This is a genomic window from Streptomyces sp. NBC_01549 (genome assembly GCF_026339955.1).
In the GTDB taxonomy this organism is placed as follows: domain Bacteria; phylum Actinomycetota; class Actinomycetes; order Streptomycetales; family Streptomycetaceae; genus Streptomyces.
Genome location: NZ_JAPEPW010000001.1, coordinates 2,068,166 through 2,294,071, shown reverse-complemented (window position 1 = coordinate 2,294,071; position 225,906 = coordinate 2,068,166). Strand labels below are relative to the sequence as shown.

Sequence of the window (225,906 nt, the reverse complement as noted above, 5' to 3'; positions counted from 1 at the left end):
GATGAGCGTGAAGCACGCGTGGACGGGCGCGCTGGTCGCGCTCGTCTTCTTCCTGGGCGCCGCGGCTCTCCTGAACCCCCTGTGCCTGGCCCTGGCCCCCATCGCCGTGATCCCGATGGTGGTGTACCCCTACGGCAAACGGTTCACGAACTTCCCGCAGGCCATCCTGGGTCTGGCCCAGGCGATGGGCCCGATCGGCGGCTGGCTGGCGATCTCCGGCGAGTGGTCGTGGGACGCCGTCATCCTGGGGCTCGCGGTCGGGGTCTGGATCGGCGGCTTCGACCTGATCTACGCCTGCCAGGACGTGGAGACGGACCGTGAGATCGGGGTCATGTCGGTGCCGGCGCGCTTCGGCATCCCGGCGGCGATCTGGGGTGCGCGCGGCTGCCACGCCGTCACCACCGCGCTGTTCGCCTGGTACGCCGTGGCCACCGACGCGGGCGCGTTCTTCTGGCTCGGCCTGCTGATCGTCGCGGGCGCGTTCCTCTACGAGCACTCCATCGTGAAGCCCCACGACCTGTCCCGTCTGAACCGCGCGTTCTTCCAAGTCAACGGATTCATCGGCATCGCCCTGTTCGTGTGTGCCCTGCTCGATCTGCTGGTCCGCGGGCTCACGGTCTGAATCCCGACAGCCGCCGGATACCCTCGACATCATGAAGCCAGGACAGACGCAGCGCCGGCCTTGGATCGTGGGGGTGTCGGGCGCCTCCGGTACGCCGTACGCCGCCTCCGTGCTGCGGGCGCTCCTGGCGGCGGGGGAGAGCGTCGACCTGGTGGTCTCGCGCGCCTCCCGGCTCACGCTGCTCGACGAGACCGGCCTGTCCTTCCGGGACGCCCACTGGCAGGACGACCTGCGGGAATGGCTGGCGCGTGGCGCGGACGGCAAGCCCGGCACCTTTGACGTACGCATCGACGACGTACGGCACTGGAGCGCCGGTGACCTGGCGGCGGGCCCCTCCTCGGGCTCGTACCCCGCGAAGGGCATGCTGATCGTGCCCGCCTCGACGGCTTGCGTGGCCGGGGTCGCCCTGGGGCTGTCGAAGGACCTGCTGCAGCGGGCCGCGAGCGTGACCCTCAAGGAGGGGCGCAGGCTCGTCGTCGCCGTTCGCGAGACTCCGCTGAACGGGCAGACGCTGCGCCACCTGGTCTCTCTGGACGACGCGGGCGCCACCGTGCTGCCCGCCTCGCCGGCGTTCTACGCGGGGGCCACCCACATCCAGGACCTGGTGGACTTCGTCGCGGGGCGGGTGCTGGACGCGGCGGGCGTCAAACACGGGCTGTACCGCCGGTGGGAGGGCGAACTCGGCGGCGGTTCCCGAGCGACCTGAGCACTCACGACCCGAGCACTCACGACCCGAGCACTCACGACCCGAGTACCACTGAGCAACATCGCACCACTCATGACTCACACACTTCAGCGGAAGGCTAGCGATCGCATGGACGCGGTGGACAGGCAGCTCATCCAGGCCCTGAGAGAGAACGGTCGGGCCTCCTACGCGGAACTGGGGCGCCTCGTCGGTCTGTCGGGACCCAGCGTCACCGACCGCATCAACCGGCTGGAGGCGGCCGGGGTCATCACCGGCTACCGCGCCACCGTCGACTCCGCCTCGCTCGGTCTCGGCGTCATCGCCCTGATCGGCATCTCGCTCTCCGACGCGGCCGACCACGAGGACGTGGCCCACCGGCTGAGGGACCTCAGCGAGATCGAGGACTGCTGGTTCATCGCGGGCGACGACTCGTTCATGCTCAAGGTGCGGGCGAGTGATGTCGACGGGTTGGAGAAGACCATCCGACGGCTCTCGGGGACGAAGGGCGTCTCCCGCACCCGTACGACGATCGTGCTCTCCACGAAGTGGGAGAACCGGGTCGGGGAGCTTCCCGAAGAAGGCTAGGGCACGAAGTGCCTGATGGGGCCCCTCCCGCCCGGAGGGTGGGGGAGTACGGTTTACGAAGTCTGTCTTAGGAAGAGGTAGTGGCATGGACGTCGGGCTCAAGCGCGAGCTGGAGCAGAAGGTTCGAGCCGGTGAGCGGCTGACCCGCGAGGACGGCATCGCGCTGTACGAGTCGGACGACCTGGCCTGGCTGGGCGGGCTCGCCCACGAGGTGCGGACGCGGAAGAACGGCGATGTCGTCCACTTCAACGTCAACCGCCACCTCAACATGACGAACGTGTGCACCGCGTCCTGCGCGTACTGCTCCTTCCAGCGCAAGCCGGGCGAGAAGGACGCGTACACGATGCGCATCGAGGAGGCCGTCCGCCTCGCCAAGGCGATGGAGAACGAGAACCTCACCGAGCTGCACATCGTCAACGGCCTGCACCCGAACCTCCCGTGGCGCTACTACCCCCGGTCGCTGAGCGAGCTGAAGAAGGCCCTCCCGAACGTCTCCCTGAAGGCCTTCACGGCGACGGAGATCCACCACTTCGAGACCATCTCCGGGCTGTCGGCGTCCGAGATCCTCGACGAACTGATCGAGGCGGGCCTCGAATCCCTGACCGGTGGCGGCGCCGAGATCTTCGACTGGGAGGTCCGGCAGCACATCGTCGACCACCGCACCCACTGGGAGGACTGGTCGCGCATCCACCGGCTCGCGCACGAGAAGGGCCTCAAGACGCCGTGCACGATGCTGTACGGGCACATCGAGGAGCCCCGTCACCGGGTCGACCACGTTCTCAGGCTCCGTGAGCTCCAGGACGAGACCGGCGGTTTCCAGGTCTTCATCCCGCTGCGCTACCAGCACGACTTCGTGGACATGAAGGACGGCAAGGTACGTAACCGCCTTCAGGCGCGCACCCAGATGGCCACCGGCGCCGAGGCCCTGAAGACCTTCGCGGTCTCCCGGCTCCTCTTCGACAACGTCCCGCACGTCAAGGTCTTCTGGGTCATGCACGGCGTCCAGACCGCGCAGCTCGCGCTCCAGCACGGCGCCGACGACATGGACGGCTCGGTCGTCGAGTACAAGATCACGCACGACGCCGACAACTACGGCACCCCGAACAAGCTCACCCGCGACGATCTCCTCGACCTGATCCGCGACGCCGGCTTCCAGCCGGTCGAGCGGAACACGCGCTACGAGATCATCCGCGAGTACGACGGCCCGGACCCGGCGCGCCGCGAGTCGCCGCAGCCGATGCGCGTCTGACGCTCCGCGGACCGGCCGTGCGTCTTCGGCCGCCCAGCCTCCGGCCGGTCCGCTCCGACCTCGGTGTTCTACGCTCGGTGGCTGTGCCACTGACCTTCACCCTGTTCACCCGGGACACGAAGCCGCCCCAGACCCTGTCCGGTCAACTGCTCACCCTCTGGACGGATGTCACCAACGCGGGCGGTGCGGTCGGCTTCGTGCCGCCGGTGACCGCCGACGACATACGCCCCCGCGCCGAGGCCCACCTCACCGCGATAGCCGAGGGCCGCACCCGGCTCCTCGCCGGTTTCACCCCCGACGGCCGGCTCGCCGCCACCGCGTTCCTCGCTCTCAACGACCACGCCCTCATGCGTCACTGGGCCTGGCTGTACACCGTCATGGTCGACCCGGCTCTCCAGGGGCGCGGCTACGGCGCCGACCTGCTCCGCGAGGCCGAGGACCGGGCCCGCGCGCTCGGCCTGGAAGGGCTCCGCCTCACCTGCCGGGGCGGGGAGGGACTGGAGCGCTTCTACGCCTCCTGCGGCTACAAGGAGATCGGCCGGGCGCCCGACGCGCTGCGTGTCGCGCCCGGCGACGACCGTGACGAGATCACGATGTTGCTGCCCCTCCCGCGCTGCGACTGAGGCCCCCCTGTACGACAGGCACCCCGGTCGTGCTTCACTGGACGGTGCCCTTTGGGAACGTTCGAAACGGTTCGGAACGGAAGAGTGGATTGACATGGGCCGCTACACACTGATGCGCCTCGGCGTCTTCGCCGGCTGCCTCGTGGTCGTCTGGGGCCTCGTCCAGCTCGGCATCGCCCCGCGCGGCCTGGGTGACTCCAACAACATGTGGGTCGTCCTGCTCGCCCTGGTGATCTCCGCGCCCATCAGTTTCGTCGTGCTGCGCAAGGAGCGCGACCGGGCCTCCGCCCAGGTCGTCGCGCGCGTGGACCGCATGAAGACCAACCTGGACCAGAACCGCAGCCAGGAGGACGGCGTGGACGACGCCGCCCGCGGCGGCGTGCAGGGCCAGACCTCGTAACGCTCCTTGGCTTCTTGGTGCCTGACCGGTGGCGGCCGATCGTACGCTTACCTGTATGGGTGCTGTGAAGAACAAGCGGATGCCGCGCGCGGTACGCGAACAGCAGATGCTGGACGCCGCTGTGCGGACCTTCGGGCAGCGGGGGTACCGGTCCGCTTCGATGGACGAGATCGCCGATCTGGCGGGCGTGTCCAAGCCGTTGGTGTACCTGTACCTGAACTCCAAGGAAGACCTCTTCACCGCCTGCATCCGCCGTGAGGCGGCCGCGCTGACCGCGGCGGTGCACGCGGGCGTCCGGCCCGGGCTGCCCGCCGACCGTCAACTCTGGGAAGGCCTGCGGGCGTTCTTCACGCACACGGCCGAGAATCCGGACGGCTGGGCGGTCCTGCACCGTCAGGCGCGTACGCACGGCGAGCCGTTCGCGGCCGAGGTCGCGGTGATGCGCGAGGAACTCGTCGTGTTCGTCACCGAGCTGATCGTGGTCGCCGCGCGCGAGGCGCACCGTGACCCGTCCCTGCCCGAGGGGGAGGTCGCCGGACTCGCCGAGGCCCTCGTCGGCGCCGCCGAGTCCCTGGCCGCGTGGGCCAACGCCGCACCGGGCGTCTCGGCGAAGCAGGCGGCGGCGACGCTGATGAACTTCGCCTGGGCGGGCCTGGGCGACCTGATGGAGAACCGCCCCTGGACGCCTCCGCAGGACTGACCGTTCCTTTGGACTGACCCCTTCACCGCATGGGCTGTAGGTCGCCCGTCAGATGCAGGCGCTCGGTGTCCGTGCCGCGGAGCTCGAAGGCGGGGCCGTCGGCCGCGTAGGTGACCGTGCCCGGGAGGAGGACGGGGGCCTTGAAGTCGGCGCGCAGACGTACCGCGTCCTGGGGGCCCTGTTCCGCGAGGCAGCGGGCCACCGTCCACATGCCGTGGGCGATGGCGCGGGGGAAGCCGAAGAGGCGGGCGGCGAGGGCGTGCAGGTGGATGGGGTTGCGGTCCCCGGAAGCGGCGCCGTACCGCCGCCCGACATCACCGCCGAGCCGCCACTCGGCGCGGACGGGAAGGGACGCGCCGCCGTCGGACTCCCGCGGAACCGGGGACGCCGTCTCCTCGCTCTTCCCGCTCTCCTCGCTCTCCCCGTTCGTCCGGTGCCGCGCGAGATAGACACTCCGCGACTCCCACACCAGCTCGCCGTCGACCCTCGCCTCGGTCACGACGCAGGCCTGCGTCCCCCGGCGATGGGGTTCCAACCCCGCGACGCGCACGCCGAGTTCGTACGCTTCCCCAGCGGCCAGTGCCCGCCGCTGGGTGATCTCGATCGAGGTGTGGACGAGCCCGAGCAGCGGCAGCGGGAACGAGCGGCTCGCCATGATCCGCATGGCGAGCGGAAACCCGAGGACGTGCGGATACGTCACCGGCAGCGCGTCCGCCCCCGTGGCGAACCCGCAGATCCGCTCGTACCTCGCGAGCCGGTCGAGATCGATACGGACGTCCGGGAGAACGAGCCGGGTCGGCGGGACGTGGGCGTCCGGATGGGGTCGCTTGAAGGGCGAGAACAGGGCGCCTCGGGCGAGGAGAGGGGTCATCAGATAGCGGTCGGCCATGGTCCAGCTCCCGGCTCGGATTTATTTACTCCGGAGTCAGGTTACCCAGGGTAAGTCCGCGTCAATACCTGCCGTGGCAGAGCACGGCGCGCGTTCGTCGCGTGGTCCGCGTCAGGGGCCCGCGATCCCGGGCCCGGCGGTGACGAAGGCGGACCAGGTGGTGGGGGAGTGGGGCGGGGGCCGGTGGGGTCCTTGGAGTCGCGGATGTGGATGGGGTGGGGGGTGACAGCGACTTCGAGGCACTGACCTCCCTCGCCGTCGCTGTAGCTCGACTTGCGCCAGATGTAGGCGACTTCTAGGCAGTCGCCGCCCTCGCCGCTGCTGTAGCTGGACTTGAACCAGTTCAACTGCCGTACGCCCCGCTCCATCGCCGAGATCGCGTCGGGCCCGTATCCCGCCGTCTGCCCGAACTCCTTCTGTGTCATCCCCGCCGCTCACGCAAGAGCTTCAGCATCTTGCCGAGCGCGGTGCACAAGCCCGTCGTTCCCTCGGCCTCCGCCGGAGTCTCCGGCCTCCGGTCGGTCTCTTCCATCACGTACGCCACCGCCTTCACACGCTCACCGCCACGCCCGACAACCCGCGCACCGCACCCGTACGGCTACGCAGCGTCGCCAGGTCGCTCCTGGTCAGCGTAGGACGAGCCGACCACGCTCGGCGATGTCACCTTCTCGGCCGTGAACGGCCGAGCTTGTGCAACTCGGTCGTTCACACCTTGTCGCGCTCCCGACTGTCCCCTACGACAGGATGGTCACGGGGCGCATCTCCCGCGTTCCGGCTATGCCGATGACGGGACGGGCATGGTGACAAATACCCACGCCGAGCGTGCGCGGTCGCGCACGTTGACCCCGGCGACGTGGTCGGCGGGCCCAGCGAGGCCGCACCGACGACAGGAGAAACGGTCCCGGGTGGGCCGGTTGGCCCGCCCGGTGTGCCCGCAGCGCGGGCAGCGCTGCGAGGTGTAGGCCGCATCCACTGCCAGGAACGGCACCCCGGCCCGGCGCGCCTTGTAGGCGAGATGCTGTCCGAGCTGGTGGAACGGCCACGAGGAGAGCGTGCCCCGCTGGTCGCGACGAAGCCGTACCCGCTCGCGGATCCCGTCGAGCTGCTCGACGGCAATCCCACGACCGGTGCGTTGCGCGACAGACACAATCTCCTTCGAAATCCGGTGATTCACGTGCGCTGCATGGCGCTGCTCCTTCTTCGCATGGCGGGCTAAGCGGCGGGTGGCCGAGCGAGTGCACCTGGCCTGGAGTTCGGCGCGTTTGCGGGCCTGCCACCTGCGGTAACGGTTCAGGCGACGGCCCTGGTAGTTGGTCCCGTCGCTGGTGGTGGCCAAGTTGGCGATGCCACGGTCCACCCCGATCCAGTCCACCGGCTCGAACACCTCCGGCTCGGGGATTTCGCAGGTCGCGATCAGGAACCACTTCCCGCCCCGCCGCACCAGGTCGGACTCGCCCTTGCGGTACTCGGCCAGCGTCTTGAGCTGGTCCGCACAGCCGGTGTAGCGGATGCCGCGCATCCGCCCGTCCACCGTCCAGATCGACACCGTGCGCGCATCCGTCTGCCAGGACAGGCACCGGTCGTCGAACGGCTGCGCCGCCTCCGGCCGGAAGCCGACAGCAGAGCCGACGGCCTTGCGGTACCGCTTCGACGACGGGCGGCCCAGCCGCCCGGCCCGCAGACTCGCCGCGAGCGTGCGGTAGGCGTCCACGACCTTCTTCACCACTCGCACCGCCGGCTGCGCTGACAGCCCAAAACTGGCCTTGATGTCCGTATACACCAGTTTCTGCAGGCCGTTACGGTCCATCACTCCGGACGCGAAGGCCGTCTGGGAGACGTGCTCGGCGGCCCGGTTACAGGCGCGCAGAGTCGCCTCCAGCGCCGCCGCCTGCTCGGGCGACGGCAGCAGCTTCACCTGCACCACCAGCTTCACAACACGCCAACCTAGACAACGCTTCGCACACCCGGGCGGGCTTCGCATGCACTCACCCATACCCGCGACCGCATCGCACGCGCGTGCGCATTTCCCGGTTCCGCTGGGAATCGATGAGGGTGCCCCGCACCCGGCCGTAGGGCGCAGTGACGCTCCGCGTCACGGTCCGGGACGCGATTCCTCCCTGACGTGAGTGACACCGTGCAGCACGTCGTGGCCGAACTCGCCGCCAACGCGGTCACCCACGGCCGCGTACCCGGACGCGACTTCGAACTCCGCCTGCTGCGCCTCCCGGAGGGCGTCCTGCGCGTCGGGGTGACCGGCAACTGCGGTTCGGCGCGGGGGAGGTGGACGGTGAGGGAGGGCGGGGCCTGGTCATCGTGGCCCTGCTCGCCCCTGTCTGGGGCATTATCGACCGCCTTGTCGGCAAAACGGTGTGGGCGGAACTCCCGCTGGAGATTTAAGGTTTACCCGGGGTAACGCCCAGTCAACTCGCACCCCGCCCGCCCCAAACACCCACAAACTCCACACCTCGACCCCGTACGATCCCGGTCACCCCCTGCCTTGTTGAAACTCGCATGAACCCCCCACGTCCCAGGAACGTATGAGGCCTTGCACTCCCAACCCGCCTCATACCGAACGGGTCCCGGCAGCCAAGGAGCCGCCCCATGTCCAGCCAGTCCAGCCTCTACGACTCCACACCCTCCCTCGTGGAGCCCGAGATCAGGCGGCTGGACGGAGTGGTGCGCGAGGTGTCCGTGCCGCCGTTCGTCGGTCAGGTGACCCACGGCTCGCTCGCGGACATCCCGTTCGACAACGCGACCGTGGCCCCGAACGAGGCGGTCCTCAGCAGGAAGAACGCCGACGGCGACTGGGAGGACGTGACCGCCGCCGAGTTCGCCGGGCAGGTACTGGCGGTGGCGAAGGGCCTGATCGCCGAGGGCCTGGTCCCGGGCGACCGCATCGCGATCATGGCGCGGACGACGTACGAGTGGACGCTCCTGGACTTCGCGGCCTGGGCGGCGGGTCTGGTCACCGTCCCCGTCTACCCCACCTCCTCCCTCTTTCAGGTCCGCTGGATCCTCCAGGACTCGGGAGCCGTCGCCCTCGCCGCGGAGACGGTGGCGCAGGCGTCCGCGCTCGGCCCGGAACGCGACCGGATCCCCGACCTGCGGCACATGTGGGTCTTCGAGAAGGGACACCTGGACCGGCTGGCCGAGCTGGGCCAGGGCATCCCGGACCAGGAGGTCGCCGTACGCCGCGGGGTGCTCGGCCCCGACACGCTCTGCACCCTCATCTACACCTCGGGCACCACCGGCCGGCCCAAGGGCTGCGTACTCACCCACGGCAACTTCTTCGCCGAGATCGACAACGCGATCGACCTGCTCTTCCCGATCTTCAAGGCGAAGACCTCGGACGCCGCGTCGCTGCTCCTCTTCCTTCCCCTCTCCCATGTCTTCGGGCGGATGGTCGCCGTCGCCTGTCTGCGCGCGCGGGTGCGCCTGGGTCACGCGCCGAGCCTGAGCACCGACGACCTGCTCGCGGATCTGGCGAGCTTCAGACCCACCGTCCTGCTGGGCATCCCGTATGTCCTGGAGAAGGTGTTCAACACCGGCCGGGCCACGGCCGAGAAGATGGGCCGCGGGTCCTCCTTCGACCGCGCCGCGCGTATCGCGCGCAACTACGGCGAGGCGCTGGAGGCCAAGCAGCACGGCACCGGGCCGGGTCCCTCGCGCTCCCTGCGCGCCGCCCGCGCCCTCTACGACCCCCTGGTGTACCGCCGTATCCGCAACGCGCTGGGCGGAAAGGTCCGTTACGCGATCTGCGGCGGTTCCCCGCTGGGCCGCCGTCTCGCCGCGTTCTACGCGGGCGCCGGCATCGAGATCTACGAGGGCTACGGCCTGACGGAGTCCACCGCCGCCGCGACCGTCACGCCCCCGCTCAAACCCCGGCTGGGCACGGTGGGCTGGCCGCTGCCCGGCACCCGGGTCCGCATCGCCGGGGACGGCGAGATCCTGCTGAGCGGCGAACAGATCTTCCGCGGCTACTGGGACCCGAACGCGGGCGGCGTCGTCGACGCGGCACCGGACGGCTGGTTCGCGACCGGTGACATCGGCGAACTCGACGACGAGGGCTACCTCACCATCACGGGCCGCAAGAAGGAGATCCTGATCACCGCGGGCGGCAAGAGCGTGGCCCCCGCACCCCTGGAGGACTGGCTGCGGTCGCATCCGCTGATCGCCCAGTGCATCGTCCTCGGCGACCGCCGCCCCTACGTCACCGCCCTCATCACCCTCGACGAGGACGGCATCACCCACTGGCGCCAGATGATCGGCAAGCACCCCGTCCCATCGGAGCTCCTCACGGACGACCCGGAGCTGAACGGCATCCTCCAGCGCGCGATCGACGAGGCCAACAAGCTCGTCTCCCGCCCCGAGTCCATCCGTCGCTTCGCCGTCCTCCCGGGGGGCTTCACGGAAATGGCGGGCCACCTGACCCCCACCATGAAGCTCAAGCGTGCGGCGATCGAACGTGACTTCAACAAGGAGATCGAGGAGCTGTACGTGCGGTAGGGCCGCTCCGGACAAAGGCAGGAGCCCCACGACCGGCTGGCGCGGGGCTCCTTGGGTACTGCTATCCGTTCCGGATCAAAGCATTGGGCTCATGGAGCCGAAGGCTTAGAGCGGGGTGACGTTCTCCGCCTGCGGGCCCTTCGGACCCTGCGTGACGTCGAAGGAAACCGACTGGTTCTCTTCGAGAGAGCGGAATCCGCTCGCGTTGATCGCGGAGTAGTGGACGAAGACGTCCGGGCCGCCGCCTTCCTGGGCGATGAAACCAAAGCCCTTTTCGGCGTTGAACCACTTCACGGTTCCGGTAGCCATAAGCCCTCCTTGGGCCCAAAGGGTTGCCCTGCTCCAGAACCTGCGATTGTGTAAACAACTGCATACGTCTGAAAACGACGAGAGCCCGCGGTCACATGCTCCGCAGGCTCTGTACTGCAAGGGAAACCAAACTGCAACTTGCGGCGAGCCTAGCACGCAGGCAGCCGAAAGCAATAGGGGGCAAGATCACGTCACCCGGATGTTTGACCCGCATGGCGGATCGGTTGACGTCGTGGTGCCGACTTGCTGTCGCAAGGGTTGACGCAAGAGGACTGAAGGGTTTCGGAAACCACACGGGGACCCTGGGGACTGCACGCTACCGCATGGGGTCTAGCCTCGCGATGTGGACAATTACCGCACCCGGCCGCGCGTCGGCCACATCCAGTTCCTGAACTGCCTGCCCCTCTACTGGGGGCTCGCGAGAACGGGCACGCTCCTCGACTTCGAGCTCACCAAGGACACCCCGGAGAAGCTCAGCGAGCAGCTGGTGCAGGGCGACCTCGACATCGGGCCCATCACGCTCGTCGAGTTCCTCAAGCACGCCGACGAGCTGGTCGCCTTCCCGGACATCGCGGTCGGCTGCGACGGTCCGGTGATGTCCTGTGTGATCGTCTCGCAGGTCCCGCTGGACCAGCTGGACGGCGCCCGGGTCGCCCTCGGCTCCACCTCGCGTACCTCTGTCCGGCTCGCGCAGCTGCTGCTGGCCGAGAGTGTGGGCGTCCAGCCGTCCTATTACACGTGCCCGCCCGACCTCAGCCTGATGATGCAGGAGGCCGACGCCGCTGTGCTCATCGGCGACGCGGCCCTGCGGGCCAACCTCCTCGACGCCCCGAAGTTCGGCCTGGAAGTGCACGACCTCGGCTCGCTGTGGAAGGAGTGGACGGGCCTGCCGTTCGTCTTCGCCGTGTGGGCGGCCCGCCGCGACTACCTGGAGCGCGAGCCCGTCGTCACCCGCAAGGTGCACGAGGCCTTCCTCTCCTCCCGGGACCTCTCACTGGACGAGGTCTCCAAGGTCGCCGAGCAGGCGGCCCGCTGGGAGGCCTTCGACGAGCGGGTCCTGGAGCAGTACTTCACCACGCTCGACTTCCGCTTCGGCGCCCCGCAGCTCGCGGCCGTACGGGAGTTCGCCCGGCGGGTCGGCTCGACCACCGGCTTCCCGACGGACGTGAAGGTCGAACTGCTCACTCCCTGAGATCGCGAAGGTGTTCTGAACCCGCGGGGGGCGTTCGGAACCCCGCGGGGGCGTACGGAACTACCCTGCTGGGCAGTGCGTCCGTGCGTACGGGGGAGGTGGGAGCACCATGCAGCCGCTCGGAGTGGACGAACCCACGGTGGTGGGGCCCTACCGGCTGCTCGGCCGGCTGGGTTCCGGCGGCATGGGGCGGGTGTACCTGGGCCGCAGCGCGGGCGGGCGGACGGTCGCGGTCAAGATCGTGCACCCGCACTTCGCGCTCGACGAGGAGTTCCGCGCCCGCTTCCGCCGCGAGGTCGAGGCCGCGCGGCGGGTCGGCGGCGCGTGGACGGCCCCGGTCCTCGACGCGGACCCGGAGGCGTCCGTGCCCTGGGTCGCGACGGGTTACGCGGCCGGTCCCTCGCTCGCGGCGGCCGTCGCGGACGCGGGCGGTCCGCTTCCGGCGCATTCGGTACGGGTACTGGGCGCCGGCCTTGCCGAGGCGCTCACGGCGGTCCACGCGCTGGGCCTCGTCCACCGGGACGTCAAGCCCTCCAACGTCCTGCTCACCCTCGACGGCCCCCTCCTCATCGACTTCGGCATCGCCCGGGCCACCGACGGCACCGCCTCGCTCACCTCGACGGGCGTCTCCGTCGGCTCCCCCGGCTACATGTCCCCCGAGCAGATCCTCGGCAAGGCAGTCACGGGCGCGGCGGACGTCTTCTCCCTGGGCGCGGTGCTGGTCTACGCGGCGACGGGCGAGTCCCCGTTCCCCGGTGACTCCTCGGCCGCCCTCCTCTACAAGGTGGTGCACGAGGAACCCCGGCTCGGCTCGCTGGAGGGCGAGCTGCGGGAACTCGTGGCCGCCTGCCTCGCCAAGGACCCGGCCGGCCGGCCGACCCCGGGAGAGGTGGCGGCCCGGCTGGCCCCCGAGGGCGCGGCCCGGCTGGTGACCGCCGGCTGGCTGCCGGGGCCGCTGGTGGAGCAGGTCAGCCGTAGCGCGGTGCAGCTGCTCAACCTGGAGGCGGCGGAGGTGACGCCGTCCGGGCCGGTGGGGTTCAGCAGTCCTTCGGTGGGCACGGACTCCGGGGCCGCGGCGCCGCCGGCCGACGGGGTGTTCGGTCCGCCGCCGACCATGCCGCCGTACGCCATGCCGACGTACGTGCCGGGGCAGCGCGACGTCCAGGACGCGGTCGCGGCGCCGACGGTCCACCCGAGCACGTCCGATGCCCGCCCCGGTCACCGGGACGACGACCGGCGAGATCACCCGGGCAAGCTCTCCGTCAGCATGGCCGCGACCTCCGCGCCCGGTGCGAACGGCCGCGGCCGCAAGGTGAGTTGCACGCTCGCGCTGGCCGTCGCGGGAGCGCTGGCCGCGGTGACGGTGGGCTCGGTGTTCATGTTCCACCTGCTCCCGGGCGGCGGTGACGACGACACCGCCGCCGGCGGCTCCGACGCCGCGGCCAGCCCTCCGGCGGCGACACCGAGCGCCCCCGGCCCGGCCGGCGCGACGCTCGCCTCCGTGCCCGCGCACTACCTCGGCACCTGGTCGGGCGATGCCTACGCACTGAGCGGGAAGCTGCCCGCGGGCACGTTCCGGGTCACCCTCCACCAGGCCGCCGTGGGTAAGGAGCTGGGCACGTTCCGGTCGACCGACCTGATCGGCGGCATCTGTGACGACGTACTCGTCCTGAAGAAGGTCACGGACGAACAGCTCACCGCGACGAGCACCGCCAAGACGTCCAACCCCAGCACCTGCACGACGGGCAGCCACGAGGTGCGGCTGATCCCCGCCGGGGGCGACCTCAAATACGAGACGGACAACGCGGACGCGGGTGATCCGGTGGCGCGCATGTCGAAGGCCGGGTAGCCGTGGACCTCGAACTCTGGTCCGTGCGGCCGCTGTGGCTGACCGTCGTCGCCGCCCTCTGGGGTGCGGCGGCGGGGCTGCTGGTGCCGCGGGCCGCGTACCGGTTCGCGGTGGAGCCGGACGAGGCGTGGCGGACCCGGTGCCCCGACGGACACGCCCTCACGGGCGCCGCGGGCGGCTGGCTCGGCCTCGCCCGCTGCGCCGACTGCGCCCAGCACCTTCGCAACCTTCGCGCGCCGTGGTCGACGCCCGGCGACGCGGAGCCCGGTGGTGCGGGGCGCCTGCCGGGCGACGCCCCGACGGCGTACCGCTACGGCCCCGGCACCCCACTCGTCGCCCTCGCGACCGCACTTGCCTGTGCCGGTCTCGCCGTCGCCACCGGCGCCCGCCCCGAACTGGCCGTCTGGCTGCTGCTCGCCCCGCTCGGCGTGCTGCTCGCGGTCGTGGACTTCCGGGTGCAGCGCCTGCCGGACGTCCTGACCCTCCCGCTCGCGGGCCTCGCGCTGGCGCTGCTGGGCGTGATGGCCCTCGTACCGGAGCACGCGGGGCAGTGGCCGACGGCGCTGCTCGGCTCGCTCGCGCTGGGCGGCGCGTACTTCCTCCTCTTCCTCGTCAACCCGAACGGCATGGGCTTCGGGGATGTGAAGCTCGCGCTGGGAATCGGGGCCGTGCTCGGCTGGTACGGATGGGGGACCGTGGTGCTCGGGACCTTCGCCGGCTTCCTGTTCGGCGGCCTGTACGGGCTGGGGCTGGTGCTGTTGCGACGCGCGGGGCGCAAGACGTCCATCCCCTTCGGACCGTTCCTGATCGCGGGGGCGTACGTCGGGCTGCTGATCGGTGCGTACGCGGCCTGACGTCGGGTCGCGAACAGGGCTGGCGTAGGCTGGCCGAGTCCGTCCAGAACCCTTACGAAAGGGACGCTCCCGGTGACCGAGAAGGCCGACCTCACGTCTTTTGATGTCACAGCCGTCCTCGACCGTGCTGCCGCGGGTGGGCGGATCACCCCCGAAGAGGCGCTCGTCCTCTACCGCGACGCGCCGCTGCACGCCCTGGGCGCCGCCGCCGACGCGGTGCGCCGCCGCCGGTACGCGGGGACCGAGCACATCGCCACGTACATCATCGAGCGCAACATCAACTACACGAACGTGTGCGTCACGGCGTGCAAGTTCTGCGCCTTCTACGCGGCTCCCAAGGACACGGCCAAGGGCTGGACCCGCGACCTCGACGACATCCTGCGCCGCTGCGCCGAGACCGTCGAACTCGGCGGTACGCAGATCATGTTCCAGGGCGGACACCACCCGGACTACGGCGTCGAGTACTACGAGAAGCACTTCGCCGCCATCAAGGCCGCCTACCCGCAGCTGGTCATCCACTCCCTCGGCGCGTCCGAGGTCGAGCACATGGCCCGCATCTCCAAGGTGAGTGTGGAGGAGGCCATCCAGCGGATCCACACCGCCGGCCTCGACTCCTTCGCCGGCGCCGGAGCCGAACTCCTCCCGGCCCGCCCCCGCAAGGCGATCGCCCCCCTCAAGGAGTCCGGCGAGCGCTGGCTGGAGATCATGGAGACCGCGCACGGGCTGGGCGTCGAGTCGACGTCCACCATGCTCATGGGCACCGGCGAGACCAACGCCGAGCGCATCGAGCACCTGCGGATGATCCGTGACGTACAGGACCGCACGGGTGGCTTCCGCGCCTTCATCCCGTACACCTACCAGCCCGAGAACAACCACCTGAAGGGCCGCACCCAGGCCACGCTCTTCGAGTACCTGCGGATGATCGCGATCGCCCGGCTGTTCATGGACAACATCGCCCACATCCAGGGCTCCTGGCTGACCACCGGCAAGGAGGTCGGCCAGCTCTCCCTGCACTACGGCGCGGACGACCTCGGCTCGATCATGCTGGAGGAGAACGTCGTCTCCTCGGCGGGCGCCAAGCACCGATCCAACCGCATGGAGATCATCGACCTGATCCGCAAGGCCGGCCGCGTGCCCGCCCAGCGGACCACGACGTACGAGCACATCGTCGTCCACGACGACCCGGCGAACGACCCCGTCGACGAGCGGGTCATGTCCCACATCTCGTCCACCGCGATCGAGGGCGGCACGGCGCATCCCGAGCTGAAGCTGCTCGCCTCCAACTAGCGCCGCCGTGCTGACGATCCACACCGCCGACGAGCTGCGTGTCAGCCGGGACGCGGACCCGCTGAAGGGTGGCGCGGTCGCCGTGGAGGGTGACCGGGTCGCGGGCGTCGGGCCACTGGACGTGCTGCTGAAGCGTTTTCCGGGGGCGCGGGTCCGCAGCTGGCCCGGGGTCCTCGGGCCGGCGCTCGTCCATGAGGGCCCACTGCCCGAGGCACCGTCCCCACGGGAACGCGTCCACGCCGTGCTGAAGTCGGGTGCGGTGGCGGTTCTGGCGGAGTACGCCGACACGCCCGACCTCCGCGCGGCGGCCTCCCGTAACGAGGTCGCCGTACTCCCGCGTACGCGAGAGACCGCGATCGTCGACACGGGACGTGCCGACCTCGCGGTCTTCGATGCGGACGGGGTATGCGTCGCGACGGTGTGCGCGGGCCGCTTGGTACACAGACGCCGCTGAACCGTTCCTATGGACTGAGCAGGAGTGAGTCTGCTCAGCCGCACGCCCCGAACGGTCTTGGGCGTACTGGTCCCCGGCGTACTCAACCCCGGGGCGGCGACACGCATCCTGTGCGTGGTCCGGGCCCGGGAGGTCGGTTCCCTTCGCGACCTGGCCACATGGGTACGGCCAGAGGCGACGGGGAGGCCCTGAACCATCACTCCGGTGATGCAGGGGCCCCGCACGCCGACGCCGTACCCGGCGTCCCAGATCGCACGATCACGCTAACCCGGACGGCCCAGTACGCCGTAAGCCCGGAAGCCGACCATCACACGATCGAGCTAAACCGCGCTCATGCACGCTCCCCGGCGAGCAGTTGCCAACCCCCACCAACCCGCACCCGACGAACTCAGCCGGCGAACGCCTCCGCAAACGCCCCCGAACTCTGCGAAACCCCACTGCAATTGGTGGCCGCATTGTCCGAAGAAGCGTCATCACTCGAACACTGCTGATCCCGGAACGTCGACCACATCGACACCCAAGCGATCTTCTTCGACTCGGCGAACGCCCGAACCTGCGCCGCGTCCGAGAGGCTGAACGTCTCGTTGGACACGTCGTTGTCCCCGATCATCGAGGTCAACGCGAGCCCCTGCCAGGCCCCCGCACTGGACAGCCCGAAGACCTTCTCCAACTGATCATGGGTCGCCTCGGCGGACTTCTCGGCATAGTCGGCCATGTCCGCCGTGTACGAACTCCCGTAGTTCATCGTCATGATGTTGACGGTGGAGACCTGCACGGAGTTGTCGTTGGCGGACTCCAGCAGCGCCAGACCGTCCGAATCCAGCCCGGACGGCATGACGGGCAACGTGAAGGACACCGTCAGGTCGCTGCGCTCCTTCTGGAGCAGAGCGATCGCCTTGGCCCGCAGCGCGACCGACGCGGAGTCGGTCAGCGTGTCCCCCTCGATGTCGAAGTCGGCCTGGGTGGACCCGGCGGCGTCGAGCGCCGCCCCGTACGCCGCCGCGAGCGCGCTCGCGCTGTCGCAGACCTCCGCCAGCTCCTTGCCGGACGCCCCGCCGAACGAGACGCGCACGCTCGCGCCGGACTCCTTCAGCGCCGAGATCCGGGACTTCACGGCGGCCTTGTCGATGGCGTCCGTCCCGTTCCACTTGGCCGTGCAGTGGGTGCCGTCGGAGATCACGAAGGCCAGGTTGTACGTGGTCGGAGACCCTGTCGAGTCCGTCGCGGAGGCCTCCGTGGCGCTCACGTAGGGGGCGTACGAGGTGCTGGAGGAGGTGTCGGAGGCGGACGCGCTCTCGGAGGGTGCCGCACTCGCCCGTGGGGCCTGGGAGATCTGCGCGGGCGCCGAGTCCGAGGCGCCCGTATCGCCGGAAGAGCACCCCGCCGCTCCCAGAGCAAACAGGCAGGTGAGCCCGGCAGCCGGCCTCATAAAACCCCTCATTGCGTATGCACCCGCTCTCGTGATTTCTGTCTCAGGACCGAAACAAAGTGCGATTCAGGAGTTCCAAGGTGGCACATCCGAGGGGGATTCCCGAATACAGGAAGCTCATGGGTGACCCATGAGTAGCGGTGCATGAATCGGATAGATCGGGCCGCAAAATGGTGCACAAGGTAAAAATATATCGCCCGTGGGCTGCGTGGATGTTCAAGGATTCTCTCAGGGAATGGACAGCTTGGGCCAAGTTTCATGGGCGCCTCACATGAGAAACAGAGAATTGGCCACATAGAGGAGCCCTAATATCCGGGGAATGCAATCCGAGTCAGCCATCGAAAACCACAGTCAAGGGCGCGGCCGCCGCCGCAAACGCGGCAACGCGTCCGAAGACGGTCCCGTGTTCGTTGACAACTCCGGGCGCAGAGCACGTCTGCTGCGCAGGTTCGGCATGCTCGTCGGCGCCGTCTGCTTCGGTTACGCGGTCGTCCTCGGGATGGCCTTCATGGGCTGGGGCACCTCGCTGACCCCGTCCTCGCTGATCCCGTTCGGCGGCGGCCAGGCGGGCTCCGCACCCGGACGCGACCTTCAGCCGCAGGGCCGCGAGGTCCCCGCCGGCAGGCGGACCGGCACCGCGCCGTCGCGCCTGCCCCAGAGCGCGGCCCCCTCCTCGGCCGTCTCCTCGACCCCCTCCGCGTCCGCTTCCACCGGCGCCAACTGACCGGAAACGGACCCACCTCCATGACTTCGACGACGCCTCCGCGCGGACGCCGGCGCGCCCCCACCAAGATGGAACGGGCGGCCGGCAAGGCCGCGGCGCTGCAGAAACCGCGTGTGATCCTCGCCCTGCTGCTCCTGCTGGGGCTCACCAGCGTGATGCTGCTCGACGGCTATCTGCGTTCCGAGATCGGCAACGACGCGCGGGTGCGCGACGGCGCGGCCTACGACAAGGTGCCGCAGAAGATCCTCGACGGCGGTCCGCTCCTGACGTTCACGGGCGGCACGGCCAAGACCCAGTCCGTCCCGAAGAAGACCATCGTGCTCACCTTCGACGACGGTCCGACCCCGACCTGGACTCCCCAGATCCTCAAGGTGCTCGACGACAATGGCGTCGAGGGCACCTTCTTCATGGTCGGCTCGATGGTCTCCCGCTACCCGAGTGTCGTGAAGGACCTCGTGGACCAGGGCAACGAGGTCGGCATCCACACCTTCACCCACGTCGACCTCTCCTACCAGGGCACGGGCCGGCTCCAGCGCGAACTGAAGCAGACCCAGCTCGCGCTCGCGGGTGCGGCCGGGATCACGACGACGCTGTTCCGGGCCCCGTACTCCTCGGAGATCAACGCCGTCGACAACTACAGCTGGCCCGTCTACAAGGAGATCGGCAACCTCGGCTACACCAGCGTCTTCGTCGACACCGACAGCGACGACTGGAAGAAGCCGGGCGTCTCGAAGATCGTCCAGTGGGCCACGCCGAAGAACAACAAGGGTGCCGTCGTCCTCATGCACGACGCGGGCGGCGACCGCTCGGAGACGGTCAAGGCGCTCGACACGTACATCAAGAAGATGAAGGCGAAGGGGTACTCCTTCGCCACCGTCAGCGGCGCGATGGCGAAGCTGAACGGAGTGCCGAACGGTGCCGGCCGCACGGTCACCACCGGTTCCGGACAGGCCGTCGAGGCCGGGGTCGGACAGACCGGTGCCGGTGCGGGGGCCGGTGCGGGTGCAGGTACGGCCGCGGGTGGCGGCACCGGCGCGCAGGGCGAGCAGCCGGGCGGCACGCAGTCCGCGCCCGGTTCGGGCTCCGCCAGGAAGGTGAACATCGAGCAGTCCGGTCAGCAGCAAGCCACCGGCGCCACCCTCTACGAGGGCAAGGCCCTCATCTACGCGGTCGCGGTCGCCGAATGGGTCCTGCCGCTGCTCTCCTGGCTGCTGCTGGTCGTCGGCATCTCCGTCATGGGCCGCTTCGGGATGATGCTGATCCTCGCCCGCCGCCACTACGGACAGCGCAACAAGAAGCGCGGCAACGGTGGCAAGTTCAGCTGGGGGCCGACGGTCACCAGGCCGGTGACGGTGATCGTGCCCGCGTACAACGAGAAGGAGTGCATCGCCAACACGCTCCACTCGCTGGCCCAGAGCACCCATCCGATCGAGATCATCGTCGTCGACGACGGCTCCACGGACGGCACCAAGGAGATCGCCGAGTCGCTGGGCCTGCCCAACGTCCGGGTCATCCGACAGGAGAACGCGGGCAAACCGGCCGCCCTCAACAACGGGGTCCGCAACGCCAGTTACGACATCGTCGTGATGATGGACGGCGACACCGTCTTCGAGCCGGACGCCGTGCACCAGCTCGTCCAGCCCTTCGCGGACCCGGGCATCGGCGCGGTCGCGGGCAACGCCAAGGTCGGCAACCGCAACACCGTCATCGGCGCCTGGCAGCACATCGAGTACGTGATGGGCTTCAACCTCGACCGCCGCATGTACGACCTGCTGCGCTGCATGCCCACCATCCCGGGCGCGATCGGCGCGTTCCGCCGCGACGCGGTCCTCGAGGTCGGCGGCATGAGCGAGGACACGCTCGCCGAGGACACCGACATCACCATCGCGATGCACCGAGCGGGCTGGCGGGTCGTCTACCAGGAGCACGCCAAGGCCTGGACGGAGGCACCGAGTTCGCTCAAGCAGCTGTGGTCGCAGCGCTACCGCTGGTCGTACGGCACCATGCAGGCGCTGTGGAAGCACCGCAAGTCCCTGACGGACAAGGGCCCGTCGGGTCGCTTCGGCCGCATCGGCATGCCGCTCGTCGTGATCTTCCAGATCATCACCCCGGTCCTCGCGCCGCTCATCGACGTGTTCACCGTCTACTCGATGATCTTCGTGGACTTCTGGGCCTCACTACTGGCCTGGCTGGCGGTGCTGGTGGTCCAACTCGTCTGCGCCGCCTATGCGTTCCGCCTCGACCGCGAGAAGTACCGCTACCTCGCGATGCTGCCGCTGCAGCAGCTCGCCTACCGCCAGATGATGTATCTCGTCCTGATCCACTCCTCCGTGACGGCCCTGACCGGCGGTCGGCTCCGCTGGCAGAAGCTCAAGCGCACGGGTGAGGTCGGGACACCGGCAGGAGTGAGCTGACATGAGCTGGGGCTCGGAACAACAGCGGTACCAGGGATATGAGGGGTACCAAGGCCAGCAGGGGCAGCAGGGTCAGCAGGAGTACCAAGGCCAGCAGGGGCAGCAGGGGCAGCAGGGTCAGCAGGAGTACCAAGGCCAGCAGGGGCAGCAGGGGCAGCAGGGCCAGCAGGAGTACCAAGGCCAGCAGGGCCAGCCGGGATACGACTATGGGTACGGGCAGCAGCCCGATCCCTACGGCCAGGGTCCTCAGCCTCGGGTTCCCCAGCAGTACGGCTACGGCCAGGGGTACGCCGACCAGGGCCAGGTGTACGTCACCGAGACGGCACCCCTGCCGGTGATCGAGCCGGAGCCCGCGGTGGACGCCGCTGTCCGGACCGAGCCCAGCCCTGACGCCGGGGAGCCCGAGAGCCCGGCCGCCGGCCCCGCCCCGAAGGCCAAGGGCACCGGACGCGACCGGTACTTCGACGCGCTGCGCGCCGTCGCGCTGGTCCGTGTCGTGGCGTACCACACCTTCGGCTGGGCCTGGGCCGGCCTGGTCTTCCCGTCGATGGGCGTGATGTTCGCGCTCGCCGGCTCGCTGATGGCCAAGTCCCTGGAGCGCCCCGCGCTCAAGGTGGTCAAGAGCCGGATGCGACGGCTGCTGCCGCCCTTCTGGTTCTGGGGCTTCTTCGTCGTGGTGGCGATGCTGATCCACGACTGGATGCCGGGTTGGCAGATCGTCTTCTGGATCGTGCCGGTCGGCGACCCGCCGGGCAACGAGTGGGGCATCCAGGCCTGGGAGATCCTCTGGTACCTGCGGACGTACCTCTGGTTCGTCCTGATGTCCCCGCTGCTCCTGAAGGTCTTCCGCAAGGCCCCCCTCCCGGTCCTGCTCCTGTCCCTGGCCCCGATCCTGGTCTTCCAGTACGCCTGGCAGCCGTCGGACAACCGCTTCGGCAGCGGCCTGACGGACTTCGCGACCTTCCTGTTCTGCTGGCTGGTCGGCTTCGCGCACCGAGAGGGCGTGCTCCGGCGGCTGAAGCCGGCCCAGGTGATCCTGGCGTCGCTCGCCCTCCTGGCGTACGGCGGCTGGTACGCCTTCGCCCACCAGGCGGAGTTCGGCACCTACGACCTGGACGAGATCCCCGTCGCGCAGACCTTCTGGTCGGCCGGCTTCGTCACCCTGCTGATGTACTTCAAGGCGTACTACAACGTCGACTTCGCCTGGCTCGCCCGTTTCAAGCGGCTCGACCGGATTGTGACGATATTCAACGGGCGGGCGGTGACGATCTACCTCTGGCACGAGATCGCCCTCGTGCTAGCGGTCCCGCTGATCGACCAGTTCTGGAAGGTGCCCGCCTTCGAGAAGTGGCTGCCGCTGGAGAGCCAGTGGTTCATGTTCGGCATCGGCTGGGTGCTGATCTGGATCGCCATCCCGCTGGTCGGCTGGGTCGAGGACGTGGCCGCCAAGAAGAAGCCGAAGCTGCTTCCCTGAAGGGGGCGTGCGAGACCGGCGTACGGGCCGGGCGCCGCAGAGTCGCCCGGTCCGTGCTGCCACAATGGGGGAGTGACCCGCGCATCCCTGGACAAGCAGCCGCACGAAGTCGCCTCGATGTTCGACGACGTGGCGGAACGGTACGACCTGACGAACGACGTACTGTCGCTCGGCCAGGACCGGGTGTGGCGCAGGGAGGTCGCCAAGGCGGTCGACGCGCGCCCCGCGCAGAAGATCCTGGACCTGGCGGCCGGTACGGCGACCTCGTCCCTCCCCTTCGCCCGCACCGGCGCGTACGTCGTGCCCTGCGACTTCTCCCTCGGCATGCTCCGGGTCGGCAAGAAGAACCACCCCTGGCTGCCGCTGACCGCGGGTGACGCGACGAAGCTGCCCTTCAAGGACGACACCTTCGACGCGGTGACGATCTCCTTCGGCCTGCGCAACGTCCAGGACACCGACACCGCGCTGAGCGAGCTCTACCGGGTGACCAAGCCCGGCGGCCGCGTCGTGATCTGCGAGTTCTCGCACCCCACCTGGGCGCCGTTCCGCACGGTCTACACCGAGTACCTGATGCGTGCGCTGCCGCCGGTCGCCCGTGCCGTGTCCTCCAGCCCCGACGCGTACGTCTACCTCGCCGAGTCCATCCGCGCCTGGCCGAACCAGCCCGAACTCGCGGAGAAGCTGCGCAAGGCCGGCTGGTCGAAGGTGGCCTGGCGGAACCTGACGGGCGGCGTGGTGGCCCTGCACCGGGGCTACAAGGCCGTCTGACGGCTCCTCCGGGCCCACCTGGCGCTCTGGGCTCCGGAGAGTGCCTGTCTCACCTGAGCACCTCGAACGGGTCCCCGGGCTCGTCGAGCTCACGGCGCATGCCCCCCGACGGCGGTCGCGGCAGCCGCGGCTCCCGCACGCCCGCGCCGCCCTCCGCGTCACCGAGGTCGAACCACACGGTGACCACGGCCCCACGCGGCACCTCGGAGCCGGGCGGCGGGTATTGGCGTACGACGTAGTCGACGACGGTGAGATGGAAGTCGGGCCGGTCGGGCGCGGCGAGCAGCACACCTCGCGCGTCGGCCGTCTCGCGCGCGTCCACGGCCATCAGGCCGATGAGCCGCGGCACGCGCACTTCGGGTGTCTTGGGTGTCAGGCGCACGGACGTCACCCCCAGCGGTACCGGAAGGGTAAGCCCGGGGTCGGCCCTTCCGGAAGCCGTCAGAGGGCGAGGCGGTAGCAGTGCGCGGGCTCGGCCGACGTGGGATGGGCGAAGACCTCGGCCGACTCCATGCCGAGGCGCCGGGTCACGGCGATGGAGCGCTCATTGCCGGGTCTGACCATGGCGACGACGCCCGAGACGCCCGCCGCGCGCACCCGCTCCAGAGTGGTGAGCGCGGCGGCGGTGACGTACCCCTTGCCCCAATGCGCCCTGCCGAGCCGCCACCCGATCTCGATCTCGCCTCTCGGCCCCCACGCGCGCGGCCACGGCTGCGCGCCGGTGAAGCCCAGCACCTCACCCTCCGGGCCGACCATGGTCCACAGACAGAAACCCAGTTCGGCGTCATGCCGGCGCTGCCGCGCGGTGAGCTCCTCGTACACCGACAACTCGGCCGCCTTCCCGCCGTGGAACTCCATGACCTCCGGGTCGGCGAAGATCCGGTGCCAGGCGAACGCGTCCTCGTCGGTGGGGACACGCAGCCGTACGTCGGGCAGAGCTTGGTTCACGGGGCAACCCTTCAACCAGGTGATCAGTACCGCTGCATAGACTGCCCATGTCCAGTGCCCGTCAGCACGCAGATTTCGAGTCTTGGGGAGACCCCGCCGTGACCGAGCCCCAACCCCTCTCCGAAAACACCGCAGATGTGATCGTCGTCGGGGCTGGACCAGCCGGTTCCACGACCGCGTACTACCTGGCGAAGGCCGGACTCGACGTCCTGCTCCTGGAGAAGACCGCGTTCCCGAGGGAGAAGGTCTGCGGTGACGGCCTGACCCCGCGCGCCACCAAGCAGCTCGTCTCCATGGGGATCGACATCTCCGAAGAGGCCGGCTGGTTGCGCAACAAGGGCCTGCGCATCATCGGCGGCGGCGTCCGCCTCCAGCTGGACTGGCCGGATCTCGCCTCGTACCCGGACTACGGACTCGTCCGCAAGCGCGACGACTTCGACGAGCAGCTGGCCCGGCAGGCGCAGAAAGCGGGCGCGCGGCTGTACGAGCGCTGCAACGTCGGCGCCCCGATCATCGACGACCGCACCGGCCGCATCACGGGCGTGCACGCGAAGCTGGGCGACGCGGGGGAGAAGCGCGAGGTCACCTTCCACGCGCCGCTGGTCGTCGCCGCCGACGGCAACTCGACCCGTCTGTCCCTGGCGATGGGCCTGCACCGCCGCGAGGACCGCCCGATGGGCGTCGCGGTCCGTACGTACTTCACGTCCCCGCGCCACGAGGACGACTACCTGGAGTCCTGGCTGGAGCTGTGGGACCGCCGGGGTGCCGAGGACCGTCTGCTGCCCGGCTACGGCTGGATCTTCGGCATGGGCGACGGCACGTCGAACGTCGGCCTCGGTGTGCTCAACACCTCCGACTCCTTCAAGGAGCTGGACTGGCGCGAGGTCCTGAAGGCCTGGTGCGCGTCGATGCCGGAGGACTGGGGCTACACCCCGGAGAACATGACCGGCCCGATCCGCGGCGCCGCCCTCCCCATGGCCTTCAACCGCCAGCCGCACTACACCAAGGGTCTGCTGCTGGTCGGCGACGCCGGCGGCCTGGTCAACCCGTTCAACGGCGAGGGCATCGCCTACGCCATGGAGTCCGGCCAGATCGCCGCGGACGTCATCGTCCAGGCTCACGCCCGCTCGACGCCCACCCAGCGCGAACTGGCCCTCCAGCGCTACCCCCGCGTCCTCAAGGACACCTACGGCGGTTACTACACCCTGGGCCGTGCCTTCGTGAAGCTCATCGGCAACCCGAAGGTCATGAAGATCGCGACGCAGCGCGGCCTGACCCACCCGCTCCTGATGAAGTTCACCCTCAAGATGCTCGCGAACCTCACGGACCCGACCGGCGGCGACGCGATGGACCGCATCATCAACGGCCTGTCGAAGGTGGCACCGAAGGCCTGACGCCGACACGGGGCCCCCGGGGGCGGGTCCCGCCCCCGGGGCAGCACGACGAGGCCGCCACCCGCTCGGGTGGCGGCCTTCATGCCGTATGACTCACTCGGTCCCGCGACTCACTCGGTCCCGTGGCTCAGAGAACGCGCACCGCGCCCGTGGCCGGATAGCCCGAAAGGTCCTGAATCACCACACCCTTGGAAGGGTTGGCCGCGTCCAGGTACTGGCCGTTACCGATGTACACACCCACGTGGTACGCCGAACCGGCCGAACCCCAGTACAGGATGTCGCCGACCTGGACATTGGACAGCGAGACCGGCGTGCCGGACGTCGACTGGTCCTGAGAGACGCGCGGCAGGTCGACACCGACCTGCCGGAACGCGGCCTGCACGAGGCCGGAGCAGTCCCACGCGTTGGGGCCCGTACCGCCCATCACGTACGCGTCGCCGACCTGAGCCTTGAGGAAGGCGATGACGGTGGCGACACTGCCGCTGGCCGGGGCGGAGACGGTCGAACTCCCGCCGGAGCCCGTGGAGGCGGACAGGACGCTCCGCGTGGAGGACCGCGAGACGGCCTCGGCGGCCGCGGCCTTGCGCGCGTCCTCGGCCTTCTTCTTGGCTTCGGCCTTCTTCTTGGCGTCGGCGAGGTCCGCCTTGGCCTGCTTCGCGGCCTTTGCGGCGGCCGCGTCGCGCTCGGCCTGCAGTTCGTAGTTCGCCGCCGCCTGCTGCGTGGCGTCTGCGGACTGCGCGAGCTGGGTGGCCAGGTCGGCCGTAAGGGTGGGCAGTTCGAGGGTCTGGGTCGCGGACTCGGCTGCGTTTGCCGAACCAGCCGCACCGGCCACGGCCAAGGTGCTGAGAACGCCACCGGCAACTCCGGCGCGCATCGCGAGCGTCGTCGCGTTGCGGCGGGGCTTCCGGTGGTTGCGTATGTGAGCGGTGTGGGACATGGGTACAACCGGTATCAGGGACTCCCTCATACCTTCAAGAAACGTGTGGTGCGCCACAGTTGTTCAATCCGCCGCCGAATCCGGTTCGCGCCACTCCTTATTGACGCCGTAACGGGCATTCTGGACAGAGCTGATCAAGGCTTTGATCACGCCCTTTCCCCATTACGTCCGAATTGCCCTCCGCCTACCATTGGTTGCAGCCTGTGGCCAAGGCCCGTTTATCTGACTCATAGGCTGATGTGACGCAGGTCACGGAACGGTTGCCGGGTCGGCGGCGTCCGGCGCACATCTCTCGACCGTCCTCGCTCGTGAACGCGTGCACGCGTTGATGCCCGTCCACATTCGTCCACACCCCTCCCTCTGATGTGTGAACGGGCTCCACTATCAAGCCCCCGCGTCCAGCACCAATTTGCATGCACCGGAAGTCTCTTGATATTGAGATGCCGCCCCGGACCTGTGATGACGAGCGGAAATGTCACATCTGGTGATCGTGCGGACGCTTCGCGTATGAAGATCACCGCTCATCCGGCTTCATGATCCTTCGTCAGGTGGTGGAGATCACAAAGCTTGTGCAATACCCCGTGTCGCAGATCACAGACCGGCGGGCATAAGATGCGAGGCAGTTGGGCTTGTGACCTGCTTCACATGTCCGCGATCTTCGTCGGGACGCACGGGGTTCGTGGGACGGGTGGGGCGTGCTTGCCCGACGCAACCGCCAGCAGTCAGTGCCGACTGAGAGGAGCGAGGAGCGTGAACGCGTATGCGCCGATCCTCGTACTGGGAGCCCTCGGGGCAGGCTTTGCGATCTTCTCCGTGGTCATGGCCACGCTTATCGGTCCAAAGCGATACAACCGGGCCAAGCTCGAGGCCTACGAGTGCGGTATCGAGCCGACCCCCACGCCGGCCGGCGGCGGGCGCTTCCCCATCAAGTACTACCTGACGGCGATGCTCTTCATCGTCTTCGACATCGAGATCGTCTTCCTCTACCCCTGGGCCGTCACCTTCGACGCCCTGGGTGTTTTCGGGCTCGTGGAGATGCTGCTCTTCGTGCTCACCGTCTTCGTCGCGTACGCGTACGTATGGCGGCGCGGCGGCCTGGAATGGGACTGAGGGGCCTTTAAGACATGGGACTCGAAGAAAAGCTGCCGAGCGGATTCCTGCTGACCACCGTCGAGCAGGCCGCGGGCTGGGTGCGCAAGGCGTCCGTCTTCCCCGCCACGTTCGGACTCGCGTGCTGCGCCATCGAGATGATGACGACCGGCGCGGGCCGCTACGACCTCGCGCGCTTCGGCATGGAGGTCTTCCGCGGCTCGCCGCGCCAGGCCGACCTCATGATCGTCGCCGGTCGCGTCAGTCAGAAGATGGCGCCGGTGCTGCGGCAGGTCTATGACCAGATGCCCAACCCCAAGTGGGTGATCTCCATGGGGGTATGTGCGTCATCGGGTGGAATGTTCAACAACTACGCCATTGTGCAGGGCGTCGACCACATCGTCCCGGTAGACATCTATTTGCCCGGCTGTCCGCCGCGGCCCGAGATGCTGATGGACGCGATCCTCAAGCTCCACCAGAAGATCCAGACCTCGAAGCTCGGCGTGAACGCCGAGGAGGCGGCCCGCGAGGCGGAGGAAGCGGCGCTCAAGGCTCTCCCCACCATCGAGATGAAGGGCCTGCTGCGGTGAGCGACGTGAACGGCAACGGGGTGAACCCCGAGAAGGACCTCGGCGCCTCGAACCTCCCCGGCCAGCGCGGCGAGGGCGGCGAGGAGATCCGCGTCCAGCGCGGCATGTTCGGCGCCAACAACGGCGGCGACACCACCGGCTACGGAGGCCTGGTCCGCTCCGTCCGGCTCCCCGGCCCGGCCACCCGCCCCTACGGCGGCTGGTTCGACGAGGTCGCCGACGAGCTGGAAGGCGCCCTGGAGGAACAGGGACTCGTCCCCGACAACGCCATCGAGAAGACGATCGTCGACCGCGACGAGCTCACCTTCCACATCGAACGCGAGTACCTGGTCCGGGTCGCCCAGACCCTCCGCGACGACCCGGCCCTGCGCTTCGAACTGTGCACGGGCGTGAGCGGAGTGCACTACCCCAGCGACAAGGGCCGGGAGCTGCACGCCGTCTACCACCTGCGCTCGATCACCCACAACCGGCTGATCCGCCTCGAAGTCAGCGCCCCCGACGCCGACCCGCACGTCCCCTCGCTCGTCTCCGTCTACCCGACGAACGACTGGCACGAGCGCGAGACGTACGACTTCTTCGGCCTGATCTTCGACGGCCACCCGGCACTGACGCGGATCATGATGCCGGACGACTGGCAGGGCCACCCGCAGCGCAAGGACTACCCCCTCGGTGGCATCCCCATCGAGTACAAGGGCGCCCAGATCCCGGCTCCGGACCAGCGGAGGTCGTACTCATGAGCACGCAGACCCCTTCTTCCGGCGCGTCAGCCGCGGCGGCGCGGGAGACGACCGAGGGCACCGTATATACGGTCACCGGTGGCGACTGGGACGAGATCGCCCAGTCCGCGGCGAAGTCCGACGACGAGCGCATCATCGTCAACATGGGCCCGCAGCACCCGTCCACCCACGGCGTGCTCCGGCTCATCCTGGAGATCGACGGTGAGACGGTCACCGAGGCCCGCTGCGGCATCGGCTACCTCCACACCGGCATCGAGAAGAACCTCGAGTTCCGCACGTGGACGCAGGGCACCACGTTCGTGACGCGCATGGACTATCTGACGCCGTTCTTCAACGAGACGGCCTACTGTCTCGCCGTCGAGAAGCTCCTCGGCATCGAGGACCAGATCCCCGACCGCGCCTCGATCATCCGTGTCCTCCTGATGGAGCTGAACCGACTCTCCTCCCACCTGGTGTGCATCGCCACCGGAGGCATGGAACTCGGCGCCACCACGATCATGATCTACGGCTTCCGTGATCGTGAACTCATTCTCGACATCTACGAGCTGATCACCGGCCTGCGGATGAACCACGCGTACATCCGCCCTGGCGGACTCGCCCAGGACCTGCCGCCCGGCGCGGTGGACCAGATCCGCGAGTTCGTGAAGAAGATGCAGAAGAACCTTCCCGAGTACGACAAGCTCGCCACCGGGAACCCCATCTTCAAGGCCCGCATGCAGGACGTCGGCTACCTCGACCTAGCCGGCTGCATGGCCCTCGGCGCCACCGGCCCGATCCTGCGCTCGGCGGGCCTGCCGCACGACCTGCGCAAGGCCCAGCCGTACTGCGGCTACGAGACGTACGACTTCGACATCCCGACCGCCGACACCTGCGACTCCTACGGGCGCTTCCTGATCCGCCTGGAAGAGATGCGCCAGTCGCTGCACATCGTCGAGCAGTGCCTGGACCGGCTGCAGCCCGGCCCGGTCATGGTCGCCGACAAGAAGATCGCCTGGCCCGCCCAGCTCGCGCTCGGCCCCGACGGTCTCGGCAACTCCCTCGACCACATCAAGAAGATCATGGGCACCTCCATGGAGGCCCTGATCCACCACTTCAAGCTGGTGACCGAGGGCTTCCGCGTCCCGCCGGGCCAGACGTACGCGGCGGTCGAGTCGCCCAAGGGCGAGCTCGGGGTGCACGCCGTGTCCGACGGAGGCACCCGCCCCTACCGGGTCCACTTCCGGGACCCGTCCTTCACCAACCTTCAGGCCATGGCGGCGATGTGCGAGGGCGGCCAGGTGGCCGACGTCATCGTCGCCGTCGCGTCCATCGACCCCGTGATGGGAGGCGTCGACCGGTGACCACCACCCCCGAGGGCGTCAGCCTGGGCATGCCCCAACTGCCCGCGCCCGACTATCCGGACGACGTTCGAGCCCGGCTCGAAGCGGACGCGCGCGAGATCGTCGCCCGCTACCCGGACTCCCGTTCGGCGCTCCTTCCGTTGCTGCATCTCGTGCAGTCGCAGGAGGGCCACGTCACGCGCACGGGCATGCGGTTCTGCGCGGACGTACTGAACCTGACCACGGCCGAGGTCACCGCCGTCGCGACCTTCTACTCGATGTACCGGCGCAAGCCGAGCGGTGACTACCAGGTGGGTGTCTGCACCAACACCCTGTGCGCGGTCATGGGCGGCGACGCGATCTTCGAGGCCCTGCAGGACCACCTGGGCGTCGGCAACGGCGAGACCACCGACGACGGCAAGGTCACGCTGGAGCACATCGAGTGCAACGCGGCCTGCGACTTCGCACCGGTCGTGATGGTCAACTGGGAGTTCTTCGACAACCAGACCGTGGCCTCCGCGAAGCGCCTCGTCGACGACCTGCGTGCGGGAGCACAGGTCGCACCCACCCGCGGCGCCCCCTTGTGCACCTTCAAGGACACCGCGCGGATCCTGGCGGGCTTCCCCGACGAGCGCGAGGGAGCCGTGGAGGCGGGCGGCAGCGCGGGCCCCGCCTCACTGATCGGTCTCCGCCTGGCCAAGGGGGAGAACGTCGCCGCGCGCGTGGTCCACCCACGTGGTGGTGGGGCACCGCAGGACCAGCCGCCGGCCGAGCACCTGAGCTCGCACGACGCGCCGCAGGACACATCGGCCTCCGATCCGTCGCACCCGTCGGGTCCCGCAGCCGAGGAGGGGGAGTGATGACGTTGGCACCCGAGATCGACGAGACCAGCCCCGAGAAGCTGCTCGCACCCGTGCTGTCGGCCTTCTGGGACGAGGAGAAGTCCTGGACGCTGGACGTCTACCGGAGGCACGAGGGGTACGAGGGGCTGCGCAAGGCGCTGGCCATGTCGCCGGACGACCTGATCGCGTACGTCAAGGACTCCGGTCTGCGCGGACGGGGCGGCGCGGGATTCCCCACCGGAATGAAGTGGCAGTTCATTCCTCAGGGCGATGGCAAACCTCACTATCTAGTTGTCAACGCCGACGAGTCGGAGCCGGGAACCTGCAAGGACATCCCGCTCCTCTTCGCGAACCCGCATAGCCTCATCGAGGGCATTGTGATCGCGTGTTATGCCATCCGGTCTTCGCATGCGTTCATCTATCTCCGCGGTGAAGTCGTCCCCGTATTGCGGCGGTTGCACGAGGCCGTTCGAGAGGCCTACGCGGCGGGCTACCTGGGCGAGAACATCCTGGGCAGCGGACTCGACCTCAAGCTCACCGTGCACGCGGGCGCGGGCGCGTACATCTGCGGTGAGGAGACCGCACTGCTCGACTCGCTCGAAGGCCGCCGTGGTCAACCGCGGCTCCGTCCCCCCTTCCCAGCCGTCGCGGGCCTCTATGCGTGCCCGACTGTGGTGAATAACGTCGAGTCGATCGCGTCAGTTCCCGCAATTCTCCAAAAAGGCAAGGAATGGTTCAGGTCGATGGGCAGCGAGAAGTCCCCGGGCTTCACGCTCTACTCGCTCAGCGGCCATGTCGCCAGCCCCGGCCAGTACGAGGCACCGCTCGGTGTCACACTCCGTCAACTCCTCGAGATGAGCGGCGGGATGCGCCCCGGCCACCGGCTGAAGTTCTGGACGCCGGGCGGCTCCTCGACCCCGATGTTCACCGACGAGCACCTCGACGTCCCTCTTGATTACGAAGGAGTGGGTGCCGCGGGTTCCATGCTCGGCACCAAAGCACTCCAGTGCTTCGACGAGACGACCTGCGTGGTGCGGGCGGTCACCCGGTGGACCGAGTTCTACGCCCACGAGTCCTGCGGCAAGTGCACGCCCTGCCGCGAAGGGACTTACTGGCTCGTGCAGTTGCTGCGCGACATCGAGGCCGGCAAGGGCGTCATGTCGGACCTCGACAAGCTGAACGACATCGCCGACAACATCAACGGCAAGTCGTTCTGCGCCCTCGGCGACGGCGCGGCCTCGCCGATCTTCTCCTCGCTCAAGTACTTCCGCGAGGAGTACGAGAAGCACATCACGGGCCGCGGCTGCCCCTTTGACCCGGCCAAGTCCACGGCTTGGGCCGACCGCACGGAGGTGAACGCATGACGGTGACCACCAGCGCTCCCTCGGGAGGGGGAGAGGCGGCGGTTCCGCCGGAGGATCTCGTCTCGCTGACGATCGACGGAGCCGAGATCAGCGTGCCCAAGGGCACCCTGGTCATCCGGGCCGCCGAACAGCTCGGCATCGAGATCCCCCGCTTCTGCGACCATCCGCTGCTCGACCCGGTCGGCGCCTGCCGCCAGTGCATCGTCGAGGTCGAAGGCCAGCGCAAGCCCATGGCGTCCTGCACGATCACGTGTACGGACGGAATGGTGGTGAAGACTCACCTCACCTCGCCCGTCGCCGAAAAGGCCCAGCACGGTGTGATGGAGCTGCTGCTCATCAACCACCCGCTGGACTGCCCGGTCTGCGACAAGGGCGGCGAGTGCCCGCTGCAGAACCAGGCGATGTCGCACGGCAACGCCGAATCCCGCTTCGAGGGCAAGAAGCGGACCTACGAGAAGCCGGTCCCGATCTCCACGCAGGTGCTGCTCGACCGGGAGCGGTGCGTGCTGTGCGCCCGCTGCACCCGCTTCTCCAACCAGATCGCGGGCGACCCGATGATCGAGCTGATCGAGCGGGGCGCGCTCCAGCAGGTCGGCACCGGCGAGGGCGACCCGTTCGAGTCGTACTTCTCCGGGAACACCATCCAGATCTGCCCGGTCGGCGCGCTGACCTCGGCGGCGTATCGCTTCCGCTCGCGACCTTTCGACCTCGTCTCCTCGCACTCGGTGTGCGAGCACTGCGCGGGCGGCTGCGCGACCCGCACCGACCACCGCCGCGGCAAGGTGATGCGGCGGATGGCTTCCCCCGACCCCGAGGTCAACGAGGAGTGGCTCTGCGACAAGGGGCGGTTCGGGTTCCGGTACGCGCAGCAGCGGGACCGGCTCGACACACCCCTCGTACGGGGTGAGTCGGGTGAACTGGAGCCGGCTTCCTGGCCCGAGGCCCTGGAGGCGGCGGCCCGGGGCCTTTCGGTGGCCCGCGGCCGGACCGGCGTTTTGACCGGCGGCCGCCTCACCGTCGAGGACGCCTACGCCTACAGCAAGTTCGCGCGCGTGGCCCTCGACACGAACGACATCGACTTCCGCGCGCGCGTGCACAGCGCCGAGGAGGCCGACTTCCTGGCGTCCCGGATCGCCGGTCGCGGACGGGACCTCGACGGTACGGGCGTCACGTACACCTCTTTGGAGAAGGCGCCCGCCGTCCTCCTCGTCGGCTTCGAGTCCGAGGAGGAGGCGCCCGGCGTCTTCCTGCGGCTGCGCAAAGCGTGGCGCGGGCACGGGCAGAAGACCTTCTCGCTCGCCACGTACGCGACACGCGGCCTGGAGAAGGCGGGCGGCACGCTGCTGCCCGCCGCGCCCGGTACCGAGACCGAGTGGCTGGACGCCCTCGCGAGCGGCGTCGGCGTGGAGGGCGACGGTGCCAAGGCCGCCGAGGCGCTGCGCACCGAGGGCGCGGTGATCGTCGTCGGCGAGCGGCTCGCGGGCGTGGCGGGCGGGCTCACCGCCGCCGTACGGGCCGCGGCCGCGACGGGCGCCACGCTGGTGTGGATCCCGCGCCGGGCCGGGGAGCGCGGCGCGATCGAGGCGGGCGCGCTGCCGTCGCTGCTGCCGGGCGGGCGTCCGGCCACCGACCCGCGCGCGCGGGAGGAGGTCGCCGCCGTCTGGGGCGTCTCCCAGCTCCCGCACCGCTACGGGCGCGACACCGGCCAGATCGTCGAGGCCGCCGTTGGTGGGGAGTTGCTGGCCCTGGTGGTGGCGGGGGTGGAGGTCGCCGACCTTCCCGACCCGGCACGCGCGCGTGCGGCCCTTTCCGAGGTCGACTTCCTGGTGTCGCTCGAACAGCGGCCCGGTGAGGTCACCGAGTACGCGGATGTCGTCCTCCCGGTGGCCGCGGTCGCCGAGAAGGCGGGCACCTTCCTGAACTGGGAAGGCAGGGTCCGCTTCTTCGAGGCCGCGCTCAAGCCCGACCAGATGACTCGCCGCCTGGCACCCACCGACGCGCGCGTCCTGCAGATGCTGGCCGACGCCATGGATGTACACCTGGGTCTGCCGGATCTGCGCACCACGCGCGGGGAGCTGGACCAGCTCGGGCCCTGGAGCGGCCTGCGGGCCACCGGACCCGTGGAGATCGCGGCATCGCTGCCGCGTCCCGCCGCGGGAGAGGCCGTGCTCGCGGGCCACCGGCTGCTGCTCGACCGGGGCCGCCTCCAGGAGGGGGACGACGCGCTCGCCGGGACCCGGCACGCGGCACGCGCGCGTGTGTCGGCGGCCACGGCCGCCGAGGCGGGCGTCAAGGAAGGTGACCTCCTCGCGGTCACCGGCAGCGCCGGAACCATCGAACTCCCGCTGCAGATCACCGAGATGCCCGACCGCGTGGTCTGGCTCCCGCTGAACTCCACCGGAGGAGGCGTCGCCTCCGACACGGGGGCGCTGCCCGGCGCACTCGTCCGCATCGGCCCGGCGACGCTCGTCGACGAGGCCCCCAAGGAGGTGGAGGCATGAGCAGTCTGTACCTCGCCACTGAAGACCTCTCCATGTTCGGCCGCGACCCCTGGTGGCTGGTCGTCGTCAAGGCGGTCTTCTGCTTCGCCTTCCTGATGATCACCGTGCTGTTCTCGATCGTGTGGGAGCGCAAGGTCGTCGCCTGGATGCAGCTGCGCATCGGACCCAACCGGCACGGCCCCTGGGGCATGCTCCAGTCGCTCGCCGACGGCGTGAAGCTGATGCTCAAGGAAGACGTCATCGTCAAACGCGCGGACAAGGTGGTCTACGTCCTCGCGCCGATCGTCGCGGCCATCCCGGCCTTCATGGCGATCGCGGTGATCCCCTTCGGCCCGGCCGACAACGAGATCTCGATCTTCGGCCACCGCACCACGATGCAGCTCACGGACCTGCCGATCGCGATGCTCTACATCCTCGCGGTCGCCTCGGTGGGCATCTACGGGATCGTGCTCGCGGGTTGGAGTTCTGGATCCACCTACCCGCTGCTGGGCGGTCTGCGGTCCTGCGCGCAGATGATCTCGTACGAGATCGCCATGGGCGCCGCTTTCGCCTCGGTGTTCCTCTACTCCGGGTCGATGTCGACCTCGACGATCGTCGAGCAGCAGCACGACCGCTGGTACATCATCCTGCTGCCGGTCTCGTTCGTGATCTACATCATCACGATGGTCGGCGAGACCAACCGCGCCCCCTTCGACATGCCGGAGTCCGAGGGCGACCTCGTCGGCGGCTTCAACACCGAGTACTCGTCGATCAAGTTCGCGCTGTTCATGCTCGCCGAGTACGTGAACATGGTGACGGTCTCGGCCGTGTCGACCACGCTCTTCCTGGGCGGCTGGCGGGCCCCGTGGCCCATCAGCACCTTCTGGGAGGGGGCCAACCACGGCTGGTGGCCGATGCTCTGGTTCGTGGTGAAGGTGCAGCTGCTGCTGTTCTTCTTCATCTGGCTGCGCGGCACGCTGCCGCGCGTCCGCTACGACCAGCTGATGAAGCTCGGCTGGAAGGTCCTCATCCCGGTCTCCGTGGTCTGGCTGATGCTCGTCGCGACCGTACGGACCCTCAAGAACGAGAACTACGACTTCGCCGACATCGCCCTGTACGTCGGTGGCGGTGTCCTCGTCCTGCTGCTGCTCTCGTTCGCCGCGGACATCTTCCGTGACAAGCAGGGGGCCCAGGAAGGGCCCGCCGAGCCCGCCGCCTTCGACCCGATGGCCGGTGGATTCCCGGTGCCGCCGCTGCCGGGACAGGAGCTGCCACCCGTGCCGCGGCGCCGCCCGCGCCGCGAGCCCGAGTTGATTGTCAGTGGCGGGTCGGATACTGCGAGTGACGGATCGAATGGCGGATCTCGTGACGGAAAGGAGGGGTCCGATGGCTGAGGAGCCGAAGGAGACCAAGCCCGGTTTCCAGAACCCCGTCGCCGGCTTCGGCGTGACCTTCAAGGCCATGTTCAAGAAGCGCCTGACGGAGCAGTACCCGGAGCAGCAGAAGACCACCGCCCCGCGGTTCCACGGCCGGCACCAGCTCAACCGTCACCCGGACGGTCTGGAGAAGTGCATCGGCTGCGAGCTGTGCGCCTGGGCCTGCCCCGCGGACGCCATCTATGTGGAGGGCGCGGACAACACCGACGAGGAGCGCTACTCGCCGGGCGAGCGGTACGGCCGCGTCTACCAGATCAACTACGCCCGCTGCATCCTGTGCGGCCTGTGCATCGAGGCGTGCCCCACCCGCGCGCTCACGATGACGAACGAGTTCGAGCTCGCCGACTCCAGCCGCGCCAACCTCATCTACACCAAGGAGCAGCTGCTCGCCGGGCTCGAGGAGGGCATGGTCGACACACCGCACTCGATCTTCCCCGGCACGGACGAGCAGGACTACTACCGGGGTCTGGTGACCGAGGCGGCGCCCGGCACCGAGCGCCAGGTCGCCGTCTCCAAGGGCGAGAAGCCCACGGAAGAGGGGGTGGGGGCATGAGCGCGCAGCTCGCCGCCTACTCCACCTCCACCGGAGAGGCCTTCCAGTTCTGGGTCCTCGGCACGGTCGCCGTGATCGGCGCCCTGTGCACCGTCTTCATGAAGAAGGCCGTGCACAGCGCGCTCTGTCTCGCCGGGACCATGATCATTCTGGCGGTGTTCTACCTTGCCAACGGCGCCTACTTCCTGGGCGTCGTGCAGATCGTCGTCTACACCGGCGCGATCATGATGCTGTTCCTCTTCGTGGTCATGCTCGTCGGTGTCACCGCGGCGGACTCCCTGAAGGAGACCATCAAGGGGCAGCGCTGGCTGGCCCTGCTGTGCGGACTCGGCTTCGGCGTCCTGCTCATGGCGGGCATCGGCAACGCGTCCCTGAAGGACTTCAACGGCCTGAGCAAGGCCAACGCCAACGGGAACGTGGAGGGCCTCGCCGCCCTCATCTTCACGAAGTACGTGTTCGCCTTCGAAATCACCGGCGCCCTGCTCATCACGGCCGCCGTCGGCGCCATGGTGCTCACGCACCGCGAGCGCACCGAGCGCGCCAAGACCCAGCGCGAGCTGTCCGAGCAGCGCGTACGGGAAGGCAAGCACGTACCACCGCTGCCGGCCCCCGGTGTCTACGCCCGGCACAACGCGGTGGACATCGCGGGCCTCCTCCCGGACGGCACCCCGTCCGAGCTGACGGTCAGCAAGACGCTGCGGGACCGCGGCCAGATCCGTGACGTGTCCACGGAGGCGCTGAGCGATCTGAAGGCGCTGGAGCAGCGGGCCGAAGAACGCCTGGAGCGCACGAAGACGGAGGAGGCGTCCAAGTGAACCCGGTCAACTACCTCTATCTCGCCGCCCTGTTGTTCACGATCGGCGCCACCGGCGTGCTGATCAGGCGCAACGCGATCGTGGTGTTCATGTGCGTCGAGCTCATGCTCAACGCCTGCAACCTCGCGTTCGTCGTCTTCTCCCGCATGCACGGCAACCTCGACGGCCAGATCATCGCCTTCTTCACGATGGTCGTCGCCGCCGCGGAGGTCGTGGTCGGGCTCGCGATCATCGTGTCGCTCTTCCGTTCTCGCCACTCGGCCTCGGTCGACGACGCCAGCCTGATGAAGCTGTAAGGGGTCGCTGAATCGTGGAGAACCTGATTGCGCTGCTGGTAGCGGCGCCTCTGCTCGGAGCGGCCGTACTGCTGTGCGGCGGCCGGCGGCTCGATGCCGTCGGCCACTGGATCGGCACGGCGCTCGCGGCCACGTCCTTCGTGATCGGCGCGATCCTCTTCGCCGACATGCTGGGCAAGAGCGCGGACCACCGGGCCATGAGCCAGTACCTGTTCAGCTGGATCCCCGTCGAGGGCTTCCAGGCGGACGTCTCCTTCCAGCTCGACCAGCTGTCGATGACGTTCGTCCTGCTGATCACCGGCGTCGGCTCGCTGATCCACCTGTACTCGATCGGGTACATGGAGCACGACGAGCGGCGCCGCCGCTTCTTCGGCTATCTGAACCTGTTCCTCGCGGCGATGCTGCTGCTCGTCCTCGCCGACAACTACCTGCTGCTGTACGTCGGCTGGGAGGGCGTCGGCCTCGCCTCGTACCTGCTGATCGGCTTCTGGCAGCACAAGCCCAGTGCCGCCACCGCCGCGAAGAAGGCCTTCCTGGTCAACCGCGTCGGCGACATGGGCCTGTCGATCGCCATCATGCTGATGTTCACCACCTTCGGGTCCTTCGCCTTCGGGCCGGTGCTCGGCACCGAGGGGCACCCGGGGCTCGTCGGCGGCGCGACCGAGGGCAAGGTCACCGCCGTCGCCCTGATGCTGCTGCTCGCCGCCTGCGGCAAGTCCGCCCAGGTGCCGCTGCAGTCCTGGCTCGGGGACGCGATGGAGGGCCCGACCCCGGTCTCGGCCCTCATCCACGCCGCGACCATGGTGACCGCGGGTGTCTACCTCATCGTCCGCTCCGCCGCGATCTTCAACGCCGCGCCCGACGCCCAGCTCGTCGTCACCGTGGTCGGTGCCGTCACGCTCCTGTTCGGTGCGATCGTCGGTTGCGCGAAGGACGACATCAAGAAGGCGCTCGCCGGATCGACGATGTCGCAGATCGGCTACATGGTGCTGGCCGCGGGTCTCGGCCCCATCGGCTACGTCTTCGCGATCATGCACCTGGTGACGCACGGCTTCTTCAAGGCCGGACTGTTCCTCGGCGCCGGCTCGGTCATGCACGGCATGAACGACGAGGTCGACATGCGCAAGTACGGCGGCCTCCGCACGTACATGCCGATCACCTTCGTCACCTTCGGCCTCGGCTACCTCGCCATCATCGGCTTCCCGGGCCTGTCCGGCTTCTTCTCCAAGGACAAGATCATCGAGGCGGCCTTCGCCAAGGGCGGCACCGAGGGCTGGATCCTCGGCGGTGCGGCCCTGCTGGGCGCGGCCATCACGGCGTACTACATGACCCGCGTGATGATCATGACCTTCTTCGGGGAGAAGCGCTGGCAGCCGGATGCCGAAGGCCATGAGCCGCACCCGCACGAGTCCCCTAGGTCCATGACGATCCCCATGATCGTGCTGGCCTTCGGATCGGTCTTCGCGGGCGGTTTCTTCAGCATCGGCGACCGCTTCCTCAACTGGCTGGAGCCGGTCACCGGGCACTCGGAGGGCAACTCGCCCGTCAGCGCCCTCACGGTCACGCTGGCCACCATGGCGCTGCTCGTCGTCGGCGCCGGCATCGCGTACGCCCAGTACGGGCGCAGCCCCGTCCCGGTCGTCGCCCCGCGCGGCTCCCTGCTGACCCGGGCCGCCCGGCGCGACCTGCTCCAGGACGACTTCAACCACGTCGTGCTGGTGCGCGGCGGGGAGCACCTCACCCGCTCCCTGGTGTACGTCGACCACACCCTGGTCGACGGGGTCGTCAACGGCACCGCGGCCTCCATGGGCGGCCTCTCCGGGCGCCTGCGCAAGCTGCAGAACGGCTATGCGCGCAGTTACGCGGTCTCGATGTTCGGCGGTGCGGCCATCCTCGTCGCCGCGACCCTGCTGATGAGGGCGGTCTGATACCGATGTCCTTTCCTCTGCTGACAGCGACGGCGGCGCTCCCGGCGGTCGGGGCGATCGCCACGGCCGCCGTGCCGGCCGCGCAACGCGTCGCCGCCAAGTGGCTGGCGCTGCTCGTCTCGCTCGCCACGCTGGTCCTGGCCGCGATCGTGCTCGTGCGGTTCGACCCCGGCGGCGACCGCTACCAGCTCACCGAATCCCACGCCTGGATCAAGGAGTTCGGGGTGCGGTACGAGCTGGGCGTGGACGGCATCGGGGTGGCGCTCGTCGCGCTGACCGCGCTGCTGATGCCGTTCGTGATCCTGGCGGGCTGGCACGACGCCGACCCGCACGAGACAGGAAGCAGGCGCTGGCGGCCGACTCAGGGCTTCTTCGGCCTGATCCTGGCCGTCGAGGCGATGGTGATCATCTCCTTCGAGGCCACCGACGTCTTCCTCTTCTACATCTTCTTCGAAGCCATGCTGATCCCGATGTACTTCCTCATCGGCGGCTTCGGGGACCGCGCCCACGAACACGGCGACAAGGCGGCGGCGACCCAACGCTCCTACGCCGCGGTGAAGTTCCTCCTCTACAACCTGGTCGGCGGCCTGATCATGCTGGCCGCCGTCATCGGTCTCTACGTAGTGGCCGGGAACTTCTCGCTCCAGGAGATCGTGCAGGCCCGCGCCAACGGCTCGCTGCACATGGCGACCAACACGGAGCGGTGGCTGTTCCTCGGCTTCTTCTTCGCGTTCGCGGTGAAGGCGCCCCTGTGGCCGCTGCACACCTGGCTGCCCAACGCCATGGGCGAGGCCACAGCCCCGGTCGCGGTCCTGATCACGGCGGTCGTCGACAAGGTCGGCACCTTCGCGATGCTCCGCTTCTGCCTCCAGCTCTTCCCGGAGGCGAGCAAGTGGGCGACGCCGGTCATCCTCGTCCTCGCCCTCATCAGCATCATCTACGGGGCGCTGCTCGCGGTCGGCCAGCGGGACATCAAACGGCTGGTGGCGTACGCGTCGATCTCGCACTTCGGGTTCATCATCCTGGGCATCTTCGCGATGACCAGCCAGGGCCAGTCGGGCGCGACGCTCTACATGGTCAACCACGGGATCTCGACCGCCGCCCTGATGCTGGTGGCGGGCTTCCTGATCTCGCGGCGCGGCTCGCGTCTGATCGCCGACTACGGAGGGGTGCAGAAGGTCGCTCCGGTGCTCGCAGGCACCTTCCTGATCGGCGGCCTGGCGACCCTCTCGCTCCCCGGGCTCGCGCCCTTCGTGAGTGAATTCCTGGTCCTGGTGGGCGCGTTCGAGCGCTACCCGGCCGTCGGCATCGTCGCCACCTTCGGCATCGTCCTCGCCGCGCTCTACACGCTCGTCCTCTACCAGCGGACGATGACGGGCCCGGTGAAGGCGGAGGTCGCCGAGATGCCCGACCTCAGGGTGCGTGAGCTCCTGGTGGTCGCCCCGCTGATCGCCCTGCTGATCTTCCTGGGCGTCTATCCGAAGCCGGTCACCGACATCGTCAACCCGGCGGTCCAGCAGACCATGTCCGACGTCCATAAGACGGACCCCAAGCCCGAGGTGGAGGCGGCCAAGTGAGTACAGCAGCCGTCCACAGCCTGTGGACAACCGCGGCCGAACCGATCTCCAAGATCAACGCGCCGAAGATCGAATACGGGCAATTGTCGCCCACCCTGATCGTCATCGGGGCGGCGCTCGTAGGAGTGCTCGTCGAGGCCTTCGTGCCGCGCAGGTCCCGCTACTACACGCAGGTGTTCCTGTCCGTCGTCGCGCTCGCCGCCGCCTTCGCCGCGGTGGTCGCACTGGCGGCGGGCGGATACGGCACCACGAAGGCGCACATCGCGGCCATGGGCGCGATCGCCGTCGACGGACCGTCCCTGTTCCTGCAGGGCACGATCCTGCTGGTGGGCATCCTCGGCGTCTTCACCTTTGCCGAGCGGCGGCTCGACCCGGAGGCACACGGCAACCGCGTCGACTCGTTCGCCGCGCAGGCCGCCTCCGTGCCCGGCAGCGAGAGCGAGAAGGCCGCGGTGAAGGCCGGGTTCACCACCACCGAGGTGTTCCCGCTGCTGCTCTTCGCGATCGGCGGCATGCTGGTCTTCCCGTCGGCCAACGACCTGTTGACCCTGTTCATCGCGCTGGAAGTCTTCTCGCTGCCCCTGTACCTGCTGTGCGCCGTGGCCCGCCGCAAGCGGCTCATGTCGCAGGAGGCCGCGGTCAAGTACTTCCTGCTCGGAGCCTTCGCCTCCGCGTTCACCCTCTTCGGCATCGCTCTGCTCTACGGCTACGCGGGCTCCGTGTCGTACGCGACGATCGCGCAGGTCGTGGACGGCACGATCCCGAACGTCGACCTGGCGCTCGCCGGTACCATGGGCAACGACGTGCTGCTGCTCATCGGCGCCGCGATGGTCGTCATGGGCCTGCTCTTCAAGGTCGGCGCGGTGCCCTTCCACATGTGGACCCCGGACGTCTACCAGGGCGCGCCGACACCGGTCACCGGCTTCATGGCCGCGGCGACGAAGGTGGCGGCCTTCGGGGCGCTGCTGCGGCTGCTGTACGTTGTCCTGCCGGGCCTGCGCTGGGACTGGCGACCGGTCATGTGGGCCGTCGCGATCGTCACCATGCTGGGCGGTGCGATCGTCGCGATCACCCAGACCGACATCAAGCGGCTCCTGGCGTACTCGTCCATCGCGCACGCCGGATTCATCCTCGCGGGCGTCATCGCGACCTCGCCGGACGGCGTCTCGTCGGTCCTCTTCTACCTGGCCGCGTACTCGTTCGTGACGATCGGGGCCTTCGCGGTCGTGACCCTGGTCCGGGACGCGGGCGGCGAGGCGACGCACCTGTCCAAGTGGGCGGGCCTCGGACGCCGCTCACCGCTGGTGGCGGCCGTCTTCGCGGTCTTCCTGCTGGCCTTCGCGGGCATCCCGCTGACCTCCGGCTTCGCCGGGAAGTTCGCCGTCTTCAAGGCGGCGGCGGAGGGCGGCGCGGGCCCGCTGGTCGTGGTCGGTGTGATCTCGTCGGCGATCGCGGCGTTCTTCTACATCCGGGTGATCGTGCTCATGTTCTTCAGTGAGCCGAGGCCGGAGGGACCGACGGTCGCCGTGCCCTCGCCGCTGACCATGACGGCGATCGGGTTCGGCGTGGCGGTCACGCTGGTGCTGGGCGTGGCCCCGCAGTACTTCCTGGACCTGGCGAGCCAGGCGGGAGTCTTCGTTCGCTGAACCACGCATGGGCCGCTGAACCACGCATGGGCCGGGCCCCGCTCCCTTCTCGCGAGGGGGCGGGGCCCGAGCTGTGATCGGCGCATCGCGCGTCTCATGTGAATCGAACGCGCGGGCTGCGCCGTGCAGGGGAGTGAGAGCGGCCGGACGCGAGTGCGTAGGGAAGCCGAACGGTCGCAGCCTGTGGATAACTCTCGGGCTGTCGGCGCGGACCCCTATCGTGGACGCAGTGGTCGAGGCGCGACGTACGGGGGACAGGACGATGGGCGGGACGGGTGTGATGACCGAAGCGGACGCGACGGAGACGCTGGGAGAGAGCGAGGCACTGGCCACGCTCCACCGGGTCTTCGGGTACGACGCCTTCCGCGGTGAGCAGGAAGCGATCATCGAGCATGTGGTGGCGGGCGGTGACGCTGTCGTCCTGATGCCGACGGGTGGCGGCAAGTCGCTCTGCTACCAGATTCCGGCCCTGGTCAGACCCGGTACGGGAGTCGTGGTCTCCCCCCTCATCGCGCTGATGCAGGATCAGGTGGACGCGCTGCGCGCGCTGGGCGTACGCGCCGGGTTCATGAACTCCACGCAGGACTTCGACGAGCGGCGCGTGGTTGAGGCCGAGTTCCTGGCAGGAGAGCTCGACGTGATCTACCTGGCGCCGGAGCGGCTGCGCCTGGAGACCACGCTGGACCTGCTGTCACGCGGGAAGATCTCCGTGTTCGCGATCGACGAGGCGCACTGCGTGGCCCAGTGGGGGCATGACTTCCGCCCCGACTATCTGGCGCTCTCACTGCTCGGTGAGCGCTGGCCCGATGTCCCGCGCATCGCGCTGACGGCCACGGCCACCCGCGCGACGCACAAGGAGATCACCCAGCGCCTGGCCATGCCGACCGCCCGCCACTTCGAGGCGAGCTTCGACCGGCCCAACATCCAGTACCGGATCGTGCCGAAGGCCGACCCCAAGAAGCAGCTGCTGTCCTTCCTGCGCGAGGAGCACGCGGGCGATGCGGGCATTGTGTACTGCCTCTCCCGCAACTCGGTCGAGAAGACGGCCGAGTTCCTCTCGCGCAACGGCGTAGAGGCGGTGCCGTACCACGCGGGTCTGGACTCGGGCACCCGCGCCGCCCACCAGTCGCGCTTCCTGCGCGAAGAGGGCCTCGTCGTGGTCGCCACCATCGCCTTCGGGATGGGCATCGACAAGCCGGATGTGCGGTTCGTCGCCCACCTCGACCTGCCCAAGTCGGTCGAGGGCTACTACCAGGAGACGGGACGCGCGGGCCGCGACGGGCTCCCGTCCACGGCATGGATGGCGTACGGGCTTCAGGACGTCGTCCAACAGCGCAAGATGATCCAGGGCTCGGAGGGCGACGAGGCGTTCCGCCGTCGGGCCGCCGCCCACCTGGACTCGATGCTGGCCCTGTGCGAGACGGTCCAGTGCCGGCGCTCCCAGCTCCTGGCCTACTTCGGGCAGGACCCGCACACCCCGGCATGTGGCAACTGCGACACATGCCTCGCACCGCCCGAGACCGCGGACGGCACGGTCGTGGCACAGAAGCTGCTGTCCACGGTGGTACGGCTGCAGCGCGAGCGCGGACAGAAGTTCGGCGCCGGCCAGATCATCGACATTCTGCTGGGGCGGCGCACCGCCAAGGTGATCCAGTTCGATCACGACCAGCTGTCGGTGTTCGGCATCGGAGAGGAGCTTGCCGAGTCCGAATGGCGCGGCGTGGTGAGGCAGTTGCTGGCACAAGGACTGCTCGCGGTCGAGGGCGAGTACGGGACGCTCGTGCTGACCGAGGAGAGCGGGACGGTGCTGCGGCGCGAGCGCGAGGTGCCGCTCCGCAAGGAGCCGCCGAAGCCCACCGTCTCCCGCTCGTCGTCCTCCTCGTCCTCGCGGGGCGATCGCAAGGCCAAGGCCGCCGCGGCCGACCTGCCCCAAGAGCTCGTCCCCGCCTTCGAGGCCCTGCGCTCCTGGCGCGCCGAACAGGCCAAGGAACAGGGTGTTCCCGCGTACGTCATCTTCCATGACGCCACGCTCCGGGAGATCGCCACGGTGTGGCCCACCTCGGTCGAAGGCCTCGGCGGCATCAGCGGGGTGGGTGAGAAGAAGCTCGCGACGTACGGGGAGGGCGTCATCGGAGTGCTCGCCTCCCTGGATGGCGGCGCCCCCGGAGGAGCACCGGCTCCTGCGGCCGGTGAGGCACCGGACCCGGACTGGCCCGAGATGGACGCGGAGCCGGAGCCGGAGGACTGGATATAGGGCGCCCCGGCCCTCCGCCCGGTCCTGTGGTCACAGGACCCGTGACGCGTAGGCCCTGACGTCCGCGTCGGAGTCCGCCGTGGCCGTGGCCAGGGCCGCGCGGGCGCCCTCGTCGACCGCGGAGTGCCGCACGAGGGCCAGGACCGCCGCCTTGCGGACGTCGGGGTTCGGGTCTTCCAGGGCCTGGGCGAGTGCAGGGACGGCGACCACGGCCACGGCGGCGGACAGTGCGGTCGCGGCGCCGGAGCGGACCTGCCAGGCGACGTCGGCCTGGGCGGCGACGGCCCGCGCGGCCAGGGGTGCCGGGCAGCCGGTGACGGCCAGCGTCGCGAAGGCCGCTGCCCGGACCAGGGCGTCCGGGTCGGTCGTGAGCTGGTCGAGGGTGTCCTCGACGAGCTTTCCCGGGCTCACGTTGGCGAGGGCCTTGGCCACCGTGACGCGGACCGCGCGGGACGGGTCGGCCGCCGCCCGGCTCAGGGGCTCCGCGGCATCGACGGAGACCAAGGCGCGCACTCGTCCTTCTCGAACTTCACGCCGTACGACTCCAGGCGCCGCACCATCGCGAAGCCGCGGGTCGCGGTCTGGCGGACGGTGGACTGGTCGACGATGCCGTCGTTGGCGCGGGTGATCTCGGCGACATAGTCGTCGGGTTCGGCGCGGCCGGGAATGACCGCGTTGTTGACGCCGTCCATGCCCATGGCGAGAGCGCCGGAGTGACGGACGTGCGCCTTCTCCAGGAGGAGGACGTCGGCCCCGTGCTCGGCGGCGGTGAGTGCCGCCATGGTGCCGGCCGTGCCACCGCCGATGACGAGGACGTCGCAGGACAGCTCTTCGGCGTCCGCGAGCGCGGGGATCTCCACGAGGGTGCCTTTCAGGTGCTGAGGGACGTGAGGACCTCGCGGCGCAGGGTGAGCCGCGCCGGGTCGTCGAGCGCGGATCGCTCACGCGGGCGCGGAACTTCACGTACGCAGAGAAGCCGGCCCGAGCTGCCGGGACCGCCGTCGTCGGCCGGGCGTCCGGAGCCGAGAAGTGCGACCCGGTCGCCCAGGAACAGCGCCTCGTCCACGTCGTGGGTGACGAAGACGACGGTCGCTCCGGTGCCGTGCAGCACCTCGACGAGGAGGTCCTGCATACCGGCGCGGGTCTGGGCGTCGAGTGCGCCGAAGGGTTCGTCCATCAGGACTGCGCGGGGTGCTCCGGCGAGGGCGCGGGCGAGCTGGGCGCGCTGGAGCTGGCCGCCGGAGACACGGTGCGGCAACTGCCGCTCGCGGTTGGCGAGTCCGACGCGGGCGAGCCAGGCCGAGGCCTGCGCACGCCGCTCGGTTCGGGACGAGCCCTTGATGGCCAGCGGGAGTTCGACGTTGGTGCGCAGGGTACGCCAGGGAAGGAGGGCGTCCTCCTGGAAGACGAGCGCCCGGTCGGCACAGGGGCCCACCAGGGGGCGATCGTCCTGGGCGACGGTTCCGGCGAGTGCGGGCAGCAGCCCGGCGAGGGTGCGCAGGAGGGTCGACTTGCCGCAGCCGGAGGGGCCGACGACGGTGAGGATCTCACCGGGGGTGATGTCCAGGTCGACGCCTTCGAGGACGGGGGCGCCGGGGCGGCCGAGCGAGGCGCGTGCGAGGGACAGCCGGGTGCCGCGCGCGGCGACGGGCGTTCCGGTTTCAGACGAGGTGCTCATCGCGCACCACCTCACCGCGGGCGGGCTCCTGGTCCGGCGAGACCGGGGCGGGGGCCCTGCGCACGCGCGCCCCGGCGACGTACTCGGTGTGTGGCAGCCACCGGGTGAGCCACCGCCCCACGCGCTCGACGGCCGTGGAGGTGACCCAGCCCAGCACACCGATCGTGACCATGCCGACGAAGACACCGGGATAGTCGACGACGGTGTAGTCCTGCCAGGTGCGGTAGCCGACGCCGTACTGTCCGGAGATCATCTCGGCGGAGATCACGCAGATCCACGAGACGCCGATGCCGACCGAGAGACCGCCGAAGATCCCGGGGAGGGCGCCGGGCAGTACGACCGAGCCGAGGACGCGCCATCGGCCGCCGCCCATGGTGCGCACCGCCTCCTCCCACACGGGGACCAAGGCCCGAACCGCGTGCCGGGTGGAGACCAGGACCGGGAAGAAGGCCGCGGTGCAGGTGATGAAGACGATGCCCTGTTCGTTGCTGGGGAAGAGGAGGATCGCCACCGGGACGAGCGCGATCGCGGGGATCGGCCTGACCACTTCCACCAGTGGGCCGAGCAGGTCCTCGGCGGGCGCGAGCGGGCGACGAGCACGCCCGTGGCCACCCCCAGGACGGCCGCCAGCAGGAAGCCGGTGAGGATCCGGGTGAGGCTGTCGGTGAGGTCCGTCCAGTAGTCGTGGCCGCCGAGGCGGTCACCGAAGGCACGGGCCACGTCGGCGACGGTGGGGAACTGCGAGAAGCGCAGCCAGAGGTCGACGTTCAGGCTGGTCAGCACTTGCCAGGCGGTCAGGGCCGCGGCGAGCGACGCGGCCCTGACGAGATACCGGGTCATGACGCCCGCTCCAGCGCGGAGGCGTACGAGATCGTGTGCGCGCCCTGGTGACCGGCGAGGTATGCCCGGGCGGTCTCCGCCGTGACGAACGGGCGCAGGTCGCTGCCGTCGGCCACCCACGCCGCCCGGTCGGCGAACCACAGGGTGCCGGTCGTGGCGTCGGGGACGTACGCGGCGCGGACGGCGTCGCGGTGGGAGGACACGTAGTGGAGGAGAGCGGAGGGGGAGGCGAAGGTACGGGTCGAGGAGGCGCCCTTGGGCCACACCTCGCTCGCGGCCGGTGGAGGTGACGCGGCGAGCTGGTCGGCGTACGCGGTCGGGCCGAGGGCGCGCTTGACGTACTGGTCGTCGACGAAGGCGTCCACGTCGACGTCGCCCACGAGCTTCGCCGACTTCAGGACGGAGACGTCCTTCTTCAGCGCGGAGATCAGCTGGGGCTTGAGGGCCGGGTCGAAGGTGGCGATGCCGTGAGCGCCGTTGTAGAGGTAGACGACCTCGGCGGGCAGGTCGGTCGCCTTCGCTACCTTCTGGGCGGCGGCCAGCGGGTGGTCGTGCAGGTAGGTCGTCGCCTCCGCCTGGGCCCTGAGGAAGGCCTCCAGTACGGCCGGGCGCTTCTTCGCGAAGTCCTCGCGGGCGGTGACGCCGTGGAAGGTCGGCAGATCGAGCGCGGCGCCGTCGTACAGGGCCTTCGCCTTGCCCTGGAAGGCGAGCAGCCCGGGCCAGGCGACGAACTGCGAGAGCGCGTCCGTGCTGCCCGCGGAGAGGGCCGAGGCGCCCACCGCGGGCTGCTGGTTGAGCTTCTGGATGCCCTTGTCCGGGTCGATTCCGGCGCGCTGCAGCGCTCGTACGAGGGTGCCGTCGGCCGCCGAACCGATGCTGGTCGACACCTTCATGCCGCGCAGGTCGTCGAGGGTGGCGAGCTTCGAGTCCGGCACCGTGACGATGGTGTTGAGTCCGCCTCGGAGGTTGTAGCCGGTGACGGAGACGAGGCGGGTGGGGCGGCCGAGCTGTTTGCCGCGGACCGCGTTGATCAGCAGCGGGAAGTCGCCCATCGAACCGATGCCGATCTTCCCGGCGGTCATCTGGGCGGCGATCGGAGCGCCGGTCGCGTAGTCCTGCCAGTTCACCTTGTACGTGGTGCCGTCCCCGAGGGACTTGAGCTCCTTCTCGAAGGAGCCGAGGGAACGGAGGAGGGTGCCGGCCGTGACGGTGTTGATGGTCTTGGACTGGTAGCCGACCGTGATGGTGACCGTGGAGCCGGCGCCGGTCGTGGCGCTGCCGCCGCAGGCGGTGAGAGGAAGTACGAGGGCGGCCGTGGCGAGGGCGGCGAATGCCTTGAGTTTCATGGGAGTCGGTCCTCTCACCGGAGCAGGTAGGGCATTGACCGTGACGGCCCCGGTGGGGCAGCGGGCCGCGCAGGGGCCGTAGTACCAGCACTCGTCGACGTGCATGTACGCCTTGCCGTTGCTCTCGTCGATGGCGAGGGAGTCCAGGGGGCACATGTCCACGCAGAGCGTGCAGCCGTCGATGCACTTCGACTCGTCGATGGTCACGGGCACGTCGGCCCGCTGGGGCGCCAAGGGCATGGCTGTCTCCAGAAAAGTCGTGCGTGGGATGAACCGGAAGGGCCCTTCGAAACGATGAAGGGGTGAAGGCGCGGTGGTGGAGGGGCGCGGTGTGGTGAGGGAGGGGGGTGACGGTGACGTGGTGAAGAGAGGCGTCAGAGCGCGCGGCGGAGCTGGCCGCTCATCGTGATGCGGTCGCCACGGAAGCGGATGAACTCCAGGTCCACGGGGCGGCCGTCGGCGAGGTGAGTGAGCCGCTCCAGCATGAGGACGGCCGCACCACGGGGCGCTTGCAGGACGGCCGCCGAGTGTGCGTCGGAGTTGACAGCCTCCACGGTGATCTCGGCGTGCCCCAGCGGCTGGCCGGCGATGGCTTCCAGGAGATGGAAGACATCGGTGTTCTCGAGGTCGGCGCCGAGCAGGGCGGTGCCGAGATCGAGGGGGATGTAGGTGAGGTCGAGGGAGAGGGGAAGGCCGTCCAGGCGGCGGAGGCGTTCGATGTAGAGGACGTCGGCGCCGGGTGCGATACGGAGGCGGTCGGCTACGGGGGTGGGCGCGGCCACGGGGCCGACCGTGCGGACCTCGTTGGTGACCTGGCCGTGTTCACGCAGGGTCTCCGCGAGTCCCATCAACCGGTCTAGTCCGTGCGGGTACTTCTGGGCGACGACGACGGTGCTGACGCCGGGAAAGCGTTCGACCAGGCCCTCCGCGCGGAGCAGGTCGAGGGCCTGGCGGACGGTGTTGCGCGAGGCGCCGTAGTCGGTGCCGAGGGCGGCTTCGTGCGGCAGGGTGCCGTCCGGGAAACCGCCGGTCAGTACCTGGTGGCGGAGTAGGTCGGCAAGTTGCCGCGCCTGGTCCGCGCGCAGCCGACGCCGGTGGGCGGCGACGGTGGTCGCGCCGAGGCCGGCGTGCTCTCGGATGCGTTCGGTGGGCATGCGACGGACCATACCGACGGGGTGCGGGTGGTGGTGTTGCTGGAGTGTTGCGCCACTTGTCGATCGTGAGGGACGGGGGCTGGCCTGCGGTTTTGGTCGGGAGGAGAGGAGATCTGCCACCCGTGGGGGGCCACCGCAGGGCCTCGCCCCTGCACTCCGCCGGGGCCGCGCCCCCGGACCCCACTGGGCCGACTGACCCCACTCCTCGGCGAGCTGCCGTTCCGGGCCCCGGCCTTGGCCTTTGGGTGCCGGATTCAGGACGCGGTGGGCGCCGGGGTGATGCGGCCTCTCACCTCGCCCAAGCCCACCCGCGTGCCGTCGGGGCCTGGGGCCCAGGCGGTCAGGGTGACCTCGTCGCCGTCCTCCAGGAAGGCGCGCTTGCCGTCGGGGAGGTCGAGGGTGTCGCGGCCGTTCCAGGTGAGTTCCAGGAGAGAGCCGCGCTCGTGCTCCGAGGGGCCGCTGACCGTTCCCGAGCCGTACAGGTCGCCGGTGCGCAGGGAGGCTCCGTTGACCGTCATGTGGGCCAGTTGCTGGGCGGCCGTCCAGTACATGGTGGAGAAGGGGGGTTCGGAGACGACGTGGCCGTTGATGGCGACGGAGATGCGGAGGTCGTAGCCGCCGGGCTCGTCCTCGGAGTCGTCCAGGTAGGGGAGGAGGGGGTGCGTGCGGGCCGGGGGCGCGATCCGTGCGTCGTCCAGGGCGTCGAGCGGGGTGATCCAGGCCGACACCGAGGTGGCGAAGGACTTGCCGAGGAAGGGGCCGAGAGGGACGTACTCCCAGGCCTGGATGTCGCGCGCCGACCAGTCGTTGAGGAGGCAGAGGCCGAAGACGTGGTCGCGGAAGGAGGAGAGCGGGACGGGCGTGCCCCTGGTCGAGGGTGCGCCGACCACGAAGCCGACCTCCGCCTCGATGTCGAGCCGGACGGAGGGGCCGAAGACCGGGGCGGTGTCGGAGGGGGCCTTGCGCTGGCCCGAGGGGCGGACCACTTCCGTGCCCGAGACCACGACCGTGCCGGAGCGGCCGTGGTAACCGATCGGCAGGTGCTTCCAGTTGGGGGTGAGGGAGTCGGTGGCGTCGGGGCGGAAGATCTGTCCGACGTTCCGGGCGTGGTTCTCGGAGGCGTAGAAGTCGACGTAGTCCGCGACCTCGAAGGGGAGGTGCAGGGTCACCTCGGAGAGGGGGTGCAGGAGGGGTGCGATGGTCTCCCGGTGGGCGGGGACCGTCACCCAGGCGGTGAGTGCGCGGCGTACGTCGGACCAGGCCGTGCGGCCGGCGGCGAGCAGCGGGTTCAGGGTGGGCTGCGCGAGCAGTTCGGCGTACGGGGAGCCGAGCGTCCGGGCGGTCGCGCCCGCGTCGAGGACGTGGTCGCCGAGCCGGACGCCGACGCTCCGCTCGGACGCTCCGGCCCGGGAGAAGACGCCGTAGGGGAGGTTGTGCGGGCCGAAGGGGTCGCCCTCGGGGACGTCGAAGGGGGGCATCGGGTGGTGCCTCGCTTTCGTGGTCGTACGCGCCGTGTGATCCGCGCGGTCCATGTGCGGGTGTTTCACGTGTTCCAGGTGGTCGCGGCACAGGTTACGGGGGAGTGACGTGGTGTGGCAGTGGGCAGAGAGTTGCCGTGGGGTGTCGTGAGTCGCCGTGGCAGTATCCGAAGAGTTGCCCCGCCCGCGCCTAAAGAGTTCGCAATGTCCCAATAGGCCTTGTCGGACGCGGTAGTTCCGGCTTAGCGTCCTTTGGGGACACGGACGGGGTGGGTCCGGTCCGTAGGGGGGACACGTGGGGGAACCCGTGGCCAGGAGCGTCAGCGGAGTGCCGGTCGACGCCGATCGCGACGTTCCGGGCCTGATCGTGAAGTTTGGCGACTATCCGCTGCACCATGGTGGCGTGGGCGCCATCCGAAGTCTGGGCCGTCTCGGCATACCGATGTATGCGATCACCGAGGACCGTTACACGCCTGCCGCGGCCTCGCGTTATCTGCGCCGCGCCTTCGTCTGGCCGACGACGGGCACGGAGGAGCCGGAGCGTCTCGTCGAGGGGCTGCTGCGGGTCGGGGCCCGCATCGGGCGGCCGACGGTGCTCGTCCCGACGGACGAGGAGGCGGCCGTCCTGATCGCCGAGCACCAGGAGGAGCTGGGGGAGCGGTTCCTCTTCCCCCGGGTGGACGCCAAGCTGCCCCGGCGCCTCGCCAGCAAGCAGGGCCTGCACGAACTCTGTGTGGAACACGGCATCCCCAGTCCGGCGGCGGCCTTTCCGCAGTCGTACGAGGAGATCGTGGTGTTCGCCGAGAGCGCCCGGTTTCCGATCGTCGCCAAAAACCGCGAGGCGTTCGTCCGCCGCAGCCAACCGGCGGTGAACGGGACGACGAGGATCGCGACCCGGGAGGGGCTGCTGACGCTCGCCCGGGACTGGGGTGATCAGCCGGGCGTCATCCTCCAGGAGTACCTGCCCAGGGAGGAGGCGGAGGACTGGATCGTGCACGCGTACTTCGACGCGGACTCGACGCCGCTCGCGATGTTCACGGGCGTGAAGGTCCGCTCCTGGCCGCCGCACGCGGGCATGACGGCGAACGCGTACGTCGTCGACAATCCGGAACTCGCGGATCTCGCCGCGCGTTTCATCAAGCAGATCGGCTTCAGCGGCGTCATCGACCTTGACCTGCGCTTCGACCGGCGCGACGGACAGTACAAACTCCTCGACTTCAACCCCCGGATGGGCGCGCAGTTCCGGCTCTTCGAGAGCGAGTCGGGGATCGACGTCGTCCGCGCCATGCATCTCGACCTGACCGGGCGCACCGTTCCCGAAGGGGAACAGCGGGCCGGCCACCGGTACATCGTGGAGAACATCGACCTACCGGCCCTGCTCGCCTACCGACGCAGCGGCTATACGACCCCGCACGCGCCGGCACGCGCAAGCGGTACGGAGCTGGCCTGGCTGGCGGGTGACGACCTGCGGCCGTTCTTCACGATGCTCGCGCGCTTTGTACGGCCGGGTGCGAGACATCTGTATCAGCTGTGGCGGACCAACCGCCGTGGCAGCAGTACGAGTACGACCACGAAGTGACGAAAGTACGTCCTGGGGAGGGGACTTCGTGATTCATCCGGTAGCAGTCATCGGTGCCGGCCCGTTCGGCCTGTCCACCGCCGCCCATCTGCGGGCGCGCGGCATTCCGGTGCGTGTGTTCGGCCAGCCCATGGTGAGCTGGCGTGATCACATGCCCCAGGGAATGCTTCTCAAGTCGACCCCGGTCGCTTCCAGCCTCGACGCCCCGCAGCCCGGCCACACGATCGCCGACTACTGCGACGCGGCGGGGATACGCCGGCTCGTCACGGACGAGGACATCATCCCGGTCGAGACGTTCATCGCGTACGGCGAGTGGTTCCAGCAGAAGCTGGTGCCCGAGCTGGAGCGGGTGCGGGTCGTGTCCGTCGACCGCCGAGGCCGCGAGGGCTTCGAACTCAAGCTGGACTCCGGGGAGTCGTTCACGGCGCGGGCGGTCGTCGTGGCCACCGGTCTGTACGGACTCGCCCACTTGCCGCCCGAGCTCGGCGGCGCGGCGGCGGACGGACCCACACCCACCGGCCCCGTCTCGCACAGCTCCCAGCACCACGAGCTCAGCCGGTTCTCCGGCAAGGAGCTGATCGTCGTCGGCGCGGGCCAGTCCGCCCTGGAGACAGCGGCGCTCGCGGCGGAGGCGGGTGCGCGGGTGCGGGTGGTGTCCCGAGGCAAGGGCAGGGTGGCCTTCGGCGCGCCGCCCTGGAAGCAGCCGAAGCTGCGTCCCGAGTCGCCGTTCGGACGCGCATGGTCCCTGTGGGCGCTCAGCTACTACCCGCACCCCTACCGCTATCTGCCCGCCGAGGCCCGGCACTACCTGGTCCGCAGGGTGCTCGGACCGCTCGGCGCGTGGTGGCTGCGCGACCGCTTCGAGGGCAAGGTCGAGGTCAGCGAGGTCTCCGGGATCGTCCGCGCCGATGTCTCCGACGGGCGTCCGGTGCTCTCCGTCCAGACCCTGGGCGGCCGGAGCGAGGAGCTCTCCGCCGACCATGTCATCGCGGCGACCGGTTATCGCGTCGACATCGCCGCGATGGACTTCCTGGGGCACGAGTTGCGTACGGCGCTCGCGGTGAGCCGCGGCACCCCCAAGCTCGGTGCCGGGTACCGGTCCTCGGTGCCCGGGCTGTACTTCACGGGGCTGCCGGCGGCGGCTTCGTACGGGCCGGTGATGCGGTTCGTGTGCGGTACGGAGTTCGCTTCACCGCGGTTGGCCAAGCACTTGGCGGGCGCGCACGGGTGAGGCGGCAGGGGTCCGTACGGTCGAGGGGGCGGTGGCTTGTGGGCCACGCCCCCAGGCCGAGCCCAACCCACCGCGCCGGAGCTTGTGTTGGGGTCGGACAGCCGAAGTCACCGGAGCCGCGTCATCCTCTGGAGTGACATTCCGGTCGGAGTCTTTTCGTACCGCCCGCCTCGGTGGACGGGGGCCGAAGTGGACTTTGTACGCCCGGTACGCCCCGTACGGTGAACGGCGTTGCTGTCGGGATACCGGACGTCGTCTGGTTCACGCCGGGCCGACGAGTCGTTCGATCCGTATTCTTCGGATCATGGCCGCTCCGACTGCATATTCACTTATCGCCACTGACCTGGACGGAACGCTGCTCCGCGGCGACGACACCCTCTCCGACCGGTCCCGGGCCGTGTTGGCGAGGGTGGCCGAGGCGGGCGCCCGGCACCTGGTCGTGACGGGGCGCCCGGCGCCGAGAGTACGACCGCTGCTCGACGAACTCGGCGGCGCGGGGCTGGCGGTGTGCGGGCAGGGGGCGCAGCTGTACGACGCGGCGGCGGACCGTCTGCTGTGGTCGGTGACCCTGGAGAGGGAACTCGCGGAGACCGCGATCGGCAAGATCGAAGCGGAGGTCGGACTGCTCTACGCCGCAGTGGACCAGGACGGTGTGGACGGGCTGACGCTCATCGAGCCGGGGTATGTGATGCCGCATCCGACGCTTCCCGCGGTACGGGTACACCACCGCGACGACCTGTGGACCAAGCCGATCAGCAAGGTGTTGCTCCGTCACCCCTCGCTGTCCGATGACGAGTTGGCGTCGGCGGCCCGGAGTGTGGTGGGCTCCCTGGCCACCGTCACCATGTCGGGGCCCGGGACCGTCGAACTCCAGCCATGCGGCGTGACCAAGGCGACGGGTCTGGCGCTCGCCGCCGCCCATCTGGGCCTCACTCCCGCCGCCACCATCGCCTTCGGTGACATGCCCAACGACATCCCTATGTTCGACTGGGCCGCCCGTGGGGTCGCCATGGCCAACGCCCATCCGGAGTTGAAGGCGGTGGCCGACGAGGTGACGCTGTCGAACGAGGACGACGGGATCGCGGTGGTGCTGGAGAGGTTGTTCCCGTGCCCGCCGGTTCATCCCCGAGAGTTCTCGGAGTCCTCGGAGTCCTCGGAGTCCTCGGAGTCCCGAGAGCCATCAGAATCCCAAAGGTCAGGAAAGTCTGATGGGTCCCATTCATCCCGTCAGGCTTCTGAGCCTCTTTGGCCCCGTCAGTCCCGGCAGGCGCGCCAGCCCTACCAGTCGTATCAGTAGGCCCCGTGGACGTTGTCGATCGAGCCGTACCTCGCCGCCGCGTAGTTGCAGGCCGCCGTGATGTTCGCCACCGGGTCGTAGGGATCCATCGACGTGCCCGGCACGTGGTAGGCCTTGAACGTCGGGTCGATGACCTGGAGGAGGCCCTTGGAGGGGATGCCGGCCGCGGCGTTGGAGTCCCACTTGTTGATGGCCAGGGGGTTTCCGGAGGACTCGCGCATCACGTTGCGGTAGATGCCGTTGTAGGTCCCGGGTATCCGGTGCTGGGCCATGATGGCCAGCGAGTGCCTGATCCAGCCGTCGAGGTTGTTCGTGTACGTCTTCGCGGAGGCCTGGGTGGCGGTCGCCGGCTTCGCTTTGGTGCCGCCTTGGACGGTTTTGGTGCCGACGGTCAGGGTGAGGCCCGTGCGGAGCGCCGACGGGTCGGGGCCGATGACCGCGCGGTTGGCCTTGTACAGCTTCGCCACGCCGCCGCTCGTGGGGTTCTTCTGCGCGATCTTGGACAGCGTGTCGCCCGCGACCACCTTGTACGTGATGAGCTGGACGTCCGGGGTGGTGGCGGCCTGTGCGCCGGTCGCGCCCACGATCGGAAGGGCGAGCGCGGCTCCACCCGTTCCCACGGCGAGGATGCCCCGGACGAGGGTGTTGCGGGTCTTGGATCTGCGGTGCTTGCCAGGTGCGGCCATGCGAGTTCCTCTCCGGTGCCTGCGAGGTGAGCTGTCGGGTTCGGGCGGAGCTGCCCGGCCGCACGGTGTGTGCGGTTTCACCCCTAGCCGTTCCGGTGTGCGGATCGGCGACTTACCTGGGTCCCCCGCTCCTGCCGTGCGTGCGTCTGTGTGGGTGGGTGGAATATTCCGGTCGGCGGCAGGATTAGGCGGTCCGTCCGGATCGACGTGAACGTATGCGAGAGCACATGTCCGGAACAAGCCCTCATTTCCCGGTGTAGATCGCTTTCACCTGGGCAAATCGAGGGATGAATTGCCCGATTTTTCCGGAACGTGCCACTCAACTTGCCTTATGCGAAGGGGGAGTCGTCAAGGGAGGGTAAATATTCCGCCCCACGTGGACGTGACCCAATTCACGAGACCAAGCGTGAGCAATGCGGCACTAGCGGCAAATCAGGCATCAGGACTCGAGTGTCCGGGCCGATGGACCCGCGGGCGGAGCCGGGTGTACCTCCCACACGGACAGGTCCGTGTGGGGGTGGTCGTCGGGGAGCCGGCCGGTGTGGGGCTTGAAGTAGAGGCCGCAGGCCCAGTATTCGGGGAGTTCGTGGCACATCACGTCCGGGTGTGGCTCGAACTCCTGCCCCACATAAGCCCCGTTGATCCTTGTCAATGCCTCGCCGCCGCTGTCGGCACTTCAGTCCGCCGTGCGGGCGATCCTCCTCTCCCATGTCCGATGGAGGGCGACCTCGTTGCCGTCCTTGCGGAGCGGTTCGTTGGAGGTGGCGAACTCCCGGGCGTCGCAGCCGATTTCACGGCGCGTCTCGATCCGCGCGTCCCCGCGCGGAGAGCGGGTCTGACTCCCTTGCTCGCAACGGGAGTTCGAGGAAGCTGTCCGCCGGGCCCAAGGTGAACCCCGCCTCCGAGCCCGCATTCCAGGAGACCGCCTGATCGGGGTCGTAACGCGCCGGCAGGTCCAGAGCGTCCCGGGTCACCAGCGTCGAGGAACCGTCGGCAGCGACGTCGCACACCCGGGCGGTCACCTGGCCTCAGGGGGAGTGGGGGGAGTGGGACTGGGGGGAGGGTCAGACGGTGTCACCCACCCAGCGGCCGGAGAGGAACGGGTACGTCGTCACCGGGGGGCGCGTCCATGACGTAGGAGTGCGGGAGCGGCTGCTCCATCACGCCCGGGCCCGGATCGGCGAGCGAGCCGGGGCCAGGATTGTTGATCACGCCGAGGCCGGGGCGGTGGCTCATGCCGGGGGTCGCGCCCGGGGACGCTCGTACCGGTCGGCTCGCGCCGGCGGTCCCTCCACCTCGGCGTCTCCTGGAGGAAGCCGGTCGCCGGGCCCGGCGGCAGATCCCGGTCCGGGTGCTGGTGGCGCCAGGGGCCGATCGGGCCGCGCACACGGTCGGCGGGGAGGTTCTCGACCAGCCGCGGCACCGTGTCGCGGTAGGGGTCGTGCCGACCGCCCGGCGCCAGGACGGCGGCCGGGATCCCTTCGTGTCCTCCGTCCGCGTGCACACCGGCGTGGCGCCAGTACGCGTCCCGGGCCGGGTGGGAAAGCCACGTATGGATGAACGGCTCCACCGTCTCCAGGCGCTTCACCCGCATGTCGCACCACATCACCTGGCCCACGTGCGTCGGGTTCGGCGGACGGGTGACGTCGGCGAGCGCCGTGGCCGCCCGGGCGTGCGTCTCGATGGCGAGGACGGAACCTCCCATGTAGTGCCGGTCGTTGTCATAGGGCTCGTCGGTCGAGCAGACCGTGACGGGCGCCTCGGGCGCCTCGGGCGGCTCGGGCGCGAGGGCCGCGATCCGGCGGGAGGCTCCGTACGGGTCCGTCGGCACGCCCTCTCCGAGTCCGGTCGGTGACGGCCCGGGAGATATTCGAGGAGTGTGGGGACGAGGGCGTCGGTCGGCGGGCGCCACACGCGGGCGTACAGGCGGGCGCCGCCCGGTAGAGGGATTCACAGATCAGTCATATCGACTGATCTGTGACATACCGCCCGCGATCCCGCACCGCCCGGGCGCGGGACTGTCTGCCGCTCGGGGGACATCGGATGGCGAGGGAGGGGGAAGTCGGGAGGAAGTCGGCAGTGGGGACGGTGGGCGCTCGTGGTGATCGAAACGTGACCGGATACGCTGACTTGAGTGATGGCAGCGACACATCGACAAACCGTGTCATCGACCGAATGATCGACCGAGTTCGCCATGTGATCGTCAGCAGACAGGAGAACCTCTCGTGACCGTCGTCGGGCCGTTCGGGCTGAGCGTGCGGGACCAGGCTCTCGAAGCCGATATCCAGGCCGGATTGACGGCTGTGGAGGAGGGCTTGCTCGAAGTCACCAAGAGTGAGGTCCCCTTCATCACGGAGGCCGCGCAGCATCTGCTGCGCGCCGGCGGAAAGCGGTTCCGTCCGCTGCTCGTGATGCTCGCCGCGCAGTTCGGTGACCCCTACGCGCCGGGTGTCGTGCCCTCGGCCGTGGTCGTCGAGCTGACTCATCTCGCCACCCTGTACCACGACGACGTGATGGACGAGGCCGACGCGCGGCGCGGCGTGCCCAGTGCGAACACCCGTTGGGGCAACTCGGTCGCGGTCCTCACCGGTGATTTCCTCTTCGCGCGCGCGTCGCACACTCTGGCCGACCTCGGGCCCGAGGCCGTCCGTATCCAGGCCGAGGCGTTCGAGCGGCTCGTCACCGGGCAGATCCTGGAGACGGCGGGGCCGCGCGACGGGCGCGACCCGGTCGAGCACTACCTCGACGTGCTCAGCGGCAAGACCGGCTCGCTGGTCGCCGTGGCGTGCCGGTTCGGCGCGATGATGTCGGGTGCCGACGAGACGGTCGTGGACGTGCTGACGCAGTACGGGGAGCGGCTGGGTGTCGCCTTCCAGCTCGCGGACGACGTACTGGACATCGCCTCCGACTCGCACGAGTCGGGGAAGACGCCGGGGACGGACCTGCGCGAGGGCATCGCCACGCTGCCGGTGCTGCGGCTGCGTGAGCGGGCGGAGCGGCTCGGTCTCGCCGAGGACGTCGCGCTGTGCGAGCTGCTCGACTCCGACCTCACGGACGACGACCGGCATGCGGAGGCGCTGGCCCTGCTGCGGGCGCACCCCGCCTTGGAGCAGGCCCGCAGGGACACCGTGCGGTACGCGGAGGAGGCCCGGGCCGCGCTCGTTCCGCTCCCCGAGTGTGATGCGAAGGCGGCGCTCACGGAGCTGGTGGACGCGGTGGTGCACCGGGCCGGGTAGGTGCCCGGTGGGCGCGACTGGCGGACGCGACTGGCGGATGGTCCTCACAATGTGACGCAGGTCACATTGTTGGATTGAGTCCAGGGTAGGAATCGGTCCGTATTCCCGTACAGAAGCTGACGCAGGGGGCGTCAGCTGCGCTACGGGGAGAAAAAAGAATCATGGAATCGAACGCCACGTTCAATGCCATGTCCGACATCGCGTCCGACGTCACGACCAAAGCGTCCGAGACGCCCCGCACCTTCAGGGTCATGTCGGGCACGCGTCGCAAGAGTCTGATCATGGCCGGTGTCGCGGTGGCCGCCGCGGCCGGTGTCGCCGCCGCCGTCATCCCGGCGGTCGCCGCCAGTGGCGGCCACCACGCCGACGGCAGCGGCATGAGCCACTCGGCGCACGGCGACCAGGCCGTCGTCACGCAGAGCGGAGTCCTCGGCGGCAGCGGCGGCACCATCCTCGCCACCAGCCTCCGCGGAGCCAACGAGGTACCCGTCAAGGGCGGCCCCGCCGTCGGCGACAAGGACGGCGCGGCACTGGAGTTCGTCAAGGTCAAGGGGGACAAGGTGTCCGTCGCCGTGACCTGGCGCGGCACCGGCAGGCCGACCATGCTCCACATCCACCAGGGCGCCAAGGGCACCAATGGCGGCGTAAAGATCGACTTCACCAAGCTGCTCGGCGCGATCAAGGGCCACCACGTGGTCGGGACCGTGAAGGTGAAGGACGCCGCCCTGCTGGAGCGGCTGAAGAACGACCCGGGTGCGTTCTACGCCAATCTGCACACCGCCGAGTTCCCGGGCGGAGCCGTCCGCGGCCAGCTCCACCAGGTCACCGGCTCCTTCGACTTCCGCGACGCCCTGGACAACTTCCAGGCGTCCGTGGTCAAGGGCAAGCAGATCTACGAGTGCAAGCCCGCCGAGGGCGGTGGCTACGCCTTCGCGCAGCGTGACGTCGCCGCGCTGCTCGGTGGCGACATCGTGCACACGTTCGTGAAGCCCAACTCCAGTACGCCGCAGTGGGTCGCGCCCGACCGCAGCGCGGTCACCGGAGCGGTGATCTCCAAGACTCCGAACGGCGACAAGAACATCGCCGAGCTGGACCTCAAGGCCACTCAGTCCGGCAAGCACCGCGGTCTGCTGGCCGACACGCAGGAGATCCTGCGGCTCAACACCGTGGGCGGCGTCGCCCCGGCCGGGTCCTGCTCGCCGGGCACGATCGTGGGCGTGCCGTACCGGGCGGACTACGTGTTCGTGCAGCGGTGACGGACACGGACTTCGTGCGGCGCTGACGGACAGGGAGCTCAACGAGCGTCAGAGCCTCAGGCGGGCTCAGCCGGGCTCAGGCGGTGGCTCCCCCAACCCCTACGGGTCGGGGGAGCCACCGCCTCCTCACGTCATACCGCAGGAGTACGTGGAGTTGAGTCCGGGGTCTGACGCTTCTCGTCGGCCGATTTGGTCAGATTGAGAACACCACTCCTCACCGGTTCGGGTGAGAATGGCGGCTATAGGGGTGGAGAAGTGAGGACGGTAGGCCGCCGCCGACGACGGAGGTAAGGCACACATGGCACCGTACGAATCCGACAGGACCGCCGGGGCGGAAGGATCGCCCGACGAGGCGGACGACGTCCGCGCCGGCCGGCGCAAGGCGGCTCGTTACGTCGTTCCGGTCGCAGTGGTGGGGGTGGCGGCCGCGACCATCGGGCTCGTCCCGGCGCTCGCCGACTCCGGCGACCCCAGCCTGCCGAAGATCACCGCACAGCAGCTCATCGAGAAGATCGCCAAGTCGGACGTCCAGCAGCTGTCCGGCACGGTCAAGGTCAGCACCGATCTCGGACTGCCCAGCCTGGGCGGCCTGGAGAGCGGCCTGCTGTCCGGCGCCACCAAGGGGTCCGGCGGTTCCTCCGCCGACCCGCAGTCCAAGCTCATGGAGCTGGCCTCCGGCACGCACACGGTGCGCGTCGCGGCCGACGGCCCGGACAAGGCCAAGGTCTCCGTCCTGGAAAGCGCCGCCGAGTACAGCGTCATCCACAACGGCGACGACGTATGGGCGTACGACAGCAAGTCGAACGAGGTGTACCACTCGACGGCCCCCGCAGCCGAGAAGGGGCAGGAGAAGGCGCCGAAGGACGTCCCGACGACGCCCAAGGAGCTCGCCGACGAGGCCCTGAAGTCCGTCGACGACACGACCTCCGTGACCGTCGACGGCACGGCGCAGGTCGCGGGCCGTGACGCCTACAGGCTGCTCATCAAGCCGAAGCAGTCCGGCTCCACGGTCGGCGCGATCACCGTCGCGGTGGACGCGAAGACCGGGGTGCCGCTGAAGTTCACGCTGGTCCCGACGAGCGGCGGCGCGGCCGTCGTGGACGCCGGCTTCACCCAGGTCGACTTCGCCAAGCCGGCCGCCTCGACCTTCGACTTCACCCCGCCGAAGGGCGCGAAGGTCACCGAGGGCAAGGACTCCAAGGACTTCAAGGGCCCCAAGGGTTTCGAGCACTTCAAGGACTCCAAGGGCTCCAAGGCACCGGAGTCCGCTCCGACCCGCGGTGACCTCGGCAAGGGGCTCGACGGTCTGAAGACCATCGGCAAGGGCTGGAGCACCATCGCCGAGTTCGACACGGGCGGCCAGGGCATGCCCTCCGGCTCGTCGTCCGAGGGTGGCGACGTCTCCGGGTTCCTGAACTCCCTCGGCGACCACGTCAAGGGCAAGTTCGGCTCGGGCACGGTGTTCTCGACCCGCCTGGTCAACGCGCTGATCACGGATGACGGCAAGGTGTACGCCGGTGCGGTCACCAAGGACGCGCTCGTGAAGGCGGCCAACGCCGCCCACTGAGCACCGTACGGACGGAACCGATCGCCGTAACGGACGGAACCGACCACCGTACGGACGAAGCCGAAACGAGGGAGCCCATGGAGGAGCGGTCCGCCGCCACCGCGCCCGCCGACGGCACGGTGATCGCCACCCGCGCGCTCACCAAGCGCTACCGCGGTGGACAGCTCGCCGTGGACGGCCTCGACCTGACCGTTCCGGCGGGCAGCGTCTTCGGCTTCCTCGGACCGAACGGCTCGGGCAAGACCACCACCATCCGCATGCTGATGGGCCTGATCGAGCCGACCTCGGGCACGGCGCGCGTGCTCGGGCAGCCGATGCCCCGAGCCACCCGCGCCGTGCTCCCGCACGTGGGTGCCCTCATCGAGGGCCCCGCGCTGTACGGCTTCCTCTCCGGCCGCGACAACCTCCTGCGGTACGACGCCGCCGACCCGACCGCCGACCCGCGCACCCGGCGTACCCGCGTCGCGGGCGCCCTCGACCGGGTCGGACTCACCACGGCCGCGGGCAAGAAGGCGAAGGCCTACTCGCTCGGCATGAAGCAGCGGCTCGGGCTCGCGGCCGCGCTGCTCCAGCCCCGCCGCCTGCTCGTCCTGGACGAGCCGACCAACGGCCTCGACCCGCAGGGCATGCGTGAAATCCGTTCCCTCGTGCGGGAGCTGGCCTCGGACGGCACGACTGTCTTCCTCTCCTCGCACCTGCTCGACGAGATCGAGCAGGTGTGCACGCACGCCGCCGTGATGGCGCAGGGGCGGCTGATCACCCAGGGCCCGGTGGCGGAGCTCGCGGCGGGTGCTCGGGGGCGGCTGGTCGTGACCACCCCGGACCCCGGCGACGCGGCGCGCGTGCTGAAGGAGCAAGGGGTCGCGGATCTCGTCGTGACGGAGACGGGGGTGACCGCCGAACCTCCGGACCGTGAACTCGCCGAGCTGAACGCCGCGTTGGTCACGGCGGGCGTCCGGGTCCGCGGCTTCGGCGTCGAACGGGCCTCACTGGAGGACGCGTTCGTGGCGCTGACGGGGGAGGGGTTCGATGTCGCGGGCTGAGCTTGAGGCCGAGGCCGAGACCGGGGCGGTACGCGTCCAGGACACGGCCGTACGGAAACCGAACCCTCTGTGGACCTTCGGACTCTTCCGCAGCGAACTCGTCACCACCTTCCGGCGCTGGCGGACCATCGCGCTGCTCGGCGTGCTCGCGGCCGTGCCGATCCTCATCGGCATCGCCATCAAGATCGAGACGCGCGACGGGTCGTCGGCGGGCGGTGGCGGCGGCGAAGGGCCGGCGTTCATCTCGCAGATCACCAACAACGGGCTGTTCCTGGTGTTCACGGCACTCGCCGCGACCCTCCCCTTCTTCCTGCCGATGGCCATCGGCGTCATCGCGGGCGACGCGATCGCGGGCGAAGCGAACGCGGGGACTCTGCGCTACCTGCTGGTCGCGCCCGCGGGCCGTACCCGCCTGCTCCTCACCAAGTACGCGACCACGATGACGTTCTGCCTGGTCGCGACCCTGGTGGTGGCCGCCTCGGCGCTCGCGGTCGGAGCCCTGCTCTTCCCCCTGGGCGAGCTGACGACCATCTCCGGGACCCGGATCAGCTTCGCCGAGGGGCTCGGGCGGGCGTTTCTCATCGCGCTGGTCGTCGCCGCGTCACTGACCGGCATCGCGGCCCTCGGCCTGTTCGTCTCGACGCTGACCAACAGCGGCATCGCGGCGATGGCGACGACGGTCGGCCTCCTCATCACCGTCCAGATCCTCGACCAGATCCCCCAGCTCCACGCCCTCCAGCCGTACTTCTTCTCCCACCACTGGCTGTCCTTCGCCGATCTCATGCGCGACCCGGTGTACTGGGACGACCTGGTCCGCGACCTCGGCCTCCAGGGCCTGTACGTGGCGGTGTTCGGCTCGGCGGCGTGGGCGCGGTTCGCGGCGAAGGACATCACCGCGTAGCCGCTGGCGCGCGCCGGCCATGCCCTGCGTGCCGTGCGTGCGCTGGGTGCCGGGTCTCGTCGGGGCCAGGGAAGGTCTCAGGGAAGGTGCGCGGCGCCCGTCAGACGGGCCAGCGCGGCGGTTTCCCGGGGCGGCGCCGCGGCGAGGTCACCGATGCGCCACGCCGGAATCCATGGCACCTGGTACACGTCGATCAGCGAATCGATCACCTTGACGCGCTGGGCGAGCGGACGGGGCAGTCGCCCGGGTGCGTCCGCGACCAGCACCACGGCGTCGAGGTCGAGCCCCGGGGGTGCCTCGCCCCTGCGGAAGGTGTCCAGGGTGTGCGAGACGGCGTCCAGTCCCGTCGCGTGCGTACGCCCGACGAGAAGCACCGACCCCGGCTCTCCTTGGTCGGGCCGGGGCCAGTTCCGCCCCGCGTCATGGCCGCCGAAGACCGCGGCGAGCGTGGAGGTACCGGCCCCGCCGTGCGTCGCGACCCAGGCGAATCGCCGTGGGCCGACGGCGAGGTGGCCCGGTTCTCCCCCGCCGGGTTCGTGCCACCGCGTGGGTTCCGGCGTGTCGGCGGCCGGCCCGCGGATCCAGATCTCGGGCCCGTCCGCCCCCTGCCATGTGCTCCCCTGTATCACCGGACCACTCTCCTCGGTCGTCGGCCGTCAGTCATCGGTCGTCCTCAGTCGTCCTCAGTCGTCCTCGGTCGTCATCGATCGTCGTCGTTCTCGTCGTCGGCCACTCTTACGAGCCTGTGACGCGGTAGTGACGCATGCAGCGGTGGTGAGCCGAGAGACTTGACTGTATGTACCTGACCGAATCTTGAGGCAAGGCCGACGCATGGAAGTACGACCCGAGTGAGGGAACCGATGTCTCGACTCAGCCGCGAACAGAAGCGGGAATCGAAGCGGCAGCGCTCGGCGGTCGGCCCCGGTGCCGGCCCGCTGGAGGTGTGGGTCCCCGCACCCGCCGGGGGAAGCGGGAGCGGCGCGACGGTCGGCGACGTGCCGGTCGTCGTCGTGCCCGGCGAGACCGTCCAGGCCGCCGTCCTGAACCACCTCCACCGACTCGCCCTCGCCGCCGGCCACCCCGTACTCGCCACCATCCACGACGAACGGATCGGTTTCGTCGTACCGCTGGAGGTCTACGGGGACGGGTCGAGCCGGTACACGGGCGAGCCGGTGCGGGTGGGACCGCCGGCCGAGGTTCCTGGGGCGTCCGGAGTGCGGGCGATCCTTCCTGCGATGCCCGCGATCCCTCCCGCGATGCCGGCGACCCCTCCCGCGGCGCCGTCGGTGCCGGAGCCTCAGCCCCTGCCCGGGGCCGCGGCGACGCATGTCCTGCGGGCGCTGCCGGAGTCGACGCGGGACGCCATGCCCGGCGTCGTGGCGGCTCCGACGGGCGAGTTCGGCCCGCCGCCCGTGGGGCTGACACCTGAGCGGCCGGTGCCCGCGATGGCGGCCATGTCCGGCATGGACTCCGAGCCGGAGCCGAAGCCCACTCCCGCGCGGGGTTTCGACGCCGTCGCCGAGTCGGTACTGGCACCGGTCGAGGAGATGGAGGGCGCGGCGTTCCTCGTGGAGCCCGTGGTGCGGATCAACGAGGCCGTGAAGATGGGCCGGATCGAAGAGGCCGCCGGGATGGCGGAGCGGGTCGTCGCGGACGCCTCGCGGTCGCTGGGCCCCGAGCACCCGGAGGTGCTGCGGCTGCGCGAGCTGACCTCGTACATCGCCTACCTGGCCGGCGACCCGCTCCGGTCGTTCCACCTGTCCCTCGACCTCGCCCGGATCCGCGGGCGGCACCAGGACCCCGAAGCCGCGTACGGCAACGTGCAGAGTGCCGCGGCGGCCTGGCGAGCGGTCCGCGACCCCGTGCAGGGGCTGAACCTGGGGCAGGACCTGATCACGCTGTGGAGCGAACTCGTGGCCGACGGCGGCCCCGCCGCCGACGACCTCGAACAGCTGGAGTCGGCCCGCAACCGCATGACCCGCCTCGCGGACCGGGCCCGGTCCCGCTCCCTGGCCGACAACCCGTACACACCCTAGGAGCGACTCCTGGGGCGTGTACGGGGGCGGGAGCCATAGGAGGACTGGGGGAGAGGGCCAGGAGAGGACCAGGAGAGGACCAGGAGAGGACTAGGAGGACAGCGTCCACACGGCGTACGCCAGCGCGTCCGCGTTCCGGTCCAGCGCCGTGTCGTTGATGTTGGACGCGGTGTCGCAGGAGGCGTGGTAGCAGCGGTCGAAGGCCTGGCCGGACGTGCCGCCCCACTTGGCGGCCTGTGCGGCCGTCTTGATGTAGTCGGCGCCGCTGAAGAGACCGCCGACCTGGATGCCCACGTTCTTGAAGGGGGAGTGGTCCGAGCGGCCGTCGCCCTCGGTCTCCGGCTCCGTGGCGATGCCGACGCCCGCGAAGTAGTCCTTGAAGGTCTTCTCGATGGTGGGGTCGTCGTCGTAGACGAAGTAGCCGGGGTTCGGCGAGCCGATCATGTCGAAGTTCAGATAGTCGCTGATCTTCGCCCGGTTCGCGGAGGACAGGCTGTTCACGTAGTACTTCGAGCCGACCATCCCCAGCTCCTCCGCGCCCCACCAGGCGAACCGCAGGTGCTTGGTGGGCTGGTACTGAGCCCGGGAGACGGCGAGCGCGGTCTCCAGGATCGCGGCGGACCCGGATCCGTTGTCGTTGATGCCGGGTCCCGCGGTCACGCTGTCGAGGTGGGAGCCGGCCATGACGACCTGGTTGGAGTCGCCGCCGGGCCAGTCGGCGATCAGGTTGTACCCGGTGCGTCCGGAGGACGTGAACTGCTGGAGGGCCGTGGTGAATCCGGCCGCGTCCAGCTTCGCCTTCACGTAGTCGATGGAGGCCTTGTACCCGGTGCGGCCGTGGGCGCGGTTGCCGCCGTTGGCGGTGGCGATGGACTGCAGCTGTGCGAGATGGGTCTTGACGTTGGCCACGGGGATGTCGGGTGCGGCGGCCGCGGCGGTGGGGGCGGGCGCCGCGCCGGATATCGCGCCGGTGGTGAGGAGCGTGACGGCCGCGACGATGGTGGCGCCGGTGGCACGCCCGGGAACGGAGAGCTTCATGTGGGGGGCTCCGAATTCCTGGTGGGAAAGGGGTGCCTGATGGTGTTTCTGAGGCTGATGTGCCGTCAAGAGCGCAATCCGGTCAGCGGAGTTCGGACAGCGAACCCGGCCACCGGGGGCCGGGGCGCAGCCCCGCCCCAGGGGCGCGGGGAACTGCGCGACCAGCCACCACTCACCCGCAGCAGAAGAACTCACCCGCAGCCGAAGAACTCACCCGGGGCCGAGGGGGACCTGGGGGAGGCGGAGCCCCCAGTCGGGATGGGACGGGTAGGGGCGGCGGGGGAAAAAACCCTCTACGGCTTGGCGTCCACGGCGGCGGCACCCCGCACCCGGGCACCGGGGACCGCGACCCCGCTCCCACCCCTGAGCGCTCGCGCCGTCCGCCGCGCAGTCCGCAGCGCGTCGAAGGTGAGCAGCGACAGCGCGAGCCAGACCAGTGCGAACCCGGCCCACCGCTCGGGCGGCATGGCCTCGTGGAAGTAGAGGATGCCGAGAAGGAACTGGAAGACGGGTGCGAGGTACTGCAGCAGCCCCAGCGTGGACAACGGCACCCGTATCGCTGCCGCGCCGAAACAGACCAGCGGAAGCGCGGTCACCACGCCCGTCGCCGCGAGCAGCGTCGCATGCCCCGCACCCTCCGTGCCGAAGGTCGCGCCTCCGCTCGAACCCAGCCACAGCAGATAGGCGAGCGCGGGCAGGAACTGGATCGCCGTCTCGGCGGCGAGCGACTCGATCCCGCCGAGGTTGACCTTCTTCTTCACCAGCCCGTACGTGGCGAAGGAGAAGGCGAGGGTGAGGGAGATCCACGGCGGCCGGCCGTATCCGATGGTCAGGACGAGCACGGCGGAGAAGCCGACACCGACCGCCGCCCACTGCACCGGGCGCAGCCGTTCCTTCAACAGGAGTACGCCCATGGCGATGGTGACGAGCGGGTTGATGAAGTAGCCGAGGGAGGCCTCGACCACGTGCTCGCTGTTCACGGCCCAGATGTAGACGCCCCAGTTGACCGTGATCACGGCCGCCGCGACGGTGATCAGCCCCAGCTTGCGCGGCTGTCGCAGCAGCTCGCCGAGCCAGGCCCAGCGCCGCATCACCAACAGGGCGACACCGACCACCGCGAGGGACCACACCATCCGGTGGGCGAGGATCTCGAGGGCCCCGGCCGGCTTCAACAGCGGCCAGAAGAGCGGAACGAGCCCCCACATCCCGTACGCGGCGAAGCCGTTCAACAGGCCGATGCGCTGCTCGGCCCTGGATGTCGGGGGTCCCGTCGAGCCGACAGGGTCACTGGAGCCTATGGAGCCGGTCGCGCCCATCGAGTTCTTCGCCTGCCGCACGGCCACCGGCCCTCCCTCTCGCACAGCTGCTCCCGTGCAGCCTCCAAGAAGGTAGCGCCGGGCACCCCCGCCTGTCATGCCCGTATCGCCATACGGTCATGACAGGCGGGGGCTGGGAGGGCGACGGTGCCAGGGCCCCGAGGGGAGTCAGCCCTTCAGCGCCGCCGCGATCGACTCGGCGACCGGCGTGGTCGGGCGGCCGGTCAGCCGGGACAGGTCACCGCTGGTGCCGGCGAGCTCGCCCTTCTCGATGGACGCGTCGACGCCCGCCAGGATCGCGGCGAGGGGGCCGGGCAGTCCGGCGCCGGTCAGGATGCCGGTGAGCGCCTCGACGGAGACGGCGTTGTAGACGATCTCCTTGCCGGACCGCTCGGCCACCAGGGCGGCGTACTCGGCGAAGCTCCACGCGGTGTCGCCGCTCAGCTCGTACGTCTTGTTCTCGTGGCCCTCGCCGGTCAGTACGGCCACGGCGGCGGCCGCGTAGTCGGCGCGGGTGGCGGAGGCGACCTTGCCGTCACCGGCGGCCTGGGTGACGGCGCCGTGCTCGAGGACCGGGGCGAGGTTCTCGGTGTAGTTCTCGTTGTACCAGCCGTTGCGCAGCAGGGCGTAGGGCACGCCCGACTCCAGGATCGCCTTCTCGGTGCCCTTGTGGTCGTCGGCGAGGGCGGCGGTCAGGCTGCCCGGGGCGCTGGTGTACGCGAAGAGCGCGACCCCGGCGGCCTTGGCGGCGTCCAGGACGACCTGGTGCTGGGCCACGCGGCCCTTGTCGAACTCGTTGCCGGAGATGAGCAGCACCTTGTCGCCGGCGGCGAAGAGGGTCCCGAAGGTCTCGGGCTCGTTGTAGTTGGCGACCGCGATCTTCACACCGCGGGCCGCGTAGTCGGCGGCCTTCTCCGCGTCGCGGACGACGGCGGTGATCCGGTCGGCCGGAACCTTCTCCAGCAGCCCTTCGATGACGTGGCGGCCGAGGTGTCCGGTGGCTCCGGTGACGACGATGCTCATGACTTGGCTCCTTGTGGGGTGGGTCTGCCACTAACCCTAGGAGGTACACTAACTCTGCGAAAGTACCCACTTTGAAGTAAGGTACTGGCATGGGAGTAAGTGCAAAGGTACTGGCATGGGAGTAAGTGCAAAGGCATCTGTAGAAGCCGCGGCCGCCGCCAAGACTCCGGCCGTCTCCAAGCCCCCGGCCGTCTCCAAGTACGACATCGGCGAGGCGATGTGCCCGTACCGCCTGGTCCTGGAGCACGTCACCAGCCGCTGGGGCGTGCTCGTACTGATCGAGCTGCTCGACCGCCCCTACCGCTTCAGCGAACTGCGCCGGGCGATCGGCAGGGTCAGCGAGAAGATGCTCACCCAGACCCTCCAGACCCTGGAGCGCGACGGCCTCGTTCACCGTGACGCGAAGCCCGTGATCCCGCCCCGCGTCGACTACTCGCTCACCGGACTCGGCCGCGAGGCCGCCGAGCAGGTGCGCGCGCTGGCCGTCTGGACCAAGGACCGGATGGACGACGTCGAGAAGTCCCGTCACGCGTACGACGAGGCCCGGGCGTCAGCCGTCCGGGCCCCTGGAACTTCTTGAGCGCCTAGTAGGGCTTTGTTAGGTCCTGTGGTGGGGTTCGGGTGTGGGGGCGGGGTGGCCGCATATCGAGCAGGCGCCGGTCCAGGTGGCCAGGATCTTCTGTAACGCGCGCAGAACCGCGTAGAGGGTCAGGCCGGCGCAGGGACTTTTGGGTCGAGGCGGAGCATGGTGCAGAAGGCCTGGGCGAGGGCGGCCAGGGTCACGTGCCGGTGCCAGCCGAGGTAGCTGCGGCCTTCGAAGTGGTCCAGGCCGAGGCCGTCCTTGAGCTCACGGTAGTCGTGCTCGACCCGCCAGCGGATCTTGGCGATACGGACGAGTTCGCGTAGCGGGGTGCCGGCGGGCAGGGTGGAGAGCCAGTAGTCGGTGGGCTCGGCGGCGCCGGGTGGCCATTCGGCCAGCAGCCAGCACTCGGGCAGACTGCCGTCCAGGTCACGGGGGATGTCGCGGTTGGCCGGGCGCACGCGCATGGCCACGAAGCGCGAGCGCATGTCGGCCCGTGGGTTGCGCGGACCGCTCTTGGTGCCCTGGCGCCAGGTGACGGTGCGGGCGGCGCCCCGCCCGGCGGCCAGGACGAGGTCACGCAGGGTGCTGTGCGGCATCGGGTAGGCGGGCCGGGGCGGGCGGCCGCGGCCGCTGTAGGGCGGACGCTCGGGCAACGCCTCACCGGGGTAGGCGGTGGTGGTTCCTTTGACGGCGACCGCGTAGGCGAGACCGCATTCGGTCAGGCCCAGGCGGAAGCCGGTGGCATCGCCGTAACCGGCATCGGCGACCACCGGCAGACCGGGCAGTTCCCACTGGCCGCGGACCTCGTCGAGCATCTCCAGCGCCTGGCGCCACTTCTCCTTGTGGCGGACCTGGTCGGGGATGCCCGCCCGCTGGCGGCGTCGGCGGATCGCCTCGGCCAGCAGCGGGTCGTCCCCGGATGCGGCGTCGTCCCAGCTGTCGGGGATGAACAGCCGCCAGTTGACGGCCGCTGAGGCGTGGTCGCTGACCAAGTTGACACTGACCGCTATCTGGCAGTTTCCGCGCTTGCCCAAGGCGCCGCAGTACATCCGGGCCACCCCAGGGGAGTCGTACCCGTCCTTTGGGAAGCCCGTGTCGTCGATCGCATACGCCTCCGGGGTGATGTGCGCCGCTGCCCACCGCGAGACCCGGCGCCGCACCTCGACGTAGTCCCAGGTGGAGGAGGAGATGAACTGCTGCAGCTGCTGGTGGTCCACGCCCAGACGCTCGGCCATCGGCTGCATCGACTTGCGCTTGCCGTCCAGCATCAGCCCACGCACGTACAGCTCGCCCTTGGCCCGCTGGTCCCGGCGTTTCACCGTGCCGAGCATCTCGGCTGCGAACGCCTCCAAGCGGGGGCGGATCTCGTCCATCTCCTCAGGTGTCACACCTGACAGGACATCACGAGACTACCTCGGAACGATCAACCAGGGTACGTAACAAAGCCCTACTAGAAGAGCGCCTAGAATTAGCGCCTAGAAGAGCGCCTCGAACGATCGGCTCGCTCAGCCGACGACCGTCCAGGTGTCCCCGCCCGCGAGGAGCGTCGCGAGGTCGCCCTTGCCGTTCTGTTCGATGGCCGTGTCGAGCTGGTCGGCCATCTGGGTGTCGTAGACCGGCCGCTCGACGGAGCGCAGGACGCCGATCGGGGTGTGGTGCAGGGTGTCCGGGTCGGCCAGCCGGGAGAGCGCGAAGGCCGTGGTCGGGGACGCGGAGTGGGCGTCGTGGACCAGGATCTGTGCCTCGTTCTCCGGGGTGACGGTGACGACCTTCAGGTCACCGGTCAGCTGATCCCGTACGACACCCTTGGCGCGGTCCGCGCCGAAGCGGATCTGCTGCCCGTGTTCGAGACGGATCACCGCCTCCTCGGCCTGCTGCTTGTCCTTGAGGACCTCGAAGGCGCCGTCGTTGAAGATGTTGCAGTTCTGGTAGATCTCCACCAGCGCCGTGCCCGGGTGGGCGGCGGCCTGCCGCAGTACGTCGGTGAGGTGCTTGCGGTCGGAGTCCACGGTCCGGGCCACGAAGGACGCCTCCGCGCCGATGGCCAGGGACACCGGGTTGAAGGGCGCGTCCAGCGAACCCATCGGCGTCGACTTGGTGATCTTGCCGACCTCGGAGGTCGGCGAGTACTGGCCCTTGGTGAGGCCGTAGATCCGGTTGTTGAACAGCAGGATCTTCAGGTTCACGTTGCGGCGCAGCGCGTGGATCAGATGGTTGCCGCCGATGGAGAGGGCGTCCCCGTCACCGGTCACCACCCACACGCTCAGGTCCCGCCTGCTGGAGGCGAGGCCCGTCGCGATGGCGGGTGCGCGGCCGTGGATGGAGTGCATGCCGTACGTGTTCATGTAGTACGGGAAGCGGGACGAGCAGCCGATGCCCGACACGAAGACGATGTTCTCCTTGGCGAGGCCGAGCTCGGGCATGAAGCCCTGCACGGCGGCCAGGATCGCGTAGTCACCGCAACCGGGGCACCAGCGCACTTCCTGATCGGACTTGAAGTCCTTCATGGACTGCCTGGCCTCGGCCTTGGGCACCAGAGTGAGTGACTCGATCGTGTCCGCGCTTCCTGTGGTCGTCTCAGCCATCGATGGCCTCCTTGAGCGCCGTGGCGAGCTGTTCGGCCTTGAACGGCATACCGTTGACCTGGTTGTAGGAGTGCGCGTCGACCAGGTACTTCGCCCGGACGAGAGTGGCGAGCTGGCCGAGGTTCATCTCGGGGATCACCACCTTCTCGTAACGCCCCAGCACCGCTCCGAGATTCCGGGGGAAGGGGTTGAGGTGGCGCAGATGGGCCTGCGCGATGTTCTCCCCGGCCGCCCGCAGCCGCCGTACCGCCGCGGTGATGGGTCCGTACGTCGAACCCCAGCCCAGCACGAGGGTGTTGGCCTCGCCGGAGGGGTCGTCGACCTCGATGTCCGGGACATCGATGCCGTCGATCTTCGCCTGGCGGGTGCGGACCATGAAGTCGTGGTTGGCGGGGTCGTAGGAGATGTTGCCCGTGCCGTCCTGCTTCTCGATGCCGCCGATGCGGTGTTCGAGCCCCGGTGTGCCCGGGATCGCCCAGGGGCGGGCCAGGGTCTGCGGGTCGCGCTTGTACGGCCAGAACACTTCCGTGCCGTCGTCCAGCGTGTGGTTCGGGCCCTGCGCGAACTGCACCCGCAGATCCGGGAGTTCGTCGACCTCCGGGATCCGCCACGGCTCGGAGCCGTTGGCCAGGTAGCCGTCGGACAGGAGGAGGACGGGGGTGCGGTAGGTGAGGGCGATCCGGGCCGCCTCCAGGGCGGCGCCGAAGCAGTCGGCCGGTGTGCACGGGGCGACCACCGGGACCGGGGCCTCTCCGTTGCGCCCGTACATCGCCTGGAGCAGGTCCGCCTGTTCCGTCTTCGTCGGCAGACCCGTGGACGGCCCGCCGCGCTGGATGTCGATGACCAGCAGTGGCAGTTCCAGGGAGACCGCGAGCCCGATGGTCTCCGACTTCAGTGCCACGCCCGGCCCGGAGGTGGTGGTGACGGCGAGGGAGCCGCCGAAGGCCGCGCCCAGGGCGGCGCCGATGCCCGCGATCTCGTCCTCGGCCTGGAAGGTGCGCACGCCGAAGTTCTTGTGCTTGCTGAGCTCGTGCAGGATGTCGGAGGCGGGGGTGATCGGGTAAGAGCCCAGGTAGAGGGGCAGGTCCGCCTGCTTGGAGGCGGCGATCAGGCCGTACGACAGGGCCAGGTTCCCGGAGATGTTGCGGTAGGTGCCGGTCGGGAAGGTCTTGGTGGCCGGAGCGACCTCGTACGAGACCGCGAAGTCCTCCGTCGTCTCGCCGAAGTTCCAGCCCGCCCGGAACGCGGCGATGTTGGCGGCGGCGATCTCGGGCTTCTTCGCGAACTTGGTCTGCAGGAACTTCTCCGTGCCCTCGGTGGGCCGGTGATACATCCACGACAGAAGCCCCAGCGCGAACATGTTCTTGCTGCGCTCGGCCTCCTTGCGGGACAGCTCGAACTCCTTGAGCGCCTCGACCGTCATCGTCGTCAGCGGGACCGGATGGACGGCGTACCCGTCCAGCGAACCGTCCTCCAGCGGGCTGGCGGCGTAGCCGACCTTCGCCATCGCCCGCTTGGTGAACTCGTCCGTGTTGACGATGATCTCCGCGCCACGCGGCACATCACCGATGTTCGCCTTCAGGGCGGCCGGGTTCATGGCTACCAGGACATTCGGCGCGTCACCGGGCGTGAGGATGTCATGGTCCGCGAAATGCAGCTGAAATGAAGAAACGCCCGGCAGTGTGCCTGCGGGCGCTCGGATTTCGGCGGGGAAGTTCGGCAGCGTGGAAAGATCGTTGCCGAAGGACGCCGTTTCGGAGGTGAAGCGGTCGCCGGTGAGTTGCATTCCATCACCGGAGTCACCCGCGAACCGGATGATCACCCGGTCGAGCCGGCGAGTTTCCTTTGCCCTCGCCGGTTTGCGCTGTTCTCCTACGACGGCTCCGTCGGCATGCTCCGCTGGGCTACTGACCTGGCTGGTCACTTAACTGGACCTCCTTCGAGGCGGCTGTCTGGGAGCGGCCTTCCCGCAGACCTTCCCAGGACCAACCCTACGTCTGTAAGGGTCGCCTTCCCTCGGCCGTTCGCATGATGGACACCATTTTGAGACGGTTCGACGCCCTGAATTGTCATGACTTACTCGCCCCCGACGCTCCTCTGGAAGACGCTTCCACCTCATCCTTTGGTTCTCGTGCCGGTCTCGTGCCGGTCTCGCGCCGCGCTGGTGCCGCTCCGGTGCCGTGTCGGGCGCCCCTGTGCCTCGCGGGGGATTCCGGTCGGCTGACCCAGTGTCAGTCCCTCAGGAGTTCAGATACGTGAGGACGGCGAGAACACGCCGGTGATCCCCGTCGCTCGGGGACAGCCCGAGTTTCAGAAAGATATTGCTGACGTGTTTCTCGACCGCTCCGTCACTCACCACGAGCTGCCGGGCGATCGCCGAATTGGTGCGCCCCTCGGCCATAAGTCCTAGGACCTCCCGCTCCCGCGGGGTGAGCCCGGCCAGCACATCCTGTTTGCGACTGCGCCCGAGCAGCTGCGCGACCACTTCCGGGTCCAGCGCGGTACCCCCCTGGGCCACCCGCACCACCGCGTCCACGAACTCGCGAACCTCCGCGACGCGGTCCTTGAGCAGATAGCCGACGCCACGGCTGGAACCGGCCAGCAGTTCGGTGGCGTAGCGCTCCTCCACGTACTGCGAGAGCACCAGCACCCCCACCCCGGGATGGTGCTTGCGCAGCTGCACGGCCGCCTTCACGCCCTCGTCGGTGTGCGTCGGCGGCATCCGCACGTCGGCGACCACGACGTCCGGCAGCGCGTTCTGGGCCGCCAGGTCGGTGATGGTCTTGATCAGCGCGTCGCCGTCCCCGACACCGGCCACGACGTCGTGCCCGCGGTCGGTCAACAACCGGGTCAGGCCCTCCCTGAGCAGCACTGAATCCTCGGCGATGACCACCCGCACCCTGTCCTCCACGATTCTCGGCCCCCCACACCCGTCCCCGGCCCACGCCGGACACCACGTCCCCGCTCACACATCAGCCCTCAGCATCCCAGCATTCGGACCGACCCGCGCCCGAGCAAGGGGAATCAAGGGCAATCAACGGGAATCAACGGGAATCAACGGGACGGAGGGAAGGGGAATACGGGGGATGCACTTTTGTCTCCGGGTGGGTTTTTTCTGGGGGCGGTGATTTCGAACTGGTGGGGTGCAGGGGCAGCGCCCCTGGCGGGGTCTGGGGCGGAGCCCCAGGGGATGGGACGGGTAGGGGCGGCGGGGGCGAGAACACCCCACCCGGCACCCCCCGGTTCACCCCCGCCAGGGCAACTCCGCCGTAATCCGAGTAGGCCCACCCACAGGCGAGTCCACCACCAGAATCCCGTCCACCGCACCGAGCCGCTCCGCCAGCCCCGCAAGCCCGGACCCACCGGAAACGTCCGCCCCACCCACACCATCGTCGACAACCTGAAGCATCAACCGGTTCTCGACCCGCCACACATCGACCGTGGCCCGCGTCGCCCGCGCGTGCTTACTGATGTTCTGCAGAAGCTCGGAAACGGTGAAGTACGCGATCCCCTCGATCGCCGGCGCGGGCCGAGCGGGAAGATCCACATCCACCTGCACCGGCACGGTGCACCGCGAGGCCACCGAGGACAGCGCCGCATCCAGCCCACGATCGGTCAGCACGGCCGGATGAATCCCGCGCGCCAGATCCCGCAGCTCCTGCAACGCCGTCTTCACCTCACCGTGCGCCTCGTCCACCATCCGCGCCGCGGCCTGCGGATCCTCGGTGAGCTTCTCCTTGGCCAGCCCGAGCCCCATCGCGAGGTTGACGAGCCGTGCCTGCGCCCCGTCGTGCAGGTCTCGTTCGATGCGCCGCAGGTCCGCCGCGGCGGCGTCGACCACGACCCCCCGGTCCGACTCCAGCTCGACGACCCGGCTCGCCAGCCGCGACGGCCCGAGCAGCCCCGCCACCATCACCCGGTCCACCGTGGTCAGCGCCCGCACGATCCACGGCGTGGCCATCGTGATCAGCAGCCCCAGCAGCGCGGTGACGGTGATCTCGAAGGGGTTGTCGAGGTAGATGCCGTGCGTTTCGTCGCCGTAGAGCTGCAGGCCGCCCTGCCCGCCGTACACCGGAAAGAGCCAGAACCACAGCGGATACGTCAGCATCGCCCAGCCGTACGCCCAGAAGCTCAGCGACACCATGAACGAGAACACCGACCACGGGAACTGCACCACCGCGTACAGCAGATGCCGCCACGCCGGACCGTTCTTGAGGACCGCCCCCATCCACGCCATCGCCCCGTGCTTCCGCACCCGCAGGGGCTCCGGCGCCGCCACCTCGATCCCGAGCAACCCGCGCGCCCGCGCACGCTCCAACGCGCCGAATCCGCGGCAGCCGGCGAGGGCCGCGGCGAGCACCGGGATGCCCAGGAACGTGATCAGCAGCCCCATGCCGAGCGAGAACATCGTGACGGCGAACGTGAACATGATGAGGCCGAGAGGCAGGCTCAGCATCACATAGCCGAACTCACGCCAGCTGCGGGCCTCGATCGGCGCCCGCAGCGGTGCCGGGAGACGGTGCCGCCGCTCCTCGGCACCCGCCCCGCGGAATCCGGGCCCGCTCGGGTACCCGTACCCCTGTCCGTACTCCGTCGCCATCGGTGTCGTCCGTTCTACTTGTCCTGCTCGCCGCCTCGTACTCCCACCCTGCTGCGCCCGGCCCTTCCCGACCATGGAGCGGGTCGGCGTCTTGGAACGGGGGTTTTCCCTACCTCGGAGACCGGCGTCCGCCCGGAAAGCGCGGGAAACGCGGGAAGCACGGGAGACGCGGGAACCACGGCCGTACGAACCAGTCGCGCCCCGCCCGTCCTGCCCGCCCCGCCTGTCCTGCCCGCCCCGCCTGTCCTGCCCACCCCGCCAGTCCCGCCCGTACCTCCCGCCCCCTCAGCCCCGCCCGTCCTGCCCATCCCCCCGGTTCCGCCAGGGCAGCTCCGCCGTGATGGTGGTCGGCCCGCCGGGCGGTGAGTCGATGAGGAACAGCCCGTCCACCGCACCGAGCCGGTCCGCGAGCCCCGCCATCCCCGTACCGCCGTCGAGGGCCGCCCCACCGCGCCCGTCGTCCCGGACCTGTATGAGCAGCCGCTCGTCCGCCCGCCACACGTCGACGGACGCGGACCGCGCCCCACTGTGCTTGCTGACGTTCTGCAGCAGCTCGGACACGGTGAAGTAGGCGATGCCCTCGATCGCGGCGGCCGGTCTCGTCGCGAGGTCGGCCGTCACCTTCACCGGCACGGTGCAGCGCGAGGCGATCGACGACAGCGCCGCGTCGAGGCCCCGGTCGGTGAGGACCGCGGGATGGATACCGCGCGCCAGATCGCGCAGCTCCTGCAGGGCCAGCTTCACCTCGCCGTGCGCCTCGTCGACCATGGCCGCGACGGTCTCGTCGGCCTGGCCCTCAAGGAGCTTCTCCTTGGCCAGGCCGAGCCCCATCGCGAGGTTGACGAGCCGTGCCTGCGCCCCGTCGTGCAGGTCTCGTTCGATGCGCCGCAGGTCCGCCGCGGCGGTGTCGACCACGACCCCCCGGTCCGACTCCAGCTCGGCGATGCGCCGCTCCAACTCGTCCGAGGGCGACAGCAGCCCGCGCACCATGGCCCGGTCCACGTTCGTCAGCCCCCGGGCGAGGAACGGCAGTACCGGCCACAGCAGGAACAACGACGTGAGCGTGACGGTGAAGGTGACGATGCCCCACGGCAGCCGGATGAAGTCGTACAGCACCGTCCGCCAGGCCACCGAGTCCCTCAGGCTCGACCACAACCAGGAGAAGAAGCCCGTCCGGCGCACCAGTACCGGGCTCGGCTCGTCGATCCGCACGCCGAGCAGCTTGCGCGCCCGCGCCCGCTCCATCCGGCCCAGCAGCCGCGCGCCCAGCAGCCCGCCCGCGAGCAGCGGCAGCCCGACCACCGTCACCGCCAGCCCCGCGCCCATGGAGATGAGCGTCACGACGTACACGAAGCCGACGATCGAGACCGGCAGATTGGCGAGGAGATGCGCGATCTCCTTCCACGTCTGCCGGCCGAGGGCGAAGCGTGCCGGAGGCAGCCGGTCGTTGTCGGCCGACTCGTCCGGCGCGTCGGGCGCATCCGGCACATCCGGGGCATGCGGGGCTTGCGGCGGGTTCGATGGCCCGACGGAGCCGACAGGGGTGATGCGTTCGGTCATATTCGCTAGCCTGCCCGTCGGCGAGCCCCCGCGCCATGAGGTCGACCGCCACGATCCACTGGGGAAAACCCCACCCCTTGAGGTGAAAGCGAACACCGCCGCGAGGTGTACCTGGCTGTGCTCGCGAGGTGAAATGGGAAGTGACCGCGAGGTGCGGACGGGGACCCGGTGGCGCGTGAGCCGGGCGAGTCCGGGAACCCGGCGCCGGGCGAGGCGGACGAGTCGGTGACATGTCCCCGATAGCCAATGCGTGACGGGCTGCTTACCGTCTCTTTAGCAGGCCCTAGACTCCCGTCCGTACAGATCGTCGAACAGGGCGCATCACAGCGTGCGCGACGGGGCGTGCGCGCCGGGCGCAACGAGGTCAGGGAGTGAGGGGCTGACGTGCCGGAACCGACCGTTGTCACGGCCACCGGGGCCGTCGTCGCGGCGGGCTACTTCCAGTCGTACTCGGTCGTCGGACTGCTCGTAGTCGTCGGCGTGCTCTTCGTCGCCGTCGCCTTCGGGGCGGGCCGTCTGCTGCGGCCGGTGGTCCCGACCCCCGAGAAGCTCCTGACGTACGAGTGCGGCGTCGACCCCGTCGGCGAGGGCTGGGCCCACACCCAGGTCCGTTACTACGTCTACGCCTTCCTCTACGTCATCTTCGCCGTCGACTCGATCTTCCTCTTCCCCTGGGCGACCGTCTTCGCCGCGCCCGGCTACGGCGCGGCCACCCTCGTGGAGATGTTCATCTTCCTCGGCTTCCTGGCCGTGGGCCTGCTGTACGCATACAAGAAGGGCGTCCTGACATGGACGTGACCCCCTCGAAGACCTCCGAGCCGGTGCCGCCGCCCGAGCCGGTGGTACTGCCCGAACCGGTGCCGCTGCCCGAGCCGAAGCGGCTCGGCGCGCTCTCCCGGCTGGCCCCGGAACCGATGAAGGTGGTCCTGAACTGGGGCCGTCGCTACTCGCTCTGGGTCTTCAACTTCGGGCTCGCCTGCTGCGCGATCGAGTTCATCGCCGCCTCGATGGCCCGGCACGACTTCATCCGACTCGGCGTGATCCCGTTCGCACCGGGTCCGCGCCAGGCCGACCTGATGGTCGTCTCCGGCACGGTCACGGACAAGATGGCTCCGGCCGTCAAGCGCCTGTACGAGCAGATGCCGGAGCCGAAGTACGTCATCTCCTTCGGCGCGTGCTCCAACTGCGGCGGCCCGTACTGGGACTCCTACTCCGTCACCAAGGGCGTCGACCAGATCATCCCGGTGGACGTCTACGTCCCCGGGTGCCCGCCCCGCCCCGAGGCGTTGCTGCAGGGCATCCTCAAGCTCCAGGAGAAGATCGCCCGAGAGTCGCTGGGAGAGCGCTACGGCTCCTCGCCGCGTCCGTCGGCCGCCGCCCTCCAGAGCGACCTGGTGCGCCCGCCCGCCGTGGGTGAGGACCGATGACCGTCGGCTGGCTCCCCGCCCCTGTCGAGGAACTCTTCGGCCCGGAGGCCACGGCCGAGGAGTCGTACGAGGTCCTGACGGTCGACGTGCGGCCGGCTGCCTGGGTCCGCGCCCTGGAGACCGCGCGCGACTCGCTGAACTGCACCTACTTCGACTGGCTGAGCGCTGTCGACGAACCCGGCACCGGCTTCCGCGTCGCCGCGCACGTGGTGGCCCTGTCTCCCGTACGCCGCCTCCTCGTCCGTACGACCGTCCCGCACTCGGCACCCGTCCTGGCGACGGCGGTCTCCGTGTACGCCGGCGCCGGCTGGCACGAGCGCGAGACCCACGAGATGTTCGGCGTCACCTTCGAGGGGCACCCCGGCCTGGACCCCCTTCTTCTCCCCGAGGGCTTCGAGGGCCACCCCCTCCGCAAGGACTTCGTTCTCGCCGCCCGTGTCGCCAAGGCCTGGCCCGGTGCGAAGGAGCCGGGGGAGTCCGATCACGGTGGACCCAAGCGTCGCCAGATGCTTCCGCCCGGCGTCCCCGACCCCAACGAATGGGGTCCCCTGAAGGGCCAGCTCCCCCCGGCCCCCGCCCGCCCCGCGCGCGGAGCGGCCCGCGCCGCCGGCGACCGCCCGGTGCGCCGGGCCCGCACGGCGGGCGAGGGCTCGGCAAGCCAGGCTCCCGCTGGTGGTGGCACGGAGGCCGGTCCCGCCACAGCAGGTACCGACGCCGCTGCCGGTGCGCAGGCCCCGACGCCACCGCGTCGGGCGCGCAGCGCCGGCCAGGGCTCGGCCAGCCAGCGGACCGAGGCCCCGGCCGCCGAGCAGCAGGCGACCCCGACAACCCCCGACGCCCCGGGACCCACCGAGCCCACGCCTCCCGTCGGCCCTCGCCGCACGCGCAGCGCGAGCCAGGGCTCGGCGACGCAAAGGACACAGTCCACCGCCCCACCCGCCCCCACCGAACCGACAGCCTCGACCGAACCGACGCCCGCGACGGAACCGACACCCTCCGCCGAGCCGTCCACTCCCGTCGAGCCGTCAGCTCTCACCGGACAGGCAAGGCCCGCAGCGTCGCGCAGCTCCGACGCCCCTTGGCACCACGCCCGCCCCGCTTTCGACGAACCGAAGCCGGAGCCCAAGCCGGAGCCCGGGTCGGAGTCGGAGCCGGGGGCGGGGTCCAAGCCGGACCGAGGCCTTGAGGGCACCGAGGAGCCCGAGGCCACCGCGAAACCCCCGGCATCCCCTGACTCGGACTCCGGCGCGGACCCCGACTCCACCCCCACGCCCGAAGACTCCACCCCTGAAGACCCCACCCCCAGAAACCCAGCCGGAGGCACGCAGTGAACGACGCTCTCGACGTCGCCCTACGCCTCCTCGTCGTCTTCGTCGTGTTCCTGACGTTCCCCCTGATCGTCGGTCAGACCGAGCACAAGGTGATGGCCCACATGCAGGGGCGCCTCGGCCCCATGTACGCCGGCGGCTTCCACGGCTGGGCCCAGCTCGTCGCGGACGGCGTGAAGTTCGCGCAGAAGGAAGACGTCATCCCCGCGGGCGCGGACCGCCGTATCTTCCAGCTCGCCCCCGCCGTGGCGCTCCTCCCGTATCTCCTCGTCCTCCTCGCCATCCCGATCGGCCCGGGTGAGGGCGCGGTAGGCCAGGTCGTCGACGCGGGCATCTTCTTCGTCCTCGCGGTGATGGGCGTGGGCGTCCTCGGCTCGATCATGGCGGGCTGGGCCTCGGCCAACAAGTTCTCCCTCCTCGGCGGCCTGCGTACCGCCGCGCAGCTCCTCGCGTACGAACTCCCGATGCTGCTGACCGCCGCCTCCGTCGCGATGGCGGCCGGCACGGTCTCCCTGCCCGGCATCGTCGCCGCCTTCGAGTGGTGGTGGCTGCCCTGGCAGATCGTCGGCGCGATCGTCTTCTTCGTGGCGGGCCTCGCCGAACTCCAGCGCCCGCCCTTCGACATGCCCGTCGCCGACTCGGAGATCATCTTCGGCGCGTACACCGAGTACACAGGCCTCCGCTTCGCGCTCTTCCTCCTCGCCGAGTACGCCGGAATCGTCGTCCTGTGCGCTTTGACCACCGTCCTCTTCCTGGGCGGCTGGCACGGCCCGTGGGGTGCCGACGGCCTCGGCTGGGTCTGGACCCTCCTGAAGGCGGCCCTACTCGCCTTCGTCGTGATCTGGCTGCGCGTCACCTACCCCCGCCTGCGCGAGGACCAGCTCCAGAAACTCTCCTGGACCCTCCTCGTCCCCCTCTCCCTCGCCCAGATCGCCCTCACCGGCATCGTCAAGGTGGTGATCTCGTAACCATGGCTGAGTCTCTCCGGCCCACCCGTTCCCGCATTCCTGGCTCCGGACTCGCCAAGGGCCTGGCCGTCACCCTCCGCACGATGACGAAGAAGACCGTCACCGCGCAGTACCCGGATGCCCAGCCCGAACTCCCGCCCCGCTCCCGCGGCGTCATCGGCCTGTTCGAGGAGAACTGCACGGTCTGCATGCTGTGCGCCCGCGAGTGCCCGGACTGGTGCATCTACATCGACTCGCACAAGGAGACGGTCCCGCCGGCCGCCCCCGGTGGCCGCGAGCGCAGCCGCAACGTCCTCGACCGTTTCGCCATCGACTTCTCCCTGTGCATGTACTGCGGTATCTGCATCGAGGTCTGTCCCTTCGACGCCCTGTTCTGGTCCCCGGAGTTCGAGTACGCGGAGACCGACATCCACGAACTCACCCACGAACGCGACAAGCTCCGCGAGTGGATGTGGACGGTCCCGGCCCCGCCCGCCCTCGACCCCGGCGCCGAGGAACCGAAGGAACTGGCCGCCGCCCGCAAAACCGCCGACAAGCTCGCCGCCGAGGCAGCCACAGCCGCCGAGGCAGCCGAACTCGAGGCGCAGGCAGCCGAACAGGTAGCCCGGCCCGAACCCCCGGCCACGGGCACGACCACAGGCACGACCACGACCACGGGCATGCCTGATCCCTCCAAGCCCTCCAAGCCCTCCGACCCGCAGGACGGTGCGTCGTGAGCCTCGCAGCAGCCACGGCCGCCGCGGCGCGGGCCACCACCACCGCCGCCGAAAGCCACGGCTTCCTCTCCCCGACGGGTGTCGAGATCGCCTTCCTCCTGGTCGGTCTGGTCTCCTTCGGCGCCGCGATCGTCACCGTCACCACCAAGCAGTTGGTGCACGCCGCCCTGTGGCTGGTGATGACGCTCGGCGGCCTCGCCGTCGAGTACCTCCTGCTCACGGCCGAGTTCATCGCCTGGGTGCAGGTGCTCATCTACGTCGGTTCCGTCGTCGTCCTCCTTCTGTTCGGTCTGATGCTCACCAAGGCGCCGATTGGCCGCTCCCCGGACGCCGACTCCGGCAACCGCTGGGCCGCCCTCACCGTGGCCGTCGCCGCGGCCGCCGCCCTCGTCTGGGTGGTCGTGGACGCCTTCCGCACCACCTGGGTCGACCTGAAAGGCCCCGCCGCCGGCTCCACCGAGGTCACCGGAGCGAGCCTCTTCCAGAACTGGGTCCTCCCCTTCGAAGCCCTCTCCGTCCTCCTCCTCGCCGCCCTGGTCGGCGCGATCGTCCTCTCCCGCAAGGCGAAGGCGGACGCGACCACCACAGCGGACGCTGTCACCCCCGCGGGTGCCCAGAGCCGCCGGAGCGAGAAGGAAGGGACCCGCTGATGCACCTCGCCTATCCCGCCGTGCTCTCCGCCCTCCTCTTCTGCACAGGCCTGTACGGAGTCCTCGCGCGCCGCAACGCGATCCTGGTCCTGATGTCCGTCGAGCTCATGCTCAACGCCGTCAACCTGAACCTCGTCGCCTTCGACGTCTGGCTCTCCAGGACCGCCCGCGACACGCTCCACTCCGGCCAGGCCCTGACCCTGTTCACCATCGCCATCGCGGCCGCCGAGATCGGCATCGGCCTGGCGATCGTCCTCGCCGTCTACCGGGGCCGCGGCACCGCGGACATCGACAAGCTCCGCGACACCGCCGAGGGCCCCGCCCCGGACGGCTCCCACGGCGACGGCACCGAAGAAGCCCCTGTCGCGGGAGACGAGAAGGCTGAGGCCACCGCGTGACCACGACCACCCTCGCCGTCCTCGTCCCCCTCCTTCCGTTCCTGGGCGCCGCGGCCGGATTCCTCCTCGGCCGCACGGGCCCCGGCTACGTCCGCCCCCTCGCGGTCCTGCCGTCCCTCACCTCGCTCGTCCTCGCCGTACTGGTCGCCGTGCGCCAGGGCGGTGGCCAGGCCATCAACGCGGCCACCGAACTGACGCCCACCGGCTCGGTCCCGATCGAACTCTCCCTGCACATCGACGGCTTCGCCGCCCTCGTCGCCGTACTCGTCGGCGTCGTCGCCTCCTGCGTGCAGATCTACTCGACGGGCTACCTGCGCGATGACCCGCGCTACCCCTCGTACGCCGCTCTCGTCTCCCTCTTCACCTCCGCGATGCTGCTCGTCGTCTACTCCGGCGACCTGATCGTGCTCTTGGTCGGCTGGGAGGTCATGGGCATCTGCTCGTACTTCCTGGTCGGCCACTACTGGGAGATCCCCGAAGCCCGCGCCGCCTCGATCAAGGCCTTCCTGGTCACCAAACTCGGCGACGTCCCCTTCCTCATCGGTCTGTTCGCCCTCGGCACCGACGCCGGGTCGTTCCGCATCACCACGGTCCTCGGCACCGTGGCGAGCGGCGGACTGCACCATCCGACGCTGGTCGCCCTGCTGCTCCTGGCCGGCGTGGCGGGCAAGTCGGCGTTGTTCCCGCTGCACACCTGGCTGCCCGACGCGATGGCGGGTCCGACCCCCGTCTCCGCCCTGATCCACGCCGCGACGATGGTCGCCGCCGGTATCTACTTCGTCGCCCGGCTCCTCCCCGTCTTCCAGGCCTCCTCGGCCGCGATGGTGGTCCTCGCCGTCATGGCCGCCGTCACGATGGCGGGCTCGGCACTCGCCGCACTCGCGCAGGACGACATCAAGCGTGTCCTCGCGTACTCGACGATCGGCCAGCTCGGCTACATGGCCGGTGCCCTCGCCGTCGGCGACCGCGGTGCCGCCGTCTTCCACCTCCTCTCGCACGGCGCCTTCAAGGCGCTGCTGTTCCTTGCCGCCGGCGTGATCATCCACGCCTCCGGCACCAACTCCCTGGCCGTCATGTCCCGCATGACGGGCCTGCGATCCCGCGTCCCCGACGCCTACTGGACGATGACCGTGGCGCTGCTCGCGCTCGCCGCGATCCCGCCGTTCAGCGGCTTCTTCTCCAAGGAAGCGATCCTCGGCGCAGCCGAGCACGTCGCCACCGGCCATACCGAGCACGCCCCCGGCGCGGCGGGCTGGATCGTCCTCGTCGCCGGTCTGGTCACCGCCGTACTCACCGCCGCGTACGCGACCCGGCTGTGGCTGCTGACCTTCCACGGGCGAGGAGTCGAGGCCCCCGACCAAGGCAAGGAACCGCGCAGCATGACCGTTGTGCTGTGGGTCCTCGCGGTCCCGTCCCTCGCCTTCGGTCTGGCGTACGGTCCGCTGCCCGACTGGTTCGACGGCCGCGACCTGACACCGGTGCTCACCACCTCCGTCCTTGGAACGGGGCTCGCCCTGGTCGGCGGGATCGTCACCTACGGCGCCTGGCGGCACACCACCGCGCTGGCTCCCCGCGTGCCGATGGGTGCGGTCGCGGCCCACCCCGACGCCGAGCCCGCGCTGGTCGAGGCGGAGGCGATCGCCAGGCACGCGCCCGTGTTCGGAGACGTGGCCTACGCCCCCGACCCGGCGGACCCCGGACGGCTGCTGCTCGGCCCGCTGCACCGGCACGCGGCTGTCGGATTCCACCTCGACGCCGTGTACAACGTGCTGTTCGTCCGCCCGGTCCAGGCCGGAGCCGCACTCGTCCGGTTCCTCGACCGTGAGGTCGTCGACACCTACGTACGCGGTGCCGCCGCCCTACCCCGTCTGCTCGGCGCCGCCGTACGGCGCGCGCAGACCGGCAATGTGCAGACCTATGTGAGCGCGCTGCTCGCCGGCACCGTCGTCCTGGTGGTCGCCGCCCTCCTCGTCGCCACGGGAGCGTGAGCAGGCGTGATCGATATCAGTGAATCCGTGATGCAGATTCTTCTCGCGTTGATCGTCGTCGGGCCGCTCATCGGTGCCGCCGCCGCTCTCCTGCCCGCGCCGCCCGGACTGAAGGGGAAGTCGCCCGAGCAGGCCGTGCTGCGGCACGGCGTGATCGTCACCGGCGTGGTGCTCATCGCCGCGATCGTCCTCGCGCTCGGCTTCGACCACGACACCCCGGCCAAGGCACAGCGGATGCAGGCCACGACGGACATCAGCTGGATCCCCGCACTCGACGTGCGGATCCACCTCGGCATCGACGGCATTTCCCTCCCCCTTCTGGTCCTGACCGCGCTGCTGACCTTCCTCTGCGCGCTCTACAGCTACTTCAAGATGCCCGCGGGGCCGACCCCGAAGGCCTTCGTCGCACTGCTGCTCGTCCTCGAGTCCGGCACCCTCGCGACCTTCGCCGTCCTCGATCTGCTGCTGTTCTTCCTCGCGTTCGAGATGGTGCTCATCCCGATGTACTTCCTCATCGCCCAGTGGGGCGGTGCCCAGCGCCAGGCCGCGGCGTGGAAGTTCATCCTCTTCACACTGCTCGGTTCGGTCGTCATGCTGCTGGGCCTGCTCCTGATCGGAATCAAGGCGGGCACATTCGACATGGTGGCACTCGCCACTGACAACGGCCGGTCGCTGAGCGCATCCGTGCAGGTCATCGCCGTTTTGGCGATCGGGATCGGGCTCGCGGTCAAGACGCCGATGTGGCCGCTGCACAGCTGGCTGCCGGATGCCCACACCGCCGCGCCCACCGTTGGCTCGGTCCTGCTGGCCGGCGTACTGCTGAAGATGGGTACGTACGGTTTCGTCCGGATTCTGCTGCCGATCGCGCCGGACGGGATGCACACCTTCGCCCCCTACCTCGCAGCCTTCGCCGTGGTCGGGATCATCTACGGATCCCTGGCCTGCCTGGCCCTCGCGAAACGGGGCGCGAAGGGCGATCTCAAGCGGCTCATCGCGTACTCGTCCGTCGGTCACATGGGGTTCGTCCTGCTCGGCATCGCGACGATGACCCCGACCGGCGTGAACGGCGCGCTGTTCGCCAACATCGCCCACGGCCTCATCACCGGACTCCTCTTCTTCCTCGTCGGGGCGCTGAAGGACCGCACGGGCACCACCGACCTCGACACCCTCGCCGAGGAGACCGGCGCCGCGCTCTACGGCAAGGCTCCGCGCCTCGGCGGCCTGCTCGCCTTCGCCGCCGTCGCCTCGCTCGGGCTGCCGGGACTCGCCGGATTCTGGGGCGAGATGCTGGCACTGTTCGGCGCGTTCAAACCCGCCGCCGACCTCAGCCGCCCCGCGTATCTGACGTTCATGGCGATCGCCGCCTTCGGCACGCTGCTCACGGCCGCGTACATGCTCGCCGTCGTACGCCGTGTGTGCATGGGCGAGACCCCGCGGCAGGGGGCGCCGAAGCTCGCCGACGTCCAGAGCTACGAGTTCGCGGCCTGGACGCCGCTCGTCGCCCTCACCGTCGTCGCCGGTCTGTGGCCCAAGGCCCTCCTCGGCCTGACCGACCCGGCCGTACAGCAGCTCCTCGCAGGAGGCACCCGATGAGCTCCCTGGTCCAGTCCGTCGACTGGCTCGCGATCGCGCCGCCCACCCTCGCCGCGGTCGTCGGACTCGTCGTGCTCGTCGCCGACCTCTTCATCGGAGAGGAGAAGAAGGCGGTACTCGGCTGGGTGTCGGTGGCGGGGCTCGCCGCGTCCGCGCTCATGCTGCTGCCCCTCCTGGACGGCGACCGCGCCACCTTCTGTCTGACGGGCGACGCGCACACCTGCAGCTATACGGCGGACCGCTTCACCCTCGTCATCCAGTTCCTGGTCCTCGGCGGAGCGCTCCTGGCGGCACTGCTGTCGGTCACGGCCCTGAAGGACGCCAACAAGGAACTCCCCGAAGGGGAGTTCTGGTTCCTGCTGCTCTCCTCGGCCGCGGGCGCCGCCCTGCTGCCCGCCTCCCGCGACCTCGCGACCCTCATCGTCGCCCTCGAAGTCGCCTCACTGCCCGCCTTCGCGCTCGTCGGCATCAAACGCGGCGACAAGAAGTCCTCCGAGGCGGCCCTGAAGTTCTTCCTGTCCTCCGTCACCGCGACCGCCGTGAGCCTCATGGGCGTCAGCTTCGTCTACGCGACGACCGGCACTCTCTACCTCACCCAGATCGCGGACAAGATCCAGCACGTCGACGGACAGTTCCACACCCTCGCGCAGGCGGGCGTCGTCCTCACCCTCGTCGGCTTCGCCTTCAAGACGGCCGCCGTGCCCTTCCACTTCTGGGTGCCCGACACCTACGTAGGGGCGCCTTTGCCGGTCGCCGCCTACTTGTCGGTCGTCGGCAAGGCGGTCGGCTTTTCCGGCCTGATCCTCGTCACCGTCGTCGCCCTCCCGTCGTACGCGGACGTCTGGGGCCCCGTGCTCGCCGCGCTGGCCGCCCTCACCATGACCGTCGGCAACGTCGGCGCCCTGCGCCAGCAGGCCACACGCGCGTACAGCGCGGTCCGCCTGCTCGCCTGGTCCTCCGTCGGCCAGGCCGGCTACCTCCTGGTCCCGATCGCGTCCGCCGCCTACTCCAAGGACGCCGGGAAGGCCGTCGGCTCCACCGTGGCGTACGCCCTGATGTACGCCGTGGTGAACCTGGGCGCCTTCGCCGTGGCCGCGCTCGTCGCCCGTACGAGCCCCCTGAACCGCATCAGCGACTACCGAGGCCTGTACGCGAGGAGCCCCCTGTCCGCGCTGATGCTCGGCTTCTTCCTGCTCTGCCTCGCGGGACTGCCGCCGGGCATCATCGGCCTCTTCGCGAAGGTCACCGTCTTCTCGGCGGCCGTCGACGCCGGGCTCGGCTGGCTGGCCGTGGTCATGGCCGTCAACGTCGTGATCGCGCTCTTCTACTACCTCCAGTGGACGACACTGCTCTTCCGCGCCCCCGAGGGCGAGCCCGAGAAACACCGCGTCCCGGCCCCACTGACCGCCGCGATCGCCCTGACGGCCGTCCTCGGCATCGCCCTCTCCGGAGCACCCCAGCTGGTCCTGCGCTTCTCGGCGACCGGCCTGTTCTGACACCGCCACCCGGACGGCCTACGCGCGCCACCGCCCGCACAAGGGAACTAGTGCTCCCCGCCTGGCGTTGACCAGTACGGGAGGGTCCACTGAAGAGTGGACGCAAGGCATCAGTAAGCAAAGGGTTCCCCTGCCGCACCACTTGGAGGGCGTACCGTGCACCGTCGGCACAACGGGCTCAGGACCGCCGTACTCCTCGGGGGACTGTCCGCACTCATCATCGTCATCGGCAGTTTCTTCGGGCGTACCGGCCTCGTCGTCGCGCTGTTCATCGCGATCGGGACGAACGCGTACGCGTACTGGAACAGCGACAAACTGGCTCTACGCGCGATGCGCGCCCGCCCGGTGAGCGAATTCGAGGCCCCGGCCTTGTACCGCATCGTCCGGGAGCTCTCGACCCAGGCCCGCCAGCCCATGCCGCGCCTGTACATCTCACCGACGGAAGCGCCGAACGCGTTCGCGACGGGGCGCAATCCGCGCAACGCGGCCGTGTGCTGCACCGAAGGAATCCTGCACATCCTGGACGAACGCGAGCTGCGCGGCGTCATCGGCCACGAGCTCAGTCATGTCTACAACCGCGACATCCTGATCTCGTCGGTCGCCGGCGCCCTCGCCTCCGTGATCATGTTCCTGGTGAATTTCGCCTGGCTGATCCCGGTCGGCCGTTCGAACGACGACGAGGGCCCCGGCATCCTGGGCATGCTGCTCATCATGATCCTGGGTCCGCTCGCCGCGTCCCTCATCCAGCTCGCCATCAGCCGCTCCAGAGAGTACGAGGCGGACGCGTCCGGGGCCCAGCTCACCGGGGACCCCCTGGCCCTCGCCAGTGCCCTGCGCAAGCTCGACGCCGGTACCAAGCAACTGCCGTTGCCCCCCGAGCCGCGCATCGAGACCGCCAGCCACATGATGATCGCCAACCCCTTCCGCCCGGGCCAGGGAATGTCGAAGATGTTCTCCACGCACCCGCCGATGGCGGAGCGCATCGCCCGGCTCGAGCAGATGGCAGGCCGCCAGCAATGAAGACAATCCTGAACGTCATTTGGCTCGTCCTGAGCGGCTTCTGGCTGTTCCTCGGCTACCTGTTCGCCGGCTTGCTGCTGTGCATCACGATCATCGGCATCCCCTTCGGGATCGTTCTTCTGCGTTCAGCATCACGCTCGGGTCGACCCGTCCTTCGATGACCATCGAGGGCAGTAGCTGAAGCTCCGGGAGGCCCGACGCCGGCCGAATCGCCCTTCTCATAGCCGAGATGCTCACTCATCTCAGCCTCCAGAGCCCCCTCCAGGACCAGCTTCACCAGCCCCTTCAGCAGCCCGTTCTCCCCGACCAGATTCACGCCTTCGGCGCGGGCCCGGGCCACCAACTGCCCGGCCAACTCCCGGTCCAGCTCCGCCAGTCTCGCCAACTCAGCCCCCGTACGTACGATGTTCGAGTCCTCGCGGGGGTGCTCGCTCTTGGTCCCCATGGTGATCCTTCCCGGCAGAGGTCCCACCTCATGCCATCTAGGTCACACCGGGGCATACACAATCTTTAGGACAGTCCCTCATTGGGCCGGGCCAAGTACCTCGTCGGCACTGCGCGGCTCTACGCGCGGCTGCTGGTTGAGCTTGTGGCGCTCGATGGAGGAGTACCGGTAGACCTCTTTACGGGTCCGCATGATGTTGCCGAGGGGCGCGTGCTCGGCTGTAACCCGCCAGGGTGTGAAGGACAACACGTCCATCTTCTCCAAGTTTTCCGGGCCGGAGATGTCCTGCTGAGGCAGCCGCAGCTTGGCCACGGTGACGGGCGGCGAGAGCTGTTCGGGCCACTCCACGGTGGTGTCCTCCACCGGCATGCGCTCCAGGTCGGTGCAGAGCTGTACCTGGATGTCGAAGGCGTACGGCCGTTCTTGCAGCTCGGCCTGCAGGGCTGGTCGGAAGACCTCTACCCCCGAGGTCGGGTCGATGTCGCGCCGGACCACCGCGGCGGCGAAGAGCGGGTCGGGGGTGATACGCACCTTGGCGATGTAGTCCCCGTGCCGGACCGCGCCCATCGTCCAGTAGCTCGAAAGCAGCAGGTTTGCCGGAGGGGTCTTTGACAGACGCAGGAAGGCCAGGAACTCATCCCACGCCCAGTTGTCCTGGTCCAGCGTTCCCTTTCCGGTCACGAAATCGGTGAAGAAACGACGCGCACCGGGTCGGCCCTGGGAGAAGTACGCCGGCGCGTTCAGGAACAATTCCTGGATGAACAGGTAGTGCTCGACCGTGTTGCAGAAGAAGATCGGTCCGTTGATGTTGGCGTAGTCGAAGGTGCCCGTGTCCGGTTCGTCTTCCAGCAGGGTCGGGCCGGGGATGTCGAAGATCTTCAGCGCCAGTCCGGTGGCGGCGCCCAGTCGCGCGTCGGCTCCGGCGTGAGGCGATCCGTTGGAGAAGCGGATGAGCGCATCGTGGGTTCCCGGAGTCGCGTAGATGCCTTGGGCGTACTCGGGGGGAAGCCCGTCCAGGATCTCCACTTCCCCCCGGACCAGCCCGTAGCCCTTGGCGTGGGCGTCACGGAGGGCGCTTCCCGTGCCACCGGCTCTGACCGACTCGGCGATGTAGCTCTCGGTCTTTGCGATCACCGTCTGCAGATACTGGTCGAAGTGCGGGTCGTCGTCTTCGACGTCCGGCGTGTAGGGGACGAACTGTGCTGCCATGACGTCGACCTCTTCTCGAAGACCGTGGTGGGGCCTCAGGGGGGAGGAACTGCCCTCAGTCCTCCAGTTCGGCGAGCCAGCGCAGGGCGCGCAGACCCGGCACGAAGCAGTACTCACCGCCCCGGGTGACCACGAAGCTGGGCAGGTTTTGCAGGCGGCGCCGGACCGGCTTCTCCGGGATGGTGACGCTGCCGGTTCCGCCGTGATGCCCGGCCACCGGGTCCTTCTCACCGGGGTAGCCGATGAAGTTGCCGTCGTTGACCCACTCGGCCTTGATGAACTCAAACTGCCGTTGCAGGTGGGCGCCGATGAAGACTCCGACGAGGCCGCGGTCGGCACCGTCGTCTTCCAGTACGCCCTCGGGCAGCGGCGGGCCGTAGGTGGTGCCGCGGCGGATGAGGCGGTGCATCCGTGCGTCGCCGATGATGGTGGAATCACGGGGGTTGGTGCGCCGGATGTGCGCACCGGCGGGGCAACGGAAGCCGCGATCGTCGTTCTCCCGGTACAGGAAGTTGTTGTTGCGGTGCGGATCGGCCGCCAGCTCTGGATCATCGTGCTCCGGCGTCAGCGTCAGCGGCGCCCCGCTGGGCCAGCGTCCGACCATCTTCGCCGCCAGGAGTGCCTCCTCCTGGGCGCTGGAGGTGTTCGCGCGCAGGTACTGCCGCCAGGCCGCCACGTTGGTGTGGATCTTGCGAACGGCCGCGTAGGTTCCGTTGCGCCCCAGCACATCGGGGCTGGGCATGGGCGGCAGATTGCCGGTTTCGTCGGGGTAGCCGAGGATGAACTCGCCCGCCTTGATGGGGGCTTCCTGCGGGTTGGAGCCGGGCAGTCCGACGCCCTCAATGTTCGGATGGCTGATGCCGTCACGGAAGCCGAAGGTGGTGCGTCCGGTCGGGAGCTGGCGGACCTCCTGCTGCCAGATCACCTGGACACCGGGCGTGTCCTCGTAGGCGACGCGGGCCCGCTCCAGCTCCTTGTCCAGCTGCGCGGCATTGGAAGAGAGGGCGCTCAACGCGATATGGACATCGCCCGTTCCGAACGGTGCCTCCCAGTGGGCCGGGGCGCTCTCGCCCACGTCGCCGATCAGTTCCGCCCGAGCGGCCATGCCCTCGCGTAACGCCCGCGGAAAGCTGTCCAGCGACTCCTGGGGCACCCCCAGGGCCCTCAGTCCCTGGTAGGTGAACGCCACAGCCACCCAGGCATCCTGGCTCCGGTCCACGCCTGGCAGACCGCCCGAGGTCACCGGGAGCAGCCGCCGCAGCAGGGCGCGCCCGGCGTGGCGGTCGTCGACGCGCAGGAAGATGAACTTTCCCTCGTACGGCACGGGCCGTGGACGCAGTGCCCCGCTTTGGACGTCGTCGATCTCGACGCGCACGCTGGCCGCGCTGCTGCTTGCCGTCGTGTTCATGATCGCCTGTGTCTCCATGTCGGCCTTTGCCTGGGCAGACCTGCAAGCGGCCGACCCGCGCCCGACGCGGTCCACCGATGTCGGGTCGGCTCTGAGGGGTGGGTGTGTTCGGGTTCTAGGCCGCGGCTTCCTCCATCAGCTTCTGGAAGGCCGGCGTGGCCAGCAAGTCGGCGTTCGCCGGGTTGTCCAGCGCCGCGCGGAACTCAGCGGTGTCCAGCACCGCCTCGAACGCCTCCTCCACGCGGTGGTCCTTGTAGATCTGCTGAACGGTCAGATCGGGATAGGCGCTGACGAAGACCCCCGCGGGCTCCTGCTGGGCGACGAACCAGTCCTTCACCCCTGGATCGGTGACGCCGGGGAACCCTTCGCTGTGCGAGAAGACCTTGTCGAAGCGGGACCCGACCACCGTCTGGGCGAAGTCGTCGATGTAGTTGTCCCAGGAGCCGTCGAAGACACTGGCGAACATGAACCGGGTGTCGTTGTCGAAGATCACGTGCCGTGCGTCGTGCAGGGTGCCGATCTGGCGCACCGCCGCATGGACGTTCTCGTCAGCCGCCGCGTCGGCCATCGCGGCGAGATCCTCACGCAAGGCGTCAGCGTGGCCCGGCTTGATCTTGGTGAAGACGGTGAACTCGTTACAGACCCCGTCCGACCTACCCGGGCGCTGGGGCTGAGCTGATGGGGCTGCACCTGTCGTCGCAGTCATCGTGAATTCTCCTGCCACGAATCGGTCCGAGGGTCGCCAAGCGCTCGGGCATGAGGCGCCATCGCCCTCGCCTTTAATCCTTACGCCACACACACCACCTCGCACTCCCAGCCATGGCGCATGTGATCACCCGGCGGCGGATCTTGGAGGAGCTCCGCCACAGCGGGGGTCCGGCCTGACCACTTCACGACTCCCCGCAATAACCGGCTACGGTCCGTGCCCGATAGACCGTAGGGACGTGCCTCGTCCGTCAGGGTGCCGAGAAAGAAAGCTGCCTCGGGTGACGACTTGTCGTCCAGTTCCGGGAAGGCGGCCACGCGGGTGGCCAGCAGGCCAAGGCCAGGGTCCCCGCGTCCTGAGGAACTCCCGAGGACAGATCCGGAAAGGCGCAGGAAGATGGCATTGAGACGTGGCGTCGTCGTCGCGTTCTCCGGCAGCAGCCGCTTCCGCGTGGCTGTGAAGATGGCGGCGCAGCTGCGTAACCACCCGTAGCTACACCCAGGCGCCGTCCCCGCTGCACCGTATGGGGGTTTGAGCGACGAGGCGCTCAGCAGTCTGAAACGTCTGGGAAAGGTGCCGGACGGGTGCTGACCGCCGAGGAGGTCGCCGTTCAGAAGGACCACTTCCGGAGAGGCAGCAACACACGGCCCAGGGTCTTCCCGCAAGACCCGGGCATGTCCACGGCAGTCCTGCGGCTGCCTACGCACGTCCGCCAAGCCTGGCTCAACCGGATCGCCGCCCTGATCCCCCTCTGGAGGTAACCATGGGCAAAGTTCTCGGTGACGTGCTGGGCCTTGCGGCCGGCGTCGCGATCAGCCCGCTCCCGATCATCGCCATCATCCTCATACTCGCCACGCCTCGGGGACGTCTCAACGGACCCCTCTTCACCGTCGGCTGGATCCTGGGGCTCTCGGTACTGGGCGCGGTGATGCTGGCGATCGCTTCCCCGGCAGGTGCCTCCTCCCACAATCACCCGGCCACCTGGGTGGGAGCCCTCAAGCTCGCCCTGGGCCTGTTCCTCGTCCTCTTCGGCGCCCGGCAATGGCATCGGCGCCCGAAGGATCCCTCACAAGCCAAGCTGCCGAAGTGGATGGGCGCGATCGACCGCCTCACGCCGGTCAAGGTCTTCGGACTCGGATTGGCCCTGGCCGCGCTCAACGCCAAGAACGCCCCGCTGACCATCGCCGCGGCCGCCTCCATTGGCTCAGCCGGACTGCCGGTCGGGCAGCAGATCGCATCGCTGGCAATCTTCGTCCTGATCGCCACCCTCGGCCTTCTGGCCCCACTGGGAGTCTTCCTCCTCGGGGGAGAGCGAGCCAAAACCACGCTCGGCAATTGGAAAGACTGGGCAGCCCAGCACAATGTTGCCGTGATGGCGGTCCTGTTCTTCGTTCTCGGGTTGAAACTGCTCGGAGACGGCATCTCCGTCCTCACCTCCTGACAGGCCTACCCACGCGTGGCGGTGTGGCCCGATCACAGACGTGCAACAGAGAGATCTTCGGGGCTCGCGCCAAAGTGGCTGCGCAAAGCCGTGGAGCCGACCGCCCCAGCCATGACGTGCCCCATCTCTGACGTCAAGCGGCTGATTGCTGTGCGCACGGCATCTGCGGGCACACGCCGCAGTCGAAGCAGGGGAGAGAAACGTCAACCCCCGAGCGGCGACCTCGGTCAGCGCCCGCCGAACCGCTGATCCGTCGCAACCACCTCACGCCCAAGCGGCATGAGCGAGATCGGGATGAGCTTCAGGTTGGCCCACCCAAACGGGATACCGATGATCGACAGGAACAGCGGGATACTCGTGATCAAGTGCGCCAGAGCAAGCCACCAGCCCGCGAAGACCAACCACAGGACGTTGCCGATACAAGAGGGCGCCCCGGCATCCGGTCGCTCTACAGTAGTTCGGCCGAACGGCCACAGCACGAATCCCGCGATACGCAGCGACGCGATGCCGAACGGGATGGTGACGATCAAGATGAAGCACACCAGCGCCGCGATCAGGTACCCGATCGCCATCCAGATGCCGCAGAAGACGAGCCACAGAATGTTCAACAGCAGGTTGAACAGCTTCATGATCGGTACCTCTCCAGGTCGCTCCGCCGACACTACCTGCCAAGACAAGTATCAGCTCGTCAGGCGTTCAGGCGGAACCGCAGCGGCCTTGTGGCGTGATCGGGAACGTTCCGAGACGATCCCCTTTGGCATCGCTGCCTTCCGTATCGGCGTCTACGCCCTGTGGCCCTTCGGCTATACGACGGTGGAGCGCCGCGACGCGGGCGCGCCCTCCTGCATCGGCAACGTCCTGTGGCTGGTCCTCGCGGGCTGGTGGCTCGCTCTCGCCCACATCGTTACCGGCATCCTCCTGTGCATCACGATCATCGGCATCCCGTTCGGCATCGCCAACTTCAAGCTCATCCCCGTCTCGTTGCTCCCGCTGGGCCGCGAAATCGTCAGCACGGACGAGCCGTTCGCCACGCGCTGACAGGGCGGTGCGGGGGTGCAGCATCCGAAGTACGCCGTGGCGGCGTACAGCACCAGAGGCGTCGTTGAGTCGATATGGGCCCTGCGCAAGGACAAAGACGACACACTCTGCGCCGACCCGCTCCCTGCGCCACGCGTCCGCTACGACCTGCTCGGCTGCGCGCCCCAGGGTGAGCCGGCCGCGGCTGCGGAGCGGGCCCGCACCACGGGCTCCGCTCCGTTGGGTTATCCACAGGCCGCCCGATTGTCAGTGGCGCGCTGCATCATGAATCCATGACCGAAATCGAGCAGTTGCTGGCACGGGTCGGTACGGAGGCCCGCAACACCCGCCCGTGGGGCTGGCCTTCGCTCCCCGAGCCCGTGGACGCGGCGGCGGTCGCCCGCGCCGAAGCCGTCCTGGGCTTCCCTCTGCCGCCGCTGCTCGCCGCGCTCTATCTGCGGATAGGGGACGGCGGTTTTGGTCCGGAGTACGGCCTGCTGCCGCTGCTCGACGGCGCCCCGTCCGGCGAGCCGGCCGCCGTCCCGCAGTACCTCGCCCACCGTGAGAGCGGCCGCCAGGACCCCGACTGGCCCTGGCCCGAAGGCGTCCTGCCGATATCCCACTGGGGCTGCGGGATGTACGCGTGCGTGGACTGCCGCAGCCCCCGGAGCACAGTCCTGCTCTTCGAGCCGAACCCGGGCGAGGCCGACCACGCCTGGTACGTGGACGCACCCGATCTGCAGACGTGGCTGGACACCTGGCTGGAGGGCTCCGGCTGGTACGAGGAGTCCAACGACGACACGGACTTGGCCCCGTGGCCCGACTTCCGCATACGCACGGCGGCGGCACAGGCCTCGTAGCACCCGGCCCTGGGCCCGGCCGACGGCTACCGCGAGGCAGCCGCCCACGCCCTCACGCCGTACGCCGCCGCTCCCACCCCCAGCACAGCCGCGCCCACGACCACCGAAACCGCCGGCAGCGCGAACGCCAGGGTCACGCAGCCGACGATTCCCACCACCGGCACCACCCGCGCCGCCGGAGCCGGACTCAGCGTCCAGGCGGACGCGTTGGCCACGGCGTAGTACGCCAGCACACCGAAGGAGGAGAAGCCGATCGCGCCCCGCACATCCACCGTCGCGGCCAGCGCGGCGACCACCGCGCCCACGGCGAGCTCCGCTCGGTGCGGCACCTGGAAGCGTGGATGTACGGCGGCCAGGGCGCCCGGCAGACGACCGTCGCGGGCCATGGCCAGCGTCGTCCGTGAGACGCCCAGGATCAGGGCGAGGAGGGAGCCGAGCGCGGCCACGGCCGCACCCACCCGCACCACCGGCACGAGCCCCGGCACACCGGCCGCCCGCACCGCGTCGGCCAGCGGCGCCGAGGCGCGCCCGAGCCCGTCCGGCCCCAGCACCGAGAGGACCGCGACCGCGACCGCCGCGTACACCACGAGCGCGATACCCAGAGCCGTCGGGATCGCGCGCGGAATGGTGCGTGCCGGATCCCGTACCTCCTCGCCGAGCGTCGCGATCCGCGCGTACCCGGCGAACGCGAAGAACAGCAGCCCCGCCGCCTGAAGAATCCCGCCCGCGCCACCCGAGGCCCCGACGTCCAGCCGCCCGGCGTCGGAGGCGTCCGAGCCGAGACACACGACCACCACGGAAGCGAGGACCGCGAGGACCGCCGCCACGATCGCCCGGGTCAGCCAGGCGGACTTCTGCATGCCGCCGTAGTTCACCGCGGTGAGGGCCACCACCGCGCCGACCGCCACCGCGTGCGCCTGCCCCGGCCAGACGTAGGCGCCCACAGTGAGCGCCATCGCCGCACAGGAGGCCGTCTTCCCGACGACGAACGACCAGCCCGCCAGATACCCCCAGAAGGCGCCGAGCCGCTCGCGCCCGTACACGTACGTGCCACCGGAGGCGGGATACACAGCGGCCAGTCGCGCCGAGGACATCGCGTTGCAGTACGCGACCACGGCGGCGACCGCGAGCCCGAGCAGCAGGCCTGACCCGGCCGCCCGTGCCGCGGGGCCCAACGCGGCGAAGATCCCCGCACCCACCATCGACCCGAGCCCGATGACCACGGCGTCACCAACGCCCAGGGTGCGCCGCAATTCGGATCCGGACTGTGTCATGGGCGGCACTCTACTGATCGCTGCAACCGACCACCGCCGACGATGCGTCCTCCCCGACAACGCGCGACGAACACCGTCACGACCACCGGCTCCTCGGACTCGAAGGCATGACACAACGGGTCCGGAGCAGGAGCACAGCACAGGCACAGCGCGGAGAGGCAGGTTCAGGGCATGGGCATCATCAGCTGGATCATTCTGGGACTGTTGGCCGGAGCCATCGCCAAATTCCTGCTGCCGGGCCGCGACCCGGGCGGCTTCATCGGCACGACCGTCATCGGCATCGCGGGCGCGTTCATAGGCGGCTGGATCTCCGCGCGCTGGCTGGAACACCCGATCGCCAAGCACTTCTACGACGGCGCCACGTGGGCCGCCGCGATCGGCGGCTCGCTCGTCCTGCTCGTCCTCTACCGCATCCTGTTCGGCGACTCGCGCCGTTGAGCGCACGCCTCGAGGCCGCAGCCAGCAGGCGAGAGGGGTGGGCACCCCCGGGTGCCCATCCCTCCTCGTACACGCGACTTTCGTCGTACGCGCAACGAACCACCGGCCGAAGCCGGCTGGCGGCCAACAGCTACCGGTAGTTCACGAACTGCAGCGCGAAGTCGAAGTCCTTGCCCTTGAGCAGCGCCTGCACGGCCTGCAGGTCGTCACGACTCTTCGAACTGACGCGCAGCTCGTCGCCCTGCACCTGCGCCTTGACACCCTTCGGGCCCTCGTCGCGGATGATCTTCGCCACCTTCTTCGCGTTGTCCTGGGAGATGCCCTCCTCGATGGACGCGAAGATCTTGTACTCCTTGCCGGAGAGCTGGGGCTCGCCCGCGTCCAGCGCCTTCAGCGAGATACCGCGCTTGACCAGCTTGGTCTCGAACACGTCGAGAACGGCCTTGACGCGCTCCTCGGAGTTCGCCTCCATCAGGATCTTCTCGCCGGACCAGGAGATGGAGGCGCCCACGTTCTTGAAGTCGTAGCGCTGCGAGATTTCCTTGGCGGCCTGGTTGAGGGCGTTGTCGACCTCCTGCCGCTCGACCTTCGAGACGATGTCGAAACTGGAGTCGGCCATGTCCTGTGGCTCCTTGTATCGGGGTGCGTAGGGGCGGCCGTCGAGCCCGGCGTAGGTCCCCGGCCGCATCCGCATAAGCCTAGCCATCCCCTCCCCCCCCAAGCGCAGATCAATCCGGTGGCGAAGCACCCCCGAGCATCAGGTATCGTTTACGTCGTTGCCAGGGAGCACCGCCGAAAAGCGGGTCTCAGGGCAGCAACCCCGGCGGTGTGCCCGAGCGGCCAAAGGGAGCAGACTGTAAATCTGCCGGCTTCGCCTTCCCAGGTTCGAATCCTGGCGCCGCCACACGGGAATAAAGGCCCCGTGACCTGCCCTCTACGCAGGTCACGGGGCCTTTGTCATGCACTGCCGCGCGGGACGGGCTGTCTCGCTCTGTCTCGCATTCGAACGCCCCGTCTCGAAGTGCGTGGACGGGGCGTGGACGGGATTTTCGACCCCTCAGCCGTGCCGCCCCAGACGGGCGGAGATCTTGGCGTTGGCGGCGTCGTCTCCGTCGCTGAGGAACTTGGCGTACACCCGGAAGAGGACGGCGACACTGTGGCCGGCGCGCTTGGCCACGAGCTGAGGTTCCACGCCAGAGCTGAGCCACGTGGAGACCGCCGTATGACGAAGGTCATACGGTCGTTTGGCCAGCGGGGATTCCTGTTGCGCGGGTGTCAGGGCGCGCGATCGGGCTTCGGCCCAGACTTCGCCATAACCGGTGTCCTGGATCAGCCCGCCGCGCCGGGTCTGGAACAGTCGGTCGTCGGGCGCGGTGCCATACGCGGTGACGTGCCACCGCAGCAGGGCGACCAGCTCAGGCGGGATCGGGACGGGGCGGACCGCCTTCCGCGAGCGGTGCTTCAGTCCCCGCTTGTCGTGAGCCTCCCCGCTGTCTGTCCACGCTGAGCCCGACCGGGGCCGCGTCTCCCTGAGTCGCAGCATGCCCCACCCCCGGCGCGGTAGGTCGCAGTCCTGGAGCCGTAGCCCGATGACTTCCGCCGGCCGCGCCGCGGCGTAGTACATGCAGCCGAAGAACGCGACTAGACGCCGCCCACGGGGGCTCTGGTCCCGCACGGCATCCAAGAGCTTGGCGGCCTGCTCGGGGTCCGGCACACAGGCAGGGTCCAACTCCTCTTCTACCTGCTCCGGCGCTTTCCACTTGATGCGGGTGAGCGGATTCTCGGTGAGGAGATCGGCCTCCACCGCGTACTCCAGGGAGTTGTGGAAGATCGCTCGCTTCCGCCGGATCGTTCCTGCCGCCGCGGTCTTGCCGTCCAGCTTCTTGGAGAGGGCGGTGAGGGTGCTCCGTACGAGCAAGCGGTCGGAGAGGGCGGAGGTGGGCAGCGACTTCCGCTTGAACCAGTCCAGCGCCTTGGCGACGTCGTCCGGGGTGTCTTCCTCCCAACGGTTCTTGTTGAACGCCCAGCTATAGAGGGCGGTGCGCACAACCCTGGCGTCCGGCATGCCCTTGGTGTCCTTCACCAGCGTGGGGGTCACCGTGGCCATGGCTTCGGCGAGAGTCCGCCGCGTGGAGGCGGGGGAGTCGTCCCACTTCATCTCGATGTAATTGCGGGCGTGCTCGTACCACGAGATGTCCCGCTCCTTGGCGACCAGCGACTTCGGCAGTCCGCTGTCCACGTCGAACGCCTCACCCTCGCGGGCCGCGGTGATGAGCTGGGCTCGTCGGCTCTCGGCCAGGCCCGAAGTGAGGAACGACTCTGAGTGCGGGCGCGTGCCCACCTTCCAGCGGAGTTGGTAGGGCTTCCGGTAGTCGCGCTTGCGGATGGCCCAGATCTTGACGGTGTAGCTCCACTCAGTCACGCAGCATCCAGTTCTTCGAGGAAGGCGTCCAGGGCGCTGCGGCGCACGCGCACGCGACCGGTCGGCGTGAGCTTCGCCTCGGGACCGAGCCCGCGGTTGCGCCAGCGGTACCAGGTGGCGCGGGTGATGTTCAGTTCGGTGAGCACGTCGGTGAGCGGCAGCCACTCGTCTATGGGGGAGCGGCGCCGACGGGCAGCGGTGGCCATGCGGGGGACTCCTAAGAGCAGAAGGGTGGAGGGAGCTCTCGGCCCCCTTCTCTGAGGGGCGCTACTTCCGCTACCGCCGCTACTGCGCAGGTCAGGGGCCTGATTGAGGTAGCGGAAAGGGGTAGCGGTAGCGGATGGGTAGCGGCGGGGTAGCGGGTGGCGATGCCGGTTGCCGCTACCCCGTCGCTGCTGGTCAGGCGGTGTTTTCCATGCCAGGTAGCGGAGGTAGCGGACTTTCCGGGGGAGGGGGGCAGTAGCGGGCCCACGCGTCCCAGAGATCTGCGGCGTAGTAGCCCTTGAGGACGCTTCCGGCGGTCTTGATGTTGCGGGAGGCGATGGGCTCGGTGTCGCCGGTCATGTACTCCGAGAGCATCTTCGACAGGCGCCGGCTGTCGAGTGGCTTGCCCTGGAGATCGGCCCAGGGTGCGTCGTCGAGGGCGTTGAGGCGGTCGAGGATGGCGATGGTGGGCAGGCGGTCGATGCCGACCATGACGTGGTCACGCAGGTCGGTCAGCAGCCGGATGCCGAGACTGCCTTTGTCGTTGGCCCTGGATGCGGTCACCAGCGCGACGCATGCCTTGCGTGCCCGTTCGGGCCAGTCGCCGCCGGCCGCGTCGGCGATGGCGAGCAGGGATTCCCAGACGTCGGCGGGCCGGTCGGTGACGCCGTCGGGCATGTCCGGCCATGCGCCCATGACGAACCCGCGGGCGTGTTCGGCCCATTGGGCGAGGCGGTCACGGAGCTTGTGTCCCTCGGCCTCGTGGATGCGGGCGCGGAAGGCCTCGACACGTTCGTTGCGGGCCCGCCGGCGCATGCGGATGACGATGGAGCGGGTCATGATCGTGTCGGGCAGGTTGCCGAGTCCGGCGACCGCGACCCCGCAGTACGAGGGGAACGCCTGAACGGTCTGGTTGCCGCCGTCACCGATGCACCGGTAGGTGACCCCGGTGCGGCGGTGTCCGGCGTTGAGGAACCCGCGCAGTTCCTCGTTGTCGCCGGCCTTGGGGCCGAAGACGGTGTCGATTTCGTCGAACAGGATCGTGGGCCGTCCGTTCGGATTGGACACGGACCGGAACAGGGCGGCGGCGGACGCGTTGACGGCCGTCATGGGCTCGGGCACGAGGGTTTCCACGACTTCCAGCGCCCGCGACTTCCCCGAGCCCGGCTCCGGGGAGAGGAACGCGAGGCGGGGGGTGGAGTCGAAGCAGTCGAGCAGGTGGGCGTGCGCGTCCCACAGCGCGACGGCGACGTAGGCGGCCTCGTGCGGGAAGACGTTGAAGCGGCGGTGGAAGGCTTCCACCTCGTTGAGCAGCGCGGCCCCGTCGATGGTGTCGGTCATGCGGCGGTCCTCCCTTTCTGGGGAGTGCGGAGCGGGCAGGTGTCGCGGTGGGCTTCGTGGTCGGCAATCAGGGCGAGCACGCGGGCTTTGCCGACGGCGCTGCGGTCCCTGCCGCACAGGCACCTCGAGGTGGCCGTCGGTACGGCGCCGCGCGGGGCGCAGATGTGCAGCCACGCGACGGGGTAGCGGCCGTCTCCGGTCTGCGGGTCAGGGCGAACGGCAATGGGGACGCCTTCGGCGACGCCCTTCGGCTCGCCCACGGCCGGTGTGTCCACAGGCTGTGGAGCGGCGTGCGGCGTGGCCGTGGTGGGGGTGACGCTCTTCAGAGGGGGACGGGAGGGGGCGGTCATGCCGCGTCCCGCCGGCGCTGGTTGTGGGCGATGGACCAGTTGAGGGCGCTGCGCAGGGTGGCGAGGCACTGGGACGGCGGCAGTCCCACCGCCTCGCCTGCCTCCTGAAGAGCCTGCTCCACCTCGTGCCGGGGGAGGTCGCCCCACGCGATGAAGCGCCCCACGGCTCGCGCCGCCCGGAACAACCTCGCCTCGCGCTCGCCGAGTTGGGCCCCGGACACGTTGCGGACCTCATTGCCGAGCGCGGTGTCCGCATATCGGCGGGATTGCGCCGTTACGGGCACTGAGGGCGCCTGTACGGGCTTGGGGGCCGGTTTCAGGATGCTCAGCAGCCACGAGGGCAGAGAGGCCACCACGGGGCCGCGTACGGCTTCGTAGGGTCCGGCGGGGGTGATGCTGCCCGCGGCGACGACGTAGCCGCCCCATGCCCGGGTGTCGACCAACGGGGCGATCGTTCCTGCCGTGTTGGCCAGCCGCACCCCGGACGGCGCCGCGAAGTACAGGTGGCTGCCGCCGCTCGCGGTCCGCGTGCGGTAGGTGTCGGGGACGGCGTGACCGGTGCGCTCGCAGAGCGCCCCGAAGGTCGCCGCGCCGTCAGGCGCGTCCCCATTGCTGTCGTCCTTGGGCATGTCGAGGTCGACGACCAGCAGCCCGGAAGGACCGGTGGCAATCCCGACGTTGAACGCGCCCTGCGACCAGGTGGCGCGGATGCGCTCGAGGTCGGTCGTCGCGCGCTGCTCCCACTTGCGGTGGCCTGCCTCGCACGCTCCGGTGCGCGGGCAGGTGGCCTCTCCGTGGAGGGCGGGGCGCTTGGTGCCGGGACGGAGGGGGAAGACGTGCCAGCCGCGGCCGGCGGCGTGCAGGGCGGCGGCGAGTAAGGCCTCTCGCCGACTGTCGGTCGGTTGGGTCATGCTGGAGACCTCCAACAGGTCTGTAGTGGGCTGGTTGGCAAGGGCGACCCCGAGTTCTTTGGCGAGAGGTGGGGGTCGCCCTTGGCGTAGCTACTGGTTCTGGGCCCAGCGGGCGTATTCCTGGCGGACGTAGCCGCGGGGGTGGGCGAGCGTGGCCGGGTGATCCGGCCCGTACGGGTCGCCGCTGTAGTCGGCCTCGATGAGCTGGCGAGCGGCGTTGGCCGCGACCTCGTCCGTTCCGTTGCGGACGCCTTCGGCCTCGTACTCCAGCGCGATGCGGTCCAGCAGAGCGGCTTTGCGCAGCCAGTACTCACGGTCCACGTCGCGCCCGTGCTGGTTCTTGGCGAGCGTCCTTGCGGTGGAAGCGGTCCACGCGATCTCGTAGGTGATGCCGGGGGCGGTGGCGTAGGCGTCTTCCGGCGTCGGCCATGCTGTCGGCCCCACCTCGGTCGCCTCGGGAGCGTCGTTGAGCAGCGCGGCGGGGTCGGGGTGGAACGCCTTGGTGTAGAGGCGGACGCGGTGGCCGTTGTCGGCGGGGCGGCGCTGGATGGGGTCGCAGTCGAACGCGGCGGTCAACGCGCGGGTGATGTCCGGCTCGTCGGCGGGGTCGCAGATGATGCGGATGTCGAACACGGTTCTCCTCTGTGGGTGTTCAGCCGTGGAAGTGGCTGCGCTTGATGACGGCTTTGCGGATGTTGACCGTGGTGGCGCCGCCGCGGTGGCCGCGCGCGCCGAAGACCTGCACGGCGACCCAGCCGCCGAAGATGACGGCGGCGAGGATGATGAGCTGATGGATCAGCGCGGCGAGCGCGGCGATGAACGTGGTGAGCAGCACGAGCCCGCCGCACACCGCGCCGAACCCGATGCCCCCGAGCGCGATGTTCACCGCGGCGCGGGAGACGGCGGGTTTGGCGGCGAGGGGTTCGGGCTGTATCGGGGTGATGGCGTAGCCGGTGACGACCCGTCCGTCGGGCAGGACAACGGACGCGACCGCCGGCACGGTGTGCGGCTGGACGGTGGCCAGGTGCGCCGGGTACGGCGCCATGGCGGGGGTGAGCGGGGTGGGCTGGTGGACTTGCGGGGCCCGTACGGCGGGCGCGCGGTCGGTGTGCTCGGGGTACATGCGGAATCCCTTCTGGTGCTGGGGTGGGGAGGCAGGGACACCCCCTCGCCGGGGGCACGTGGAGGGGGTTTTCGGGGTCTGACCTGGGGCGCCTCCCCGCCTCCCCGAAACGGTGTTTTCGCTGATCAACGTGGGGGAGGCGGGGCGGGGAGGGGGTTGGGGAGTTCTCCCCGCCTCCCCGGGCCGGACGGCCTTGCCTCCCCGCTACTCGGCGGCGGAAGCGGAACCCTCGGCGTCGCGGTGGGCGAGCGCTCGCAGGACGTGATCGCGGTGGACGACCATGACCCCGTGCGACTTCTTCGGCTCCTCGCCGTGCTCCTCCAACAGGCTCTTGAGCCGGTCGTTGGTCCACTGGTCGCCGTAGGTGCTCGGGTCCAGGGCGTGCAGCCGCTTGAGGACTTCGTTGGTCCGCAGCCGGGGCGCGTCGCCGAGGACGGCGGCGACGTCGGCGAGCGCGTCGCGCTCCTCGCCCCGGTCGACCGCGCGCAGGGTGGCGACGCCGTCGCGCAGGGCCTTGGCCCGTGCGGCGATCTCGGCGGCCGGCTCGTCGTCGATGAAGTGGGTCCGCACCGTGATGGACGACTGGCCGGCCGGGATGTCGATGCCGTCGGAGGCGACCACGAGGGTTCCCTTGTCCAGACCCTGACGCAGCAGGTGCGGAGCGGCGCCGGCGTTGACGGCTTTGGCACCGAGGGCCATCTCAGCCTGTGACTCGGTTCCCACCACGAGGGAGGCGCGGGTGTGGGCGCCCTCGCGGACCAGCTTGGGAAGGTTCTGGTCGGTGGGGTCCTGGGTGCCCTGCCACATCAGCACGTCGACCGCACGGCCCTGGTTGTGGATCTCACGGACGGCCATGAAGTAGCGGGACGTGGCCTTGGAGCCGCCGTAGGGCCGCTTGTCCTCGCCCTTGGCCGGGCACATGAACGCCTTCTGTGCTTCGTCCACCAGCACGATCAGCGGCGGGAAGACGATGCTCGGGTCCCGGCGTTGCGCCTCGATCCGGCGGTTCATCTCCTCCACGGCGTCCTCGACCATCTCGGTCGCCTGGATGCAGTGGTCGTCGGAGGGGCCCTCGATCAGCATCTTCGCGATGCCCTCGAACACGGCCCAGTCGCCGATGCCTTTGAGGTCGGCGATCCAGAACTGCACGTTGCGGTCCAGGGCCAGCCACAGGGCGAGGGCGCGCAGGGCTGCGGTCTTGCCCTGGTTGGACAGGCCCGTGACCAACAGGTGCCGCTGATACAGGCTGATCGCGGCGGCGTCGCCGCGCAGGTCCTGGCCCCACGGGGCCTTACCGGTCTTGTAGTTCGCAGTCATCGTCTCGTCGGTGACCAGCGGAGAGGGGCCGATCGGCTCGTCCAGCGCCCCGGAATCGGCGATCCACAGCCGGACCGTGCGGGCCGCTTCCGGGATGGTGATGAACACCTCGTGCTCGTGCCGGGTGAGGTTCTCGGCGAGCTTGCGGCGCTTGGCCTGCACCTCGTTCGTTGCCACCCCGGACGGGAGCGTGACGTCGACCTCCACGCCGCATCCGGCGATCCGGATCGGTCCCAGCATGGACGCGCCGGCGTCGCCCATCTCCTTGATGGCGTTGCGCAGCGCGGGCACCCCCAGGTCCCGCAGCGCCTTGACCACGATGGACGGGGTGATCGGCTCACCCTCGCTGTTGCGGACGTTGTCGGGCAGTGCCCACTGCGGGGCGGCCTGCTGCTTGCTGCCGACGGTCCACAGGGCGAGCAGGGCGAGGAACGGGCCGATCGTGAGGGCCGGACCCCATACGACCTGCACGATCCGGATGAGCAGGGCGATGAACTCGATGGTGGCTCGGAGTGGGGTGATGACGTCGCGGGCGTCGTGGTTGTTGATGGCCATCACGACCCCGAGCGCGACCAGCACGCCGATGCCCACCCCGGTGCCGACCGCAATGCCCTTGGCGGCCTCTACGGGCGAGTGCAGGAGGTCCATGCGGCGGTGGTGGCGGGCGGCGCGGAAGCGCTGCAACCGCTCCTCCCACTCCTCGGCCGCTTCCAGGTTCCCCGCGGCTTCGGCCGTACGGATCATGCGCTCGTAGCGGGCTCCGGTCTTGCCGTCCCAGGCGCGGCGGGCCACGATCCGGCCCCCGTTGAACGTGTAGAGGCCGTGCCGGGCGACGGCGCGGGCGGTCGTCTTCGTGGTCTCGTGCGTGACCACGGTCTTGACCGCGCGGCCGGAGCGCACCCACAGCGGCACCGGGGCCGCCGGCGGGGCGTCGGGCACGACGGTCAGCACCGTGGGCGCCGCGTCGTCGGTCGGGGGGTCGGTGGGCTTGTGGAGGTGAACGACGTTCTCAGACATGCTGAGGGTTCTCCTGACTGCCCCTTTGGGGCGGGAGTTGTGGAGGGCGCCGGGGTGGCCGTGTCCGTGGCAGGGGGCGGTCACCCCGGCGGGTGGTGCGGGCTGGTCAGAACCAGCCGGAAGACTTCTTGGCGGCCTTGGCGCGGGCGGCCTCGGTGATGAGCCGCTGACGCTCGCCGTGCAGGGCGGTCAGCTCCGCGTTCAGCCGCATCTCAGCCGCCGAACCCGTGCTGTCCATCTGCTCCTCGGCACGGTTGGTGCTACGTCCGCGGGCGGCCCGGTAGGCGCCGCCGGCCAGCGAGCGCGCCATGGCGCGCCGCTCCGAGCCGTTCAGCGGCCACCACTCGCCCCGGCGGACGGCTTCCAGCTTCTTCATCGTCTGCCGGATCTCGCGGTCCAGACGGCGGATGTCGGAGTTGCCCATCACGCACTCCTAGAAGAGGTAGAAAGGTTGGCGGGCAGCAGGGTGATGTCGGCGAGGCGGCCGGTGCAGCCGCGGGCGCCCAGCCAGGCGCCGATGTCGCGCAGGGCCCGGGCGCGGCAGTAGCCGTGCGGGCCGGTGACGGTGCCGGAGGCGAACGCGCGGCCCTGGCCGCGTACGGTCACCCAGCCGTGCCAGGAGTAGGCGACGGCGGGCGCAGTGGTATTGGTGCTGTTCACAGCGGAACTCCTCGGTGTGGTCGGGGTGTTCAGCGGTCAGGTCATGCACCAGCCGGAGTCGCAGCCGGAGTCCCATTCGTCGAACGGCAGGGTGTCCACGCCGTCTGGGATGGCTTTGCGCAACGGCCGGTTGAAGCGGGTCAGCCAGACGTGGTCTTTGCCGAGTTCGTCGCGGCGCCGGTTGAGGAGCTCTTCGAGCTGGCAGGCCCGCTCGAAGAGCTCCGGTTCGTTGCGGCGCATGTCGTGCCACGTCTCGGGCCGGTGGAAGGGGCAGAACCAGCACGATGACTTCGGGGGCACGGGCAGGCCCGCGCTGCGGATGATGCGGGCGCAGTCGATGCGCCGGATCCCGCGTTCCAACAGCGGGTATTCGATGAGCTCGTGCGGTTCGCAGCGGCGTTTGTTGGCGCGGGCGATCTCGTCGAGGCTGATCCCGATGCCGACCGTGGCGGGTGTGTCCTTCGTTGCCCCGCGGCGTTTGAGCTCGTCGCCGATGACGGCGATTTTGAAGCTGGCCGTGCAGGAGCGGGTGCCCGGGGCCCCGTTCGACATCCGCACCGGGATCTTCAGCGACCGCGAGCCCTCGCGGGTGAGGTCCTGATACAGGGTGCGGATCTCGCCGGAGCGCTTCATGACGCGGTCGAGGACGACCAGCTCAAGGCCGTGTGCTTCGGCGTAGGGGATGGCGTACTGGTGCAGGTAGCGCAGGGTTCCGGGGTGCTCGGAATCGTCGCCCACGTTGGCCATCAGGAACGTGCGGTAGTCCAGCTCGCCCGTGGCCGCGAGGACCAGAGCGGCTGTCGACTGCACCCCACCGCCGAAGCTGAACGCCTTGATCCCATCCGTGCGGGTGTCGGTCATCGGGATACCCCCGCCCTGGGGGCCCGCTCGGTGCGCAGAGTCTCGCGCAGCGCCCGGGCGTTCTTCGGCGAGGTGTGCACCGCGAGGCGGATCCCCTCGGCCGTGAGCTTCGCGTCCGGCCAGTCGGCGGTCACCGCGCGGGCTTCGGCGAGCAGTTGATCCGGCGTGCGCCTCGGCCGGCTCGATCGGGCCACCTCGGGAACCCGACCCGTCGCCCGGCGCGGGCGGGTCGACTCGGCCGCAGCCACCGCGTGCCGCTCGATCGCAGGGGCGGGAGTCGGGGCGAGGGTGGTCGGGACGGGCTTGAGGGGGAGAGTCGACTTCACGAACTCCACTGCCACCGGATCGGGCATCCGCACCGGGGCCACGGGCAGGGGCGCGGGAGTCGATTCCGCGAGGTCAGCCGTAGACCGATTACTCACACTCTCGGTAGATTCCTCCGCATTCGCGTCTAAGGCGGGGATCGGGGCGGGGCGGTGGTGCAGGACCTTCGCGACCAGATCGGATCCGAAGTAGATCGACCCGACCGGAAGCGAGGTGGCCAGCAGCACGAGCGCCCAGTTCGCCGGATCCCAGTCCGCGAGCCGACCCCAATCGACCGTCCGGCCGTGCAGCTCGGGAACGAGCCCGTGGACGTAGTTGAGGACCAGCGAGGCGAGCGTGTAGGCGCCCAGCACCCGCAGCGCGAACGTCCGGTCCCGTCCGACCAGAACGAGCGTCGCGACCAGCGCGAGGGCCATCAGGCCATCGACCACGAACGGGTAGAGCGTCGCGGCCGTATGGTCCGCGCCGATGGCATTGGCGATGTCCCGCAACGCGTTCCACGAGACTCGGAACGCCATCGCGACGACCGCGACCAGCGCCGTCACCAGCAGGATCCTGCCCGTGCGGTTCATGCCGCACCCCCGAGCGTGAGCAGGGCCGCGAGGATGAGCAGGGCGCCGCCCGCACGGGTCAGATGGACCGCGCGCCGCAGGTTGGTGAACTTGGCGACGGCGATCCGGGACAGTCCCGCGATGTCCGCGGCCTGGTCGCCGGAGAGGGTGGCGCTGATCTCCTCGGCCGTGAGCGTCGCCCACAGCGGGAACCCGCGGCCACCGCCCAGGTTCGGCCGGACCGCCCGCAGCAGCAGATCGGCCGCGGCGATCAGCAGGCCCATCCCGAGCCCGCCGGCGATGTACGCGGGGACGGTGAGGGGGACGTCCTTGGCGACGGTCCACGTGCCGGCGAGGACGGCGCCGACGAACGCCAGCAGTAGACCGGTCTTGGTGTCGGTCCGCGCGATTTCGGCCTTCACCTCAGCGTGCGCGTTGGCGAGCGTCTGAGGGGTGCTCACGCGCCCACCCCCGGAACCAGCGGCGTGACCTGGTTGGCGAGCACCAGCCGCAGGGCCAGCGCCACGCTGCGGGCCCGGCGGATGCGGCGGGTGTCCAGCTCGGTGGGGGTGCGGTCTAGGGCGATGATCTGCGCGTCCAACAGGTCGATGTCCGCCTCGATGGCGGGCATCTCACGGTCGATCGCGTCCAGTTCCGCGGCCGTCGGCTCCATGAAGTCGGCGAACGCGGTAACAGCGTCCTGAACAGTGACGATGGAGTTCATGGGTCGTGTTCTCCCTGCAAGGTGGCAACGGCCCGAACCGCGCCCCCGGTGTTAGAGCACCGGGGGCGCTTGCCGTTGGGGTCGGAACATCCGGCTCCCCGCGCCCCGCCCGTACGGACTCCGCAGGTGCGGGACCGGACGGCCGGGGGAGGCAACCGACGCAGCAGGAGCCGCCGCGAAGGCTGGAAGAGAAGTGGACCGAGCTACCGCACAGGCGACGCCAGCCGGTCCATCACGGCGACGCCCAACGCTGTCGTTGACGCATCGGAACTCCCGAAGATCGAAGGAACAAGGAAGTGCACTGCAAGGGGGACCACGTCCCCACACGCCGGCCGTTGCTCGCGGTCACCGGGCCACCTCGCCAGTCGGGCCTAAGCCCTGTCCCCTGGCCTTTAGCGGGATTGCAGCGTCCCCGCCCTCTGCTTTGCACACCGCGAATTGGAGGCGACTCCGTCATCTGGTGCGCACCAGTAGGTAAGCATCTGGTGCGCACCAGAGTCAAGGGCTCTCGCCCGTTCGAGCGGCGGTTCCCCGCTTCGGTGCATCTCCAGAAGACCCGTTCAGGAGGTGGAGTCGGTAGCCAACAGGCCTTAACACCCGTCCTGTTAACCCCTGTTGACCTGCGGCGATGTGAGGCATGCTGGGAAGGTCAGTGAGTGGACCTATCGCCGGACGGTGGCCGTGAGCACAGGACTGCGGAGCGCGCGAACGGCGCGAGGCTGGTCTCAGGAGCGACTGGTTCGCGAGATCGAGCAGTACGCCCGACGGCACGTCACAGACGTTGCGTCGACCGCGAGTTTGCGGGTGTACGTGTCTGAGTGGGAGAACGGCAAGCGCAACATCTCGGATCGCTACGCGGCGATCCTGCGGCAGCTCCTCGGCGTCACGGACGCAGAGTTAAGGGGCGGACCGCTCACGCTTCCTCCGTCGGTGGCCGACGGGTACGACGAACTGCTGAGCAGGATCGATTCGGCCAGCAGCGTCAGTCAGTCCATGGTGAAGATGTTCAACGATCAGACCGAGCTATTGCGCACCATGGACCGAGAGAGGGGCGCGTCCGGTCTTGTGGACCAGATGGCGGGGCACCTCAGCGCCCTCGAAGACGCGCTGAACTTTGCGGTGCTTCCGAATGCCCGGCGGCCCGTGGCGCTCGCACTCGCGGGGGCGTCCACCCTCGCGGCGTGGCAGGCGATTGACTCGGGAGCGGTCGAAAGGGCTTGGCGTCACTACGAACTTGCGAAGCGAGCCGCGCGCGACGCTGAGGCCCCGATGTACCTCGCTCACGCGATGGCTGAGCAGGCGTACGTACTGTGCGAGGCTGGTCGGCCGGCGCTCGGTGTCGACCTGGTCCGCGATGCCCAACGCACCCTTGGCCAGGCCGGATCACCCCGCCTTCAGGCATGGCTGTACGCCGCCGAAGCGGAGTTGTGCGCCCACGCGGGAATGCCCGACGACTGCCGACGGGCACTCGATGCGGCCATGGCGAGCATCCCGCCCGGCTCCGATGACCGAGACCCGGACATGCTGAGCATCTTTCTGAACGGCGCCCATCTGGCCCGGTGGCGCGGCAACGTCCTTGCCCTGCTCGGCGATGGCGACGCGGTGACCAGCCTCTATGACGCGCTGGAAGTGGTGGATCCGACCTTTGTCCGAGCGCAAGCGGGCCTGCACGCCGACCTCGTACAGGCGCACTTGGCGCGAGCCGAGTACGACGACGCGCACACCCACCTCAGGCAGGCGCGATTGTTGGCGAGCCGCACCGGTTCGGTGCGGCAGCGCCGTCGTGTCGACCTGCTCAGTGCGCGGCTGTAAGCCCCTGCTTGCCGCGGCTCGCCAGGATGTGAAGCAGGGCGACCAGGGTCCCAGAGCCCATGAGCTCGCCGCGGGCCATGAGCCCTGGAATGTCAGCCAACGGGACCCACTCGATGTGGCTGGCTTCTTCGAGATCCGTCGGAGAACCGACCTGCTCGGCGCCATGACTAACGAAGATCTCATGCGGCGAGTCGACCATGCCGACCATGGGCTGATAGGTGACGACGTGCTCCAGCGACTTCGGGCGCCATCCCGTCTCCTCGACGACTTCCCGCAGAGCCGTGTCCGCCGGTTCCTCCCCTTCGTCCACGATTCCGCCGGGCAGTTCCCACCCGAATTGCTGCGGGACGAAGCGATATCGCCACATCATGAGCACGCGGTCTTGGTCGTCCAGTACCGCTGTGATGGCGACGTGGTGCAGCTTCACCACGTGATGCTCGAACCGTTCGACCCCCGGCGGCTCCACGTCCCAGAGTTGGAGTTTGACCCAACGGTTGTCGTAGAGGTCGCGCTCACCGTGGACGCGCCACGGCTCCAGCCCCTTCGGGGTCTGCACGCTCACCGGGCCAGGCACGCGGTACGAACTCCGTCCCCGGACCTCAAGCGCCCCCTCGGACACGAGACGGGCGAGCACCTGCCGGAGCGCCGTCCGGCCGATGCCGAGTTCTTCGGTCAAGGTGCGTTCCGAAGGGAACTTGTCACCAGGGGCGTACTCGCCTGTGGCGAGCCGTTCTCGAAGCGTCTCGTAGACCTTGGTCGTTTTCGGTCCCATCCGCGGAGCACTCTCCGTTCTGCTGTGGTGCGTACCAGCCTAGCGGTCTGGCCCCTGGAAGATACGGGGGAGGAAGGCCTCAGCCGATTCAGGGATCTCTGGCTAGTGAAGGCTCGCAAGTGGTTCTTGTTGGGTGTGCTCGCCTCTAAAAGGGGGGTTCGTCTGCCGCTGCCAGGATTCGTTGGGCCAGCTCCGCATTGCCGCGCTGTCTTATTCCCTCAGCGTATTCGGAATGCTTGCCGTAAGGGATTCCTCGGAGAACCTCCCGCACGAAATCGTCGGCTGATTCATGATCCCCGATTTCGTGAACCATGCTCTCGATGCGGTACCAATTCTCGGTAGCCGTTCCTTGCAGAACCTTTTTCGCGTCGTCGGTTTGCCCAGACGTGTGGAAAAAGAGGGCGACCTCGAAGATGCGACCAGCCTGCCGCTTTGATCCTACGAATCTGAGAACCTTGTCTGCGTCAGCTGACAGTGTGGCTGTTCGAAGCTGTCGGGTTATGTACTGAATATTACTTGTCGGGTGCAGGCGAGCGATATTCGCGAGATAGGCGTCGACGTGCTCGCCGATTTCCGCTCGGCGCATAGCTACGACAATCGCGGGAGTCGCTGTTCCTCCATGCCTTCGCGCTGCCTCGCTGAGCAGTACTCCAACTGTCCGGTCGTTCTCGCTTACTAGCCACGGATCCCGCGCCTCCCAGGGGACAGCTTCCGGGATGGGGAATGCGCGATCAAGCGCCACTAGAGTCTGGACAATCGCCTGAGGGCTGTCTCTGGAGGCTCTTTGCATAAATTCAACAACGGACATCTCGGCCAGCAGCAGCGGCGCTACTACCTTTGGGAGCCAGGATGCGGTGGGGGCGTCGCTAGAATTCTCCACTATTTCTATGAGGTCGTGCATTTGAGCCAGTCTTAGCGCTTGCACGTCCCATGGAATCTTCGGGTCGGCGGAAATAGTTGGCGCGTAAGGCGTTGTGGAGGCTGTTGGGGTATTCCCAGTAAGGGCTGTTACTCGCTCACGCCAGGTTCCTTGGTCTATTTCCTGTGAGGGTAGTGGCGCTCCGTTTAGCCTTGCATGCTCCGCTAGCGCCTCCACGATTGACAGTACTTCAGGCAAGTTGGCCGAGCTTTTTCCCGAGAGCTTGTCCTGAATGGTCGAGCGCGCCATTGGGCGCTCCCGCCCCTGTCTGGCAATCAGACGCTCGATCTGACGGATGGGGGGATTGCCAGCCCGCACCCGCAGCACTTGAAGCTGTGCCGCCAAGCTCACCCCGTGGCCTCCCCGACCCGATGCGTCCGCGGACGTCCGGCACAGACCGAGACTGTCCGGGTCCGTCCGGTTGACGTCTCAGAACCCTAGGTGACCTGCCTCTCAACTGTCCGGGCTTCGCTGGATTTGGCCGAGGGCGTCGCCTTTGCTGCCCCGGACGGCTTGCCTGTCCCCAGACAAACAGGGTCGCCCCCGTCGTGGCCGACGAGGGCGACACCGATTCGCGTGGCCATGGCTACTGGGACTGCCCATGGCTCTTCATCCGCTGGAGGAGCAACTTGATGAAGCCCGACACCCCTCCTACTGGGGAGGGTAGGGATGACAACCCCCGCTGGGTCAACCGTGCGGTGCCCGTGGTGACTGCGCTGGCAGGGTTGATCGGGGCACTTGCCGCCCTGGTTAGCGCCGTTCGTGGCTGAATGAAGCCCTGTCCTACGGAGCGATCTGCGCCATGGGCGTCACGCGAGGGTTGCCCGGATGGGGTCGCTGTGGACGACCTGTGGACGGCGCATGCATCGGCACATGGGAAGGTGAACAAAAGCGCAGGTCAAACGCCGGATCTCGGGTAGCGCACACAGGGGACTGTAAATCTGCCGGCTCAGCCTTCCCAGGTTCGAATCCTGGCGCCGCCACACGACCGAAAGGGTCTGTGAACAGCAGCAATGCTGATCACAGACTCTTTCGTCGTTCCGGAGACGTGCGGTATCGATTTGGCCGCCTGACGTCCTTCCGCGACAGCAATCGTGTGTCCGCGACCGCTGGTCGAGTTCATCGACGTGGATGAGATCGACATCCCACGTATGTGTAGCTCCACCGGCAGCCTTGACGTGACCGCGCCACAGTCCTACTGTCGCGACACCGAGTGTTCATGTTGGCATATGAAGTTCATGTACATGAACGCTCCAGGCTGAGAAATACGCGCGCCCGCCAACCGAGTCCACCGAGCCGACAGGAAGGCACCCCCCATGCGCATGCGTACGCTGCTCACCTCCCTGGCCACCGCCACCGCCGTCACCGGCGGCCTGGTCCTTGCGGCTCCCGCCCCGGCGGCCAGTTCACTTTCCGCCGCCGCGGGCGTAGCCGGTGCACCCAGCGGCCAGCGCAGTACCAGCGTCGTCTCCTCACCCCTGGCGGACCCGTCCGTCGCGCCCGGTGGGAATTTCGACCTGTCGGTATGGCAGCTTCAGGAGCCGGTGGGCTCCCCCGGCTCGCCGACGACGATCCCGTCCTCCCGGCTGCAGGGGGCCAACGGGTTCCAGGACTCGTACTTCTACACGGACACCCGTGACGGCGCGATGACCTTCTGGGCACCGGAGAAGGGCGTCACCACACCGAACTCGAACTACGCCCGCTCCGAACTGCGGGAGATGAACCGCAACGGCACCGCCGCCAACTGGTCGCTCAGCGGCACGCATCAAATGAAGGCGACGCTGCGGGTCGTGTCCGTCACATCGAACGTCTGCGTCGGACAGATCCACCTCGGCACAGGAGGCTCGTCCACCAAGCCGCTGCTGGAGCTGTACTACCGGTCGAGCGGCGACATCGTACTCGGTACGGAGAACTCGCCCTCCGGAGGGCAGACACTGCACACCGTCGGCCACGTATCGGTCGGCAAGACATGGAACTACACGATCGCGGTCTCGGGCGGACACACCATCGACCTGACGGTCAACGGGAGCACCACGCACTACGCGATCCCGTCGTCGTTCGACGCCTACAAGCAATACTTCAAGGCCGGCTCGTACAACCAGTCGTCCTCCGACAGCACCACCAAGGGCGCTCGGGTCGCCTTCTACGGCCTCACCGTCTCCCACAGTTGAGCGAACCTCGGCGCATCCCGCACCGGCGGCCCCAGCGGCTGTCCTGGGTTCGAATCCGTAATCGGGTGGTGGTGATCGGGGCCGGGGGCTTGGGCGCTGTCGGTGCGGCTGCCTTCTGCCGGGCAGACTGATCCCATGTCTACGCGTCGCAGGAGCTGCCCCGAGTGCCGTCGGGAGATCGCCGTCGTCGCGGGACGGTTCGCCCGGCATGATCCGCCTGGTGCGCGGGGTAGCGGGGAACTGGTCTCGTGTCCCGGGTCGCGTCGGCCGGCGCAGCTGGGGGCGGCCCAGCCGACGTTGGACGGGTATGCCGTTCCTGAGTTTCCCGGGCAGCTTCCGTTGTTCTGAGTGGGCCCACGGATGGTGTGGGCCGGACGGGGCGAACGTTGCCTGTCGCGGTGCTAGTTCCCCGCGACCGCTTTGACCGCCACCGAAATCGGCGTCGAGCCGCTGATCAGCTCCAGGGTCAGCCCGGCCGTCGCCGGGGTGTCCACCAGCTCCGCCAGGGCCGCGGCGACATCGTCCCGCGGGATCGCGCCGCGCCCGGTCGAGGCCTCCAGGCGTACGAGGCCGGTGCCGGCGTCGGCGATCAGTGTTCCGGGGCGCAGGATCGTCCAGTCCAGGGACGTACGACCGCGTACGTACTCGTCGGCCTCGCCCTTGGCGCGCAGATACAGGTCGAAGACGTCGTCGCCCGGATGCGCCGGGTCCGCGCCCATGGACGACACGACGACGTGGCGCCGTACCCTCGCTCGTTCCGCCGCGTCGGCGAACAGGATCGCGGCGTTCTTGTCCACCGTCTCCTTGCGGGCCGGACCGCTGCCCGGGCCCGCGCCCGCCGCGAAGACGGCCGCGTCCGCGCCCTGCAGATGGGCCGCGACCTCCTCCACCGAAGCCGACTCCAGATCGCAGAGGACCGGCTCGGCACCAGCCGCCCGCAGATCGTCGCCCTGCTCGGCGCGGCGGATGATCCCCGCGACCTCGTCACCGCGCGCGGCGAGCAGTCGCTCCAGCCGCAGCGCGATCTGACCATGACCTCCAGCGATGACAATGCGCATGTTTCCGACCGTACGCCCGGATGGACCCGTTCGCCGCACGACTCTGTGGACAACTCACGCGTCTCTTGAGTTGTCCACAGGGGCGCGCGGCGGCGGAGACTGTCATGACCGTGATCCGCGGGGTGAACAGGAGGCGCTTGGAGGGCGGTTGCGGTGGCATGCGCACAACTTGTGGGGTGGCGGACGCCACTTGTAGCTACGACGGCTCTCCGCGTCCCTGCCGGGGCAGGTCAAGCCCCGCTGCCGCCGCGGAGTTGCAGTACTCCCGCACCGCGCTGGTCCGCGCCACCACGCGCCCCCGGTGCACCACGATCCGGCTGTACGCGAGCGACAGCGCCCCCGCCAGCCGGTTCCCGCGCACCGCGAGCAACTCGGCCGGGAAACCGGCCTCCACGCGTACCTCGGGCAGCCCGAGGGCGGCTCGCGCACCGGAGCTCACGGCGTCGTACGCGTCCTCGGGACGCAGACCGTGCCGTGAGGCCAGCAGGTACGCGGCCTCCAGGGGGTCGCCGCGGCCCACCGGGTTCGACACGTCGCGCAGGGCGCCGCTGCCCGCGGCGATCCGTACCCCGGCCGCCCGCAACATCCGTACCGGAGCCGTTCCGCGCCGGTCCACGCCCCCGCAGCCGCCCTGCGGCAGGCACACCACGGTCACGCCCGCCGCGGCGAGTTGGTCGGCCGCCCGTGCGGCCACCTCCAAGGGCAGCCGGCCCAGGCCGCCGCACGGGCCGAGCGTCACTCCGGACCGTAGTCCGCCCGCCATCGCCGCGAGCCGGGCGAGCCGGGCGGGATCGGAGGCGTCTGTGTGCAGGTCGATCGGGCAGCCGTGTTCCGAGGCGAGTTCGAGGACCGCCTCCACGTAGCCCGTCGGATCCGGGTCGGCGTCCGGGCAGCCGCCCACCACCGAAGCGCCCATCTTCACGGCGTCCCGCAGTATCGCGAGGCCGTCGGCACCGGCGACCCCGGTGAGCACCCGCGGCATCGCCACCGCCGTCAGCTCGGCCAGTCCGCGCAGCGCCCGCCGCGCCTGAAGCACCGCCGTCAGCGCGTCGAGCCCCTGTACGTCGCCGACACGCACGTGCGAGCGCAACGCCGTCGCCCCGTGCCCGAGCTGTAGCAACGCGGCCTCGGTGGCCCGGCGCTGGACCTCCTGGGTGTCGTACGAGACGGGGCCGTCGCCGTCGGCCGTCAGGGCCGTGTCGCCGTGTGCGTGGGGCTCGACGGGGGCCGGCAGGAGCAGGTAGCCGTCGAGGTCCACCTTCGCGGCGAGCGAGCCGGAGGCGGGCGCCGCCAGGCTTCCGGCGGTGCCTACCGCCTCGATGCGCCCGCCACCCAGCCGCACGTCCACAGTCCGGCCGTCGGTGAGCCGCGCCCCGCGCAGCAGCAGGGTGCCGGTGTCGGTGTGTCCCGACGAGGAGTGGGGCGGCTGCGGCTGACTGTCGGGCATCGCGCTCCTGGGGCTCGGGGGCGGCTGCGAAGACGGGGTTGTGGGTTTGTGGGCTGAGGGTTGTGGGTTGAGGGCCGTGGGCTGTGAGTTGTCGGGCGGGGGTGGGTGGGGGTGGGGCTGTGGGGTGGGGATGCGGGTAGTGAGGGGCAAGATCACGCAGCGTGAGTCGAGCCTAGGGTGGCGAGCCCTTCTCGTCCGGGAGGAGCGCAATAGTCGTACCGGTGTGGTCCGTGCACGGACAGAAAGCCGGGAGGGCCGGACATGGGAGTCGGCGCAGCCGGACGGAGACGCTGGTCAGGCGGGCGGAGAGGCCCGAACGGGAGGCCGCTGGACCGGGCGGCGCGCCCGTGGTCCGCGGGGCGGGAGCGGCCGGAGTCACGGCCGTGAGGCACCGTCCGTGAGGGGCCGGAGGAGCGGCGGAGAACGGCCGGGGACAGGTCGGGGCGGGTGCCACGAAACGGATTTGGGCGATCGGCGGGCGAGCGTGTAATGTCTTCATCGCTCGCCCCAATAGCTCAGTCGGCAGAGCGTCTCCATGGTAAGGAGAAGGTCTACGGTTCGATTCCGTATTGGGGCTCTGGTGTGTGAGGTTCCCGCTCGCAAGGCGGGTTCCGATCGCATCTCAGCGGTGTAGCTCAGTCGGTAGAGCAAGCGGCTCATAATCGCTGTGTCACCGGTTCAAGTCCGGTCACCGCTACAGACAGTAGCCGATTGTGGGGTCGGTCCTTCGATCGGCTACTCTTCTATGCGTTAATGTCCCATCCGTTCGTCAAGGAGCACTCCTGTGGCTGCCACCGACGTCCGCCCGAAGATCACGCTGGCCTGCGTGGAGTGCAAGGAGCGGAACTACATCACCAAGAAGAACCGGCGTAACGACCCGGACCGACTGGAGATGAAGAAGCACTGCCCGCGTTGCAATGCGCACACCGCGCACCGCGAAACGCGATAAATCAGGCTCGTACACGAGGCCGTCCCCAGTAACGGGGGCGGCCTCGCGTCGTTCATCGGCCGAGTGCCGACGTGCGGGTGGTCGTCGAGCAGTCGTCGACACTCCTCGTACGGGCATCGGATTCGAGAATCGCTGCACCGGCTGAAAATCAGGAGGTACCGAGCCCATGGCGCTCGACCAGTCCTTCGTGGGGCGGACCTACCCGCCCACCGACCCCTACGAGGTCGGTCGGGAGAAGATCCGCGAGTTCGCGGAGGCCGTGGGGGACACCAACCCGGCGTACACGGACCCGGAGGCCGCCAAGGCGCTCGGGCACTCCGATGTGATCGCCCCGCCGACCTTTGTGTTCGCGATTACCTTCAAGGCCGCGGGGCAGGTCGTCCAGGACCCCCAACTGGGTCTCGACTACAGCCGCGTCGTGCATGGTGACCAGAAGTTCGCCTACACCCGTCCGGTGCGCGCGGGCGACCGGCTCACGGTCACCTCGACCATCGAGGCGATCAAGTCCATGGCGGGCAACGACATCGTGGACATCCGTGGTGAGGTCCATGACGAGGCGGGCGAGCACGTGGTGACGGCCGTCACCAAGCTCGTGGCGCGCGCGGCGGAGGAGGGCTGATCATGACGGCGAAGATCGCGTACGCCGACGTCGAGGTCGGCACCGAGCTGCCGGCCCGGACTTTCCCCGTGACACGCGCCACACTCGTGCAATACGCGGGCGCCTCCGGGGACTTCAACCCCATCCACTGGAACGAGAGGTTCGCGGTCGAGGTCGGTCTCCCCGACGTCATCGCGCACGGCATGTTCACCATGGCCGAGGCGATCCGCGTCGTCACCGACTGGGCCGGCGACCCGGGCGCGGTCGTCGAGTACGGCGTCCGCTTCACCAAGCCCGTCGTCGTCCCGAACGACGACAAGGGAGCGGCCATCGAGGTCAGCGGCAAGGTCGCGGCCAAGCTGGACGACAACACCGTCCGGGTCGACCTCACCGCGATGAGCGCGGGGCAGAAGGTCCTGGGCATGTCGCGAGCGGTCGTACGACTGGCCTGATGGCTGCCATGAAGACCTGAGGGTCGGCATGGAGGCGGTGGGTAAGGGGCGTCGGCTATTGCGGACGCCCCTTACGCGCACCCGGCCGTCCGCAGTCCGCTGGTTCGCAGTCTGCTGGTTCCGGTCCGCTGGTTCGTGCTTTGCCATGCGCGGTCCGTCCGCACCGGCCCGCAGCGGGTCTCCGCAGCGTGGTCGGTGGGTCGGGCCGTCGGTGGGTCGGGGCCGTGCCGGTACGTCGAGCACGTCGCCGTCGGATCAGACCTTGCCCTACAGCGAGCCGCTTCCAGACCCGAACGTAAGCGACGCGCTTGCGACGCACCGGCACGGCCCCTTCCGTCCGTGCGCTGCTGCCGGTCGTGGGGCGGGTGGCGGCTGGGAGATCGTCGTGTGCATCGTGCGGAGCCGCTTCCAGCTACCGCTTGACTTAGTTAGTGATTAAGTACTAACTTAGCCGCATGGTCAGGATGAGCGCAGACGAGAGGCGCGAGAGCGTCATCCGCGCGGCGATCGCGGAGTTCGCCCGGGGTGGCTACTACGGCACGTCCACCGAGGCGATCGCCAAGCGTGTCGGCGTCTCGCAGCCGTATCTCTTCCGGCTCTTCCCCGGCAAGCGGGCGATCTTCCTCGCGGCGGCACGGCGCTGCATGGAGGACACCATCCGCACCTTCGGGGAGGCCGCGAAGGGCCTGGAGGGTGAAGACGCCCTGCATTCCATGGCGAACGCGTACACCAAGGCGATCGCGGAGCACCCCGAGCAACTGCTGATGCAGATGCAGATGTACGTCGCGACCGCAGCCGCGGAGCAGGCGGGCGATCGCGAGCTCGGCGAAGCCGTACGGGCCGACTGGATGCGGCTGTGGGAGACGGTTCACCTGCCGCTCGGCGCCGACCCGAACAGCACGACGGTCTTCATGGCGTACGGCATGCTCATCAACTGCCTGGTGGCCATGGGTTTTCCTCCCGAGCACAAAGTCTGGGAAGGGATGTATCCGTCGGCGCGGCTCAAGGGCCGGCTGGAGAAGTAGGTAGGTAGGGGTAGGAAGCGGGCGGGGGAGGCGGATGTCGGCGCTTTTTTCTGGTCGCGAAAGTTAGTCATTAATAACTAACCGCAAGAATGATCGCCCTTAGGGGGAGCGATGTCACAGCAGACCGCACGTCGCGGGGGAGCCACCTGGGCCCTCATCATCACCAGCGTCGCCGGATTCATGGCGGCCCTCGACAATCTCGTCGTCACCACCGCACTGCCCTCCATCCGCAAGGATCTCGGCGGCGCGCTGGACGACCTGGAATGGACCGTGAGCGCCTACACGCTCACCTTCGCCGTCCTGCTGATGTTCGGTGCGGCGCTCGGTGACCGCTTCGGCCGACGTCGGCTCTTCCTCGTCGGCCTCTCCGTCTTCACCGGCGCGTCCGCGGCCGCCGCCATGGCGCCCGGCCTCGACTCGCTGATCGCCGCCCGCGCGGTCCAGGGCGTGGGCGCGGCGATCATGATGCCGCTCACGCTCACCCTGCTGACGGCAGCGGTGCCGGCCGCCAAGCGCGGCATGGCGTACGGGATCTGGGGAGCCGTGAACGGACTCGCGGTCGCCTCCGGGCCCCTCATCGGCGGCAGTCTCACCGAACACGTGTCCTGGCATTGGATCTTCTGGCTGAACGTTCCGCTGGGCCTCGCCCTGCTGCCCCTCGCCCGGCTCCGTCTGGCCGAGTCCCACGGCACCGGCGCCCCGCTCGACGTCACCGGCACGCTGCTCGTCAGCGGCGGTCTCTTCGGAATCGTCTACGGCCTGGTCCGCGGGCCCGCCGAGGGCTGGACCAGCCCGATCGTCCTGACCGGTCTGTTCGCGGGCGCCGCGCTGCTCACCGGCTTCGTCTTCCACGGGATCCGCGCCAAGAACCCGATGCTGCCGATGCGGCTCTTCCGCTCCCGTACCTTCGCCGGGATCAACGCCGCGAGCCTGCTGATGTTCCTCGGAATGTTCGGCTCGATCTTCCTGCTCAGCCAGTACATGCAGGGTGTTCTCGGCTACTCGCCCACCCAGGCCGGCCTGCGGATGCTGCCCTGGACCGGGATGCCGATGCTTGTCGCGCCCATCGCCGGGTACCTCTCCGACCGCATCGGGGGGCGTCCCGTGGTCGCTGCCGGGCTCTTCCTGCAGGCCGCCGGGCTCGCGTACTACGCCTCCGTGGTCGCCGCCCACGCCTCGTACGCCGCCCAGCTGCCCGCCCTGATCGTCAGCGGCATCGGAATGTCCCTGTACTTCGCCCCGGCCTCCAACCTGGTCATGTCCAGCGTCCGCCCGCAGGAGCAGGGCATCGCCTCCGGTGCCAACAACGCGCTGCGTGAGGTGGGCGGCGCGCTCGGCATCGCGGTGATGTCCTCGATCTTCTCCGCGCAGGGCGGCTACGGGACCGCGCAGACCTTCGTGGACGGCCTGCGGCCCGCGCTGGTGGTGGGCTCCGCGATGGTCGCCCTGGCAGGTGTCGCGGCGCTGCTCATCCCGACGGCGCGGCATGCGGCTCGGACGCGGGTCGTCGGCTCCGAGTCGCCCCAGGATCAGGGTCAGGCCCAGGAGCAGGGCCAGGACCAGGGTGAGGACGAGGACCAGGCGCCCGTCCTGGAAACGGCCTCGCGCTGAGACGACGGAAACGGTCTCGCGCTGAGACGAGCCTTGATCGGTCCGTCTCGTGAACCATAGAAGCGGCCCCGCCTCGACCGGCGGGGCCCTTCTCGTACTCTTGAGCCCGTGCAGGAACTCCACGACGCCCCACTCGCCCCGCTGACCACCTTCCGGCTGGGGGGACCCGCGACCCGGCTGATCACCGCCACGACCGACGCCGAGGTGATCGCCGCCGTCCGAGAGGCCGACGACACCGGTACGCCGCTGCTGCTCATCGGCGGCGGATCGAACCTGGTCATCGGCGACAAGGGCTTCACCGGAACAGCCCTGCGCATCGCGACCACCGGCTTCTCCCTCGACGGTACGAGGCTGGAGCTGGCGGCGGGCGAGGTGTGGACCGACGCGGTCGCCCGCACCGTCGAGTCCGGGCTCGCCGGCCTCGAGTGCCTCGCGGGGATCCCCGGTTCCGTCGGCGCGACCCCGATCCAGAACGTGGGCGCGTACGGCCAGGAAGTGTCGTCCACCATCACCGAAGTGATCGCGTACGACCGTAAGACGTGCGAGACGGTCACCCTGACCAACGCCGACTGCGCCTTCTCGTACCGCCACAGCCGCTTCAAGGCCGACCCCGAGCGGTACGTCGTGCTGCGTGTCCGGTTCGAACTGGAGGACGCGGACGGGCTGTCGGCGCCGATCAGGTACGCCGAGACGGCGCGCTCCCTCGGGGTCGAACCGGGCGACCGGGTGCCGCTCGCCACCGCTCGCGAGACCGTCCTGAAGCTGCGCTCCGGCAAGGGCATGGTGCTCGACCCCGAGGACCACGACACCTGGTCGGCCGGGTCGTTCTTCACCAACCCGATCCTCACGGACGAGGAGTTCGCCGCGTTCCACGCGCGCGTGACGGAGCGGCTCGGCACCGAGGTCGTACCCCCCGCGTACCCGGCGGGCGAGGGCCGCACCAAGACCTCCGCGGCCTGGCTGATCGACAAGTCCGGCTTCACCAAGGGGTACGGCTCCGGACCCGCCCGTATCTCCACCAAGCACACACTGGCCCTCACCAACCGGGGCCGGGCCACCACCGAGGACCTCCTCGCGCTGGCCCGCGAGGTCGTCGCAGGTGTCCGCGACGCCTTCGGGATCACCCTGGTCAATGAGCCGGTGACGGTGGGCGTAGAGCTCTAGACAGAGCTCCAGGAGCCCTAATACGCGACTCCGACGCCCTGCTTGACCGTCCCGGGCTCGTCGATCATCGCCAGCATCGCGTGCGCCACGTCGGCGCGTCCGATGAACCGGCCCTTGAGTGGGAAGCTCCCGACGGCCGTCCGGTACGAGCCCGTCACGGGCTTGTTCTGCAGCCGCGGCGGACGCACGACCGTCCAGTCGGTCGCGCTCCGGGCCAGATCGCCCTCCATGGCCGCGAGGTCGGCGTAGACGTCCTTCAGGAGCAGCGAGACCAGGCCCCGCGCGGCGCGGTCGACGAACGCGGCGCCCTCGGGGTCGGGACCGACCGGCCCCGCACTCACCACCAGCAACCGGCGCACCCCCTCGGCCTCCATCGCGCCCAGCACCGTACGGGTCAGCCGGGTGGCGATCCCGGCGTCCTTGCGGGTGCGGGCGCCGAGTCCGGAGAGGACCGCGTCCCGGCCCGCGACGGCGGGGCGCAGCGCCTCCGGGTCCGTGAGGTCCGCGCGGAACACCTTCAGACCCGCGCCGGTGACGGTCAGCCGAGCCGGATCCCGTACGACGGCCGTGACTTGGTGGCCGGAGTCCAGCGCCTGCCGGACGATCTCCTGGCCGATGCCTCCGGTGGCACCGAAGACGGTGAGTTCCATGGCGTGTTCCCCCCTGGGTGGGTGGTGGGTGAGTATTCACTCACCCCTGCTGGCTCCTAGGGTGGGTAAGCGCTCACCCACCCGTCAAGGCCGAACAAGGGGCAACATGGAATCCTTGGGGCCCATGCAGCAGAAACCGGCCCGGATCCGCATCCTCGACGCGGCGCACGAGCTCATGCTCACCATCGGCCTCGCCCGCGCCACGACCAAGGAGATCGCCAAGGCCGCTGGCTGCTCGGAAGCGGCGCTCTACAAGTACTTCCCGAGCAAAGAGGAGCTGTTCGTCAGCGTGCTCAAGGAGCGCCTGCCGCAGCTGACCCCGCTGCTGGCCGGCCTCGCGGCCGAGCCGGGCGGGGGCACCCTCCTGGAGAACCTCACCGAGATCGCCCGCCAGGCGGCCCTCTTCTATGAGCAGAGCTTTCCGATCGCCGCCTCCTTGTACGCGGAAACGCAGCTCAAGCGCCGGCACGAGGAGTCGATGCGCTCCATGGGATCGGGCCCGCACATGCCCATCCGAGGCCTCGACGCCTATCTCCGCGCCGAACAGGACGCGGGCCGGGTCCGCGCGGGGGCCGACACCTACGCGGCCGCCTCGCTCCTGCTGGGCGCCTGCGCGCAGCGCGCCTTCGCCTACGACTCCACGGAGGCGGGCAAGCCGCCGCCCGTGGACGAGTTCGCCGCGTCGATCGCCCGCACGCTGCTGGGGGGAATCTCTGTTGCGGACGAGCCCTCGTGACGGTCACCCTGGGCTGATGAGACAAGCCTCCATGGCCGTGCGGCGCTCGCCGTGCGGCTGAGCGTCACGGAGTTCACGCCGCGCGTCGGCCCCCACGCCTACCGGGTCGTCCAGCCGCGGCCGCCACTGCGGCACACCACGCTCAGCGACCCCTTCGAAGGCTGGGGCTATCTCGTGGGCGACCACGACGGACTCGCCCGACTCGCCGCGCTCTTCTCGTTCGCCGCGTTCTCCCGGCACACGATCGTGTACGTCCCGCTGCGGCGGAGCATCCCCAGGGCCTACGCGCCCGGGGTGTCGGTCGACCTCGTCCTCGCCCATCGGTCACCGGGCCTGCGAGCCTCCGCATGGCCTGAGCTGCGCCGTCGGCTGCGCGAGGGCACCCCGCTCACCGTGCGCACGAACGAGGAGCGCACCGCCGCCCACGCGGCCGCCTGGGAGGCGCGCTGGGAACAGCGCTGGGACCGCCTCGACGCGCGGGACCGGATCCATCCGGCCGTACACGCGGGGACGCTCTTCCTCCTCGGCTCCCGCGACACCTTCGCCTCGGCCGCTACTCATCTGGAGGCGGCGGCCGGGTTCGGGCCGCGGGGGAAGCGGGCCGCCAAGGGGCTCGACGTGCTCGCCGCCTCCCTCACCCGGCACCTGCCGCCGTCCGCAGGCCGTCACGTCGAGCTGGACATCGGCTTCCAGGCGTATCCGCCGTACACCCACTTCAGGCGGCCGGGGCGGCCAGCCAGTCGTCGACTCCGGACAGCAGCTTCTCCTTGACGTCCTTGGGGGCCGCCGTGGCCCGCACCGACTGGCGTGCCAGCTCGGCCAGTTCCGCGTCCGTGAAGCCGTGGTGGTGGCGCGCCAGCTCGTACTGGGCGGCGAGCCGGGAGCCGAACAGCAGGGGGTCGTCGGCGCCGAGTGCCATCGGGACGCCGGCCTCGAAGAGGGTGCGCAGGGGAACGTCCTCGGCCTTCTCGTAGACCCCCAGGGCGACGTTCGACGCCGGGCACACCTCGCAGGTGATGCCGCGGTCCGCGAGCCGCTTCAGCAGCCGCGGGTCCTCGGCGGCGCGCACGCCGTGCCCGATCCGGGTGGCGTGCAGGTCGTCCAGACAGTCGCGGACCGACGCCGGGCCGGTCAGCTCGCCGCCGTGCGGCGCGGACAGCAGCCCGCCGTCCCGCGCGATCGCGAAGGCCCGGTCGAAGTCCCGCGCCATGCCCCGCCGCTCGTCGTTGGAGAGCCCGAAGCCGACTACGCCGCGGTCCGCGTAGCGCACGGCGAGCCGGGCCAGGGTGCGGGCGTCCAGCGGGTGCTTCATCCGGTTCGCGGCGACCAGGACGCGCATCCCGAGCCCGGTCTCCCGCACGGCCGAGTCCACCGCGTCCAGGATGATCTCCAGGGCCGGGATGAGCCCGCCCAGCCGGGGCGCGTACGAGGTGGGGTCGACCTGGATCTCCAGCCAGCCGGAGCCGTCCTTGATGTCCTCCTCGGCGGCCTCGCGCACCAGGCGCCGGATGTCGTCGGGCTCTCTGAGGCAGGACCGCGCCGCGTCGTACAGCCGCTGGAAGCGGAACCAGCCGCGCTCGTCGGTCGCCCGCAGCTTGGGCGGTTCCCCGCTGGTCAGGGCGTCGGTGAGGGCTTCGGGCAGCCGGACGCCGTACTTGTCGGCCAGTTCCAGCAGGGTGGCGGGCCGCATAGAGCCGGTGAAGTGCAGGTGCAGATGGGCTTTCGGCAGTTCAGAGAGATCACGTACGCGCTCCATCCCAGGATCCTGCCGTACGTTCCCGCCGTGTCGGTAGCGCTTTCCCCGTTCGTGGTCTTGCTCGCACGAAGAAGCGGGCCGCCTCCCCGGAGGGAAACGGCCCGCACACACGCGTGGAGCGCGAAAAGGTCAGTCCCGTGCCTCGGCCAGGAGCTTCTGGATCCGGCTGACGCCCTCGACGAGATCCTCGTCACCCAGGGCGTACGACAGACGCAGGTACCCCGGGGTGCCGAAGGCCTCACCCGGGACGACCGCGACCTCGGCCTCCTCCAGGATGAGCGCGGCCAGCTCGACCGTGTCCTTGGGGCGCTTGCCGCGGATCTCCTTGCCGACGAGGGCCTTGACCGAGGGGTACGCGTAGAAGGCGCCCTCGGGCTCGGGGCAGAGCACGCCGTCGATCTCGTTGAGCATCCGCACGATGGTCTTGCGGCGGCGGTCGAAGGCCTCACGCATCTCGGCGACGGCCGTCAGATCGCCGGAGACGGCGGCGAGGGCGGCGACCTGGGCGACGTTGGACACGTTCGAGGTGGCGTGCGACTGGAGGTTGGTCGCGGCCTTGACGACGTCCTTGGGGCCGATGACCCAGCCCACCCGCCAGCCGGTCATGGCGTACGTCTTCGCGACGCCGTTCACGACGATGCACTTGTCGGCGAGCTCGGGCACGACCACCGGCAGGGAGTGGAATTCCGCGTCCCCGTAGACCAGGTGCTCGTAGATCTCGTCGGTCAGGACCCACAGGCCCTTCTCGGCGGCCCAGCGGCCGATCTCCTCGATCTGCGCGCGGGTGTAGACCGCGCCCGTCGGGTTGGACGGGGAGACGAAGAGCAGCACCTTGGTGTTCTCGGTGCGGGCGGCCTCCAGCTGCTCGACCGAGACGCGGTAGCCGGTGGTCTCGTCGGCGACGACCTCGACCGGGACACCTCCGGCGAGACGGATGGACTCCGGGTACGTCGTCCAGTACGGCGCCGGGACGATGACCTCGTCGCCCGGGTCGAGGATCGCGGCGAAGGCCTCGTAGATGGCCTGCTTGCCGCCGTTGGTGACCAGGACCTGGGCGGCCTCCACCTCGTAGCCGGAGTCGCGCAGGGTCTTGGCGGCGATCGCGGCCTTCAGCTCGGGCAGGCCGCCGGCCGGGGTGTAGCGGTGGTACTTCGGGTTGGAGCACGCCTCGATGGCGGCCTGGACGATGTAGTCCGGGGTCGGGAAGTCGGGTTCACCTGCGCCGAAGCCGATCACCGGGCGTCCGGCGGCCTTCAGGGCCTTGGCCTTGGCGTCCACGGCGAGGGTGGCGGACTCGGAGATCGCGCCGACGCGGGCGGAGACCCGGCGCTCGGTGGGAGGGGTTGCAGCGCTCATGGCACCTATCGTTTCAGACCGGAAACGCCCCCGGCACGCGGGTTTCACAGACTGAACAACGAGAGAACAACCGTCCGGATCCGGACCCCCACCAGTCGATCTTCGGCGGACAAAGCCCGTACGGACACTTTCTGTTCGACGACCGGCCCCGGACCACGTACACTCTCACCTCGTTGGCCTTCACCGGTCGCACTCAGCGGATGCACACCGAGCATCCGGGTGGATGCGGTACGTTGGGGGAAACAAAGGGTCGTAGCTCAATTGGTAGAGCACTGGTCTCCAAAACCAGCGGTTGGGGGTTCAAGTCCCTCCGGCCCTGCTACACACACCTTCGCCAGGATGTGTGCGCATGTACGTACTGCAATGCACCGCCGTGCGGCTCAACCGGGCGCGGCACGGCCACGACCCGGAATCAGGTGAGGACGAGTGACGGACGCCGTGGGCTCCATCGACATGCCTGATGCCGAGGCGCCCGAGTCACAGAAGAAGGCCCGCAAGGGCGGTAAGCGTGCCAAGAAGGGCCCGCTGAAGCGCCTTGCCACTTTCTACCGCCAGATCGTCGCGGAGCTCCGCAAGGTCGTCTGGCCGACTCGGAATCAGCTGACGACGTACACCACAGTGGTGATTGTCTTCGTCGTCATCATGATCGGCCTGGTGACCGTGATTGACTATGGGCTCAACCACGCCGCCAAGTACGTCTTCGGCTGAGTCAAGAGCGAAGGGCGCCGTCACCGGCGCCCCTTTCGCGTGTTCCACCCCCATGTATCCAGGAAGAAGCAGCCACCGTGTCTGACCCGAACCTGAACGATGCCAGCGAGTCGGTCGAGTCCGTTGACGACGAGCTCGACATCGTCGAGGGCGCGGACGTCGTGGACGAGTTCGAGGCTGCCGATGCCGCCGCCGGCGAGCCCGCCGAGGAAGCGGCCCTGCACGTCGAGGACGAGTCCGGTGAGGACGTCGAGGACGAGGACGTTCCTGACGAGGCCCTCGCTGAAGACGCCGAAGAAGGCGACGAGGAAGAGGCCGAAGAAGAGGCCGAGCCCGTCGACCCCGTCACCGCACTGCGCGAGGAGCTGCGCACGCTCCCGGGCGAGTGGTACGTCATCCACACCTACGCCGGTTACGAGAACCGCGTGAAGACCAACCTCGAGCAGCGCGCCGTCTCGCTGAACGTCGAGGACTTCATCTTCCAGGCCGAAGTGCCTCAGGAAGAGGTCGCGCAGATCAAGAACGGCGAGCGCAAGACGATCAAGCAGAACAAGCTCCCGGGCTACGTTCTGGTCCGCATGGACCTGACGAACGAGTCCTGGGGTGTCGTCCGCAACACTCCCGGTGTCACCGGCTTCGTGGGCAACGCCTACGACCCGTACCCGCTGACGCTGGACGAGATCGTCAAGATGCTCGCCCCGGAGGCCGAGGAGAAGGCCGCCCGTGAGGCCGCCGAGGCCGAGGGCAAGCCCGCTCCGCAGCGCAAGCTCGAGGTCCAGGTGCTGGACTTCGAGGTCGGCGACTCGGTCACCGTCACGGACGGCCCGTTCGCCACGCTGCAGGCGACCATCAACGAGATCAACGCCGACTCCAAGAAGGTCAAGGGTCTGGTGGAGATCTTCGGTCGCGAGACCCCGGTCGAGCTTTCGTTCGACCAGATCCAGAAGAACTAGCTCCTTCTGGACGTACGTCTTCCGAACAGGTCAGACGGGCTCACGCAGCCGGTCTGACCTGCTCGGTTTTTGGCCGCGCATAGATACCCGTTATCGTTGTGCGGTATGCCTGCATCCGGGTCATTGGCTCGGCTGAAGGCAGCCGTCCGGGTTTCGACCCGGACGTAGGAAGGCGAAAACGAAAGAGGACCCGGAATGCCTCCCAAGAAGAAGAAGGTCACGGGGCTTATCAAGCTCCAGATCCAGGCCGGCGCGGCCAACCCGGCTCCGCCGGTCGGCCCGGCGCTGGGCCAGCACGGCGTCAACATCATGGAGTTCTGCAAGGCCTACAACGCCGCGACCGAGTCGCAGCGCGGTTGGGTCATCCCGGTGGAGATCACGGTCTACGAAGACCGCTCCTTCACCTTCATCACCAAGACTCCGCCGGCCGCCAAGATGATCCTCAAGGCCGCGGGTGTCGAGAAGGGCTCCGGCGAGCCGCACAAGACCAAGGTCGCCAAGATCACCCAGGCGCAGGTCCGCGAGATCGCCACCACGAAGATGCCCGACCTCAACGCCAACGACCTGGACGCCGCGTCGAAGATCATCGCCGGCACCGCCCGTTCCATGGGCATCACGGTCGAGGGCTGACACCCACCTTCGTAGGAACCATGCGGCGCGAGCCGCACGTGGCAGGGCCTGCTCGGTCCGTACCACGACTCCTCAGAACACATCAGGAGCAGTAGTGAGCAAGCGCAGCAAGTCTCTCCGCGCTGCGGACGCCAAGGTCGACCGGGACAAGCTCTACGCCCCGCTCGAGGCCGTCCGTCTCGCCAAGGAGACCTCCACGAGCAAGTTCGACGGCACCGTCGAGGTCGCCTTCCGCCTGGGTGTCGACCCGCGCAAGGCCGACCAGATGGTCCGTGGCACCGTGAACCTCCCGCACGGCACCGGTAAGACCGCCCGGGTCCTGGTCTTCGCGACCGGTGACCGTGCCGAGGCCGCGACTGCCGCGGGCGCCGACATCGTCGGCTCCGACGAGCTCATCGACGAGGTGGCGAAGGGCCGTCTGGACTTCGACGCCGTCGTCGCCACCCCGGACCTCATGGGCAAGGTCGGCCGCCTGGGCCGTGTCCTCGGCCCGCGTGGTCTGATGCCGAACCCGAAGACCGGCACCGTGACCCCGGACGTGGCCAAGGCCGTGACCGAGATCAAGGGCGGCAAGATCGAGTTCCGCGTCGACAAGCACTCGAACCTGCACTTCATCATCGGCAAGACCTCCTTCGACGAGGCCAAGCTGGTGGAGAACTACGGCGCCGCGCTGGACGAGATCCTTCGTCTGAAGCCGTCCGCCGCCAAGGGTCGCTACATCAAGAAGGCCGCGATCAGCACCACGATCGGCCCCGGCGTTCCGGTCGACCCGAACCGCACCCGCAACCTCCTCGTCGAGGAGGACCCGGCCGCCGTCTGAGCCCCTGGCTCACTCCGGTGACCGCGTCGCATACGCGTTCTTGACACGGGCCCCGCAACCTTTCGAGGTGCGGGGCCCGTCTCCATTCCCGGGTACGTGTGTCAGTGGGCTGCGCTAGCGTGCAGCTCTCAGGATTCGCATAGGGGTGGGACGAATGAAGAGCACGCGCATGCGCCGGGTGACCCTCTCGATCGCGTTGGTGAGCGCGCTGGCGGGAGTGGCCGCCTGCTCCTCGGGCTCCGGCAAGGACGACAAGGCGGCCGACAAGGGCACGACCCGCGTCAGCCCCATAGCGGCCCTCCAGTCCGCTGAGAAGTCCACCGACGGCGCCGACACCGCCAAGATCGAGTCCACGACGACCCTGGGCACGCTGATGTCCATGAAGTCTGACGGTGTCATGGGCTGGAGCGACGGCCTCACCGGCGACATGACGATCACGTACACCGGCGGCACGTTGGCCGAGACGATGCGCAAGACGGGCAGCACCTCCATGCAGGCCCGCTACCTGTCCGACGCCTACTACGCCAAGATGGGCCAGGCGTTCGCCAAGCAGGTGGGCGGCAAGCACTGGGTCAGGTACGCGTACGACGACCTGGCGAAGCTCGCGGGCGGCTCCGGCGCGTTCCTGAAGGACCAGATGCAGAACAGCTCGCCGAACCAGTCGGTGAAGCTCCTGCTGGCCTCCGGCGATGTGAAGAAGGTCGGCGACGAGACGGTCCGCGGCGAGAAGACCACGCACTACGCGGGCACGGTCAACGTCTCGGACCTCGCGGCCAAGAGCTCCCGCCTCACCGCGAGCCAACTCGCCGACCTGAAGAAGCAGTTCACCCAGGCCGGCATCACGACGGAGGACGTCGACATCTGGGTCAACGGCAAGGACCTGCTCGTCAAGGCGGTCTCCAAGGGCGAGTTGTCGAGCGGCACGATGTCCTCCACGACGTACTACAGCGACTACGGAGTGAAGGTCTCCGCCGTGGCGCCGCCGGCCGGCGACACGGCCGATTTCAAGGACCTGCTGAAGGCACAGGGCCTGACGCCGGGCAGCAGCGACACTTCGAGCGGGTCCGGCACCACGAACTGAGAGGCGTCGGCGCCACCGGCCGAGAGGCGCACTCGGCTGAGGCCGCCGAGTCCCAAGAAACTCAAAAGAATTCGCGAGACCACTTGAGCCCCTCTGGGTTACGCTCACGCCCAGTCTGTGAATCGTTCATCAGTTCCCTGGGGGGATCTTGAAGATTTCTGTGCGTGGTTCCGTGCGGCGTGGTGCGACGGGCGCGGTGCTCGCGGCCCTGGTTCTCGCGGGGGGTGCCGTCGCCTGTGGGAAGGGCGACGATGCGCCGAAGATGACTCCCGCGGCGGCCGTGGCCAAGGCGGCGAAGAACAGCGAGGCCATCACCTCGCTCAGCTACCGGATGACCGGCAAGGTTCCGGAGACGGGCCGTGTCGAGGCCCAGGCGTCGATGAGCATGAAGCCGCTGGCCATGAGCATGAAGATGACCGCCCTCGACCAGGGCGCCGACGGCAAGGTGGAGATCCGGGTCGTCGACGGGGCGATGTACCTGGGCGGGGGTGCGGCCGCCGCCAAGGAGATGGACGGCAAGAGCTGGATGAAGTTCGACATCTCCGCGATGTCCAAGGGCGCCGACGGCTCCGCGGGCATCGACGCGAGCAAGCTCTCCGACCAGGCCGCCCAGGACCCGTCCCAGGAATCCACCTACCTGACCGGCTCCAAGGACGTGAAGAAGGTCGGCACGGAGAAGATCGACGGCGTTCAGACCACCCACTACAAGGGCACGGTCACCCTCGATGAACTCCGCGCCGAGCTCAAGAAGAAGGACAAGGCGACGCGGGACAAGCGCGAGAAGAGCCTGAAGCAGTACGAGGAGCTGGGCGCCGACAAGCTCACGATGGACATGTGGGTCGGACCGGACGACCACACCAAGCAGGTCCGGGTGCGCGCCGCCTCCGACAAGGGCCCGCTCGACGTGACCATGGTCTTCCTCGACTACAACAAGCCGGTGACGGTCAAGGCCCCGCCGGCCAAGGACACCGTCGACCTCGCGCAGCTGATGAAGGACGCCCAGAAGGGCTGATCCGTCACTGGACTGCCGCTGAGCGGAAGCGCTGTCGAGCGCCGAGCCGAGGCGCTGCCCAGCGGATTTGCTTGACAGCTGCCCCGTCACGTACTGTTCCCCAGAAGCCAAAGACCGCTGGTCGTTGCCTTGCGCTCGGAAGAGGGCGAGGCGGCCGAAGGATCCGCTGAAACTGCGGACGACCCGCGTAGGTGACCGTGGATGTGTTCCCGGAGTTCGCTTGCCCAGCTCGCGGACGTACCGGTTGAGCTACGCCCCGTGCGCCTGCGCCGGGGCGTTTCGTTTTGCCCAGCCCCTTCCGAGCGGTCCTCATCACCCGGAAGGAGGCCGACGCTCTATGGCAAGGCCCGACAAGGCTGCCGCGGTAGCCGAGCTCGCGGACCAGTTCCGCAGCTCGAACGCCGCCGTGCTGACCGAGTACCGGGGTCTCACCGTGGCGCAGCTCAAGACGCTGCGTCGTTCGCTCGGTGAAGACGCCCAGTACGCCGTGGTGAAGAACACGCTGACCAAGATTGCGGCCAACGAGGCCGGGATCTCCACGCTCGACGACCTGTTCAACGGTCCGACGGCGGTCGCGTTCATCACCGGTGACCCGGTGGTGTCCGCGAAGGGTCTTCGTGACTTCGCCAAGGACAACCCCAACCTCGTCATCAAGGGCGGTGTCCTTGACGGCAAGGCGCTGTCCGCCGACGAGATCAAGAAGCTTGCGGACCTCGAGTCCCGCGAGGTTCTGCTCAGCAAGCTGGCCGGTGCGTTCAAGGGTAAGCAGACTCAGGCTGCTCAGCTCTTCCAGGCGCTCCCCTCGAAGCTCGTCCGCACCGTGGACGCTCTTCGTGCCAAGCAGGCCGAGCAGGGCGGTGCCGAGTAATTCGGCTCGCGCATTGACCGCCGCCTAGGCAGCGGTCGCAGCGGGCCGAAAGTACGCCCGCCTCACATGTACATCCGGCACCAGCCGAATTAGTGGAAGGATCGCCCATCATGGCGAAGCTCAGCCAGGAAGACCTGCTCGCGCAGTTCGAGGACATGACCCTCATCGAGCTCTCCGAGTTCGTGAAGGCGTTCGAGGAGAAGTTCGACGTCACCGCCGCCGCCGCGGTCGCCGTTGCCGGCCCCGCCGTGCCCGGCGCCCCGGCCGAGGCCGCTGAGGAGCAGGACGAGTTCGACGTCATCCTCACGGGTGCCGGCGACAAGAAGATCCAGGTCATCAAGGTCGTGCGTGAGCTGACCTCCCTGGGTCTGAAGGAGGCCAAGGACCTCGTGGACGGCGCCCCGAAGCCCGTTCTCGAGAAGGTCGCCAAGGAGGCCGCCGAGAAGGCTGCCGAGTCCCTCAAGGGCGCCGGCGCCTCCGTCGAGGTCAAGTAGTCCCACGGGCCCGCCCGAGGGCCCCTCGCGAGCTGGTACAGGGCCACTGGTGGGCCTGTAACGCTGACGCACTGAAGAGCGATCACCCAACTGGGTGGTCGCTCTTCGGCGTTCCTGAGGTCCGGTGGCGGCTGCCTTGCACTGTCGGTGGCGACGAGTATGGTGATCTTCGTTGTTGCCTCCGGCCGAGCCCGTGACGGGCTGCAAGACGGGCTGCAAGACAGGTTGCACGTGACGATCGCGGCACTTGCTTAGGGCATGGGGGGCCTTGACGAACCGCACGCAGCGCGCAATTCTCAGGACGCGTCGTCACAACGATCCGGATCCGAGGCATGGATCGGTGGCGAAGAGGGCAGTATCGATGTGCATTGAGGGCGTGGCTTGCCGCAGGTGTTGAGAACAACGATGGTCTCTAAAAACCGGGACTGGACATCAGTGGGCCTAGTGGCTACACTGACCCTTTGCGCTGCCTGTTAGCTGCCTCCTGCCCGTCACCAGGGGCATGCCCTCGCGTGAGCACCGATGACTAGATCATCCCTGACCTGGCCCTTTGGCTGAATCGGGAACGACCTGTCTCTGTGCGCACAGTGGGGGGCCGGTACGCGCGTAGTGAGTCCGAGCCCTCGGAAGGACCCCCTCTTGGCCGCCTCGCGCACTGCCTCGACCGCGAATACGAACAACGGCGCCAGCACCGCCCCGCTGCGCATCTCCTTTGCAAAGATCAAGGAGCCCCTCGAGGTTCCGAACCTTCTTGCGCTGCAAACCGAGAGCTTCGACTGGCTGCTCGGCAACGACGCGTGGAAGGCTCGTGTCGAGGCGGCTCTGGACAACGGACAGGACGTCCCCACGAAGTCCGGTCTGGAGGAGATCTTCGAGGAGATTTCCCCGATCGAGGACTTCTCCGGGTCGATGTCCCTGACGTTCCGGGACCACCGCTTCGAGCCCCCGAAGAACTCCATCGACGAGTGCAAGGACCGCGACTTCACGTACGCGGCCCCGCTCTTCGTCACCGCCGAGTTCACCAACAACGAGACCGGCGAGATCAAGTCCCAGACGGTCTTCATGGGCGACTTCCCGCTCATGACCAACAAGGGCACCTTCGTCATCAACGGCACCGAGCGTGTCGTGGTGTCCCAGCTGGTCCGCTCGCCGGGCGTCTACTTCGACTCCTCCATCGACAAGACGTCCGACAAGGACATCTTCTCCGCGAAGGTCATCCCGTCCCGGGGTGCCTGGCTGGAGATGGAGATCGACAAGCGCGACATGGTCGGTGTGCGCATCGACCGCAAGCGCAAGCAGTCCGTCACCGTTCTCCTGAAGGCTCTCGGTTGGACGACCGAGCAGATCCTCGAGGAGTTCGGCGAGTACGAGTCCATGCGCGCCACCCTGGAGAAGGACCACACCCAGGGCCAGGACGACGCGCTGCTCGACATCTACCGCAAGCTGCGTCCGGGCGAGCCCCCGACCCGCGAGGCCGCGCAGACGCTTCTTGAGAACCTCTACTTCAACCCGAAGCGCTACGACCTCGCGAAGGTCGGCCGCTACAAGGTCAACAAGAAGCTGGGCGGCGAGGCGCCGCTGGACGCCGGGATCCTGACCGTCGAGGACATCATCTCGTCGATCAAGTACCTGGTGAAGCTGCACGCCGGTGAGACCGAGACCGTCGGTGACAACGGCACGCAGATCGTCGTCGAGACCGACGACATCGACCACTTCGGCAACCGTCGTCTGCGTAACGTCGGCGAGCTCATCCAGAACCAGGTCCGCACGGGTCTGGCTCGTATGGAGCGCGTCGTCCGCGAGCGCATGACGACTCAGGACGTCGAGGCGATCACGCCGCAGACCCTGATCAACATCCGGCCGGTCGTCGCCTCCATCAAGGAGTTCTTCGGCACCAGCCAGCTGTCGCAGTTCATGGACCAGAACAACCCGCTGTCGGGTCTCACCCACAAGCGCCGTCTGTCGGCTCTTGGCCCGGGTGGTCTCTCCCGTGAGCGGGCCGGCTTCGAGGTCCGAGACGTGCACCCCTCGCACTACGGCCGCATGTGCCCGATCGAGACCCCTGAAGGCCCGAACATCGGTCTGATCGGCTCGCTCGCCTCCTACGGTCGCGTCAACGCGTTCGGTTTCGTCGAGACCCCGTACCGCAAGGTCACCGGCGGTGTCGTCACCGACGAGGTCGACTACCTCACGGCCGACGAAGAGGACCGATTCGTCATCGCGCAGGCCAACGCGCCGCTGACGGACGAGTTCCGCTTCGAGGAGTCCCGCGTCCTGGTCCGCCGTCGTGGCGGAGAGGTCGACTACGTCCCCGGTGACGACGTCGACTACATGGACGTCTCGCCGCGCCAGATGGTGTCGGTCGCGACCGCCATGATCCCGTTCCTCGAGCACGACGACGCCAACCGTGCCCTCATGGGCGCGAACATGATGCGTCAGGCCGTGCCGCTCATCAAGTCCGAGGCGCCGCTGGTCGGCACGGGCATGGAGTACCGCTGCGCGGTCGACGCCGGTGACGTCCTGAAGTCGGAGAAGGACGGTGTGGTCCAGGAGGTCTCCGCGGACTACGTCACCACCGCCAACGACGACGGCACGTACACCACGTACCGCCTGCACAAGTTCTCCCGCTCGAACCAGGGCACCTCCGTCAACCAGAAGGTTGTCGTGGACGAGGGCGCCCGGGTCGTCGCCGGTCAGGTTCTGGCCGACGGTCCGGCGACCGAGAACGGCGAGATGGCGCTCGGCAAGAACCTGCTCGTGGCGTTCATGCCGTGGGAGGGTCACAACTACGAGGACGCGATCATCCTGTCGCAGCGCCTCGTGCAGGACGACGTCCTCTCCTCGATCCACATCGAGGAGCACGAGGTCGACGCCCGTGACACCAAGCTCGGCCCCGAGGAGATCACCCGGGACATCCCGAACGTCTCCGAGGAGGTCCTCGCCGACCTCGACGAGCGCGGCATCATCCGCATCGGTGCCGAGGTCGTCGCCGGCGACATCCTGGTCGGCAAGGTCACGCCCAAGGGTGAGACCGAGCTGACCCCGGAGGAGCGCCTGCTGCGCGCGATCTTCGGTGAGAAGGCGCGCGAGGTGCGCGACACCTCGCTGAAGGTGCCGCACGGCGAGATCGGCAAGGTCATCGGCGTCCGCGTCTTCGACCGTGAAGAGGGCGACGAGCTGCCGCCGGGCGTGAACCAGCTGGTTCGTGTCTACGTGGCGCAGAAGCGCAAGATCACGGACGGTGACAAGCTCGCCGGCCGTCACGGCAACAAGGGTGTCATCTCGAAGATCCTGCCGATCGAGGACATGCCGTTCCTGGAGGACGGCACCCCGGTCGACATCATCCTCAACCCGCTCGGTGTCCCGTCCCGAATGAACCCGGGACAGGTCCTGGAGATCCACCTCGGCTGGCTCGCCAGCCGCGGCTGGGACGTCTCCGGTCTCGCCGACGACTGGGCGCAGCGACTGCAGGCCATCGAGGCCGACGTGGTCGCCCCGGGCACCAACGTCGCCACCCCCGTCTTCGACGGTGCGCGTGAGGACGAGCTCGCGGGTCTGCTGCAGCACACGATCCCGAACCGCGACGGCGAGCGCATGGTGCTCCCGACCGGTAAGGCGCCGCTGTTCGACGGCCGCTCCGGCGAGCCGTTCCCGGAGCCGATCTCGGTCGGCTACATGTACATCCTCAAGCTCCACCACCTGGTCGACGACAAGCTGCACGCCCGCTCGACCGGTCCGTACTCGATGATCACCCAGCAGCCGCTGGGTGGTAAGGCTCAGTTCGGTGGCCAGCGCTTCGGTGAGATGGAGGTGTGGGCGCTGGAGGCATACGGCGCCGCTTACGCCCTCCAGGAGCTGCTGACCATCAAGTCCGACGACGTGACCGGCCGCGTGAAGGTCTACGAGGCCATCGTCAAGGGCGAGAACATTCCCGAGCCCGGCATCCCCGAGTCCTTCAAGGTGCTCATCAAGGAGATGCAGTCTCTCTGCCTCAACGTGGAGGTGCTGTCCAGCGACGGTATGTCCATCGAAATGCGTGACACCGACGAGGACGTCTTCCGCGCGGCGGAGGAGCTCGGCATCGACCTGTCCCGGCGCGAGCCGAGCAGCGTCGAAGAGGTCTGACGGGAGTTCGGCGGGCCTTTGACCACCTGTGGAAAAGGTGACAAAGGCCTGCCGGCCCCAGGACCCCCGTTTCAGACCCCAAGACTTACAACCCTGAGAGGGATTGACGCATAGTGCTCGACGTCAACTTCTTCGATGAGCTCCGGATCGGTCTGGCCACCGCTGACGACATCCGTCAGTGGAGCCACGGCGAGGTCAAGAAGCCCGAGACCATCAACTACCGCACCCTCAAGCCCGAAAAGGACGGACTCTTCTGCGAGAAGATCTTCGGTCCGACCCGGGACTGGGAGTGCTACTGCGGTAAGTACAAGCGTGTCCGCTTCAAGGGCATCATCTGTGAGCGCTGCGGCGTCGAGGTCACTCGCGCCAAGGTGCGTCGTGAGCGGATGGGCCACATCGAGCTGGCCGCTCCCGTCACCCACATCTGGTACTTCAAGGGCGTTCCGTCGCGTCTGGGCTACCTGCTCGACCTCGCCCCGAAGGACCTCGAGAAGGTCATCTACTTCGCGGCGTACATGATCACGTTCGTCGACGAGGAGCGCCGCACCCGCGACCTGCCCTCGCTGGAGGCGCACGTCTCCGTCGAGCGTCAGCAGATCGAGAACCGTCGCGACGCCGACCTCGAGGCCCGCGCCAAGAAGCTCGAGACCGACCTGGCCGAGCTTGAGGCCGAGGGCGCCAAGGCCGACGTGCGCCGTAAGGTGCGCGAGGGTGCCGAGCGTGAGATGAAGCAGCTGCGTGACCGTTCGCAGCGCGAGATCGACCGTCTCGACGAGGTCTGGACCCGCTTCAAGAACTTGAAGGTCCAGGACCTCGAGGGCGACGAGCTCCTCTACCGCGAGCTGCGTGACCGCTTCGGCACGTACTTCGACGGTTCGATGGGTGCCGCGGCGCTGCAGAAGCGCCTGGAGTCCTTCGACCTCGACGAGGAGGCCGAGCGCCTCCGCGAGATCATCCGTACCGGCAAGGGCCAGAAGAAGACCCGTGCGCTCAAGCGCCTCAAGGTCGTCTCCGCGTTCCTGCAGACCAGCAACAGCCCCAAGGGCATGGTGCTCGACTGCGTGCCGGTCATCCCGCCGGACCTTCGTCCGATGGTGCAGCTGGACGGTGGCCGCTTCGCGACCTCCGACCTGAACGACCTGTACCGCCGCGTGATCAACCGCAACAACCGTCTGAAGCGACTCCTTGACCTCGGTGCCCCCGAGATCATCGTGAACAACGAGAAGCGCATGCTTCAGGAGGCCGTCGACGCGCTCTTCGACAACGGCCGTCGTGGTCGCCCGGTCACGGGCCCCGGCAACCGTCCGCTGAAGTCGCTGTCCGACATGCTCAAGGGCAAGCAGGGTCGATTCCGTCAGAACCTGCTCGGCAAGCGTGTGGACTACTCCGCGCGTTCCGTGATCGTCGTCGGTCCGCAGCTGAAGCTGCACCAGTGTGGTCTGCCCAAGGCCATGGCGCTGGAGCTCTTCAAGCCGTTCGTGATGAAGCGTCTGGTCGACCTGAACCACGCGCAGAACATCAAGAGCGCCAAGCGGATGGTCGAGCGCGGCCGCACGGTCGTGTACGACGTCCTGGAAGAGGTCATCGCGGAGCACCCGGTTCTGCTGAACCGTGCGCCCACGCTGCACCGCCTCGGCATCCAGGCCTTCGAGCCGCAGCTGGTCGAGGGCAAGGCCATCCAGATCCACCCGCTCGTCTGCACCGCGTTCAACGCGGACTTCGACGGTGACCAGATGGCCGTCCACCTGCCGCTCTCCGCGGAGGCGCAGGCCGAGGCCCGCATCCTGATGCTGTCCTCGAACAACATCCTCAAGCCCGCCGACGGCCGCCCGGTCACGATGCCGACCCAGGACATGGTCCTCGGTCTGTTCTTCCTGACCACGGACGGCGAGCTGCGCGACGTCAAGGGCGAGGGCCGTGCCTTCGGCTCGACCGCCGAGGCGACGATGGCGTTCGACGCCGGGGAGCTCGCGCTCCAGTCGGCCGTCGACATCCGCTTCCCGGTGGGCACCATCCCGCCGCGTGGCTGGACCCCGCCGGCGCAGGAGGAGGGCGAGCCCGAGTGGCAGCAGGGTGACACCTTCCGTCTCCGGACGACCCTGGGCCGCGCGCTCTTCAACGAGCTGCTGCCCGAGGACTACCCGTTCGTCGACTACTCGGTGGGCAAGAAGCAGCTCGGCGAGATCGTCAACGACCTGGCCGAGCGCTACCCCAAGGTCATCGTGGCGGCGACGCTCGACAACCTGAAGGCGGCGGGCTTCTACTGGGGCACCCGCTCCGGCGTCACCGTGGCCATCTCCGACATCGTCGTTCCCGAGGCGAAGAAGGAGATCGTCAAGGGCTACGAGGCGCAGGACGAGAAGGTCCAGAAGCAGTACGAGCGCGGTCTGATCACCAAGGAAGAGCGCACTCAGGAGCTCATCGCGATCTGGACCAAGGCGACCAACGAGGTTGCCGAGGCGATGAACGCGAACTTCCCGAAGACGAACCCCATCTTCATGATGGTTGACTCGGGTGCCCGAGGAAACATGATGCAGATGCGTCAGATCGCCGGTATGCGTGGTCTGGTGTCGAACGCCAAGAACGAGACGATCCCGCGTCCGATCAAGGCCTCCTTCCGTGAGGGCCTGTCGGTGCTGGAGTACTTCATCTCGACGCACGGTGCTCGTAAGGGTCTGGCGGACACGGCTCTGCGTACCGCCGACTCGGGTTACCTCACCCGTCGTCTGGTGGACGTCTCGCAGGACGTCATCATCCGCGAGGAGGACTGCGGCACCGACCGTGGTCTGCGTCTGGCCATCGCCGAGCGCGGCGAGGACGGCGTGCTGCGCAAGACGGAGAACGTCGAGACCAGCGTGTACGCACGTGCGCTGGCCGAGGACATCACCGTCGACGGCAGGGTGCTGGCCCCGGCCAACACCGACCTCGGCGACGTCCTCATCGACGAGCTGGTCAAGCACGGCATCGAGGAGGTCAAGACCCGCTCGGTCCTGACCTGCGAGTCCGCCGTCGGCACCTGCGCCATGTGCTACGGCCGTTCGCTGGCCACCGGCAAGCTGGTCGACATCGGTGAGGCGGTCGGCATCATCGCCGCCCAGTCCATCGGTGAGCCCGGTACCCAGCTGACGATGCGTACCTTCCACACCGGTGGTGTGGCCGGTGACGACATCACCCAGGGTCTGCCCCGTGTCGTCGAGCTCTTCGAGGCTCGTACGCCGAAGGGTGTCGCCCCGATCTCGGAGGCCTCCGGCCGTATCCGGATCGAGGAGACCGAGAAGACCAAGAAGATCGTCGTCACCCCGGACGACGGCAGCGACGAGACGGCGTTCCCGATCTCGAAGCGTGCCCGTCTGCTGGTGGGCGAGGGCGACCACGTCGAGGTGGGCCAGAAGCTCACCGTGGGTGCCACCAACCCGCACGACGTGCTGCGGATCCTCGGTCAGCGCGCGGTCCAGGTCCACCTGGTCGGCGAGGTCCAGAAGGTCTACAACTCGCAGGGTGTGTCGATCCACGACAAGCACATCGAGATCATCATCCGGCAGATGCTGCGCCGTGTGACGATCATCGAGTCGGGCGACGCGGAGCTGCTGCCCGGCGAGCTGGTCGAGCGTTCGAAGTTCGAGACCGAGAACCGTCGTGTGGTCCAGGAAGGCGGCCACCCGGCCTCCGGCCGTCCGCAGCTGATGGGTATCACCAAGGCCTCGCTGGCGACCGAGTCGTGGCTGTCGGCGGCGTCCTTCCAGGAGACGACCAGGGTTCTGACGGACGCGGCGATCAACGCCAAGTCCGACTCCCTGATCGGCCTCAAGGAGAACGTCATCATCGGTAAGCTCATCCCGGCCGGTACGGGTCTGTCCCGCTACCGCAACATCCGGGTCGAGCCGACCGAAGAGGCCAAGGCCGCGATGTACTCGGCCGTCGGCTACGACGACATCGACTACTCGCCGTTCGGCACCGGCTCCGGCCAGGCCGTCCCGCTGGAGGACTACGACTACGGTCCGTACAACCAGTAAGGCGTACGTCTGAAGTACTGAAGGGCGGCCACTCCGTTTCGTACGGGGTGGCCGCCCTTCGGCGTTGTCCGGTGCCGGTCGTCCGTGGTCAGCGGCTGAGCTGGAGGTAGGGCTCGAGTGCCTGGAGCCGGGTGTAGTTGTCCGGGTGGGTGGTCAGCAGCCTGGCCAGGCCGCCCGGTTCCTTGAGCTTCCTGCCCTGCGCCGCGGCCTGCGCCTTCACCGCGTCCTCCTGGGCCTGGAAGTGGTACAGGACCTGTGCCAGCTGGGGCGCGAAGCCGAGGTCCGCGGCCTGCCGGTCGGCACGCAGCTCGCCCTGGCGACCCACGTAGGCGAGCAGGTAGGGGGCGATGACGAGCGGAACGGTGATGTACCAGGCGGCGACGAATCCGCCGATCACGAACATTCCGATGAAGAGGTAGACCATCCCGGTCGCGGCCAGCGAGAAGACACTCGCGACCCGGATCGCGATCCGGGCGATGCCCCGCATGAAGGCCCAGGCGATCCGTCCTGGCAGCGAGTACCAGTAGCCGAGCAGGCCGGTCCAGGCGTGACCGCCGGTGTGATGGCCGAGTTCATGGGCGAGTACGGCGGCGAGGTTGCTGCTGGGAATCTCGTTCAGCGCGTACGTCGTGACCCCGACGACATGGCCGGCGGCCGCCACCGCGTTCAGGTCGGTGCTGTTCTCCACCATGAGCTCGTACGTGTGTGCCTCGATGCCCGCACGGGCGGTGACCTCGCGCCAGATCGGCTCCAGACGGGCCCGCTCCTCCGCGAGCGGCACCCTGAGCTTCATCATGTGCCGGGCGAAGGCCAGCTCGGTGGGCCGGTGGAAGACGAGCGCCCCGGAGGCCAGCCAGGCGAGGATGACCAGCCAGCCCATGGCCGTGCCGAGGATCCCCACGGCGAACGAGGCGACCACGGCGAGGCTCACCAGGAAGCCCGGCACCTGGACGGCCAGCTGCCCGATCGCGGTGGCGTCGGCCCCGCGCTGGTGCGCGGCCACGTGGACGCGGGAGCCCGCGTGCCGGTAGTCGAGGTCGTCGGGAGCGGTGGCCTCCGGCGGTGCTGGAGGTGTGGGCGGTGCGGCGGCGGAGGGCGTATGCATGGGGGGCGTCTGGGGCGGGATGTACGGCGGTGCGGTGGCGGTGGGGGGCTGTGGTCCGCTCGGGTACGTGGGCGCGGCCCCCGGGTGGGCGGGCGGAGCCGCGGGGTACGAAGGCGCGGCCCCGGCCCCCGGGTACTGGGGTGCGGCGCCCGGATAGGACGGGGGTGCGGGGGTCCCCGGGTATGGGGGTGGGGGAGCGGCGGCCCCGGGGTAGGGGGGCGGCGTCGCGGAGGCTCCCGGGTACGGCGGTGGTGTCGCGGCGCCTCCCGGGTACTGGGGCGCGGCGCCCGGATAGGACGGGGGCGCCGGCGTGCCCGGGTACGGGGGCTCCGGATAGGCGGGGCCGGGCTCCGGGGCGGCCGGGTCTGGCGGGTAGGACAAGGTGGGGCTCCTTCAGGACGGGGACGTCAGCCGATGAGCAGCCCGGCGGGAAGCAGCACCGTGCCCGCGCAGAAGGCGATCAGTCCGGTGCGGATCCACTGGTGCTTGCGGGCGGCGATACGGCTGGTCTCGGTGAGCGCCGCGGTGAGTCCGGCGGCGGGGTCGCGGTCGGTGTCGGCGAGAGCGGTCGCCAACTGTCCTTCACGTACGGCTTGTTGGATGTCTCCGAAGAAACAGAGGGGCCGGCCCGGGGCCCACGAACTGGCGCGGTACCGGGGGAGCACCGCGAGCAGCAGCGAGAACAGGGCGAAGGCGAGGGCCAGGGCGCCGGTCCACCAGACGGCCGTACCGGGCGCCGAGAGCGAGCTCGGCGACCAGTTCCGTCCGGCCAGCAGCCCGCTGAACACCCCCGCCGTCATGCCGAGCGCCGCCACCAGCACGGACGCCTTGCTGTCGGCCCGGGCGATCTCGCCCCGCAGCTCGTCCAGCAGCCGTTCGGCGGTTCTGGTGCCGGGAGCGGTGGTGGTCACTCCGGTCCCGTCCCGGACGACTCCGGGGGCGGGGGTGGCGGATAGGCGGAGGGTGCGGGCGGAATGACGGGCGTGGGGGCGACGGCCGGGGGCGGCGGGGCCTGGTCGTACGGGGTCCCGGCGGGGGCCGGAGGCTCGGCCTGGTAGGGCCCCGGCGGCACGGTTGCGGGCGCGGGCGGGACGTACGGCTGGTGGGACATGGGCGGCCCAGGCGGGTGGGACACGGGCGGCCCGGGCGGGGTGTAGGGGGCGCCCGGTACGCCTCCGGGGGCTGGAGCGCCGCCATAGGGCTGGGCGGCGGCCCCGTACGGCTGTGAGGAGTCGTACGGCGGCTGCGGTACGCCACCGGGTGGGGGCGTCGGCCGGCCGGGAACCGGGGGCCCCGGCGGGGCCTCTTGGCGGCTGTTCAGTTCTTTGACGACCCGCAGGGTGGAGCGGGCCGACTCGGCCTTCTGGTAGTCCTCCAGAGTGTCTCCGGCGATCAGCTCCAGCTGGCTCTCGATGGCGGAGAGCTGGTCCTTCTGGAGTGCGTTGATGACCATCCGGGTGTCCTCGGGGTGCGCGGCGAGGTGGAAGGCCCACTGGGCGACACCCCCGTGCTGCAGGTGGTACTGGTAGAAGGCGATCTTCTGGGCCATCAGCTCCTGGGACTGCGTCTGGCGCAGCACCTCCAGCTCGTGCAACTGCTCGGCCTGGCGCAGCCGGTACTCGTGCTCGGGGTCGAGCATGTCGGCCTCGTAGCGCAGCGCCCGCTTACGCCGCCGGTGCGCGATCGCGTCGTCGTCCAGGCGTAACCGCACCACGCAGGTGACCGCGAGCCCGATGCCGTCGGCGAAGACGCCCCTCTCGACCGCGTACTGGACCTCGGCCTCGGCGTCCCGGCTGTCCTCGATGGAGAACCGCCGGCTGACCGGCCGTGCGAACTGGTGGAGTTCACGGGTGAGCCGGGTGGGCACATCGCGTTCGCCGCCGGCCACGTAGGCGATCGGGTCCGAGACGCGCCAGGTCAGATCGGCGGTGGCGCTGAACGAGAACGCGTCGTCGTCGCTGGGCAGTTCGAGTTCCAGCTGTACCGGGTGGCTGCCCATGTCGACCTCGTAGACCGAGGTGTAGCGGCGGGTCGCGGCGTCCGTGCGGCTCGGCCGGTGTGGGGGCATGTAGGCGTCGTAGGCGCCGCCCACGGTGGCGAACACCAGCGCGTGGTCGATCGCGGAGACCGGCCGCCGGGCCGTGTAGTCGAAGCGGGAGATCGGCCGCACGGTGAGCACCGGGTCGATCAACATCGTGTGTCTGTCGGCCTGTTGCTGCCACTCCGGCGGGCGGCGGAATTCCGCCATGGGTCAACTCCTCGTAACTCTGTGTCAGGGTTTCAGGGTGTCGGGACGGTGGGACGCAGCGCGGTGAACAGACGGTCGGCGAGGGGCGGGCGCGGGCCGCCGTCCCGGCCGCGCAGGGTGCGCAGTTCGTGGCTGAGGCGTTTGTGGTCGTCCGCCGTGACGACCAGCGCGGGCAGCAGCAGCTCCAGGGCCTGGGCCGCGTCCGGGCGGTGCTCGGCCACGTACACCCAGGTGTGCAGGGCGTTCAGGGCGCCCCGGGTGTGGGCGCGGTCGCCGAGGGCGGTGCGCCAGAGGGTGGCGAGGTCACGGGCCGAGTCCGCCTGGTACATGCCGATGTCGGCGTACCACTCGACGAGCGCGCCCTCCTCCGCGTTGTCGCACGCCCGTACGAAGGCGCCCAGTGCCAGCGCGCGGACCGCGGGGGTGTCGTGGTGGAGCAGCCGGACCAGTTCGGAGAGCATCTCGCCGCGCCTGAGGCCCACGGAGAGCAGCAGGGCGGTGGATTCGATCAGGTTGGCCGCCTCGGCCGGGCTGCTGTTGTCGGCGCGGGCGCGGGTCGCGAGGGCGCTCAAAGCCGTGCTCGCGAGATGCGGGCGCAGCGGCGCGAGCAGTCCGAACGCCCGGATCGCGGTCCAGCGGCGGGCCCAGTGGGCGTCCGTGCACCACTGGGTGAGCAGGCGCAGGACGACGGGCGCGTCGAGGAGCTGGGCGAGCGTGAGGGTGTTCGCGGCGGTGACCCGGGGGCCGAACGTCTTCGACACCGCCCAGCCGTCGATCAGCAGCGCGACCGCGGAGGGCAGGTCGGCGAGCGCGAGCATGGCGGTGGCCGCGGCGGCCCGGGTCCGTACGACGGGACGCCCGTCGCGGGCCAGCTCCTTCAGCCAGGCGATCAGCGCGGGCCGGGCGGAGGGATGGCCCGTCCACACCTCGGTGAGCAGGGCGCGGGGGGTGTTCTCCTTCCGGAAGAACGCGGTGAACTGCGGCACGGAGCCCCATTCGGTCGTCTCGTTCCGCACTTCCCCCTCGGCGCGGGCCCGCGCGAGACGGGTTTCGGCGGCGAGCCCGAACACCGGGATCTCCGGCGGCTCTTCGGGGTGCTGCAAGCGCTGGAAGTGCACGAACAACTTGTCCGCGAGCTCGGCGGCGAGGACGTACGGCGCCCGGTCGAAGACGGCGAGCGAGATGAGGAAGGCCTTGTCCCGCAGCGTCGACTCGGGGTCGCTCAGCCACTCCCGGCACTGCTGCTCCACGGCCGCCTGACCGAACTCCGCGAGCCGGGCCGTGGCCGCCTCACCGCCGTCGAACCCGGCCAGCTCTTTCGCGAACTCGGCGGCCTCGGCGGGCTGATGGTGGCCCCGGGCGAGGAAGTCCCGCACCGGGGCGAGAGCGAGGAGGTCGTCGGCGTCGTGCGCCCGGTGCCTGCTCACATACGCGCGGACGACCGCCGACGCCTCCGGAGGCTGCCAGACGGCGGCGGTGGCCCCCAGCAGGAAAGGCGAGTTCTCGACGGTCACCACGAGATACCCGTCGACCTTCTTCAGCTGGTCGCGGGCCGCGTGGAGATGGGTGTCGCGCAGCGACCGGTTGCGGCTCAGCGGCAGATCGCGCAGGACGTGCCCGCCGGGTGCGGTGAGCGGGGCGCTCAGGGCCGCCGGGCTGGTCTCCGGCGAGAGGGCGTGCACGGAGGGCACGCCCAGGCGGTGCAGGAGCATCAGCGCGGCGGCGTGGCGGCCGGTGGCGTGGGCGCCGGCGAGGACGAGGACGCGTTCTTCGCGAAGCCGGTCCAGGGCGGCGACGTAGGCGGGGCTCTCGACGAAGACGGCGTCCAGGTCCTCGAGGTGGCGCCGCGGGATCTCTCCGGAGGCGTACGCCGCCGACGCCGCCGAGCCGTGGTGGTGGATCTCCGTCTTGCCGCCCATGAACACGTCACCGGCGACCTCGCCGCCGGACACGCCGTGCTGGGCGCCGCCGACCAGACTCCCGCCGAAGGACGAGGCCGAGCCGAGAATGAACCCCGGGGTGTGCGCGAAGAGCTCGCGCTGAGCCGCGCGCGCCTCCTGCGTCCGCTCCTGTTCCCCGTCTCCTTCCCCGTCTTCGTGCCGGGTGTCCGGTCCGGGGGCCGGGTGCGGGTCCTTGGGGTGTACGTCCTTCGGGTGTACGTCGTCGGGGGTCGGCGTGGTGGGGGGAGGCACCGTCACGCCGACTCACCCCCGGACCCGCCGAGGTGGACGTCTCCGGTGACCTGGCCGCCCGACACGCCGTGCTGGTCGCCGCCGACGAGGCTGCCGCCGAAGGTGGGGGCGCCTCCGTCGAAGTGGAAGACGGCGCCCGCCCGGGTTTCCGGCCGGTCGTCCCGCCTCGGTGCCGGACGCTCCCCCGAGCTGGCGCCCGGCACCGAGGTTCCCCCCTTCTCACTGTGGTCGTTGTCGGCGTCCGGCACCGGGCCGTGCAGCCAGGCCCGCAGCGGGCCGTTCTTGCTGTCCACGGTCACCGCGTGGAAGTCCTCCGCCGGGATGCCCGCGTGACCGTGCCGCACGATCCCCGTGTGCACGCTCTCCGAGACACACAGGGCGAAGTCGTCTCTCCGCTCCCGCAGGGCCGCGCGCAGCAGCTGGGCGTCGAGGAGGCGGCAGGCGTGGTTGAGATCGGAGCCGACCCAGCCGTCGTGCTCGTCCACGGCGACGTAGCCCGTGGCGACGACGCCCCGCAGCCGGATCTGTGCCGAGCTGGACGCCATCCGGTTGACCGCGTGCAGCTGGGTGGGGACCTCGGTGAGCAGGGCGCGCAGCAGTGCGGTGACGGAGGCGTTGGCGTCGATCAGCTCCATCACGGAGTCGCCCCGGTCGGCGCGCAGGCGCAGGCGTTCGTCGATGCCGGCGCGCTCCAGGGTGCGGTCGGCGACGTCGTACAGCATGCGCCGCAGGTACGCCTGCTCGATGTCGTCCCGGTCGCTGTACTTCTCGATGTCGAGCAACAGGATCGTCCGGCTCACGGGGTCGGTCATGGTCGCCTCTCGCAGGTGGTGCGGCAGTGGCAGAAGAGTGACGGGCAGGGTTGTGGTGTCGTGAGGGCGGATGACGCAGTCGGAGTGTGACGGCGTGCACAGAACGGGCGGTCCCTCGCCCCCGCCGCCCCGAGGTCTTTGGGGGCGCGGGGAACCGCGCGACCAGCCCCCACGCACCCGCAGCGACCCACCCGCCCAGACACCACACCCGGCATCAGATCCACCTCACCCCCGCGCAATCCGGCGCAGCACATCCGGCCGCACGATCACCAGCGCCCGGCGCCCGGTCATCACGACCCCCCGTTCCCGCAGGTCCTTCAGCAGGCGTTGGACCATTTCCCGGGAGGCCCCCACCGATCCGGCGAGTTCCTGTTTGCTCAGGGGGACGGAGAGCTCGATGCCCTGGCCGGTGCGCCGGCCGTGGGTGCGGGCGAGGTCCAGCAGCAGGATCGCGAAGCGCTCCCGCACGCTGAGGGAGGCGAACTCCAGGCGGCGCCGGTCCGCCGCCCGGGTGCGGTCGGAGGTGAGGCCGAGGAGGGCGAAGGAGACGGCGGGGGAGCGGGCGAGGAACTCGGTGAAGCGGCCGCGTTCGACGGCGACCGTACGGACCGGCTCCAGGGCCGTCACGGTGGCCGACCGGGGGCGCCCGGTGAGCGCCGCGGACTCCCCGATGACGTCGCCGGGGCCGCGCAGCGCGAGCAGCGCCTCGTAGCCGTTGGAGGCGGCCGCGGTCACCTTCGTCCAGCCGTGCGTGACGAACAGGACGTGCGAGGACGGTTCGCTCTGGTGCAGGAGCACCATCCGGGGCGCGTACGACAGCTCGTGACCGAGAGCGAGCAGCGCCGAGCGGTCCTCGCTCTCCAGCCGGGCCAGGAACGGCACCCGGTCGTCGAGCCCCCCGTCGCCGGGTAAGCCCGACGAATCCCACGAACCCGGTAAGTCCGACGAGCCCGATGACCCGGATGAGCCCGATGACCCGGATGAGTCCGGTGCGTGTGCTGCCGTCATGGTCCCCCGATCGCCGCAGCCGACCGATCAAGGTACTGAAGGCCACACGGCGGTGGACAGAGATTGCGCGGTACCGTCGGGGATCGGAAACTTTTGGGGACGAGCGCCCCGGGAATGCGCTAAGGCCGGCCCGACAACCACCCGTACGGGGGCACCGCGCTGACGTGGCGAGAAGTCCGGCGTGTCGCCCTGGACAGCATTTGTTTTGACCGAAGTCGTTGAGGTAGGTACGCTCAGACCTTGTGCCTGGGGTGTGCCCTGGCTCGCGTGCGTGCCTTCAAACCGCAAGGCGAGCCGTAACCGGCCACCGTAATCTGCGCCCTTTTCGCCTCGCGGCGGGAGTCTGCAGCATTCGACACACCCGACCGCGTGGGTCGGAGATGTTCCAGGTTAGCTTCACCATTCGGCACACAGAAACCGGAGAAGTAGTGCCTACGATCCAGCAGCTGGTCCGGAAGGGCCGGCAGGACAAGGTCGAGAAGAACAAGACGCCCGCACTCGAGGGTTCGCCCCAGCGTCGCGGCGTCTGCACGCGTGTGTTCACGACCACCCCGAAGAAGCCGAACTCGGCCCTGCGTAAGGTCGCGCGTGTGCGTCTGACCAGCGGGATCGAAGTCACCGCTTACATTCCGGGTGAGGGACACAACCTGCAGGAGCACTCCATCGTGCTCGTGCGCGGCGGCCGTGTGAAGGACCTGCCGGGTGTTCGCTACAAGATCATCCGTGGTTCGCTTGACACCCAGGGTGTCAAGAACCGCAAGCAGGCCCGCAGCCGCTACGGCGCCAAGAAGGAGAAGTAGAAATGCCTCGTAAGGGCCCCGCCCCGAAGCGCCCGGTCATCATCGACCCGGTCTACGGTTCCCCTCTGGTGACCTCCCTCATCAACAAGGTGCTGCTCAACGGCAAGCGCTCCACCGCCGAGCGCATCGTCTACGGCGCCATGGAGGGTCTGCGTGAGAAGACGGGCAACGACCCGATCATCACGCTGAAGCGCGCGCTGGAGAACATCAAGCCGACCCTCGAGGTCAAGTCCCGCCGTGTCGGTGGTGCGACGTACCAGGTTCCGATCGAGGTCAAGCCCGGTCGTGCCAACACGCTCGCGCTGCGCTGGCTCGTCGGTTACTCCCGCGCCCGTCGCGAGAAGACCATGACCGAGCGTCTGCTCAACGAGCTTCTCGACGCCTCCAACGGCCTCGGTGCCGCTGTGAAGAAGCGCGAGGACACCCACAAGATGGCCGAGTCCAACAAGGCCTTCGCGCACTACCGCTGGTAGTCGCTACCCCCATCGAGACCGAGAGAAGACCGAAGCCTTATGGCTACCACTTCACTTGACCTGGCCAGGGTCCGCAACATCGGGATCATGGCCCACATCGACGCGGGCAAGACGACCACCACCGAGCGGATCCTCTTCTACACCGGCGTCAGCTACAAGATCGGTGAGGTCCACGACGGCGCTGCCACCATGGACTGGATGGAGCAGGAGCAGGAGCGTGGCATCACGATCACCTCTGCTGCCACCACCTGTCACTGGCCGCTCGAGGACAACGACTACACGATCAACATCATCGACACCCCGGGGCACGTCGACTTCACGGTCGAGGTGGAGCGCTCGCTGCGCGTCCTCGACGGTGCCGTCACGGTGTTCGACGGTGTCGCCGGTGTCGAGCCGCAGTCCGAGACGGTGTGGCGTCAGGCCGACCGTTACGGCGTGCCGCGCATCTGCTTCGTGAACAAGCTGGACCGCACCGGCGCCGAGTTCCACCGCTGCGTGGACATGATCAAGGACCGGCTTGGCGCCGTTCCGATCATCATGCAGCTGCCGATCGGTGCCGAGATGGACTTCAAGGGCGTTGTGGACCTGGTCCGCATGAAGGCGCTCGTGTGGTCCGCCGAGGCGGCGAAGGGCGAGATGTACGACGTCGTCGACATCCCCGCCACGCACGTCGAGGCTGCCGAGGAGTACCGCGGCAAGCTGGTCGAGACCGTCGCGGAGCACGACGACGAGATCATGGAGCTGTTCCTGGAGGGCCAGGAGCCCACCGAGGAGCAGCTGTACGCCGCGATCCGTCGCGTCACCATCGCGTCCGGCAAGTCCAGCGACGTCACGGTCACCCCCGTGTTCTGTGGCACCGCGTTCAAGAACAAGGGCGTTCAGCCCCTGCTCGACGCGGTCGTGCGCTACCTGCCGACTCCGCTTGACGTCGAGGCCATCGAGGGCCACGACGTGAAGGACCCGGAGCTGGTCGTCAAGCGCAAGCCGTCCGACGACGAGCCGCTCTCCGCCCTCGCGTTCAAGATCATGAGCGACCCGCACCTGGGCAAGCTCACCTTCGTCCGGGTGTACTCGGGCCGCCTGGAGTCCGGCAGCGCCGTGCTGAACTCCGTCAAGGGCAAGAAGGAGCGCATCGGCAAGATCTACCGTATGCACGCGAACAAGCGTGAGGAGATCGAGTCGGTGGGCGCCGGTGACATCGTCGCCGTCATGGGCCTGAAGCAGACCACCACCGGTGAGACGCTGGCCGACGACAAGAACCCGGTCATCCTGGAGTCCATGGACTTCCCGGCGCCGGTCATTCAGGTCGCCATCGAGCCCAAGTCCAAGGGTGACCAGGAGAAGCTGGGTGTCGCCATCCAGCGTCTCGCGGAGGAGGACCCCTCCTTCCAGGTTCACTCGGACGAGGAGACCGGCCAGACCATCATCGGTGGTATGGGCGAGCTGCACCTCGAGGTGCTGGTCGACCGTATGCGCCGTGAGTTCAAGGTCGAGGCCAACGTCGGCAAGCCGCAGGTCGCGTACCGCGAGACGATCCGCAAGGCCGTCGAGCGTCACGACTACACGCACAAGAAGCAGACCGGTGGTACCGGTCAGTTCGCCAAGGTGCAGATCGCGATCGAGCCGATCGAGGGCGGCGACGCCTCGTACGAGTTCGTGAACAAGGTCACCGGTGGCCGCATCCCGAAGGAGTACATCCCTTCGGTCGACGCGGGTGCGCAGGAAGCCATGCAGTTCGGCATCCTGGCCGGCTACGAGATGACGGGCGTCCGCGTCATTCTTCTCGACGGTGGCTACCACGAGGTCGACTCCTCCGAACTCGCGTTCAAGATCGCCGGTTCGCAGGCCTTCAAGGAGGCCGCGCGCAAGGCCAGCCCCGTGCTGCTCGAGCCGATGATGGCCGTCGAGGTCACCACGCCCGAGGACTACATGGGTGAGGTCATCGGCGACATCAACTCCCGCCGTGGTCAGATCCAGGCCATGGAGGAGCGTGCCGGTGCGCGCGTCGTGAGGGGCCTCGTGCCTCTCTCGGAGATGTTCGGCTACGTCGGCGACCTCCGCAGCAAGACCTCGGGTCGCGCAAGCTACTCGATGCAGTTCGACTCCTACGCCGAGGTTCCCCGGAACGTCGCCGAGGAGATCATCGCGAAGGCCAAGGGCGAGTAACACACACCGTTTACACGCTTTAGGCTTGACACCGACCGCCGGGGCTCACCCGGGAGGGCAGACCCCGGCGGGCGGCATCCCAGCAAAGATCACCTGGCGCCGATGAGTAAGGCGTACCAGAACCACTCCACAGGAGGACCCAGTGGCGAAGGCGAAGTTCGAGCGGACTAAGCCGCACGTCAACATCGGCACCATCGGTCACATCGACCACGGTAAGACGACCCTCACGGCCGCCATTACCAAGGTGCTGCACGACGCGTACCCGGACCTGAACGAGGCCTCGGCCTTCGACCAGATCGACAAGGCTCCTGAGGAGCGCCAGCGCGGTATCACCATCTCCATCGCGCACGTCGAGTACCAGACCGAGACGCGTCACTACGCCCACGTCGACTGCCCCGGTCACGCGGACTACATCAAGAACATGATCACGGGTGCGGCGCAGATGGACGGCGCCATCCTCGTGGTCGCGGCCACCGACGGCCCGATGCCGCAGACCAAGGAGCACGTGCTCCTGGCCCGCCAGGTCGGCGTTCCCTACATCGTCGTCGCCCTGAACAAGGCCGACATGGTGGACGACGAGGAGATCCTGGAGCTCGTCGAGCTCGAGGTTCGCGAGCTGCTCTCCGAGTACGAGTTCCCGGGCGACGACCTGCCGGTCGTCAAGGTCTCGGCGCTCAAGGCCCTTGAGGGCGACAAGGAGTGGGGCCAGACCGTCCTCGACCTGATGCAGGCCGTCGACGAGAACATCCCGCAGCCCGAGCGTGACGTCGACAAGCCGTTCCTGATGCCGATCGAGGACGTCTTCACGATCACCGGTCGTGGCACCGTCGTCACCGGTCGTATCGAGCGTGGTGTCCTCAAGGTCAACGAGACCGTCGACATCGTGGGCATCAAGCAGGAGAAGACCACCACCACGGTCACCGGCATCGAGATGTTCCGCAAGCTGCTCGACGAGGGTCAGGCCGGTGAGAACGTCGGTCTGCTCCTCCGTGGCATCAAGCGCGAGGACGTCGAGCGCGGCCAGGTCATCATCAAGCCCGGTTCGGTCACGCCGCACACCGAGTTCGAGGCCCAGGCCTACATCCTGTCCAAGGACGAGGGTGGCCGCCACACGCCGTTCTTCAACAACTACCGTCCGCAGTTCTACTTCCGTACGACGGACGTGACCGGCGTTGTGACCCTCCCCGAGGGCACCGAGATGGTCATGCCGGGCGACAACACTGAGATGACCGTTTCGCTCATCCAGCCCGTCGCCATGGAGGAGGGCCTGAAGTTCGCCATCCGTGAGGGTGGCCGGACCGTGGGCGCCGGCCAGGTCATCAAGATCAACAAGTAAGTCCTTGTTGGCTTGACAGCCTGGTAGCTCCTCGCGAGCTCCTTGAAGGGGCCCGTACGACTTCGGTCGTACGGGCCCCTTTGCCATGCTCGTCGCGGCCGATGCCCGGCGTCGACAGCGCCGGAACCGTCGTCACGCCCGGCCATGACCCGTATGGCGGTACGGGGGAGTGGTCATTCCGCCGCAACGCCGACGCGCTCAAGGCGTACTGGCGCGAGGGCATCCGTCGGATGGCCTCGCGCCAGGACTTCGAGGACGCTGCCACCCTCGGGATGCGCGGAAGCGGCGACACCGGCCTGCCGGACGGCGACCCAGGTGACCACTACGACCGCTACCAGGTGACCGGCAGAGCCACCGGACCGCGGATCATCGTGCGCTGCCGGAAGGGAACCTGATCGGCGGGCACGGCGAGGCGCAGCCCGGGCAGCCGCTCGAGCAGGGTGTCGATCAGCAGCTCGATCTGCATCCGGGAGAAGACGGCGCCCGTGCAGAAGTGCGGCCCGTTGCCGAAGGCCACATGGGCACCGGCGTCCCGGTCGAGGTCGATCCGGTCGGGGTCGGGGAAGACGTCCGGGTCGCGGTTGGCGGCCAGGTAGGAGACATAGACGGCATCGCCCGTGCTGATGCGGGTGCCGTGGATGTCGACGTCCTCCATGGCGATACGGGGCAGGCCGACGGCGGCGCGGTGCGGGATGTGGCGCAGGAGTTCCTCGATGGCGGCCGGGCGGGAGACGGGGTCGTTGTGGAAGCGTTCCAGCAGGTCGGGCCGGGTGAGGAGGAGGTAGAACATCTGGCCGGTGTTGTTGGTGACGGCCTCGCCGCCGATCTGGAGCGGCCCGGCGACGCTGATCGCCTCCTCCACCTCCAGCTCACCACGCCGCACGGCACCACCGAGCAGAGACAGCACGTCCTCGCTCTCACCGTCGCTCTTACCGTCACTCCCGCTGTCGCGGCGCTCGCGCACGGCATCCCCGATCCACCCGAAGAGCCCCTTCTTGGCGCGCTCGGAGGCCTCGGCACCGCCCGCCGTGCTGATGATCTCCCGCGTCCAGTCGTGCAACTTCCGCCGCTCGTCGACGGGTACGCCCATGACCTCGCAGACGACGTTGATCGGGAAGGGTTCGAGGACCCGCTCGATCAGGTCGGCCGGGGGGCCGTCCGCCACCATCGCGTCCACCAGGGCGTCGAGCATGTCCTGGGCGCGGGGGCGCAGGCGCTTCACGGCGCTCACGGTGTAGGCGTTCGAGACGGCGTGCCGGAGCCGGTTGTGATCGGGCTGGTCGGCCCAGGCCAGGGCCCCGGGCCGCGGCGCGAAGTGCGGCGCGAGCCGTGTGACCTGCCGGACGGAGGCCTCCCGCCGGCTGAACCGGGGATCGTTCGTGATCATCTTCACGTCGTCGTGGCGCGTCGCCAGCCACGCCCAGCCCTCCCCGTACGGAAGCCGGATCCGCGTCAGCGGCCCCTCCCGCATCAGCCCCGCGAGCACCGGCTCGAACTCGGTCGCGTTCAGCTCACCGGCGGGCCAGTCCCGAACAGGGGGAAGGGGCTGCTCGGGCCGCCCGGCGAGGGTGCTGGTCTCTTCTGCCATGCGTTCAGCGTGGGCGGGCGGGGGGTGGGGTGTCGCGCGGGAGTGCTCCAGGCGGAGCAGCGGAACGCCGAAGGCATTTGCCGTTGTGCGGGGTCGCGGAGAGGAAGAGGCGGTGCTCGCAGTGCGGGGCCAGCAGCTTCACGGCCCGGGTGCGCTGCGAGTCGACCGCGTACTTTCCCGATCCGGACGGCGCGCACGTGTGTACCTCGTCCACGACCAGTAGGTCGAAGGCGCGGGGATATTCCGGCACTTGGGGCAGCAGCTCGCGCAGCATGCGCATCGGGCGCTCGCGCTTCAGCCAGTCGATCGAGACGATCAGCCGCGGGTGGTGGGTCCACGGGTTGACGTACAGACCGGCCGAGCGGCGCAGCTCCCGCAGCATCTTGGTGTTGACGATCCGGAAGTCCAGACCGAACTTGTCCCGCATCTCGTCCCGCCACTGGAGCGTCAGCCCAGCGGGGCAGACGATCAGCATCGAGCGGGCGCGGTGCCGCAGCATCAGCTCCTGCATCACCAGACCGGCCTCGACCGTCTTGCCCAGGCCTACGTCGTCCGCGATCAGCAGGTTCGTACGAGGCATGGACAGGGCGCGGACCACGGGGTCCAGCTGGTAGTCCTGGATCTCCACGCCGGAGCGGAACGGGGCCTGGAGCGCCGTCTTGTCGGCGGAGGCGATGGCACCCCAGCGCACGGCGTCCAGGAAGGCGTCCAACCGGCCCGGTTCGTCGAAGCCGTCGCTGGGAGACGGCAGCTCGTACTGGTCGTGGACATCCGTCGCCTGCTCCAGCTCCCACACCACCCGCAGCTCTTCGTCCCGGCCGTCGCTCTCCAGCGAGGACAGGGTGATCAGGTGGCTGGTTGCGGCCTCAGCGGCGCGTGCCGGGTCGTCGCTGGCGGCGGTCGAGCGGACGACGTCGGTGACCACCCAGGGGCGGTTGCGTACGGTCACGCGCTGACCTGGGGCTGGTACTCCGGTGTCCTGTGCCTCAGCAGTGTCCGGATTGTCCAGCTGTACGGTCATTTCGCTCGTCCCCCCAGCTTTCACGGGCATCATTCTCTTCAGCGCTTGTGAAAGCTTAGGTGCGGAATGAGTGGTGAGACCCGGGCCGGACGCATATGCCCTGAGCGGAGACCTGCGCGAGCCCTGCCGTGAGCCCAGGGTTTGACCTGCGTCACCTTCGGGGTACGATCCTCGGCTCGATTGGCCAGCCCCCCACCGCGTATGGCAGACTAACGGGGTTGCTCGGTCGAGTGCCGATGCTGCGCGCCTCCCGCCGGGAGGACTGGAAGCGAGTCCCACAGTACTCGTCGCCCTATCTGTCGTAAGGCAGCGCTGGGGCGGACGTACGGGAATCTTCCGGGAAGTGTCAGCGGGGTGCAGACCAGGCACCCGGTGGCCATGCATTGGGAAATCGAATGCAGCCTGCCCCCGGTCCTGCGGTTGTCTTTTGGGCTGAGCCGCGTCCCTTGGTAGGGAAATCCCCTGTGGATATCCCTGTCAGCAGGAGCGCGACACACCCGACCGCGTGGGTCGGAGAGCGGGACGCTTGCCCCCGGGTACCAGAGCGTTTTCACGAGACAAAGGACTACTGAGTAGCCATGGCGGGACAGAAGATCCGCATCCGGCTCAAGGCCTACGACCACGAGGTCATCGACTCCTCGGCGAAGAAGATCGTCGAGACGGTGACGCGCACTGGTGCGTCGGTCGCGGGCCCGGTGCCGCTGCCCACTGAGAAGAACGTGTACTGCGTCATCAAGTCGCCGCACAAGTACAAGGACTCGCGCGAGCACTTCGAGATGCGCACGCACAAGCGCCTGATCGACATCCTCGACCCGACGCCCAAGACCGTTGACTCTCTGATGCGACTCGACCTCCCGGCCGGTGTCGACATCGAGATCAAGCTCTAGGGATCGGTGATCTGAGAATGGCTAAGCAGATCAAGGGCATCCTGGGCGAGAAGCTCGGTATGACGCAGGTTTGGGACGAGAACAACCGTGTTGTTCCGGTCACCGTCGTCAAGGCGGGCCCCAACGTCGTCACCCAGGTGCGTACCAACGACATGGACGGCTACGAGTCGGTCCAGATCGCCTTCGGCGAGATCGACCCGCGCAAGGTGAACAAGCCCCTCAAGGGTCACTTCGCCAAGGCCGACGTCACCCCCCGTCGCCACCTCGTCGAGATCCGCACCGCGGATGCCTCCGAGTACACCCTCGGCCAGGAGATCTCCGCCGAGGTGTTCGAGGCGGGCGTGAAGGTCGACGTCACCGGCAAGAGCAAGGGCAAGGGCTTCGCCGGTGTCATGAAGCGTCACAACTTCAAGGGCCTCGGCGCCGGTCACGGCACCCAGCGCAAGCACCGCTCTCCCGGTTCCATCGGTGGCTGCGCCACCCCGGGCCGTGTGTTCAAGGGCCTCCGCATGGCGGGTCGCATGGGCAACGAGCGGGTCACCACCCAGAACCTGACCGTTCACGCCGTTGACGCGGAGAAGGGCCTGCTCCTTATCAAGGGCGCGGTTCCTGGTCCGAACGGCGGCCTCGTCCTGGTCCGCACCGCGGCCAAGGGGGCCTGAGGACTATGAGCACCATTGACATTCTGTCGCCCTCCGGCGACAACGCCGGGACTGTTGAGCTCCCGGCCGAGATCTTCGACGTAGAGAAGATCAGCATTCCGCTGCTTCACCAGGTCGTTGTCGCGCAGCTGGCCGCCGCCCGTCAGGGCACGCACAAGGTCAAGCGTCGTGGCGAGGTCCGTGGTGGCGGTAAGAAGCCTTACCGCCAGAAGGGCACCGGCCGCGCGCGCCAGGGTTCGACCCGTGCGCCGCAGTTCGCCGGCGGTGGCGTCGTCCACGGCCCCACGCCGCGTGACTACTCGCAGCGGACCCCGAAGAAGATGAAGGCCGCGGCCCTGCGCCACGCCCTCACCGACCGGGCCCGCAACGCTCGCATCCACGTCATCACCGGCGTGATCGAGGGCGAGACCCCCTCCACCAAGGCCGCGAAGAGCTTCCTCGGCAAGGTCAGCGAGCGCAAGAACGTGCTCCTGGTCATCGAGCGCTCCGACGAGGCCGCGCTGCTCTCCGCGCGCAACCTGCCCCAGGTCCACATCCTGGAGCCGGGCCAGCTGAACACGTACGACGTTCTCGTCTCGGACGACGTGGTCTTCACCCAGGCCGCTTTCGAGTCCTTCGTGTCTGGCCCCAAGGCCGCTGACACCGAAGGGAGCGAAGCCTGATGGCTACGCGTCACCCGAGCATTGCCTCCAAGGCGGCCAAGGCCGCCAAGGCCGCGCGCGTCGCCAAGGCGAAGCGCCACGAGGCCGAGGGCAAGAACACCGTCGAGACCCCGCTGAGCAAGTCCTTCACGGATCCCCGTGACGTGCTCCTCAAGCCGGTCGTCTCGGAGAAGAGCTACGCGCTGCTCGACGAGGGCAAGTACACCTTCGTCGTCGACCCGCGGGCCAACAAGACCCAGATCAAGCAGGCCGTCCAGGCGGTCTTCTCGGTCAAGGTCACCGGGGTCAACACGATCAACCGTCAGGGCAAGCGCAAGCGCACCAAGACGGGCTTCGGCAAGCGTGCGGACAGCAAGCGCGCAATCGTGACCCTCGCTGAGGGCGACCGTATCGACATCTTCGGCCAGGCCTCCTAACGGAGCGCCCTGGTCCGATATCGGACGAGGACTGAGAAATGGGAATCCGCAAGTACAAGCCGACTACGCCGGGCCGTCGTGGCTCCAGCGTCGCCGACTTCGTCGAGGTCACGCGGTCCACGCCGGAGAAGTCGCTGGTCCGCCCGCTGCACAGCAAGGGCGGCCGTAACAATTCCGGTCGTGTGACCGTTCGCCACCAGGGTGGCGGACACAAGCGCGCCTACCGAGTGATCGACTTCCGTCGTCACGACAAGGACGGCGTGCCGGCGAAGGTCGCGCACATCGAGTACGACCCCAACCGCACCGCGCGCATCGCGCTGCTGCACTACGCGGACGGCGAGAAGCGCTACATCCTCGCCCCGCGCAACCTGTCGCAGGGTGACCGCGTCGAGAACGGTCCCGGGGCCGACATCAAGCCGGGCAACAACCTGGCGCTCCGCAACATCCCGGTCGGTACCACGATCCACGCGATCGAGATCCGTCCCGGTGGCGGTGCCAAGTTCGCCCGCTCCGCCGGTGCCTCGGTGCAGCTGCTCGCGAAGGAGGGCACGATGGCCCACCTTCGTATGCCTTCCGGTGAGATCCGCCTGGTCGACCAGCGCTGCCGCGCCACGGTCGGCGAGGTCGGCAACGCCGAGCAGAGCAACATCAACTGGGGTAAGGCCGGCCGTAAGCGCTGGCTGGGCGTTCGCCCGACCGTCCGCGGTGTGGCGATGAACCCGGTTGACCACCCGCACGGTGGTGGTGAGGGCAAGACCTCCGGTGGTCGCCACCCGGTCTCCCCGTGGGGTCAGAAGGAGGGTCGTACTCGTTCGCCGAAGAAGGCTTCGAACAAGTACATCGTCCGCCGCCGCAAGACGAACAAGAAGCGCTAGGAGCGGGTTTAGATGCCGCGCAGTCTCAAGAAGGGACCCTTCGTTGACGGCCACCTCGTAAAGAAGGTGGACGCTCAGAACGAAGCCGGTACCAAGAACGTCATCAAGACCTGGTCCCGTCGCTCGATGATCATCCCGGCCATGCTCGGTCACACGATCGCGGTGCACAACGGCAAGATCCACATCCCGGTGTTTGTCACCGAGTCGATGGTCGGCCACAAGCTCGGCGAGTTCTCGCCGACGCGCACCTTCCGGGGTCACGTCAAGGACGACCGGAAGTCGAAGCGCCGCTAACGCGGGGTGGAATGACCATGACAGACACTGGAAGGACAACCATGGAAGCCAGGGCCCAGGCGCGGTACATCCGCGTTACGCCCATGAAGGCCCGCCGCGTGGTGGACCTTATCCGTGGCATGGATGCCACGGAGGCTCAGGCGGTCCTGCGTTTCGCCCCGCAGGCCGCGAGCGTGCCGGTCGGCAAGGTGCTTGACAGCGCCATTGCCAACGCCGCGCACAACTACGACCACACCGACGCCGACAGCCTCTTCATCTCCGAGGCGTACGTCGACGAGGGTCCGACCCTGAAGCGGTTCCGTCCGCGCGCCCAGGGCCGTGCCTACCGGATCCGCAAGCGGACCAGCCACATCACCGTGGTCGTCAGCAGCAAGGAAGGAACCCGGTAATGGGCCAGAAGGTTAACCCGCATGGGTTCCGGCTCGGCATCACCACGGACTTCAAGTCCCGTTGGTACGCCGACAAGCTGTACAAGGACTACGTCAAGGAAGACGTCGCCATCCGTCGGATGATGACGTCCGGCATGGAGCGCGCCGGCATCTCGAAGGTTGAGATCGAGCGCACCCGTGACCGTGTGCGAGTGGACATCCACACCGCGCGTCCGGGCATCGTCATCGGCCGCCGTGGCGCCGAGGCCGACCGCATCCGCGGTGACCTCGAGAAGCTCACGGGCAAGCAGGTCCAGCTGAACATCCTCGAGGTCAAGAACCCCGAGACGGACGCTCAGCTGGTTGCTCAGGCCGTTGCCGAGCAGCTGTCCTCCCGCGTCTCCTTCCGTCGTGCCATGCGTAAGAGCATGCAGGGCACGATGAAGGCCGGCGCCAAGGGCATCAAGATCCAGTGTGGTGGCCGTCTCGGCGGCGCCGAGATGTCCCGCTCGGAGTTCTACCGCGAGGGCCGTGTGCCCCTGCACACGCTCCGTGCGAACGTCGACTACGGCTTCTTCGAGGCCAAGACGACCTTCGGCCGTATCGGTGTGAAGGTCTGGATCTACAAGGGCGACGTCAAGAACATCGCCGAGGTCCGCGCCGAGAACGCCGCTGCCCGCGCCGGCAACCGCCCGGCCCGTGGTGGCGGCAACGACCGCCCGGCCGGCCGTGGTGGCCGTGGTGGCGAGCGTGGCGGCCGCGGCCGCAAGCCGCAGCAGGCTCCCGCTGCCGAGGCCCCCAAGGCCGAGGCTCCGGCGGCTGCCGCTCCGGCTGAGAGCACCGGAACGGAGGCCTGACCGACATGCTGATCCCCCGTAGGGTCAAGCACCGCAAGCAGCACCACCCCAAGCGCCGTGGTCAGGCCAAGGGCGGTACGCAGGTTTCGTTCGGCGAGTACGGCATTCAGGCCCTCACGCCGGCGTACGTGACGAACCGCCAGATCGAGGCCGCGCGTATCGCGATGACCCGCCACATCAAGCGTGGCGGCAAGGTCTGGATCAACATCTACCCGGACCGCCCGCTCACGAAGAAGCCTGCCGAGACCCGCATGGGTTCCGGTAAGGGTTCGCCGGAGTGGTGGATCGCGAACGTGCACCCGGGCCGGGTCATGTTCGAACTGTCCTACCCCAACGAGAAGATCGCCCGTGAGGCCCTCACTCGCGCAGCCCACAAGCTGCCGATGAAGTGCCGGATCGTCAAGCGCGAGGCAGGTGAAGCGTGATGTCGGCCGGTACCAAGGCGTCCGAGCTGCGCGAACTGGGTGACGAGGAGCTTCTCGCGAAGCTTCGCGAAGCCAAGGAAGAGCTGTTCAACCTCCGCTTCCAGGCGGCGACCGGTCAGCTCGAGAACCACGGTCGGCTCAAGGCCGTCCGCAAGGACATCGCGCGGATCTACACCCTGATGCGTGAGCGCGAGCTGGGCATCGAAACGGTGGAGAGCGCCTGATGAGCGAGAGCAACGTGACTGAAACGACTGAGGCGCGCGGATTCCGCAAGACCCGTGAGGGTCTCGTCGTCAGCGACAAGATGGACAAGACCGTCGTCGTCGCCGTCGAGGACCGCGTCAAGCACGCCCTGTACGGCAAGGTCATTCGCCGTACGAGCAAGCTGAAGGCCCACGACGAGCAGAACGCCGCGGGTATCGGCGACCGCGTCCTCCTCATGGAGACGCGTCCGCTGTCCGCGACGAAGCGCTGGCGCATCGTGGAGATCCTCGAGAAGGCGAAGTAATCAAACGGGGGGCTCGGTCCCCCCGTTGCCCCCCGCCGGGGGCCTGCCGCACCGTCAGGTGCCCGGCCCCCGGCGGAGGTTTTCTCCCTCGACAGGCCAAGTAATTCCTGCGGGGCTTACCCGCAGGACGGTTCCGCCAGGCTCGCGGGGCGACCCGAAAGGGATCCCCGCGGGAACCGGCAGACAATCAGGAGATAGACGTGATCCAGCAGGAGTCGCGACTGCGTGTCGCCGACAACACGGGGGCGAAGGAAATCCTTTGCATCCGTGTGCTCGGTGGCTCCGGTCGCCGCTACGCGGGCATCGGTGACGTCATCGTCGCCACCGTCAAGGACGCGATCCCCGGCGGCAACGTGAAGAAGGGTGACGTCGTCAAGGCCGTCATCGTTCGCACCGTCAAGGAGCGCCGCCGTCCGGACGGCTCGTACATCCGCTTCGACGAGAACGCCGCCGTCATTCTGAAGAACGACGGCGACCCTCGCGGCACCCGTATCTTCGGCCCCGTCGGCCGTGAGCTGCGCGAGAAGAAGTTCATGAAGATCATCTCGCTCGCGCCGGAGGTGCTGTAAGCATGAAGATCAAGAAGGGTGACACGGTTCAGGTCATCACCGGCAAGGACAAGGGCAAGCAGGGCAAGGTCATTGCCGCTTACCCGCGCGACGAGCGCGTCCTGGTCGAGGGTGTCAACCGGGTCAAGAAGCACACCAAGGCCGGCCCGACCGCCAGCGGTTCCCAGGCCGGCGGCATCGTCACGACCGAGGCCCCGATCCACGTGAGCAACGTTCAGCTCGTCGTGGAGAAGGACGGCAACAAGGTCGTCACGCGTGTCGGTTACCGCTTCGACGATGAGGGCAACAAGGTTCGCGTTGCCAAGCGGACGGGTGAGGACATCTGATGGCTACCACCACGACTCCGCGTCTCAAGACGAAGTACCGCGAGGAGATCGCGGGCAAGCTGCTTGAGGAGTTCTCCTACGAGAACGTCATGCAGGTTCCCGGCCTCGTCAAGATTGTGGTCAACATGGGTGTCGGCGACGCCGCCCGTGACTCGAAGCTCATGGACGGTGCCGTCCGTGACCTGACCACGATCACCGGTCAGAAGCCGGCCGTCACCAAGGCCCGCAAGTCCATCGCGCAGTTCAAGCTGCGTGAGGGTCAGCCGATCGGTGCCCACGTCACGCTCCGTGGCGACCGCATGTGGGAGTTCCTGGACCGCACCCTGTCGCTCGCGCTGCCGCGCATCCGCGACTTCCGTGGTCTGTCCCCCAAGCAGTTCGACGGCCGTGGCAACTACACCTTCGGTCTCACGGAGCAGGTCATGTTCCACGAGATCGACCAGGACAAGATCGACCGTACCCGGGGCATGGACATCACCGTGGTGACCACGGCGACCAACGACGCTGAGGGCCGTGCCCTTCTCCGTCACCTCGGCTTCCCCTTCAAGGAGGCGTAAGCGAGATGGCGAAGAAGGCTCTGATTGCCAAGGCTGCTCGTAAGCCCAAGTTCGGTGTACGTGGCTACACGCGCTGCCAGCGCTGCGGCCGTCCGCACTCCGTGTACCGCAAGTTCGGCCTGTGCCGCGTCTGCCTTCGTGAGATGGCTCACCGTGGCGAGCTGCCGGGCGTGACCAAGAGCTCCTGGTAGTCCCCCTAATAAGGGATTCCAGGGCTCTCGGTAAGTAAAGGGTTCGGTCAGGTGCCCTGCCCTCCATGGCTTAGGCTAGGAGGGTTGGGCGCCTGACGCCCGTACGACTTACTACGCCGTAGGTCCCCGCACCGCACCCGTCCCGCCACTGAGTGGGGAGAGGGATGGCGCATACAGGAAACCCCGGCGAGAGAGGCCGAAGGCCAATTCATGACCATGACTGATCCCATCGCAGACATGCTTACTCGTCTGCGTAACGCGAACTCGGCGTACCACGACGATGTCGCGATGCCGCACAGCAAGATCAAGTCGCACATCGCAGAGATCCTCCAGCAGGAGGGCTTCATCACCGGCTGGAAGGTCGAGGACGCCGAAGTCGGCAAGAAGCTCGTCCTCGAGCTGAAGTTCGGCCCGAACCGTGAGCGCTCCATCGCGGGCATCAAGCGGATTTCGAAGCCGGGTCTGCGTGTGTACGCGAAGTCCACCTCCCTGCCCAAGGTGCTCGGTGGCCTCGGCGTGGCGATCATCTCCACGTCGCACGGTCTCCTCACCGGACAGCAGGCCGGCAAGAAGGGCGTAGGCGGAGAAGTTCTCGCCTACGTCTGGTAACGGAAGGGAACGGAGGAAACAGCTATGTCGCGTATTGGCAAGCTCCCCATCACGGTTCCCGCCGGCGTGGACGTCACCATCGACGGCCGTACGGTCCAGGTGAAGGGCCCCAAGGGCACCCTCTCCCACACCGTCGCGGCGCCGATCGAGGTCGCCAAGGGTGAGGACGGCATTCTCAATGTCACCCGCCCGAACGACGAGCGTCAGAACAAGGCCCTGCACGGCCTGTCCCGCACGCTGGTGGCGAACATGATCACCGGCGTGACCACGGGTTACGTGAAGAAGCTCGAAATCAGCGGTGTCGGTTACCGCGTCCTGGCTAAGGGCTCCAACCTGGAGTTCTCGCTCGGCTACAGCCACTCGATCACCGTCGAGGCCCCCGAAGGCATCACCTTCAAGGTCGAGAACCCGACACGGTTCTCGGTCGAGGGCATCGACAAGCAGAAGGTCGGAGAGGTTGCGGCCAACATCCGCAAGCTGCGCAAGCCCGACCCGTACAAGGCCAAGGGCGTCAAGTACGAAGGCGAAGTCATCCGCCGCAAGGTCGGAAAGGCGGGTAAGTAAGCCATGGCATACGGTGTCAAGATTGCTAAGGGCGACGCTTACAAGCGTGCTGCCATCAAGCGTCGTCACATCCGCATCCGGAAGCACATCTCCGGTACGGCTGAGCGTCCGCGCCTGGTCGTGACGCGCTCCAACCGCCACATCGTGGCCCAGGTCATCGACGACGTTAAGGGTCACACCCTCGCGTCGGCGTCGACCCTGGACACCACGGTCCGTGGTGGCGAGGGCGACAAGTCCGCGCAGGCCAAGTCGGTCGGCGCCCTGGTCGCCGAGCGCGCCAAGGCCGCCGGTGTCGAGGCTGTCGTATTCGACCGTGGTGGTAACCAGTACGCCGGGCGCATTGCCGCCCTGGCGGACGCCGCCCGCGAAGCCGGACTCAAGTTCTGAGTCGCCCGTCGCGCTAGCGACTTAGGTCGCTGCGTAGCTAGCGGAAAAAGAGAGAGGTAATCCAATGGCTGGACCCCAGCGCCGCGGAAGCGGTGCCGGTGGCGGCGAGCGGCGGGACCGGAAGGGCCGTGACGGCGGCGCTGCTGCCGAGAAGACCGCGTACGTTGAGCGCGTTGTCGCGATCAACCGCGTCGCCAAGGTTGTGAAGGGTGGTCGTCGCTTCAGCTTCACCGCGCTGGTCGTGGTGGGCGATGGTGACGGCACCGTCGGTGTTGGTTACGGCAAGGCCAAGGAGGTGCCGGCCGCCATCGCCAAGGGTGTTGAGGAGGCCAAGAAGCACTTCTTCAAGGTCCCCCGTATCCAGGGCACCATCCCGCACCCGATCACGGGCGAGAAGGCTGCGGGCGTCGTCCTGCTCAAGCCTGCTTCCCCCGGTACCGGCGTTATCGCCGGTGGCCCGGTGCGTGCGGTGCTCGAGTGCGCCGGCGTTCACGACATCCTGTCGAAGTCGCTCGGCTCGTCCAACGCGATCAACATCGTGCACGCGACCGTGGAGGCCCTCAAGGGCCTGCAGCGTCCCGAGGAGATCGCGGCCCGCCGCGGTCTGCCCCTCGAGGACGTCGCTCCCGCGGCTCTGCTTCGTGCGCGTGCGGGAGCGGGTGCGTAATCATGGCTCAGCTCAGGATCACGCAGACGAAGTCGTACATCGGCAGCAAGCAGAACCACCGCGACACCCTGCGTTCGCTCGGGCTCAAGCGCCTGAACGACGTGGTCGTCAAGGAGGACCGCCCCGAGTTCCGCGGAATGGTGCACACCGTCCGCCACCTCGTGACGGTTGAGGAGGTCGACTGATCATGGCGGAGAACAACCCGCTCAAGATCCACAACCTCCGTCCCGCCCCGGGCGCCAAGACCGCCAAGACCCGTGTGGGTCGTGGTGAGGCGTCGAAGGGTAAGACGGCCGGTCGTGGTACCAAGGGCACGAAGGCCCGCTACCAGGTTCCGGAGCGCTTCGAGGGCGGGCAGATGCCCCTCCACATGCGCCTCCCGAAGCTGAAGGGCTTCAAGAACCCGTTCAAGACCGAGTTCCAGGTCGTGAACCTCGACAAGCTGGCCGCGCTGTACCCGGAGGGTGGCGAGGTCACCGTCGAGGGGCTCGTCGCCAAGGGTGCCGTTCGCAAGAACAGCCTCGTCAAGGTCCTCGGCCAGGGCGAGATCTCCGTCGCGCTGCAGGTTTCGGTTGACGCCGTTTCCGGCTCCGCCAAGGAGAAGATCACCGCCGCCGGCGGTACCGTCACCGAGCTCGTCTGATCTTTTCAGGCGTCTCGATGACATGAGCGATCCCGACCGGGGGTGCCCTTACAAATGGGGCATCCCCGGTCGGTCGTTTTAGGGGGACTCCGAATCGGTCGTAGCGATTCTCAACAGCGCGGGGCGCCCTGGACGACGAAGGTTCGCCTCGGGACCGAACTGCGGCCCGCTGCCCTCTGTCGTCGTCTGTTGAGCTCGTTGGCTCCGGGGCACCGGAGGCATAAATTGTCATGACCCTGACAACTCTTGCTCCGGTGGCGAGAGTGGGGGTGTGTTCGCCATGTCGACCCATCGACAGATTGACGGGCTTCCGCATAATCCCCTCGACAGCATGATCGAGTTAATGATATTTTCATTTTATCGTCAGTTTGGTCGGACCAGCCATTGGCTGACGGTGGGTTTACGGGGGACGGCGTGTCTGTTCGCGCAATGACCAGGCGTGATAGGCAGCCGATTTGCCTTCTTCCCTGCTCAACTGATCCTGGCATCTAAATTGCCTCTATCGGGAAGGAAGGGATTCTGAATGCGAAAGACTCGCGTGTTCAGCGTGACCGCAACAGTATTCGCCATGGGGGCCGCCGCGGTCCTGAGTGGAGCAACCTCTGCGAGTGCAGGGGATGGTACGTGTACCAGTACCGAACTGTGCGTGTATCGCCTTTACGACCGGCATGCAAGCGATGGCTACTTCGACCTCAGTTCGCCGGATGTGGACTTCGACAACGGAAATAACAACTGGTACAACCACAGCGGTAACATCAACGACTCCATTTCCTCGTACACGGCCGGTACCGGTACGTCGTGCAAGGGGTACAGCCTCTTCTGGAACAAGGACATGAGCGGGGCCCAGATGGACATCCCGAAGGGCTGGGGTGGCAACCTGTCCGGTGCTTACGCGAACTTCGACAACGAGTTCTCTTCGTACTCGAAGTTCGGCTGCCCCTAAGTAACCTATCGAGCGGCCAGTCCTCAAAAGGGCTGGCCGCTCCGGCGTACGTGGAAGTAAAAAATGCGCAAGCGTTTCGTGGTCCTCCTGTCGCTCGTTGCCGTGACCGGCTGCTCCTCAAGTGACCCCACCACGCGGTCCGGGTCTGACGTTCCACGTCCCCGGCATCCTCTGGATGCGAGCTCAGTATCCACCCCCTTGGACTCGTACCAGCCCTCGTCCGGGCTCACTCTGACCCTGCATCGCGCAGAGGTGTTGCTCACCAATCAATGTCTGAAGCGCTTGGGATACAGCGATCACCCGATGTCGACTCCGGAAGGGCTACCGGATGAACGTAGACATTCCGAGTTTCTCGTATTCTCGTTGGCTCAGGCGAAGACGATTGGCTATAACCTCCCGAAGCGGTACGCCAAGACGAGCGAATCCAGCTGGGATGACAAGGCATCCAAAGTCCAGCGAGGCCTGCTCGACGGGACTCTTAGGACGTACAAGGGGGTAGCCGTACCCCAAGGTGGGTGTGTCGGTGTTGCTGCCGACGATCTGACCAAGAACTCAAGAGTGCCCAAGAGGATCGAGGGGGGAGGGGTCGAGCTCAAGCAGCTCCAGAAGACCAGTCCCACATCGTTGGGTGACGCACAGGTTGGGGTCATCCGGCTCGATGCGATATTTGCAACAAAGAAGGATGCCCGATACGTCGAGATGATTCGGTCTTGGTCCTCTTGTATGTCGAAGAAGGGGTTTGACTACAAAACCCCTGAGAAAGCGATGGATGACAACCGTTGGAACGGTGACACGCCCAGCGGGAGCGAGAAGAGGACCGCAGTTGCAGATATGACCTGCAAGAAAGAGGTGAACTACCTTGGAGTCGCTTCCAGAGTTCAGTCCGCGTACGAAGAAAAGGTGATCAGTGCGAGAAAATGGGAGCTCGCGGAACTGCGTCGTAATTTGAAAGCATGGAAGACGAACGCAGATGCGGCGCTCAAGGGCTCAAGTGGCTGAACTGAAGCGTATGGCCGATAGCATAGGTAGTACTCGGGCAGTCGGCGGTGGTCCCGGAACCAACCGCTGAAGGGGGTGTGTCGGCCAGCCCCAGGGGCTCGGTCGTGATCTCACGAGGGATAGATCAGGCGCAACGTCCACATAGAGTGACGGTAGACTCGATCGGTCGTTCCCCGACGGGTGCCTGTCCCCGGTAGGCTATGGCAGGTTGCTGTGACACGGGCGATGTGCCCCGTGCGTAGGCCCTACCCGCTAGTCACCATTACTCGACACCGTTACCTACCGCGCAGTAACGCGGGGGTCGCAGGAGGCACCGTGCTCACCGCGTTCGCCCGGGCGTTCAAGACGCCCGACCTGCGCAAGAAACTGCTCTTCACGCTCGGCATCATCGTGGTCTACCGGGTCGGTACCCACATCCCGATCCCAGGTGTCGACTACAAGAACGTGCAGGCCTGCATCGGACAGGCCAAGGGCAACCAGGGCCTGTTCGGTCTGGTAAATATGTTCAGTGGCGGCGCGCTGCTGCAGATCACGATCTTCGCGCTCGGCATCATGCCGTACATCACGGCGAGCATCATTCTGCAGCTGCTGACGGTGGTGATCCCGCGCCTCGAAGCCCTCAAGAAGGAGGGCTCGGCCGGCACGGCGAAGATCACGCAGTACACCCGTTATCTGACGGTGGCTCTGGCCATTCTCCAGGGCACCGGGTTGGTCGCGACTGCGCGTAGCGGCGCGCTGTTCGGTACCTGCTCGGTCGGCAATCAGATCGTTCCTGACCAGTCGATCTTCCAGACCGTCGTGATGGTCGTCACCATGACCGCCGGTACCGGCGTCGTCATGTGGCTCGGCGAGCTCATCACCGACCGTGGCATCGGCAACGGTATGTCGATCCTCATGTTCATCTCGATCGCCGCGACCTTCCCGTCCGCGCTGTGGGCGATCAAGACGCAGGGCACGCTGGCCGGCGGCTGGATCGAGTTCGGCACCGTGATCCTGGTCGGTCTGGTCATGGTCGGCCTGGTCGTCTTCGTCGAGCAGGCCCAGCGACGCGTTCCGGTCCAGTACGCGAAGCGCATGATCGGACGCCGGTCGTACGGTGGTACGTCCACATACATCCCGCTGAAGGTCAACCAGGCGGGTGTGATTCCCGTCATCTTCGCGTCATCGCTGCTCTACATCCCGGCTCTGGTCGCCCAGTTCTCCAGCGGCAACTCCGCCTGGAAGACCTGGGTCACACAGAACCTGACCAAGGGCAGCCACCCGATTTACATCACTCTGTACTTCCTTCTGATCGTTTTCTTCGCGTTCTTCTACGTGGCGATCTCGTTCAACCCCGAGGAAGTCGCGGACAACATGAAGAAGTATGGTGGCTTCATCCCGGGCATCCGGGCTGGCCGACCGACCGCTGAGTACCTGAGCTACGTACTCAACCGGATCACCTGGCCGGGGTCGCTGTATCTGGGTCTGATCGCTCTCGTGCCAACAGTGGCGTTGGTGGGCTTCGGGGCAAGCCAGAACTTCCCGTTCGGTGGTACCAGCATCCTGATCATCGTGGGTGTCGGTCTTGAGACGGTGAAGCAGATCGAGAGCCAGCTTCAGCAGCGCAATTACGAAGGGTTCCTCCGCTGATGCGAATCGTCCTCGTCGGGCCGCCCGGTGCCGGGAAGGGAACGCAAGCCGCGTTCCTTGCCAAGAACCTGGGGATTCCGCACATCTCCACGGGCGACCTCTTCCGCGCCAACATCAGTCAGGGCACGGAGCTGGGCAAGCAGGCCAAGGCGTACATGGACGCAGGCAAGCTGGTGCCGGACGAGGTCACCATCGGGATGGCCAAGGACCGCATGGAACAGCCCGACGCCACGAACGGCTTTCTGCTGGACGGCTTCCCTCGTAACGTCTCGCAGGCCGAGGCGCTCGACGAGATGCTCAAGGCCGAGGGCATGAAGCTGGACGCGGTGCTGGACCTGGAGGTCCCCGAGGACGAGGTGGTCAAGCGCATCGCGGGCCGCCGTATCTGCCGCAACGACTCGTCGCACGTCTTCCACGTGACGTACAAGCAGCCGAAGATCGAAGGCGTCTGTGACGTCTGCCACGGTGAGCTGTACCAGCGGGACGATGACTCCGAGGAGACCGTCCGTACGCGTCTCGAGGTCTACCACACGCAGACCGAGCCGATCATCGACTACTACGCCGCTCAGGGCCTGGTCGTGACGATCTCGGCGCTCGGCAAGGTGGAAGAGGTCACGGGACGCGCCATGGAGGCGCTGGGGAGCAAGGTCGGCGACAAGTAGTCGTCACGCTGCCATCGGCCGCGGCGCCCTCCGGGGGGCCGCGGCCGCTTTTTGCGGCCGAGCCGCCGCCGCTCTCGTGGGCGTGGTGATTCGCCGTTGTGGTTGCTCAATCGCCGGTTGCGGCAGACTTGGGCCAAGACGTTACTGGAAGCGGAGAGGCGACAGCCCGATGGTGCAGATCAAGACCCCCGAGCAGATCGCCAAGATGCGTGAGGCGGGGTTGGTCGTCGCGGCCATCCACGCGGCCACGCGTGAGGCGGCGGTGCCGGGCGCCACGACCAAGGACCTGGACGAGGTCGCGCGCAAGGTGCTGGCCGAGCACGGGGCGAAGTCGAACTTCCTCGGGTACGGCGGTTTCCCCGCGACCATCTGCACGTCGGCCAACGAGGTCGTCGTCCACGGCATCCCGTCCGACGAGGTGGTCCTCAAGGACGGCGACATCATCTCGATCGACTGCGGCGCGATCGTGGACGGCTGGCACGGGGATGCGGCGTACACCGTGTTCGTGGGCTCCGGTCACGCCCCGGAGCTGCTCGAGCTCTCCCGGGTGACGGAGGAGTCGATGTGGGCGGGCATCGCGGCGATGAAGCAGGGCAACCGGCTCATCGACGTCTCGCGTGCCATCGAGACGTACATCCGCCGCCAGCCGAAGCCCGGTGGCGGCCGGTACGGGATCATCGAGGACTACGGCGGTCACGGCATCGGCACCGAGATGCACATGGACCCGCACCTGCTGAACTACGTCGAGAAGCGACGCGGCAAGGGTCCGAAGCTGGTCCCCGGCTTCTGCCTGGCCATCGAGCCGATGGTGTCCTTGGGCACCCCGAAGACCGAGGTGCTGGAAGACGACTGGACCGTCATCACGACCGACGGGACCTGGTCCTCGCACTGGGAGCACTCGGTGGCGCTGACGGAGGAGGGTCCGCTGGTCCTCACGGCCCCCGACGGCGGCAAGGCGAAGCTGGCGGAGCACGGGATCACCGCGGCACCGGACCCGCTGGCCTGACGGCGACGGGCGAGGCCGACGGAGCGCGAGGTTCGCGCCGTCCGGACTCGGCGTCCGGACCGGCTGTCCGGGCCAGCTGTCTGGACTAGGCGCCCGGGCCAGCTGTCTGGACTAGGCGTCCGGATCAGCCGTCCGGGCTCGGCGCCCGGGCGAGCTGTCCGGACCCGGTGCCCGGACTCGGCGTTCGAACCGGCGGTCCGGTCGCCGGCGCCCGGATCGGTCGGCGAGGCGGGCGGTGGCTCGTGCCCTGGCTGTTGGTCGATGTCTGCGGGTCCCGCCGGAGCGCGGGGCATCGCGGCACCCCATCAGGCCCTGCGGTCGGCTACGGCAGGTGGCGATCCGGTCGCCGTACGTCTCCGCCGCTCCGGTATGGAACGCCCGCGCCGCGGAGTGCGGTCATCCGCCGCCGACCCCCGTTGCTTAAAGATCTCCGTAGTGGGGCATTCTTTCTCGATTCGTCTTTCCGAGAGGCCTGACGTAGACTGACTCGTCGGCTCTCGTGCACCCGCATGTCTGCATGCGCTCGTGCGAAGTCGATCAAGGTAGTCGATTCGAAGGGCGAAGCGTGGCCAAGAAGCAAGGTGCCATCGAGATCGAGGGCACTGTCGTCGAGTCTCTTCCGAACGCCATGTTCAAGGTCGAGCTCCAGAACGGCCACCAGGTCCTGGCACACATCAGCGGCAAGATGCGCATGCACTACATCCGCATCCTCCCTGACGACCGGGTCGTGGTGGAGCTGTCTCCGTACGACCTCACGCGTGGCCGGATCGTCTACCGCTACAAGTAGATCTTGCCCTTACTCCGTGTTCCCGGTTCCGGGGCGCGGGGGGTGGCACTGACCCGGAGAACCTCACCTAATGAAGGTCAAGCCGAGCGTCAAGAAGATCTGCGACAAGTGCAGGGTGATCCGCCGTCACGGTCGGGTCATGGTCATTTGCGAAAACCCGCGCCACAAGCAGCGCCAGGGCTGACGCACGACCGCACCTTCTGCACCCGCAGATACTTCGCGCGACGCAAGCAGTACATGTTCATACGCAGAATCCAGGGCTGATTCGCATCAGGCCTGACACCCCCGGTCGGAGGCCGGGGACCCGGTTCGTACCGAATCTTCGGAGAAGAAGATGACGGCGGGCGGGATCCGGTTCTGCGGAAGACCTCCGAACGACAACTGGAGCCATTGAATGGCACGCGTTTCCGGTGTTGACATCCCGCGCGAAAAGCGTGTGGAGGTCGCCCTGACCTACGTGTTCGGCATCGGCCGGACCCTTTCCCAGCAGACGCTGGCCGAGACCGGCGTGAACCCGAACACCCGCGTTCGTGACCTCTCCGAGGAGGAGCTGGTCAAGATCCGCGAGTACGTGGACGCCAACATCAAGACCGAGGGTGACCTCCGTCGCGAGATTCAGGCCGACATCCGCCGCAAGGTCGAGATCGGTTGCTACCAGGGTCTGCGCCACCGTCGTGGCCTGCCCGTCCACGGTCAGCGCACCAGCACGAACGCTCGTACCCGCAAGGGCCCGCGTCGCGCCATCGCCGGTAAGAAGAAGCCGGGCAAGAAGTAGTCCTCAGCGGACGCTTATCAGCGGTCTTCGCTGTAGGACCGACCACCTCCCGTAGGAGTAATAGATGCCCCCCAAGGGTCGTCAGGGCGCTGCCAAGAAGGTGCGCCGCAAGGAAAAGAAGAACGTCGCTCACGGACACGCTCACATCAAGAGCACGTTCAACAACACCATCGTCTCGATCACGGACCCCGCGGGCAACGTGATCTCCTGGGCCTCCGCCGGCCACGTCGGCTTCAAGGGCTCGCGCAAGTCCACCCCCTTCGCCGCGCAGATGGCCGCCGAGTCGGCCGCCCGCCGCGCGCAGGAGCACGGCATGCGCAAGGTTGACGTCTTCGTGAAGGGCCCGGGCTCCGGTCGCGAGACCGCGATCCGCTCCCTCCAGGCCACTGGCCTCGAGGTCGGGTCCATCCAGGACGTCACCCCCACCCCGCACAACGGCTGCCGTCCGCCCAAGCGCCGCCGCGTCTGACGCACGGTTGTCTTAGGTTCCGGGCGGTACGTCTCTTCGGAGGCGTGCCGCCCGTACCCTTGCAGTAGCAGCAGGGCGTCAAATAGCGGGCGCCCATGACTGAAGGATCGCAACATGCTGATTGCTCAGCGTCCCTCGTTGACCGAAGAGGTCGTCGACGAATTCCGCTCCCGGTTCGTGATCGAGCCGCTGGAGCCGGGCTTCGGCTACACCCTCGGCAACTCCCTGCGCCGGACCCTCCTGTCCTCGATCCCGGGTGCGGCGGTCACGTCCATCCGCATCGACGGCGTTCTGCACGAGTTCACTACCGTGCCGGGCGTCAAGGAGGACGTCACCGACCTGATCCTCAACATCAAGCAGCTGGTCGTCTCCTCGGAGCACGACGAGCCGGTCGTGATGTACCTGCGCAAGCAGGGCCCGGGTCTGGTCACCGCCGCCGACATCGCGCCCCCGGCTGGTGTCGAGGTGCACAACCCCGACCTCGTCCTCGCCACGCTCAACGGCAAGGGCAAGCTGGAGATGGAGCTGACCGTCGAGCGCGGTCGCGGCTACGTCTCCGCCGTTCAGAACAAGCAGGTCGGTCAGGAGATCGGGCGCATCCCGGTCGACTCGATCTACTCGCCGGTGCTGAAGGTCACGTACAAGGTCGAGGCGACCCGTGTCGAGCAGCGCACCGACTTCGACAAGCTGATCGTCGACGTCGAGACCAAGCAGGCCATGCGTCCGCGTGACGCCATGGCTTCCGCCGGTAAGACGCTGGTCGAGCTCTTCGGGCTCGCCCGCGAGCTCAACATCGACGCCGAGGGCATCGACATGGGCCCGTCCCCCACGGACGCCGCCCTCGCCGCCGACCTCGCGCTGCCGATCGAGGAGCTCGAGCTCACGGTTCGTTCGTACAACTGCCTCAAGCGTGAGGGCATCCACTCCGTGGGTGAGCTCGTCGCCCGCTCCGAGGCCGACCTCCTGGACATCCGCAACTTCGGTGCGAAGTCCATCGACGAGGTCAAGGCGAAGCTGGCCGGCATGGGCCTGGCCCTCAAGGACAGCCCGCCCGGATTCGACCCGACCGCCGCGGCGGACGCCTTTGGCGCGGACGACGACGCGGACGCCGGGTTCGTCGAGACCGAGCAGTACTAAGAGCTCGGGCCAGACGGTCCGTTTTCTGGTGCGGGTGCGCTGTGCTTGATCGCGCAGTTCCCCGCGCCCCTTCCGGGGCGCCCCTTCGGGGCTGCCCCGGATCTCCGACGGGCGATCGCCCGCTCGGACACTGACCCCGGTACCTGATACGGCCGGGGCAGACACCTAGGAGAAACACCATGCCGAAGCCCACCAAGGGTGCCCGTCTGGGCGGCAGCGCCGCGCACGAGAAGCTGCTCCTCGCGAACCTCGCGAAGTCGCTCTTCGAGCACGGCCGCATCACCACCACCGAGGCGAAGGCCCGTCGCCTGCGCCCGTACGCGGAGCGTCTGGTCACCAAGGCGAAGAAGGGTGACCTTCACAACCGCCGTCAGGTGCTCTCGGTGATCACGGACAAGAGCATCGTGCACACGCTCTTCACCGAGATCGGCCCGCGCTACGAGAACCGCCCGGGTGGCTACACCCGTATCACCAAGATCGGTAACCGCCGTGGCGACAACGCGCCCATGGCCGTCATCGAGCTGGTGGAGGCCCTGACCGTGGCCCAGCAGGCCACCGGTGAGGCCGAGGCGGCCACCAAGCGTGCCGCCAAGGACGCCGAGGTCAAGGCCGAGGCTCCGGCCGAGGTCGTCGAGGACGCCAAGGTCGAGGACGCCGCCGAGGCTCCCGCCGAGGAGTCGAAGGACGCCTGAGGCACTGCCTGGCTGTGAGCGGGTCCGTCCCTTCGGGGGCGGGCCCGCTTTCGCGTTCCGGCACAGGTGCCGGCCCTGAGAGGATCTAGGTGTGAGTGACGAAGCAGAGCCCGGGTTCGTACGGGTGCGGATGGACCTGTCGTACGACGGGAGAGAGTTCTCCGGGTGGGCCAAGCAGGCCTCGGGGCGCCGGACTGTGCAGGGGGAGATCGAGGACGCCCTCAGGACCGTCACGCGGTCCAAGGACACCACGTACGAGCTGACCGTCGCCGGGCGCACCGACGCCGGTGTGCACGCGCGCGGGCAGGTGGCACACGTCGATCTGCCCGTCGAGCTGTGGGCCGAACACGAGGAGAAGCTGCTCAAGCGGCTGGCCGGACGGCTGCCCAAGGACGTGCGGGTGTGGTCCCTGCGGGAGGCCCCCAGCGGGTTCAACGCACGCTTCTCCGCGATCTGGCGGCGGTACGCCTACCGCGTCACCGACAACCCCGGGGGAGTGGACCCCCTGCTGCGGGGGCACGTCCTGTGGCACGACTGGCCGTTGGACGTCGACGCCATGAACGAGGCGGCCGAGCGGCTCGTGGGTGAGCACGACTTCGCCGCCTACTGCAAGAAGCGCGAGGGCGCCACGACCATTCGTACGCTCCAGGAGCTGAGTCTGGTGCGCGGCGACGACGGGATCATCACCGCCACCGTGCGCGCCGACGCCTTCTGCCACAACATGGTGCGCTCGCTCATCGGCGCGCTGCTGTTCGTGGGGGACGGGCACCGCGGGCCCGACTGGCCCGGGAAGGTGCTCGCGGCCGGTGTGCGGGACTCGGCCGTCCATGTCGTACGGCCGCACGGACTGACCCTGGAGGAGGTCGGGTACCCGGCGGACGAACTGCTCGCCGCGCGCAACAAGGAGGCGCGCAACCGGCGCACGCTGCCCGGGGCGCCCGGGTGTGAATCCTGTCAGTGACTCGCAGACTTCGGCGGGGCGGACCTCGTGCCGTATCTGACGGAGTGGCCGCAGTTCCGGGCGCTGGGACGTCCCGCGCCCGGTGGGGAGGGGAGAAGGGCTTGACGCACGACATGGGGGCGGACACGGCGCTGACCGTGGTCATGCCGACCTACAACGAGGCGGCCAACCTGCCGGGAATGGCCGAGGCCGTACTCCAACTGCCGCTCGACGGACTTCACTTGAAGGTCGTGGACGACTCCAGCCCGGACGGCACCGGCCGGATCGCCGACGAGCTGGCGGAGAAGTACAACACCAAGGGGCGGCGCCGGATGAGCGTGCTGCACCGCACCGAGAAGGACGGGCTCGGGCGCGCCTACGCGGCCGGGATGGGCCTCGCGCTCGACGAGGGCGCCGAGTACGTCGTCCAGATGGACGCCGACGGCAGCCACCCCGTCGAGGCCGTGCCCCGGATGCTCGGCACGGCCCTGGCCAACGGGGTGGGCCTGGTCATCGGCAGCCGGTATGTCGAGGGCGGCTCACTGGACGAGGACTGGGGCGCGCACCGCGTCCTGCTCTCCCGGTTCGCCAACCGGTACGCCCGTACCGTGCTCGGAACCCGGATCCGGGACATCACGGCCGGGTTCAACCTGTGGTCGGCCCAGGCCCTGCGCGACATCGACCTGGCCACGCTGGACAGCGCCGGTTACAGCTTCCAGGTCGAGCTGAAGTACAAGGCCGTACGGGCGGGGCACAGCGCCGTCGAGATCCCGATCCGCTTCGAGGAGCGGACCGAGGGAGTCTCGAAGATGACGCTGAGGACGCAGCTGGAGTCGGCGGTGGTGCCGATCCGGCTGCGCATGAAGAACAAGTGACCCGGGTCCCGGGTACGGGGGCGGCCGGCCGGCCGGTTACTGGTTGGCCGCCGTCGACGCCTGGGCCTCGCCGCGGCGGCGGATCTGGCGGAAGGTGAACTCCGCCAGGTCGTCGCCGGTCGTGAAGACCTTGGCGTCCTTCGTCGTCACGTCCTTGCCGTTGGTGAAGCCGGCCAGCGTGAAGTAGGCGTAACGCCCGTAGGAGTTGGTGGTCGAACGGCAGACCGCCGTACGGCAGAAGTTGGCGACGCCCTGGCCGGACAGCGAGGTGATGATGCTCTTGCTGTCCGCCTCGGACTTCGCCTTGGCCGCCTGGGCCTCGCTGTCGAAGACCGCGACGCCGACGGTCACCGCGACGCCGTCCTTGCTGTAGGTGACGCGCATCAGCCGGGTGCAGTCGTTCTTGGTGAGCACCGCGGGCAGCGTGCGCTGCACGGCCGACGCGCACTTCGTCGTTGAGGCGGTGGGGCCCTTGCGGTAGACGCGGTCACCCATCGTCAGCTGCGAACCGGGGAAGAGGATGTCCGGGCTGAGCGGCGCGGTGTCCTTCTTCACACTGGATATGAAGTCCATCGGATCCAGCGGCGGCGGCGCGGAGGTCGGCGCGAACGTCGGCACCGGCGCCGTGGTGTCGCTCGGGATGGTCGCGGTGGCGGGCAGCTTGCTGGGCGTGTTCCCGGCCTGGTTGTCCCCGTTCGAGGAGACGACGGCCACGGCGACGGCAGCGCCGACCGCGATCGTGGCGACCGCCGAGCCGACGATCACCAGCAACCGGCGCCGCCGGTTGCGTGTCTCGGACGCCTCGGCGAGTGCCGCCCAGTCCGGAGTCTGGTTCCGACGTCCCCAATCGGGTTGCTGAGAACCAGGCTTCCAGGGATCCCACGGAGGTTCCCCCTGCCCACCCTGCCCATAACTCATGGGGCGCATCTTAGACGGGGTACGGGGGGTGCCGTTCCGCAACGGAGGGCACTTGAGCCCCTAGCGTGACCTGAGTGCGCAAGGGCAAAACTGACATCTCCGGGTGGTTGGTGCGACACGCTTCGACAGGCTTCCCGGCACCGGCCATCTGGTGACGCCGGGTAGTCGGACCGTTGCGGGGGCAGGGGCTGCCTTATCCTGTTTCCAGTGACTGTTCGAGTGGCCCCGAGTGCTTAGGCACCCGGGTCGCGGAGCCGCGTTTTGACCCGTCCGGGCAAGCGCGGGTACTCTTGCAGTTCGTTATGTGTATTGGCTTGCTCATTCTCACGTGGGGGGCCCTTACACCGGTCCACCGGGGCCGATGACCAGCGACCAGCACTCGGTATGCGTCACCGAGGTGCGGTCAGGGCTGTCGTGATCGTCCGTGGTGGCCATGTCAGGACCCACTCACTGAAGAAGCGAAGGCTACGACCGTGCGTACGTACAGCCCCAAGCCCGGCGACATCACTCGCCAGTGGTACGTCATCGACGCCCAGGATGTCGTCCTGGGTCGTCTGGCGACCACTGCCGCGAACATCCTGCGGGGCAAGCACAAGCCGATCTTTGCGCCGCACGTCGATGCTGGTGACTTCGTCATCATCATCAACGCCGACAAGGTGCACCTCTCCGGCAACAAGAAGACCCAGAAGCTGGCGTACCGCCACTCCGGTTACCCGGGTGGTCTGCGCTCCGTCCGTTACGACGAGCTGCTGGCCAAGAACCCCGAGAAGGCCATCGAGAAGGCCATCAAGGGCATGATCCCCAAGAACACCCTGGGCCGTCAGGTGCTCTCGAAGCTGAAGGTCTACGCGGGCGAGAACCACCCGCACGCTGCGCAGCAGCCGGTCCCGTTCGAGATCACCCAGGTCGCGCAGTAGTTCCGGCCACCACCCCCAAAGACAGAAAAGAATCTGAGGAGAATCGTGGCCGAGACCACCGTTGAGCAGCCGGTCGAAGAGACTGAGCTTGTCGACATCGACCAGTACACCACCGAGTCCGAGGTCCCCGTCGAGGGTGAGTACACCTCGGAGTCGCTGGCGTCCCGCTTCGGCGAGCCGCAGCCGGCCGCCGGCCTGGGCCGTCGCAAGAACGCCATCGCGCGCGTTCGCATCGTGCCCGGCACGGGCAAGTGGAAGATCAACGGGCGCACGCTCGAGGACTACTTCCCGAACAAGGTGCACCAGCAGGAAGTCAACGAGCCCTTCAAGGTTCTCGAGCTCGAGGGCCGTTACGACGTCATCGCCCGCATCTCCGGCGGCGGTGTCTCCGGTCAGGCCGGTGCGCTCCGTCTCGGTGTCGCCCGCGCGCTGAACGAGGCCGACGTCGACAACAACCGCGGTCCGCTCAAGAAGGCCGGCTTCCTCAAGCGCGACGACCGTGCGGTCGAGCGCAAGAAGGCCGGTCTCAAGAAGGCCCGCAAGGCTCCGCAGTACAGCAAGCGTTAATCGCTGGCTGCTGCGCATTTGTACGACCGTTCGCCCCGGCGGCACGCTGTGTGCCGCCGGGGCGTTCGTTTATCACAGCCCAGGGCGTATAACGGCACAAGGCGCTCAAAGGCTTGCATGATCGGATGACTTCCGAAAACTGAGCTTCATCAGGAGGACACCAGTGGGACGACTCTTCGGCACGGACGGCGTGCGCGGTGTCGCCAACGCGGATCTGACGGCCGAGCTGGCGCTCGGTCTCTCTGTGGCGGCGGCGCATGTGCTGGCCGAGGCGGGTACGTTCGAGGGCCACCGGCCGGTGGCAGTGGTCGGGCGGGACCCGCGCGCGTCCGGGGAGTTCCTGGAGGCCGCCGTGGTCGCGGGCCTGGCCAGCGCAGGTGTGGACGTCCTGCTCGTCGGTGTGCTGCCCACCCCCGCGGTGGCGTACCTCACCGGTGCGCTGGGCGCCGACCTCGGCGTGATGCTCTCGGCCAGCCACAACGCCATGCCCGACAACGGCATCAAGTTCTTCGCCCGCGGTGGCCACAAGCTCGCCGACGAGCTGGAGGACCGGATCGAGGGCGTCTACGAGGAGCACCGCACCGGCGCGCCCTGGGACCGGCCCACCGGCGCCGGGGTCGGGCGCGTGCGCGCCTACGACGAGGGGCTCGACAAGTACGTCGCCCACCTCCTCGGCGTACTCCCGAACCGCCTCGACGGCCTGAAGGTCGTCCTCGACGAGGCGCACGGCGCCGCCGCCCGAGTGTCTCCCGAGGCCTTCACGCAGGCCGGTGCCGAGATCATCACGATCGGTGCCTCGCCCGACGGCCTGAACATCAACGACGGCTGCGGATCCACCCACCTCGACCTCCTAAAGGCCGCCGTCATCGAGCACGGGGCCGACCTCGGCATCGCGCACGACGGCGACGCGGACCGCTGCCTCGCCGTGGACCACACGGGTGCCGAGGTGGACGGCGACCAGATCCTGGCCGTACTCGCGCTGGCGATGCGGGAGCGTTCCGCACTGCGCTCGGACACCGTTGTCGCGACGGTCATGTCCAACCTGGGCTTCAAGCTGGCCATGGAGCGCGAGGGCGTCTCCCTCATCCAGACCGCGGTCGGTGACCGCTATGTCCTGGAGGAGATGAAGGAGCACGACTACGCGCTCGGCGGCGAGCAGTCCGGGCACGTGATCATCCTCGACCACGCCACCACCGGCGACGGCACGCTGACCGGTCTGCTGCTGGCGGCCCGGGTCGCCCAGACGGGCCGTACGCTCCAGGACCTCGCGTCCGTCATGGAGCGGCTGCCGCAGGTCCTCATCAACGTCCCCGACGTCGACCGCACGCGGGTGAACAGCTCCGCCGAGCTGGCGGCCGCGGTCGCCGAGGCCGAGCGGGAACTCGGCTCCACCGGCCGGGTGCTGCTGCGCCCCTCCGGCACCGAGCCGCTCGTCCGGGTCATGGTCGAGGCCGCCGACATCGACCACGCGCGGTCGGTGGCGGGACGGCTCGCGGACGCGGTGAAGTCGGCGCTCGGTTAGGACCTGTCCAGGAACTGCCCTGCTTTTATGGTGCGTTCACGCTGCCGGGACCAGAGCCACTTCTGGACGAGCAGCGTGAACATACCGGCCAGCACGATGCCCAGCAGGTTGAGCAGCAGCTGCTCGGTGGAGCCCCAGGCCTGCCGGTACTCGTTGTAGGTGAAGGCCACGGCCGCGTTCGCCGCCGCGGGCACCGTGGTCACCGAGATGGCGACCCCGACCAGCGCGCCCGACTTCGCCGAGGTCAGCGAGAGGGTGCCGGCCGCGCCGGCCAGGACTGCGACGACGAACGAGAACGCGTCGGGCCGGTAGATGAAGTTGGTGTTGGGCCGTTCGGCGTCCAGCTTGACCGCGCTGAACAGGTCCACCGCGTCCATGAAGTACGTGAAGCCGACCGTCACCAGCATGGCCACGGCGAAGCCGACGAGCAGTGCGTTCGCCGACCGCAGGGCGAGACGTGGCGACCGCTGGACGAGGGCCGTGAAGAGGCCGGCCAGCGGCCCGAACTCCGGGCCCACCGCCATCGCGCCCACGATCAGGATCGCGTTGTCGAGGACCACACCGCAGGCCGCGATCATCGTGGCCAGCGTGATGAACGCGACGTAGGTGACCGAGAGCGTCGACTCCTCGTGCGTCGCGTCGGCCAGGTGCTCCCACAGCACCGCGTCGGCGCCTTCGCCCGGCGCCTCCTCCTCGGCCTTCTCAGCTCGCTTCGACAACGACAGATCGATGTTCTCGACGGCGATCGACCCGGTCCGGTCGAGCCCTATCTCCCGTAGTGCGCCAATCAGTTCGTCGCCCGCTTCGCGCGCCACGTCGCACATGACGACGTCCCCGGCCGGATTGCGGGCGGCGCCCGTGAGCACGACGAGATGGGTCGTGCCGACGGTCCTCTCGATCAGCCGTACGACGTCGTCGGTGCGGTCGGCGGGGGTGATCAGACGCAGATGCAGCATGCGGGGCAGGGTATCCGCACGGGATGACGGCATTGCAGCCCGCGCCTGCAGCTACAGCTTGCGCAGGCTGAGGCGTTGCACCTTGTGGTCCGGGCCCTTGCGGACGACCAGGGTGGCGCGGCCGCGGGTGGGGGCCACGTTCTCCAGCAGGTTGGGCTTGTTGATGGTCCGCCAGGTCGTGCGGGCGTAGTCCAGGGCCTCCTCCTCGGACACCTGGGTGTACTTGCGGAAGTACGAGGACGGGTTCTGGAAGGCGGTCGCGCGGAGCTTCTTGAACCGGTTGAGGTACCAGTGCTCGATGTCCTCGGTACGGGCGTCGACGTACACGCTGAAGTCGAAGTAGTCCGCGAGGCCGACGCGGGTGCGGCCGTCCTTGCCGGGGAGGGCGGGCTGCAGGACGTTCAGGCCCTCGACGATGAGGATGTCCGGGCGGCGGACGGTGAGCCGCTGGTCGGGGACGATGTCGTAGATCAGGTGGGAGTAGACGGGCGCCGTCACCTCGTCCTTCCCCGCCTTGATGTCGGCGACGAAGCGGGTGAGGGCCCGACGGTCGTACGACTCGGGGAAACCCTTCCGCGACATCAGGCCGCGTGCCTCCAGCTCCTTGGTGGGAAGCAGGAAGCCGTCCGTGGTCACCAGTTCTACGCGTGGGTGTTCGGGCCAGCGGGAAAGCAGAGCCTGCAGCAGGCGGGCCACGGTGGACTTGCCGACGGCCACCGACCCCGCCACTCCTATGACGAACGGGGTGCCGGACTGGGAGCCCTTCTCGCCGAGGAAGGTGTTCAGCGCCCCTCTGAGCCCGTCCGTGGCGCCGACGTACAGATTGAGCAGTCTGGACAGCGGCAGATAGATGTCCCGCACCTCGTCGAGGTCGATGACATCGCCCAGACCGCGCAGCTTCTCGACCTCCTCGGCGGTCAGTGGCAGCGGCGTCTTTTCGCGCAGCACGCTCCACTCGGCTCGGGTGAGGTCGACGTAGGGAGTCGCCTCCGGCCTGTGCCGGTGGGCGCTCCGGGGCATCGGGGAGACCGGAGAGATCACAGTCCATTGTTACGGGAGTGTGGACGGGGTGGGGCGTGGGCTCGGTCACGTAGTCGGTCACGCGGGGTGACACAGAGGCGCCCAGGGGGTCGGGAGGCCCTGTGAAGGTGGCTGGAATTTCCGAATTCGGGCACGACGTGCCGGGTTCGGGGGGCTGTTGGCGCTTAGGCTGCGGCGCATGTGCGGAATCGTGGGATACGTGGGGTCGCAGTCGGCGCTCGATGTGGTGATGGCCGGGCTGAAGCGGCTGGAGTACCGGGGGTACGACTCGGCGGGCGTCGCCGTGTTGGCGGACGGGGGGCTCGCCGCCGCGAAGAAGGCCGGGAAGCTGGTCAACCTGGAGAAGGAGTTGGTCGGCCGGCCGCTGCCGACCGGGTCGACCGGGATCGGGCACACCCGCTGGGCCACGCACGGGGGGCCCACGGACGCCAACGCCCATCCGCATCTCGACAACGCGGGGCGCGTCGCCGTCGTGCACAACGGCATCATCGAGAACTTCGCGCTGCTGCGTGCCGAGTTGGCGGAGCGCGGGCACGAGCTGGCCTCCGAGACCGACACCGAGGTGGTCGCACACCTGCTCGCCGAGGAGTTCTCGGCGTGCGACGACCTGGCGGAGGCGATGCGGTTGGTGTGCCGCCGCCTTGAGGGTGCGTTCACGCTGGTCGCGGTGCATGCGGATGCGCCGGATGTGGTGGTGGGGGCGCGCCGGAACTCGCCGCTCGTGGTGGGTGTTGGGGAGGGCGAGGCCTTTCTCGCCTCGGACGTCTCCGCGTTCATCGCCCACACGCGGTCGGCGATCGAGCTGGGCCAGGACCAGGTGGTGGAGCTGCGCCGGGACGGCGTGAGGGTGACCGGTTTCGACGGCCGTCCCGCGGACGTGCGCTCGTACCACATCGACTGGGACGCGTCGGCCGCGGAAAAGGGGGGTTATGACTACTTCATGCTCAAGGAGATCGCCGAGCAGCCCAAGGCGGTCGCCGATACGCTCCTGGGCCGGATCGACGCGGGCGGTTCACTGACGCTCGACGAGGTGCGGATCCCGGTTCACGAGCTGCGCGAGGTCGACAAGGTCGTCATCGTGGCCTGCGGTACCGCCTTCCACGCCGGGCTGATCGCCAAGTACGCCATCGAGCACTGGACGCGGATCCCCTGCGAGGTGGAGCTCGCGAGCGAGTTCCGGTACCGGGATCCGATTCTCGGTACGCGGTCGCTGGTGATCGCCATCTCCCAGTCCGGCGAGACCATGGACACGCTGATGGCCCTGCGGCACGCCCGTGAGCAGGGCTCCAAGGTGCTGGCGATCTGCAACACGAACGGTTCGACGATCCCGCGCGAGTCGGACGCGGTGCTCTACACGCACGCGGGTCCTGAGGTCGCCGTCGCGTCCACCAAGGCCTTCCTGACACAGTTGGTCGCCTGCTACCTGGTCGCGCTGTACCTGGGCCAGGTGCGCGGCACCAAGTGGGGCGACGAGATCCAGGCCGTCATCCGGGATCTGTCCCACATCTCCGGCGAGGTGGAACGGGTCCTGGAGACCATGGAGCCGGTACGGGAGCTCGCGCGATCGCTCGCCGACAAGAACACCGTGCTGTTCCTGGGGCGGCACGTCGGTTACCCGGTCGCCCTGGAAGGCGCCCTCAAGCTCAAGGAGCTCGCGTACATGCACGCCGAGGGGTTCGCGGCGGGTGAGCTGAAGCACGGGCCGATCGCGTTGATCGAGGACGATCTGCCGGTCGTGGTCGTCGTGCCGTCCCCGCGTGGGCGCTCGGTTCTGTACGACAAGATCGTGTCCAACATCCAGGAGATCCGGGCCAGGGGCGCGCGCACGATCGTGATCGCGGAGGAGGGGGACGAGGCGGTCGTTCCCTACGCCGATCATTTGATCCGGATTCCTGTGACGCCGACGCTGCTGCAGCCGTTGGTGGCCACGGTCCCGTTGCAGGTGTTCGCCTGCGAACTGGCCACGGCTCGGGGGAACGAGGTGGATCAGCCTCGGAACCTGGCGAAGTCCGTGACGGTGGAGTAGTCCTTCAACCGACGTCGCCGACAGCGGCCTAGGATCACCGGCACCGTACGGAAATGCGAATGCAGGGTGGGGAACATGGGCGTTCTGGTGCTGGCCGGTCTCCTGGTGCTTGTCGTCGGCGGGTGCGTGTGTGTGGTGTGGGCGTCGCGCGGCGGGCCCCGCTGGGTCCGGGGCGTGGCGGCGGTGACGCTCGTCACGGGGGAGCTGTTGCGTGCCTCCGCGAAGAACAACCGGCGGCGGAGTGTGAATCAGACCGGCGGTGACGGTGATTAGTGCCGGTGAGGGGGCTCGTCCCGAAGGTGGCGTTACTCCGTTTGTCCCGTAGTGGGGGTTCCCGCTGCGACCCGTAGGCCGGTGCCCTCTTATTCTCGGACACGACCTTTCGAGTACAAGAGGAGCAGTGCCATGGGACAGAACGTCTTTTTCGAGGTGTCCGCGGACGGGGAGTCGCTCGGCCGGATCGAGTTCAAGCTGTACGACGACGTGGTCCCTGAGACGGCCCGCAACTTCCGTGAGCTGGCCACCGGCCAGAACGGGTTCGGCTACAAGGGCTCGCCGTTCCACCGTGTCATCCCGGACTTCATGCTGCAGGGCGGTGACTTCACCAACCAGAACGGCACCGGCGGCAAGAGCATCTTCGGCGCGAAGTTCCCGGACGAGAACTTCAAGCTCAAGCACACCAAGCCGGGCCTGCTGAGCATGGCCAACGCCGGCCCGAACACCAATGGCTCGCAGTTCTTCATCACCACGATCGTCACCGACTGGCTCGACGGCAAGCACGTCGTCTTCGGTGAGGTCGTCGAGGGCATGGACGTCGTTCGGGCCGTCGAGAAGCTCGGCAGCCGTTCCGGCAGCACGGCCAAGAAGATCGTCATCGCGGACTGCGGCACCGTCTGACATTCCCGGCAGTACAGCAGAGAGATCGAGCGGGAACGGCTGCTGCCGTTTCCGCTCGATCTACTAACAGGCGGCCGCCCCGCCTCTCCATCTCCTCCCCTGAGCGTGACGCGGACCACACCGCGTGAATTTCGGCATCGACGCCGAGCGCTGAGCTCGCGACATCGGGGACTCGCGAACGCGCGAGTCCCCGATTCGGCCGGACCGTCACCAGGAGGGTCCGCACGTCGGCGGCCGTCCGGCCCATAGGGTGCTGGGCATGAGCATCATCGGGGTCGGTATCGACGTGGCCGAGATCGACCGGTTCCGGACGTCGCTGGAGCGTACGCCGGGGCTGGCTGATCGGCTGTTCCTGGATCAGGAGTTGCATCTGCCGAGCGGGGAGCGCCGGGGCATCGCGTCCCTGGCCGTGCGCTTCGCCGCGAAGGAGGCGCTCGCCAAGGCGCTGGGCGCTCCGGCGGGCATGCACTGGACGGACGCGGAGGTCTACGTCGAGGACAGCGGCCGGCCGCGGCTGCGGGTGACGGGGACGGTGGCGGCGCGGGCGGCCGAACTGGGTGTCCGCTCGTGGCATGTGTCGCTGAGCCATGACGCGGGGGTGGCCTCGGCGGTGGTCGTGGCGGAGGGGTAGGCCCGCAGGGGCCGTTGTCCTTGCGGCCGGGGCGGCGCGGAAAGCCTCCGTACGGGAGACTCGACCCATGCGTACTGCGTACAGCGTGGAGACGGTCAGGGCGGCGGAGCGTGAGCTGATGGCGCGGCTTGCGGAGGGTGCGCTGATGCAGCGCGCCGCGGCCGGACTGGCCGCTGCCTGCGCGGACTTGCTGGGACGGGTGTACGGCAGCCGGGTCGTACTGCTCGTGGGCAGCGGGGACAACGGGGGCGACGCCCTGTACGCCGGCGCCCGGCTGGCGCGGCGGGGGGCGGGGGTCACCGCCGTACTGCTCGCGCCCGAACGGACGCACGGCGCGGGCCTGGCCGCGCTGCGGCGGGCCGGGGGCACGGTGGCCGGGTCCGGCGCTGCCGAGGAGTTGGTCCTGCGGGCCGACCTCGTCGTGGACGGGATCGTCGGGATCGGGGGCAAGGGCGGGCTGCGGCCCGAGGCGGTGCCGCTGGCCGGGTACGCCGCGGACTCCCGGGCGGCCGTGGTCGCCGTGGACCTGCCGAGCGGGATCGAGGCCGACACGGGAGAGGTCCGGGGCACCGCCGTCCGCGCCGATCTGACGGTGACCTTCGGGACGCACAAGCCCGGGCTGCTCATCGACCCGGGGCGTGAGTACGCCGGTTCCGTACGCCTGGTCGACATCGGGCTCGAACTGCCCGAGGAGGCCGGGCTGGAGGCCCTTCAGCACGCGGACGTGGCGGCGCGGCTGCCGGTACCCGGGGCGGAGAGCGACAAGTACCGGCGCGGGGTCGTCGGGATCGCGGCCGGGTCCGCGCGGTATCCCGGGGCCGCCGTGCTCGCCGTGTCCGGGGCCCTGCGGGGTGGGGCGGGGGCGGTGCGGTACGTCGGGCCCGCGGCGGATGCCGTGATCTCGCGCTTTCCGGAGACGCTCGTGTCGGACCAGGGGCCCGCGCGGGCCGGGCGGGTCCAGGCGTGGGTGGTGGGGCCCGGGGTCGGGGACGACGCGTCGGCGGTGGCCGAGGTGCTCGGGGCGGACGTGCCGGTACTGGTGGACGCGGACGGGCTGCGGCTCGCGGACCGGTCCGCCGTACGCGCCCGCACCGCACCCACGCTGATGACTCCGCATGCCGGGGAGGCGGCGGCGTTGCTCGGGGTCTCGCGGGAGTCGGTGGAGGGGGCTCGGCTGGCGTCGGTGCGGGAGTTGGCGCTTCGGTACGGGGCGACCGTGCTGCTGAAGGGGTCGACGACACTGGTCGCCGATCCGGAGGGCGGGGCGGTGCGGGTGAACGCGACGGGGACGGCGTGGCTGGCCACGGCGGGGAGCGGGGACGTGCTGTCGGGGCTTGTGGGGTCGTTGCTCGCGGCGGGGTTGTCCGCGTTGGACGCGGGGAGTGTGGGGGCGTATCTGCACGGGCTGGCGGGGAGGTTCGCGGCGGACGGGGCGCCCTTGGGGGCGCATGATGTCGCGGCGGCGATTCCGGAGGCATGGCGGGACGTCCGCGACGCGCTGCGCTGACCCCGCCGTTCTTCGTCCGCGGGTGGGCGGGGGCTGGGCGCGCGGTTCCCCGCGCCCCTTATGGCGCGCTGCGTTGCCCATAACGGGGGACCCCGTCCGCGCGGCTCACCGGATGGGGAGTCGGGGTTGCGTATCGCTGGTCGCATGATGATGAGCAGACGAATGAGATGCGGGAGCGTGGGAGCGCTCCTCGCACTGGTGGTGGTGATGTCGGTGGACGGCGCGGCGGCGTCCGGGCCCCCGGCGCCCGGGCCGGGGAGCGAGCTGGTGCCGGGCGTGGCGCCGGGGCCGTATCAGCCGTGGCAGGTGGACACGCCGGACCAGATGCTGCCGCCGAAGGTGTACACACCGAGCACGCGGGAGGACGCCGTCGAGCCGAGGGACGTTCCCGCAAAGACGAACGCGCTCATCGAGTACATCCCTCTCAGCGAGGCCGTTGCGGGCAAGTCCGTGACGTGCTCCAAGCTGACCGGGCCGTATCAGCGGCAGGTCGAGCGGTGGTTGAAGCTGAAGGTCGACGGGAAGCAGTCGGCGAGGGACTGCGCCGCCATCCGGGCGTTCCAGACGAAGCACGGGATCAAGCCGAACACCGGCTTCGCGGGCCCCGTCACCTGGGCCGGGATGCAGCTGCTGTCCGCGAAGAAGAACCCGAACGCGGCCGGGAAGTGCCCCGTCCGCTCGTCCCGCGTCGCGTGCGTGGATCTGACCCGGCAGCTGACCTGGGTGCAGAAGGGGAAGAAGGTGCTGTGGGGACCGGTGCCGATGCGCAGCGGGCGGGCCGGGTACCGGACCAGGACCGGCTGGTTCAAGGTCTACTGGAAGCACAAGAACCACTGGTCGACGCTGTACAACACCCCGATGCCGTACAGCCAGTTCTTCAGCGGCGGAGAGGCCTTCCACGCCATCTACGGCAGCATCTACGACCCGAACGGCTCGTATGGCTGTGTCAATCTGCGCCTCGCCGACGCCCGCTCCCTGTGGAACGTCACCAAGACGAACGACCACGTGTACGTGTGGGGCCGCAGGGTCGGCACCTGACCGTCGTCCGGGGGCCCTCGGGCCCCTCTGAGACACTGGGGGCGCGATGAACGACACAGCACCCCTGCGCGCCCGCGCAGAGATCGACCTGGCCGCCCTGCGGGCCAACGTGCGGACCCTGCGCGCCCACGCGCCGTCCGCGGCCTTGATGGCCGTGGTCAAGTCCGACGCGTACGGCCACGGCGCGGTCCCTTGTGCCCGCGCGGCGCTGGAGGCGGGCGCCACCTGGCTCGGCACCGCCACCCCCGAGGAGGCCCTCGCCCTGCGCGCGGCCGGCCTGACCGACAACCGGATCATGTGCTGGCTGTGGACGCCCGGCGGGCCGTGGCGGGAGGCCATCGAGGCCGATCTCGATGTGTCGGTGAGCGGGATGTGGGCCCTGCGGGAGGTCACCGCCGCGGCCGAGGCGGCCGGGATCTCCGCCCGGGTGCAGCTCAAGGCCGACACCGGGCTCGGGCGCGGTGGCTGCCAGCCCGCCGACTGGCCCGAACTCGTGAGCGAGGCGCTGAGCGCCGAGGAACGCGGGCTGATCGATGTCACCGGTCTGTGGTCGCACCTCGCCTGCGCCGACGAACCCGGGCATCCCTCCATCCGGGCCCAACTGGACCGTTTCCGCGAGATGGTGACGTACGCCGAGGAGCGGGGCGTGCGTCCCGAAGTGCGGCACATCGCGAACTCGCCGGCCACGCTGACCCTCCCCGAGAGCCACTACGACCTCGTACGGACGGGGATCGCGGTCTACGGCATCTCGCCCAGCCCCGAGATCGGCACCCCGGCCGACTTCGGACTGCGCCCGGTGATGACGCTGAGCGCGTCCCTCGCCCTGGTGAAGCACGTACCGGGGGGCCATGGGGTCAGTTACGGGCATCACTACGTCACTGCCGGTGCCACCACCCTGGGCCTTGTTCCCGTCGGCTACGCGGACGGCGTTCCGCGTCATGCCTCCGGCACCGGGCCGGTGCTGGTGGGCGGCAAGTGGCGGACGGTGGCGGGGCGGGTCGCGATGGACCAGTTCGTGGTCGATCTCGACGGGGACGAGCCGGTGCCCGGTTCGCAGGCGATCCTGTTCGGTCCGGGCGACCGGGGCGAGCCGACCGCCGAGGACTGGGCGCGGGCGGCGGGCACGATCGCGTACGAAATCGTCACCCGAATCGGAACCCGAGTGCCGCGCGTATACGTGAATAAGGAACAAGGCGGGTAACCCACAAGGAGTACAGGGGGTGCCCCGCGCAGGACAACAGGGCAACAGGACATAGTTGCACCACCAGCGGTACCTCCGGCACGACCTGAGCACGACCGGCACCACCCCCAGCACGACCTTCCGAAGTGAACGAGACCCCGGCGAAGAGGAGCGGTACGTGAGCGAGAGCAGCGCGGAGGCCGTCACGGACGTCGCCGTGGCGGCCGTCGCCTCCGCCGCCGGGAACTGGCGCAAGGCCGGTATCGCCGGCGTCGCCATAGGCGTGGTCGCCGCGGGCGCCGCCGCCGGAGTCGCCATAGAGCGGCTCACGGTCGGCCGCGGCATGCGCAACAAGGCCCGCCTCGCGCTCGATTCGACGGGCCCGTACGGCTCGCTGCGCGGCACGCCCGGCAAGGCGTACGCCGACGACGGCACCGAGCTGTACTACGAGGTGGACGACATCGAACAGGATGTGACGTTCACCCCGCGTCGGCGGCGGCTCTTCGGGCGCAAGGCTCCCGCCCCCGTCACCGTCGTCTTCAGCCACGGGTACTGCCTCAACCAGGACTCCTGGCACTTCCAGCGGGCCGCGCTGCGCGGTGTGGTGCGCATGGTGCACTGGGACCAGCGCAGTCACGGCCGCTCCGGGCGCGGGGTCGCCCAGACGAAGGACGACACACCCGTCTCCATCGACCAGCTCGGCCAGGACCTGAAGGCCGTCATCGACGCGGCCGTGCCCGAGGGGCCGATCGTGCTGGCGGGGCACTCCATGGGCGGCATGACCGTCATGGCGCTGGCCGATCAGTACCCGGACCTCATCCGCGAGCGGGTCGTCGCCGCCGCGCTCGTCGGTACGTCGTCGGGGCGGCTCGGCGAGGTCAACTTCGGGCTGCCCGTCGCGGGCGTCAACGCGGTGCGATGGGTGCTGCCCGGCGTACTGAAGGCGCTCGGTCAGCAGGCCGCCCTGGTGGAGCGGGGGCGGCGGGCCACGGCCGACCTGTTCGCGGGGATCATCAAGCGGTACTCGTTCGCGTCCCGGGACGTCGACCCGGCCATCGTGCGGTTCGCCGAACGGATGATCGAGGGCACCCCGATCGACGTGGTCGCGGAGTTCTATCCGGCGTTCACCGAGCACGACAAGACCGCGGCCCTCGCGCACTTCGCCGAACTGCCGGTGCTGGTGCTGGCCGGGGTCGGCGACATGGTGACGCCGAGTGAGCACAGTGAGGCGATCGCGGACCTGCTGCCGGACGCCGAACTGGTACTCGTCCCGGACGCCGGGCACCTGGTCATGCTGGAGCACCCCGAGGTGGTCATAGACCGTCTCGCCGACCTCCTGATGCGCGCGGGCGCCGTCCCGGCAGGGGCTACCGTGGGTGGCTATGGAAGCACCAGCAGCAGCGCACAACCCGGCTGAGCCCGCCGTCGAGGGCGTGAACGTCCGGATCACCGTCAACTCGCCCGAGCAGATGCGGGAGTTGGGCCTTCACCTGGCCAAGCTGCTGCGCGCGGGCGATCTCGTGATGCTGAACGGGGAGCTCGGCGCCGGCAAGACGACGCTGACGCGCGGGCTCGGCGAGGGGCTCGGCGTACGGGGCGCGGTCACCTCTCCGACGTTCGTCATCGCCCGTGTGCACCCCTCCCTCGGTGACGGTCCGCCGCTCGTGCACGTGGACGCGTACCGCCTGGGCGGCGGTCTCGACGAGATGGAGGACCTCGACCTCGACGTGTCGCTCTCCGACTCGGTGATCGTCGTGGAATGGGGCGAGGGCAAGGTCGAGGAGCTCACCGACGACCGGCTCGACGTCGTCATCCACCGGGCCGTCGGTGACACCACGGACGAGGTGCGGCACGTCACGCTCACCGGGCTCGGGGAGCGCTGGGCGGCGGTCGATCTGAGCGTGCTCGCGGCTTGATCACCCTGGGTGAGGGTTCCGGGGGCGTGAAGGTTCCGACAAGTCGTCGGCAAGATGTTGCGTTCGGTATCCCGGCCGTGGTCACATGGACCTCAGTCCGTAGTTAGGTCTACCTAACTACGCGTGCCCCCGATTCCCCAGGAGGCGTCCATGTCGGCTTCGGAACGTGACGTGCCGGTGCAGCAGCCGTGCGGCGGGGTGTCGATGCGGGATCTGCTGGCGTCATGTGCGGCCGCTGACGCGGTCTCCAGGCCGCCGGCGGCGCCGGTGGCCCAGGCTCCGGGGACTTCTTCGAAGGAGCAGGTCCGCAAGGCGGCGTGAGCGCCCCGAAAGGGGGCGCGGGGCTGCCACATCGTGCGGCTTCGCCGCGTGGGCGCGACCAGCCCCACCGGCCCGCGGCCATGCACAGGTCCGCCGACTACTGGATGACGACCACCTTCACGCCGATCGTGGCGAAGTTCCACATCGCGGTGCCGTTCTTGCGGGACTCCCGGATGCCGCCGAGTTTCTTGGTGGAGTCGGGGGAACCCGTGGAGCCGTCCATGGCGGAGCTGAAGCCGATCGGCACGCCGTCGACGGCGGTGAAGCGGACGACGTGCTCGATCTGGGCGCCGTCCGATCCGATGACGGCCTTGGAGCGTGAGGTGACGGCGTAGGTGCCGACCGCCGGGTCCACCGTGCCGGGGGTGACCGGGAAGGTGCGCTCGGTCCTGTTGTCCGCGGTGACCAGCCACACGCGGTCGTCGTCGACCGAGTAGACGACCCGCTCACCCCTGCCGGAGCCGACGGGCAGCGCCACCGGGTTCTTCTTGTCCCGGGGTGCCTTCGTGGCCGTGGCAGGAGCCTTGGGGGACGCGCCCGCGAGGGGCTTTCCCAGGGTGTCCGGTACGTTAGCGGACGCCTGGTAGGCGAGGAAGCCGACCACCGCGACAGCCGCCGCGGTGAGCCCGGCCACGAATCCCGAGCTGCTCCTAGCCACCTTGTGTACCCGCCTCTCGTACCACGTTCGTGTCCATTACGTCCTTTGTGGTGACGGTAGCAGCCGCCGTCCCGCAGACCGGGGCGGCGGTGCGTCCCGCTCTGGCGCCGTAGGCTGTTTGCGTGCTCTTGCTCGCTCTGGATACCGCCACCCCCGCCGTGACCGTCGCCCTGCACGACGGCACGTCCGTCATCGCCTCGTCGAGCCAGGTGGACGCGCGCCGGCACGGAGAGCTGCTGCTGCCGGCCGTCGACCGGGTGCTCGCCGAGGCAGACCTCAAGCTGGACGCCGTCACCGGCATCGTCGTGGGCGTCGGCCCCGGCCCGTACACGGGGCTGCGGGTCGGCCTCATGACCGCAGACACCTTCGGCCTCGTGCTCGGCGTGCCCGTGCACGGCCTGTGCACCCTCGACGGGCTCGCCTACGCCGCCGACGGCACCGGCGTCGAGGGGCCGTTCGTCGTCGCGACGGACGCCCGGCGCAAGGAGGTGTACTGGGCCAGGTACGACGACCCCCGTACGCGTGTCTCGGAGCCCGCCGTCGACCGGCCCGCCGAGATCGCCGAGGCCGTGGCGGGACTGCCCGCCGTGGGTGCGGGCGCGCTGCTCTACCCCGACACCTTCCCGGACGCCCGCGCGCCCGAGCACGTCTCGGCGGCCGCGCTCGCGTCCCTGGCGGCGGAGCGGCTCGCGGCGGGCGAGGAGCTCGCGGCGCCCCGGCCGCTCTACCTGCGCCGCCCGGACGCCCAGGTGCCCAAGAACTACAAGGTGGTCACCCCCAAGTGACGGCCGAGCTGCGCGAGATGCGCTGGTGGGACATCGATCCCGTACTGGAACTGGAGAAGGACCTCTTCCCCGAGGACGCCTGGTCACGGGGGATGTTCTGGTCCGAGCTGGCCCACGCCCGCGGGTCCGAGGCGACGCGCCGGTATGTGGTCGCGGTCGAGGGCGGGCAGCTCGTCGGATACGCCGGACTCGCCGCCTCCGGCGACCTGGGCGACGTACAGACCATCGCCGTACGGCGTGATCAGTGGAGTACCGGCCTCGGCAGCCGGCTGCTGACCGAGCTGTTGCGGGCCGCGACCGCGTTCGAGTGCGCCGAGGTCATGCTCGAGTGCCGCGTGGACAACGTCCGCGCGCAGAAGCTGTACGAGCGCTTCGGCTTCGAGCCCATCGGCTTCCGCCGCGGCTACTACCAGCCGGGCAACGTCGACGCCCTGGTCATGCGGCTGCACACCGCGTCCGACAGCGGCCCCGCCGCGGGTTCACCCTCAGTAAACGGCGTACAAGGAACAGAGAGCAATGGCTGACGAACCGCTGGTCCTGGGTATCGAGACGTCCTGCGACGAGACCGGCGTCGGCATCGTCCGCGGCACCACCCTGCTCGCGGACGCCATCGCGTCCAGCGTCGACGAGCACGCCCGCTTCGGCGGCGTCGTGCCCGAGGTCGCCTCCCGCGCCCACCTGGAGGCGATGGTGCCGACCATCGACCGGGCACTCAAGGACGCGGGGGTGAGCGCCAGGGACCTGGACGGCATCGCCGTCACCGCGGGGCCCGGGCTGGCCGGCGCGCTGCTCGTCGGGGTCTCGGCGGCGAAGGCGTACGCGTATGCGCTGGGCAAGCCCCTGTACGGCGTCAACCACCTCGCCTCCCACATCTGCGTGGACCAGCTGGAGCACGGCCCGCTGCCGGAGCCGACGATGGCCCTGCTCGTGTCGGGCGGCCACTCGTCCCTGCTGCTCTCGACCGACATCACCTCCGATGTGCGGCCCATGGGCGCGACCATCGACGACGCCGCGGGCGAGGCCTTCGACAAGATCGCCCGCGTGCTCGACCTCGGTTTCCCCGGCGGTCCGGTCATCGACCGGTACGCGAAGGAGGGCGACCCCTCCGCGATCGCCTTCCCGCGCGGGCTCACCGGGCCGCGCGACGCGGCGTACGACTTCTCCTTCTCCGGTCTGAAGACCGCCGTGGCCCGCTGGATCGAGGCCAAGCGTGCGGCGGGGGAGGAGGTGCCGGTGCGCGATGTGGCCGCGTCCTTCCAGGAGGCGGTGGTGGACGTGCTGACCCGCAAGGCCGTACGGGCCTGCAAGGACCAGGGCGTCGACCACCTCATGATCGGTGGCGGTGTGGCCGCGAACTCCCGGCTGCGGGTGCTCGCCCAGGAGCGCTGCGAGGCCGCGGGGATCCGACTGCGGGTGCCACGGCCGAAGCTGTGCACGGACAACGGGGCGATGGTGGCCGCGCTGGGCGCGGAGATGGTCTCCCGGAACCGGGCCGCCTCCGACTGGGACCTGTCGGCCGACTCCTCGCTGCCCGTGACGGAGACCCACGTCCCCGGTCACGGGCATAGCCACGACCACGTACACGAGGTCAGCAAGGAGAACCTCTACTCTTGACCCCTCCCCTATCCGAAGACAGGGGATTCCTGGCTCACGCCGCCTCACGAGCACAGCGGCCCGTCGGGTCTTCTGCGATCAGCGCCAGCCGGGTTGAGACCAGCCCGGTTGTCTAGAACCTAGCGCGTCGATGACGCTCGCGTCGCAAAATCACGAAAGAGGTTGAGGCAATGACCGTCGCGCTGATGTGGGAGGCGCGGGCCGTTCCCGGGCGGGGCGAGGAACTGCTCGCCTGGGTGCGGGCGCAGGAGCTGCCGGCGGAGCCGCTGCGGCGGGAGGTCCTGCGCGCGCCGCAGGACCGGGTGCTCGTCATCACCTGGTGGGACGCGGCGTACGAGGCCGAGTTGCCCGAACTGCCTGAGCCCGACGGGGAGTTGGTGACCCGGGCGGTCCATCGATGGCGGTTCGAATCGGTCTCCTGACACCTTCGTTTCCAGCTGGGCTTCCCGTTGACCTCGTTTTTCCGGAAGACTCCTGCAAAGTTTCGTGTGTGGGTGTGGAACGGCAGAGGGGCGCTTTGACGTGTCGACGGAGGTGGGCGCAGTGGCCCGGGAGAGCATCAGGAACAAGGTGACGATCACCGAGATCGCCCGGCAGGCCGGGGTCTCGGTGCCCACCGTGTCCCGTGTCGTCAACGGCCGCTCCGACGTGTCGCCGGAGACCCGGGCCCGGATCGAGGACCTGCTGCGCCACCACGGCTACCAGCGGAAGCCGAACGCTCCGGGCGACCGGGCCGCCCTGATCGACCTAGTCTTCAACGATCTCGACAGCCCGTGGGCCGTGGAGATCATCCGCGGGGTCGAGGAGGTCGCGCACGCCTCCGGTGTGGGCACGGTCGTGTCGGCCATTCATGGGGCCTCGGGGTCGGCCCGGCAGTGGATGACCAATCTGAGGGCGCGCGCCTCAGACGGCGTCATCCTGGTGACGTCCGTCCTGGAACCTCGGTTGCATGACGAGCTGCGGCGGCTCGGTGTGCCGCTCGTCGTGGTCGATCCCGCGGGCTCGCCTGCCCTCGACATGCCGACCGTCGGCGCCACCAACTGGGCCGGTGGCATGGCCGCGACGGAGCACCTGCTCGGCCTCGGGCACCGGCGGATCGGGTTCATCGCGGGGCCGCCCCGGCTGCTGTGCTCACGGGCCCGGCTCGACGGCTACCGGGCGGCGCTGGAAGGCGCGGACATGGCCGTCGACGACGCGCTGATCGTGCCCGGCGACTTCTACCACTCCGCCGGCTTCGACGGCTGCAACGCCCTGCTCGACCTGGAGGAGCCGCCGACCGCGCTGTTCGCCTCCAGTGATCAGATGGCGCTGGGGGCGATCGAGGCACTGCGGCGCCGGGGCCTCAGGGTGCCGGAGGACCTGAGCGTCGTGGGCTTCGACGATCTGCCCGAAGTGCGCTGGTCCGCCCCGCCGTTGACGACCGTGCGCCAGCCCTTGGCGGACATGGGCAAACTGGCCACGCGTACGGTGCTGCGGCTCGCGCTGGGCGAGGAGCCCGCCTCTCCCCGGATCGAGCTCGCCACCGAGTTGGTGGTGCGGGCCAGTACGGCCCCGCTCGCCTGATGCGCCGGCGCCCCTGACGCGCCGAACCTGCCCTTTCGTCACCCGGTCGCCGTCGTTCGGATCTCGTCGACTCCTGTATTTGTCAGGAGCGTTGACATACCTGTCGTCGGCCCGTAACTTCCGTGCGCACTCGACCGATAATTTTCGGCTCTCTTCCGGAAGGTGTGCGATGCGACCGTTCGGTACGACCTCCCACTTCTCTCGCCGCGGATTTCTGGCGGCCTCCGCGGCGACCGGCCTGGGCGCGACCGGGCTGAGCGCGTGCGGTTCGTCGGACAGCGACAGCGGCTCGGGCAAGACCACGATCGAGTGGTGGAACATCACCACCACCCAGCCGGCGAAGAAGCTGTGGGCCCAGCGCGCCAAGGACTTCGAGGCCGCGCACCCGGACGTGAAGGTCAAGATCGTCACGCTGGAGAACGAGGCGTACAAGTCCAAGATGACCGCGCTCACCACCTCGGGGAAGCTGCCGGACGTCTTCCACACCTGGGGTGGCGGAGTCCTCAAGCAGCAGATCGACGCGGGTCTGGTCGAGGACCTGACCGACAAGACCGCCACCTGGACGAAGGACTATGTGCCCGCCTCGCTGGCGGCCTACCAGTTCGACAAGAAGACGTACGCGGTCCCGTTCGACATCGGCATGGTCGGCTTCTGGTACAACAAGGCGCTCTTCAAGAAGGCCAAGATCACCACCCCGCCCACTACCTGGTCCGGCTACCTCGACGCCGTCAAGGCCCTCAAGAGCGCCGGGATCACGCCCATCGCGCTGGCCGGCAAGGAGAAGTGGCCCGGCATGTACTACTGGGCGTATCTGTCGATGCGCGTCGCCGGACTGGAGGCGATGCAGAAGGCGGCCACCGACGCCGACTTCACCGGCGCCGGGTTCGTCACCGCCGGCCAGCACCTCAAGGACCTCGTCGCGCTCGAACCCTTCCAGAAGGGTTTCCTCGGCGGGGCCTACTCCGACCCCAACGGCGAGGCGGCCCTGATGGGCAACGGCAAGGCGGCCATGGAACTGATGGGCCAGTGGGCGCCGACCGTCGAGAAGGACTCGGGCAAGGGCATCGGCAACGACCTCGGCTTCTTCTCCTTCCCCGCCGTCGAGGGCGGAAAGGGTGCACTCACCGAGGTGTTCGGCGGGGGCGGCGGCCACGCGCTCCGCAAGGGCGCGCCGGACGCGGCGGTGGAGTTCCTGAAGTTCTTCGCCGAGAAGGAGTTTGCCTCGAAGCTCGTCAAGGAGACCGGCCTGATACCGGTGTCCAAGGACGTGCGTTCCGCACTGACCGACCCCAACCTCACCGCCGTGTCCGACGCGCTGAACACCGCCACCGGCTTCCAGCTCTACCTCGACCAGGCGTACGCCCCCGCCGTCGGCCAGGAGATCAACGACAGCGTCGCCGCGCTCATCGCGGGCTCCAAGTCGCCCGAGCAGGTCACCCGTTCGGTGACCCAGGTCGCCAAGAGCGAGAAGAGCTAGCGGCCGGCGATGACGCACTCGACCTCGACCTCGACCGCGTCGACGTACGTGTCCGATCTCGGCAAGTCGACCGGCGTGACGGCCGTTTCACCGGGCCAGGGGCCTCGCCGTCCCGCCCTGCAGCGAGTGCGCGACTGGTTCGCGGCCTTCGTCTTCACGGTCCCGGCACTCGTCCTGTTCGGGATGCTCGTCCTCGTGCCGATGGGCTACGCCTTCTATATCAGCTTCTTCAACTGGGGCGGATTCGGGTCGCCCACCGACTCCGTGGGGTTCGACAACTACACCCGGCTCTTCCACGACCCGGTGTTCCTCGGAGACCTGTGGCGCGGCTTCCTGCTCGTCGCCTTCTCCCTCGTCCTCCAGCTGCCGTTCGCGCTCGCCATGGCCGTGCTGCTCAACCAGAAGCTGCGCGGCCGGGCCGTCTACCGGATGTTGTTCTTCGCGCCGTACATCCTGTCCGAGGTCATCACCGGCGTGCTGTTCAGCATGATCTTCTCGCCGGGCGAGGGGCTCGCCGACAAGGTCCTCGGCGCGGTCGGGCTCGACAGCGTGGGCGGGCTCTGGTTCGCGGGACAGGGCACCGTCCTGCCGACCCTCTTCCTCGTCATGATGTGGAAGTACTTCGGCTTCCACATGATGCTCTACCTGGCGGGCCTGCAGGGCATCCCGGCCGAGCTGCACGAGGCGGCGCGCATCGACGGCGCCGGCAGCTGGCAGCGCTTCCGCCACGTCACGCTGCCGCTGCTCGCGCCGACCCTGCGGATCAGTGTGTTCCTGTCCGTGATCGGCGCCATCCAGCTCTTCGACCTGGTGTGGGTGATCTCCGCGGGCGGTCCCGACCACCACTCCGAAACCATGGTCATCAGCATGTTCCAGTACGGCTTCAAGCGCTACCAGATGGGCTACGCCAGCGCGATCAGCGTGGCGATGTTCCTGATCAGCCTCGTCTTCGCCCTCGCCTACCAGCGTTTCGTGCTGCGCCGTGACACCGAAGGAGCCATCACCACCATGCGAGCAGGCCGATGAGCACGGCCGTGAAGAGCACGGTCCCGAAGAGTGTCGTACGCCGCCGGAGGCTGCGCACCTTGCCCGTGTACGTGATCCTGTGGCTGGTCGGCGCGGTCATGGTGACCCCGCTGCTGTACGCCCTCATCTCCGGCTTCAAGTCCACCGACCAGCTCTCCAGCAACACCTTCGGCCTTCCCCACCCCTGGGTGACCTCGAACTACACGTCACTGCTCGGCTCGGGACCGTTCTGGCGGTCGGTCGGCAGCAGCACCCTCATCGCGGTGGCCACCGCCCTGCTGACCGTGGGGGCGTCGGCGCTCGCCGCCTACGCGCTCGCCCGGTTCGCCTTCCGGGGCAGGGAAGTGCTCTTCACCGTCTTCACAATGGGGCTGATGTTCCCCTTCGCGGTGGCGATCCTGCCGCTGTTCATCCTGCTGCGCACCTTCGGGCTGCTGGACAACCCCTGGGGCGTGATCCTGCCCCAGGCCGCCTTCGGCCTGCCCATGACGATCGTCATCCTGCGCGGCTTCTTCCGGGAGATCCCCGGCGAACTGGAGGAGGCGGCCACCCTCGACGGCTGTTCCTCGTTCGGCTTCTTCTGGCGCATCCTGCTGCCGCTGGCCCGCCCGGCGCTAGGCACCGTCTCCGTCCTCGCCATCGTGGGCAGCTGGAACAACTTCCTGCTCCCCCTGCTCGTCTTCAGCGAACCCACCTGGTGGACCGTCCCCGTCGGCATCCAGCAGTTCCAGGGCCAGTACGCCTCCGACGTGGCCCGCATCTTCGCCTATCTGGTCCTCGCCATGGCGCCCGCCCTGGCCTTCTACGCGGTCGCCGAACGACAGTTGATCGGCGGCATCACGCTCGGCGCGACCAAGGGCTGAACACCAGCCCCTCCAGATGCCCCTGTGGATGTGAGGAGTTACATGACCGACCCCTGGCAGGACCCCGCTCTGCCCGCAGGCGTCCGCGCCGCCGACCTGCTCGCCCGTATGACCACGGAAGAGAAGGTCGCCCAGCTCTACAGCGTGTGGCCCGGTTCGAACCAGACCCCGGGCGGGGACATGGCGCCGCTGCAGCACGCCCTGTCCGAGGACATCGACCTGGCGCGGCTACTCCCGCACGGGCTCGGCCAGCTGACCCGCCCCTTCGGCACCGAACCGGTCGACCCGGCCGAGGGCGCCGCCCGTCTCGCCGCCCTCCAAGAGCGCATCCGCTCCGCGAACCGCTTCCGGCTGCCGGCGCTCGCCCACGAGGAGTGCCTCACCGGGTTCACGGCCTGGCGGGCGACGGTCTTCCCGACCCCGCTCGCCTGGGGCGCGAGCTTCGATCCGGCCCTGGTGAAGGAGATGGCGGCGGCGATCGGCGCCTCGATGCGCTCGGTCGGCGTCCACCAGGGCCTCGCCCCGGTCCTCGACGTCGTACGGGATCCCCGCTGGGGCCGTACGGAGGAGTCGATCGGCGAGGACCCCTACCTCGTGGCGACCGTCGGCACCGCCTATGTCCAGGGCCTGGAGTCGGCGGGCGTCGTCGCCACGCTCAAGCACTTCGCCGGCTACTCGGCCTCGCGCGGTGCCCGCAACCACGCGCCCGCCTCGCTCGGCCCGCGCGAACTGGCGGACGTCATCCTGCCGCCGTTCGAGATGGCCGTACGGGAGGGCGGGGCGCGCTCGGTGATGGCCGCGTACAACGACCTCGACGGACTGCCCGCCCACGCCCACCGCCGACTGCTCACTGAACTCCTCCGGGGGGAGTGGCAGTTCACCGGCACGGTCGTGGCCGACTACTTCGGGGTGTCCCTCCTGGAGTCCGCGCACGGGCTCACCGACTCCCCTTCGGGGGCGGCCGCGCTCGCGCTCGCGGCGGGCGTGGACGTCGAGCTGCCCGCCGTGCGCTGCTACGGCTCCGGGCCCCTCGACGAGGAGTTCGTGGACCGGGCCGCGCTGCGGGTGCTGACGCAGAAGTGCGAACTGGGGCTGCTGGATCCGGACTGGGCTGCGGAGCCCGCGGACTCAGGATCCGTCGACCTCGATCCGCCGCACATGCGGGCGCTGGCCCGGCAGCTGGCGGAGGAGTCGGTCGTCCTGCTGGCCAACGGGGGGACGCTGCCGCTGGCGTCCGGGGTGCGGCGGATCGCGGTTCTCGGTCCGCTGGCCGACGACCCGGCCGCCATGCTCGGTTGTTACACCTTCCCCCGCCATGTCCTCCTGGACCACCCCGAGGTCGAGATGGGGGTGGACGTGCCGACGCTGCTCGACGCGCTGCGCGCGGAGCTTTCGGACGTGGAGTTCACCGACGATCCGATGGCCGCCGACCTGTGTGTGGTCGCGGTCGGCGACCGCTCGGGGCTGTTCGGGCGGGGCACGTCGGGCGAAGGCTGCGACGCGGCCGATCTCGAACTGCCCGAGGGACAGGGGGAGGTGGTGGACAAGGCGCTGGCCTCCGGGACGCCGGTCGTGCTGGTGCTGCTCTCGGGGCGGCCGTACGCGCTCGGGCGCTGGGCGGACCGGTGCGCGGCGGTGGTGCAGGCGTTCTTCGCGGGGCAGGAGGGGGGTCCCGCGGTGGCCGGGGTGCTGTCCGGGCGGGTGAACCCGTCGGGGCGGCTCCCGGTGAGCGTGCCGCGGGAGCGGGCCGGACAGCCGTGGACGTATCTCGCGCCGCCGCTCGGACAGCTCAGCGGGGCCAGCAACCTCGACCCGACGCCGCTGTTCGCCTTCGGACACGGGTTGTCCTACACGACGTACGACTGGCAGGCGCCGTCGGTCGACGACACGGCGTTCCAGACGGACGGCGAGACGACCCTGCGGCTGACCGTCCGCAACACGGGGGAGCGGTCCGGTACCGAGGTCGTGCAGCTCTATCTCCACGACCCGGTCGGCAAGGTGGCGCGTCCGGTCGCCCGCCTGGTGGGCTACGCGCGGGTGCCGCTGGAGGCGGGCGCGTCGGCGGAGGTCCACTTCACCGTCCCGGCGGATCTGGCCGCGTACACCGACCCGGACGGCGACCGGATCGTCGAACCGGGGGAGCTGGAGCTGCGGTTGGGGGCGTCCAGCGCCGAGGGCGAGGTGCGGTACGCGGTGCCGGTGACGCTGACAGGGCCCGAGCGGGTGGTGGGGCGGGAGCGGCGGATGCGGTGCGAGGTGCGCGTGAAGTGAGCCGTCGGTTCGCGTCGTCATCCAGCGTCGCCGAATGTTTCCTGCCAGCCCTCGAATGTTATGGACCTTCCTGAGGTCGGAGAGGGGTCGCCCGGCGTGCACCCGGGGATACCATCGCGCCCATGAATCCCGCGAAGCCCGTTGAGAAGCGGATGACGGACCGGTCCTCGGGGACCGCGACGCTTGCCGAGATCGCCCGGGAGGCCGGCGTCTCCGCTCCGACTGTTTCGAAGGTGCTCAACGGCCGGGCCGATGTCGCCCCGGCCACCCGCACCCGCGTCGAGGAACTGCTGCGCGCGTACGGCTACCGGCGCCGCCGCGCCGAGGCGACCCGCTCGCCCCTCGTCGACCTGGTCTTCCACGAGCTGGAGAGCGCCTGGGCGATGGAGGTCATCCGGGGCGTCGAGAACGTGGCGCGGGAGGTGGGACTGAGCGTCGTCCTCTCCGAGAGCGCGGGACGGCTGACCCCCGGGCGGACCTGGGCCGACCAGGTCGCCGCCCGCCGCCCGCACGGCGTCATCCTCGTCCTGTCCCGGCTGGACGAGTCCCAGCGCGCGCTGCTGACCAGCAGGTCCATCCCGTTCGTGGTGATGGACCCGGCGGGCGACCCGGGCGACGACGTGCCGTCCATCGGCGCCACCAACTGGCACGGCGGGCTGGCCGCGACCCGCCATCTCGTCGACCTGGGGCACCGGCGGATCGGCGCCATCAGCGGGCCCTCACGCATGATGTGCAGCCGCGCGCGCGTCGACGGATACCGGGCGGCGCTGGAGACGGCGGGGCTGCCGGTGGACCCGGAGCTGATCAGGACCGGGAACTTCCACCACGAGGACGGCTACCGGCTGGGCCTCGACCTGCTGCGCCGCCCCGACCGCCCGACGGCCGTCTTCACCGGCAACGACCTCCAGGCGCTCGGCCTGTACGAGGCCGCCCGCGAGTTGGGGCTGCGCATTCCGGAGGACCTGAGCGTCGTGGGGTTCGACGATCTGCCGGTGGCGCGCTGGGTCGGGCCGCCGCTGACGACCGTACGGCAGCCGCTGACGGAGATGGCGGAGGCGGCGGCCAGGCTGGTGCTGGAGCTGGGGCGCGAGGAGCGGCCGGCCGCGGGGACCAGGGTGGAGCTGGCGACGAGTCTGGTGGTGCGCAGCAGTACGGGGGCGGCTCCGGCGGTCGGCCTGGCGTGAAGTGGACGTATTGACGAGTGAGGCATCCCGCTCCACACTCCTCCGAAGCCAATCGGTTGCAAGGCCGAAACTTTCGGAGGCACCCGCATGAGATCTCTGAGAACAGGCTTATCCCTGGGGTCCGTCCTCACCGGCATCGCCGCCCTCGGCGCCCTGCTGGTCGCGGCCCCCGCCGCCCACGCGGCCGACACCCCGCTGCGCGACCTCGCCGCCGCCAAGGGCAAGGTCATCGGCACCGCTGTCACCGGGTCCAAGCTCACGGGGACGTACGGGGGCATCGCCGGGGCCCAGTTCAGCTCGCTCACTCCTGGCAACGCCATGAAGTGGGAGACCGTCGAGCCCACCCGGGGCACCTACAACTGGGCCGAGGCCGACCAGATCGTGGCGTTCGCGCAGGCCCACAACCAGCAGGTGCGCGGGCACACCCTTGTCTGGCACAGCCAGAACCCGAGCTGGCTGACGAACGGCACCTGGACGTCCGCGCAGCTCAGTTCGCTGCTCCAGGACCACATCACCACCGAGGTCACCCGCTACAAGGGCAAGCTGGCCGCCTGGGACGTGGTGAACGAACCCTTCAACGAGGACGGCACCTACCGCTCGACCCTCTGGTACAACGGCCTCGGCTCCGACTACATCGCCCAGGCCCTGACCTGGGCGCACGCGGCCGACCCGAGCGCCAAGCTCTACATCAACGACTACAACGTCGAGGGCGTCAACGCGAAGAGCACCGCCCTCTACAACCTGGTCAAGTCGCTGAAGGAGCGCGGCGTCCCGATCGACGGGGTCGGTCTCCAGGCCCACCTCATTCTCGGCCAGGTGCCGTCCACGCTCCAGCAGAACATCCAGCGCTTCGCCGACCTCGGCGTCGACGTGGCGATCACGGAGCTGGACATCCGTATGCAGGTCCCCTCCGACAGCACGAAGCTGACGCAGCAGGCCGCCGACTACAAGGCAGTGTTCGACGCGTGCGTGGCGGTGTCCCGGTGCTACGGCGTCACCGTCTGGGGCTTCACCGACTCCGACTCCTGGATCCCGGACGTCTTCTCCGGGTACGGCGCGGCGACCCCGTACGACGAGAACTACGCGCCGAAACCGGCGTACTACGCGATCGCGAGCTCCCTGGGCGGGACCTCGACACCACCGCCCACGGGTGCGTGCACGGCGACGTACAGCGTCCAGAGCCAGTGGAACACGGGCTTCACGGGGCAGGTGAGGATCGCCTGTTCCGGGGCCGCGCTGTCGTCGTGGAAGGTGAACTGGACGTACGGCGCGGGCCAGCGGATCACCCAGGCCTGGAACGCCGACTGCACCCAGTCCGGTGCGGCGGTGACGTGCGCGAACGCCTCCTACAACGGAACGGTACCGAACGGTGGATCAGTGACGTTCGGGTTCAACGCGTCATGGAGCGGGAGCAATCCGGTGCCCACGGTGACGCTGGGCTGAGGGCGGCGTGAGAAGTCTTAGATTTTCCGAAGGAAAGCCCAGAAGAGGTTCCTGCTCGTAATAATTCGGACTTACGTTCCTCCGCGTGACTGCAGAAGAGGAGCGCGGGGGCGAACGTGGGGCCGGGCGCGGGAACGGGGACGAGAGCGGAGACGGGAACGAGGGCGCCGCGAGACGTGCCGGACGGCGGAGAAGTCTGCTGAAAGCCGCCGGCATCACGCTCGCCGGCGTCCTCGTGCTCTCCATGGCGGGCGCGGGCTGGGCCTACTGGCGTCTGAACCACAACATCAAGAGCGTGGACATCAACAGCGCGCTGGGCGACGACCGTCCGGCGAAGGCGGTGTCGGCCCCGCCGGCGTCCGCGTCCGCCTCGGCCGCCCCGCTGCCGAGCGGCGCCCTGAACATCCTGGTCCTCGGCTCCGACTCGCGCAGCGGGAGGGCGAACGCCGCGCTCGGGGGCGGCGACAGCTCGGGCGCCCGCTCCGACACGGCGATGGTCGTCCACATCGACGAGGGCCGCACCAAGGCGACGGTGGTGAGCATCCCCCGGGACACCCTGGTGACCCGCCCGTCGTGCCCGACCTCGTCCGGCGGGACGACCTCGGCGGCGTACAACGCGATGTTCAACAGCGCCTACTCGGTGGGCGGTCCGGTCTGCGCGGTGAAGACCGTCGAGTCACTCACCGACGTCCGCATGGACCACTACATCGAGATCGACTTCTCCGGCTTCGCGAAACTGGTGGACGCGCTCGGCGGCGTCACGGTCACGACGGACCAGGACATCGACGACGACAAGAGCCATCTGCACCTCAAGGCGGGCACCCACCACCTGGGCGGCACCCAGGCCCTGGCGCTGGCCCGCACCCGGCACGGCATAGGCGACGGCAGCGACCTCGGCCGCATAGGCCTCCAGCAGAAGCTGGTCAAGGCGCTGCTGGAACAGATGGCGTCGACGTCCCTGCTCGGGGACGGTGTCGAAACCGGTGTCTCCCGTTCGACGCACGGGTGAGAGGCAGGGAGAAGCCCCGCCTTCGAGGCACCACGGACACGAGGAGTCACCATGCCGCGCTATCTGTCGCTCGTCCAGATCGACGAGAGCACCGCGCCCGCCGAGGGCCCGAGCCCGGAGCTGATGCAGCGGATGGGCGAGCTGATCGAGGAGATCACCAAGGCGGGGGTCATGCTCGACACCGCCGGGCTGACGCCGTCCGCCCAGGGCAAGCGGGTGCACTGGTCGGGCGGGCAGCTGTCCGTCACCGACGGGCCCTTCACCGAGTCCAAGGAGGTCGTCGGCGGCTACGCGCTCATGCAGTGCAAGGACATGGCCGAGGCCCTGGAGTGGACCAAGCGGTTCCTGAAGGTGCACGAGGAGCACTGGACGGTGACCTGCGAGGTGCGGGAGATCGCCGAGGGCTAGAGCCTGTCCGGCGGGTCATGCCCCAGCGGTTCCTTGGCCTGTGGCTGCCGCGGGTGTCTGATGGTGGGTTGTGGAAGAGCAACAGCCCACCGTCACGCCCGTCACGCAGCCCGTCGCGTCCGGGGCCACCCGAGGTGCCGACGACGCGGTCGACGCGGTCGACGCGGTCGAAGCCGTCGAGACGATCTTCCGGATCGAGTCGCCCCGCATCATCGCCGGCGTCTCCCGCATCGTCCGCGACGTCGGCATCGCCGAGGAGCTCGCGCAGGACGCCCTGGTCGCGGCGCTGGAGCAGTGGCCGCGGGACGGCGTCCCGGACAACCCGGGCGCCTGGCTGACGACCACGGCCAAGCGGCGGGCGATCGACCTCGTACGCCGCCGGGAGCAGTACGCCCGCAAGCTGGAGGAGGTGGGGCGGGACCTCTCGGTGACCGCCCCGCACCACCTCGACGAACCCTCCGACCCGGACGACATCGACGACGACCTGCTGCGGCTCGTCTTCACCGCCTGCCACCCGGTCCTCTCCGCCGAGGCCCGCATCGCCCTCACCCTGCGCCTGGTCGGCGGTCTGACGACCCCGGAGATCGCCCGCGCCTTCCTCGCCCCGGAGGCGACCGTCGCCCAGCGCATCGTGCGCGCCAAGCGGACCCTGGCGACGAAGGGCGTTCCCTTCGAGGTCCCCTACGGTCCGGACCGCGAGGCCCGCCTCGGGTCCGTACTCGAGGTCATCTACCTGGTCTTCAACGAGGGGTACGCCGCCACGGCGGGCGACGACCTGCTGCGCCCCGCCCTGTGCGAGGACGCGCTGCGACTGGCCCGCGTGCTGGCCGAGTTGATGCCCAAGGAGCCCGAAGTGCACGGGCTGGTGTCCCTGCTGGAGCTCCAGGAGTCCCGCGCCGCCACCCGCACCGGCCCCTCGGGCGAGCCCGTCCTGCTCAAGGACCAAAGCCGGCGCCGCTGGAACCGTCTGCTGATCCGCCGCGGCTTCGCCGCCCTCGCCCGGGCCAACGCCGTCACCACCGGACCCCCCGGCCCGTACGCCCTCCAGGCCGCCATCGCCGCCTGTCACGCCCAGGCGTACACCTACGAGGACACCGACTGGCGGCAGATCGCCACCCTGTACGGGCTGCTGGCGACCTGTTCCCCATCCCCCGTGGTCGAGTTGAACCGCGCGGTCGCCGTCTCCATGGCCGAGGGCCCCGCCCCGGCGCTGGAGATCGTCGACCGGCTGGCCGGCGAACCGACCCTGCGCGACTACCACCTGCTGCCCAGCGTCCGCGGCGACCTGCTGGCCCGCCTCGGCCGTACGACGGAGGCCCGCGCGGAGTTCGAACGAGCCGCGGGTCTGGCCCGCAACGAACGGGAACGCGAGCTGCTGGAGGCGCGGGCGAGGGACTGCCGCTAGGCGGTGCGACGCTAGGGAGTGAGCCGCTCGGCCGGGTGGCCGAGCAGCATCGTCGGTGCCCCCGCGACCCTGGTCAGGAAGACGGTCGCGGAATGGGGGCCGTGCGACTTGGGCAGGGCCTTCTTGCGGAGTTCCTCCGGTTCGACCGCCGACCCCCGCTTCTTCACCGTCAGCACCCCGACCCCCCGCTCCCGCAGCAGCGCCTTCAACTTCTTCACGTTGAAGGGAAGTCGGTCGGTGATCTCGTAGGCGGAGGCGTACGGCGTCGGGCGCAGTTCGTCCGCCGTGATGTACGCGATCGTCTCGTCGACCAGCCCGCCGCCGACCTCCTCGGCGACCTCGGCGACCAGATGGGCGCGGATGACGGCGCCGTCGGGCTCGTACAGGTAGCGCCCGACCTCGCGCACAGCGGGGTCGGGCAGGCCGCGGCCGCGCAGCTCGCGCGGACCGGGCAGCAGGGTGGCCCGCACGAGTCCCGGCTCGGTGCCGAACCACAGCACCGCCTCCTTCACGTCACCGGCGTCCGAGATCCACTCGGCCTCGGCCTCGGCGGGGACCGCCTCGTGGGGGATGCCCGGGGCGATCTTCAGGGCGGCGAGCGGGGCCTTCAGGGCCGTCGCGACCGCCCAGGAGAGCGGGGGCGAGTACGCCTCCGGGTCGAAGATCCGCCCACCCGTCGCCCGACCACCGCCCCTCACAGACGCTCCCCCAGAGCCGAAAGCCTGGGGGGACCCCCATCGCGCGGCCCCTCCTTGTCTGCCGCCGCGCCGCGCCGGATCCACGAAGACCGCGTCGTACGCGGCCGTGTCGACCTCCGTGACATCGGCCTCGCGCACCTCGATGAGGTCGGCGAGCCCGAGCGCCTCGGCGTTCGCGCGCGCCACCGCCACCGTCAGTGGGTCGCGGTCGACGGCGAGGACGCGGATCCCGGCGCGGGCCAGCGCGATCGCGTCGCCGCCGATGCCGGAGCACAGGTCGGCCACCGAGCGGACGCCCAGGGACCGCAGCCGCCGCGCGCGATGGGTGGCGACCGTGGTGCGGGTCGACTGCTCGACCCCGTTCGGGGTGAAGTACATGCGCTCCGCGTCCTCGGCGCCGAACTTCGCCGCAGCCCGCTGCCGCAGCCGCGCCTGCCCGAGCGCGGCCGAGACCAGTTCGGCCGGGTGGTCGCGGCGCAGCCGGGTGGCGACGGCCAGCTCCTGGGCCGGTTCGGTGCCGCGCACCTCGTCGAGCAGGGCACGGCCCTCGGGGGTGAGCAGGGAGGCGAAGGAGACGTCGTTCACCGGCCCATTGTCGGTCAGCGCGGGTGGGTGTGGGCCAGTCGGTGGACGGTGGGCCCCTGGTCGCGGTGTCGGAGCCGCGGGCGGGTGGTGGCCTGCGAGGATCCGACACCATGCGATCAGTACGACAAAAGTACAAAAACAACGCAAAGAGGGCGCGGGTATGGGGCGGGGTCGCCGTCCTCGCCGTCGCCGCCCTCGCGTCCGGTTGCGCCGACGACGACACCAACGGCGCCCGCGTGGCCGGGGGACCCGAGGCGCTGCACGCGCCCCCGGCCCGCGCCCTTGACTCCTACGCCGCCAGAATCCGCGCGCAGCAGGCAGCCCGGGTCGTCGCCGCCAAGCGCTGGGGGCTCGCGAAGGTCCCGCTGGCCGCGCCGCCGGCCCCGGCGAGGAAGCGGGTCATCCGGCCCCGCGACGGCTTCGAGGTCACCGATCAGGACGAGCTGGGCCTGCCGCCGGTCTTCACGACCGTCCCCACCAAGGACAAGGTCGTCTTCCTCACCATCGACGACGGCTCCGAGAAGGACCCGGCGTTCCTCAGGATGATGAGCGACCTGAAGATCCCGTACACCGCCTTCCTGAGCAACTACCTGATCAAGGACGACTACGGGTACTTCCGGAAGATGCGAGACCAGGGCGTCACGCTCAACAACCACACCCTCACCCATCCCTACCTGCCCGGCCTCTCCTACGAGGAGCAGAGGCACGAGATCTGCGGCATGCAGGACATCATGGAGAAACAGTTCGGCAAACGCCCGAAGGTCCTCAGGCCGCCCTACGGCAACTACAACCAGGACACCCTGCGCGCCGCCAAGTCCTGCGGCATCAAGTACGCCCCCATCTGGGACGAGGAGGTCTTCGTCGACCACTGGGAGTACCGCGACTGGGACCGCGACCTGCACCCCGGCGACATCGTCCTCACCCACTTCCGCGGCAAGGAGGACTGGGACGGCACCATGCCCGACATGGTCCGCCGCTTCCTGAAGAAGGTCACCGACAAGGGGTACGCGGTGGCACGGCTGGAGGACTACCTGTGAGAACTCGGGTGCTGGTCGCGGGGGCGCTCACCGCCGCGCTCCTGACCGGCTGCACCGGCTGTGCCCAGTCCGTCGACCCGATCGAACGGCTGGGCAAGAAGGCCGCGCAGGAGGTGCGCAGGTCCAAGCCGAAGGGGCCGACCCCGGCGGCGTACCGCCACTGGGGGCTGCCCGCCCCGCTCGCCCCCGCGCCGCGGCCGCCCGCCCGGCACGCCCTCCGCGGCGCGGGGCCGGGGCTGGCCCCCGTCGTGGACCGCGTACCCACCCGCGACAAGGTGGTCTTCCTGACCTACGACGACGGTGCCGAGCGCGATCCGCGGTTCGTCGACATGGTCCGTGAACTGCGGCTGCCGGTCAGCATGTTCCTCACGGACAGTGTCGTCGGGCCGGGGTACGGGCACTTCGCCCAGCTGCGGACGGTCGGCGCGAGCGTGCAGAACCACACCCTCCATCACGCCTCGCTGCGCGGGCTGCCGTACGCGGGCCAGCGGGCCGAGATCTGCGGCCAGCAGGACAAGCTCAAGGCCCGCTTCGGCGTCCGCCCCCGGCTCTTCCGTCCCCCCTACGGCACGTACGACACCACCACGCTGCAAGCCGCCGCCGACTGCGGGGTCGCGGCCGTCGTCCTCGGCCGGGAGCCCGACGCCCGCCGCCTGCGACCGGGTGACATCCTCTCCGGCTTCGAGGAGCCCAACCTCACGGAGGCGACGGTCAGACTCCTGCGACGCATCCAGGCGGAGGGCCTCACCCCGGCGCGCCTGGAGAACTACCTCTGACCATTCGGCTCGGGGGGCATCAATCAGCCCGTCCGGCGCTTGAGGACGAGGCCGTTCAGGCCGACAGCGGGGGTCTTGGGGCGCAGCCCCCAGGGATACGCCGACACCCACGCCGGGTGTCAAAACCCCACGCCACGCCGGAGGCTTTGGCACTCCGCTTGACCGAGTGCTAATCGCGGTCATAGTCTCGGCCTTGGCACTCCCCCCTGGAGAGTGCCAATAGCGACGGGCAGGTCCGGCACCCGCGACGACGGATCCACCTGGTCGCCACCTCAGACAGTTAACCCCGTGAGATCTCCGAAGGGGGAGGTCGGATCGTGACGACCACCAGCTCCAAGGTTGCCATCAAGCCGCTCGAGGACCGTGTTGTGGTCCAGCCGCTGGACGCCGAGCAGACCACGGCTTCCGGCCTGGTCATCCCGGACACCGCGAAGGAGAAGCCCCAGGAGGGCGTCGTCCTCGCCGTGGGCCCGGGCCGCTTCGAGAACGGCGAGCGCCTGCCGCTCGACGTCAGCACCGGCGACATCGTGCTGTACAGCAAGTACGGCGGCACCGAGGTGAAGTACAACGGCGAGGAGTACCTCGTCCTCTCGGCTCGCGACGTGCTCGCGATCATCGAGAAGTAGTTCACCGAGCTTCACCGTTTCACCCAGTTTTGCAGTGAACTGCGCCCCTGGCCCCCGCGACCATAACCAGCCGGGCGTCGGGGGCGCGGTTCGTTCACCCCAGTTTTCCGAGAGGGCTGAATCGCTCCCATGGCGAAGATCCTGAAGTTCGACGAGGACGCCCGTCGCGCCCTCGAGCGCGGCGTCAACAAGCTTGCCGACACCGTCAAGGTGACGATCGGCCCCAAGGGCCGCAACGTCGTCATCGACAAGAAGTTCGGCGCACCCACCATCACCAACGACGGTGTCACCATCGCCCGCGAGGTCGAGCTCGACGACCCGTACGAGAACCTCGGCGCCCAGCTGGTGAAGGAGGTGGCGACCAAGACCAACGACATCGCGGGTGACGGTACGACCACCGCCACCGTGCTGGCCCAGGCGCTCGTCCGCGAGGGCCTGAAGAACGTCGCCGCGGGTGCCTCTCCGGCGCTGCTGAAGAAGGGCATCGACGCGGCCGTCAAGGCGGTCTCGGACGAGCTCCTCGCCACCGCGCGCCCGATCGACGAGAAGTCCGACATCGCCGCCGTCGCCGCGCTGTCCGCCCAGGACCCGCAGGTCGGCGAGCTCATCGCCGAGGCGATGGACAAGGTCGGCAAGGACGGTGTCATCACCGTCGAGGAGTCCAACACCTTCGGCCTGGAGCTGGACTTCACCGAGGGCATGGCCTTCGACAAGGGCTACCTGTCGCCGTACATGGTGTCCGACCAGGAGCGTATGGAGGCCGTCCTCGACGACCCGTACATCCTCATCCACCAGGGCAAGATCAGCTCCATCCAGGACCTGCTGCCGCTGCTGGAGAAGGTCATCCAGTCCAACGCCTCCAAGCCGCTGCTGATCATCGCCGAGGACGTCGAGGGCGAGGCCCTGTCGACCCTGGTCGTGAACAAGATCCGCGGCACGTTCAACGCCGTCGCCGTGAAGGCCCCCGGCTTCGGTGACCGCCGCAAGGCCATGCTCGGCGACATCGCCACCCTCACCGGTGGTCAGGTCATCGCCGAGGAGGTCGGTCTCAAGCTCGACCAGGTCGGTCTGGACGTGCTCGGCACCGCCCGCCGCGTCACCGTCACCAAGGACGACACCACCGTCGTCGACGGTGGCGGCAGCCACGACGAGGTCGCCGGCCGGATCAACCAGATCAAGGCCGAGATCGAGAACACCGACTCCGACTGGGACCGCGAGAAGCTCCAGGAGCGCCTCGCGAAGCTGGCCGGCGGCGTGTGCGTGATCAAGGTCGGTGCCGCCACCGAGGTCGAGCTCAAGGAGAAGAAGCACCGTCTGGAGGACGCCATCTCCGCGACCCGCGCCGCGGTCGAGGAAGGCATCGTCTCCGGTGGTGGCTCCGCGCTCGTCCACGCCGTCAAGATCCTCGAGGGCAACCTCGGCAAGACCGGCGACGAGGCCACGGGTGTCGCGGTCGTCCGCCGCGCCGCCGTCGAGCCGCTGCGCTGGATCGCCGAGAACGCCGGCCTGGAGGGTTACGTCATCACCTCCAAGGTCGCCGAGCTCGACAAGGGCCAGGGCTTCAACGCCGCCACCGGCGAGTACGGCGACCTGGTCAAGTCCGGTGTCATCGACCCGGTCAAGGTCACCCGCTCCGCCCTGGAGAACGCCGCCTCCATCGCCTCCCTGCTCCTCACGACCGAGACCCTGGTCGTCGAGAAGCCGGCCGAGGAGGAGGCCGACGCCGGTCACGGCCACGGCCACGGGCACTCCCACTGAGTCTCGTACTCCCGAAGAAGCCCCCGTTCCGCATGGAACGGGGGCTTCTCCCGTACTCGGCACTACCGACTACGGACTGCCGCCCACTGACTTACCGCCTACTGACCACCGACCACCGCACTATTGCTCCAGCGCGTCCAGCGCCCCGAGCTGACTCATCAGCCCCAGCCGGTCGTACTGCCTCCAGCCCTCGACGATCTTCCCGTCCTCCTGGCAGCGGAAGATCGTCGTCCCGGTCATGGTGACCTGATTCCCGGTCGCCGGGATCCCCATGAAGTCGCCCTTGTGGGCGCCGTTCCAGGTCCACCGGGTGCAGACCCGGTCGCCCTCGGTGAGCTGGTCCTCGACGGTGAACGTGAAGTCGAACCCGCCGCGCCACATCTCGATCTCGCGCCGCATCGCGTCGAGGCCGATGGTGTCCTGCTCGTTGGCCGGGTCGTGGTCGTGGTAGTTCTCCGCCATCAGACTGTTGAGCGGCGGAAGTTCACCCCGGGTGGCGAGCGTCTCCAGGAACCGGCGGATGTTGGCCGCGTACAACTGCTCGTCCCGCACCACGTCCAGGTCGGTGAACGTCGGCAGCTCGTCGCAGAGCGCCACCATCTCGCGGAAGACCGTGTCGGTCTCGGGGAGGTTCGAGATCCGCATCGCTTCCTCGAACGAGGGGAACTCCACGATCTCTATGAAGTGGCTCGCGTCGGAGCGGTCCTTGCCGATCACATTGTGTGTCGCGGCCCGCTTGCCCTTGGTCCTTTCGACCCATGTGTCCATCAGCTGGTTCATCTCGTCGAACCGGCTGGTCCTGCAGTCGATGAGCTGTACGAATGTCATGGCGTCGCCTCCGGCCCCCTGGGTCCGGTTGAACACCCTCAGTTTCCCACCGGAGGGACGACACCACCCACTGCACGGCGGTCCCTACTGGGGACCGTACTTCCGGCCCGTCTTCGACGTGATCCCGCCCAGCAGTCCCCGCGGTGCCACCTTCACCAGGCCCATCAGCGCCTTGTAGCGAGGGTCGGGGACGGAGAGCGACTTGCCGCGGGCCAGGTCCGCGAGCGCCGCCGCGACCAGCTTGTCCGCGTCCAGCCACATCCAGTTCGGGATGTTGTCCGTGCCCATCCCGGCCCGCTGGTGGAACTCGGTGCGGACGAAACCGGGGGCCAGCGCCATCAGCCGCACGCCGCTGCCCGCCAGATCCCGCGCCGCGCCCTGCGTGAACTGCACGACCCACGCCTTGGACGCCCCGTACGTGCCCCGCGGCACGAACGCGGCCACCGACGCGACGTTGACGACCCCGCCCCGGCCACGCTCCCGCATGGCCTCGGTCGCCGCCGACGTCAACCGCAGAACGGCCTCGCAGTGCACCTTGAGCATGGTCAGCTCGTCGGCCATCGACACCTCGAGATAGCGGCCCTTGTTGCCGAAGCCCGCATTGTTGATCAGCAGGTCGACCGGGTTCTTGCGGTCGGAGAGACGGGCGGCCACCGCCTCGATGCCCTCGTCCGTCGCCAGGTCGGCGGTCAGCACCTCCGCCTCGATGCCGTGCCGGTCGTGCAGTTCGGTCGCCTGCTCGCCCAGCCGCTTGGTGTCGCGCGCCACCAGCACGAGGTTGTGCCCGTCAGCCGCCAGCCGCCGTGCGAAGGCGGCGCCGATACCCGCGGTCGATCCCGTAATCAGAGCCGTTGTCATGACCCAAGGCTATTGAATCCTCTCCTCCCTGAAGAGAGGAGATTCCTGGCTCACGCTGCCTGTGGGCCAGCGGCTCAACAGGTCTTCTGCGATCAACACCAGCCGGGTTGAAACCAGCCCGGATACAAAACAGGAGCAAGGGGACGCCACGTGCTTGGTTCTCGCGACGCGCCATCCAAGCTTCACCGTACCAGCGGGCCGGTCCACCCCAGGGTCGAACCGGCCGCTAACCGCCCTGCCGCGCCACGTATTTCTCCGCCATCTCCAGCAACTCCGGGTGCAGTGCGTCGCTCGCGGCCAACACCCAGGGCAGCAGCGTCCGTTCGGTCGTCTCGGCGCGGAAGGCGAGGGCGACCGTCACCTCGTGGTCGGGCCGGTGCACGATCTCGATCGGGTCGCCCGCCCGGATCTCGCCGGGCTCGATCACCCGTAGATAGGCACCGGGCGCGCCCTTCTGGGTGAACCGCTTCACCCAGCGCTGCTCGCCGAGGTGCCCCTGGAACGTACGGCAGGGAACGCGTCCGCAGGTGACTTCGAGGACCACCTCGGAGCCGACGCGCCAGTGCTCGCCGATCCGCGCGCCGGACACGTCGAGCCCCTCGGTCGTCAGGTTCTCACCGAACGAGCCGCTCGCCAGTGGCCGGCCGAGCTCGCGTCCCCAGTCGTCGAGGTCCTCGCGGGCGACCGCGTACACCGCCTGGTCGTTCCCGCCGTGATGGCGCAGGTCGCACACCGCGTCCCCGGCGAGGCCGCTCGCTCCGACCCCTTTGGGTCCGGGCGCCGCAACCCGCACAGGCCCGTCCACCGGCTGCTTGTCGATGCCGGTCACACCCCTGGGATGGTCCGTGTACGGGACGGCCCGCGGGCGGCCGACGTTGAGAGACAGAAGCTTCATGACAGCACGCTAGGTGATGAGGTCCAAAGCGGCGACGCAATATTCGCGGCCGTACCCAAGGATCACTTATGCTCGAAGGGTGATCGAGGCCCGTCATCTCCGTGTCCTGCGCGCCGTCGCCGCCACCGGCTCCTTCTCGGCGGCGGGACGTGAACTGGGCTGCACCCAGCCCGCCGTCAGCCAGCAGATGAAGGCGCTCGAATCGTCCGTCGGCACCCCACTCCTCGTCCGCACGGGCCGCGAGATGCGCCTCACCCAGGCGGGTGAGGCGCTGGTCCGGCACGCGGCGGGCATCATCGCGGGCCTGACCGCCGCCGAGGAGGAGGTCGCCGCGATCGCGGGCCTGCGCGCGGGCCGGGTGCGGCTCGTCTCCTTCCCCAGTGGCAGTTCCACGCTCGTCCCCACGGCCCTCGCCGCCCTGCGCGCCGCGCATCCCGGCACCCGGGTCTCCCTGGAGGAGGCCGAGCCGCCCGAGTCCGTCGAGAAGCTCCGGGCCGGCGACTGCGACATCGCCCTCGCGTTCCGCTACGAGGGCGCCGCGGGTGCCGAGGAGTGGGACGACCTGGTCGTACGGCCCCTGCTGCGGGACCGACTCGTCGGGCTGGTCCCCGAGAGGCACCGGCTCGCGCGGGCCGGGTCGGTCGCGATCGCCGAACTCGCCGGGGAGCCGTGGATCGCGGGTTGTCCGCGCTGCCGCGGACAACTGGTCGAGGTCTGCCGCGCCGCGGGCTTCGTGCCCCGCATCGACTTCGCCACCGACGACTACCCGGCCGTGGTCGGGCTGGTCGGCGCGGGCCTCGGGGTCGCGGTCCTGCCGGAGCTCGCGATCGAGTCCGTACGCCCCAAGGGTGCACGCACCGTGACGGTGGAGCCGCCGGTGCGGCGGGAGATCGTCGCGCTCACGCTGCCGGACCTGGCGCAGGTGCCGGCGGTGGCGGCGACGCTGGACCAGCTGGCGCGGGCGGCGGCCCGCTGACGCCGGGAAGGGCCGGCGGAGCTGCAAGAGCCGGCTGAGCTGGGAAAAGTCGGCCGAGCTGGAAAAAGTAGGGGCACGCATGCGCGTGCCCGGCTGCAGACTCGACTGAAGAAACGTTCCTTCAGTTGTTCGAAGCGGGATCGCCGCTCCCGGTGGTCGACGCCGCCACCAGCCGGTTGCGCGCCCGCCCCATGAGTTCCTCGCGCTCGTCCTCGGTCAGGCCGCCCCACACGCCGTACGGTTCGCGCACCGCCAGGGCGTGTGCCGCGCACTGGGCGCGTACCGGGCATCTCATGCAGACCTCTTTGGCCGAGTTCTCGCGAGCGCTCCGTGCCGCACCGCGCTCGCCCTCCGGGTGGAAGAAGAGCGAGCTGTCGACCCCGCGGCAGGCCGCGAGGAGCTGCCAGTCCCATAGGTCCGCGTTCGGACCGGGAAGGCGGGAGAAATCTGCCATTACATGTCCCCTTGTCGCCGTTCTGGGCTGCTCTGTGCCCACCGACCGTACATCTACGATCTAAGGAGATGAAAATATGACTCATTGCGAATCTAGCCGCAGACACCAGCAAATGGGAAGAAAACAGGCTGAATGGGGCATAGGTTGTGGTGAAACGTTGAGGGTCCGTTGTGCATGTCTGCGCCGTGTCCACGCCCTCACGTAGAGTGCCGAAGATGACCGACTGCCCCGTAACTCTTTCGAGTGACCATCGTTGAGAGGGCGGAGGCGGTTGAAGGAACAAGCGCTCGGGCAGACGGCAGTTCCGTCGGCGAGTGTCGACCGCACAGATGACGATTCGTACCAGCCTGGAGGCTCAAGGTGACGCGCATCAGCTGCGGAGGGCGGCCATGACATCCGTCCTCGTCTGCGACGACTCCCCGCTTGCCCGAGAGGCGCTCCGCCGCGCGGTGGCGACCGTGCCCGGCGTCGAGCGCGTGACGACGGCAGCCAACGGCGAGGAAGTCCTCCGCCGCTGGGGTGCCGACCGCTCGGACCTGATTCTGATGGACGTACGCATGCCCGGACTGGGTGGCGTCGAGACCGTTCGGCGGCTGTTGTCCGCCGACCCCGGTGCGCGCATCATCATGCTCACCGTGGCCGAGGACCTGGACGGAGTGGCACTCGCCGTCGCCGCCGGGGCCCGCGGCTATCTGCACAAGGACGCCTCCCGCGCGGAGCTGCGTGCGACCGTGACCCAGGCGCTCGCCGACCCCACCTGGCGGCTCGCCCCGCGCAGACTGCGGTCGGCCGAGATGGGCGCGGCGCCGACGCTCACGGCGCGTGAGATCCAGGTGCTGGAAGGCATGAGTCACGGCCGCTCCAACGCCGAGATCGGCCGCGAGCTGTTCCTCTCCGAGGACACCGTGAAGACGCACGCCCGGCGGCTCTTCAAGAAGCTCGGCGCCTCGGACCGCGCGCACGCCGTGGCGCTCGGTTTCCGGTGGGGTCTGGTTCGTTAGGTGAGCCGTCGCGGGGGTACGACGCACCCCGCCTACCTCATGGTGGGCGGGGCCGACAACAGGGCCCGCCGAGTGCCCGCTGCTCGTTTCGCCGCGGATGCCGCATGCTTGAGGTGTGGAGTTCCTCGGGGACGAGTCGGTCGAGCGGAAGGGGAGGGCGACGGAGATGAGTTCCGGCGCACCTGCTCATAACGCTTCGGTGCACAACTATGGACGCGGTGCCACGGACAAGACGACGCCAAGGCACCATGGACCGATGCGCGACGACGAGACGACGGTGATCGGTGCGCTCGTCCATCGCGCGGTCGACGGCGACGAGCAGGCCACGCACGACCTGCTCGCCCGTGTACATCCCTTGGCGTTGCGCTACTGCCGCACCCGCCTCTCCCGACTTCCGGGCGATGCGCGGCACTTCGTCGAGGACCTGGCCCAGGAGGTCTGCGTAGCGGTGCTCCTCGCACTGCCGCGCTACAAGGACACCGGGCGCCCCTTCGAGGCGTTCGTCTTCGCCATCGCCGCGCACAAGGTCGCTGACCTGCAGCGAGCCGCGATGCGCCACCCCGGTTCGACGGCGGTTCCCTCGGACGAGATGCCCGAGCGCCCCGACGACTCCCTCGGCCCGGAGGAGCGCGCCCTCCTCAGCAGCGACGCCGAGTGGGCCAAGAAACTCCTGGCCAACCTCCCCGAGAACCAGCGCGAGCTGCTTCTGCTCCGCATCGCGGTGGGCCTCACGGCCGAGGAGACGGGCCAGATGTTGGGAATGTCACCAGGCGCCGTACGGGTGGCCCAGCACCGCGCACTGAGCCGGTTGCGGGCACTGGCGGAGCAGTAGACGGGCTGGTCGACGGGGCGGTGGTCGGGCCGGCGATCGGGGCTTCGAGGGCCGTTACCGGGTCTCTCCGGGCGGCGGCGTCGCCAAGGAACGGCTCCCGCGGGCGGAGAGCTTGCCCCGGGCGCCGGGATTTCCCCGGCCGGGGTTTCGTTCGGGTGTTGGGTCTCAGGGGCCAGGGTCTTGTCCGGGCGCCGGGAACCCCGAGTCCAGAGCTTCGTTCGGACGCCGGAATCCCCCCAGGCCCGGGCTTCGTCCGGGCGCTGGGATCCCTCGGGTCCAAGTCTTCGTTCGTACGGGCGCCGGGATCGCCGGTCCAGGGCTTCGTCCGGGCGCCGGGTTCTCCCGGTCCATGGCTTCGCCCGGGGCTCGGGCGCCCCGCATCGAGGGCTCGGCCCGGAGGGCGGGTTGCCTCGCATCGGGGGCTCGGCCCGGAGCGCGGGGTGCCTCGCATGAGGGATGCGGCCCGACCGCGGGCCGGTTCCGGTGAGGGTTTCGGGGACGGCGGGCCGGTTCGGGTGAGGGCTTTCGTCCGACGGACGGGGTCCGCGGTCCTTGCCGGGCCGCGATGACTGTCCCTCGCCGTGGAGGTGAGACCCTTTCCGTAAGGGTGAGAACGGACACCATGGATTCCCTCGCCGCCCCTGAAAAGGCCCCCAGGGACCGGGCCCCGGCCCACAACTGAACGGCGTCGCCACCCGGCTCGTACGAACCTACGAAGCCCGAGGGCGATCCGAACCATGGAATGAGAGAGCCTTGCTTCCCGTTAGCATGGACATCCGCACCGATCAAGGCCATTTGGGGAAGGTGTCATGACTGCCAACGTCGACGGAGTGCCCGCCAAATTCGCGACACTCGGGCTGACCTACGACGACGTGCTGCTGCTGCCGGGCGCCTCCGAGGTGCTGCCCAACGCGGTCGACACCTCGTCCCGTATCTCCCGCAACGTACGTGTGAACATCCCGCTGCTCTCCGCGGCGATGGACAAGGTGACCGAGTCGCGCATGGCGATCGCCATGGCCCGGCAGGGAGGCGTCGGCGTACTGCACCGCAACCTCTCCATCGAGGACCAGGTCAACCAGGTCGACCTCGTGAAGCGCTCCGAGTCCGGCATGGTCACCGACCCGATCACGGTGCACCCGGACGCGACGCTGAACGAGGCCGACGCGCTGTGTGCGAAGTTCCGCATCAGCGGTGTCCCCGTCACTGACGGCAGCGGCAAGCTGCTCGGCATCGTCACCAACCGCGACATGGCCTTCGAGACCGACCGGTCGCGCCAGGTGCGCGAGGTCATGACGCCGATGCCCCTGGTCACCGGCAAGGTCGGCATCTCCGGCACCGACGCCATGGAGCTGCTGCGCCGCCACAAGATCGAGAAGCTTCCGCTGGTCGACGACGCGGGCGTTCTCAAGGGCCTCATCACGGTCAAGGACTTCGTGAAGGCCGAGAAGTACCCGAACGCCGCGAAGGACGCCGAGGGCCGCCTGCTGGTGGGTGCCGCCGTCGGCGCCAGCCCCGAGGCACTGGAGCGTGCTCAGGCGCTGGCCGAGGCCGGGGTGGACTTCCTGATCGTCGACACCTCGCACGGGCACAACAACAACGCGCTCAACTGGATGGCGAAGATCAAGTCGAGCGTGCACGTCGACGTGATCGGCGGCAACGTCGCCACCCGTGACGGTGCCCAGGCCCTGATCGACGCCGGCGTCGACGGAGTCAAGGTGGGCGTGGGCCCCGGCTCGATCTGTACGACCCGTGTGGTCGCCGGCATCGGCGTCCCGCAGGTCACCGCCATCTACGAAGCGGCCCTCGCGGCCCGTGCCGCGGGTGTCCCGGTGATCGGCGACGGTGGTCTGCAGTACTCCGGAGACATCGGCAAGGCGCTGGCCGCCGGTGCCGACACGGTGATGCTCGGCAGCCTCCTGGCGGGCTGTGAGGAGTCGCCCGGCGAGCTGCTCTTCATCAACGGCAAGCAGTTCAAGTCGTACCGCGGCATGGGCTCCCTCGGCGCCATGCAGTCCCGGGGCCAGGGCAGGTCGTACTCGAAGGACCGCTACTTCCAGGCGGACGTGGCCTCCGACGACAAGCTCGTACCCGAGGGCATCGAGGGCCAGGTGCCCTACCGCGGCCCCCTGGCCAACGTGCTGCACCAGCTCGTCGGCGGTCTGCGCCAGACCATGGGGTACGTGGGCGCCGCCACCATCGACGAGATGGAGTCCAAGGGCCGGTTCGTCCGGATCACCTCGGCGGGCCTCAAGGAGAGCCACCCGCACGACATCCAGATGACGGTCGAGGCGCCGAACTACAGCCGTAACGACTAGCCGTACAGGTACATGAGGGCGGTCCCGGAGGTTCCGGGGCCGCCCTTGTCGTAGGTGTCGGGGATACTGGGAGGCGCAGAAACGAAGAGGGAAAGGCCACACACGTGACTGAGATCGAGATCGGGCGCGGCAAGCGCGGCCGCCGGGCGTACGCCTTCGACGACATCGCCGTCGTCCCGAGCCGCCGTACGCGGGACCCGAAGGAGGTCTCGATCGCCTGGCAGATCGACGCCTACCGCTTCGAGCTGCCGTTCCTGGCCGCCCCGATGGACTCGGTCGTCTCCCCGGCCACCGCGATCCGCATCGGCGAGCTGGGCGGCCTGGGCGTACTGAACCTCGAAGGACTGTGGACGCGGTACGAGGACCCGCAGCCGCT

Annotated in this window: 219 protein-coding genes, 4 tRNA genes, 8 pseudogenes and 1 riboswitch (2 of these 232 only partly in view); of the genes and pseudogenes, 159 read left to right on the top strand and 72 right to left on the bottom strand. The window is 69.0% G+C overall.

The genetic code is table 11. The features are described from left to right. The 7 genes from mqnP to OG819_RS09990 all read left to right on the top strand — a co-directional run. Window positions 1-622 carry the 3' portion of a menaquinone biosynthesis prenyltransferase MqnP gene (mqnP, locus tag OG819_RS10020; protein ID WP_266627398.1) on the top strand. It extends 281 nt beyond the left edge of the window, so 622 of the gene's 903 nt are visible here — the last part of the coding sequence; the start codon falls outside the window, past its left edge; the stop codon is at window positions 620-622. Window positions 623-653: 31 nt separating this feature from the next. Then, a complete protein-coding gene (locus OG819_RS10015) occupies window positions 654-1,328 on the top strand; it encodes a UbiX family flavin prenyltransferase (protein ID WP_266649003.1) in 675 nt (224 codons plus the stop codon). A 108-nt stretch (window positions 1,329-1,436) separates the two neighbouring features. Continuing rightward, a complete protein-coding gene (locus OG819_RS10010; protein WP_266627400.1) occupies window positions 1,437-1,892 on the top strand; it encodes an Lrp/AsnC family transcriptional regulator in 456 nt (151 codons plus the stop codon). A gap of 85 nt (window positions 1,893-1,977) precedes the next feature. Continuing rightward, window positions 1,978-3,141, top strand: a complete 1,164-nt coding sequence (mqnE, locus tag OG819_RS10005) for an aminofutalosine synthase MqnE (RefSeq protein ID WP_266437531.1) — start codon at window positions 1,978-1,980, stop codon at window positions 3,139-3,141. 101 nt (window positions 3,142-3,242) lie between these two features. Next, on the top strand, window positions 3,243-3,764 hold the full coding sequence (locus OG819_RS10000; protein WP_266438130.1) for a GNAT family N-acetyltransferase: 522 nt from the start codon (window positions 3,243-3,245) through the stop codon (window positions 3,762-3,764). A 94-nt stretch (window positions 3,765-3,858) separates the two neighbouring features. Continuing rightward, complete coding sequence (locus tag OG819_RS09995; RefSeq protein ID WP_266437528.1) at window positions 3,859-4,164, top strand: DUF4229 domain-containing protein; 306 nt, start codon at window positions 3,859-3,861, stop codon at window positions 4,162-4,164. Between the two features lie 55 nt (window positions 4,165-4,219). Next, window positions 4,220-4,864, top strand: coding sequence for a TetR/AcrR family transcriptional regulator (locus OG819_RS09990; RefSeq protein WP_266627403.1), 645 nt, complete (start codon window positions 4,220-4,222; stop codon window positions 4,862-4,864). A gap of 22 nt (window positions 4,865-4,886) precedes the next feature. Here the strand turns inward: OG819_RS09990 and OG819_RS09985 are convergent, their stop codons facing one another. The 3 genes and pseudogenes from OG819_RS09985 to OG819_RS09975 form a co-directional block, all read right to left on the bottom strand. Beyond that, window positions 4,887-5,753: a MaoC/PaaZ C-terminal domain-containing protein gene (locus tag OG819_RS09985; RefSeq protein WP_266649001.1), complete on the bottom strand. Its 867-nt coding sequence runs from the start codon at window positions 5,751-5,753 to the stop codon at window positions 4,887-4,889. A gap of 167 nt (window positions 5,754-5,920) precedes the next feature. Next, window positions 5,921-6,121, bottom strand: a pseudogene (locus tag OG819_RS09980) (DUF397 domain-containing protein); the annotation flags it as partial. Between the two features lie 407 nt (window positions 6,122-6,528). Next, window positions 6,529-7,686, bottom strand: a complete 1,158-nt coding sequence (locus OG819_RS09975; protein WP_266648999.1) for a transposase — start codon at window positions 7,684-7,686, stop codon at window positions 6,529-6,531. Between the two features lie 668 nt (window positions 7,687-8,354). Between OG819_RS09975 and OG819_RS09965 the strand changes: the two genes are divergently transcribed. Beyond that, entirely contained in the window at window positions 8,355-10,259 is a 1,905-nt protein-coding gene (locus tag OG819_RS09965; protein ID WP_266648998.1) for a long-chain fatty acid--CoA ligase, read from the top strand. Window positions 10,260-10,364: 105 nt separating this feature from the next. On the opposite strand, the gene OG819_RS09960 is transcribed toward OG819_RS09965, so the two are convergent. After that, entirely contained in the window at window positions 10,365-10,568 is a 204-nt protein-coding gene (locus OG819_RS09960) for a cold-shock protein (protein ID WP_010986243.1), read from the bottom strand. 343 nt (window positions 10,569-10,911) lie between these two features. On the opposite strand from OG819_RS09960, the gene OG819_RS09955 reads away from it, so the two are divergent. The 5 genes from OG819_RS09955 to OG819_RS09935 all read left to right on the top strand — a co-directional run bounded on the left by OG819_RS09955 (window position 10,912) and on the right by OG819_RS09935 (window position 16,204). Next, window positions 10,912-11,760, top strand: a complete 849-nt coding sequence (locus OG819_RS09955) for a menaquinone biosynthetic enzyme MqnA/MqnD family protein (protein WP_266627413.1) — start codon at window positions 10,912-10,914, stop codon at window positions 11,758-11,760. 109 nt (window positions 11,761-11,869) lie between these two features. After that, on the top strand, window positions 11,870-13,609 hold the full coding sequence (locus OG819_RS09950) for a serine/threonine-protein kinase (RefSeq protein WP_266648996.1): 1,740 nt from the start codon (window positions 11,870-11,872) through the stop codon (window positions 13,607-13,609). A 2-nt stretch (window positions 13,610-13,611) separates the two neighbouring features. Then, window positions 13,612-14,463: an A24 family peptidase gene (locus OG819_RS09945; RefSeq protein WP_266648994.1), complete on the top strand. Its 852-nt coding sequence runs from the start codon at window positions 13,612-13,614 to the stop codon at window positions 14,461-14,463. A 72-nt stretch (window positions 14,464-14,535) separates the two neighbouring features. After that, complete coding sequence (gene mqnC / locus OG819_RS09940) at window positions 14,536-15,750, top strand: cyclic dehypoxanthinyl futalosine synthase (protein WP_067367507.1); 1,215 nt, start codon at window positions 14,536-14,538, stop codon at window positions 15,748-15,750. Between the two features lie 7 nt (window positions 15,751-15,757). Next, window positions 15,758-16,204, top strand: a complete 447-nt coding sequence (locus tag OG819_RS09935; protein ID WP_266627420.1) for a hypothetical protein — start codon at window positions 15,758-15,760, stop codon at window positions 16,202-16,204. A gap of 388 nt (window positions 16,205-16,592) precedes the next feature. On the opposite strand, the gene OG819_RS09930 is transcribed toward OG819_RS09935, so the two are convergent. Further along, window positions 16,593-17,645, bottom strand: a complete 1,053-nt coding sequence (locus OG819_RS09930; RefSeq protein WP_266648992.1) for a chitinase — start codon at window positions 17,643-17,645, stop codon at window positions 16,593-16,595. Between the two features lie 307 nt (window positions 17,646-17,952). Between OG819_RS09930 and OG819_RS09925 the strand changes: the two genes are divergently transcribed. The 4 genes from OG819_RS09925 (at window position 17,953) to OG819_RS09910 (ending at window position 23,013) form a co-directional block, all read left to right on the top strand. Beyond that, window positions 17,953-18,357 carry a hypothetical protein gene (locus OG819_RS09925; RefSeq protein ID WP_266648990.1) on the top strand — a complete coding sequence of 135 codons (405 nt, stop codon included), beginning with the start codon at window positions 17,953-17,955 and terminating at the stop codon, window positions 18,355-18,357. 20 nt (window positions 18,358-18,377) lie between these two features. Next, on the top strand, window positions 18,378-20,771 hold the full coding sequence (locus tag OG819_RS09920; RefSeq protein ID WP_266648988.1) for a bifunctional polysaccharide deacetylase/glycosyltransferase family 2 protein: 2,394 nt from the start codon (window positions 18,378-18,380) through the stop codon (window positions 20,769-20,771). A gap of 1 nt (window position 20,772) precedes the next feature. Beyond that, window positions 20,773-22,245, top strand: coding sequence for an acyltransferase (locus tag OG819_RS09915; RefSeq protein ID WP_266648986.1), 1,473 nt, complete (start codon window positions 20,773-20,775; stop codon window positions 22,243-22,245). A 72-nt stretch (window positions 22,246-22,317) separates the two neighbouring features. Then, window positions 22,318-23,013, top strand: coding sequence for a demethylmenaquinone methyltransferase (locus OG819_RS09910; RefSeq protein ID WP_266437487.1), 696 nt, complete (start codon window positions 22,318-22,320; stop codon window positions 23,011-23,013). A gap of 49 nt (window positions 23,014-23,062) precedes the next feature. On the opposite strand, the gene OG819_RS09905 is transcribed toward OG819_RS09910, so the two are convergent. Together OG819_RS09905 and OG819_RS09900 are read right to left on the bottom strand one after the other, a co-directional pair. Further along, window positions 23,063-23,395: a PASTA domain-containing protein gene (locus OG819_RS09905; protein WP_266584723.1), complete on the bottom strand. Its 333-nt coding sequence runs from the start codon at window positions 23,393-23,395 to the stop codon at window positions 23,063-23,065. A 59-nt stretch (window positions 23,396-23,454) separates the two neighbouring features. After that, window positions 23,455-23,961 (bottom strand): GNAT family N-acetyltransferase, encoded by a 507-nt coding sequence (locus OG819_RS09900; RefSeq protein ID WP_266627430.1) that lies wholly within the window; start codon window positions 23,959-23,961, stop codon window positions 23,455-23,457. Window positions 23,962-24,059: 98 nt separating this feature from the next. Between OG819_RS09900 and OG819_RS09895 the strand changes: the two genes are divergently transcribed. Continuing rightward, a complete protein-coding gene (locus tag OG819_RS09895) occupies window positions 24,060-25,355 on the top strand; it encodes a geranylgeranyl reductase family protein (protein WP_054232148.1) in 1,296 nt (431 codons plus the stop codon). 127 nt (window positions 25,356-25,482) lie between these two features. Here OG819_RS09895 and OG819_RS09890 read toward each other — a convergent pair whose 3' ends face one another. Then, entirely contained in the window at window positions 25,483-26,322 is an 840-nt protein-coding gene (locus tag OG819_RS09890; RefSeq protein ID WP_266648984.1) for a C40 family peptidase, read from the bottom strand. Between the two features lie 720 nt (window positions 26,323-27,042). Between OG819_RS09890 and OG819_RS09885 the strand changes: the two genes are divergently transcribed. The 15 genes from OG819_RS09885 (at window position 27,043) to recQ (ending at window position 45,218) form a co-directional block, all read left to right on the top strand. Beyond that, window positions 27,043-27,402, top strand: a complete 360-nt coding sequence (locus tag OG819_RS09885) for an NADH-quinone oxidoreductase subunit A (RefSeq protein WP_007383963.1) — start codon at window positions 27,043-27,045, stop codon at window positions 27,400-27,402. 14 nt (window positions 27,403-27,416) lie between these two features. Next, window positions 27,417-27,971 (top strand): NADH-quinone oxidoreductase subunit B family protein, encoded by a 555-nt coding sequence (locus OG819_RS09880; protein WP_003998928.1) that lies wholly within the window; start codon window positions 27,417-27,419, stop codon window positions 27,969-27,971. Beyond that, window positions 27,968-28,708 (top strand): NADH-quinone oxidoreductase subunit C, encoded by a 741-nt coding sequence (locus OG819_RS09875; protein WP_266627436.1) that lies wholly within the window; start codon window positions 27,968-27,970, stop codon window positions 28,706-28,708. Before OG819_RS09880 ends, OG819_RS09875 begins: the two co-directional genes overlap by 4 nt. After that, window positions 28,705-30,048 (top strand): NADH-quinone oxidoreductase subunit D, encoded by a 1,344-nt coding sequence (locus OG819_RS09870; protein ID WP_266627438.1) that lies wholly within the window; start codon window positions 28,705-28,707, stop codon window positions 30,046-30,048. Before OG819_RS09875 ends, OG819_RS09870 begins: the two co-directional genes overlap by 4 nt. A 29-nt stretch (window positions 30,049-30,077) precedes the next feature. Further along, a complete protein-coding gene (gene nuoE / locus OG819_RS09865; RefSeq protein WP_266634580.1) occupies window positions 30,078-30,887 on the top strand; it encodes an NADH-quinone oxidoreductase subunit NuoE in 810 nt (269 codons plus the stop codon). Beyond that, window positions 30,884-32,233 carry an NADH-quinone oxidoreductase subunit NuoF gene (gene nuoF / locus OG819_RS09860; RefSeq protein WP_266648983.1) on the top strand — a complete coding sequence of 450 codons (1,350 nt, stop codon included), beginning with the start codon at window positions 30,884-30,886 and terminating at the stop codon, window positions 32,231-32,233. The genes nuoE and nuoF overlap by 4 nt, the downstream gene beginning before the upstream one ends. Further along, window positions 32,230-34,734 (top strand): NADH-quinone oxidoreductase subunit G, encoded by a 2,505-nt coding sequence (locus tag OG819_RS09855; RefSeq protein ID WP_266648982.1) that lies wholly within the window; start codon window positions 32,230-32,232, stop codon window positions 34,732-34,734. The genes nuoF and OG819_RS09855 overlap by 4 nt, the downstream gene beginning before the upstream one ends. Then, window positions 34,731-36,107, top strand: coding sequence for an NADH-quinone oxidoreductase subunit NuoH (gene nuoH, locus OG819_RS09850; RefSeq protein ID WP_266648980.1), 1,377 nt, complete (start codon window positions 34,731-34,733; stop codon window positions 36,105-36,107). The genes OG819_RS09855 and nuoH overlap by 4 nt, the downstream gene beginning before the upstream one ends. Further along, window positions 36,100-36,702 (top strand): NADH-quinone oxidoreductase subunit NuoI, encoded by a 603-nt coding sequence (gene nuoI, locus OG819_RS09845; protein WP_266584737.1) that lies wholly within the window; start codon window positions 36,100-36,102, stop codon window positions 36,700-36,702. The genes nuoH and nuoI overlap by 8 nt, the downstream gene beginning before the upstream one ends. Next, on the top strand, window positions 36,699-37,517 hold the full coding sequence (locus tag OG819_RS09840) for an NADH-quinone oxidoreductase subunit J (protein WP_266627444.1): 819 nt from the start codon (window positions 36,699-36,701) through the stop codon (window positions 37,515-37,517). Before nuoI ends, OG819_RS09840 begins: the two co-directional genes overlap by 4 nt. Continuing rightward, complete coding sequence (gene nuoK / locus OG819_RS09835) at window positions 37,514-37,813, top strand: NADH-quinone oxidoreductase subunit NuoK (protein WP_018568277.1); 300 nt, start codon at window positions 37,514-37,516, stop codon at window positions 37,811-37,813. Before OG819_RS09840 ends, nuoK (OG819_RS09835) begins: the two co-directional genes overlap by 4 nt. A gap of 14 nt (window positions 37,814-37,827) precedes the next feature. Continuing rightward, entirely contained in the window at window positions 37,828-39,741 is a 1,914-nt protein-coding gene (gene nuoL, locus OG819_RS09830) for an NADH-quinone oxidoreductase subunit L (protein ID WP_266648978.1), read from the top strand. A 5-nt stretch (window positions 39,742-39,746) separates the two neighbouring features. Beyond that, on the top strand, window positions 39,747-41,318 hold the full coding sequence (locus tag OG819_RS09825; RefSeq protein WP_266584740.1) for an NADH-quinone oxidoreductase subunit M: 1,572 nt from the start codon (window positions 39,747-39,749) through the stop codon (window positions 41,316-41,318). After that, window positions 41,315-42,964, top strand: a complete 1,650-nt coding sequence (gene nuoN, locus OG819_RS09820) for an NADH-quinone oxidoreductase subunit NuoN (RefSeq protein ID WP_266648976.1) — start codon at window positions 41,315-41,317, stop codon at window positions 42,962-42,964. The genes OG819_RS09825 and nuoN overlap by 4 nt, the downstream gene beginning before the upstream one ends. Window positions 42,965-43,226: 262 nt before the next feature. After that, complete coding sequence (gene recQ / locus OG819_RS09815) at window positions 43,227-45,218, top strand: DNA helicase RecQ (RefSeq protein WP_266634581.1); 1,992 nt, start codon at window positions 43,227-43,229, stop codon at window positions 45,216-45,218. 30 nt (window positions 45,219-45,248) lie between these two features. Here the strand turns inward: recQ and OG819_RS09810 are convergent, their stop codons facing one another. The 7 genes and pseudogenes from OG819_RS09810 to fahA form a co-directional block, all read right to left on the bottom strand. Then, complete coding sequence (locus OG819_RS09810) at window positions 45,249-45,722, bottom strand: HEAT repeat domain-containing protein (RefSeq protein ID WP_266648974.1); 474 nt, start codon at window positions 45,720-45,722, stop codon at window positions 45,249-45,251. Further along, the gene (locus OG819_RS09805) at window positions 45,692-46,000 is read right to left on the bottom strand and encodes an FAD-binding protein (protein WP_266634582.1); all 309 of its coding nucleotides are present in this window, start codon (window positions 45,998-46,000) and stop codon (window positions 45,692-45,694) included. Before OG819_RS09805 ends, OG819_RS09810 begins: the two co-directional genes overlap by 31 nt. 89 nt (window positions 46,001-46,089) lie before the next feature. After that, window positions 46,090-46,896 (bottom strand): ABC transporter ATP-binding protein, encoded by an 807-nt coding sequence (locus tag OG819_RS09800; RefSeq protein ID WP_266648972.1) that lies wholly within the window; start codon window positions 46,894-46,896, stop codon window positions 46,090-46,092. After that, window positions 46,880-47,736 (bottom strand): annotated as a pseudogene (locus tag OG819_RS09795) (ABC transporter permease). Before OG819_RS09795 ends, OG819_RS09800 begins: the two are co-directional and overlap by 17 nt. Next, on the bottom strand, window positions 47,733-49,322 hold the full coding sequence (locus tag OG819_RS09790) for an ABC transporter substrate-binding protein (protein WP_266648970.1): 1,590 nt from the start codon (window positions 49,320-49,322) through the stop codon (window positions 47,733-47,735). Before OG819_RS09790 ends, OG819_RS09795 begins: the two are co-directional and overlap by 4 nt. 134 nt (window positions 49,323-49,456) lie before the next feature. Then, complete coding sequence (locus tag OG819_RS09785) at window positions 49,457-50,236, bottom strand: GntR family transcriptional regulator (RefSeq protein ID WP_266648969.1); 780 nt, start codon at window positions 50,234-50,236, stop codon at window positions 49,457-49,459. Window positions 50,237-50,490: 254 nt separating this feature from the next. Next, window positions 50,491-51,714: a fumarylacetoacetase gene (fahA, locus tag OG819_RS09780; protein WP_266648968.1), complete on the bottom strand. Its 1,224-nt coding sequence runs from the start codon at window positions 51,712-51,714 to the stop codon at window positions 50,491-50,493. 307 nt (window positions 51,715-52,021) lie between these two features. On the opposite strand from fahA, the gene OG819_RS09775 reads away from it, so the two are divergent. The 3 genes and pseudogenes from OG819_RS09775 to OG819_RS09765 all read left to right on the top strand — a co-directional run. After that, the gene (locus tag OG819_RS09775) at window positions 52,022-53,293 is read left to right on the top strand and encodes an ATP-grasp domain-containing protein (RefSeq protein ID WP_266648967.1); all 1,272 of its coding nucleotides are present in this window, start codon (window positions 52,022-52,024) and stop codon (window positions 53,291-53,293) included. 28 nt (window positions 53,294-53,321) lie between these two features. Next, on the top strand, window positions 53,322-54,524 hold the full coding sequence (locus tag OG819_RS09770) for an FAD-dependent oxidoreductase (RefSeq protein WP_266584746.1): 1,203 nt from the start codon (window positions 53,322-53,324) through the stop codon (window positions 54,522-54,524). A gap of 304 nt (window positions 54,525-54,828) precedes the next feature. Then, a pseudogene (locus OG819_RS09765) lies at window positions 54,829-55,629 on the top strand (HAD family hydrolase); the annotation flags it as partial. Between the two features lie 185 nt (window positions 55,630-55,814). On the opposite strand, the gene OG819_RS09760 reads toward OG819_RS09765, so the two are convergent. Both OG819_RS09760 and OG819_RS09750 read right to left on the bottom strand, forming a co-directional pair. Continuing rightward, on the bottom strand, window positions 55,815-56,507 hold the full coding sequence (locus OG819_RS09760; protein WP_266627455.1) for a LysM peptidoglycan-binding domain-containing protein: 693 nt from the start codon (window positions 56,505-56,507) through the stop codon (window positions 55,815-55,817). 3 nt (window positions 56,508-56,510) lie between these two features. Beyond that, a riboswitch (cyclic di-AMP (ydaO/yuaA leader) is annotated at window positions 56,511-56,674 on the bottom strand. Window positions 56,675-57,789: 1,115 nt separating this feature from the next. Then, window positions 57,790-58,457, bottom strand: a pseudogene (locus OG819_RS09750) (CocE/NonD family hydrolase); the annotation flags it as partial. Between the two features lie 275 nt (window positions 58,458-58,732). Here OG819_RS09750 and OG819_RS09745 point away from each other — a divergent pair. From OG819_RS09745 to OG819_RS09725, 5 genes are all read left to right on the top strand, one after another. Continuing rightward, window positions 58,733-59,743 carry a polyprenyl synthetase family protein gene (locus OG819_RS09745; RefSeq protein ID WP_266648965.1) on the top strand — a complete coding sequence of 337 codons (1,011 nt, stop codon included), beginning with the start codon at window positions 58,733-58,735 and terminating at the stop codon, window positions 59,741-59,743. Between the two features lie 161 nt (window positions 59,744-59,904). Further along, window positions 59,905-60,999, top strand: coding sequence for a CHRD domain-containing protein (locus OG819_RS09740; RefSeq protein WP_266648964.1), 1,095 nt, complete (start codon window positions 59,905-59,907; stop codon window positions 60,997-60,999). 298 nt (window positions 61,000-61,297) lie between these two features. Beyond that, window positions 61,298-62,566, top strand: coding sequence for a DUF2092 domain-containing protein (locus tag OG819_RS09735; RefSeq protein ID WP_266648963.1), 1,269 nt, complete (start codon window positions 61,298-61,300; stop codon window positions 62,564-62,566). 77 nt (window positions 62,567-62,643) lie between these two features. After that, window positions 62,644-63,609: an ABC transporter ATP-binding protein gene (locus OG819_RS09730; protein ID WP_266648961.1), complete on the top strand. Its 966-nt coding sequence runs from the start codon at window positions 62,644-62,646 to the stop codon at window positions 63,607-63,609. Then, entirely contained in the window at window positions 63,596-64,510 is a 915-nt protein-coding gene (locus tag OG819_RS09725; protein WP_266648959.1) for an ABC transporter permease, read from the top strand. Before OG819_RS09730 ends, OG819_RS09725 begins: the two co-directional genes overlap by 14 nt. A 77-nt stretch (window positions 64,511-64,587) precedes the next feature. Here the strand turns inward: OG819_RS09725 and OG819_RS09720 are convergent, their stop codons facing one another. Continuing rightward, the gene (locus OG819_RS09720; protein WP_266627467.1) at window positions 64,588-65,139 is read right to left on the bottom strand and encodes a DUF6668 family protein; all 552 of its coding nucleotides are present in this window, start codon (window positions 65,137-65,139) and stop codon (window positions 64,588-64,590) included. Window positions 65,140-65,370: 231 nt separating this feature from the next. Between OG819_RS09720 and OG819_RS09715 the strand changes: the two genes are divergently transcribed. Further along, window positions 65,371-66,546, top strand: coding sequence for a tetratricopeptide repeat protein (locus OG819_RS09715; RefSeq protein WP_266627469.1), 1,176 nt, complete (start codon window positions 65,371-65,373; stop codon window positions 66,544-66,546). Between the two features lie 90 nt (window positions 66,547-66,636). Here the strand turns inward: OG819_RS09715 and OG819_RS09710 are convergent, their stop codons facing one another. The 3 genes from OG819_RS09710 to OG819_RS09700 form a co-directional block, all read right to left on the bottom strand. Beyond that, on the bottom strand, window positions 66,637-67,584 hold the full coding sequence (locus OG819_RS09710; RefSeq protein ID WP_266627471.1) for a M28 family metallopeptidase: 948 nt from the start codon (window positions 67,582-67,584) through the stop codon (window positions 66,637-66,639). A gap of 293 nt (window positions 67,585-67,877) precedes the next feature. Beyond that, window positions 67,878-68,900, bottom strand: a complete 1,023-nt coding sequence (gene rarD / locus OG819_RS09705; protein ID WP_266634585.1) for an EamA family transporter RarD — start codon at window positions 68,898-68,900, stop codon at window positions 67,878-67,880. Window positions 68,901-69,068: 168 nt separating this feature from the next. After that, a complete protein-coding gene (locus OG819_RS09700) occupies window positions 69,069-69,923 on the bottom strand; it encodes an SDR family oxidoreductase (protein WP_266627473.1) in 855 nt (284 codons plus the stop codon). 217 nt (window positions 69,924-70,140) lie between these two features. On the opposite strand from OG819_RS09700, the gene OG819_RS09695 reads away from it, so the two are divergent. Continuing rightward, complete coding sequence (locus OG819_RS09695; protein WP_266634587.1) at window positions 70,141-70,503, top strand: helix-turn-helix domain-containing protein; 363 nt, start codon at window positions 70,141-70,143, stop codon at window positions 70,501-70,503. Between the two features lie 128 nt (window positions 70,504-70,631). Here the strand turns inward: OG819_RS09695 and OG819_RS09690 are convergent, their stop codons facing one another. The 6 genes from OG819_RS09690 to OG819_RS09665 all read right to left on the bottom strand — a co-directional run bounded on the left by OG819_RS09690 (window position 70,632) and on the right by OG819_RS09665 (window position 79,251). Further along, window positions 70,632-71,879 carry an IS701 family transposase gene (locus OG819_RS09690; RefSeq protein WP_266652642.1) on the bottom strand — a complete coding sequence of 416 codons (1,248 nt, stop codon included), beginning with the start codon at window positions 71,877-71,879 and terminating at the stop codon, window positions 70,632-70,634. Window positions 71,880-72,011: 132 nt separating this feature from the next. Further along, window positions 72,012-73,091: a 2-oxoacid:ferredoxin oxidoreductase subunit beta gene (locus OG819_RS09685; protein ID WP_266627475.1), complete on the bottom strand. Its 1,080-nt coding sequence runs from the start codon at window positions 73,089-73,091 to the stop codon at window positions 72,012-72,014. Then, complete coding sequence (locus tag OG819_RS09680) at window positions 73,084-75,015, bottom strand: 2-oxoacid:acceptor oxidoreductase subunit alpha (protein WP_266648958.1); 1,932 nt, start codon at window positions 75,013-75,015, stop codon at window positions 73,084-73,086. The genes OG819_RS09685 and OG819_RS09680 overlap by 8 nt, the downstream gene beginning before the upstream one ends. Before the next feature lie 315 nt (window positions 75,016-75,330). Next, the gene (locus OG819_RS09675) at window positions 75,331-75,990 is read right to left on the bottom strand and encodes a response regulator transcription factor (RefSeq protein ID WP_323137216.1); all 660 of its coding nucleotides are present in this window, start codon (window positions 75,988-75,990) and stop codon (window positions 75,331-75,333) included. A gap of 345 nt (window positions 75,991-76,335) precedes the next feature. Next, window positions 76,336-77,691, bottom strand: coding sequence for a sensor histidine kinase (locus OG819_RS09670; RefSeq protein WP_266648957.1), 1,356 nt, complete (start codon window positions 77,689-77,691; stop codon window positions 76,336-76,338). A gap of 285 nt (window positions 77,692-77,976) precedes the next feature. Beyond that, window positions 77,977-79,251: a sensor domain-containing protein gene (locus tag OG819_RS09665; protein WP_266648955.1), complete on the bottom strand. Its 1,275-nt coding sequence runs from the start codon at window positions 79,249-79,251 to the stop codon at window positions 77,977-77,979. A 384-nt stretch (window positions 79,252-79,635) separates the two neighbouring features. Between OG819_RS09665 and OG819_RS09660 the strand changes: the two genes are divergently transcribed. The 12 genes and pseudogenes from OG819_RS09660 to OG819_RS09605 form a co-directional block, all read left to right on the top strand. Next, window positions 79,636-80,049: an NADH-quinone oxidoreductase subunit A gene (locus tag OG819_RS09660; protein ID WP_075028564.1), complete on the top strand. Its 414-nt coding sequence runs from the start codon at window positions 79,636-79,638 to the stop codon at window positions 80,047-80,049. Then, window positions 80,040-80,678, top strand: a complete 639-nt coding sequence (locus OG819_RS09655) for an NADH-quinone oxidoreductase subunit B (protein ID WP_266627484.1) — start codon at window positions 80,040-80,042, stop codon at window positions 80,676-80,678. Before OG819_RS09660 ends, OG819_RS09655 begins: the two co-directional genes overlap by 10 nt. Continuing rightward, complete coding sequence (locus tag OG819_RS09650) at window positions 80,675-82,009, top strand: NADH-quinone oxidoreductase subunit C (RefSeq protein WP_266648953.1); 1,335 nt, start codon at window positions 80,675-80,677, stop codon at window positions 82,007-82,009. Before OG819_RS09655 ends, OG819_RS09650 begins: the two co-directional genes overlap by 4 nt. Further along, the gene (locus OG819_RS09645; protein WP_266627488.1) at window positions 82,006-82,974 is read left to right on the top strand and encodes a complex I subunit 1 family protein; all 969 of its coding nucleotides are present in this window, start codon (window positions 82,006-82,008) and stop codon (window positions 82,972-82,974) included. The genes OG819_RS09650 and OG819_RS09645 overlap by 4 nt, the downstream gene beginning before the upstream one ends. 2 nt (window positions 82,975-82,976) lie before the next feature. After that, window positions 82,977-83,690 (top strand): NADH-quinone oxidoreductase subunit I, encoded by a 714-nt coding sequence (locus OG819_RS09640; RefSeq protein WP_266648951.1) that lies wholly within the window; start codon window positions 82,977-82,979, stop codon window positions 83,688-83,690. Then, window positions 83,687-84,340, top strand: coding sequence for an NADH-quinone oxidoreductase subunit J (locus OG819_RS09635; protein ID WP_266584783.1), 654 nt, complete (start codon window positions 83,687-83,689; stop codon window positions 84,338-84,340). The genes OG819_RS09640 and OG819_RS09635 overlap by 4 nt, the downstream gene beginning before the upstream one ends. After that, a complete protein-coding gene (gene nuoK, locus OG819_RS09630) occupies window positions 84,340-84,738 on the top strand; it encodes an NADH-quinone oxidoreductase subunit NuoK (RefSeq protein WP_266627492.1) in 399 nt (132 codons plus the stop codon). The genes OG819_RS09635 and nuoK (OG819_RS09630) overlap by 1 nt, the downstream gene beginning before the upstream one ends. Next, window positions 84,735-86,726, top strand: a complete 1,992-nt coding sequence (locus OG819_RS09625) for an NADH-quinone oxidoreductase subunit L (protein WP_266648950.1) — start codon at window positions 84,735-84,737, stop codon at window positions 86,724-86,726. The genes nuoK (OG819_RS09630) and OG819_RS09625 overlap by 4 nt, the downstream gene beginning before the upstream one ends. 6 nt (window positions 86,727-86,732) lie before the next feature. Then, window positions 86,733-88,319 (top strand): NADH-quinone oxidoreductase subunit M, encoded by a 1,587-nt coding sequence (locus tag OG819_RS09620; RefSeq protein ID WP_266648949.1) that lies wholly within the window; start codon window positions 86,733-86,735, stop codon window positions 88,317-88,319. Continuing rightward, window positions 88,316-89,815, top strand: a complete 1,500-nt coding sequence (locus OG819_RS09615) for an NADH-quinone oxidoreductase subunit N (RefSeq protein WP_266627496.1) — start codon at window positions 88,316-88,318, stop codon at window positions 89,813-89,815. Before OG819_RS09620 ends, OG819_RS09615 begins: the two co-directional genes overlap by 4 nt. 156 nt (window positions 89,816-89,971) lie before the next feature. Continuing rightward, window positions 89,972-90,835, top strand: a complete 864-nt coding sequence (htpX, locus tag OG819_RS09610) for a zinc metalloprotease HtpX (RefSeq protein WP_181650381.1) — start codon at window positions 89,972-89,974, stop codon at window positions 90,833-90,835. After that, window positions 90,832-90,948, top strand: a pseudogene (locus OG819_RS09605) (YccF domain-containing protein); the annotation flags it as partial. The gene htpX and the pseudogene OG819_RS09605, both read left to right, overlap by 4 nt. 101 nt (window positions 90,949-91,049) lie before the next feature. Here the strand turns inward: OG819_RS09605 and OG819_RS59495 are convergent. From OG819_RS59495 to OG819_RS09585, 4 genes and pseudogenes are all read right to left on the bottom strand, one after another. Next, window positions 91,050-91,202 (bottom strand): annotated as a pseudogene (locus OG819_RS59495) (IS256 family transposase); the annotation flags it as partial. Between the two features lie 156 nt (window positions 91,203-91,358). Beyond that, on the bottom strand, window positions 91,359-92,489 hold the full coding sequence (locus OG819_RS09595; RefSeq protein WP_266648946.1) for a catalase family protein: 1,131 nt from the start codon (window positions 92,487-92,489) through the stop codon (window positions 91,359-91,361). Window positions 92,490-92,544: 55 nt separating this feature from the next. After that, window positions 92,545-93,897 (bottom strand): Dyp-type peroxidase, encoded by a 1,353-nt coding sequence (locus tag OG819_RS09590; protein ID WP_266627502.1) that lies wholly within the window; start codon window positions 93,895-93,897, stop codon window positions 92,545-92,547. 115 nt (window positions 93,898-94,012) lie between these two features. Next, complete coding sequence (locus OG819_RS09585) at window positions 94,013-94,486, bottom strand: hypothetical protein (RefSeq protein ID WP_266627504.1); 474 nt, start codon at window positions 94,484-94,486, stop codon at window positions 94,013-94,015. A gap of 880 nt (window positions 94,487-95,366) precedes the next feature. Between OG819_RS09585 and OG819_RS09580 the strand changes: the two genes are divergently transcribed. Next, the gene (locus OG819_RS09580; protein ID WP_266648944.1) at window positions 95,367-96,044 is read left to right on the top strand and encodes a GAP family protein; all 678 of its coding nucleotides are present in this window, start codon (window positions 95,367-95,369) and stop codon (window positions 96,042-96,044) included. A 227-nt stretch (window positions 96,045-96,271) separates the two neighbouring features. On the opposite strand, the gene OG819_RS09575 is transcribed toward OG819_RS09580, so the two are convergent. Continuing rightward, entirely contained in the window at window positions 96,272-96,673 is a 402-nt protein-coding gene (locus tag OG819_RS09575) for a YccF domain-containing protein (protein ID WP_266627508.1), read from the bottom strand. An 88-nt stretch (window positions 96,674-96,761) separates the two neighbouring features. Between OG819_RS09575 and OG819_RS09570 the strand changes: the two genes are divergently transcribed. Next, a complete protein-coding gene (locus OG819_RS09570) occupies window positions 96,762-97,082 on the top strand; it encodes a YccF domain-containing protein (protein ID WP_323138161.1) in 321 nt (106 codons plus the stop codon). A gap of 272 nt (window positions 97,083-97,354) precedes the next feature. After that, window positions 97,355-97,921: an SMI1/KNR4 family protein gene (locus OG819_RS09565; protein ID WP_266627510.1), complete on the top strand. Its 567-nt coding sequence runs from the start codon at window positions 97,355-97,357 to the stop codon at window positions 97,919-97,921. A 26-nt stretch (window positions 97,922-97,947) separates the two neighbouring features. Here OG819_RS09565 and OG819_RS09560 read toward each other — a convergent pair whose 3' ends face one another. After that, the gene (locus tag OG819_RS09560) at window positions 97,948-99,195 is read right to left on the bottom strand and encodes an APC family permease (RefSeq protein WP_266627512.1); all 1,248 of its coding nucleotides are present in this window, start codon (window positions 99,193-99,195) and stop codon (window positions 97,948-97,950) included. A gap of 171 nt (window positions 99,196-99,366) precedes the next feature. Here OG819_RS09560 and OG819_RS09555 point away from each other — a divergent pair, with 171 nt between their 5' ends. Then, on the top strand, window positions 99,367-99,633 hold the full coding sequence (locus OG819_RS09555) for a GlsB/YeaQ/YmgE family stress response membrane protein (protein ID WP_266648942.1): 267 nt from the start codon (window positions 99,367-99,369) through the stop codon (window positions 99,631-99,633). A gap of 130 nt (window positions 99,634-99,763) precedes the next feature. Here OG819_RS09555 and OG819_RS09550 read toward each other — a convergent pair whose 3' ends face one another. Then, entirely contained in the window at window positions 99,764-100,252 is a 489-nt protein-coding gene (locus OG819_RS09550; RefSeq protein ID WP_054228329.1) for a YajQ family cyclic di-GMP-binding protein, read from the bottom strand. 203 nt (window positions 100,253-100,455) lie between these two features. On the opposite strand from OG819_RS09550, the gene OG819_RS09545 reads away from it, so the two are divergent. After that, window positions 100,456-100,537, top strand: a tRNA-Tyr gene (locus OG819_RS09545). A gap of 153 nt (window positions 100,538-100,690) precedes the next feature. On the opposite strand, the gene OG819_RS09540 is transcribed toward OG819_RS09545, so the two are convergent. The 14 genes from OG819_RS09540 to OG819_RS09475 form a co-directional block, all read right to left on the bottom strand. After that, complete coding sequence (locus OG819_RS09540) at window positions 100,691-102,055, bottom strand: tyrosine-type recombinase/integrase (RefSeq protein WP_266648939.1); 1,365 nt, start codon at window positions 102,053-102,055, stop codon at window positions 100,691-100,693. Further along, entirely contained in the window at window positions 102,052-102,261 is a 210-nt protein-coding gene (locus tag OG819_RS09535) for a helix-turn-helix domain-containing protein (protein ID WP_266648938.1), read from the bottom strand. Before OG819_RS09535 ends, OG819_RS09540 begins: the two co-directional genes overlap by 4 nt. Before the next feature lie 193 nt (window positions 102,262-102,454). After that, a complete protein-coding gene (locus tag OG819_RS09530) occupies window positions 102,455-103,600 on the bottom strand; it encodes a DUF3631 domain-containing protein (protein WP_266648937.1) in 1,146 nt (381 codons plus the stop codon). After that, complete coding sequence (locus tag OG819_RS09525) at window positions 103,597-103,950, bottom strand: hypothetical protein (RefSeq protein WP_266648936.1); 354 nt, start codon at window positions 103,948-103,950, stop codon at window positions 103,597-103,599. Before OG819_RS09525 ends, OG819_RS09530 begins: the two co-directional genes overlap by 4 nt. Further along, entirely contained in the window at window positions 103,947-104,861 is a 915-nt protein-coding gene (locus OG819_RS09520; protein ID WP_266648935.1) for a bifunctional DNA primase/polymerase, read from the bottom strand. Before OG819_RS09520 ends, OG819_RS09525 begins: the two co-directional genes overlap by 4 nt. Window positions 104,862-104,951: 90 nt before the next feature. Beyond that, a complete protein-coding gene (locus tag OG819_RS09515) occupies window positions 104,952-105,494 on the bottom strand; it encodes a hypothetical protein (RefSeq protein ID WP_266648933.1) in 543 nt (180 codons plus the stop codon). 19 nt (window positions 105,495-105,513) lie between these two features. Further along, window positions 105,514-105,984, bottom strand: a complete 471-nt coding sequence (locus tag OG819_RS09510; RefSeq protein ID WP_266648931.1) for a hypothetical protein — start codon at window positions 105,982-105,984, stop codon at window positions 105,514-105,516. A 204-nt stretch (window positions 105,985-106,188) separates the two neighbouring features. Continuing rightward, window positions 106,189-108,318 (bottom strand): FtsK/SpoIIIE domain-containing protein, encoded by a 2,130-nt coding sequence (locus OG819_RS09505; protein ID WP_266648929.1) that lies wholly within the window; start codon window positions 108,316-108,318, stop codon window positions 106,189-106,191. Between the two features lie 106 nt (window positions 108,319-108,424). Then, on the bottom strand, window positions 108,425-108,742 hold the full coding sequence (locus tag OG819_RS09500) for a hypothetical protein (protein WP_266648927.1): 318 nt from the start codon (window positions 108,740-108,742) through the stop codon (window positions 108,425-108,427). Next, window positions 108,742-108,978, bottom strand: a complete 237-nt coding sequence (locus OG819_RS09495) for a hypothetical protein (protein ID WP_266648925.1) — start codon at window positions 108,976-108,978, stop codon at window positions 108,742-108,744. The genes OG819_RS09500 and OG819_RS09495 overlap by 1 nt, the downstream gene beginning before the upstream one ends. A 36-nt stretch (window positions 108,979-109,014) precedes the next feature. Then, entirely contained in the window at window positions 109,015-109,839 is an 825-nt protein-coding gene (locus tag OG819_RS09490) for a phosphoadenosine phosphosulfate reductase (RefSeq protein WP_266648923.1), read from the bottom strand. After that, window positions 109,836-110,735 (bottom strand): DUF2637 domain-containing protein, encoded by a 900-nt coding sequence (locus OG819_RS09485; RefSeq protein WP_266648921.1) that lies wholly within the window; start codon window positions 110,733-110,735, stop codon window positions 109,836-109,838. Before OG819_RS09485 ends, OG819_RS09490 begins: the two co-directional genes overlap by 4 nt. Next, a complete protein-coding gene (locus OG819_RS09480) occupies window positions 110,732-111,175 on the bottom strand; it encodes a Pycsar system effector family protein (RefSeq protein ID WP_266648920.1) in 444 nt (147 codons plus the stop codon). The genes OG819_RS09485 and OG819_RS09480 overlap by 4 nt, the downstream gene beginning before the upstream one ends. Further along, a complete protein-coding gene (locus tag OG819_RS09475; protein WP_266648919.1) occupies window positions 111,172-111,438 on the bottom strand; it encodes a DUF6284 family protein in 267 nt (88 codons plus the stop codon). The genes OG819_RS09480 and OG819_RS09475 overlap by 4 nt, the downstream gene beginning before the upstream one ends. Before the next feature lie 804 nt (window positions 111,439-112,242). On the opposite strand from OG819_RS09475, the gene OG819_RS09470 reads away from it, so the two are divergent. Then, window positions 112,243-113,250 (top strand): XRE family transcriptional regulator, encoded by a 1,008-nt coding sequence (locus OG819_RS09470; RefSeq protein WP_266648917.1) that lies wholly within the window; start codon window positions 112,243-112,245, stop codon window positions 113,248-113,250. On the opposite strand, the gene OG819_RS09465 is transcribed toward OG819_RS09470, so the two are convergent. Both OG819_RS09465 and OG819_RS09460 read right to left on the bottom strand, forming a co-directional pair. After that, the gene (locus tag OG819_RS09465) at window positions 113,234-114,022 is read right to left on the bottom strand and encodes an NUDIX domain-containing protein (RefSeq protein ID WP_266648916.1); all 789 of its coding nucleotides are present in this window, start codon (window positions 114,020-114,022) and stop codon (window positions 113,234-113,236) included. The two genes, OG819_RS09470 and OG819_RS09465, sit on opposite strands and share 17 nt — an antisense overlap. A gap of 145 nt (window positions 114,023-114,167) precedes the next feature. Further along, window positions 114,168-115,190: a hypothetical protein gene (locus OG819_RS09460; RefSeq protein WP_266648914.1), complete on the bottom strand. Its 1,023-nt coding sequence runs from the start codon at window positions 115,188-115,190 to the stop codon at window positions 114,168-114,170. A 1,067-nt stretch (window positions 115,191-116,257) separates the two neighbouring features. On the opposite strand from OG819_RS09460, the gene OG819_RS09455 reads away from it, so the two are divergent. Both OG819_RS09455 and OG819_RS09450 read left to right on the top strand, forming a co-directional pair. Further along, window positions 116,258-117,112, top strand: coding sequence for a polysaccharide lyase family 7 protein (locus OG819_RS09455; protein ID WP_266627515.1), 855 nt, complete (start codon window positions 116,258-116,260; stop codon window positions 117,110-117,112). A gap of 135 nt (window positions 117,113-117,247) precedes the next feature. Beyond that, window positions 117,248-117,460: a hypothetical protein gene (locus OG819_RS09450; RefSeq protein ID WP_266627517.1), complete on the top strand. Its 213-nt coding sequence runs from the start codon at window positions 117,248-117,250 to the stop codon at window positions 117,458-117,460. Window positions 117,461-117,513: 53 nt separating this feature from the next. On the opposite strand, the gene OG819_RS09445 is transcribed toward OG819_RS09450, so the two are convergent. Both OG819_RS09445 and OG819_RS09440 read right to left on the bottom strand, forming a co-directional pair. Continuing rightward, on the bottom strand, window positions 117,514-118,170 hold the full coding sequence (locus OG819_RS09445) for an NAD(P)H-binding protein (protein ID WP_266648912.1): 657 nt from the start codon (window positions 118,168-118,170) through the stop codon (window positions 117,514-117,516). Window positions 118,171-118,366: 196 nt separating this feature from the next. Beyond that, entirely contained in the window at window positions 118,367-119,617 is a 1,251-nt protein-coding gene (locus OG819_RS09440) for an amidohydrolase family protein (RefSeq protein WP_266627521.1), read from the bottom strand. A gap of 504 nt (window positions 119,618-120,121) precedes the next feature. Here OG819_RS09440 and OG819_RS09435 point away from each other — a divergent pair. From OG819_RS09435 to OG819_RS09400, 8 genes are all read left to right on the top strand, one after another. Continuing rightward, a tRNA-Thr gene (locus OG819_RS09435) sits at window positions 120,122-120,194 on the top strand. 47 nt (window positions 120,195-120,241) lie between these two features. Further along, window positions 120,242-120,314 (top strand) — tRNA-Met (locus OG819_RS09430). An 87-nt stretch (window positions 120,315-120,401) separates the two neighbouring features. After that, a complete protein-coding gene (gene rpmG / locus OG819_RS09425; RefSeq protein WP_004571794.1) occupies window positions 120,402-120,566 on the top strand; it encodes a 50S ribosomal protein L33 in 165 nt (54 codons plus the stop codon). Window positions 120,567-120,732: 166 nt separating this feature from the next. After that, entirely contained in the window at window positions 120,733-121,185 is a 453-nt protein-coding gene (locus tag OG819_RS09420; RefSeq protein WP_067367194.1) for a MaoC family dehydratase N-terminal domain-containing protein, read from the top strand. A 2-nt stretch (window positions 121,186-121,187) separates the two neighbouring features. Continuing rightward, complete coding sequence (locus OG819_RS09415; protein WP_266648910.1) at window positions 121,188-121,616, top strand: MaoC family dehydratase; 429 nt, start codon at window positions 121,188-121,190, stop codon at window positions 121,614-121,616. Window positions 121,617-122,071: 455 nt separating this feature from the next. Further along, complete coding sequence (locus OG819_RS09410; protein ID WP_266627524.1) at window positions 122,072-122,641, top strand: TetR/AcrR family transcriptional regulator; 570 nt, start codon at window positions 122,072-122,074, stop codon at window positions 122,639-122,641. A 111-nt stretch (window positions 122,642-122,752) separates the two neighbouring features. Continuing rightward, window positions 122,753-124,252, top strand: coding sequence for an MFS transporter (locus tag OG819_RS09405; RefSeq protein WP_266648908.1), 1,500 nt, complete (start codon window positions 122,753-122,755; stop codon window positions 124,250-124,252). Between the two features lie 108 nt (window positions 124,253-124,360). Then, entirely contained in the window at window positions 124,361-125,416 is a 1,056-nt protein-coding gene (locus tag OG819_RS09400) for a UDP-N-acetylmuramate dehydrogenase (protein WP_266648907.1), read from the top strand. Window positions 125,417-125,433: 17 nt separating this feature from the next. On the opposite strand, the gene OG819_RS09395 is transcribed toward OG819_RS09400, so the two are convergent. After that, complete coding sequence (locus OG819_RS09395; protein ID WP_266648906.1) at window positions 125,434-126,066, bottom strand: NAD(P)H-binding protein; 633 nt, start codon at window positions 126,064-126,066, stop codon at window positions 125,434-125,436. A gap of 124 nt (window positions 126,067-126,190) precedes the next feature. On the opposite strand from OG819_RS09395, the gene OG819_RS09390 reads away from it, so the two are divergent. Then, entirely contained in the window at window positions 126,191-126,802 is a 612-nt protein-coding gene (locus OG819_RS09390) for a TetR/AcrR family transcriptional regulator (RefSeq protein ID WP_266648905.1), read from the top strand. Window positions 126,803-126,853: 51 nt separating this feature from the next. Then, on the top strand, window positions 126,854-127,573 hold the full coding sequence (locus OG819_RS09385) for a hypothetical protein (protein WP_266648903.1): 720 nt from the start codon (window positions 126,854-126,856) through the stop codon (window positions 127,571-127,573). Here the strand turns inward: OG819_RS09385 and OG819_RS09380 are convergent. Continuing rightward, entirely contained in the window at window positions 127,518-128,558 is a 1,041-nt protein-coding gene (locus OG819_RS09380; protein WP_266648901.1) for an adenosine deaminase, read from the bottom strand. The genes OG819_RS09385 and OG819_RS09380 overlap by 56 nt on opposite strands. A 129-nt stretch (window positions 128,559-128,687) precedes the next feature. Next, entirely contained in the window at window positions 128,688-129,914 is a 1,227-nt protein-coding gene (locus tag OG819_RS09375; protein ID WP_266627538.1) for a pyridoxal phosphate-dependent aminotransferase, read from the bottom strand. A gap of 246 nt (window positions 129,915-130,160) precedes the next feature. Between OG819_RS09375 and OG819_RS09370 the strand changes: the two genes are divergently transcribed. The 11 genes from OG819_RS09370 to OG819_RS09320 all read left to right on the top strand — a co-directional run bounded on the left by OG819_RS09370 (window position 130,161) and on the right by OG819_RS09320 (window position 144,618). Next, window positions 130,161-130,233 (top strand) — tRNA-Trp (locus OG819_RS09370). Window positions 130,234-130,340: 107 nt separating this feature from the next. Then, a complete protein-coding gene (gene secE / locus OG819_RS09365; RefSeq protein ID WP_067367170.1) occupies window positions 130,341-130,622 on the top strand; it encodes a preprotein translocase subunit SecE in 282 nt (93 codons plus the stop codon). A gap of 77 nt (window positions 130,623-130,699) precedes the next feature. Then, the gene (gene nusG, locus OG819_RS09360; protein ID WP_266627540.1) at window positions 130,700-131,575 is read left to right on the top strand and encodes a transcription termination/antitermination protein NusG; all 876 of its coding nucleotides are present in this window, start codon (window positions 130,700-130,702) and stop codon (window positions 131,573-131,575) included. Window positions 131,576-131,770: 195 nt separating this feature from the next. Next, window positions 131,771-132,205, top strand: coding sequence for a 50S ribosomal protein L11 (rplK, locus tag OG819_RS09355; protein ID WP_030359033.1), 435 nt, complete (start codon window positions 131,771-131,773; stop codon window positions 132,203-132,205). Window positions 132,206-132,299: 94 nt separating this feature from the next. Further along, on the top strand, window positions 132,300-133,025 hold the full coding sequence (rplA, locus tag OG819_RS09350) for a 50S ribosomal protein L1 (protein WP_266437302.1): 726 nt from the start codon (window positions 132,300-132,302) through the stop codon (window positions 133,023-133,025). Between the two features lie 154 nt (window positions 133,026-133,179). Then, on the top strand, window positions 133,180-134,106 hold the full coding sequence (locus OG819_RS09345; RefSeq protein WP_266648899.1) for a hypothetical protein: 927 nt from the start codon (window positions 133,180-133,182) through the stop codon (window positions 134,104-134,106). Between the two features lie 148 nt (window positions 134,107-134,254). Beyond that, window positions 134,255-135,118, top strand: a complete 864-nt coding sequence (locus OG819_RS09340; protein ID WP_266648897.1) for a DUF1396 domain-containing protein — start codon at window positions 134,255-134,257, stop codon at window positions 135,116-135,118. A 337-nt stretch (window positions 135,119-135,455) separates the two neighbouring features. Continuing rightward, a complete protein-coding gene (gene rplJ / locus OG819_RS09335; protein WP_266437293.1) occupies window positions 135,456-135,986 on the top strand; it encodes a 50S ribosomal protein L10 in 531 nt (176 codons plus the stop codon). A 110-nt stretch (window positions 135,987-136,096) separates the two neighbouring features. Further along, a complete protein-coding gene (gene rplL / locus OG819_RS09330; RefSeq protein WP_266584822.1) occupies window positions 136,097-136,480 on the top strand; it encodes a 50S ribosomal protein L7/L12 in 384 nt (127 codons plus the stop codon). A 639-nt stretch (window positions 136,481-137,119) separates the two neighbouring features. Then, window positions 137,120-140,605 carry a DNA-directed RNA polymerase subunit beta gene (gene rpoB / locus OG819_RS09325; protein WP_097285835.1) on the top strand — a complete coding sequence of 1,162 codons (3,486 nt, stop codon included), beginning with the start codon at window positions 137,120-137,122 and terminating at the stop codon, window positions 140,603-140,605. 113 nt (window positions 140,606-140,718) lie between these two features. Further along, window positions 140,719-144,618 carry a DNA-directed RNA polymerase subunit beta' gene (locus tag OG819_RS09320; protein ID WP_266437286.1) on the top strand — a complete coding sequence of 1,300 codons (3,900 nt, stop codon included), beginning with the start codon at window positions 140,719-140,721 and terminating at the stop codon, window positions 144,616-144,618. A gap of 88 nt (window positions 144,619-144,706) precedes the next feature. Here OG819_RS09320 and OG819_RS09315 read toward each other — a convergent pair whose 3' ends face one another. From OG819_RS09315 to OG819_RS09290, 6 genes are all read right to left on the bottom strand, one after another. After that, a complete protein-coding gene (locus tag OG819_RS09315; protein WP_266627548.1) occupies window positions 144,707-146,104 on the bottom strand; it encodes a M48 family metalloprotease in 1,398 nt (465 codons plus the stop codon). 26 nt (window positions 146,105-146,130) lie between these two features. Further along, a complete protein-coding gene (locus tag OG819_RS09310) occupies window positions 146,131-146,634 on the bottom strand; it encodes a Pycsar system effector family protein (protein ID WP_266648895.1) in 504 nt (167 codons plus the stop codon). Continuing rightward, entirely contained in the window at window positions 146,631-147,971 is a 1,341-nt protein-coding gene (locus OG819_RS09305; RefSeq protein ID WP_266627554.1) for a PE-PGRS family protein, read from the bottom strand. The genes OG819_RS09310 and OG819_RS09305 overlap by 4 nt, the downstream gene beginning before the upstream one ends. Before the next feature lie 32 nt (window positions 147,972-148,003). Then, on the bottom strand, window positions 148,004-150,169 hold the full coding sequence (locus tag OG819_RS09300; protein ID WP_266648893.1) for a hypothetical protein: 2,166 nt from the start codon (window positions 150,167-150,169) through the stop codon (window positions 148,004-148,006). Then, a complete protein-coding gene (locus OG819_RS09295) occupies window positions 150,166-150,975 on the bottom strand; it encodes a hypothetical protein (protein ID WP_266648891.1) in 810 nt (269 codons plus the stop codon). The genes OG819_RS09300 and OG819_RS09295 overlap by 4 nt, the downstream gene beginning before the upstream one ends. A gap of 225 nt (window positions 150,976-151,200) precedes the next feature. Continuing rightward, the gene (locus tag OG819_RS09290; protein WP_266584832.1) at window positions 151,201-151,857 is read right to left on the bottom strand and encodes a Crp/Fnr family transcriptional regulator; all 657 of its coding nucleotides are present in this window, start codon (window positions 151,855-151,857) and stop codon (window positions 151,201-151,203) included. Between the two features lie 554 nt (window positions 151,858-152,411). Here OG819_RS09290 and rpsL point away from each other — a divergent pair. From rpsL to OG819_RS09265, 5 genes and pseudogenes are all read left to right on the top strand, one after another. Beyond that, window positions 152,412-152,783, top strand: coding sequence for a 30S ribosomal protein S12 (gene rpsL / locus OG819_RS09285; protein ID WP_003948652.1), 372 nt, complete (start codon window positions 152,412-152,414; stop codon window positions 152,781-152,783). A gap of 2 nt (window positions 152,784-152,785) precedes the next feature. Beyond that, the gene (gene rpsG / locus OG819_RS09280) at window positions 152,786-153,256 is read left to right on the top strand and encodes a 30S ribosomal protein S7 (RefSeq protein ID WP_003992340.1); all 471 of its coding nucleotides are present in this window, start codon (window positions 152,786-152,788) and stop codon (window positions 153,254-153,256) included. Window positions 153,257-153,295: 39 nt separating this feature from the next. Then, entirely contained in the window at window positions 153,296-155,422 is a 2,127-nt protein-coding gene (fusA, locus tag OG819_RS09275; protein ID WP_266437267.1) for an elongation factor G, read from the top strand. A 142-nt stretch (window positions 155,423-155,564) separates the two neighbouring features. Beyond that, a complete protein-coding gene (gene tuf / locus OG819_RS09270) occupies window positions 155,565-156,758 on the top strand; it encodes an elongation factor Tu (RefSeq protein ID WP_060900339.1) in 1,194 nt (397 codons plus the stop codon). A 110-nt stretch (window positions 156,759-156,868) separates the two neighbouring features. Further along, window positions 156,869-157,069 (top strand): annotated as a pseudogene (locus OG819_RS09265) (glycosyl hydrolase 115 family protein); the annotation flags it as partial. 20 nt (window positions 157,070-157,089) lie between these two features. On the opposite strand, the gene OG819_RS09260 reads toward OG819_RS09265, so the two are convergent. Then, window positions 157,090-158,346 carry a cytochrome P450 gene (locus OG819_RS09260; protein WP_266627562.1) on the bottom strand — a complete coding sequence of 419 codons (1,257 nt, stop codon included), beginning with the start codon at window positions 158,344-158,346 and terminating at the stop codon, window positions 157,090-157,092. Between the two features lie 4 nt (window positions 158,347-158,350). Further along, on the bottom strand, window positions 158,351-159,295 hold the full coding sequence (locus OG819_RS09255; protein ID WP_266648889.1) for an SNF2-related protein: 945 nt from the start codon (window positions 159,293-159,295) through the stop codon (window positions 158,351-158,353). Between the two features lie 650 nt (window positions 159,296-159,945). Between OG819_RS09255 and rpsJ the strand changes: the two genes are divergently transcribed. The 34 genes from rpsJ to OG819_RS09085 all read left to right on the top strand — a co-directional run bounded on the left by rpsJ (window position 159,946) and on the right by OG819_RS09085 (window position 180,748). Continuing rightward, window positions 159,946-160,254, top strand: coding sequence for a 30S ribosomal protein S10 (gene rpsJ / locus OG819_RS09250; protein WP_003948644.1), 309 nt, complete (start codon window positions 159,946-159,948; stop codon window positions 160,252-160,254). A 17-nt stretch (window positions 160,255-160,271) separates the two neighbouring features. Continuing rightward, window positions 160,272-160,916, top strand: coding sequence for a 50S ribosomal protein L3 (gene rplC / locus OG819_RS09245; protein ID WP_266648888.1), 645 nt, complete (start codon window positions 160,272-160,274; stop codon window positions 160,914-160,916). Window positions 160,917-160,921: 5 nt separating this feature from the next. Beyond that, entirely contained in the window at window positions 160,922-161,578 is a 657-nt protein-coding gene (gene rplD, locus OG819_RS09240) for a 50S ribosomal protein L4 (RefSeq protein WP_266437244.1), read from the top strand. Then, on the top strand, window positions 161,578-161,994 hold the full coding sequence (rplW, locus tag OG819_RS09235) for a 50S ribosomal protein L23 (protein ID WP_037626998.1): 417 nt from the start codon (window positions 161,578-161,580) through the stop codon (window positions 161,992-161,994). The genes rplD and rplW overlap by 1 nt, the downstream gene beginning before the upstream one ends. A 38-nt stretch (window positions 161,995-162,032) precedes the next feature. Then, window positions 162,033-162,869: a 50S ribosomal protein L2 gene (gene rplB / locus OG819_RS09230; protein WP_006376052.1), complete on the top strand. Its 837-nt coding sequence runs from the start codon at window positions 162,033-162,035 to the stop codon at window positions 162,867-162,869. 12 nt (window positions 162,870-162,881) lie between these two features. Continuing rightward, on the top strand, window positions 162,882-163,163 hold the full coding sequence (rpsS, locus tag OG819_RS09225; protein ID WP_168494643.1) for a 30S ribosomal protein S19: 282 nt from the start codon (window positions 162,882-162,884) through the stop codon (window positions 163,161-163,163). 41 nt (window positions 163,164-163,204) lie between these two features. Further along, on the top strand, window positions 163,205-163,552 hold the full coding sequence (gene rplV / locus OG819_RS09220; protein ID WP_003974262.1) for a 50S ribosomal protein L22: 348 nt from the start codon (window positions 163,205-163,207) through the stop codon (window positions 163,550-163,552). Next, a complete protein-coding gene (gene rpsC / locus OG819_RS09215; protein WP_067367107.1) occupies window positions 163,552-164,388 on the top strand; it encodes a 30S ribosomal protein S3 in 837 nt (278 codons plus the stop codon). Before rplV ends, rpsC begins: the two co-directional genes overlap by 1 nt. A gap of 5 nt (window positions 164,389-164,393) precedes the next feature. Next, window positions 164,394-164,813: a 50S ribosomal protein L16 gene (gene rplP, locus OG819_RS09210; protein ID WP_010986348.1), complete on the top strand. Its 420-nt coding sequence runs from the start codon at window positions 164,394-164,396 to the stop codon at window positions 164,811-164,813. Beyond that, on the top strand, window positions 164,813-165,037 hold the full coding sequence (gene rpmC, locus OG819_RS09205; protein WP_003998824.1) for a 50S ribosomal protein L29: 225 nt from the start codon (window positions 164,813-164,815) through the stop codon (window positions 165,035-165,037). Before rplP ends, rpmC begins: the two co-directional genes overlap by 1 nt. Next, window positions 165,037-165,321 (top strand): 30S ribosomal protein S17, encoded by a 285-nt coding sequence (gene rpsQ, locus OG819_RS09200; RefSeq protein ID WP_067367104.1) that lies wholly within the window; start codon window positions 165,037-165,039, stop codon window positions 165,319-165,321. The genes rpmC and rpsQ overlap by 1 nt, the downstream gene beginning before the upstream one ends. Before the next feature lie 200 nt (window positions 165,322-165,521). Next, window positions 165,522-165,890 carry a 50S ribosomal protein L14 gene (rplN, locus tag OG819_RS09195; RefSeq protein ID WP_003998823.1) on the top strand — a complete coding sequence of 123 codons (369 nt, stop codon included), beginning with the start codon at window positions 165,522-165,524 and terminating at the stop codon, window positions 165,888-165,890. Window positions 165,891-165,892: 2 nt separating this feature from the next. Continuing rightward, on the top strand, window positions 165,893-166,216 hold the full coding sequence (gene rplX / locus OG819_RS09190) for a 50S ribosomal protein L24 (RefSeq protein ID WP_067367101.1): 324 nt from the start codon (window positions 165,893-165,895) through the stop codon (window positions 166,214-166,216). After that, window positions 166,216-166,773 carry a 50S ribosomal protein L5 gene (gene rplE / locus OG819_RS09185; protein ID WP_067367099.1) on the top strand — a complete coding sequence of 186 codons (558 nt, stop codon included), beginning with the start codon at window positions 166,216-166,218 and terminating at the stop codon, window positions 166,771-166,773. Before rplX ends, rplE begins: the two co-directional genes overlap by 1 nt. A 5-nt stretch (window positions 166,774-166,778) precedes the next feature. Beyond that, a complete protein-coding gene (locus OG819_RS09180; RefSeq protein ID WP_003948630.1) occupies window positions 166,779-166,964 on the top strand; it encodes a type Z 30S ribosomal protein S14 in 186 nt (61 codons plus the stop codon). 210 nt (window positions 166,965-167,174) lie between these two features. Beyond that, window positions 167,175-167,573, top strand: a complete 399-nt coding sequence (rpsH, locus tag OG819_RS09175; protein WP_081218894.1) for a 30S ribosomal protein S8 — start codon at window positions 167,175-167,177, stop codon at window positions 167,571-167,573. A gap of 24 nt (window positions 167,574-167,597) precedes the next feature. After that, complete coding sequence (gene rplF / locus OG819_RS09170) at window positions 167,598-168,137, top strand: 50S ribosomal protein L6 (protein ID WP_067367096.1); 540 nt, start codon at window positions 167,598-167,600, stop codon at window positions 168,135-168,137. Between the two features lie 3 nt (window positions 168,138-168,140). Next, window positions 168,141-168,524, top strand: coding sequence for a 50S ribosomal protein L18 (rplR, locus tag OG819_RS09165; RefSeq protein WP_067367094.1), 384 nt, complete (start codon window positions 168,141-168,143; stop codon window positions 168,522-168,524). Window positions 168,525-168,588: 64 nt separating this feature from the next. Then, complete coding sequence (gene rpsE / locus OG819_RS09160; RefSeq protein ID WP_221353022.1) at window positions 168,589-169,191, top strand: 30S ribosomal protein S5; 603 nt, start codon at window positions 168,589-168,591, stop codon at window positions 169,189-169,191. A 2-nt stretch (window positions 169,192-169,193) separates the two neighbouring features. Beyond that, window positions 169,194-169,376 carry a 50S ribosomal protein L30 gene (gene rpmD, locus OG819_RS09155; protein WP_060901490.1) on the top strand — a complete coding sequence of 61 codons (183 nt, stop codon included), beginning with the start codon at window positions 169,194-169,196 and terminating at the stop codon, window positions 169,374-169,376. A gap of 2 nt (window positions 169,377-169,378) precedes the next feature. Further along, window positions 169,379-169,834 carry a 50S ribosomal protein L15 gene (gene rplO, locus OG819_RS09150; RefSeq protein ID WP_060901489.1) on the top strand — a complete coding sequence of 152 codons (456 nt, stop codon included), beginning with the start codon at window positions 169,379-169,381 and terminating at the stop codon, window positions 169,832-169,834. A 646-nt stretch (window positions 169,835-170,480) separates the two neighbouring features. Then, a complete protein-coding gene (locus OG819_RS09145; RefSeq protein ID WP_266648883.1) occupies window positions 170,481-170,777 on the top strand; it encodes a hypothetical protein in 297 nt (98 codons plus the stop codon). Window positions 170,778-171,140: 363 nt separating this feature from the next. Next, window positions 171,141-171,776 (top strand): hypothetical protein, encoded by a 636-nt coding sequence (locus OG819_RS09140; RefSeq protein ID WP_266648881.1) that lies wholly within the window; start codon window positions 171,141-171,143, stop codon window positions 171,774-171,776. 315 nt (window positions 171,777-172,091) lie between these two features. Further along, the gene (gene secY / locus OG819_RS09135) at window positions 172,092-173,405 is read left to right on the top strand and encodes a preprotein translocase subunit SecY (RefSeq protein ID WP_266648879.1); all 1,314 of its coding nucleotides are present in this window, start codon (window positions 172,092-172,094) and stop codon (window positions 173,403-173,405) included. Further along, on the top strand, window positions 173,405-174,067 hold the full coding sequence (locus OG819_RS09130) for an adenylate kinase (RefSeq protein WP_266648877.1): 663 nt from the start codon (window positions 173,405-173,407) through the stop codon (window positions 174,065-174,067). The genes secY and OG819_RS09130 overlap by 1 nt, the downstream gene beginning before the upstream one ends. A gap of 169 nt (window positions 174,068-174,236) precedes the next feature. Further along, the gene (map, locus tag OG819_RS09125; protein WP_266437206.1) at window positions 174,237-175,073 is read left to right on the top strand and encodes a type I methionyl aminopeptidase; all 837 of its coding nucleotides are present in this window, start codon (window positions 174,237-174,239) and stop codon (window positions 175,071-175,073) included. A 565-nt stretch (window positions 175,074-175,638) separates the two neighbouring features. Further along, complete coding sequence (gene infA / locus OG819_RS09120; RefSeq protein ID WP_003948620.1) at window positions 175,639-175,860, top strand: translation initiation factor IF-1; 222 nt, start codon at window positions 175,639-175,641, stop codon at window positions 175,858-175,860. A gap of 70 nt (window positions 175,861-175,930) precedes the next feature. After that, a complete protein-coding gene (gene rpmJ, locus OG819_RS09115) occupies window positions 175,931-176,044 on the top strand; it encodes a 50S ribosomal protein L36 (protein ID WP_003998809.1) in 114 nt (37 codons plus the stop codon). Window positions 176,045-176,254: 210 nt separating this feature from the next. Continuing rightward, a complete protein-coding gene (gene rpsM / locus OG819_RS09110; RefSeq protein ID WP_060901485.1) occupies window positions 176,255-176,635 on the top strand; it encodes a 30S ribosomal protein S13 in 381 nt (126 codons plus the stop codon). A gap of 64 nt (window positions 176,636-176,699) precedes the next feature. Beyond that, on the top strand, window positions 176,700-177,104 hold the full coding sequence (gene rpsK, locus OG819_RS09105) for a 30S ribosomal protein S11 (RefSeq protein WP_006376016.1): 405 nt from the start codon (window positions 176,700-176,702) through the stop codon (window positions 177,102-177,104). Window positions 177,105-177,218: 114 nt separating this feature from the next. Next, on the top strand, window positions 177,219-178,241 hold the full coding sequence (locus tag OG819_RS09100; protein ID WP_003966937.1) for a DNA-directed RNA polymerase subunit alpha: 1,023 nt from the start codon (window positions 177,219-177,221) through the stop codon (window positions 178,239-178,241). Window positions 178,242-178,420: 179 nt separating this feature from the next. Then, a complete protein-coding gene (gene rplQ, locus OG819_RS09095; RefSeq protein ID WP_266437198.1) occupies window positions 178,421-178,933 on the top strand; it encodes a 50S ribosomal protein L17 in 513 nt (170 codons plus the stop codon). A 91-nt stretch (window positions 178,934-179,024) separates the two neighbouring features. After that, window positions 179,025-179,894 (top strand): tRNA pseudouridine(38-40) synthase TruA, encoded by an 870-nt coding sequence (gene truA, locus OG819_RS09090; protein WP_266648874.1) that lies wholly within the window; start codon window positions 179,025-179,027, stop codon window positions 179,892-179,894. Between the two features lie 113 nt (window positions 179,895-180,007). Continuing rightward, the gene (locus tag OG819_RS09085) at window positions 180,008-180,748 is read left to right on the top strand and encodes a polyprenol monophosphomannose synthase (RefSeq protein WP_266438118.1); all 741 of its coding nucleotides are present in this window, start codon (window positions 180,008-180,010) and stop codon (window positions 180,746-180,748) included. Window positions 180,749-180,784: 36 nt separating this feature from the next. On the opposite strand, the gene OG819_RS09080 is transcribed toward OG819_RS09085, so the two are convergent. Beyond that, a complete protein-coding gene (locus tag OG819_RS09080; RefSeq protein ID WP_266437192.1) occupies window positions 180,785-181,666 on the bottom strand; it encodes a hypothetical protein in 882 nt (293 codons plus the stop codon). Window positions 181,667-182,139: 473 nt separating this feature from the next. Here OG819_RS09080 and rplM point away from each other — a divergent pair, with 473 nt between their 5' ends. From rplM to glmM, 3 genes are all read left to right on the top strand, one after another. Next, window positions 182,140-182,583: a 50S ribosomal protein L13 gene (gene rplM, locus OG819_RS09075; RefSeq protein ID WP_075028506.1), complete on the top strand. Its 444-nt coding sequence runs from the start codon at window positions 182,140-182,142 to the stop codon at window positions 182,581-182,583. A gap of 45 nt (window positions 182,584-182,628) precedes the next feature. Continuing rightward, a complete protein-coding gene (gene rpsI, locus OG819_RS09070) occupies window positions 182,629-183,150 on the top strand; it encodes a 30S ribosomal protein S9 (protein WP_266437184.1) in 522 nt (173 codons plus the stop codon). A gap of 163 nt (window positions 183,151-183,313) precedes the next feature. Next, window positions 183,314-184,672 carry a phosphoglucosamine mutase gene (glmM, locus tag OG819_RS09065; RefSeq protein ID WP_266627587.1) on the top strand — a complete coding sequence of 453 codons (1,359 nt, stop codon included), beginning with the start codon at window positions 183,314-183,316 and terminating at the stop codon, window positions 184,670-184,672. On the opposite strand, the gene OG819_RS09060 is transcribed toward glmM, so the two are convergent. Next, on the bottom strand, window positions 184,669-185,628 hold the full coding sequence (locus tag OG819_RS09060) for a DUF389 domain-containing protein (protein WP_266648871.1): 960 nt from the start codon (window positions 185,626-185,628) through the stop codon (window positions 184,669-184,671). The two genes, glmM and OG819_RS09060, sit on opposite strands and share 4 nt — an antisense overlap. A 51-nt stretch (window positions 185,629-185,679) precedes the next feature. Then, window positions 185,680-186,648 (bottom strand): type I pantothenate kinase, encoded by a 969-nt coding sequence (gene coaA, locus OG819_RS09055; RefSeq protein ID WP_266437178.1) that lies wholly within the window; start codon window positions 186,646-186,648, stop codon window positions 185,680-185,682. A 199-nt stretch (window positions 186,649-186,847) separates the two neighbouring features. Here coaA and glmS point away from each other — a divergent pair, with 199 nt between their 5' ends. The 10 genes from glmS to OG819_RS09005 all read left to right on the top strand — a co-directional run bounded on the left by glmS (window position 186,848) and on the right by OG819_RS09005 (window position 196,185). Continuing rightward, window positions 186,848-188,695, top strand: a complete 1,848-nt coding sequence (glmS, locus tag OG819_RS09050; RefSeq protein ID WP_266627591.1) for a glutamine--fructose-6-phosphate transaminase (isomerizing) — start codon at window positions 186,848-186,850, stop codon at window positions 188,693-188,695. 75 nt (window positions 188,696-188,770) lie between these two features. Next, entirely contained in the window at window positions 188,771-188,968 is a 198-nt protein-coding gene (locus OG819_RS09045) for a hypothetical protein (RefSeq protein WP_266627593.1), read from the top strand. Window positions 188,969-189,100: 132 nt separating this feature from the next. Beyond that, window positions 189,101-189,592 (top strand): peptidylprolyl isomerase, encoded by a 492-nt coding sequence (locus OG819_RS09040; protein ID WP_266627594.1) that lies wholly within the window; start codon window positions 189,101-189,103, stop codon window positions 189,590-189,592. 259 nt (window positions 189,593-189,851) lie between these two features. Then, window positions 189,852-190,223, top strand: a complete 372-nt coding sequence (locus OG819_RS09035; RefSeq protein ID WP_266437169.1) for a holo-ACP synthase — start codon at window positions 189,852-189,854, stop codon at window positions 190,221-190,223. A 67-nt stretch (window positions 190,224-190,290) separates the two neighbouring features. Continuing rightward, window positions 190,291-191,730, top strand: a complete 1,440-nt coding sequence (locus OG819_RS09030; RefSeq protein WP_266648869.1) for an NAD(P)H-hydrate dehydratase — start codon at window positions 190,291-190,293, stop codon at window positions 191,728-191,730. A gap of 207 nt (window positions 191,731-191,937) precedes the next feature. After that, window positions 191,938-192,768 (top strand): L,D-transpeptidase family protein, encoded by an 831-nt coding sequence (locus OG819_RS09025; protein WP_266652640.1) that lies wholly within the window; start codon window positions 191,938-191,940, stop codon window positions 192,766-192,768. 46 nt (window positions 192,769-192,814) lie between these two features. Beyond that, complete coding sequence (gene alr, locus OG819_RS09020) at window positions 192,815-193,969, top strand: alanine racemase (protein WP_266627597.1); 1,155 nt, start codon at window positions 192,815-192,817, stop codon at window positions 193,967-193,969. A 157-nt stretch (window positions 193,970-194,126) separates the two neighbouring features. After that, window positions 194,127-195,365: an alpha/beta fold hydrolase gene (locus OG819_RS09015; RefSeq protein ID WP_266648867.1), complete on the top strand. Its 1,239-nt coding sequence runs from the start codon at window positions 194,127-194,129 to the stop codon at window positions 195,363-195,365. Then, complete coding sequence (gene tsaE / locus OG819_RS09010; protein ID WP_266627601.1) at window positions 195,331-195,864, top strand: tRNA (adenosine(37)-N6)-threonylcarbamoyltransferase complex ATPase subunit type 1 TsaE; 534 nt, start codon at window positions 195,331-195,333, stop codon at window positions 195,862-195,864. Before OG819_RS09015 ends, tsaE begins: the two co-directional genes overlap by 35 nt. Window positions 195,865-196,014: 150 nt before the next feature. Continuing rightward, window positions 196,015-196,185, top strand: a complete 171-nt coding sequence (locus OG819_RS09005; RefSeq protein ID WP_266627602.1) for a hypothetical protein — start codon at window positions 196,015-196,017, stop codon at window positions 196,183-196,185. A 97-nt stretch (window positions 196,186-196,282) separates the two neighbouring features. Here the strand turns inward: OG819_RS09005 and OG819_RS09000 are convergent, their stop codons facing one another. Then, window positions 196,283-196,843 (bottom strand): hypothetical protein, encoded by a 561-nt coding sequence (locus tag OG819_RS09000; protein ID WP_266627609.1) that lies wholly within the window; start codon window positions 196,841-196,843, stop codon window positions 196,283-196,285. Window positions 196,844-196,965: 122 nt separating this feature from the next. Between OG819_RS09000 and tsaB the strand changes: the two genes are divergently transcribed. The 14 genes and pseudogenes from tsaB to OG819_RS08930 all read left to right on the top strand — a co-directional run bounded on the left by tsaB (window position 196,966) and on the right by OG819_RS08930 (window position 211,891). Next, on the top strand, window positions 196,966-197,628 hold the full coding sequence (gene tsaB / locus OG819_RS08995; protein ID WP_266437152.1) for a tRNA (adenosine(37)-N6)-threonylcarbamoyltransferase complex dimerization subunit type 1 TsaB: 663 nt from the start codon (window positions 196,966-196,968) through the stop codon (window positions 197,626-197,628). A gap of 17 nt (window positions 197,629-197,645) precedes the next feature. Continuing rightward, on the top strand, window positions 197,646-198,152 hold the full coding sequence (gene rimI, locus OG819_RS08990) for a ribosomal protein S18-alanine N-acetyltransferase (protein ID WP_266591357.1): 507 nt from the start codon (window positions 197,646-197,648) through the stop codon (window positions 198,150-198,152). Then, on the top strand, window positions 198,145-199,242 hold the full coding sequence (gene tsaD / locus OG819_RS08985; RefSeq protein ID WP_266627611.1) for a tRNA (adenosine(37)-N6)-threonylcarbamoyltransferase complex transferase subunit TsaD: 1,098 nt from the start codon (window positions 198,145-198,147) through the stop codon (window positions 199,240-199,242). The genes rimI and tsaD overlap by 8 nt, the downstream gene beginning before the upstream one ends. Window positions 199,243-199,412: 170 nt before the next feature. Continuing rightward, window positions 199,413-199,664 carry a hypothetical protein gene (locus OG819_RS08980; RefSeq protein WP_266627613.1) on the top strand — a complete coding sequence of 84 codons (252 nt, stop codon included), beginning with the start codon at window positions 199,413-199,415 and terminating at the stop codon, window positions 199,662-199,664. A 121-nt stretch (window positions 199,665-199,785) separates the two neighbouring features. Next, window positions 199,786-200,805, top strand: a complete 1,020-nt coding sequence (locus OG819_RS08975) for a LacI family DNA-binding transcriptional regulator (protein WP_266648861.1) — start codon at window positions 199,786-199,788, stop codon at window positions 200,803-200,805. A 169-nt stretch (window positions 200,806-200,974) separates the two neighbouring features. Next, window positions 200,975-202,282: an extracellular solute-binding protein gene (locus OG819_RS08970; RefSeq protein WP_266648859.1), complete on the top strand. Its 1,308-nt coding sequence runs from the start codon at window positions 200,975-200,977 to the stop codon at window positions 202,280-202,282. Window positions 202,283-202,465: 183 nt separating this feature from the next. Beyond that, window positions 202,466-203,308 (top strand): carbohydrate ABC transporter permease, encoded by an 843-nt coding sequence (locus OG819_RS08965; RefSeq protein ID WP_266634593.1) that lies wholly within the window; start codon window positions 202,466-202,468, stop codon window positions 203,306-203,308. Between the two features lie 98 nt (window positions 203,309-203,406). Then, on the top strand, window positions 203,407-204,171 hold the full coding sequence (locus OG819_RS08960; protein ID WP_254650676.1) for a carbohydrate ABC transporter permease: 765 nt from the start codon (window positions 203,407-203,409) through the stop codon (window positions 204,169-204,171). 42 nt (window positions 204,172-204,213) lie between these two features. Continuing rightward, complete coding sequence (locus tag OG819_RS08955; RefSeq protein ID WP_266648857.1) at window positions 204,214-206,442, top strand: glycoside hydrolase family 3 N-terminal domain-containing protein; 2,229 nt, start codon at window positions 204,214-204,216, stop codon at window positions 206,440-206,442. Window positions 206,443-206,564: 122 nt separating this feature from the next. Then, window positions 206,565-207,626, top strand: coding sequence for a LacI family DNA-binding transcriptional regulator (locus tag OG819_RS08950; RefSeq protein ID WP_266627621.1), 1,062 nt, complete (start codon window positions 206,565-206,567; stop codon window positions 207,624-207,626). Between the two features lie 87 nt (window positions 207,627-207,713). Continuing rightward, on the top strand, window positions 207,714-209,069 hold the full coding sequence (locus OG819_RS08945; RefSeq protein ID WP_266648855.1) for an endo-1,4-beta-xylanase: 1,356 nt from the start codon (window positions 207,714-207,716) through the stop codon (window positions 209,067-209,069). Between the two features lie 196 nt (window positions 209,070-209,265). After that, window positions 209,266-210,033: pseudogene (locus OG819_RS08940) on the top strand (LCP family protein); the annotation flags it as partial. 96 nt (window positions 210,034-210,129) lie between these two features. Next, on the top strand, window positions 210,130-210,486 hold the full coding sequence (locus OG819_RS08935) for a YciI family protein (protein WP_060901481.1): 357 nt from the start codon (window positions 210,130-210,132) through the stop codon (window positions 210,484-210,486). Window positions 210,487-210,556: 70 nt separating this feature from the next. Beyond that, the gene (locus OG819_RS08930; RefSeq protein ID WP_266648853.1) at window positions 210,557-211,891 is read left to right on the top strand and encodes an RNA polymerase sigma factor; all 1,335 of its coding nucleotides are present in this window, start codon (window positions 210,557-210,559) and stop codon (window positions 211,889-211,891) included. Window positions 211,892-211,902: 11 nt separating this feature from the next. Here the strand turns inward: OG819_RS08930 and OG819_RS08925 are convergent, their stop codons facing one another. Continuing rightward, window positions 211,903-213,174 carry a methyltransferase domain-containing protein gene (locus OG819_RS08925; RefSeq protein ID WP_266648852.1) on the bottom strand — a complete coding sequence of 424 codons (1,272 nt, stop codon included), beginning with the start codon at window positions 213,172-213,174 and terminating at the stop codon, window positions 211,903-211,905. Between the two features lie 110 nt (window positions 213,175-213,284). Between OG819_RS08925 and OG819_RS08920 the strand changes: the two genes are divergently transcribed. The 4 genes from OG819_RS08920 to groL all read left to right on the top strand — a co-directional run bounded on the left by OG819_RS08920 (window position 213,285) and on the right by groL (window position 217,371). Then, a complete protein-coding gene (locus OG819_RS08920) occupies window positions 213,285-214,211 on the top strand; it encodes a polysaccharide deacetylase family protein (RefSeq protein ID WP_266648850.1) in 927 nt (308 codons plus the stop codon). Further along, a complete protein-coding gene (locus OG819_RS08915) occupies window positions 214,208-214,987 on the top strand; it encodes a polysaccharide deacetylase family protein (RefSeq protein ID WP_266627637.1) in 780 nt (259 codons plus the stop codon). The genes OG819_RS08920 and OG819_RS08915 overlap by 4 nt, the downstream gene beginning before the upstream one ends. Window positions 214,988-215,304: 317 nt before the next feature. After that, window positions 215,305-215,613, top strand: coding sequence for a co-chaperone GroES (gene groES / locus OG819_RS08910; RefSeq protein ID WP_060901476.1), 309 nt, complete (start codon window positions 215,305-215,307; stop codon window positions 215,611-215,613). A gap of 129 nt (window positions 215,614-215,742) precedes the next feature. Next, complete coding sequence (gene groL, locus OG819_RS08905) at window positions 215,743-217,371, top strand: chaperonin GroEL (RefSeq protein WP_266627640.1); 1,629 nt, start codon at window positions 215,743-215,745, stop codon at window positions 217,369-217,371. Between the two features lie 120 nt (window positions 217,372-217,491). Here groL and OG819_RS08900 read toward each other — a convergent pair whose 3' ends face one another. From OG819_RS08900 to OG819_RS08890, 3 genes are all read right to left on the bottom strand, one after another. After that, complete coding sequence (locus OG819_RS08900) at window positions 217,492-218,199, bottom strand: ester cyclase (RefSeq protein WP_266648848.1); 708 nt, start codon at window positions 218,197-218,199, stop codon at window positions 217,492-217,494. Window positions 218,200-218,283: 84 nt separating this feature from the next. Continuing rightward, window positions 218,284-219,057 (bottom strand): SDR family oxidoreductase, encoded by a 774-nt coding sequence (locus tag OG819_RS08895; RefSeq protein ID WP_266437092.1) that lies wholly within the window; start codon window positions 219,055-219,057, stop codon window positions 218,284-218,286. Window positions 219,058-219,283: 226 nt separating this feature from the next. Beyond that, entirely contained in the window at window positions 219,284-219,952 is a 669-nt protein-coding gene (locus OG819_RS08890) for an MOSC domain-containing protein (RefSeq protein WP_266648846.1), read from the bottom strand. A gap of 79 nt (window positions 219,953-220,031) precedes the next feature. Here OG819_RS08890 and OG819_RS08885 point away from each other — a divergent pair, with 79 nt between their 5' ends. Next, a complete protein-coding gene (locus tag OG819_RS08885; protein WP_266584905.1) occupies window positions 220,032-220,928 on the top strand; it encodes a LysR family transcriptional regulator in 897 nt (298 codons plus the stop codon). A gap of 121 nt (window positions 220,929-221,049) precedes the next feature. Here the strand turns inward: OG819_RS08885 and OG819_RS08880 are convergent, their stop codons facing one another. After that, the gene (locus OG819_RS08880; protein WP_060901471.1) at window positions 221,050-221,382 is read right to left on the bottom strand and encodes a WhiB family transcriptional regulator; all 333 of its coding nucleotides are present in this window, start codon (window positions 221,380-221,382) and stop codon (window positions 221,050-221,052) included. 389 nt (window positions 221,383-221,771) lie between these two features. Between OG819_RS08880 and OG819_RS08875 the strand changes: the two genes are divergently transcribed. The 4 genes from OG819_RS08875 to OG819_RS08860 all read left to right on the top strand — a co-directional run. After that, window positions 221,772-222,383, top strand: a complete 612-nt coding sequence (locus tag OG819_RS08875) for a response regulator transcription factor (protein WP_003948568.1) — start codon at window positions 221,772-221,774, stop codon at window positions 222,381-222,383. A gap of 256 nt (window positions 222,384-222,639) precedes the next feature. After that, a complete protein-coding gene (locus OG819_RS08870; RefSeq protein ID WP_030571403.1) occupies window positions 222,640-223,215 on the top strand; it encodes a sigma-70 family RNA polymerase sigma factor in 576 nt (191 codons plus the stop codon). A gap of 809 nt (window positions 223,216-224,024) precedes the next feature. Further along, on the top strand, window positions 224,025-225,530 hold the full coding sequence (guaB, locus tag OG819_RS08865) for an IMP dehydrogenase (RefSeq protein ID WP_266648845.1): 1,506 nt from the start codon (window positions 224,025-224,027) through the stop codon (window positions 225,528-225,530). Between the two features lie 104 nt (window positions 225,531-225,634). Continuing rightward, window positions 225,635-225,906, top strand: partial view of a GuaB3 family IMP dehydrogenase-related protein gene (locus tag OG819_RS08860; RefSeq protein WP_168529730.1) — the 5' portion only. It continues 853 nt past the right edge of the window; only the first 272 of its 1,125 coding nucleotides appear in the window; its start codon is at window positions 225,635-225,637; its stop codon lies off the right edge, out of view.

Excerpts from the sequence above, each read along its gene's own strand:
- OG819_RS09490 (WP_266648923.1), bottom strand. The coding sequence starts at position 109,839 with ATGACCGACACCCGCACGGATGGGATCAAGGCGTTCAGCTTCGGCGGT.
- OG819_RS09455 (WP_266627515.1), top strand. The coding sequence starts at position 116,258 with ATGCGCATGCGTACGCTGCTCACCTCCCTGGCCACCGCCACCGCCGTC.
- OG819_RS08965 (WP_266634593.1), top strand. The coding sequence starts at position 202,466 with ATGCTCGTCCTCGTGCCGATGGGCTACGCCTTCTATATCAGCTTCTTC.
- OG819_RS09840 (WP_266627444.1), top strand. The coding sequence starts at position 36,699 with ATGAGCGCGCAGCTCGCCGCCTACTCCACCTCCACCGGAGAGGCCTTC.
- OG819_RS09345 (WP_266648899.1), top strand. The coding sequence starts at position 133,180 with ATGAAGAGCACGCGCATGCGCCGGGTGACCCTCTCGATCGCGTTGGTG.
- OG819_RS09665 (WP_266648955.1), bottom strand. The coding sequence starts at position 79,251 with ATGACCGAACGCATCACCCCTGTCGGCTCCGTCGGGCCATCGAACCCG.
- tsaD (WP_266627611.1), top strand. The coding sequence starts at position 198,145 with ATGGCTGACGAACCGCTGGTCCTGGGTATCGAGACGTCCTGCGACGAG.
- OG819_RS09880 (WP_003998928.1), top strand. The coding sequence starts at position 27,417 with ATGGGACTCGAAGAAAAGCTGCCGAGCGGATTCCTGCTGACCACCGTC.
- groL (WP_266627640.1), top strand. The coding sequence starts at position 215,743 with ATGGCGAAGATCCTGAAGTTCGACGAGGACGCCCGTCGCGCCCTCGAG.
- nuoI (WP_266584737.1), top strand. The coding sequence starts at position 36,100 with ATGGCTGAGGAGCCGAAGGAGACCAAGCCCGGTTTCCAGAACCCCGTC.
- OG819_RS10015 (WP_266649003.1), top strand. The coding sequence starts at position 654 with ATGAAGCCAGGACAGACGCAGCGCCGGCCTTGGATCGTGGGGGTGTCG.
- OG819_RS09575 (WP_266627508.1), bottom strand. The coding sequence starts at position 96,673 with ATGAAGCTGTTCAACCTGCTGTTGAACATTCTGTGGCTCGTCTTCTGC.
- OG819_RS09445 (WP_266648912.1), bottom strand. The coding sequence starts at position 118,170 with ATGCGCATTGTCATCGCTGGAGGTCATGGTCAGATCGCGCTGCGGCTG.
- rplF (WP_067367096.1), top strand. The coding sequence starts at position 167,598 with ATGTCGCGTATTGGCAAGCTCCCCATCACGGTTCCCGCCGGCGTGGAC.
- OG819_RS09690 (WP_266652642.1), bottom strand. The coding sequence starts at position 71,879 with ATGGACGAGATCCGCCCCCGCTTGGAGGCGTTCGCAGCCGAGATGCTC.
- OG819_RS09560 (WP_266627512.1), bottom strand. The coding sequence starts at position 99,195 with ATGACACAGTCCGGATCCGAATTGCGGCGCACCCTGGGCGTTGGTGAC.
- OG819_RS09375 (WP_266627538.1), bottom strand. The coding sequence starts at position 129,914 with ATGAGCGCTGCAACCCCTCCCACCGAGCGCCGGGTCTCCGCCCGCGTC.
- OG819_RS09730 (WP_266648961.1), top strand. The coding sequence starts at position 62,644 with ATGGAGGAGCGGTCCGCCGCCACCGCGCCCGCCGACGGCACGGTGATC.
- rplX (WP_067367101.1), top strand. The coding sequence starts at position 165,893 with ATGAAGATCAAGAAGGGTGACACGGTTCAGGTCATCACCGGCAAGGAC.
- rplV (WP_003974262.1), top strand. The coding sequence starts at position 163,205 with ATGGAAGCCAGGGCCCAGGCGCGGTACATCCGCGTTACGCCCATGAAG.
- rplB (WP_006376052.1), top strand. The coding sequence starts at position 162,033 with ATGGGAATCCGCAAGTACAAGCCGACTACGCCGGGCCGTCGTGGCTCC.
- rplD (WP_266437244.1), top strand. The coding sequence starts at position 160,922 with ATGAGCACCATTGACATTCTGTCGCCCTCCGGCGACAACGCCGGGACT.
- OG819_RS09740 (WP_266648964.1), top strand. The coding sequence starts at position 59,905 with ATGGAATCGAACGCCACGTTCAATGCCATGTCCGACATCGCGTCCGAC.
- OG819_RS09030 (WP_266648869.1), top strand. The coding sequence starts at position 190,291 with ATGCGTACTGCGTACAGCGTGGAGACGGTCAGGGCGGCGGAGCGTGAG.
- rpsE (WP_221353022.1), top strand. The coding sequence starts at position 168,589 with ATGGCTGGACCCCAGCGCCGCGGAAGCGGTGCCGGTGGCGGCGAGCGG.
- OG819_RS09985 (WP_266649001.1), bottom strand. The coding sequence starts at position 5,753 with ATGGCCGACCGCTATCTGATGACCCCTCTCCTCGCCCGAGGCGCCCTG.
- OG819_RS09650 (WP_266648953.1), top strand. The coding sequence starts at position 80,675 with ATGACCGTCGGCTGGCTCCCCGCCCCTGTCGAGGAACTCTTCGGCCCG.
- OG819_RS09460 (WP_266648914.1), bottom strand. The coding sequence starts at position 115,190 with ATGGCGCGCTCGACCATTCAGGACAAGCTCTCGGGAAAAAGCTCGGCC.
- OG819_RS09735 (WP_266648963.1), top strand. The coding sequence starts at position 61,298 with ATGGCACCGTACGAATCCGACAGGACCGCCGGGGCGGAAGGATCGCCC.
- OG819_RS08960 (WP_254650676.1), top strand. The coding sequence starts at position 203,407 with ATGGTGACCCCGCTGCTGTACGCCCTCATCTCCGGCTTCAAGTCCACC.
- rimI (WP_266591357.1), top strand. The coding sequence starts at position 197,646 with ATGCGCTGGTGGGACATCGATCCCGTACTGGAACTGGAGAAGGACCTC.
- rplW (WP_037626998.1), top strand. The coding sequence starts at position 161,578 with ATGGCTACGCGTCACCCGAGCATTGCCTCCAAGGCGGCCAAGGCCGCC.
- OG819_RS09500 (WP_266648927.1), bottom strand. The coding sequence starts at position 108,742 with ATGGGCAACTCCGACATCCGCCGTCTGGACCGCGAGATCCGGCAGACG.
- OG819_RS09655 (WP_266627484.1), top strand. The coding sequence starts at position 80,040 with ATGGACGTGACCCCCTCGAAGACCTCCGAGCCGGTGCCGCCGCCCGAG.
- OG819_RS09475 (WP_266648919.1), bottom strand. The coding sequence starts at position 111,438 with ATGAACTCCATCGTCACTGTTCAGGACGCTGTTACCGCGTTCGCCGAC.
- rpmD (WP_060901490.1), top strand. The coding sequence starts at position 169,194 with ATGGCTCAGCTCAGGATCACGCAGACGAAGTCGTACATCGGCAGCAAG.
- OG819_RS09925 (WP_266648990.1), top strand. The coding sequence starts at position 17,953 with ATGCAATCCGAGTCAGCCATCGAAAACCACAGTCAAGGGCGCGGCCGC.
- OG819_RS09930 (WP_266648992.1), bottom strand. The coding sequence starts at position 17,645 with ATGAGGGGTTTTATGAGGCCGGCTGCCGGGCTCACCTGCCTGTTTGCT.
- rpsH (WP_081218894.1), top strand. The coding sequence starts at position 167,175 with ATGACCATGACTGATCCCATCGCAGACATGCTTACTCGTCTGCGTAAC.
- OG819_RS09180 (WP_003948630.1), top strand. The coding sequence starts at position 166,779 with ATGGCGAAGAAGGCTCTGATTGCCAAGGCTGCTCGTAAGCCCAAGTTC.
- rarD (WP_266634585.1), bottom strand. The coding sequence starts at position 68,900 with ATGGGCGCGACCGGCTCCATAGGCTCCAGTGACCCTGTCGGCTCGACG.
- map (WP_266437206.1), top strand. The coding sequence starts at position 174,237 with ATGGTGCAGATCAAGACCCCCGAGCAGATCGCCAAGATGCGTGAGGCG.
- OG819_RS09520 (WP_266648935.1), bottom strand. The coding sequence starts at position 104,861 with ATGACCCAACCGACCGACAGTCGGCGAGAGGCCTTACTCGCCGCCGCC.
- OG819_RS09295 (WP_266648891.1), bottom strand. The coding sequence starts at position 150,975 with ATGACCGACCCCGTGAGCCGGACGATCCTGTTGCTCGACATCGAGAAG.
- OG819_RS09950 (WP_266648996.1), top strand. The coding sequence starts at position 11,870 with ATGCAGCCGCTCGGAGTGGACGAACCCACGGTGGTGGGGCCCTACCGG.
- rpsS (WP_168494643.1), top strand. The coding sequence starts at position 162,882 with ATGCCGCGCAGTCTCAAGAAGGGACCCTTCGTTGACGGCCACCTCGTA.
- OG819_RS09035 (WP_266437169.1), top strand. The coding sequence starts at position 189,852 with ATGAGCATCATCGGGGTCGGTATCGACGTGGCCGAGATCGACCGGTTC.
- OG819_RS09715 (WP_266627469.1), top strand. The coding sequence starts at position 65,371 with ATGTCTCGACTCAGCCGCGAACAGAAGCGGGAATCGAAGCGGCAGCGC.
- OG819_RS09960 (WP_010986243.1), bottom strand. The coding sequence starts at position 10,568 with ATGGCTACCGGAACCGTGAAGTGGTTCAACGCCGAAAAGGGCTTTGGT.
- OG819_RS09805 (WP_266634582.1), bottom strand. The coding sequence starts at position 46,000 with ATGGCGGCACTCACCGCCGCCGAGCACGGGGCCGACGTCCTCCTCCTG.
- OG819_RS08890 (WP_266648846.1), bottom strand. The coding sequence starts at position 219,952 with ATGAAGCTTCTGTCTCTCAACGTCGGCCGCCCGCGGGCCGTCCCGTAC.
- rpsG (WP_003992340.1), top strand. The coding sequence starts at position 152,786 with ATGCCTCGTAAGGGCCCCGCCCCGAAGCGCCCGGTCATCATCGACCCG.
- rplJ (WP_266437293.1), top strand. The coding sequence starts at position 135,456 with ATGGCAAGGCCCGACAAGGCTGCCGCGGTAGCCGAGCTCGCGGACCAG.
- OG819_RS09670 (WP_266648957.1), bottom strand. The coding sequence starts at position 77,691 with ATGGCGACGGAGTACGGACAGGGGTACGGGTACCCGAGCGGGCCCGGA.
- OG819_RS09305 (WP_266627554.1), bottom strand. The coding sequence starts at position 147,971 with ATGGCGGAATTCCGCCGCCCGCCGGAGTGGCAGCAACAGGCCGACAGA.
- OG819_RS09825 (WP_266584740.1), top strand. The coding sequence starts at position 39,747 with ATGTCCTTTCCTCTGCTGACAGCGACGGCGGCGCTCCCGGCGGTCGGG.
- rpsJ (WP_003948644.1), top strand. The coding sequence starts at position 159,946 with ATGGCGGGACAGAAGATCCGCATCCGGCTCAAGGCCTACGACCACGAG.
- OG819_RS08870 (WP_030571403.1), top strand. The coding sequence starts at position 222,640 with ATGCGCGACGACGAGACGACGGTGATCGGTGCGCTCGTCCATCGCGCG.
- OG819_RS09505 (WP_266648929.1), bottom strand. The coding sequence starts at position 108,318 with ATGTCTGAGAACGTCGTTCACCTCCACAAGCCCACCGACCCCCCGACC.
- OG819_RS09870 (WP_266627438.1), top strand. The coding sequence starts at position 28,705 with ATGAGCACGCAGACCCCTTCTTCCGGCGCGTCAGCCGCGGCGGCGCGG.
- OG819_RS08980 (WP_266627613.1), top strand. The coding sequence starts at position 199,413 with ATGACCGTCGCGCTGATGTGGGAGGCGCGGGCCGTTCCCGGGCGGGGC.
- OG819_RS08920 (WP_266648850.1), top strand. The coding sequence starts at position 213,285 with ATGCGATCAGTACGACAAAAGTACAAAAACAACGCAAAGAGGGCGCGG.
- rplR (WP_067367094.1), top strand. The coding sequence starts at position 168,141 with ATGGCATACGGTGTCAAGATTGCTAAGGGCGACGCTTACAAGCGTGCT.
- OG819_RS09915 (WP_266648986.1), top strand. The coding sequence starts at position 20,773 with ATGAGCTGGGGCTCGGAACAACAGCGGTACCAGGGATATGAGGGGTAC.
- OG819_RS09440 (WP_266627521.1), bottom strand. The coding sequence starts at position 119,617 with ATGCCCGACAGTCAGCCGCAGCCGCCCCACTCCTCGTCGGGACACACC.
- OG819_RS09025 (WP_266652640.1), top strand. The coding sequence starts at position 191,938 with ATGTCGGTGGACGGCGCGGCGGCGTCCGGGCCCCCGGCGCCCGGGCCG.
- OG819_RS09130 (WP_266648877.1), top strand. The coding sequence starts at position 173,405 with ATGCGAATCGTCCTCGTCGGGCCGCCCGGTGCCGGGAAGGGAACGCAA.
- OG819_RS09410 (WP_266627524.1), top strand. The coding sequence starts at position 122,072 with ATGGTCAGGATGAGCGCAGACGAGAGGCGCGAGAGCGTCATCCGCGCG.
- rpmJ (WP_003998809.1), top strand. The coding sequence starts at position 175,931 with ATGAAGGTCAAGCCGAGCGTCAAGAAGATCTGCGACAAGTGCAGGGTG.
- OG819_RS09685 (WP_266627475.1), bottom strand. The coding sequence starts at position 73,091 with ATGGCTGAGACGACCACAGGAAGCGCGGACACGATCGAGTCACTCACT.
- rpsQ (WP_067367104.1), top strand. The coding sequence starts at position 165,037 with ATGAGCGAGAGCAACGTGACTGAAACGACTGAGGCGCGCGGATTCCGC.
- OG819_RS08955 (WP_266648857.1), top strand. The coding sequence starts at position 204,214 with ATGACCGACCCCTGGCAGGACCCCGCTCTGCCCGCAGGCGTCCGCGCC.
- OG819_RS09390 (WP_266648905.1), top strand. The coding sequence starts at position 126,191 with ATGCAGCAGAAACCGGCCCGGATCCGCATCCTCGACGCGGCGCACGAG.
- OG819_RS08970 (WP_266648859.1), top strand. The coding sequence starts at position 200,975 with ATGCGACCGTTCGGTACGACCTCCCACTTCTCTCGCCGCGGATTTCTG.
- rplO (WP_060901489.1), top strand. The coding sequence starts at position 169,379 with ATGGCGGAGAACAACCCGCTCAAGATCCACAACCTCCGTCCCGCCCCG.
- OG819_RS09465 (WP_266648916.1), bottom strand. The coding sequence starts at position 114,022 with ATGGGACCGAAAACGACCAAGGTCTACGAGACGCTTCGAGAACGGCTC.
- rpsC (WP_067367107.1), top strand. The coding sequence starts at position 163,552 with ATGGGCCAGAAGGTTAACCCGCATGGGTTCCGGCTCGGCATCACCACG.
- OG819_RS09395 (WP_266648906.1), bottom strand. The coding sequence starts at position 126,066 with ATGGAACTCACCGTCTTCGGTGCCACCGGAGGCATCGGCCAGGAGATC.
- OG819_RS08935 (WP_060901481.1), top strand. The coding sequence starts at position 210,130 with ATGCCGCGCTATCTGTCGCTCGTCCAGATCGACGAGAGCACCGCGCCC.
- OG819_RS09510 (WP_266648931.1), bottom strand. The coding sequence starts at position 105,984 with ATGTACCCCGAGCACACCGACCGCGCGCCCGCCGTACGGGCCCCGCAA.
- OG819_RS09420 (WP_067367194.1), top strand. The coding sequence starts at position 120,733 with ATGGCGCTCGACCAGTCCTTCGTGGGGCGGACCTACCCGCCCACCGAC.
- OG819_RS09060 (WP_266648871.1), bottom strand. The coding sequence starts at position 185,628 with ATGCTGCATCTGCGTCTGATCACCCCCGCCGACCGCACCGACGACGTC.
- fusA (WP_266437267.1), top strand. The coding sequence starts at position 153,296 with ATGGCTACCACTTCACTTGACCTGGCCAGGGTCCGCAACATCGGGATC.
- fahA (WP_266648968.1), bottom strand. The coding sequence starts at position 51,714 with ATGCCCCCCTTCGACGTCCCCGAGGGCGACCCCTTCGGCCCGCACAAC.
- OG819_RS09045 (WP_266627593.1), top strand. The coding sequence starts at position 188,771 with ATGGGCGTTCTGGTGCTGGCCGGTCTCCTGGTGCTTGTCGTCGGCGGG.
- OG819_RS09380 (WP_266648901.1), bottom strand. The coding sequence starts at position 128,558 with ATGGAGCGCGTACGTGATCTCTCTGAACTGCCGAAAGCCCATCTGCAC.
- OG819_RS09550 (WP_054228329.1), bottom strand. The coding sequence starts at position 100,252 with ATGGCCGACTCCAGTTTCGACATCGTCTCGAAGGTCGAGCGGCAGGAG.
- OG819_RS09080 (WP_266437192.1), bottom strand. The coding sequence starts at position 181,666 with ATGAGTTATGGGCAGGGTGGGCAGGGGGAACCTCCGTGGGATCCCTGG.
- OG819_RS09785 (WP_266648969.1), bottom strand. The coding sequence starts at position 50,236 with ATGCCCACCGAACGCATCCGAGAGCACGCCGGCCTCGGCGCGACCACC.
- OG819_RS08945 (WP_266648855.1), top strand. The coding sequence starts at position 207,714 with ATGAGATCTCTGAGAACAGGCTTATCCCTGGGGTCCGTCCTCACCGGC.
- OG819_RS09855 (WP_266648982.1), top strand. The coding sequence starts at position 32,230 with ATGACGGTGACCACCAGCGCTCCCTCGGGAGGGGGAGAGGCGGCGGTT.
- OG819_RS09890 (WP_266648984.1), bottom strand. The coding sequence starts at position 26,322 with ATGAGGGAGTCCCTGATACCGGTTGTACCCATGTCCCACACCGCTCAC.
- OG819_RS09525 (WP_266648936.1), bottom strand. The coding sequence starts at position 103,950 with ATGACCGCCCCCTCCCGTCCCCCTCTGAAGAGCGTCACCCCCACCACG.
- tsaE (WP_266627601.1), top strand. The coding sequence starts at position 195,331 with ATGGAAGCACCAGCAGCAGCGCACAACCCGGCTGAGCCCGCCGTCGAG.
- OG819_RS09085 (WP_266438118.1), top strand. The coding sequence starts at position 180,008 with ATGGGGGCGGACACGGCGCTGACCGTGGTCATGCCGACCTACAACGAG.
- OG819_RS09640 (WP_266648951.1), top strand. The coding sequence starts at position 82,977 with ATGGCTGAGTCTCTCCGGCCCACCCGTTCCCGCATTCCTGGCTCCGGA.
- recQ (WP_266634581.1), top strand. The coding sequence starts at position 43,227 with ATGGGCGGGACGGGTGTGATGACCGAAGCGGACGCGACGGAGACGCTG.
- coaA (WP_266437178.1), bottom strand. The coding sequence starts at position 186,648 with ATGCCCCGGAGCGCCCACCGGCACAGGCCGGAGGCGACTCCCTACGTC.
- OG819_RS09450 (WP_266627517.1), top strand. The coding sequence starts at position 117,248 with ATGTCTACGCGTCGCAGGAGCTGCCCCGAGTGCCGTCGGGAGATCGCC.
- rplK (WP_030359033.1), top strand. The coding sequence starts at position 131,771 with ATGCCTCCCAAGAAGAAGAAGGTCACGGGGCTTATCAAGCTCCAGATC.
- rpsM (WP_060901485.1), top strand. The coding sequence starts at position 176,255 with ATGGCACGCGTTTCCGGTGTTGACATCCCGCGCGAAAAGCGTGTGGAG.
- OG819_RS09260 (WP_266627562.1), bottom strand. The coding sequence starts at position 158,346 with ATGGCAGAAGAGACCAGCACCCTCGCCGGGCGGCCCGAGCAGCCCCTT.
- rplC (WP_266648888.1), top strand. The coding sequence starts at position 160,272 with ATGGCTAAGCAGATCAAGGGCATCCTGGGCGAGAAGCTCGGTATGACG.
- glmS (WP_266627591.1), top strand. The coding sequence starts at position 186,848 with ATGTGCGGAATCGTGGGATACGTGGGGTCGCAGTCGGCGCTCGATGTG.
- nuoH (WP_266648980.1), top strand. The coding sequence starts at position 34,731 with ATGAGCAGTCTGTACCTCGCCACTGAAGACCTCTCCATGTTCGGCCGC.
- OG819_RS09535 (WP_266648938.1), bottom strand. The coding sequence starts at position 102,261 with ATGGCCACCGCTGCCCGTCGGCGCCGCTCCCCCATAGACGAGTGGCTG.
- OG819_RS09995 (WP_266437528.1), top strand. The coding sequence starts at position 3,859 with ATGGGCCGCTACACACTGATGCGCCTCGGCGTCTTCGCCGGCTGCCTC.
- OG819_RS08880 (WP_060901471.1), bottom strand. The coding sequence starts at position 221,382 with ATGGCAGATTTCTCCCGCCTTCCCGGTCCGAACGCGGACCTATGGGAC.
- OG819_RS09920 (WP_266648988.1), top strand. The coding sequence starts at position 18,378 with ATGACTTCGACGACGCCTCCGCGCGGACGCCGGCGCGCCCCCACCAAG.
- OG819_RS09530 (WP_266648937.1), bottom strand. The coding sequence starts at position 103,600 with ATGACCGACACCATCGACGGGGCCGCGCTGCTCAACGAGGTGGAAGCC.
- OG819_RS09760 (WP_266627455.1), bottom strand. The coding sequence starts at position 56,507 with ATGGCCGCACCTGGCAAGCACCGCAGATCCAAGACCCGCAACACCCTC.
- OG819_RS08950 (WP_266627621.1), top strand. The coding sequence starts at position 206,565 with ATGAATCCCGCGAAGCCCGTTGAGAAGCGGATGACGGACCGGTCCTCG.
- OG819_RS09485 (WP_266648921.1), bottom strand. The coding sequence starts at position 110,735 with ATGAACCGCACGGGCAGGATCCTGCTGGTGACGGCGCTGGTCGCGGTC.
- OG819_RS09040 (WP_266627594.1), top strand. The coding sequence starts at position 189,101 with ATGGGACAGAACGTCTTTTTCGAGGTGTCCGCGGACGGGGAGTCGCTC.
- OG819_RS08875 (WP_003948568.1), top strand. The coding sequence starts at position 221,772 with ATGACATCCGTCCTCGTCTGCGACGACTCCCCGCTTGCCCGAGAGGCG.
- rplQ (WP_266437198.1), top strand. The coding sequence starts at position 178,421 with ATGCCGAAGCCCACCAAGGGTGCCCGTCTGGGCGGCAGCGCCGCGCAC.
- OG819_RS08895 (WP_266437092.1), bottom strand. The coding sequence starts at position 219,057 with ATGACAACGGCTCTGATTACGGGATCGACCGCGGGTATCGGCGCCGCC.
- guaB (WP_266648845.1), top strand. The coding sequence starts at position 224,025 with ATGACTGCCAACGTCGACGGAGTGCCCGCCAAATTCGCGACACTCGGG.
- OG819_RS09555 (WP_266648942.1), top strand. The coding sequence starts at position 99,367 with ATGGGCATCATCAGCTGGATCATTCTGGGACTGTTGGCCGGAGCCATC.
- rplP (WP_010986348.1), top strand. The coding sequence starts at position 164,394 with ATGCTGATCCCCCGTAGGGTCAAGCACCGCAAGCAGCACCACCCCAAG.
- OG819_RS09405 (WP_266648908.1), top strand. The coding sequence starts at position 122,753 with ATGTCACAGCAGACCGCACGTCGCGGGGGAGCCACCTGGGCCCTCATC.
- nuoE (WP_266634580.1), top strand. The coding sequence starts at position 30,078 with ATGCCCCAACTGCCCGCGCCCGACTATCCGGACGACGTTCGAGCCCGG.
- OG819_RS09990 (WP_266627403.1), top strand. The coding sequence starts at position 4,220 with ATGGGTGCTGTGAAGAACAAGCGGATGCCGCGCGCGGTACGCGAACAG.
- OG819_RS09790 (WP_266648970.1), bottom strand. The coding sequence starts at position 49,322 with ATGCCCTTGGCGCCCCAGCGGGCCGACGTGCCCGTGACCATCGACGAG.
- OG819_RS09700 (WP_266627473.1), bottom strand. The coding sequence starts at position 69,923 with ATGAGCATCGTCGTCACCGGAGCCACCGGACACCTCGGCCGCCACGTC.
- OG819_RS09800 (WP_266648972.1), bottom strand. The coding sequence starts at position 46,896 with ATGAGCACCTCGTCTGAAACCGGAACGCCCGTCGCCGCGCGCGGCACC.
- OG819_RS09415 (WP_266648910.1), top strand. The coding sequence starts at position 121,188 with ATGACGGCGAAGATCGCGTACGCCGACGTCGAGGTCGGCACCGAGCTG.
- OG819_RS09965 (WP_266648998.1), top strand. The coding sequence starts at position 8,355 with ATGTCCAGCCAGTCCAGCCTCTACGACTCCACACCCTCCCTCGTGGAG.
- OG819_RS10010 (WP_266627400.1), top strand. The coding sequence starts at position 1,437 with ATGGACGCGGTGGACAGGCAGCTCATCCAGGCCCTGAGAGAGAACGGT.
- OG819_RS08900 (WP_266648848.1), bottom strand. The coding sequence starts at position 218,199 with ATGACATTCGTACAGCTCATCGACTGCAGGACCAGCCGGTTCGACGAG.
- rplE (WP_067367099.1), top strand. The coding sequence starts at position 166,216 with ATGGCTACCACCACGACTCCGCGTCTCAAGACGAAGTACCGCGAGGAG.
- OG819_RS09005 (WP_266627602.1), top strand. The coding sequence starts at position 196,015 with ATGTCGGCTTCGGAACGTGACGTGCCGGTGCAGCAGCCGTGCGGCGGG.
- nuoK (WP_266627492.1), top strand. The coding sequence starts at position 84,340 with ATGCACCTCGCCTATCCCGCCGTGCTCTCCGCCCTCCTCTTCTGCACA.
- rplL (WP_266584822.1), top strand. The coding sequence starts at position 136,097 with ATGGCGAAGCTCAGCCAGGAAGACCTGCTCGCGCAGTTCGAGGACATG.
- mqnE (WP_266437531.1), top strand. The coding sequence starts at position 1,978 with ATGGACGTCGGGCTCAAGCGCGAGCTGGAGCAGAAGGTTCGAGCCGGT.
- OG819_RS09725 (WP_266648959.1), top strand. The coding sequence starts at position 63,596 with ATGTCGCGGGCTGAGCTTGAGGCCGAGGCCGAGACCGGGGCGGTACGC.
- OG819_RS09100 (WP_003966937.1), top strand. The coding sequence starts at position 177,219 with ATGCTGATTGCTCAGCGTCCCTCGTTGACCGAAGAGGTCGTCGACGAA.
- alr (WP_266627597.1), top strand. The coding sequence starts at position 192,815 with ATGAACGACACAGCACCCCTGCGCGCCCGCGCAGAGATCGACCTGGCC.
- rpmC (WP_003998824.1), top strand. The coding sequence starts at position 164,813 with ATGTCGGCCGGTACCAAGGCGTCCGAGCTGCGCGAACTGGGTGACGAG.
- OG819_RS09695 (WP_266634587.1), top strand. The coding sequence starts at position 70,141 with ATGTGCCCGTACCGCCTGGTCCTGGAGCACGTCACCAGCCGCTGGGGC.
- OG819_RS09590 (WP_266627502.1), bottom strand. The coding sequence starts at position 93,897 with ATGAACACGACGGCAAGCAGCAGCGCGGCCAGCGTGCGCGTCGAGATC.
- rpsK (WP_006376016.1), top strand. The coding sequence starts at position 176,700 with ATGCCCCCCAAGGGTCGTCAGGGCGCTGCCAAGAAGGTGCGCCGCAAG.
- OG819_RS09710 (WP_266627471.1), bottom strand. The coding sequence starts at position 67,584 with ATGAAGCTCTCCGTTCCCGGGCGTGCCACCGGCGCCACCATCGTCGCG.
- OG819_RS09595 (WP_266648946.1), bottom strand. The coding sequence starts at position 92,489 with ATGGCAGCACAGTTCGTCCCCTACACGCCGGACGTCGAAGACGACGAC.
- OG819_RS09615 (WP_266627496.1), top strand. The coding sequence starts at position 88,316 with ATGAGCTCCCTGGTCCAGTCCGTCGACTGGCTCGCGATCGCGCCGCCC.
- OG819_RS09580 (WP_266648944.1), top strand. The coding sequence starts at position 95,367 with ATGGGCAAAGTTCTCGGTGACGTGCTGGGCCTTGCGGCCGGCGTCGCG.
- OG819_RS09565 (WP_266627510.1), top strand. The coding sequence starts at position 97,355 with ATGACCGAAATCGAGCAGTTGCTGGCACGGGTCGGTACGGAGGCCCGC.